This is a genomic window from Myxococcus sp. MISCRS1 (assembly GCF_026626605.1).
Taxonomy (GTDB): Bacteria; Myxococcota; Myxococcia; order Myxococcales; family Myxococcaceae; genus Myxococcus; species Myxococcus fulvus.
Map to the genome: position 1 here is coordinate 5570001 of NZ_JAPNKB010000001.1, position 226752 is coordinate 5796752.

General features: G+C 70.1%; 187 protein-coding genes, 2 rRNA genes and 1 pseudogene (2 of these 190 running past the window's edge). 111 read left to right on the plus strand and 79 right to left on the minus strand.

Annotation, left to right across the window (positions count from 1 at the left end):
• Both OWM54_RS22040 and rrf read left to right on the plus strand, forming a co-directional pair.
• Window positions 1-1095: ribosomal RNA gene (locus OWM54_RS22040) — 23S ribosomal RNA — on the plus strand (it extends 1869 nt beyond the left edge of the window).
• 161 nt (window positions 1096-1256) lie between these two features.
• Window positions 1257-1373, plus strand: a 5S ribosomal RNA gene (gene rrf / locus OWM54_RS22045).
• Window positions 1374-1492: 119 nt separating this feature from the next.
• Here rrf and OWM54_RS22050 read toward each other — a convergent pair.
• Window positions 1493-2464: a quinone oxidoreductase family protein gene (locus OWM54_RS22050; RefSeq protein ID WP_267698740.1), complete on the minus strand. Its 972-nt coding sequence runs from the start codon at window positions 2462-2464 to the stop codon at window positions 1493-1495.
• Between the two features lie 257 nt (window positions 2465-2721).
• On the opposite strand from OWM54_RS22050, the gene OWM54_RS22055 reads away from it, so the two are divergent.
• Window positions 2722-3168: a hypothetical protein gene (locus OWM54_RS22055; RefSeq protein WP_223750791.1), complete on the plus strand. Its 447-nt coding sequence runs from the start codon at window positions 2722-2724 to the stop codon at window positions 3166-3168.
• A 3-nt stretch (window positions 3169-3171) separates the two neighbouring features.
• Here the strand turns inward: OWM54_RS22055 and OWM54_RS22060 are convergent, their stop codons facing one another.
• Window positions 3172-3372, minus strand: coding sequence for a SlyX family protein (locus tag OWM54_RS22060; protein WP_046717116.1), 201 nt, complete (start codon window positions 3370-3372; stop codon window positions 3172-3174).
• A gap of 65 nt (window positions 3373-3437) precedes the next feature.
• Here OWM54_RS22060 and OWM54_RS22065 point away from each other — a divergent pair, with 65 nt between their 5' ends.
• A complete protein-coding gene (locus OWM54_RS22065) occupies window positions 3438-3737 on the plus strand; it encodes a hypothetical protein (protein ID WP_223750792.1) in 300 nt (99 codons plus the stop codon).
• A 13-nt stretch (window positions 3738-3750) separates the two neighbouring features.
• Here the strand turns inward: OWM54_RS22065 and OWM54_RS22070 are convergent, their stop codons facing one another.
• Together OWM54_RS22070 and OWM54_RS22075 are read right to left on the minus strand one after the other, a co-directional pair.
• Window positions 3751-4740, minus strand: a complete 990-nt coding sequence (locus OWM54_RS22070; RefSeq protein ID WP_267698741.1) for a hypothetical protein — start codon at window positions 4738-4740, stop codon at window positions 3751-3753.
• A 39-nt stretch (window positions 4741-4779) separates the two neighbouring features.
• Window positions 4780-5124 carry a putative signal transducing protein gene (locus OWM54_RS22075; protein ID WP_141331910.1) on the minus strand — a complete coding sequence of 115 codons (345 nt, stop codon included), beginning with the start codon at window positions 5122-5124 and terminating at the stop codon, window positions 4780-4782.
• A gap of 264 nt (window positions 5125-5388) precedes the next feature.
• Between OWM54_RS22075 and OWM54_RS22080 the strand changes: the two genes are divergently transcribed.
• A complete protein-coding gene (locus tag OWM54_RS22080; RefSeq protein WP_267698742.1) occupies window positions 5389-7326 on the plus strand; it encodes a sensor histidine kinase in 1938 nt (645 codons plus the stop codon).
• Here the strand turns inward: OWM54_RS22080 and OWM54_RS22085 are convergent, their stop codons facing one another.
• Entirely contained in the window at window positions 7327-7749 is a 423-nt protein-coding gene (locus OWM54_RS22085; protein WP_324289136.1) for a hypothetical protein, read from the minus strand. It lies immediately after the preceding gene.
• 213 nt (window positions 7750-7962) lie between these two features.
• Here OWM54_RS22085 and OWM54_RS22090 point away from each other — a divergent pair, with 213 nt between their 5' ends.
• Complete coding sequence (locus OWM54_RS22090; RefSeq protein WP_223750796.1) at window positions 7963-8172, plus strand: hypothetical protein; 210 nt, start codon at window positions 7963-7965, stop codon at window positions 8170-8172.
• 138 nt (window positions 8173-8310) lie between these two features.
• On the opposite strand, the gene OWM54_RS22095 is transcribed toward OWM54_RS22090, so the two are convergent.
• From OWM54_RS22095 to OWM54_RS22110, 4 genes are all read right to left on the minus strand, one after another.
• Window positions 8311-9150 carry a hypothetical protein gene (locus tag OWM54_RS22095; RefSeq protein WP_141331906.1) on the minus strand — a complete coding sequence of 280 codons (840 nt, stop codon included), beginning with the start codon at window positions 9148-9150 and terminating at the stop codon, window positions 8311-8313.
• Window positions 9147-9902: a hypothetical protein gene (locus OWM54_RS22100; RefSeq protein WP_267698743.1), complete on the minus strand. Its 756-nt coding sequence runs from the start codon at window positions 9900-9902 to the stop codon at window positions 9147-9149. The genes OWM54_RS22095 and OWM54_RS22100 overlap by 4 nt, the downstream gene beginning before the upstream one ends.
• Complete coding sequence (locus OWM54_RS22105; protein ID WP_267698744.1) at window positions 9899-11860, minus strand: TonB-dependent receptor; 1962 nt, start codon at window positions 11858-11860, stop codon at window positions 9899-9901. The genes OWM54_RS22100 and OWM54_RS22105 overlap by 4 nt, the downstream gene beginning before the upstream one ends.
• A 1631-nt stretch (window positions 11861-13491) precedes the next feature.
• Window positions 13492-13887 carry a hypothetical protein gene (locus OWM54_RS22110; protein ID WP_223750800.1) on the minus strand — a complete coding sequence of 132 codons (396 nt, stop codon included), beginning with the start codon at window positions 13885-13887 and terminating at the stop codon, window positions 13492-13494.
• Window positions 13888-14455: 568 nt separating this feature from the next.
• Here OWM54_RS22110 and glpD point away from each other — a divergent pair.
• Together glpD and OWM54_RS22120 are read left to right on the plus strand one after the other, a co-directional pair.
• Complete coding sequence (glpD, locus tag OWM54_RS22115; protein ID WP_324289137.1) at window positions 14456-16150, plus strand: glycerol-3-phosphate dehydrogenase; 1695 nt, start codon at window positions 14456-14458, stop codon at window positions 16148-16150.
• Window positions 16151-16380: 230 nt separating this feature from the next.
• Entirely contained in the window at window positions 16381-18174 is a 1794-nt protein-coding gene (locus OWM54_RS22120; RefSeq protein WP_223785792.1) for a S8 family serine peptidase, read from the plus strand.
• A gap of 7 nt (window positions 18175-18181) precedes the next feature.
• Here the strand turns inward: OWM54_RS22120 and OWM54_RS22125 are convergent, their stop codons facing one another.
• Entirely contained in the window at window positions 18182-18673 is a 492-nt protein-coding gene (locus OWM54_RS22125; RefSeq protein ID WP_223750803.1) for an anti-sigma factor family protein, read from the minus strand.
• On the minus strand, window positions 18670-19287 hold the full coding sequence (locus OWM54_RS22130; protein ID WP_267698746.1) for an RNA polymerase sigma factor: 618 nt from the start codon (window positions 19285-19287) through the stop codon (window positions 18670-18672). Before OWM54_RS22130 ends, OWM54_RS22125 begins: the two co-directional genes overlap by 4 nt.
• A gap of 138 nt (window positions 19288-19425) precedes the next feature.
• Between OWM54_RS22130 and OWM54_RS22135 the strand changes: the two genes are divergently transcribed.
• A complete protein-coding gene (locus OWM54_RS22135) occupies window positions 19426-20655 on the plus strand; it encodes an acyltransferase family protein (protein WP_267698747.1) in 1230 nt (409 codons plus the stop codon).
• Window positions 20656-20700: 45 nt separating this feature from the next.
• Here the strand turns inward: OWM54_RS22135 and OWM54_RS22140 are convergent, their stop codons facing one another.
• Entirely contained in the window at window positions 20701-20991 is a 291-nt protein-coding gene (locus tag OWM54_RS22140) for a FruA-associating protein, FapA (RefSeq protein ID WP_141332330.1), read from the minus strand.
• Between the two features lie 142 nt (window positions 20992-21133).
• Entirely contained in the window at window positions 21134-22183 is a 1050-nt protein-coding gene (locus tag OWM54_RS22145; protein WP_267698748.1) for an NAD(P)-dependent alcohol dehydrogenase, read from the minus strand.
• A 110-nt stretch (window positions 22184-22293) separates the two neighbouring features.
• Between OWM54_RS22145 and OWM54_RS22150 the strand changes: the two genes are divergently transcribed.
• Window positions 22294-23241: a LysR family transcriptional regulator gene (locus tag OWM54_RS22150; RefSeq protein ID WP_267698749.1), complete on the plus strand. Its 948-nt coding sequence runs from the start codon at window positions 22294-22296 to the stop codon at window positions 23239-23241.
• Window positions 23242-23250: 9 nt separating this feature from the next.
• Here OWM54_RS22150 and OWM54_RS22155 read toward each other — a convergent pair whose 3' ends face one another.
• The gene (locus tag OWM54_RS22155; protein WP_223750808.1) at window positions 23251-25323 is read right to left on the minus strand and encodes a BTAD domain-containing putative transcriptional regulator; all 2073 of its coding nucleotides are present in this window, start codon (window positions 25321-25323) and stop codon (window positions 23251-23253) included.
• A gap of 248 nt (window positions 25324-25571) precedes the next feature.
• Between OWM54_RS22155 and OWM54_RS22160 the strand changes: the two genes are divergently transcribed.
• The 5 genes from OWM54_RS22160 (at window position 25572) to OWM54_RS22180 (ending at window position 30877) form a co-directional block, all read left to right on the plus strand.
• Window positions 25572-27161, plus strand: a complete 1590-nt coding sequence (locus OWM54_RS22160) for a bifunctional 3-(3-hydroxy-phenyl)propionate/3-hydroxycinnamic acid hydroxylase (RefSeq protein ID WP_267698750.1) — start codon at window positions 25572-25574, stop codon at window positions 27159-27161.
• Between the two features lie 180 nt (window positions 27162-27341).
• On the plus strand, window positions 27342-28481 hold the full coding sequence (locus OWM54_RS22165) for a M4 family metallopeptidase (protein ID WP_267698751.1): 1140 nt from the start codon (window positions 27342-27344) through the stop codon (window positions 28479-28481).
• A 3-nt stretch (window positions 28482-28484) separates the two neighbouring features.
• A complete protein-coding gene (locus tag OWM54_RS22170) occupies window positions 28485-28817 on the plus strand; it encodes a protealysin inhibitor emfourin (RefSeq protein WP_267698752.1) in 333 nt (110 codons plus the stop codon).
• Between the two features lie 57 nt (window positions 28818-28874).
• Complete coding sequence (locus OWM54_RS22175) at window positions 28875-29273, plus strand: BlaI/MecI/CopY family transcriptional regulator (RefSeq protein WP_163865909.1); 399 nt, start codon at window positions 28875-28877, stop codon at window positions 29271-29273.
• The gene (locus OWM54_RS22180) at window positions 29270-30877 is read left to right on the plus strand and encodes a M56 and MltD domain-containing protein (RefSeq protein WP_267698753.1); all 1608 of its coding nucleotides are present in this window, start codon (window positions 29270-29272) and stop codon (window positions 30875-30877) included. The genes OWM54_RS22175 and OWM54_RS22180 overlap by 4 nt, the downstream gene beginning before the upstream one ends.
• A 625-nt stretch (window positions 30878-31502) precedes the next feature.
• On the opposite strand, the gene OWM54_RS22185 is transcribed toward OWM54_RS22180, so the two are convergent.
• Entirely contained in the window at window positions 31503-32147 is a 645-nt protein-coding gene (locus OWM54_RS22185) for a TetR/AcrR family transcriptional regulator (RefSeq protein WP_223750813.1), read from the minus strand.
• Between the two features lie 75 nt (window positions 32148-32222).
• Between OWM54_RS22185 and OWM54_RS22190 the strand changes: the two genes are divergently transcribed.
• Together OWM54_RS22190 and OWM54_RS22195 are read left to right on the plus strand one after the other, a co-directional pair.
• Complete coding sequence (locus OWM54_RS22190) at window positions 32223-33050, plus strand: alpha/beta fold hydrolase (RefSeq protein WP_267698754.1); 828 nt, start codon at window positions 32223-32225, stop codon at window positions 33048-33050.
• Between the two features lie 28 nt (window positions 33051-33078).
• Window positions 33079-34089 (plus strand): alpha/beta hydrolase family esterase, encoded by a 1011-nt coding sequence (locus tag OWM54_RS22195; protein ID WP_223785801.1) that lies wholly within the window; start codon window positions 33079-33081, stop codon window positions 34087-34089.
• Window positions 34090-34092: 3 nt separating this feature from the next.
• Here OWM54_RS22195 and OWM54_RS22200 read toward each other — a convergent pair whose 3' ends face one another.
• Window positions 34093-35052: an MBL fold metallo-hydrolase gene (locus tag OWM54_RS22200; protein ID WP_267701158.1), complete on the minus strand. Its 960-nt coding sequence runs from the start codon at window positions 35050-35052 to the stop codon at window positions 34093-34095.
• A 65-nt stretch (window positions 35053-35117) separates the two neighbouring features.
• Between OWM54_RS22200 and OWM54_RS22205 the strand changes: the two genes are divergently transcribed.
• Window positions 35118-36008 (plus strand): LysR family transcriptional regulator, encoded by an 891-nt coding sequence (locus OWM54_RS22205; RefSeq protein ID WP_267698755.1) that lies wholly within the window; start codon window positions 35118-35120, stop codon window positions 36006-36008.
• A gap of 24 nt (window positions 36009-36032) precedes the next feature.
• Here the strand turns inward: OWM54_RS22205 and OWM54_RS22210 are convergent, their stop codons facing one another.
• Entirely contained in the window at window positions 36033-37016 is a 984-nt protein-coding gene (locus OWM54_RS22210; protein WP_267698756.1) for a protocatechuate 3,4-dioxygenase, read from the minus strand.
• A 121-nt stretch (window positions 37017-37137) separates the two neighbouring features.
• Between OWM54_RS22210 and OWM54_RS22215 the strand changes: the two genes are divergently transcribed.
• The 4 genes from OWM54_RS22215 to OWM54_RS22230 all read left to right on the plus strand — a co-directional run bounded on the left by OWM54_RS22215 (window position 37138) and on the right by OWM54_RS22230 (window position 44274).
• Window positions 37138-37959, plus strand: a complete 822-nt coding sequence (locus tag OWM54_RS22215; protein ID WP_267698757.1) for an SDR family oxidoreductase — start codon at window positions 37138-37140, stop codon at window positions 37957-37959.
• A 99-nt stretch (window positions 37960-38058) separates the two neighbouring features.
• Entirely contained in the window at window positions 38059-39132 is a 1074-nt protein-coding gene (locus OWM54_RS22220; RefSeq protein ID WP_141327383.1) for a virulence RhuM family protein, read from the plus strand.
• A 218-nt stretch (window positions 39133-39350) separates the two neighbouring features.
• On the plus strand, window positions 39351-43085 hold the full coding sequence (locus OWM54_RS22225) for an ATP-binding protein (protein WP_267698758.1): 3735 nt from the start codon (window positions 39351-39353) through the stop codon (window positions 43083-43085).
• Window positions 43086-43182: 97 nt separating this feature from the next.
• Window positions 43183-44274 carry a 2-oxoglutarate and iron-dependent oxygenase domain-containing protein gene (locus OWM54_RS22230; protein ID WP_223750820.1) on the plus strand — a complete coding sequence of 364 codons (1092 nt, stop codon included), beginning with the start codon at window positions 43183-43185 and terminating at the stop codon, window positions 44272-44274.
• 27 nt (window positions 44275-44301) lie between these two features.
• On the opposite strand, the gene OWM54_RS22235 is transcribed toward OWM54_RS22230, so the two are convergent.
• From OWM54_RS22235 to OWM54_RS22245, 3 genes are all read right to left on the minus strand, one after another.
• Window positions 44302-45489, minus strand: coding sequence for a hypothetical protein (locus OWM54_RS22235; protein WP_267698759.1), 1188 nt, complete (start codon window positions 45487-45489; stop codon window positions 44302-44304).
• 1 nt (window position 45490) lies between these two features.
• On the minus strand, window positions 45491-48049 hold the full coding sequence (locus tag OWM54_RS22240) for a TonB-dependent receptor domain-containing protein (RefSeq protein WP_267698760.1): 2559 nt from the start codon (window positions 48047-48049) through the stop codon (window positions 45491-45493).
• A 508-nt stretch (window positions 48050-48557) separates the two neighbouring features.
• Window positions 48558-48914 carry a hypothetical protein gene (locus tag OWM54_RS22245; protein WP_267698761.1) on the minus strand — a complete coding sequence of 119 codons (357 nt, stop codon included), beginning with the start codon at window positions 48912-48914 and terminating at the stop codon, window positions 48558-48560.
• Window positions 48915-49180: 266 nt separating this feature from the next.
• Between OWM54_RS22245 and OWM54_RS22250 the strand changes: the two genes are divergently transcribed.
• A complete protein-coding gene (locus OWM54_RS22250) occupies window positions 49181-50395 on the plus strand; it encodes a murein transglycosylase A (RefSeq protein WP_267698762.1) in 1215 nt (404 codons plus the stop codon).
• Between the two features lie 19 nt (window positions 50396-50414).
• Here OWM54_RS22250 and OWM54_RS22255 read toward each other — a convergent pair whose 3' ends face one another.
• Together OWM54_RS22255 and OWM54_RS22260 are read right to left on the minus strand one after the other, a co-directional pair.
• A complete protein-coding gene (locus OWM54_RS22255; protein WP_267698763.1) occupies window positions 50415-51737 on the minus strand; it encodes a DsbA family protein in 1323 nt (440 codons plus the stop codon).
• A 155-nt stretch (window positions 51738-51892) separates the two neighbouring features.
• Window positions 51893-53083 (minus strand): hypothetical protein, encoded by a 1191-nt coding sequence (locus OWM54_RS22260; RefSeq protein WP_267698764.1) that lies wholly within the window; start codon window positions 53081-53083, stop codon window positions 51893-51895.
• Between the two features lie 301 nt (window positions 53084-53384).
• Here OWM54_RS22260 and OWM54_RS22265 point away from each other — a divergent pair, with 301 nt between their 5' ends.
• Complete coding sequence (locus tag OWM54_RS22265; RefSeq protein ID WP_267698765.1) at window positions 53385-54104, plus strand: hypothetical protein; 720 nt, start codon at window positions 53385-53387, stop codon at window positions 54102-54104.
• A gap of 162 nt (window positions 54105-54266) precedes the next feature.
• Complete coding sequence (locus tag OWM54_RS22270) at window positions 54267-54395, plus strand: hypothetical protein (RefSeq protein ID WP_255653685.1); 129 nt, start codon at window positions 54267-54269, stop codon at window positions 54393-54395.
• Here the strand turns inward: OWM54_RS22270 and OWM54_RS22275 are convergent, their stop codons facing one another.
• Window positions 54396-54995 (minus strand): CDP-alcohol phosphatidyltransferase family protein, encoded by a 600-nt coding sequence (locus tag OWM54_RS22275; RefSeq protein WP_267701159.1) that lies wholly within the window; start codon window positions 54993-54995, stop codon window positions 54396-54398.
• A 294-nt stretch (window positions 54996-55289) separates the two neighbouring features.
• Between OWM54_RS22275 and OWM54_RS22280 the strand changes: the two genes are divergently transcribed.
• Window positions 55290-56141: a DUF4846 domain-containing protein gene (locus tag OWM54_RS22280; protein WP_267701160.1), complete on the plus strand. Its 852-nt coding sequence runs from the start codon at window positions 55290-55292 to the stop codon at window positions 56139-56141.
• A gap of 28 nt (window positions 56142-56169) precedes the next feature.
• Here the strand turns inward: OWM54_RS22280 and OWM54_RS22285 are convergent, their stop codons facing one another.
• The 4 genes from OWM54_RS22285 to OWM54_RS22300 form a co-directional block, all read right to left on the minus strand.
• On the minus strand, window positions 56170-57234 hold the full coding sequence (locus OWM54_RS22285; protein ID WP_267698766.1) for a fatty acid desaturase family protein: 1065 nt from the start codon (window positions 57232-57234) through the stop codon (window positions 56170-56172).
• Between the two features lie 317 nt (window positions 57235-57551).
• A complete protein-coding gene (locus tag OWM54_RS22290) occupies window positions 57552-58844 on the minus strand; it encodes a cytochrome P450 (RefSeq protein ID WP_267698767.1) in 1293 nt (430 codons plus the stop codon).
• 420 nt (window positions 58845-59264) lie between these two features.
• Window positions 59265-59675 (minus strand): STAS/SEC14 domain-containing protein, encoded by a 411-nt coding sequence (locus OWM54_RS22295; RefSeq protein WP_223750830.1) that lies wholly within the window; start codon window positions 59673-59675, stop codon window positions 59265-59267.
• 154 nt (window positions 59676-59829) lie between these two features.
• A complete protein-coding gene (locus tag OWM54_RS22300; protein ID WP_141332792.1) occupies window positions 59830-60249 on the minus strand; it encodes an STAS/SEC14 domain-containing protein in 420 nt (139 codons plus the stop codon).
• 216 nt (window positions 60250-60465) lie between these two features.
• Between OWM54_RS22300 and OWM54_RS22305 the strand changes: the two genes are divergently transcribed.
• The 9 genes from OWM54_RS22305 to OWM54_RS22345 all read left to right on the plus strand — a co-directional run bounded on the left by OWM54_RS22305 (window position 60466) and on the right by OWM54_RS22345 (window position 72989).
• On the plus strand, window positions 60466-61734 hold the full coding sequence (locus tag OWM54_RS22305) for an ABC transporter substrate-binding protein (protein WP_267698768.1): 1269 nt from the start codon (window positions 60466-60468) through the stop codon (window positions 61732-61734).
• A gap of 85 nt (window positions 61735-61819) precedes the next feature.
• Window positions 61820-62704, plus strand: coding sequence for a carbohydrate ABC transporter permease (locus OWM54_RS22310; RefSeq protein ID WP_267698769.1), 885 nt, complete (start codon window positions 61820-61822; stop codon window positions 62702-62704).
• On the plus strand, window positions 62701-63513 hold the full coding sequence (locus tag OWM54_RS22315) for a carbohydrate ABC transporter permease (RefSeq protein ID WP_267698770.1): 813 nt from the start codon (window positions 62701-62703) through the stop codon (window positions 63511-63513). The genes OWM54_RS22310 and OWM54_RS22315 overlap by 4 nt, the downstream gene beginning before the upstream one ends.
• Window positions 63514-63594: 81 nt before the next feature.
• On the plus strand, window positions 63595-66981 hold the full coding sequence (locus tag OWM54_RS22320; protein WP_267698771.1) for a serine/threonine-protein kinase: 3387 nt from the start codon (window positions 63595-63597) through the stop codon (window positions 66979-66981).
• Between the two features lie 14 nt (window positions 66982-66995).
• Window positions 66996-67811, plus strand: coding sequence for a sigma-70 family RNA polymerase sigma factor (locus tag OWM54_RS22325; RefSeq protein ID WP_267698773.1), 816 nt, complete (start codon window positions 66996-66998; stop codon window positions 67809-67811).
• Complete coding sequence (locus OWM54_RS22330; RefSeq protein ID WP_267698774.1) at window positions 67811-68671, plus strand: serine/threonine-protein kinase; 861 nt, start codon at window positions 67811-67813, stop codon at window positions 68669-68671. Before OWM54_RS22325 ends, OWM54_RS22330 begins: the two co-directional genes overlap by 1 nt.
• A 56-nt stretch (window positions 68672-68727) precedes the next feature.
• Window positions 68728-69594 carry a CBASS oligonucleotide cyclase gene (locus tag OWM54_RS22335; protein ID WP_267698775.1) on the plus strand — a complete coding sequence of 289 codons (867 nt, stop codon included), beginning with the start codon at window positions 68728-68730 and terminating at the stop codon, window positions 69592-69594.
• Window positions 69595-69682: 88 nt separating this feature from the next.
• Window positions 69683-71497, plus strand: coding sequence for an SAVED domain-containing protein (locus OWM54_RS22340; RefSeq protein WP_267698776.1), 1815 nt, complete (start codon window positions 69683-69685; stop codon window positions 71495-71497).
• A 16-nt stretch (window positions 71498-71513) separates the two neighbouring features.
• Window positions 71514-72989 (plus strand): SAVED domain-containing protein, encoded by a 1476-nt coding sequence (locus tag OWM54_RS22345; RefSeq protein WP_267698777.1) that lies wholly within the window; start codon window positions 71514-71516, stop codon window positions 72987-72989.
• 588 nt (window positions 72990-73577) lie between these two features.
• Here the strand turns inward: OWM54_RS22345 and OWM54_RS22350 are convergent.
• Window positions 73578-73952: a hypothetical protein gene (locus OWM54_RS22350; protein ID WP_267698778.1), complete on the minus strand. Its 375-nt coding sequence runs from the start codon at window positions 73950-73952 to the stop codon at window positions 73578-73580.
• An 821-nt stretch (window positions 73953-74773) separates the two neighbouring features.
• The gene (locus OWM54_RS22355) at window positions 74774-75694 is read right to left on the minus strand and encodes a hypothetical protein (RefSeq protein ID WP_267698779.1); all 921 of its coding nucleotides are present in this window, start codon (window positions 75692-75694) and stop codon (window positions 74774-74776) included.
• A 291-nt stretch (window positions 75695-75985) separates the two neighbouring features.
• Here OWM54_RS22355 and OWM54_RS22360 point away from each other — a divergent pair, with 291 nt between their 5' ends.
• The 4 genes from OWM54_RS22360 (at window position 75986) to OWM54_RS22375 (ending at window position 81308) form a co-directional block, all read left to right on the plus strand.
• A complete protein-coding gene (locus OWM54_RS22360) occupies window positions 75986-78970 on the plus strand; it encodes a DEAD/DEAH box helicase (protein WP_267698780.1) in 2985 nt (994 codons plus the stop codon).
• Window positions 78967-79941 (plus strand): SWIM zinc finger family protein, encoded by a 975-nt coding sequence (locus OWM54_RS22365; protein WP_267698781.1) that lies wholly within the window; start codon window positions 78967-78969, stop codon window positions 79939-79941. The genes OWM54_RS22360 and OWM54_RS22365 overlap by 4 nt, the downstream gene beginning before the upstream one ends.
• A 259-nt stretch (window positions 79942-80200) precedes the next feature.
• A complete protein-coding gene (cas6, locus tag OWM54_RS22370; protein ID WP_267698782.1) occupies window positions 80201-80833 on the plus strand; it encodes a type I-MYXAN CRISPR-associated protein Cas6/Cmx6 in 633 nt (210 codons plus the stop codon).
• Window positions 80834-80873: 40 nt separating this feature from the next.
• Complete coding sequence (locus OWM54_RS22375; protein ID WP_267698783.1) at window positions 80874-81308, plus strand: hypothetical protein; 435 nt, start codon at window positions 80874-80876, stop codon at window positions 81306-81308.
• 27 nt (window positions 81309-81335) lie between these two features.
• Here the strand turns inward: OWM54_RS22375 and OWM54_RS22380 are convergent, their stop codons facing one another.
• Window positions 81336-82181 carry a hypothetical protein gene (locus OWM54_RS22380; protein ID WP_141330481.1) on the minus strand — a complete coding sequence of 282 codons (846 nt, stop codon included), beginning with the start codon at window positions 82179-82181 and terminating at the stop codon, window positions 81336-81338.
• A 289-nt stretch (window positions 82182-82470) separates the two neighbouring features.
• Between OWM54_RS22380 and OWM54_RS22385 the strand changes: the two genes are divergently transcribed.
• From OWM54_RS22385 to cmr6, 6 genes are read left to right on the plus strand one after another with little or no spacing between them, the layout of a single operon-like run.
• Complete coding sequence (locus OWM54_RS22385) at window positions 82471-83862, plus strand: RAMP superfamily CRISPR-associated protein (RefSeq protein WP_267698784.1); 1392 nt, start codon at window positions 82471-82473, stop codon at window positions 83860-83862.
• Window positions 83863-83866: 4 nt separating this feature from the next.
• Complete coding sequence (gene cas10 / locus OWM54_RS22390; RefSeq protein ID WP_267698786.1) at window positions 83867-85747, plus strand: type III-B CRISPR-associated protein Cas10/Cmr2; 1881 nt, start codon at window positions 83867-83869, stop codon at window positions 85745-85747.
• Window positions 85744-86985, plus strand: a complete 1242-nt coding sequence (locus tag OWM54_RS22395) for a type III-B CRISPR module-associated Cmr3 family protein (protein WP_267698788.1) — start codon at window positions 85744-85746, stop codon at window positions 86983-86985. The genes cas10 and OWM54_RS22395 overlap by 4 nt, the downstream gene beginning before the upstream one ends.
• A gap of 2 nt (window positions 86986-86987) precedes the next feature.
• On the plus strand, window positions 86988-87917 hold the full coding sequence (cmr4, locus tag OWM54_RS22400; protein WP_267698789.1) for a type III-B CRISPR module RAMP protein Cmr4: 930 nt from the start codon (window positions 86988-86990) through the stop codon (window positions 87915-87917).
• Window positions 87914-88312 (plus strand): type III-B CRISPR module-associated protein Cmr5, encoded by a 399-nt coding sequence (locus tag OWM54_RS22405; RefSeq protein ID WP_223785826.1) that lies wholly within the window; start codon window positions 87914-87916, stop codon window positions 88310-88312. Before cmr4 ends, OWM54_RS22405 begins: the two co-directional genes overlap by 4 nt.
• Window positions 88305-89369: a type III-B CRISPR module RAMP protein Cmr6 gene (gene cmr6 / locus OWM54_RS22410; protein WP_267698790.1), complete on the plus strand. Its 1065-nt coding sequence runs from the start codon at window positions 88305-88307 to the stop codon at window positions 89367-89369. The genes OWM54_RS22405 and cmr6 overlap by 8 nt, the downstream gene beginning before the upstream one ends.
• 111 nt (window positions 89370-89480) lie before the next feature.
• Here the strand turns inward: cmr6 and OWM54_RS22415 are convergent, their stop codons facing one another.
• From OWM54_RS22415 to OWM54_RS22430, 4 genes are all read right to left on the minus strand, one after another.
• Window positions 89481-89666: a hypothetical protein gene (locus OWM54_RS22415; protein ID WP_267698791.1), complete on the minus strand. Its 186-nt coding sequence runs from the start codon at window positions 89664-89666 to the stop codon at window positions 89481-89483.
• Window positions 89667-90348: 682 nt separating this feature from the next.
• A complete protein-coding gene (locus OWM54_RS22420) occupies window positions 90349-90492 on the minus strand; it encodes a hypothetical protein (RefSeq protein ID WP_267698792.1) in 144 nt (47 codons plus the stop codon).
• A gap of 9 nt (window positions 90493-90501) precedes the next feature.
• Window positions 90502-90666: a hypothetical protein gene (locus OWM54_RS22425; RefSeq protein WP_267698793.1), complete on the minus strand. Its 165-nt coding sequence runs from the start codon at window positions 90664-90666 to the stop codon at window positions 90502-90504.
• A gap of 1392 nt (window positions 90667-92058) precedes the next feature.
• Complete coding sequence (locus tag OWM54_RS22430) at window positions 92059-92529, minus strand: hypothetical protein (RefSeq protein ID WP_267698794.1); 471 nt, start codon at window positions 92527-92529, stop codon at window positions 92059-92061.
• 391 nt (window positions 92530-92920) lie between these two features.
• Here OWM54_RS22430 and OWM54_RS22435 point away from each other — a divergent pair, with 391 nt between their 5' ends.
• From OWM54_RS22435 to OWM54_RS22450, 4 genes are all read left to right on the plus strand, one after another.
• A complete protein-coding gene (locus tag OWM54_RS22435) occupies window positions 92921-93685 on the plus strand; it encodes an SGNH/GDSL hydrolase family protein (RefSeq protein ID WP_267698795.1) in 765 nt (254 codons plus the stop codon).
• A gap of 287 nt (window positions 93686-93972) precedes the next feature.
• Window positions 93973-94437, plus strand: coding sequence for a hypothetical protein (locus tag OWM54_RS22440; RefSeq protein WP_267698796.1), 465 nt, complete (start codon window positions 93973-93975; stop codon window positions 94435-94437).
• A 167-nt stretch (window positions 94438-94604) separates the two neighbouring features.
• Entirely contained in the window at window positions 94605-95630 is a 1026-nt protein-coding gene (locus OWM54_RS22445; RefSeq protein ID WP_267698797.1) for an arginase family protein, read from the plus strand.
• 419 nt (window positions 95631-96049) lie between these two features.
• Window positions 96050-96487, plus strand: a complete 438-nt coding sequence (locus OWM54_RS22450) for a hypothetical protein (RefSeq protein ID WP_267698798.1) — start codon at window positions 96050-96052, stop codon at window positions 96485-96487.
• On the opposite strand, the gene OWM54_RS22455 is transcribed toward OWM54_RS22450, so the two are convergent.
• The 3 genes from OWM54_RS22455 to OWM54_RS22465 are packed head-to-tail and all read right to left on the minus strand — an operon-like array spanning window position 96484 to window position 98383.
• Window positions 96484-97314: a sulfite exporter TauE/SafE family protein gene (locus OWM54_RS22455; RefSeq protein WP_267698799.1), complete on the minus strand. Its 831-nt coding sequence runs from the start codon at window positions 97312-97314 to the stop codon at window positions 96484-96486. The two genes, OWM54_RS22450 and OWM54_RS22455, sit on opposite strands and share 4 nt — an antisense overlap.
• A gap of 24 nt (window positions 97315-97338) precedes the next feature.
• The gene (locus OWM54_RS22460) at window positions 97339-97656 is read right to left on the minus strand and encodes a rhodanese-like domain-containing protein (protein ID WP_141329155.1); all 318 of its coding nucleotides are present in this window, start codon (window positions 97654-97656) and stop codon (window positions 97339-97341) included.
• A 25-nt stretch (window positions 97657-97681) separates the two neighbouring features.
• Window positions 97682-98383, minus strand: coding sequence for an MBL fold metallo-hydrolase (locus tag OWM54_RS22465; protein WP_267698800.1), 702 nt, complete (start codon window positions 98381-98383; stop codon window positions 97682-97684).
• A 95-nt stretch (window positions 98384-98478) separates the two neighbouring features.
• On the opposite strand from OWM54_RS22465, the gene OWM54_RS22470 reads away from it, so the two are divergent.
• Together OWM54_RS22470 and OWM54_RS22475 are read left to right on the plus strand one after the other, a co-directional pair.
• Window positions 98479-98904, plus strand: coding sequence for a YeeE/YedE family protein (locus tag OWM54_RS22470; protein ID WP_267698801.1), 426 nt, complete (start codon window positions 98479-98481; stop codon window positions 98902-98904).
• A gap of 12 nt (window positions 98905-98916) precedes the next feature.
• Complete coding sequence (locus tag OWM54_RS22475) at window positions 98917-99387, plus strand: DUF6691 family protein (protein ID WP_267698802.1); 471 nt, start codon at window positions 98917-98919, stop codon at window positions 99385-99387.
• A 69-nt stretch (window positions 99388-99456) separates the two neighbouring features.
• On the opposite strand, the gene OWM54_RS22480 is transcribed toward OWM54_RS22475, so the two are convergent.
• Window positions 99457-100971, minus strand: coding sequence for an ABC transporter substrate-binding protein (locus OWM54_RS22480; protein WP_267698803.1), 1515 nt, complete (start codon window positions 100969-100971; stop codon window positions 99457-99459).
• A gap of 735 nt (window positions 100972-101706) precedes the next feature.
• Between OWM54_RS22480 and OWM54_RS22485 the strand changes: the two genes are divergently transcribed.
• The 7 genes from OWM54_RS22485 to OWM54_RS22515 all read left to right on the plus strand — a co-directional run bounded on the left by OWM54_RS22485 (window position 101707) and on the right by OWM54_RS22515 (window position 107907).
• Window positions 101707-102228, plus strand: a complete 522-nt coding sequence (locus OWM54_RS22485; RefSeq protein ID WP_223750855.1) for an RNA polymerase sigma factor — start codon at window positions 101707-101709, stop codon at window positions 102226-102228.
• Window positions 102215-102976: an anti-sigma factor family protein gene (locus OWM54_RS22490; RefSeq protein WP_267698804.1), complete on the plus strand. Its 762-nt coding sequence runs from the start codon at window positions 102215-102217 to the stop codon at window positions 102974-102976. Before OWM54_RS22485 ends, OWM54_RS22490 begins: the two co-directional genes overlap by 14 nt.
• A gap of 134 nt (window positions 102977-103110) precedes the next feature.
• The gene (locus OWM54_RS22495; RefSeq protein WP_267698805.1) at window positions 103111-103467 is read left to right on the plus strand and encodes a rhodanese-like domain-containing protein; all 357 of its coding nucleotides are present in this window, start codon (window positions 103111-103113) and stop codon (window positions 103465-103467) included.
• A 328-nt stretch (window positions 103468-103795) separates the two neighbouring features.
• Entirely contained in the window at window positions 103796-105379 is a 1584-nt protein-coding gene (locus tag OWM54_RS22500; RefSeq protein ID WP_267698806.1) for a bifunctional metallophosphatase/5'-nucleotidase, read from the plus strand.
• A gap of 41 nt (window positions 105380-105420) precedes the next feature.
• Window positions 105421-106461 carry a YeiH family protein gene (locus tag OWM54_RS22505; RefSeq protein ID WP_223750859.1) on the plus strand — a complete coding sequence of 347 codons (1041 nt, stop codon included), beginning with the start codon at window positions 105421-105423 and terminating at the stop codon, window positions 106459-106461.
• Between the two features lie 23 nt (window positions 106462-106484).
• Window positions 106485-106940: a DsrE family protein gene (locus tag OWM54_RS22510; protein ID WP_267698807.1), complete on the plus strand. Its 456-nt coding sequence runs from the start codon at window positions 106485-106487 to the stop codon at window positions 106938-106940.
• A 169-nt stretch (window positions 106941-107109) separates the two neighbouring features.
• A complete protein-coding gene (locus OWM54_RS22515) occupies window positions 107110-107907 on the plus strand; it encodes a sigma-70 family RNA polymerase sigma factor (protein ID WP_267698808.1) in 798 nt (265 codons plus the stop codon).
• 22 nt (window positions 107908-107929) lie between these two features.
• On the opposite strand, the gene OWM54_RS22520 is transcribed toward OWM54_RS22515, so the two are convergent.
• On the minus strand, window positions 107930-109579 hold the full coding sequence (locus tag OWM54_RS22520) for a phospholipase D-like domain-containing protein (RefSeq protein WP_267698809.1): 1650 nt from the start codon (window positions 109577-109579) through the stop codon (window positions 107930-107932).
• Window positions 109580-109704: 125 nt separating this feature from the next.
• Window positions 109705-110667, minus strand: coding sequence for a hypothetical protein (locus OWM54_RS22525; RefSeq protein ID WP_153882704.1), 963 nt, complete (start codon window positions 110665-110667; stop codon window positions 109705-109707).
• Between the two features lie 809 nt (window positions 110668-111476).
• Between OWM54_RS22525 and OWM54_RS22530 the strand changes: the two genes are divergently transcribed.
• Entirely contained in the window at window positions 111477-116231 is a 4755-nt protein-coding gene (locus tag OWM54_RS22530) for a YdeI/OmpD-associated family protein (protein ID WP_267698810.1), read from the plus strand.
• 3 nt (window positions 116232-116234) lie between these two features.
• Entirely contained in the window at window positions 116235-116573 is a 339-nt protein-coding gene (locus tag OWM54_RS22535; protein ID WP_223785880.1) for a hypothetical protein, read from the plus strand.
• A 181-nt stretch (window positions 116574-116754) separates the two neighbouring features.
• Here the strand turns inward: OWM54_RS22535 and OWM54_RS22540 are convergent, their stop codons facing one another.
• Entirely contained in the window at window positions 116755-117408 is a 654-nt protein-coding gene (locus OWM54_RS22540; RefSeq protein WP_223785881.1) for an SDR family oxidoreductase, read from the minus strand.
• Between the two features lie 92 nt (window positions 117409-117500).
• Window positions 117501-118715 (minus strand): phospholipase D-like domain-containing protein, encoded by a 1215-nt coding sequence (locus OWM54_RS22545; protein ID WP_223785882.1) that lies wholly within the window; start codon window positions 118713-118715, stop codon window positions 117501-117503.
• A 133-nt stretch (window positions 118716-118848) separates the two neighbouring features.
• Here OWM54_RS22545 and OWM54_RS22550 point away from each other — a divergent pair, with 133 nt between their 5' ends.
• From OWM54_RS22550 to OWM54_RS22565, 4 genes are all read left to right on the plus strand, one after another.
• Window positions 118849-119403: a DUF2378 family protein gene (locus OWM54_RS22550; protein WP_267698812.1), complete on the plus strand. Its 555-nt coding sequence runs from the start codon at window positions 118849-118851 to the stop codon at window positions 119401-119403.
• A gap of 37 nt (window positions 119404-119440) precedes the next feature.
• Entirely contained in the window at window positions 119441-120097 is a 657-nt protein-coding gene (locus OWM54_RS22555; protein WP_223750868.1) for an exopolysaccharide biosynthesis protein, read from the plus strand.
• A gap of 150 nt (window positions 120098-120247) precedes the next feature.
• Window positions 120248-123790, plus strand: a complete 3543-nt coding sequence (locus OWM54_RS22560) for a serine/threonine-protein kinase (RefSeq protein ID WP_267698813.1) — start codon at window positions 120248-120250, stop codon at window positions 123788-123790.
• Window positions 123783-124667 (plus strand): methyltransferase domain-containing protein, encoded by an 885-nt coding sequence (locus OWM54_RS22565; protein WP_223750870.1) that lies wholly within the window; start codon window positions 123783-123785, stop codon window positions 124665-124667. The genes OWM54_RS22560 and OWM54_RS22565 overlap by 8 nt, the downstream gene beginning before the upstream one ends.
• Here OWM54_RS22565 and OWM54_RS22570 read toward each other — a convergent pair.
• The 8 genes from OWM54_RS22570 to OWM54_RS22605 all read right to left on the minus strand — a co-directional run bounded on the left by OWM54_RS22570 (window position 124657) and on the right by OWM54_RS22605 (window position 137356).
• Window positions 124657-125496 (minus strand): SDR family NAD(P)-dependent oxidoreductase, encoded by an 840-nt coding sequence (locus OWM54_RS22570; protein ID WP_223750871.1) that lies wholly within the window; start codon window positions 125494-125496, stop codon window positions 124657-124659. The two genes, OWM54_RS22565 and OWM54_RS22570, sit on opposite strands and share 11 nt — an antisense overlap.
• Window positions 125493-126269, minus strand: a complete 777-nt coding sequence (locus tag OWM54_RS22575) for a lysophospholipid acyltransferase family protein (RefSeq protein ID WP_267698814.1) — start codon at window positions 126267-126269, stop codon at window positions 125493-125495. The genes OWM54_RS22570 and OWM54_RS22575 overlap by 4 nt, the downstream gene beginning before the upstream one ends.
• Window positions 126266-127234 carry a 3-oxoacyl-ACP synthase III family protein gene (locus OWM54_RS22580; RefSeq protein ID WP_267698815.1) on the minus strand — a complete coding sequence of 323 codons (969 nt, stop codon included), beginning with the start codon at window positions 127232-127234 and terminating at the stop codon, window positions 126266-126268. The genes OWM54_RS22575 and OWM54_RS22580 overlap by 4 nt, the downstream gene beginning before the upstream one ends.
• A complete protein-coding gene (locus OWM54_RS22585) occupies window positions 127231-129153 on the minus strand; it encodes a patatin-like phospholipase family protein (RefSeq protein WP_267698816.1) in 1923 nt (640 codons plus the stop codon). Before OWM54_RS22585 ends, OWM54_RS22580 begins: the two co-directional genes overlap by 4 nt.
• A 78-nt stretch (window positions 129154-129231) precedes the next feature.
• Entirely contained in the window at window positions 129232-132405 is a 3174-nt protein-coding gene (locus tag OWM54_RS22590) for an efflux RND transporter permease subunit (RefSeq protein WP_223785888.1), read from the minus strand.
• 9 nt (window positions 132406-132414) lie between these two features.
• The gene (locus OWM54_RS22595) at window positions 132415-133560 is read right to left on the minus strand and encodes an efflux RND transporter periplasmic adaptor subunit (RefSeq protein WP_267698817.1); all 1146 of its coding nucleotides are present in this window, start codon (window positions 133558-133560) and stop codon (window positions 132415-132417) included.
• The gene (locus tag OWM54_RS22600) at window positions 133548-135146 is read right to left on the minus strand and encodes a TolC family protein (RefSeq protein ID WP_223785890.1); all 1599 of its coding nucleotides are present in this window, start codon (window positions 135144-135146) and stop codon (window positions 133548-133550) included. The genes OWM54_RS22595 and OWM54_RS22600 overlap by 13 nt, the downstream gene beginning before the upstream one ends.
• Before the next feature lie 143 nt (window positions 135147-135289).
• A complete protein-coding gene (locus tag OWM54_RS22605) occupies window positions 135290-137356 on the minus strand; it encodes a HEAT repeat domain-containing protein (protein WP_267698818.1) in 2067 nt (688 codons plus the stop codon).
• Window positions 137357-137618: 262 nt separating this feature from the next.
• Here OWM54_RS22605 and OWM54_RS22610 point away from each other — a divergent pair, with 262 nt between their 5' ends.
• Entirely contained in the window at window positions 137619-138869 is a 1251-nt protein-coding gene (locus OWM54_RS22610; protein ID WP_223750879.1) for a hypothetical protein, read from the plus strand.
• 123 nt (window positions 138870-138992) lie between these two features.
• Window positions 138993-139829, plus strand: a complete 837-nt coding sequence (locus tag OWM54_RS22615; protein WP_223750880.1) for an alpha/beta fold hydrolase — start codon at window positions 138993-138995, stop codon at window positions 139827-139829.
• Between the two features lie 47 nt (window positions 139830-139876).
• Here OWM54_RS22615 and OWM54_RS22620 read toward each other — a convergent pair whose 3' ends face one another.
• From OWM54_RS22620 to OWM54_RS22635, 4 genes are read right to left on the minus strand one after another with little or no spacing between them, the layout of a single operon-like run.
• Entirely contained in the window at window positions 139877-142765 is a 2889-nt protein-coding gene (locus tag OWM54_RS22620) for a HEAT repeat domain-containing protein (protein WP_267698819.1), read from the minus strand.
• Window positions 142758-143969 carry a VWA domain-containing protein gene (locus OWM54_RS22625; RefSeq protein WP_267698820.1) on the minus strand — a complete coding sequence of 404 codons (1212 nt, stop codon included), beginning with the start codon at window positions 143967-143969 and terminating at the stop codon, window positions 142758-142760. The genes OWM54_RS22620 and OWM54_RS22625 overlap by 8 nt, the downstream gene beginning before the upstream one ends.
• Window positions 143966-146275, minus strand: coding sequence for a DUF5682 family protein (locus OWM54_RS22630; protein ID WP_267698821.1), 2310 nt, complete (start codon window positions 146273-146275; stop codon window positions 143966-143968). The genes OWM54_RS22625 and OWM54_RS22630 overlap by 4 nt, the downstream gene beginning before the upstream one ends.
• Entirely contained in the window at window positions 146275-147360 is a 1086-nt protein-coding gene (locus OWM54_RS22635) for an ATP-binding protein (protein WP_046717048.1), read from the minus strand. The genes OWM54_RS22630 and OWM54_RS22635 overlap by 1 nt, the downstream gene beginning before the upstream one ends.
• A gap of 145 nt (window positions 147361-147505) precedes the next feature.
• On the opposite strand from OWM54_RS22635, the gene OWM54_RS22640 reads away from it, so the two are divergent.
• Together OWM54_RS22640 and OWM54_RS22645 are read left to right on the plus strand one after the other, a co-directional pair.
• The gene (locus OWM54_RS22640; RefSeq protein ID WP_267698822.1) at window positions 147506-148819 is read left to right on the plus strand and encodes an AAA family ATPase; all 1314 of its coding nucleotides are present in this window, start codon (window positions 147506-147508) and stop codon (window positions 148817-148819) included.
• Window positions 148816-149625 carry a hypothetical protein gene (locus OWM54_RS22645; protein ID WP_248545370.1) on the plus strand — a complete coding sequence of 270 codons (810 nt, stop codon included), beginning with the start codon at window positions 148816-148818 and terminating at the stop codon, window positions 149623-149625. Before OWM54_RS22640 ends, OWM54_RS22645 begins: the two co-directional genes overlap by 4 nt.
• Window positions 149626-149638: 13 nt before the next feature.
• Here the strand turns inward: OWM54_RS22645 and OWM54_RS22650 are convergent, their stop codons facing one another.
• Window positions 149639-150109 carry a hypothetical protein gene (locus tag OWM54_RS22650; RefSeq protein WP_267698823.1) on the minus strand — a complete coding sequence of 157 codons (471 nt, stop codon included), beginning with the start codon at window positions 150107-150109 and terminating at the stop codon, window positions 149639-149641.
• A 172-nt stretch (window positions 150110-150281) separates the two neighbouring features.
• Between OWM54_RS22650 and OWM54_RS22655 the strand changes: the two genes are divergently transcribed.
• Window positions 150282-151256 (plus strand): NADP-dependent oxidoreductase, encoded by a 975-nt coding sequence (locus tag OWM54_RS22655; RefSeq protein ID WP_223750886.1) that lies wholly within the window; start codon window positions 150282-150284, stop codon window positions 151254-151256.
• Between the two features lie 70 nt (window positions 151257-151326).
• On the opposite strand, the gene OWM54_RS22660 is transcribed toward OWM54_RS22655, so the two are convergent.
• A complete protein-coding gene (locus tag OWM54_RS22660) occupies window positions 151327-152352 on the minus strand; it encodes a linear amide C-N hydrolase (protein ID WP_267698824.1) in 1026 nt (341 codons plus the stop codon).
• A 260-nt stretch (window positions 152353-152612) separates the two neighbouring features.
• Here OWM54_RS22660 and OWM54_RS22665 point away from each other — a divergent pair, with 260 nt between their 5' ends.
• Window positions 152613-153479: a GNAT family N-acetyltransferase gene (locus tag OWM54_RS22665; protein WP_267698825.1), complete on the plus strand. Its 867-nt coding sequence runs from the start codon at window positions 152613-152615 to the stop codon at window positions 153477-153479.
• A 3-nt stretch (window positions 153480-153482) separates the two neighbouring features.
• Here OWM54_RS22665 and OWM54_RS22670 read toward each other — a convergent pair whose 3' ends face one another.
• Window positions 153483-154493: an AraC family transcriptional regulator gene (locus OWM54_RS22670; protein WP_223750890.1), complete on the minus strand. Its 1011-nt coding sequence runs from the start codon at window positions 154491-154493 to the stop codon at window positions 153483-153485.
• 353 nt (window positions 154494-154846) lie between these two features.
• Here OWM54_RS22670 and OWM54_RS22675 point away from each other — a divergent pair, with 353 nt between their 5' ends.
• The 4 genes from OWM54_RS22675 (at window position 154847) to OWM54_RS22690 (ending at window position 162694) form a co-directional block, all read left to right on the plus strand.
• Window positions 154847-157648 (plus strand): YncE family protein, encoded by a 2802-nt coding sequence (locus tag OWM54_RS22675; protein ID WP_223750891.1) that lies wholly within the window; start codon window positions 154847-154849, stop codon window positions 157646-157648.
• Window positions 157649-157856: 208 nt separating this feature from the next.
• The gene (locus OWM54_RS22680; RefSeq protein ID WP_267698826.1) at window positions 157857-159419 is read left to right on the plus strand and encodes a putative metal-binding motif-containing protein; all 1563 of its coding nucleotides are present in this window, start codon (window positions 157857-157859) and stop codon (window positions 159417-159419) included.
• A 132-nt stretch (window positions 159420-159551) separates the two neighbouring features.
• Window positions 159552-161048 (plus strand): putative metal-binding motif-containing protein, encoded by a 1497-nt coding sequence (locus OWM54_RS22685; RefSeq protein WP_267698827.1) that lies wholly within the window; start codon window positions 159552-159554, stop codon window positions 161046-161048.
• Window positions 161049-161179: 131 nt separating this feature from the next.
• Entirely contained in the window at window positions 161180-162694 is a 1515-nt protein-coding gene (locus OWM54_RS22690; RefSeq protein WP_267698828.1) for a putative metal-binding motif-containing protein, read from the plus strand.
• A gap of 24 nt (window positions 162695-162718) precedes the next feature.
• Here OWM54_RS22690 and OWM54_RS22695 read toward each other — a convergent pair whose 3' ends face one another.
• Window positions 162719-163510 carry an ABC transporter ATP-binding protein gene (locus OWM54_RS22695; RefSeq protein ID WP_223785901.1) on the minus strand — a complete coding sequence of 264 codons (792 nt, stop codon included), beginning with the start codon at window positions 163508-163510 and terminating at the stop codon, window positions 162719-162721.
• Between the two features lie 156 nt (window positions 163511-163666).
• Between OWM54_RS22695 and OWM54_RS22700 the strand changes: the two genes are divergently transcribed.
• The 3 genes from OWM54_RS22700 to OWM54_RS22710 all read left to right on the plus strand — a co-directional run bounded on the left by OWM54_RS22700 (window position 163667) and on the right by OWM54_RS22710 (window position 165269).
• Window positions 163667-164434, plus strand: a complete 768-nt coding sequence (locus tag OWM54_RS22700; RefSeq protein ID WP_267698829.1) for a polysaccharide lyase — start codon at window positions 163667-163669, stop codon at window positions 164432-164434.
• Window positions 164435-164568: 134 nt separating this feature from the next.
• Window positions 164569-164760, plus strand: coding sequence for a hypothetical protein (locus tag OWM54_RS22705; protein WP_223750896.1), 192 nt, complete (start codon window positions 164569-164571; stop codon window positions 164758-164760).
• Window positions 164760-165269, plus strand: a complete 510-nt coding sequence (locus OWM54_RS22710) for a metal-dependent hydrolase (RefSeq protein ID WP_267698830.1) — start codon at window positions 164760-164762, stop codon at window positions 165267-165269. The genes OWM54_RS22705 and OWM54_RS22710 overlap by 1 nt, the downstream gene beginning before the upstream one ends.
• A gap of 7 nt (window positions 165270-165276) precedes the next feature.
• Here OWM54_RS22710 and OWM54_RS22715 read toward each other — a convergent pair whose 3' ends face one another.
• The gene (locus tag OWM54_RS22715) at window positions 165277-165864 is read right to left on the minus strand and encodes a GAF domain-containing protein (RefSeq protein WP_267698831.1); all 588 of its coding nucleotides are present in this window, start codon (window positions 165862-165864) and stop codon (window positions 165277-165279) included.
• Between the two features lie 260 nt (window positions 165865-166124).
• Here OWM54_RS22715 and OWM54_RS22720 point away from each other — a divergent pair, with 260 nt between their 5' ends.
• The gene (locus OWM54_RS22720) at window positions 166125-166817 is read left to right on the plus strand and encodes a DUF2490 domain-containing protein (protein ID WP_267698832.1); all 693 of its coding nucleotides are present in this window, start codon (window positions 166125-166127) and stop codon (window positions 166815-166817) included.
• A 158-nt stretch (window positions 166818-166975) separates the two neighbouring features.
• Entirely contained in the window at window positions 166976-169156 is a 2181-nt protein-coding gene (locus OWM54_RS22725; protein WP_267698833.1) for a M4 family metallopeptidase, read from the plus strand.
• 237 nt (window positions 169157-169393) lie between these two features.
• On the opposite strand, the gene OWM54_RS22730 is transcribed toward OWM54_RS22725, so the two are convergent.
• The gene (locus OWM54_RS22730) at window positions 169394-169663 is read right to left on the minus strand and encodes a hypothetical protein (RefSeq protein WP_141325982.1); all 270 of its coding nucleotides are present in this window, start codon (window positions 169661-169663) and stop codon (window positions 169394-169396) included.
• A 154-nt stretch (window positions 169664-169817) separates the two neighbouring features.
• On the minus strand, window positions 169818-171404 hold the full coding sequence (locus OWM54_RS22735) for a hypothetical protein (protein ID WP_223750901.1): 1587 nt from the start codon (window positions 171402-171404) through the stop codon (window positions 169818-169820).
• A 533-nt stretch (window positions 171405-171937) separates the two neighbouring features.
• On the opposite strand from OWM54_RS22735, the gene OWM54_RS22740 reads away from it, so the two are divergent.
• From OWM54_RS22740 to OWM54_RS22755, 4 genes are all read left to right on the plus strand, one after another.
• Entirely contained in the window at window positions 171938-173110 is a 1173-nt protein-coding gene (locus tag OWM54_RS22740) for an NAD(P)/FAD-dependent oxidoreductase (protein ID WP_223750902.1), read from the plus strand.
• Complete coding sequence (locus OWM54_RS22745) at window positions 173100-173726, plus strand: hypothetical protein (protein ID WP_267698834.1); 627 nt, start codon at window positions 173100-173102, stop codon at window positions 173724-173726. The genes OWM54_RS22740 and OWM54_RS22745 overlap by 11 nt, the downstream gene beginning before the upstream one ends.
• Entirely contained in the window at window positions 173723-174484 is a 762-nt protein-coding gene (locus OWM54_RS22750; protein WP_267698835.1) for an aldo/keto reductase, read from the plus strand. The genes OWM54_RS22745 and OWM54_RS22750 overlap by 4 nt, the downstream gene beginning before the upstream one ends.
• A gap of 216 nt (window positions 174485-174700) precedes the next feature.
• Entirely contained in the window at window positions 174701-175585 is an 885-nt protein-coding gene (locus OWM54_RS22755; RefSeq protein WP_074959133.1) for a DMT family transporter, read from the plus strand.
• Here OWM54_RS22755 and OWM54_RS22760 read toward each other — a convergent pair.
• Window positions 175569-176924 (minus strand): KamA family radical SAM protein, encoded by a 1356-nt coding sequence (locus OWM54_RS22760; RefSeq protein WP_267698836.1) that lies wholly within the window; start codon window positions 176922-176924, stop codon window positions 175569-175571. The two genes, OWM54_RS22755 and OWM54_RS22760, sit on opposite strands and share 17 nt — an antisense overlap.
• A gap of 393 nt (window positions 176925-177317) precedes the next feature.
• On the opposite strand from OWM54_RS22760, the gene OWM54_RS22765 reads away from it, so the two are divergent.
• From OWM54_RS22765 to OWM54_RS22785, 5 genes are all read left to right on the plus strand, one after another.
• Window positions 177318-177935 carry a hypothetical protein gene (locus OWM54_RS22765; RefSeq protein WP_223750906.1) on the plus strand — a complete coding sequence of 206 codons (618 nt, stop codon included), beginning with the start codon at window positions 177318-177320 and terminating at the stop codon, window positions 177933-177935.
• Window positions 177936-178028: 93 nt separating this feature from the next.
• Window positions 178029-179459, plus strand: a complete 1431-nt coding sequence (locus OWM54_RS22770) for a M16 family metallopeptidase (protein WP_267698837.1) — start codon at window positions 178029-178031, stop codon at window positions 179457-179459.
• 11 nt (window positions 179460-179470) lie between these two features.
• Window positions 179471-180880: a M16 family metallopeptidase gene (locus OWM54_RS22775; RefSeq protein ID WP_267698838.1), complete on the plus strand. Its 1410-nt coding sequence runs from the start codon at window positions 179471-179473 to the stop codon at window positions 180878-180880.
• A gap of 147 nt (window positions 180881-181027) precedes the next feature.
• Window positions 181028-182392, plus strand: a complete 1365-nt coding sequence (locus tag OWM54_RS22780) for an AHH domain-containing protein (RefSeq protein ID WP_267698839.1) — start codon at window positions 181028-181030, stop codon at window positions 182390-182392.
• 15 nt (window positions 182393-182407) lie between these two features.
• On the plus strand, window positions 182408-183001 hold the full coding sequence (locus tag OWM54_RS22785) for an imm11 family protein (RefSeq protein ID WP_267698840.1): 594 nt from the start codon (window positions 182408-182410) through the stop codon (window positions 182999-183001).
• A gap of 14 nt (window positions 183002-183015) precedes the next feature.
• On the opposite strand, the gene OWM54_RS22790 is transcribed toward OWM54_RS22785, so the two are convergent.
• Window positions 183016-185205 carry a DPP IV N-terminal domain-containing protein gene (locus tag OWM54_RS22790; RefSeq protein WP_267698841.1) on the minus strand — a complete coding sequence of 730 codons (2190 nt, stop codon included), beginning with the start codon at window positions 185203-185205 and terminating at the stop codon, window positions 183016-183018.
• 180 nt (window positions 185206-185385) lie between these two features.
• Here OWM54_RS22790 and OWM54_RS22795 point away from each other — a divergent pair, with 180 nt between their 5' ends.
• Both OWM54_RS22795 and OWM54_RS22800 read left to right on the plus strand, forming a co-directional pair.
• Window positions 185386-185919: an ureidoglycolate lyase gene (locus OWM54_RS22795; RefSeq protein ID WP_267698842.1), complete on the plus strand. Its 534-nt coding sequence runs from the start codon at window positions 185386-185388 to the stop codon at window positions 185917-185919.
• A gap of 76 nt (window positions 185920-185995) precedes the next feature.
• Window positions 185996-187651: an FAD-binding dehydrogenase gene (locus tag OWM54_RS22800; RefSeq protein ID WP_267698843.1), complete on the plus strand. Its 1656-nt coding sequence runs from the start codon at window positions 185996-185998 to the stop codon at window positions 187649-187651.
• Window positions 187652-187663: 12 nt separating this feature from the next.
• Here OWM54_RS22800 and OWM54_RS22805 read toward each other — a convergent pair whose 3' ends face one another.
• The 4 genes from OWM54_RS22805 to OWM54_RS22820 all read right to left on the minus strand — a co-directional run bounded on the left by OWM54_RS22805 (window position 187664) and on the right by OWM54_RS22820 (window position 189879).
• Window positions 187664-188005, minus strand: a complete 342-nt coding sequence (locus OWM54_RS22805) for a DUF2845 domain-containing protein (RefSeq protein WP_267698844.1) — start codon at window positions 188003-188005, stop codon at window positions 187664-187666.
• 75 nt (window positions 188006-188080) lie between these two features.
• Window positions 188081-188473: a hypothetical protein gene (locus OWM54_RS22810; protein WP_141331870.1), complete on the minus strand. Its 393-nt coding sequence runs from the start codon at window positions 188471-188473 to the stop codon at window positions 188081-188083.
• A complete protein-coding gene (locus OWM54_RS22815; protein WP_223750502.1) occupies window positions 188470-189456 on the minus strand; it encodes a C2 family cysteine protease in 987 nt (328 codons plus the stop codon). The genes OWM54_RS22810 and OWM54_RS22815 overlap by 4 nt, the downstream gene beginning before the upstream one ends.
• Window positions 189457-189588: 132 nt before the next feature.
• Window positions 189589-189879: a hypothetical protein gene (locus OWM54_RS22820; RefSeq protein ID WP_267698845.1), complete on the minus strand. Its 291-nt coding sequence runs from the start codon at window positions 189877-189879 to the stop codon at window positions 189589-189591.
• A 273-nt stretch (window positions 189880-190152) separates the two neighbouring features.
• Between OWM54_RS22820 and OWM54_RS22825 the strand changes: the two genes are divergently transcribed.
• The 3 genes from OWM54_RS22825 to OWM54_RS22835 all read left to right on the plus strand — a co-directional run bounded on the left by OWM54_RS22825 (window position 190153) and on the right by OWM54_RS22835 (window position 193707).
• On the plus strand, window positions 190153-191436 hold the full coding sequence (locus OWM54_RS22825) for a Fic family protein (protein WP_267698846.1): 1284 nt from the start codon (window positions 190153-190155) through the stop codon (window positions 191434-191436).
• Window positions 191437-191748: 312 nt separating this feature from the next.
• The gene (locus OWM54_RS22830) at window positions 191749-192267 is read left to right on the plus strand and encodes a hypothetical protein (protein ID WP_223750500.1); all 519 of its coding nucleotides are present in this window, start codon (window positions 191749-191751) and stop codon (window positions 192265-192267) included.
• 417 nt (window positions 192268-192684) lie between these two features.
• Complete coding sequence (locus tag OWM54_RS22835) at window positions 192685-193707, plus strand: ABC transporter ATP-binding protein (protein ID WP_267698847.1); 1023 nt, start codon at window positions 192685-192687, stop codon at window positions 193705-193707.
• Here the strand turns inward: OWM54_RS22835 and OWM54_RS22840 are convergent.
• A complete protein-coding gene (locus tag OWM54_RS22840) occupies window positions 193701-194222 on the minus strand; it encodes an aminoacyl-tRNA deacylase (protein WP_223750498.1) in 522 nt (173 codons plus the stop codon). The two genes, OWM54_RS22835 and OWM54_RS22840, sit on opposite strands and share 7 nt — an antisense overlap.
• Before the next feature lie 113 nt (window positions 194223-194335).
• Window positions 194336-194533 (minus strand): hypothetical protein, encoded by a 198-nt coding sequence (locus OWM54_RS22845; RefSeq protein WP_223750497.1) that lies wholly within the window; start codon window positions 194531-194533, stop codon window positions 194336-194338.
• A gap of 363 nt (window positions 194534-194896) precedes the next feature.
• Between OWM54_RS22845 and OWM54_RS22850 the strand changes: the two genes are divergently transcribed.
• The 4 genes from OWM54_RS22850 (at window position 194897) to OWM54_RS22865 (ending at window position 198608) form a co-directional block, all read left to right on the plus strand.
• Window positions 194897-195223 carry a DUF2171 domain-containing protein gene (locus OWM54_RS22850; protein WP_267698848.1) on the plus strand — a complete coding sequence of 109 codons (327 nt, stop codon included), beginning with the start codon at window positions 194897-194899 and terminating at the stop codon, window positions 195221-195223.
• A gap of 147 nt (window positions 195224-195370) precedes the next feature.
• On the plus strand, window positions 195371-196621 hold the full coding sequence (locus tag OWM54_RS22855; RefSeq protein WP_267698849.1) for a Kelch repeat-containing protein: 1251 nt from the start codon (window positions 195371-195373) through the stop codon (window positions 196619-196621).
• An 84-nt stretch (window positions 196622-196705) separates the two neighbouring features.
• The gene (locus tag OWM54_RS22860; RefSeq protein WP_223783770.1) at window positions 196706-197089 is read left to right on the plus strand and encodes a hypothetical protein; all 384 of its coding nucleotides are present in this window, start codon (window positions 196706-196708) and stop codon (window positions 197087-197089) included.
• A gap of 115 nt (window positions 197090-197204) precedes the next feature.
• On the plus strand, window positions 197205-198608 hold the full coding sequence (locus tag OWM54_RS22865; protein ID WP_324289138.1) for a M24 family metallopeptidase: 1404 nt from the start codon (window positions 197205-197207) through the stop codon (window positions 198606-198608).
• Between the two features lie 60 nt (window positions 198609-198668).
• Here OWM54_RS22865 and OWM54_RS22870 read toward each other — a convergent pair whose 3' ends face one another.
• Window positions 198669-199853, minus strand: coding sequence for a cytochrome-c peroxidase (locus tag OWM54_RS22870; protein ID WP_267698852.1), 1185 nt, complete (start codon window positions 199851-199853; stop codon window positions 198669-198671).
• A gap of 177 nt (window positions 199854-200030) precedes the next feature.
• Window positions 200031-200444 (minus strand): hypothetical protein, encoded by a 414-nt coding sequence (locus tag OWM54_RS22875; RefSeq protein ID WP_223750493.1) that lies wholly within the window; start codon window positions 200442-200444, stop codon window positions 200031-200033.
• Window positions 200445-200858: 414 nt separating this feature from the next.
• Between OWM54_RS22875 and OWM54_RS22880 the strand changes: the two genes are divergently transcribed.
• Window positions 200859-201314, plus strand: coding sequence for a DUF2267 domain-containing protein (locus tag OWM54_RS22880; RefSeq protein WP_267698854.1), 456 nt, complete (start codon window positions 200859-200861; stop codon window positions 201312-201314).
• Window positions 201315-201391: 77 nt separating this feature from the next.
• On the opposite strand, the gene OWM54_RS22885 is transcribed toward OWM54_RS22880, so the two are convergent.
• On the minus strand, window positions 201392-202084 hold the full coding sequence (locus OWM54_RS22885; protein WP_267698855.1) for a hypothetical protein: 693 nt from the start codon (window positions 202082-202084) through the stop codon (window positions 201392-201394).
• 147 nt (window positions 202085-202231) lie between these two features.
• Window positions 202232-203962, minus strand: coding sequence for a S8 family serine peptidase (locus OWM54_RS22890; RefSeq protein WP_267698856.1), 1731 nt, complete (start codon window positions 203960-203962; stop codon window positions 202232-202234).
• 462 nt (window positions 203963-204424) lie between these two features.
• Between OWM54_RS22890 and OWM54_RS22895 the strand changes: the two genes are divergently transcribed.
• Complete coding sequence (locus OWM54_RS22895; protein WP_267698857.1) at window positions 204425-206905, plus strand: serine/threonine protein kinase; 2481 nt, start codon at window positions 204425-204427, stop codon at window positions 206903-206905.
• Between the two features lie 13 nt (window positions 206906-206918).
• Here the strand turns inward: OWM54_RS22895 and OWM54_RS22900 are convergent, their stop codons facing one another.
• Window positions 206919-207593 carry a hypothetical protein gene (locus OWM54_RS22900; protein WP_267698858.1) on the minus strand — a complete coding sequence of 225 codons (675 nt, stop codon included), beginning with the start codon at window positions 207591-207593 and terminating at the stop codon, window positions 206919-206921.
• A 494-nt stretch (window positions 207594-208087) separates the two neighbouring features.
• Here OWM54_RS22900 and OWM54_RS22905 point away from each other — a divergent pair, with 494 nt between their 5' ends.
• Window positions 208088-212707: a two-component regulator propeller domain-containing protein gene (locus OWM54_RS22905; protein ID WP_420715341.1), complete on the plus strand. Its 4620-nt coding sequence runs from the start codon at window positions 208088-208090 to the stop codon at window positions 212705-212707.
• Window positions 212708-212716: 9 nt separating this feature from the next.
• On the opposite strand, the gene OWM54_RS22910 is transcribed toward OWM54_RS22905, so the two are convergent.
• Window positions 212717-213700, minus strand: a complete 984-nt coding sequence (locus OWM54_RS22910; RefSeq protein WP_223783773.1) for a PDR/VanB family oxidoreductase — start codon at window positions 213698-213700, stop codon at window positions 212717-212719.
• A gap of 427 nt (window positions 213701-214127) precedes the next feature.
• On the opposite strand from OWM54_RS22910, the gene OWM54_RS22915 reads away from it, so the two are divergent.
• Both OWM54_RS22915 and OWM54_RS22920 read left to right on the plus strand, forming a co-directional pair.
• Window positions 214128-214772: a hemerythrin domain-containing protein gene (locus tag OWM54_RS22915; RefSeq protein ID WP_223750486.1), complete on the plus strand. Its 645-nt coding sequence runs from the start codon at window positions 214128-214130 to the stop codon at window positions 214770-214772.
• A 154-nt stretch (window positions 214773-214926) separates the two neighbouring features.
• Window positions 214927-215685 (plus strand): SIMPL domain-containing protein, encoded by a 759-nt coding sequence (locus OWM54_RS22920; protein WP_223783774.1) that lies wholly within the window; start codon window positions 214927-214929, stop codon window positions 215683-215685.
• Here the strand turns inward: OWM54_RS22920 and OWM54_RS43405 are convergent.
• Window positions 215666-216302 (minus strand): annotated as a pseudogene (locus tag OWM54_RS43405) (tyrosine-type recombinase/integrase). The gene OWM54_RS22920 and the pseudogene OWM54_RS43405 overlap by 20 nt on opposite strands.
• Here OWM54_RS43405 and OWM54_RS43410 point away from each other — a divergent pair.
• Window positions 216189-216503, plus strand: coding sequence for a hypothetical protein (locus tag OWM54_RS43410; protein ID WP_408891838.1), 315 nt, complete (start codon window positions 216189-216191; stop codon window positions 216501-216503). The pseudogene OWM54_RS43405 and the gene OWM54_RS43410 overlap by 114 nt on opposite strands.
• Before the next feature lie 115 nt (window positions 216504-216618).
• On the opposite strand, the gene OWM54_RS22930 is transcribed toward OWM54_RS43410, so the two are convergent.
• A protein-coding gene (locus tag OWM54_RS22930; RefSeq protein ID WP_267698860.1) for an IS3 family transposase occupies window positions 216619-218029 on the minus strand; the annotation gives its coding sequence in 2 pieces (ribosomal slippage) (window positions 216619-217672 and window positions 217671-218029; 1413 coding nt in all).
• Window positions 218030-218211: 182 nt separating this feature from the next.
• Between OWM54_RS22930 and OWM54_RS22935 the strand changes: the two genes are divergently transcribed.
• The 7 genes from OWM54_RS22935 to OWM54_RS22960 all read left to right on the plus strand — a co-directional run bounded on the left by OWM54_RS22935 (window position 218212) and on the right by OWM54_RS22960 (window position 223912).
• The gene (locus tag OWM54_RS22935) at window positions 218212-219561 is read left to right on the plus strand and encodes a hypothetical protein (RefSeq protein ID WP_267698861.1); all 1350 of its coding nucleotides are present in this window, start codon (window positions 218212-218214) and stop codon (window positions 219559-219561) included.
• Window positions 219551-220720, plus strand: a complete 1170-nt coding sequence (locus OWM54_RS22940) for a DUF2380 domain-containing protein (RefSeq protein WP_324289139.1) — start codon at window positions 219551-219553, stop codon at window positions 220718-220720. The genes OWM54_RS22935 and OWM54_RS22940 overlap by 11 nt, the downstream gene beginning before the upstream one ends.
• Window positions 220721-220773: 53 nt before the next feature.
• Window positions 220774-221070, plus strand: a complete 297-nt coding sequence (locus OWM54_RS43250; RefSeq protein WP_324289140.1) for a DUF2380 domain-containing protein — start codon at window positions 220774-220776, stop codon at window positions 221068-221070.
• Window positions 221067-221537 carry an NUDIX hydrolase gene (locus OWM54_RS22945; RefSeq protein WP_223750481.1) on the plus strand — a complete coding sequence of 157 codons (471 nt, stop codon included), beginning with the start codon at window positions 221067-221069 and terminating at the stop codon, window positions 221535-221537. Before OWM54_RS43250 ends, OWM54_RS22945 begins: the two co-directional genes overlap by 4 nt.
• A gap of 419 nt (window positions 221538-221956) precedes the next feature.
• A complete protein-coding gene (locus OWM54_RS22950) occupies window positions 221957-222319 on the plus strand; it encodes an ArsR/SmtB family transcription factor (RefSeq protein ID WP_141327471.1) in 363 nt (120 codons plus the stop codon).
• Between the two features lie 31 nt (window positions 222320-222350).
• Window positions 222351-223472: an ACR3 family arsenite efflux transporter gene (gene arsB / locus OWM54_RS22955; protein ID WP_223783776.1), complete on the plus strand. Its 1122-nt coding sequence runs from the start codon at window positions 222351-222353 to the stop codon at window positions 223470-223472.
• Entirely contained in the window at window positions 223469-223912 is a 444-nt protein-coding gene (locus tag OWM54_RS22960) for an arsenate reductase ArsC (protein ID WP_267698862.1), read from the plus strand. Before arsB ends, OWM54_RS22960 begins: the two co-directional genes overlap by 4 nt.
• Before the next feature lies 1 nt (window position 223913).
• Here OWM54_RS22960 and OWM54_RS22965 read toward each other — a convergent pair whose 3' ends face one another.
• On the minus strand, window positions 223914-224531 hold the full coding sequence (locus OWM54_RS22965; RefSeq protein ID WP_267698863.1) for a TetR/AcrR family transcriptional regulator: 618 nt from the start codon (window positions 224529-224531) through the stop codon (window positions 223914-223916).
• Between the two features lie 127 nt (window positions 224532-224658).
• On the opposite strand from OWM54_RS22965, the gene OWM54_RS22970 reads away from it, so the two are divergent.
• A complete protein-coding gene (locus OWM54_RS22970) occupies window positions 224659-225663 on the plus strand; it encodes an NADP-dependent oxidoreductase (RefSeq protein ID WP_267698864.1) in 1005 nt (334 codons plus the stop codon).
• 153 nt (window positions 225664-225816) lie between these two features.
• Here the strand turns inward: OWM54_RS22970 and OWM54_RS22975 are convergent, their stop codons facing one another.
• Window positions 225817-226752 carry the end of a PAS domain S-box protein gene (locus OWM54_RS22975; protein ID WP_267698865.1) on the minus strand. The gene runs 972 nt beyond the window's last position, so only the last 936 of its 1908 coding nucleotides appear in the window; the start codon falls outside the window, past its right edge; the stop codon is at window positions 225817-225819.

Below are 226752 nucleotides of genomic sequence, written 5' to 3' on the forward strand. Positions count from 1 at the left end.
CAAGCCGACGTATAGGGTCTGACTCCTGCCCGGTGCTGGAAGGTTAAGGGGATTCGTCAGCCGCAAGGCGAAGCGATGATCCGAAGCCCCAGTAAACGGCGGCCGTAACTATAACGGTCCTAAGGTAGCGAAATTCCTTGTCGGGTAAGTTCCGACCTGCACGAATGGAGTAACGACTTCCGCGCTGTCTCGGAGAGGGACTCAGCGAAATTGAAATAGCTGTGCCGATGCAGTTTACCCGCAGCAAGACGGAAAGACCCCGTGAACCTTTACTATAACTTGACAGTGACACTAGGGATTGACTGTGTAGGATAGGTGGGAGCCTTTGAAGCCGGGCCGCTAGGTTCGGTGGAGGCAACGGTGAAATACCACCCTGTTGATTTCTGGTGTCTAACCATGTCCCGTTAGCCGGGATTGGGACACTGTCTGGTGGGTAGTTTGACTGGGGCGGTCGCCTCCCAAAGAGTAACGGAGGCGCGCGATGGTTCCCTCAGCCCGATTGGAAACCGGGCGGCGAGTGCAATGGCATAAGGGAGCTTGACTGCGAGACGGACACGTCGAGCAGGTGCGAAAGCAGGTCATAGTGATCCGGTGGTCCTGAATGGAAGGGCCATCGCTCAACGGATAAAAGGTACTCCGGGGATAACAGGCTTATCTCCCCCAAGAGTTCACATCGACGGGGAGGTTTGGCACCTCGATGTCGGCTCATCGCATCCTGGGGCTGGAGCAGGTCCCAAGGGTTTGGCTGTTCGCCAATTAAAGCGGTACGCGAGCTGGGTTCAAAACGTCGTGAGACAGTTTGGTCCCTATCTGCTGTGGGCGTAGGATACTTGAGAGGCTCTGACCTTAGTACGAGAGGACCGGGTTGGAGGCACCGCTGGTGTACCAGTTGTCTCGCCAGAGGCATCGCTGGGTAGCCATGTGCCGATTGGATAACCGCTGAAAGCATCTAAGCGGGAAACCGACCTCAAGACCAGGTATCCCGGGCGCAAGCCCCTGAAGACCCGTCGAAGACTACGACGTTGATAGGCTGGGTGTGTAAGCGCGGTAACGCGTTGAGCTAACCAGTACTAATTGGTCGAGCGGCTTACTTCCCCCTATCTCTTGCGCGCCCCCTCGAGGGGAGTAAGGGACTCGGGGCCAAGGCCGAGGCTTGAATGCATGCGCATTCACCCGGAAGAAACTTCTAAAAGCACAGCGAGGCTTGTACTCGCAGAATGCTGCAACTTACCCTTCGTATGCACTGTCTCCTGTTTTCCGGTGGCAATGTCGGAGGGGTCACACCCGTTCCCATCCCGAACACGGAAGTTAAGCCCTCCAGAGCCGATGGTACTCCGCGGGAAACCGCGTGGGAGAGTAGGTCGCTGCCGGATTCTTTTTGAGAAGCCCTCGTCGCCTCGTGCGACGGGGGCTTTTCTTTTTGTCCACCCCCCCATCGCTGAACACATATCAGCCCCCCAGCGAAGTTCGCGCTGAGGGTCCGATGTATGGCTCAGGCAACTCGGAGCACGACCTTGCCCACGGTAGCGCGGGACTCCAGTTGCCGGTGGGCTTGGGTGGCGTCTTCCAGCCCGACCACCAACCCCAGCTTCACCCGAAGCCGTCGGGCCGCGAGGGCCTGACCCAATGCCTCTCGCGCCTGGCGCTGCAGGGCGGCCGGGTGCGGGGTGCGCAACCAGTACGCGCTGACCTTCAGCGACTTCGCGTAGAGCGCCTCCACCTCGAATGCCGGCGGAGGACCACTGGCGTTCCCGTACGCCACCAGGTGGCCGAAGGGCGCGAGCGACTCGAGGCTGCTCGCCCAGGTGCTGGCGCCCACCGAGTCCAGCACCAGCTCCACTCCGCTGCCTCCCGTCACCTGCTTCACCCAATCCGAGACTGACGCCGAGCCTCCGTACACGAAGACCTCGTCGGCGCCTGCCTCTCGCGCCAGTGCGGCTTTGTCCGTGTTCGACACGGTCCCCAGCACCACGGCTCCCAAGGTCTTGGCGAGCTGGATGGCGAGAAGACCCACGCCTCCCGCCGCGGCGTGGATGAGGACCCGGTGACCTTGCTGCACCTGCGCTGACGTGAAGAGGAGATGCCAGGCCGTGAGGCCCTGCACGAGGAGCCCCGCTGCCTCCTCGAAGGAGACGTGCTCGGGAAGCTCCAGGAGCTCATCAACCGAAGTCGTCGCCAACTCCGCATAGCTCTGCTGCGCGAGGGCCACCACTCGCTTGCCGACCCATCGTGAGTCGACACCCTCGCCGACCTGGTCCACGACCCCCGCGGCCTCGCTTCCGAGGATTCGTGGGAGCGGGGCCGTGGCGTCGTAGAGGCCTCGACGGCGTTCCGTGTCCGCGAAGTTCACGCCCGCAGCCCTCACCCGGATTCGCGCCTGGCCAGGACCCGCGGTCGGGTCTGATACCTCTTCCAGCCGCAACACGTCCGGACCGCCTATCTCGTGGTAGCGAATCGCTCTCATCCCCGCGTCGTAACGACGAGGTGACTTCGTCGCCGCTGCTCGCTCGCGAGGATTCGCGCGACGCCGAGGTGCTCCTGCTCTCGCACTGGTCCCTGACAGAGGGCCGACTGGGTCCGCTCCGGCTGTCGCTGTTCCGCTGTTGTTGACCCATGGACGTGAAAAAGTGGGGGAACGAGGCGGGAACGCCTCGTGTGACTGGCCTCGGTCCACCGGGCTTGCTTGAGTGGCGCTCCCCCCACGCAAGAGGAGCCTCCTGAATGAAGCTGCTTCGTCCCTCGCTTGGTGTCCTGCTCGCGGCCGGTTTCTTCGTCGCGCCCATGCGCTCCGATGCCGCCACGGTCCGCGTCGGGCTCGGGGCAGACTATTGGATTGATCAAAGCGCGGCCTTCAGCTTCCTGCTGGGCGTGGAAGGCCGGCTCGCGGGGCCTCTCTCGGTGGGCGCTCGCTTCGGCGCCTCGCTCATCACCGATGGCAACGACGTGGGAATCCCCCTGGATGTCGTCCTCCGCGCGAACATCGCCAGCGCGGGGGTCTACGTCGAAGGACTCGTGGGGCCCTGGATTGTCATGGGCCGTGGCGATGCGCTTCGCGCGCATGCCGCCTTCGGCTTCGGCCTGCAGGGCAAGGCCGCGAGCATCGGCGTGGAGGTGGGCTACCTGGACCCCGACCCCGTCATCGGTCTGCGCCTGGGCTACAAGTTCTGAGGCTCAGTAGTGCGGTGGACGCTCTTGCTGACGGGCGTCCACCAGCCCGGGCTCGGCCTCCAGCTTCTTCTTCAGGAGGTCCAGCTCCACGCGCAGCGCCTCGATGACCCGCTGCTGCTGATAGAGCACGTCGCTCAGCTCCTGCAGCGTCTCCTGCTGCTGCATGTAGCGAAGCTCCAGCTCGGTGATGCGCGACTCGTCCATGGGGCCCACCCTTACCTCGGAGTGGCCCCCGTCGTCCCTCCCTCGCAGCTCCCCGGCGTCCTGCCATGAACGTCCAGGAACACCTCCAACGTGCGCGCGAGCTCCTCGCCCGGGGCCAACCCGAGCTGGCCGAGTCCGCGCTCAGTGACGCCATCGACGCCTCCGTCGCCCAGGAGGACCTGGTGCTCCTCACCCGGGCCCGCTTCGCCCTCGGAGAGCTGCTCTTCCAGCAGGAGCGCGATGACGAGGCCCTGCCCTACCTCCTCGCCGTCGTGCGGACCGAGCGTGTCGATGGCTCGGTGGACCACGAGGTCAAGGCCTCCGCGCGCATGCTCCGGCAGATTCGAGGCATCGAGCCTCGCTGAGCCCCGCGCCCTGTCAGGGGACGCTGCAGGACTGGCGGATGAGCTCCATCCGTCCGGAGAAGCGACGCTCGAGGTCCATCCGCGTCAGTCTCGCGTCGTCGATGCGCCGCGCCTCGAGTTGCATCGCGCACAGGGCCGCCAAGGCCTTGGGGCTTCCCAAGTCGAGTCGGTCCGCCTGTCTCAAAGCCTCCTGGGCACCGTCCACATCTCCCAGGCGGAACAAGGCCAGCCCCAGCTCGAAGTGAGCGAGCGAAAGCCTGGGGTCCTCCAGCGTCGCCTTGCGCAACACCGCCACGGCCTCCGCTCCCTGGCCGGCCGCGCGCAGTACCAGCGCCTGCTCCACCAGCAGCCGCGCGAGGGGGACCTTTCCCCGCAGCGCCATGAGCACCGCGAACGCCTCCGACGGCCGCTGGGCCGCGCTCAGCAGTCGCGCGTAACGAAGCCCGATGAGCGGCTCTCCCGGGGCCTTCTCGAACGCGGCCTTCATCGCCTCGGACGCGCCCACCGTGTCGCCACCCCGCTCCCGGAGCTCCGCTCGGAACACGTCGGGCCGGGCGTCCGTGGGCGCCAGCTGGTTCGCCCGCTCCAACGCCGTGCGGACACAGCGCTCCATCCGCTCCACTTCACAGACGCGCGCGAGCAGCAGCTGCGTCTCCATCGCCTCGGGCTCCCGGCGCTCCGCCGCCAGGGCCAGCTCGTGTGCCTCGGCCGGGGCGCCGTCGAGCAGCAGCTCCGCGGCTTCACGCAGCTCCGCGGCCGTCGCCTTCGGATGCTCTCGCAAGGGGAGCAGCAGCCTGACGCGCTGCTCGGGCAGCGGGGTGGCTCGAGCGATGCTCAGCTCCTGCTCCGGCATGTTCCTGGGCAGGAACAGCGGGATGAGGTGAATCAGGAACGCCACGCCACACACCACCAGCATGCCGCGCAGGCCCTGATCGACCCGCCAGCGCCGTCGCTTCCCGGCTGGCACCTCCTCGGTGAGGGGTTGCTGTCGCTCTGCTTCCATCCGCCGCACGTCCCGTTCTCGCCCAGCCGCTGGCGCGGCTCACACTGCCCGAAGTCGCGGCCGGAGGCCTCGAGGCAATTCGACCCCGCAGCTCCAGCACAGCTCGAAGTTGCCCGGGTTCTCCTCCCGACAGCCCGGACACTCCACCGTGCGCGAGGCCTCCTCCTGGTTCTCCTTCAGCTCCGCGACCACGGCTCGCGCCTGCTCCACGTCCTCGGGATGGAGCCAGAGCTCCACCCACGTCTCGCCGCTCGGAATCTCTCCGGTCAGCGGGGCCAGCGACTCGCCGCGCACCTGGACGGACATTCCCTCGGCTTCCAGCGTCCCCGCCAGCAGCCGCGCCTCTCCCACCGTGCGGTGCACGGAGAACTGCACACGCTTCATGTCTCTCTCTTCACAGATGACGGGGCGGTCGGCAACCACACCCACCGCTGCCGTGCCGCCTTCTCTCACCGAAGCCTGCTCGTCTGCTTATTGTTCATGCTTTGTCACAACCCACATGGGTCGACTGTCGCCTGTCCCCCGGTGTTTGCCTTTCACCGCGCGTCCAGGTGAAGATCAACATCGGCGGGGCGCCGCCCGAGCGTCTCCCGGTGCGCCCTCCACCCACTGTGTGAAGCCTTTGTCCAGGATGCGAGACGCCGTCCCATGCGTGCGCAGGCTCTCCAATTCCGTTCGGCTCTTCCCACACACCTCGCGTGGGTTCGCTACGGCTTCGCCGTCCTCTGCGTGAGCCTCGCGGGGCTCGCCGCGTGGTGGTTCGTCTTGCCTGGGGCCACGGCGCTCCTGCTGTCGCTCGCGGCCGTGCTGCTCGCGGCGCTCACCGGAGGCGTGGGACCCGCCGGGTTGGCGACCCTGGTGGGGACGCTCCTCCTCATGCTCGGTCCCGCATCGCCAGCGAGCCCCTCGGCGCCGAGCACCGTCGCCCTCTTCCTCATCGTGGGGGCGCTTGCCTCCCTCCTGGCGGGACGACGTGTACAGGTACCAGAGCGCGTCACGGCGCCCTCGCTCGTGACACCCGCGCCGTCCTCCGGCCTGGAAGCCCACTTGCTGCGAAGCCTCAACGACGCGGTCCTGGCCACCGACAACCGAGGCGTCGTGCGCTACCTCAACCCCGCGGCCGCGCACCTGCTGCAGTGCTCGGAGGCGGAGGCCCTGGGTGTTCCCCTCTCACACGTGCTGCGCTCCCGCCCCGAGTCGGGCTCCTTCCCGCTGCGCCAGGCGGCGCCTCCCAAGACGTGGTCCCAGTGGCCCCGCGCGCTGAAGCGACGCGACGGCGGAGAGCTGCCCATCGAGGAGTGCACCGTGCCCCTGCGCGGGGCCGATGACGAAGAGCTCGGCGCCGTGTGGGTGTTCCGCGACGCGACGGCGCGTCGACAGCTGGAGCTCGAGCGGACGCGGTTGCTCGAACGCGAGCACGCGGCGCTCGCCGAGGCCCAGGTCCAGCGCGAGCGGATGGAGTCACTCTTCCTCCAGGCCCCCGTCGCCATCGCCGTCTTCCGTGGGCCGGACCATGTCTGTGAGCTGCTCAATCCCCAGGCGTGCGCGCTGCTGGAGGTGGATGCCCACGCCATCGGCAAGCCGCTGCGCGACCTGCAGCCCGCCATGGACCCCGGCATGTTGCGGCTCCTCGATGACGTCTACCGCGAAGGCAAGCCCTTCTCCGGGCGCGAGGTGCCCCTGGCCTCCGCGTCTCCCTACGTCACCCCGGCGCTCTCCCGACAGCAGCGCTTCCACGACTTCAGCTGGCAGCCCTGGCGTGATGCCCGAGGCGTCGTCCAGGGCGTGATGGCCGTCGCCGTGGAGGTGACGGGACTGGTGGTGGCCCGACGCGCCGCGGAGGACCTGGCGAGGGACTTGCGCGAGGTGGTCCAGTCCCGCGACGAGTTCCTCTCCATCGCGAGCCATGAGCTGCGCACCCCCATCACCTCCGTCCAGCTCCAGCTCCAGTTCCTGCTGCGTGGCGCGCCGGCGATGGGCTCCGAGGCCACGGCCTCGCTCGTGCGTCGCCGCGTCGAGTCCACGCTGCGCTCCGTCGCCCAGCTGCACCAGCTCGTCGCCACGTTGTTGGACGTGTCCCGCATCCGCGCGGGTCGACTCGACCTGCATCGTGAGCGGGTGGACCTGGCGTCACTCACTCAAGAGCTGGTGTCCCGCGTCCAGGAGGACGCGGCGGGCGCGCGATGCCCCGTGCGGCTCGTGGTGTCCGAGCCCCTCGTCGGCCACTGGGACCGCGTGCGGCTGGAGCAGGTCATCACCAACCTGCTGTCCAATGCCTTCAAGTACGGCGCGCAGCAGCCCGTGGACGTCCACGTCACGCGCGAGGACGGCTACGCGCGCTTGAGCGTGAAGGACCATGGCATCGGCATCGCTCCCGAGGACCACGCCCGCATCTTCCAACGCTTCGAGCGCGCCGTGTCCCAACGCCACTACGGCGGCTTCGGGCTGGGTCTCTGGATCGTCCGGCAGATTGTCGAGGCGCTCCAGGGCGACATCCGCGTGGAGAGCGCGCCCCACGCGGGTTCCACCTTCATCGTCCGGTTGCCCTTGCAGGACTCGACCACCGCGGCCGACGCGGCCCTCTGACTACTCCTCCTGGCGGAGCTCGTGGGGCAACACCACGTGCGCATGGCGCGGCGCGCGGGTGTGCAGCTCCCGCGTCAGCAGGGCGTCCAGCTCCCAGAGCAGGAGGTCGTAGAGCGGGCCCGCGCCTTTCGCGGGAAGGCGCTCCGTGGCCAGTCGGACCCGAGGAGACTCCTCGTCCTCGAACGCGAGCGTCACGGCGAGCCCGTCGGGACCGCCCGCCTGGGGTACGAGCACCACGGGTGCCGGCTGGTGTTCCACCTGCTCGAGCAGGGGCATGAACGTGCGGACCTCATGGGCCGTCAGTTCCCGCTCGGATACCACCTCGCCCTGCTCCAGGACCGACAGGTGCTCGAGTCCCGTCAACCGCAAGGCCTGGGCCGCCGTGTTCGTCCGGCCGCTGCGCTCATAGGTCATCGTCCTCACGCCCATCACCTCCGTGCCAAGGAGGTAGGCACTCAGGCGCGTCCCGACATCCCCGCACGGACGAGGGACGGCCCGCAGCGCCGCCACACCGACACCCGGACGTACGCTTCAGGACAGCGTGGCGAGCCCTCCGCCCGAGTGTCCACCGCCGGGTCACTCTCTACGGTGCGGCCCTCTCGAGCACTCCCGCTCGGGAACGCCGGAGGTTCGCCCATGGGCAACAAGGGTAGCGGAAAGATGCCGAGCGCCAATGACCAGCGCTCCGACTCCAAGAATCCCAACAACCCCGCGCACAAGTCGTCGCAAGACAACCGCGCCAATCAGATGAACAAGGAGCACGCGCCGAGCAAGGGCCCGGGCAACACCATCCCGGGCGGCGCTCCGGGGAGCGGGCAGCCAGGCTCGAACACGCCGAAGCACTGAGGTCCCTTCTGGCGCGAGGCCCCCGCTCCCGGTGGACCAGCACCGGTGGAGAGGGAGCCGTAAGCCATCACGGCCGGCGCGGTGTGTCGCTCACGCGACGGGTGCTCACCGCGCCGCCGTGTCGTGGGACGAAGTGCTTCAGCGCGCGCGGGGCTCGCACTCACCCTCGCCCCGGAAGTGGCCCGCGGTGCGGACCAGCGCCGTGACGAAGTCGCGCAGGTTGCGCACGTTGGCCGCGCCGCCCGTGCCGTACTGGTCGATGGGCAGCTCCGTGAGGTCCACCGCGGCCAGCTCCTCCAGCGTCACCTCGCCATCCGGTCCGGCGATGCCCAGCCTGTCCGCCTGGGCGATGGCGTCGAAGCGCATCTTCGCGTCCGGCGACTGGAGGTCGTCGAAGAAGAGGTGGTCCCCGTGGATGGTGAGCTGCACCGTCTCCTCGCCGTCCTTGGGCACCGTCACGCCCGCGCCCAGCTCGGGGCTCTCGCAGTGCTCGTAGACGGTGTTCGTGGTGAAGCCCCAGTTGAAGCGCTTCGTCTCGCGGTCCTTCGTCGCCTGGCCGGCGACGTACACGCTGTAGCCCTCCGTCTTCATCAGCGTCACGTCCGCCGCGTCCGCGTTGCCCGCCACCGCGTCCGCCACCGGCGCCATCGCGAAGCTGATGTGGTCCCACTTCTGCGCCGGGAGGTCCTTGAAGCTCTCCACCACGACGGGGCCGGGCTTGTGCACGTCGAACACGCGCGCCTGCGTCTGCTTCGCGGCCACCTCGTCGTGCGTCTCCACCGTCACTTCACTGAGCACCACGAGGAACTTGTCGAAGCGCACCGTCCACCCGTCGGTGAAGCCCGCCTCATCGCCCACCGCGGGAGGAATCTGCTTCTCGATGAAGTCCTCTCCGTACGTGGTGAACGTCACGTTGCCCGTCCCATCACTGCAGGCGACGAGTCCCAGGCACGACAACCCCAGCATCCAGTTCTTCATTGCGCGGCTCCCTCTTCCCACGTCACCACGTAGGCGGTTGTGTCCTCCACGCCGCGCATCAGCGCATTGCGCGCCTGGCTGTCGGCGGGGAAGGTGTAGATGCCATCCGCGTCCGTGTCGGTCGCGGTGGCGAAGTCGATGCGGTCAACCCACTTCCTCAGGTCCACGGTGATGCGTACCCGGCCCGCTTCGAGCCCGAGGGACTTCTCGAAGCGCACTCCGGCCACGGGCTTGGGCAGGTCCGCCTCCACGTCGAAGCGCACCTGACCTCCGTCCGCGTTCGTCGCCGTGCCCACCAGCCGCACGGCGTGGCCTTTCAGGACGCCTTGCGCGTCGGTGGTCGCCGTCGGGGTGGCGAGTGTCAGCTCCAGCGAGCCGTACTCTCCCGTCACCGCGCTCGCGGTGCCCAGGGGGGTGATTCCGCTCAGGAGGTCCACCGTGTGCGTCTCAAGCAACTCGCCCAGGGCGTCTCCCGGCGCGTAGTGGCCCGGGTGCGCGTGCGCCGTGCCTCCGAGGAGCGCGTACCAGTCGAAGGCGCGGGAGAGGAGCACTCGGCCTTCGAAGAAGCGCACCGGACCCAGGGAGACGTGCGCGGCGTCGAGTGTGATTCGCCAGCCTCGCTCGTTGGGTGTGTCGGACAGCGGGGCCGCGGTGGACTCCACGGTGAAGACGCGGCGCTCGGCCTCGCTGCCACAGCCGAGCAGCAGGGCCGCGACGGCCACCGTGCTCCTCAGGATGTGTCTGCGATTCATAGATGGACCTCCAGGGTGAGCGAGGCCATTCGAGGCGACCCCGCGGTGAAATGTCGGGCTGGGACGAGGCTCGCCGGGGCGCTCGGGTCGAAGCGGGAGCTGTAGACGAACTCGCCGTCACGCCAGCGCGCGTCCAGGAGGTTGCGCACCTCCAGCTTCAGTCCCAGTTCTCCTCGGCGCAGGCCCAGGTCCAGGTCCGTGAGGAAGACGGAGCGGCTCTTCTCGTCGAAGGGCAGCGGGCGCGGGCCGAGGAACGTCAGCCCCGTGCCCACCGTGAAGAGGGTGGGCTCGGCGCCCAGCCAGGACCATTCGAGGGGATGTTCCCAGCCCACGTCCGCTCTGGCGACGAAGGGGGCGAAGTAGGGGAGCAGCGTGTCGGTCCTCGTCACGTAGGCGTGCGCCACGGTGCCGCTCAGCGCCGCGACGAGGCCTCGCACGGGGCGCGCCTGGAGCGACGCCGTCACTCCCGAGCGGAGGGTCTCGCCCGTGTACACGGTGGTGCCCACGGTGTGGTCGAAGAAGAAGTCGTTCTCCACCTGCGAGCCGAAGACGCTGAGCTGCACGGCCCACGTCTCCCTGTCCTTGCGCGCGCCGACCTCCGCGCCGTGCACGGACACGAAGGGGGCTCGCTCTCCCTCGGAGAGGCTGCGTGCCTGGGGCGAGCGGAAGCCGTCGCCGTAGCTGGCGAACAGTCGCCACGGGGTCGCGTCGTCCGACAGCGCGTACTCGAGGCCCGCCTTCGCGCCCAGGTGCACGCCGAAGGCGCTGCGGGAGTAGCCCTGGCCGTCGTAGAAGCGCGGGTCGCGGAAGGCGAGCGCGTCGAAGACCTCGACACCGAGCGCGTCCGCGCGGCCACCGATTCGGAGCGCCCAGCGGCCGAGGACCATGCGCCCCTCGGCCCAACCCCAGACATCCGTCTGGGTGAAGTGGGCGTCGATTTCGTCGGAGAAGAAGGTGCCGTCCGATTCGCGGTAGCGCCGCTGTGTCTGTTCCACGCCGTCACGCCTGGCGCCCAGGCCGAGCTCCAGGGTTACGGGACGGCCGAACATCGTCACCGTGCGGCGGTGCTCGGCGCGGGCTCCGAGGATGATGGAGTCGTTCGTCTGCTCGAGTCCGTCACCTCGCTCGTCCACCCGGAAGCCGGTGAAGTTGTTGCGCAGCCGCAGGTCCGAGAGGATTCCGAAGAACTCCAGCTTCGTGCGGCCCTGACCCGAGCGGGGGAGGTCCACTCCGAGCAGGAGCTGGTGCCGGGAGACGGTGCCTCCCTGCCGTGGCGTGGAGGCGGAGAAGAAGTCTTGCTGACCTGTGAGGAGCGCGTCCTCGCGTACGACGCCGGGCGAGTCGAAGCGGGTGATGTAGCTGCCCGCGAGGGCTCGTAACGTGAGTCCGTCGGTGAGTCTCGTCGTTGCCTGCGCGAGCAGGGAGGCTCGGCCATAGCCGCGCTGCTCGCCGTAGTTCCTGGCCTCGCCGAGCTCCACCGCGGCGAACGTCTCCGGGTCCTCGCCCGGACGCACGGTGGCCACCAGTCGCCGCTGGCGGTACTGGCCCAGCGTGCCCGCGAGGTGCACGCCCTGCTCCTTGACGCCCAGGTCCATGCGCACCGTGCCGGCGACGGCGAAGTCACCTTGTGCCGCGCGATACGAGCCCTCCGTCACTTCGAGCGCCTGGACGACCTCGGGGATGACGAAGTTGAGGTCCGCGTAGCCAAGCGCGTGGATGTGGCTGACCTCGTTCACCGGGAGGCCCGCGACGGTCAGCTCCACGTCCTGTCCGTGCAGGGCGTCGAAGCCGCGCAGGAAGAGCTGGTGCGCCTTGCCCTCTCCGCTGTGCTGCGAGGCCACGAGACCCGGCACGGCGCGGAGCAGGTCCACGGCTCCGCTGCGCGGCGCCGCGTCCAGGATGTCCCGGCCGAGGGTGAGCTCCGAGGCGCTTTGTGGAGGCCGTGTGCCTCGGACCACCGTGTGGGTCTTCGGCTCCGTGGGTGGGGGCGCGCCAGTGTCCTGCTCGGACTGCGGGACCTGATGGGCTTGAGGCTCCGTGGGCGGTGTTGTTGCTTCGGCGCTCGGCGCTGCTTGCGCGGGCGTGCTGGAGACATGGCGCTGCGCGGATGGAGTGGTCGCTTCGGCGCTCGGCGCTGCTTGCGCGGGAGTGCTGGAGACATGGGGCTGCGTGGATGGAGTGGTCGCTTCGGCGCTCGGCGCTGCTTGCGCGGGAGTGCTGGAGACATGGGGCTGCGTGGATGGAGTGGTCGCTTCGGCGCTCGGCGCTGCTTGCGCGGGAGTGCTGGAGACATGGGGCTGCGTGGATGGAGTGGTCGCTTCGGCGCTCGGCGCTGCTTGCGCGGGAGTGCTGGAGATATGGGGCTGCGCAGACGGTGCGGTCGCTTCGGCGCTCGGTTCTGCTTGTGGAGGAGGGCTGGCGATTGGGGGCTGCGAAGACGGTGTCGTGGCTGCAATGCCCGGTGCTGCTTGCGAGGCCTGGGTGGCGGTGCGGAGCTGCTCGGATGATGGCGTCGCTTGAGTTGCGCCCGGTGCTGTCCGCGGGGCTCGGGTGGCGATGCGGAGCTGCTCGGACGATGTCGTCGCTTGAGTTGCGCCCGGTGCTGCCCGCGGGGCTCGGGTGGCGATGCGGAGCTTCTCGGACGATGTCGTCGCTTGAGTCGTGCCCGGTGCTGCTTGCGAGGGCTGGGGGGCGGTGCGGAGCTGCTCGGACGATGTCGTCGCTTGAGTCGTGCCCGGTGCTGCTTGCGAGGGCTGGGGGGCGGTGCGGAGCTGCTCGGACGATGTCGTCGCTTGCGTCGTGCCCGGTGCTGCTTGCGGGGCTTGGGTGGCGGTGCGGAGTTGCTCGGACGATGTCGTCGCTTGAGTCGTGCCCGGTGTTGCTTGCGGGGCTCGGGTGGCGATGCGGAGCCGCGCGGCCGGGGTTGCCGCTTCGGTGTTCAGCCCCGCGTGAAGAACTGGGGGCGTGGAGATGGGCACTGTGGTGGGGGGAGCGGTCTTCGCTGTGTTCAGTGCGTGCGGCGTCGCCGTCGGAACAGGTGCTCCGGTGACGGCACGGCTCGCGTGTTGCTCCGTCGACGACTTGGTTGCTCCCGGTGCAAGCGCTTCGCGAGCAAAGCGACTCGCGGCCGACTCCGCAGACGGCGTCGTTGCCGCGACGGTCCGCCTGGCGAGTGCTGCGTGGCTCGTGGCCCTGGATGGTGCGCCGGAGGTTGGCGCGCCGCTTGTGACCACGGACAGGTTCGTGCTCGCTCGTGCGCTCGTCGCCGAGGGCATGGTTGCCTCGCCGAGCGGCAAACGTGGCTTCGCCACCGCGAGCAGCGGTGCACAGAGGACCCACAAACCTGTCGATAGCGCGACGGTCACGACACTCGTGGACATGAAGGACACTCACGGCAGGTCGCCTCGGTCCTCGTGCCCTCGTGCACGCGGCTCTCGCGTGACACTCCTGGCTCGAAGACGGAGACCCTCCACCGTCATGAATGGGGGGCGATGACACGCAAGACTCCGCCACCTCATCGCGCACACCCGGCGCGCGGAGGTCCGAAGCTCACGTTCGATGGATTCGCTTCAGCGCGAGCGCCGTGGACCTATGGCCCTTGCGGCATCGCCGTCGGCCGGAGTGCCACACCCGGCAACCGCGTCGGCGCATGCACGGACTCGTGCTTCCACGACACCCACCGCACCACCGGCACCAGGGCCACGACCCACGTCGCCGCCACCACGCTCAGGTGCTCCACCGAGCCGGTCAGGTGCTTGTGGCCATCCGGACCATGTCCCGTCTCAGGCGACTGACGCGTGGGCTTCGGCGCAAGGCCACTCTCGTCCGGAGCGTCATGGCTGTGCGCCTGACCCCCGTGACTGTGCACATGCGCCGCGCCACCATGGCCCACCACCGCGTGCAGCACCGGCGCCACCGCGAGCCCGTACACCAGGACCATCAGGCCCAGGCTCGCGAGGTCTCGTCGGTCGTGGGGATTCAGCAAGGCGCTGGTCGACAGGGCAGGGGGGTGGTCGCCTCCTACCCGGCTTCCCGGGCCCACGCAAGGCAGCACACCCGCGCCGCTCGCCCCAGTCCTCGTGCCCGCTCATGCGCCGACTCCATGCTCACGCAGCCCGACCTCGCGAACCGCGGGCCTCGTGCCGCGCGGTCACCTCGCGGGTGTCGGCGCGCCGAGCGAACACAAAGCCAATCGCAAACATCGGGCCCTCCACGCGCCTCCTTCGCCGCATGAGCAGGTGTTCCCAGCCCGTCGGGACGTGCCTCGTGCGCGGCCGCCCCGGCGCTTCGTGTCCCAGCGCATGTGGGTGACCCGGCTGCGCGCGAGACCCCCGCCGCACACCCGCGCCGGGTCCCCGATGCAGGCGTCGGACACCGCGATCAACCGGTCCGCCGCCGAGGTCCCCCGGGAACGGGCCCTCTGCCTCCCACCTGTCACTCCCCCAGGGAGACTGTCCACCGCACCCGCCCCCGGGATGTGGGTGCTGTGTCCCTCTTGACGCGGCGCATTGATTCCCGTGTCACCCAGGGCGGACCGTCATTACAATATGCGTGTGCGTTCTGAATCCGTAGCGCTCCGCCAGTTGTCCGCAGAGGGGGACATTCCGCCGACGAAGCCTCGCTCCGAGCGGCTGAAGGCCCTCGCCACCGAGGAGTTCGACCTGCTCATCATCGGGGGCGGTGTCACCGGCGCGGGCTCCGCGCGCGACGCCGTCCTGCGCGGACTCAAGGTCGCCCTGGTGGAGCGAGAGGACTTCGCCAGCGGCACGTCCAGCCGCTCGTCCCGCCTCATCCACGGCGGCCTGCGCTACCTCGAACACGGCCACCTGGGCCTCGTCTTCGAGTCCAGCATCGAGCGCCGCCGCCTCCTCAAGCTCGCACCCCACCTGGTGCGCCCGCTCGCCTTCGTGTGGCCCGTCTACGCCGGCGCCCGCGTGCCCCGCTGGAAGCTCAACGCGGGCCTCATGCTCTACGACGCCCTCTCCCTCTTCCGGAACGTGAAGGGCTACCAGCGCCTCAACCGCGACCAGCTCCACCAGTCCGAGCCCGGCCTGCGCACCGATGGCCTCAAGGGCGGCGCCCGCTACTACGACGCCGCCACCGATGACGCCCGCCTCACCCTGGCCAACGCGCTCGGCGCCTCCGAGGCCGGCGCCGTCGTCCTCAACCACGCCTCCGTCCAACGCCTCGACGTCGTCGACGGCAAGGCCCGCGGCGCCATCGTCGTCGACCACCTCACCGGGCAGCAGCTCACCGTGCGCGCGCGCGCCATCGTCAACGCCACCGGGCCGTGGAGCGATGAGATCCGCAAGCTCGATGCCCCCGACGGCAACGCCCACGCCGTGCGCGGCAGCAAGGGCGTGCACGTCGCCGTGCCTCGCAAGCGCCTGGGCAACCACGACGCCCTCACGCTCCTGTCCCCCAAGGACGGCCGCGTGATGTTCGTCCTCCCCGCCGACGACTTCACCATCATCGGCACCACGGAGACCTCCACGCGCGCGCACCCCGCCGAGGTCCGCGCGAGCGAGACGGACGTCGCCTACCTCCTCGAGTCCGCCAACGCCTTCTTCCCCGAGGCGCGCCTCACCCGCGAGGACGTGGTGAGCGCCTGGGCCGGCATCCGCCCCCTGTCCGCCAGCGGCTACCACGGCACCACCGACGCGGGCAGCGCCAGCCGCGAGCATCACATCGACCTCAGCCCCACCGGCGTGCTCGCCATCAGCGGCGGCAAGCTCACCACCTATCGCGTCATGGCGCGCGACGTGGTGGACGCGGTGGAGAAGCACCTGGGCCAGCCCCGCCGCAAGGCCCCCACCGAGTCCCTGCCCCTGCCCGGCGGCGACATCCCCGACCTGAACGCCGAGCTCGCCGCCGCGCGCGACGTCGTCGGGGACGCGGCCACCGCCACGCACCTGGTGCGCGCCTACGGCAGCCGCTGGCGCCGCGTCTGGGCGCTCACCCGCGAGGACGCCTCCCTCGCTCGCCCGCTCGCTCCCGGCCTGCCCTACCGCGCCGCCGAGGCCGTGTGGGGCGTCACCCACGAGCTGGTGCACACGCTCTCCGACCTGCTCATCCGTCGACTCAAGGTCGCCTTCGAGACCCGGGACCTCGGCCGCGGCGCCGCCCAGGTGGCCGCCGAGGTCATGGCCCCCCGACTCGGTTGGGACGAGGCCGAGACCCGCCGTCAACTCGACACCTACGCCTCCGACGCGCTGCGTATCTTCGGCATCGACAGCGCCGAATCCTGAGAAGGCGGGCGAAACCACGCGCGTCCGTCCAGCGCCGTACGCCCGCGTGTCTCACGTCCCGAGACTGTCGTTTTCCGCCTGACAGGCCCGCGAGCAGCCGGACGGCTGGCGTGCTTAACTTGCGCGTGGGGAACGGGAAGCGGTGTCCTCTCGTTCACCCCGGCCGTCGAATCCGGACCGGGGTGCCCTCCGTACCTACCCGTTCGCCGGGGCGTTCAAGGAGAATGACGATGAAGCGTTGGGTCTGGCTCGGGTTGCTCGGTGGGGCGGTGGCGTGCACCAAGGTCCCCGACAGGGATCCCCCGGTCTCCGAGGAGGTCTGCCCCGGGACGGAGGCGCTGTCGCTGCCGGGCACCGCGCGTCAGTCGCTCAACCCGCTCGCCGGCGAGGATGGCGCGGAGCCGGTGCTCATCACCTTCCGCCCCCGCGTGTCCGCCAGCGCCGTGTCCAACCTGGACACGCTCACCGAGTCGGCCCGGCGCGTGGGCGCCCAGGTCCACCGCCGCTTCCCCCACCTGAACACCATCGCCGCGAAGGTGTCTCCCGAGGCCCGCCGGGCGCTCGAGCAGGACCCCGACGTGCTGCGCGTGGAGCCCGACCGCGTGGTGCGCGCGTTCGGGATGCCGAGCCCGCTGTCCCCGTCTCTCTTGCAGGGCGTGCTGCCCAACACGAGCGGCTCCACGGGCGAGTACACCGCGGGGCTGCACCGCGTGCAGGCGCCCCAGGTCTGGGACGCGAACAACGACGGCGTGCTGGATGACGGCGCGCCCTCGGGCACGGGCATCAAGGTGTGCATCATCGACAGCGGCTGGGACAACCGGCACCCGGAGCTGGCGGCGGCGTACCTGGAGGGCAAGGACTTCCTCGACGGGGACGACGAGCCGCTGGACCAGGGGCGCGTGAGCGGCGTGCTGAAGTGGGGCGGCGGTCACGGCACGCACACGGCGGCGACCATCGCGGCGCAGCTGGGCGCGGGCGCGCACGTGCGGCCCGGCGAGGAGCCCAACGGCGTGGCGGGCGTGGCGCCCACCGTGTCGCTGCTGGTGGCGCGCGTGCTCGACGTCAACGGCGACGGCAACACGTCCAACGTCATCGCGGCCATGGACTGGTGCATCGAGCGCGGCGCGCACATCGCGTCGCTGTCGCTGGGCTCCATCGCGCCCTCGCAGACGGAGGAGGCGGCCTTCCAGCGCGCGTTCGACGCGGGCATGGTGGCCATCGCCGCGACGGGCAACCGGGGCACGGAGGAGAAGTCCTACCCCGCGGGCTACGAGAACGTCATCGCCGTGGGCGCCATCGACGCGAACAACGCGTGGGCGCCCTTCTCCCAGTACGGAAGGGACTTCGTGTCGCTGGTGGCGCCGGGCGTGGGCATCCTGAGCGCGACCATCGTCGGCGGCGCGCCGTACGGCGACGTGGACGTGGGCGGCACGCGCTTCGCCTCCGAGCCGCTGGAGTACACCGGCGTGGGCAAGTACGCGGGGCGGATGGTGTACTGCGGCCTGGGTGAGCGCGTCTCGTCGTGCGGCGAGGGCGCCACCTGTGACGGCTTCGTCGCGCTGGTGGACCGCGGCGGCGGCATCCTGTTCAAGGAGAAGGCGCTCAACGCCATCCGCGCCGGCGCGAAGGCCATCGTCGTCGGCAACAACACCAGCGAGGACGGGGCGGGCAACTTCACGCTCACCGACCCGGAGGACTTCTGGGTGCCGACGACGTCCGTCACCCTGGTCAACGCCAACACGCTCAAGGGCCTGGTGGGCCAGGACGTGACGGTGGACGTGTCGGGCCTGGACTACCTGCGCCAGTCGGGCACGTCCATGGCCACGCCGCATGTGGCGGGCGTCGCCGCGCTGGTGCTGGGCGCGTGTCCCAGGCTCACCCATGTCCAGGTGCGCGAGGTGCTGGAGAAGACGGCGCTGGACCTGGGCGAAGCGGGCAAGGACATCAAGTTCGGTCACGGCCTGGTGCAGGCCAAGGCCGCGGTGGACGAGGCCCGGCGCATCTGCCCGCCTCCCGCGCCGTGAAGCGGACCTAGTCCCGACGCAGGGCCAGCACGGGTGAGGCGATGAGGCACGCGCCCACCCGGGCCTCCAGCGCGGCGGCGGCGTCCTCGCATGCCTCCACGCCTCCGGTGACGAGCACCTCGCGGCTCCAGGGCTCGTCCACGCCAGCGCCGCTCACGCCGCCCCGGGGCAGCACCAGCCCCACGAAGGCCACGGCGGCCGTGGCGGCCATCAGCATCATCCCCCAGTGTCGCCACGCGCCCTCGCGCGGAGGCTCACGCACGACGGGCGCCGTCGCGCGGGCGTGGAGGCGCGCCTCGAGCGCCTCGAAGCTCAGGGCGGGGCGGCGTGGCTCGCGGCGCGCGCGCTGGGCCATCCACCCGCGCTCGGCGCGCTGCCACGCCAGCGCGTGCTTGCAGGCGGCGCAGGCGTCCGCGTGCGCGCGCACCCTCGCGGCGTCCTCGGGTGAAAGCTCTCCGGCCAGCAGCGCGTCCAGCTCGCTCTCGCGGCACGTGCTCATGGGTGTCCTCCTCCGAGGTGGGCGGCCAGCTGCTCGCGCAGGCGCAGGCGCGCGCGGTGGATTTCGTTCTTCACCTTCTGCAGCGACCAGCCCATCACCGAAGCAATCTCCTCGTAGGGAAGCCCATGGTCGATGCGCAAGAGCAGCGCCGCGCGCCGCTCCTCGTTGAGCGTCCCGAGCGCCTGGGCCAGGAGCCCCTCCAGCTCCCGGTCCAACAACAAGTCCTCCGGTGACGGCGTGGGCAGCACCGCCTCCAGGTGCGCGGCGTGCTCCTCGTCCTCCACGTCCACGTGGACCCCCCGGGTGCGGCGGGACTCCAGATAGACATGCCGGGCGATGCCGAGCAGCCACGCGCCCACCCTGTCCTCGTCGCGCAGCGCCCCGAGCCTCGCGTGCGCGCGGACGAAGGTCTCCTGGGTGGCCTCGTCGGCGGCGGCCTCGTCGCGGAGCAAGTCGCGCAGGAAGCGCCAGACGGCGGGGGCGTGCCGCTCGAAGAGCGTGCGGAAGGCGGCGGGGTCCCCCGTGCGGGCCCGGCGCAACAGGCGGCGCTCACCCTCCGTGTCGGATGGGGGCGCACCCACCAGGACCATCTTCACCGCGGAAAGAAGAGCCACGCCACCACCGTGTCACGAGACGCGCGGGAGTTTCAGCCGACCCGTCGAATCCGGCGCGCGCGGGTGCCCGCCTGCCCCGCTCACGAGGGCCGGGAGCCAACCTTGTTGGGGAACTGACGTTGTTGGTATGAGAATCCCATGTCTTCCCATCTCGCCCGTCCTGACGCCGCGGCGTCGGCGGCGCCTGCTCCGCGCCTGCATGGGCACCTGCCCGTGCTCGACGGCGTGCGGGGACTCGCGGTCCTCCTGGTCGTCTTCTTCCACACCACGCACCTGAGCGACCAGAGCGTCGCGGGCAAGGCGACGTGGTGGTTGGCCGGTGCGGGGTGGACGGGCGTGGACCTGTTCTTCGTCCTGTCCGGCTTCCTCATCACCGGCATCCTGTGGGAGGCGAAGGGGCAGACGTACTACTTCCGCAACTTCTACGCGCGGCGCGTGCTGCGCATCTTCCCGCTGTACTACGCGGCGCTGGCGGTGTCGTTCCTGGTGCTGCCGTCGCTGGCGGGGCGGCTGAACCTGGACGAGCGCATCACCACGGACGGCGCCGTCTGGTACCTGCTCTACCTGTCCAACTTCTACCAGCTGTGGGTGGACACGACGCACCCCATCCTCGGCGTGGTGTGGTCGCTGGCGATTGAGGAGCAGTTCTACATCGTCTGGCCGTTCCTCATCGCCGCCGTCTCGTACAAAGGTGCCATCCGCCTGTGCCTGGGCACCATCGCCCTGGCGGTGGCGGTGCGGGTGGGGCTCACGCTGGCGGGCGCCAGCGAGGAGAGCACGTACGTGGTGACGTTCTGCCGCGTGGACTCGCTCGCGCTGGGCGCGCTGTTGTCCCTGGCGCTGCGTCACCCGGAGGGCAAGGGCCTTTCGGCCTTCCCGTGGATGCGCTGGGCGCCGTGGCTGGCCCTGCCCGTGGTGGCGGCGATGATTGCCCTGCCCATGGGCCCGGCGTTCAAGACGGTGGTGCGCACGGGCGGCTACACCGCGGTGGGCATCCTCTACACCGTGCTGGTGTATCGGGTGGTGGCGGCGAAGCCGGGCAGCGTGCTCCACCGCGTCTTCTCCAACCGGGTGCTCCTGACGTACGGCAAGTACAGCTACGCCATCTACCTGGTGCACTCGCCGCTGGACGCCATCCTGCGGCGCACCGTGCTCAAGACGCCGCTGCAGCAGGTGGCGGGCTCCGACTTCCCGATGCAGCTGGTGTTCTACGTCGTGGCCGCGGTGCTGTCGTGGGGCATCGCGCTGGTGAGCTGGAACCTGTTCGAGAAGCACTTCCTGAAGCTCAAGGACTACTTCCCGTACAGCGAGCGTCCGGCCCCCGCGCCCGTCCCGGTGTCCACCGGCTCATCGGGCGCCGTGAGCTGAAGCGGCGCGCGCGTGGCGGTGCTTCCACGCGCGCGCCCGGGTGCTTCACCCGGCCTGCAGCAGGGCCTTGGCCACCATCAGCGCGTAGGCCTCCGCGGAGTCGAGCTCCGCGCGGGCGCTGTAGTAGCGCTCCAGGCTCTCGTCGGAGCCGTCGCGCAGGAAGATGGCGTCATGCAGCTCGCGCTGCGCACGGCTCAGCCACAGGCTGGCCTGCAGCCGCAGCTTGGCGGCCGAGTGAGGGTCCTTCAGCGACTGCGTGGGCGTCTGGAGCTCGTGTTCCTCGGGGTACAGCATCGTCATCTTGTTGTAACCGGCGTGCTCAAGTGTCGTAGTCATGAATTGAGAATGTGAACCCGAGACCAGGCAGGCACCTGTCCGCTCGGGCAACCCACTGTCTGCTTCCAGGCAGCGGAGCCCGCGCGAACGCCCGCAGCGGAGAATTCCGAACCCATCGCGCACCGCTGCGGCGCGTCAGGCTTTACTTCAGGCTCTTCATGTCGATGACGAACCGGTATTTCACGTCACCCCGGAGAATCCGGGTGTAGGCGTCATTCACCTGCTGGATGGGAATCACCTCCACGTCGGACACGACTTCGTGCTGGGCGCAGAAGTCGAGCATTTCCTGTGTTTCGCGGATGCCGCCAATCATGGAGCCGGCGAGGTTGCGGCGGGTGCCGATGAGGGTGAAGGCGCCCAGCTCCAGGGGCTTCTCCGGGACACCGACGAGCACCATCTGCCCGTCGCGGCGCAACAGGCGCAGGTACGCGTTGAGGTCGTGCTCGGCGGAGACGGTGTCGAGGATGAAGTCGAAGGAGTTCTCGCGCGCCTTCATCTGGGCGGCGTCAGAGGAGACGACGAACTCGTGGGCGCCCAGGCGCAGGGCGTCCTGACGCTTGTTCTCCGAGTGGCTGAGGACGACGACGTGCGCGCCGAGGGCGCGGGCGAACTTCACGCCCATGTGGCCCAGGCCGCCCAGGCCGACGATGCCCACGCGCTGGCCGGCGCGGACGTTCCAGTGGTGCAGCGGGGACCAGGTGGTGATGCCCGCGCAGAGCAGGGGCGCGGCGCGCGCGGGGTCCAGGCTGTCGGGCACGCGCAGCACGAAGGACTGGTCCACGACGAGGGCGCTGGAGTAGCCGCCGAAGGTGGGCTGCTGGCCCTGGCGCTCGCGCGAGTTGTACGTGAACGTGGGGCCGCCCTTCTCGCAGTACTGCTCCAGGCCGTCCTTGCAGGACGTGCAGACGCGGCACGAGTCCACCATGCAGCCGACGCCCACGGAGTCGCCAGCCTTGAAGCGGGTGACGTTGGCGCCGACGCGCGTGACGCGGCCGATGATTTCGTGGCCGGGGACCATGGGGAAGATGGAGCCGCCCCACTCGTCGCGGGCCTGGTGGATGTCGGAGTGGCAGACGCCGCAGTAGAGGATGTCGAGCTCGACGTCGTCGGTGCCGGGCTCCCGGCGCTCGAACTGGAAGGGGGTGAGAGGGGAGCGGGCGTCCTGGGCCGCGTAGGCGCGTACGGTGGTCATGGCTGTCGTTCCTTGGGAGAAGGGGAGACTTCTTTCTCCAGGAGTATGCGTAGGCGCGTGCGTGGGGGAAATCTGTGGAATCCACAGGGGCTGTGTAGGAAAACTTCCGAATGGCCTTCACCCCGCTCAATGCCTTGAATGCCTTCCTGGCGGTGGCCCGCAAGCGCAGCTTCGCCGTGGCGGCGCGGGAGCTGGGCGTGTCCGCCTCCTCGCTCAGCCAGAGCGTGCGGCAGTTGGAGGCGCGACTGGGCGTGGCGTTGCTCACCCGGACCACGCGCAGCGTGGCGCTCACCGATGCGGGCCGGAGGCTGCTGGAAGGTGCGGGCCCGTCGGTGGACCAGGCGCTCGCGGCGTTGAAGGTCGCGGCGGCGGAGCCCGGGGAGGTCACGGGCTCGGTGAAGCTCACCGTGCCGAGCATCGCGGTGCACCATGTGCTGCCGCCCATGCTCGAGCGCTTCCTGAAGCGCCATCCCCGCACTGACGTGGAGCTGCGGGTGGAGGACGCGATGGTGGACATCGTCGTGGAGGGATTGGATGCGGGCATCCGCATGTCCGAGTCGCTGGAGCGCGACATGGTGCAGGTGCGGCTGTCGGAGGGCTATCGCTTCGTGGTGGTCGCCGCGCCCGAGTACCTGGAGCGTCAAGGCGTCCCGGAGAAGCCTCGGGATTTGCTGTCCCATGACTGTCTTTGCATCCGCTCCAACACCACGGGGGCGCTCTACCAGTGGGAGCTGGAGCGCGGCGCGAAGAGCTGGCGGGTGCCGGTGCGCGGGCCGCTCAGCTCCACGAGCTTCCAGGGCCTGTTCCCGTTGGTCGAGCAGGGCGTGGGCTTGATGTATGCCTTCGAGCCGGACGTGGCGGAGCGGGTGCGGCGGGGCGCGCTGCGAATCGTCCTGGAGCCCTACGCGGCCCACGTGGATGGCTTCTATCTCTACTTCCCCAGCCGGGCGCGGGTGTCACCGGCGCTGCGCGCCTTCGTGGACGTGGCGCGCGAGGTGGCGGCGGAGCGGCGCGCGGGGTCTCGGGAGGTGCCCCGCTCCCCGAGGCGCCGCGCGTGAGCGCGGGCCTCAGGCGCTGGGGATGCCCCGGGCGCGGGCCCTGACGCGGGCGGCCTCGTCGAGCGCGCCCGCCTCCTCCAGCGCGGTGGCGGCGCGGTAGTAGAGCAGCGCGGCCTCCATGTGACGGAAGGCGGAGGCCTCCGCGTTGGCGGCGGCGACGAGGAAGGGCGCGGCGCGCTGGGGCTCCTTGCCCTCCAGCCAGTGCTGCGCGACGACGACGGGCGCGGCCTTGCGCTGCTCCAGGGCGCTGGCCAGCCGGCGGTGCAGCAGGGGCACCAGCGAGGGGGGAATCGCCTCGCGCACCACGTCGAAGAGCAGGTCATGCGTGAAGCGCTCGCCGCGCAGCACGTGCGCGGCCTCCAGCTCGGAGATGTGCGTGGCGAGCGACATGGGCGTCATCTCCAGCACCTCGCTGGCCAGCTCCAGCGCGAAGGACGTCTTGGCGAGCGCGGCCAGCCGGGCCACCTGGAGCGCGGGCGCGGACAGCCGCTCCAGCCGGCGCTGAATCAAGTCGCGTCCACGCCCGGACGGGTGCACGTGCTCGGGCCAGCCGCGCTCCAGGCCCCCGGACTCCAGCAGGTGTCGCAGCGCCTCCATGATGAACAGGGGGTTGCCGCCCGTGTAGCGCATCACGTTGTCCGCGAGCCCCTCCGCGCCCGCCAGCTCCAGGCTGCCCAGGAGCGTGCCCACGGCCTCCGAGTGCAGGGGCTCCAGCTCGATGACCACCGCGAGCCCCGCCTCCACGAGCTGCTGGATGCAGGCGGCGGCGATGGGTGTCAGTTCGCCGCGGCGGTACGTGTCGACGAAGCGGGGGAAGACGCCGTCCGAGGGGATGTCGTGCCGGCGCGAGAGCATGAGCAGCGCGAACTCCGCGGTGGCCGCGTCCATGTACTGCAGGTCGTCCGCGACGATGGCGTCCATCCCCGCGCACAGCTGGTAGATGGCCAGGCAGTTGGCCTCCAGGAAGCGGCTGCGCTCGGCCTCGTCCACCATGGGCGGCGGTGGCCCCTCCGTGCCGGCCATGTCCGGCATCAGCCGCGACAGCTCCCGGCGCACCCAGGGTGCCAGCGTCGTGTCCGGACACCGGGCCATGATCTGCCGCAACAGGCGCACGTGCGTGGAGTAGGCCACGTGTGTCTCGCCGGGCCGGGACTCCAGCACCATGTGCACGCCGCGCGAGGCGGCGAAGTCGTGCGCCAGCCGCGTCTTGCCCACCCCGGGCTCGCCGCTCAGGAAGATGGTCTTCCCCTCGGCCCAGGCCTCCTCCATCCGCGCCCACTCCCGCTCGCGCCCCACCAGGACGGGCGGGCGCAGCACGGACAGGGGCAGCTTCGCCGGGGCGCCGCGCGGGGGCTGGGGCGTGGCGGGGCCGCGCTCTATCTCCCGCGCCAGGGCCACCGTCTGGGGCAAGGGCTGCGTGTCCAGTTCCTCGCGCAGGAGGCGACGGCAGCGCTCGAAGGCGTTGAGCGCGGCCATCCTGTCCCCGGCGATGTAGTGCAGCCGCATCAGCCGGCGCCACGCCTCCTCCGAGTACGGGTCCATGGCGAGCAGCTTCTCCGCCAGCACCAGCGCGCCGGACAGGTCCCCCGCGCGCTCCTTGGCCTCCGACTCCGCGGACGCGGCGCGGCGGCGCAGCTTGTCCAGCCGCTCCCGCGCGCTCTCCAGCCACGCCTGGAACTCCGGGCAGTCGTCGAACTCCAGCGCGCCCAGCAGCACGCCCTCCAGCGCGAGCGCCTGGGCGTGACGTCCGGCCAGCACGTGGGCCTGCAGCTCCGCGGCGTCGATGGTGACGCCCTCCACGAGCGACAGCACGTCCGAGCCCTGCACCAGCTCCGCGCCCACCGACAGCCGCAGCCGGCGCAACAGCTGACGCATGTTGTTGCGGGCCGTGGCCTCGCTCGACTCGGCCCACAACAGGCCCGCGAGGCGGTACTTCGGATGCGGCCCTTCCAATGCCAGCCATGTCAGCACGGCCGCGGTGCGGCGCTCCAACGGCAGATGGGCGCCGCCATGCCGCAGGCGGGCCTCGCCGAGCAGCGCGAGATGAAAGACTGGCGTCCCTGCCGCGTCGTCGCCTGCCATGGCCTCCGAGGTTCCAAGAAGGGAAGAGCGTGTCTTGCCTAACGTAACACGTCGCACCGGACGCTCCCTCGCGGGTAGGGATTAACCCAGGCAGGGTGGCTTTCATCACGCGGTGCGGCTCGAATTCCCAGTACACGGCAGCTCGCCGCCACGAGCGGACAGCATTGCGAATCGACCTGTGCGGTCACACCCTGGTCACACCTCGTTCGTTATGAATCAAGCCAGACTGGTGAACCACGGGGGTCGCAATGGTTTGTGACAAGCAGCAGGCCGACATGGAGGTCGATGTCATCATCAGCGGCTGCGGTCCCGTGGGAGCACTGACAAGCAATCTGCTGGGCTCGCTGGGTGTGCGCACGCTGGTGCTGGAGCAGGACCTGGCGCCGCATGGACAACCGCGGGCGTTCTCCTGTGACGACGAGGGGCTGCGCATCTACCAGTCCACGGGGCTGGGCGCCGAGCTGCAGAAGGACATGCGGCAGAACCATTTCGCTGAATATGTGGGCGAGACGGGCAGGCGCTTCGCGGAGGTGCACACCAGCTCGGCGGACTTCGGCTTCGGCTACTCGCCGCTGTGGTTCTTCCACCAGCCGCTGGTGGAGGGGGTGCTGCGCGGCGGGCTGGAGCGCTTCCCTCACGTGACGCTGCAGCTGGGCGCGAGCGTGGAGTCCCTGGAGCAGGACGGCGCCGGGGTGACGGTGCGCTACCGCCTGGTGGAGAAGGGTGAGACGCGCACGGTGCGGGGCCGCTTCCTGTTGGCGTGCGACGGGGCGCGCAGCCCGGTGCGCAAGGCGCTGAACATCAAGATGGCGGGCCGGGCGTACGGCGAGCCGTGGCTGGCGGTGTCGGGGCAGGTGGAGGGCGACGCGCCGGAGCTGTGCCGCTTCGTGTGCGACCCGAAGCGTCCGGCCTTCGTCGCCACGGGCGCGGTGGGGCAGTTCCGGTGGGAGTTCATGCTGATGCCGGGCGAGACGCGCGAGGAGATGGAGCGCCCGGAGACCATCAAGAAGCTGCTGGAGCCCTACATCGACCCGGCGCGGGTGCACGTGGAGCGCGCGCAGGTGTACACGTTCCACTGCCTCAACGCGGCGCGCTGGCGCGACGGCAACGTGTTCCTGCTGGGGGACGCGGCGCACACCATGCCGCCCTTCATGGGCCAGGGCCTGGTGTCGGGCATGCGCGACGCGTCCAACCTGGCGTGGAAGATTCAACGCGTGGTGCAGGGGCTGGTGCCGGCGTCGCTGCTGGACACCTACGAGGAGGAGCGTCGTCCGCACGTGGAGGCGGTGCAGAAGCTGTGCGTGCGCGTGGGGCACCTGTTCCTCGCGCGCAACCGCTGGGTGGCCAGCGCCCGGGACATGGTGATGCGCGCGCTGCAGCGCATCCCCCGGGTGCGGCGCTTCATCCAGGGCTTCGAGTTCAAGCAGCCGCCGATGCACGAGCAGGGCTACTACCTGGGCGGCAAGCGCGAGGGCGCGCAGTCCGCGGAGGGCACGTACTTCATCCAGCCCAAGGTGCGGCTGCCGTCCGGCCAGGAGGTGTTGCTGGATGACGCCATCGGCAACGACTTCGCGGTGCTGTGCCGCGCCAACGCTCCGTCGGCGCAGCTGGCCGCGGCGCGCGGGCTGGCGGAGGCCCTGGGTGGGCGGCTGCTCGCCGTCCAGTCGGCGGGCGAGCACGGCGGCGAGGTGCCCGCGGTGGAGGACATCACCGGCAAGCTGGGCGACTGGTTCTCGCGCCATGGCTCGGACGTGGTGGTGCTGCGGCCGGACCGCTTCGTGTTCGGCGCGGTGAAGGCGGAGCGGCTGCCGGAGCTGCGCGACGCGCTGGGCGTGTGACGCTGGAGTCGGGTGCACCCCGTGGGAGGCCGAGGGGTGCGCCAGACTCCCTCCTGACGGGCACGCGGCGTGGCGCCCCGTGTGTCCCCGGCCCCTCGTGCGAGCCCGTGTAACCCGGGCTCCGGAGCCCGGGCGGTGTCCCTACCTTGACGGCTGGAAAGCCCACGAGGGGGGACACCGATGAGGACGCGCGGAGCACGACGACACGTTCATTCCATCCACTGCATCCTGCCGCCGTATCTGCTGCGCTCCATCGCGGAGAACGGCACGCCCCAGCAGCGCGTGAAGGCGCTGCGCACGGTGGCCACGGACAGCACGTTCCGGGCGCTGCGCTTCGCCGGGGGACGGCTGGCCGCCGCGACGCCGTCGCTCCGACGGGTGCCGGCGATGATGGTGGAGTCCCAGCGGCAGCGGAGCATCTACGACCTGAAGGGCGAGGAGGCCTTCCCCGGGACGCTGGTGCGCTCGGAGGGGCAGGCGCCATGCGGGGACCTCGCGGCGGACGAGGCCTATGACGGCCTGGGCGCCACGTATGACTTCTTCTGGGAGGTGCTGGCGCGCAACTCCATCGACGGGGATGGGATGCCGTTGCAGGCATATGTCCATTACGGGCGCGACTACGACAACGCCTTCTGGGACGGCCGGCGCATGGTGTTCGGCGACGGTGACGGCGAGCTGTTCAACCGGTTCACCGTCTGCCTGGACATCATCGCGCACGAGCTGTCGCACGGCGTGACGGAGGACGAGGGGCCGCTGTGGTACTTCCGGCAGGCGGGCGCGCTCAACGAGTCCATGTCGGATGTCTTCGGCTCGCTGGTGAAGCAGTGGAAGCTCGGCCAGACGGCGGACCAGGCCGACTGGCTCATCGGCGACGGGCTGCTCGGCGAGGCCGTGGAGGGCAGGGCGCTGCGCTCGATGAAGGAGCCGGGCACCGCCTTCGACGATGACGTGCTGGGCAAGGACCCGCAGCCCGGACACATGCGCGACTACGTCAACACGTGGGAGGACAACGGCGGGGTGCACATCAACTCCGGCATCCCCAACCGCGCCTTCGTGCTGGCGGCGCTGCGGCTGGGAGGCCAGGCGTGGGAGCGGGCGGGGCGCGTCTGGTACGAGGCGATGCGAGACCCGCGCATCCTGCCGGACACGAACTTCTCCGACTTCGCGCGCATCACCGTCATCGCCGCCACGCGGCTGTACGGCCCGGGCGAGGTGGAGGCGGCGGTGAAGGAGGCCTGGGAGGAGGTGGGACTGCGCGTCACCCGCGACAGGGTGTCGGTGTCGCAGTGGAGCCAGGGCTCGCAGCCCGCTGGAGCCTGAGCCATGTCGACGCGCATCACGCTCTCGCAGGAGGGCGGACTTGGGGCCTTCCCCGGGCTCGCCCGTCCGAGGAGCGTGGAGCTGGACGCGCTCCCCGCCGAGGAGGCCCGGGCGCTGGAGGAGGGGCTGCGCGACACGCGCTTCCAGGCGCTGCCCCGCGTGGTGGGCGGCGCGGGCGCACAAGGCGCGGACCGGCGTCGCTACACCCTCACCGTCGAGGAGGGGATACGGCGACACACCGTGGACCTGGTGGAGCCCGTGGAGGACCCGCGCCTGCGGGAGCTCCTGTCCCTGGTGAAGCGAGCCACCCGGAAGCGGCGCGGCGGTTCGAACTAAGGGCTTAGTTGACTAAGAACTAAGGTCTTAGTAGTTTACTGGCCACGGAGGACCTCCATGGCCAGACAACCCGAGCCCGAGGCGCCCCGGCCGTTGACGCCGGTGGAGCTCGAGCTGATGCACATCGTGTGGAAGCAGGGCGAGGTGAGCGTGGCGGACGTGCTGGCCGCGCTGCCGCCGGAGCGCGCGTTGGCGTACACGTCCGTGTCCACGGTGCTGCGCATCCTGGAGCAGAAGGGTGTCGTCGTGAGCCGCAAGCAGGGGCGGGGGCACCTGTACTCGGCCACGCTGCCGCGCGAGACGTACGAGGCGCAGAGCCTGCGCCACCTGGTGGACACCGTGTTCGACGGGACGCCCTCCGCGCTGGTGGCGCGGCTGGTGGAGGCGGTGCCGCTGGCGCCCGACGAGGTGGAGCAGATCCGCAAGCTGCTCAAGGCGAAGGGTGGCAAGCCATGAGCGCGCTGGTGTCGCTGTATCTCGCGGTGGCGCTGGTGCTGCCGGTGGCGCTGCTCCTGGCCTGGGGCGCGATGGCGGTGCTCGCGCGGCTGGGGTGGGCGCTGTCGGCGCGGCAGGCGCTGAAGGTGGGGCGAGGGGCGCTGCTGCTCGCGCTCGTGCTGCCGCTCCTGGTGATGGGCGCGCGGGCGCTGTCTCCCGCGGGGCCGCTGTTCGACTTCGAGCGCTCCGTGGCGCGGCAGGCGCAGCGGCTCCCGTCGGCGGTGTGGACGGCGAGCGCGGTGGGCAACGCGGCTCCCGCGGCGTCGAAGGCGACCGCCGTGCCCGTCGGGGTGTGGATGGGATTGTCCGGCGCATGGCTCGTGGGCGTGGCGCTCTTCCTGGGGCGGGCGCTCTGGCGACACCAGGGATTGCTCCGACGGCTGGAGCGGCTTCCCCGGGTGCGCTCGGTGCGGCGGGTGGCGGTGGTGCTGGGCGAGGATGGGACGCCCGCGTTCTCGGCGTGGTTCCCCCGCTGGGGCTCGCGTCCGTCCGCGTGGGTGGTGGTGCCCGCGGCGCTGCTGGAGGACCCGGAGGCGCTCCGGCTCACCGTGCTGCACGAACTGCAGCACCACCGTCAGCGCGACACGCACCTGGCGCTGGGGCGGCTGTGGTTGACGGGGTTGTTCTTCTGGCATCCGGCGGTGCACGTGTTGTCGCGCTGGCTCGCGTCGCTCCAGGAATTGGCGTGTGACGAGGCGCTGGTCGCCAGTGGACGCGCACAGGCCCAAGCGTATGCGCGCTGCCTGCTCCAGGCGGCGCTCCGACTCCCGGGCGCCCAGCCCGTTCCCGCCGGTGCCACCGGCATGTCCCATCCCACGCAGAGGAGAATCCACATGCTGTTCCAGCCGCGTCCCCGTCGCACCCACGCCGTCCCCGCGCTGCTCGCCGCGCTGTCCCTGTTGCTGCTCCCCGTGGCCGTGCTCGCGCAAGGCGCGGCGAAGGGGCGCACGGTGACTCGCGCCGAGGTGGAGGCGCTCGCCCGGACGAGTCAGCCCCAGGGGGATGTGTCCATCGTCGTGGACGACAAGGTGGTGGAGAACCTCAACAAGCTCATCGGCACCGAGAAGGGCCGCGCCTTCATGAAGCGCGCGCTGGAGAACCTGGGCACGCACCGCGCGGCGATGACGTCGACGCTGAAGGCGAAGGGGCTGCCCGAGGGACTGCTCGCGGTGGCGGTGGTGGAGTCCGCGGTGACGAACATGCCGCAGACGGATGGGCGGCCTTCACTCGCTCCGGGGATGCGTGGCGCGGGCGTGTGGATGTTCATCCCGGAGACGGCGCGTCGCTACGGGCTGGAGGTGAGCGCGACGAAGGACGAGCGGCTCGACGTGGCGCGGGAGACGCAGGCGGCGGCGACGCTGCTGTCGGACCTGCACGCGCGCTACCAGGACTGGCGGCTGGCGCTCGCCGCGTACAACCAGGGGGAGCGCAAGGTGGACCAGGCCCTGAGCGAGGGTGGCAGCCGCGACACGACGGTGCTCCACACCGCGGGGCACCTCAATGACTATCCCGCCACCGTGCAGGCGGGGCTGCTCGTCGTGCGCAACCCGCACCTGCTGGACTGAAGGGCCGCGGTCCGGCTTCGCTCGGTGCGTCGTGTCTGGGTGTGTCGACCGCCCCACCGTGCAGGCAGCGCTGCTGGGCCTGGCCGGCTTCGCTCGGTGCGTCGTGTCCGGGTGTGTCGACCGCCCCACCGTGCAGACAGGGCTGCCCGTTGTTGAAGGAAGCCGTCCGGTGTCCCTCGGTGTGAGTGATTCGCGGGTCGCGCCCGGGCTGTGTCGACTCCGTGGGTGGCTGTCCCGTGTGTCTGGGGCATCCGCGAGGGCTGTGCGGAGGCGACTGGACCGGCTCGACTCCGTGAGTGGCTCCGCGACGCGCGGAGGTGAAGCTCCTCATGACCGTCTGGCGGATGCGGACCCGGCGCTGTGCTCGCAAGGACAGCTCGTCCCGTGCCGTCCTCACCTGGGAGCCATGGGAGCGGCGAGTTCGACCGGGTCTGCTCGAGGCAAGCCAGGCCGCATCGGGTGGAGTGAAACCGTGTCCGCGCGAGAGGTGTGCTGTCACGCGCGTCGGAGTGAAGTCACGGCCCGCCTGACTCCGTTCAGGCGGGCTTCTCCGCGTGCGCGCCCCGTACCATCGAGGGCAGCGGCACGCTCACGGGTGGAGGCCGCGAACCACCCCGCGCTCAGCTCACGACGCCGCACTGCCTCCCAGCATGCGCAGCGCCAGCTCCGCGTGCAGGTCCGCGAGCGTGTCCACGTCGAGCGCGCTCCCGGGCTCGTACCAGTAGGGCAGCCGCACGCCCATCGCGGAGATGGCCGCCGCCGCGACGCGCGGATGCGGCGGAGAGAAGCTCCGCTGCGCCACGCCCCGCTCAATGACCTCCGCGAGCAGCGCGGCGGACTTGTCCCGCAGCAGCACCGCGGGCTCGGCCAGCTCCGGCGTCAACGCATACAGCTCCTCGTTGACCACCACCGCCAGCTGCGGGTGCAGGGCGTGGGTCCGGGTGTGGGCTCGCACCAGCGCCCGTACCTGCTCGGCCGGCTCCGGGCCGGAGCTCTTCAGCGCGGCCTGCAGCGCGTCGTGGTGGGCCTCGTGGCCGATGCGCACCAGCTCCGCGAGCACGTGCTCCTTGGAGGAGAAGTGCGCGTACAGCGCACTCGGCTGCAACTCCAGCACCTTGGCCAGGTCTCGGATGGAAGTGTCGTGATAGCCGCGGCTGGCGAAGAGCTGGAGCGCGGTTTCCAGGATGCGACGACGGGTGCCGTCCGACGGAGCGGAAGGCGGAAGGCTCGCCGGATGGGCGCGAAGCCGCGAGCGGGTCGGTGGGCTCATGTCAGTGGTTGATGAACGAACGTTCATTCAGCTAGGGTGTGGGGAACTGCTGTTATTTCGCGCCAGGAGTTCTGGATGTCCACGCTTCAGCTCGCGGATTCGTCTCTTCACTACGAAGAGTCTGGGCACGGCATTCCGGTCTTGCTGCTTCACGGCCTTGGCTCCTCGGGCGCGGACTGGGAGCTGGTGACACCGAGGTTGTCAGGGAATTACCGACTGCTGGTGCCAGATGCACGGGGGCATGGGACGAGCGGGAAGCCCCCTGGGACGTACGGAGTGCCACTGTTCGCCCGCGACGTCGCGGCGCTGTGCGACGCGTTGGGGCTGAAGAAGGTCCATGTGGTGGGGCTGTCGATGGGCGGGATGATGGGCTTCCAGCTCGCGGTGGACCGGCCGGACCTGGTGCGCAGCCTGGTCATCGTGAACAGCGGGCCGGAGCTGGTGGCCCGCACGCTGCGTCGCAAGTTCGAGTTCGCGCTGCGGCTGACCTTGCTGCGGCTGCTCGGGCCCGCGGGGCTGGCCAGGGTGCTGGCGCCCAAGCTGTTCCCCAAGCCGGAGCAGGAGTCGCTGCGTCAGCGAGCCATCGCCGCGTTCTCCGCCAACGCGCCGGATGCCTACCTGCGCGCCACGCGCGGGCTCGTGGGGTGGAGTGTGATGGCTCGGCTGAAGGACATCACCTGCCCGGTGCTGGTGGTGCACTCCGAGCGCGACTACACGCCCCTGGCCTCGAAGCAGGCGTATGTCGAGCTGCTGCCGGACGCGCGCCTGACGGTGCTGGCGGACTCCGGGCATGCCGCGCCGCTGGACCAGCCCGAGGCGCTGTGTGACGCGGTGGAGGTCTTCCTCCGCGAGGTCGATGGCGCCGTCGCCGGTGCCACGCCTGGCGTTCGCGCCGGGCCTTGAGCGAGCTCCCCAAACAGGAGGCTGGACGATGTCGATGCTTCGACGTGGTGGCGCACTCTCGCGGTCGCTGTGGCTGCTCTCGGTGGTGGTGACGCTCGGCGTGGGGGCCCCCGCCCACGCCGGCTCGTGGGTGCATGGCATCCACGTGGGCTCCTCGGGCGCGCGGGGCTATCAGCTCTGGGTGCCCACCGGGTATCAACCCGGGACGCCCAGGCCGCTCCTGGTGGCGCTGCATGGCTGTCTCCAGAACCCGGACCAGTTCGCGGGCCTCACGCGCCTCAACGAGAAGGCGGACGCGGAGGGCTTCCTCGTCCTGTATCCGAACCAGGCGATGTTCGTGAACGCCACGCAGTGTTGGAACTTCATGCTCGGCACCAACATGGAGCGCGGCAAGGGCGAGCCGGCGCTCATCGTCGGCATGGTGGAGGCGATGAAGCAGCAGTACTCGGTCGACGCGCGCCGCGTGTACGTGGGCGGCGTCTCCGCGGGCGGCGTGCTGACGGGCACGCTGATGGCCTGCTACTCGGACGTGTTCGCCGCGGGCATGGTGGGCGCGGGCGCCATGTACAAGGCGGCCACCACGGTGTCCGGCACCGCCTTCGCCATGCTCTTCGGCAGCATCTACTCGCCGGATGACCGGGGCAAGGACGCGTGGACGTGCTCGGGCCGGCCGCGACGCACGGTGCCGGTGCTGGTCATGCACGGTACCGAGGACAGCGTCGTCAACCCGCTCAACGGCGAGCAGGCGATGAAGCAGTTCCTGCAGACCAGCGACTACGGCGACGACGGCGTGGCCAACGACAGCGTCCGCGGCACGCCCACGAGCACCGCCACCTTCCGCGCCGCCGGGGGCCGCGACTACACGGTGAAGAACTACGTCTACGGCGGTGAGCTCGTGGGACAGAAGCTGGAGGTCCGCGGCATGGACCACGCCTGGCCCGGAGGGGATTCACGCTATCCCTTCGCGGACCCCGCCGGTCCCGACGCCACGACGTTGATGTGGGACTTCTTCAAGCAGCACGCGCTCGACGTGCCGTAGGCGTCAGTGCTGGTGACCCAGGCGCACCGCCACCTCGGGGTGTGCCTGGGCGAAGGCGCGCAGCTTCTCGAAGCTCTGGCGGCCGCGCGCCGCGTCGGCGGTGAAGGTGCCCGGCTCCACGTCGTGCTCCCAGCCCCAGCGGGTGTGGCTGGCGTCGCCCACCAGCAGCACGGGGCCCTTGGTGGAGCGCACCAGGTACGCGGTGCTGCCCGGCGTGTGGCCCGGCACCCAGAGCGCCCACACGGAGCCGTCGCCGAAGATGTCCACCGCGCCGTCGAAGGGGCCTTCCGTGTCGGGCGTGTACGTCCACTCGGACACGGCGGCCTTGCCCGACAGCGCGCGGTCCGCGATGGACTGGGTCAGGACGTTGAGGAACGCGCGCGTCGTCGTCTCGCCCGGCCCTGCGTAGACGGGCGTGCCCGCGGGCACGTCGGCCATGCCGGTGAGGTGGTCCAGGTGCAGGTGCGTGAGGAACACGCCCGAGAGCGGCCCGGGCTGCTTCGCGAGCCACGCGCCCAGCGGCTGCTTCACCTGCATCTTCTCCTTCACCTTCATGGCGTCGGCGAGCAGGCCGCGCAGGGCCGCCTGCTCCGGCGCGTCACGCAGCGCGTTCTCCACGCCGGTGTCGACGATGTAGAGCCCCTTCGTCGGGTGGCGCAGCGCGTGGAAGAAGACCTGGATGGGCTCGTCGCCGTCGACCAGGCCCGCGGACTTCGCGGTGGGGTGGCCCAGGTTGACGAGGCCGCCGCGGTCCACGGCCCAGTCCGCCGAGGCGATGGACTCCAGCTCCACCGGGCCGGGCTCGCTCAGGAGCGCGAGGAGGTCCGCCGAGGGCCGCGCCGCGCCGAGCGTGGAGCGCTGGTGGGGGTGGGAGGTGGTCGCCGCGCCCACGAGGACCAGGGTGGTTGCCGCGACGAACAGGACGGCGACTGCGACGAGGAGGATGCGCTTGGCGTTCTTCATGGGGGCCAAGGTAGCGATGCGCTCATGCATGGAAAATGGTGATTCTGGTATGAAGCCATGCACTCATGGATATCTCCTGGGAGGACGCGCGGCTGTTCCTGGCCATCGCGGAGACGGGCAGCTTCAGCGCGGCGGCGAAGCGGCTGCGCGTGGGTCAGCCCACGGTGAGCCGGAGGCTGGCGGCGCTGGAGTACGCGGTGGGCGCCAAGCTGTTCCGGCGCGGCGTGGAGGGCGCGGCGCTGACGGCGGCGGGTGAGCGGCTGGTGATGCCGGCGCGGAAGATGGCGGAGTGGGCCGGGGAGCTGCAGCGCGCGGCGGAGTCGAGCGACTCGTCACCCAGGGGCCTGGTGCGCGTGACGGCGAGCCCCTTCCTCAGCTTCGACTTCCTGGCGCCCTTCGCGAGCCACGTGGCGGGCAAGCACCCGGGGCTGCGGCTGGAGGTGCAGTCCACCATCCAGTACGCGGACCTGGGACGCGGCGAGGCGGACCTGGCGCTGCGCACCCAGTGCACGCGCAACGCGGACCTCACGTGCCTGTTCACGCTGGAGGTGCACAACGCGGTGCTCGTCTCGCGCGCGCTCAAGGAGAAGCTGCCCCGGCGCCCCACGCTCCAGCAACTGCCGTGGGTGGCGTGGGCGCCGCCGTACGAGGCCGTGCCGCCCAATCCGCAGCTGGAGTCCATCATCCCGAACTTCTCGCCCGCCTTCACCTCGGACAACTACCTGGTGCTGCTGTCGGCGGTGGAGGCGGGCGTGGGCGCCACGGTGTGCGGGCACGTCCCGCACCGGTTCAGCACGCGGCGCGAGCGCAACCTGGTGGAGCTGGACATCGACCTGGGCCCCTACGCGAAGAGCGAGCTGCATCTCATCTGCGCGAAGTCGGCGCTGGACATCCCCCGGGTGCGCCGCGTGTCGGAGCTGCTGGTGCAGGAGCTGGAGCGCGCGAGGAAGCGCTGACGCCTCGCGCGCTCGTCGAGGTGATTACGGGGCGCCGCCATCCATGCCCGGCGGAGGTCCCATGCCGCCATCCCAGCCCGGGGGCGGACCCATGCCACCGTCGCCGCCCGGAGGCGGGCCTCCGCCGCCACCGTTGCCTCCGGGAATCTGGCACTGCGCGGTGTCGAGCGAGGAGCGGATGATGAGCGTCTTCCACGCGAGCAGGGCGCCGTCGTCCTGGCGCGCGGTCTGGAAGAGGTAGTCGTTCACGGACTCGGCGGACACCACGTTGTCGTTGGCGTTGGTCGTGTCGCGGGGGCCGCGCGTGTCGTAGAGCGGCTGGTGGTTGATGATGTCGTCGTTGAGCGCGTCGTCGAAGAAGAGCTGTGACGTCACGTACTCCGCCTCGCCGAGGCGCACGGTGAAGTGGATGTGGACGGTGCGGCTGCTGTACCAACCGGGGAAGCAGGTGTCGAAGTCGCAGCGGCCGTCCGCGTCCGTGACCTGCACGCCGCGGAACCAGCGGGCGCTGGTGGCGGACGGGTCATCGGAGGTGCAGAAGGAGCTGGCGTCCTCGCCGGAGTAGAGCCCTTCCGGGGCGGCGTGCCAGATGTCGACGGAGGCGCCCTGGATGGGGCGGCACTGGTCGTCGAGGATGCGGAAGGCGAGCCGCACGGGCAGGCCGTCGTGGCCCTCGCTGATGTCCTTGCGGACCAGGGTCTGTGCGTAGCAGGGGCCCAGGGTGGCTGCGCAGGTGAGGGCGCAGGGGGTGCCTGACTCGTCGGTGAAGGGGTCGGCGTAGGTGCCCGACATGGCGGCGGTGCCGCCGGTGGCCCAGGCGGTGGCGCCGGTGCCTCCGTCCGGGGTGGAGCCCGAGTCGGCGTCGCCTCCGGAGGAGGGTGAGTCCTCGGGGCCGCAGGCGAGCACCTGCACCAGCGGTATCGCCGCCAGCGTCAGGCCCATGCCGCGCAGCACCTTGCGGCGGCTCATGATGGCCGAGGTGAGGGTCTTGGTGTCCTGGTTGCTCATCGCGAGTCCTCTTTGGGGGTCGATGGGTCCGGCCCGAACAGCCCGTGTCCTCGGGCTCGAGAATCGCTATACCCAGGGAGTTCTTAAGCAGACCTTACGTGCCACCCACGGAGACGCGCGCATGACGACACTCAAGGGGAAGACGCTGTTCATCACCGGGGCCAGCCGGGGCATCGGCAAGGCGATTGCGCTGCGTGCGGCTCGGGACGGGGCGAACATCATCATCGCCGCGAAGACGACGGAGCCGCACCCCAAGCTGCCGGGCACCATCTTCACGGCGGCGGAGGAGATTGAGAAGGCGGGCGGTCGGGCGCTCCCCCTCGCGGTGGACATCCGTGAGGAGGACCAGGTCGTGGCCGCGGTGGCGAAGGCGGTGGAGACGTTCGGCGGTATCGACGTGCTGGTGAACAACGCGAGCGCCATCCACCTGACGGGCACGGTGGACACGCCGATGAAGCGCTATGACCTGATGCACAGCATCAACACGCGTGGGACGTTCGTGTGCTCGAAGGCGTGCATCCCGCATCTGAAGCGCTCGAGCAATCCGCACATCCTGAACAACTCGCCGCCGTTGAACATGGAGGCGCGGTGGTTCGCGCCGCACGTGGCGTACACGATGGCGAAGTTCGGCATGAGCATGTGCGTGCTGGGCATGGCGGAGGAGCTGCGTGACGACGGCATCGCGGTCAACGCCCTCTGGCCGCGCACGGTCATCGCGACGGCGGCGGTGCAGAACCTGTTGGGCGGCGAGGACACCATCAAGGGCAGCCGCACGCCGGACATCATGGCGGACGCCGCGTACGCCATCCTCACCAAGCCCAGCCGCAGCTTCACGGGCAACTTCTGCATCGACGAGGACGTCCTGCGCGCCGACGGCGTGACGAACTTCGACAAGTATCAATCCGTGCCCGGCGAGGACCTGTTCCCCGATTACTTCATCTGAGGCCGGGCGTAGGGCGACGGTCCATGTGCATGTCGTGGCATGGACCGTGTATCCACCTCGGGCTTCGACATGGCGCCAACGGCGAGGAGGGTGTGGAGGATGGGTAAGGGTGACTCCGGGCAGTCCGGGGATGGAGCCGGTGAGTTCCTGGTCTATGTCGGTGACGACGGTGCTTCGAAGGTCCACGTCCGGCTCTTCGAGGGCACGGTCTGGCTGACCCAGAAGCAGCTTGCCGAGCTGTTCGGCAAGGATGTGCGGACCATCAACGAGCACCTCCAGAACATCCACGAGGAGGGAGAACTCGACCCGACGGCAACCCTCCGGAAATTCCGGATAGTTCAAATCGAGGGTTCCCGAGAAGTCACGCGATGGGTGGACCACTACTGCCTGCCAGCCATCATCGCGGTGGGCTACCGCGTCCGCTCCACGCAGGGGACACGCTTCCGTCAGTGGGCCACGGCCCTGTTGGACGAGTACCTGGTCAAGGGCTTCGTCCTCGATGACGCTCGGCTCCAGTCGACATCGCAGCCAGGCGAGGACTACTTCGACGAGCTGCTGGAGCGGATCCGCGAGATTCGCGCATCGGAGCGGCGCTTCTACCAGAAGCTCACCGACATCTATGCGCAGTGCAGCGTCGACTACGACGTCCAGGCCGAGGTCACGCAGACCTTCTATGCGACGGTGCAGAACAAGCTGCACTGGGCCATCCACGGACACACGGCGGCCGAGCTGATTCACGAGCGCGCCGATGCGAGTCAGCCCAACATGGGGCTCGCGACCTGGAAGAACGCTCCGAGCGGGCCCATCCGGAAGTCAGACGTCACGGTGGCGAAGAACTACCTCTCGGAGGAGGAGCTCCGGGAGCTGAGTCGTGTCGTCACCATGTACCTGGACTACGCGGAGGACCAGGCCAGGAGACGACGGCCGATGACGATGCGGGAGTGGGTGACGAAGCTGGATGGCTTCCTGCAGTTCAACGAGCGAGACGTCCTGTCTCATGCGGGAGGTATCAGCCACGAGCTGGCGACGGCCCATGCGGAGGCCGAGTTCGACCGCTACCGCGAAGCGGGACGCAAGCTGGAGGCGAGCCTCCCGAACTCGGACTTCGACCGCGCCGTCGAGACCACCCGGCAACTCGAGGGGCGGAGCCGGGGGCGCGGGAAGAAGCCTTGAGCCACGCCGGCGAGCCCGTTCGCCTGGGGGGGAAGACGACTTACCTGTGAAGTGTTGGGGAGCAGAGCATTCCAGCGTCACTGATTGCACGCTTGTGGACGTGACACTAGAAGCGCAGGCCACTTCCATTTTTCCTCCGAGCACTGATGTCCGAGCAGGACTCCCCCCCGAAGCGCGCCGCGGCATTCCTGGAAGGCCACCTTGGCGGAGGTGGCGAGATGGCGGACCTGGTTCGCTCCAAGGACTGGTCCCAGACCCCCCTGGGCCCTCTCGAGGGCTGGCCCACCAGCCTGCGCACCATGGTCGGCGTCGTGCTGGGCAACCGCTTCCCCATGCTCCTGTGGTGGGGCCCTCAGCTCCTTCAAATCTACAACGACGGCTACCGCCCCGTGCTGGGCATGAAACACCCCGCCTCGCTCGGCGCCCCGGCGTCCGTCATGTGGCAGGAGATCTGGGACGTCATCGGTCCCATGGCGGAGGGCGTGCGACAGGGCGGCCCCGCCACCTGGAGCGAACACCTCCAGCTCTTCATCAACAGCCGCGGCTTCGTCGAGGAGACGTTCCACACCTTCTCGTATAGCCCCGTCTACGACGAGGGCGGCGGCGTCGGCGGCGTGCTCGTCACCGTCCAGGAGACCACCGAGCAGGTCCAGGACAACCGCCAGCTCAAGCTGCTCGGCGAGCTGGCCACCAGCTCCGCCTCCGCGAAGACGGCCGAGGAGGCCTGCCAGACGGCCGCGCGCATCTTCTCCGCCTACGGCGAGGACCTGCCCTTCACCCTCCTGTACCTGCTCGACGACGACGCCACCCAGGTGCGCTGCGTGGGCTCCAGCGGGCTGGGGGGCTACGCGGGCCCCGCGATGCCGGAGTCGTGCCCGTTCCACCCCACGCCGGACGCGCCCGAGGCCTGGCCCTTCGCGCAGGCCGCGCACACCGGCCACGAGGTGCTCGTCGATGACCTGCGCTCGCGCTTCGGCGCGCTCCCCGGTGGACGCTGGGGGAGCCCGCCCTCGCGCGCCGTGGTGCTGCCGCTGTCGCGCTCGGGGCTGGCGCATCCGTATGGCTTCCTCGTCGCCGGCGTCAGCCCCCGACGCACGCTGGACGAGCGCTACCTGGCCCTCTTCCGGCTGGTCGCGGACCCGGTGGTGACGGCCATCGCCAACGCGCGCGCGTACGAAGAGGAGCGCCAGCGCGCCGAGGCCCTGGCCGCCATCGACCGCGCCAAGACGGCCTTCTTCAACAACGTCAGCCACGAGTTCCGCACCCCGCTGACGCTGATGCTCGGCCCCACCGAGGACGCGCTGGCGTCGTCGGCGCGCGCGCTGTCCGGCGAGGGACTGGAGACCGTCCACCGCAACGCGCAGCGCCTCTTGAAGCTGGTCAACTCGCTGCTCGACTTCTCCCGCCTGGAGGCCGGCCGCATCCAGGCCCGCTACGAGCCGGTGGACCTGGCCGCCCTCACCGCGGGCCTGGCCAGCGCGTTCCACTCCGCGCTGGAGCGCGCGGGGCTGGGCTTCGACATCGACTGCGCCCCGCTGCCCGAGGCCATCCACGTCGACCAGGACATGTGGGAGAAGATTGTCCTCAACCTGCTCTCCAACGCGCTGAAGTTCACCTTCGAGGGCCGCATCGCCATCTCCCAGCGCTGGGTGGACGGCCAGGTCCAGCTCCAGGTCTCCGACACGGGCATCGGCATCCCGGAGCAGGAGCTGCCGCGCATCTTCGACCGCTTCCACCGCGTGCAGGGCGCCCGCGCGCGCACGCACGAGGGCTCCGGCATCGGCCTGGCGCTGGTGCACGAGCTGGTCCGGCTGCACGGCGGCTCGCTGTCGGTGGCGAGCACCGAGGGCCAGGGCACCACCTTCACCCTGCGCATCCCCGCGGGCACCGCCCATCTGCCCCAGGAGCACCTGGGCGCTCGCGACACGCGGGCCTCCACCGCCCTGGGCGCCGCGCCCTTCGTGAACGAGGCGCTGCGCTGGCTGCCGGGGGGCCTGGAGGTGGAGTCGCTCGAGGTGGGCACCGAGGTGCCTCCGGAGGACAAGCGCCCCGGCTCCGCGCGCATCCTGCTGGCCGACGACAACGCGGACATGCGCGAGTACCTGAGGTCCCTCCTGTCCCGTTACTGGGAGGTGGAGACGGTGGCGGATGGTCTCGCGGCGCTCGAGTCCGCGCGCGCGCGTCCTCCCGACCTGGTGCTCACGGACGTGATGATGCCGGGGCTGGATGGCTTCGGGCTCCTGCGCGAGCTGCACGCCGATGAGCGCACGCGCCACGTGCCCGTCACCATCCTCTCCGCGCGCGCGGGCGAGGAGGCCCGCATCGAGGGACTGCGCGCCGGCGCCGACGACTACCTGGTGAAGCCCTTCTCCGCGCGCGAGCTGATGGCGCGCGTGGAGACGCAGCTGACCAAGGCGCGCCTGCAGGCCATCCAGGAGGCGCACGGGAGGATGCTCACGCGCGTCTTCCAGTTCGCCCCCGTGGGCATCGCCATCCTGCGCGGCCCCCAGCACGTCTACGAGTTCGTCAACGCGGGCTACCTGCGGCTCATCGCCAACCGGTCCGTGGTGGGCGTGCCCATCGCCCAGGCGCTCCCCGAGCTGGCCGGCCAGGGCATCTTCGAGCTGCTCGACAACGCCTACCGCACCGGCGAGCCGTACATCGGGCGCTCCCTGCGGGCGACCATCATCTCCGGCGAGGGCGGGCCTCCGCAGGAGCGGTTCTTCGACCTGGTCTACCAGCCCATGCTGGATGACGCCGGTCAGGTGGACTCCATCGTGGTGGTGGCCTTCGACGTGACGGACCTGTCCAACGCCCGGCGCGAGGCGGAGTCCGCCAGCCGCGCGAAGGACGAGTTCCTGGCGATGCTCGGCCACGAGTTGAGAAACCCGCTGGCCCCCATCCTCACCGCGCTCCAACTGCTCCGGCTGCGCGGCGGCGAGGCCGTGGAGCGCGAGCGCACCGTCATCGAGCGGCAGGTGCACCACCTGGTGCGGCTGGTGGATGACCTGCTCGACGTGTCCCGCGTCACGCGGGGCAAGGTCGTGCTGCGGCGCGAGCGCGTGGAGCTGGCGGAGGTGGTGGCGAAGTCCATCGAGCTGGCCAGTCCCTTGTTGGAGCAGCGCGGCCATCACCTGACGGTGGAGGTGGCGCGCCAGGGCCTGCCATTGGACGCGGACGCGACGCGGCTGGCGCAGGTGTTCTCCAACCTGCTCACGAACGCGGCGAAGTACACCGAGCCCGGGGGACGCATCACCGTCCAGGGCGCGCGCGAGGGGGACGCGCTGGTGGTGCGGGTGCGCGACAACGGCACGGGCATCAGCGCGGAGATGCTGCCGCGCATCTTCGACCTCTTCTTCCAGGAGCGTCAGGAGCTGGACCGCTCGCAGGGCGGCCTGGGCCTGGGGCTCGCCATCGCCCGGAGCCTGGCGGCCCAGCACGGCGGCACCCTCCACGCGGACAGCGAGGGGCGGGGCCAGGGCAGCACCTTCACGGTGCGGCTGCCCGCGCTCGAGGCGGGAGTGGAGGCCTCGGCGACGGTGGCCACGGATGAGGCGGCCTCGCCGCGGGAGGCGGTCCCGATGCCGCACCGGGTGCTGATTGTCGACGACAACCGCGACGCGGCGGACGTGCTGGCCGAGGCCCTGGACATGCTGGGCTGCGAGACGCGCGTCACCTACGACGGCCCCAGCGCGCTCCAGGTGGCGCCCACGTTCCGCCCGGAGCTGGCGCTGCTCGACATCGGCCTGCCCGTGATGGACGGCTACGAGCTGGCGAAGCACCTGCGCACCCAGCGGCCCGACGGCGGGCTCCAGCTGGTGGCGGTGACGGGCTACGGCCAGGAGTCGGACCGGTTGCGCTCAAAGGAAGCCGGCTTCGACGCGCACCTGGTGAAGCCCATCGACTTCAACACCCTGGGCTCGCTGCTCAAGCGCCTGGGGCCCGTCTCCTGACGGACGGGGAATCCACGGCATGGCGGCTGCGCTATGCTGTGGGCCTCCGGATGGCTTTGGGGGGTGGGGCCCGGGGAGAACAGACGAGGCGTTCGGGATGAGCAGCGACGTGGCGGCAGCGAAGGACGCGGTGGTGGTACTCGATTACGCGAAGCTGGTGGAGGGCGCGGACCTGTCCGCGGACATCGCCCGCGCGTATGGCCCGGATGGCATCGGCCTGCTCATCGTCCGGGGGATTCCGGGGCTGGTGGAGCTGCGCCAGGGCCTGTTGCCGCTGGGCTTCCGCTTCGCCGCGCTCCCCAACGAGGTGAAGGACCGCTACGTCCACGAGCGCAGCAGCTACTCGTTCGGCTGGAGCCACGGCAAGGAGGTCCTCAAGCCCGGCCAGTTCGACGAGTTCAAGGGCTCCTACTACAACAATCCCCAGTACGACGCGCCCGCGGTGGCGCCGGCGCTGGTGGAGAAGTACCCGGAGAACTACCTGCCCAACGTGTGGCCGGACGCGGACTTCCCCGCGCTGCGCCCCGCCTTCCAGTCGCTGGGACGGAAGATGGTGGACGTGGGGCTGCTGGTGGCCGCGCAGTGCGACCGCTACGTGAAGGCGAAGCTGGGCGAGCGGCTGTCCCCGGACGCGAGCCTTACGCGCACCATCCGCGAGTCGCGCGCGTGCAAGGCGCGGCTGCTCTACTACTTCGCCATCAACGAGGACGCGACGCCGCGCACGCGCGACTCGTGGTGCGGCTGGCACAGCGACCACGGCTCGCTGACGGCGCTGTGCCCCGCCATGTACTTCGACGCGGAGCCCGGCGCCCCGGAGCCCACGCGCCAGGACATCCCGGTGCCGGACCCGGACGCGGGCCTCTACGTGCGCACGCGCTCCGGCGAGGAGCGAAAGGTCGTCATCCCCAAGGACTGTCTGGCGTTCCAGATTGGCGAGAGCGCGCAAATCGTGACGGGGGGACTGCTGCGCTCCACGCCGCACGCGGTGCAGGCGCTGGCCCACCCGGCGAGCCGCAACATCTCCCGCTCCACGTTCGCCGTCTTCATGCAGCCCGACAACGAGGAGCACCTGCGGCCGCCCGAGGGCACGGACCCCGCCGAGGTCCGCGTGGGCGCCTTCCAGCCGGGGATGACCTTCGGCGACTTCGCGCGCGCCACCTTCGCGCGGTTCTACAACCCCTACGCGTGAGCCCCGCTCGCGCGGGGTGTCGCTTCTTCAGAAGACGGACACCTCGCGCAGCTGGGTGAAGTAGCCGCGGGACGGCGTGGGCAGCCCCGGGACGGTGCCGAGCGAGTACACCCGCACCTTGTCCACGAGCGGCGCGCCCCCGGCCAGGGGGATGTCCACGTCCCGCTCGAACGAGAACTGCGTGTTGACGTCATCCGTGTAGGGCGCGTCTCCCAGCTCCGGCGCCGGGGCGCTCTGGCCCAGCGCCACCCAGGCTCCGCCCTCCAGCGAGCCCTCCACGTGGAAGACCTCCTGGGGGCGCGTGCCGGTGTGGCCCCGAATCAGCACCCGTCGCGGGCGGGTGGGCTCGCGCAGCCGGAAGACGAGCTCATCCTCCAGTGAGCCGAAGCGCGAGATGGGCACCCGCTTCGATTCGAGCTTCCCGTCGGTGAAGGGGCACGGGTCCACCACGGCGTCCGTCTCACAGGGCTGTCCCCGGCTGACGGGGACGGCGCCGGTGAAGGGCAGCGGCACCGGGGGCGCCTCGTGCACGTCCGTGTATTCGAGCGAGCTCTGGATCCACGAGCGCTGTCCCCGCGCGCGGGCCTGCACGTACGCGAAGGGCGGCGCGAAGTCCTCCAGCATCTCCGGTCCCAGGAAGGCCTCGCCGGAGCGCGTGTCCTGGGTCCACACCACGCCCCACTCACCGCGGGCCTGCACCGCGTAGGTGTGCGAGGGGATGTCCGCCAGCGCGGGCACGTCCACCCAGGACAGCTTCACGCCGGCGGCGTCTGGATGGGATTGGACGCGGCTGTCCCAGCGGCGCAGGGGCGGCACGTCCACGTCCAGCACGAAGTGGAGGGCCAGGAAGTCCCGCGCGCCGTCCACGGGGGGCAGGTGGAGCTGGAAGTTCTTGAGGCTGGCCCAGGGGGTGGGGCGCTCCAGCAGGTCCGCGCCGGTGTCTCGCGCGGACAGCTCGTGCAGGAACAGGCCATCCGCGTCCGGCGTCACCTGGGCCCACGGCTCGTAGGCCAGCGTGGGTTGGCCGGTGGGAGGCTCGCCCGGGAGCGGCCTGGGGCCCGGGAGCTTGCGCGGGCGCATCAGCGTCAGCGGGCCGCCGCGCCAGGGCGTGCCGTCGGTCTCCAGCACGGTACCGGAGAGGAAGACGGGGGTCTCCGGCTCCAGCGCGCAGCCGGAGGTGAGGAGGACGAGGGGCAGGGCGTGACGCAGGTGCATGTCAGAAGGTCCCCTTGGCGCCGAGCGTGGGCAGAATCACCGGGATGCCGAAGTCCTTGCGCTTCAGGCGCACGGGCTGGCCGTCCTCACCCTCGTAGCCGTAGTCCCGCGTGAGCACCTCGCTGCGCGCGGTGACGTTGAAGACATCCAGGTACACGTCGAGCAGGAACGAATCGAAGACGAGGGTGCGCGAGGCGCGGAAGTCGAGCCGGAAGAACGAGGGCAGCCGGTCCACCGCGCCCCGGCCCACGGGCTTCCACTCGGGCTCGCCGTCCGCGTCCACGCCCTCGCGCATGGTGCGGTAGCCGAACTGGCCCGTCTCCGGACGGCCGGTGTTGAAGTGCGCCACCGCGCCCAGGGTGACGAAGTCGAAGCGGTAGCTGAGCGCGGCGTTGACGGAGTGCGCCTGCTCGAAGGTGTAGGGCAGATAGCCTTCGGCCATGCCGAGCTCCTCGCCATTCGGGCCCACCTTCGCGTAGCGCTCGAAGCGCTTGCTCTGGTTGAAGCCATACGTGAGCCAGCCGAACCAGCGGCGGCCCAGGGGACGACGCACCATCAGCTCCAGGCCGTAGCTGTGGCCGTGGCGCTCCACGTCCTCGGCCTCGAGGCCCCGGCGGCGCAGGTTGCTCAGCACGTCCTCGAAGTTGAACTCCAGCGTGCGCAGGAGCGGGTTGAAGTAGCCCTCCGCCGTCACCTCCCAGCCGTTGAGGGGGCGCCACTCCGCGCCGAGCGAGAACTGCGCCGCGCGCTGGAGGCCGCGTTCGAGCGCGAGCATCTCGCCCGCGGGCACCGGCAGCAGCACGGTGGCGGGCTGGTGATACAGGCCCGCGCCGGCCTTCAGCGTGAGGCCCTCCGTGAGCGCGTGCCGCACGGCGAGCCGGGGCTCCAGCGCCAGCCGCGTGCGGTCTCCGAAGCCGTGGTAGCTGTCGAGCCGCAGGCCCGGCACCAGCACCCAGCGCGCGGAGGGCGTGTACGTCAGCTGCGTGCCCACGCCCGCGAAGGTGCCCAGGATGCCGGGGCGCGAGTACGCGTCCTTCCCGTCGAAGGGCCCCACGGGCCGGAACCGGCCGATGGCCAGCATGCTCGCATCGCGGCGCTCCGCGTGGCTGAAGAGCTCCAGCTTCAGGTCCGCCGAGAGCTCCCGCGTGTAGCCCGCGCGCAGGGCCACGCTGCCCTGCGACAGTTCGTAGGAGCCCGGCTGACGGAGGCCCTTGCTGTAGGCGAGGCCGAGCCGGTCATACCCGAGCGTCAGGCCCACCTCGGCCTCGCCTCCCGCGAGGGGGTGACGGCCTCGCAGGTCCAGGCGATGGAACAGCAGACCCACGCCGCCCGAGTCGCCCGTCTCCGGCTCGCGCGCGGTGAGGCCCACCGCGTCCGACGTGCCCAGCGCGAGGAGGCGGAGCTGTCCTTGGCCCACGCGCTGCTCCACGCGGGCCTGATAGTCCCAGTAGTCCGCGTAGACCTTGGGCTCGCCGGCGTCGCGGTACACGGTGCCGTCGCTGGCGGTGTACGAGGAGGGCGCGTTGACGGCGTTGACGATGCGGGTGATGACCAGGCCCGTGTAGCTGACGCGCGCGGCGGCGGCGACGGTGGTGCCCGTCTCGGGGATGGGCACCTCCAGGAAGGCGCCGGCCTGGATGAGGTCCGCGTACGCGCTGCCGTGGAGGCCCTCTTCGCGAGGCCGGCTCACGTGCGCGTCCACCGCGCCGCCCAGCAGGCTGCCGTAGCGCGCGGAGGGGACACCGACCTGGAAGTCGAGGGACTCGACGAGGTCCGGGTACACCACCGCGTTGCCGAGCATGAGGTGGTAGAGGAAGGGCACGCGCACGCCGTCGACGAAGAAGGCGCTGGCGGCGGGCTGCACGCCGCGCACGACGGGATAGGAGAGCCCGGAGGCGAGCGTCGTCACGCCGGGCATCAGCATCACCACGCGGAACGGGTCGCCCATGGTGCCGGGGACCTCGCGCAGCTCCTGCTCGTGCAGCGTGACGCGGGAGACCTCGGTGCGCGGCCGGTCCGCGCGCACCACCGTCTCGTAGGGGTTCACCGCGAGGGGCTCCAGCGTGTAGAGCACCTCCAGCCGCTGTCGGGCTTCGACTGTCTCGGTGAGGTACAGCAGGCGGTGGCCCGGCGAGGTGACTTTCAGCGCGTGCTCGCCGGGAGGGAGCTCCAGTCGGAACAGGCCCTGGGCGTCGGCTTCGACCGTCGCCGTGTGGGTGCGGATGATGGCGCCGGCGAGCGGCTTGCGGCTGCCCTTCGCGCGCACGCGGCCGGTGAGCACCGCGCGGGTGTCCTCCACGGGAGGGGGCTCGAAGCGGTAGGCGAAGGGGACGCGAACGGCGACGGGCTGGCCCTGCGAGGTGGCGGGGTGGAAGCGCAGGCGGGGCGCGGCGTGCAGCGCGGCGCGGGCGAGCGCAACCGGCGGCTCACCGACGACGCGGGCCTCGACGACCTCGCCGGCCTCGTCGAGGGTCAGCTCCAGCTCCACGGAGACAGGCGCGTCCAGGACCTGGCCCTCGGGCAAGCGCGCGGGGGCGTCCTGGGCGAGGGTGGGAGCCACGAGGGCCGAGGGCTCGTCGGCAGACGAGGCCCGTGCCGGGAGGGCACCCAGGAGCAGCAGGAAGAGGAGGCCGAGGCGTGTCATCGCGGGGGAGGGGAGACAATCCTTCCATACGCGGGCACTTCGGGATTCAGGTCGTTGCCGGGTGTGAGGAGGTTCCGATTCACCCACCACGGCGCCGTGTCGGTGCGCCGCCCGAGCGCGATGCTGGGCCCGGGGACAGCAGCTCTGTCGCTTCCCCGGGCAAGGAGCCGCTGTCTCCGGGGAGGGAGGCCCTGCCGGAAAGACGACGGTCGTCGGAGTCTCATCGCCCACCTGGGACGGCGACTCACGGCTCCGGTCCGCAAGAAGAGAGGTCGAGCCCGCGCATGAGGTTCGCAGGGCGCGAGGCGCTGCACGACGGCGGACCTCCGTGCTGGACCTCGACGCGGAGCTGCGTCGCGATGGCGCGGGACGCGGAGACGACACCGCCCCGGAGCGCGGCTCACGGGGCGGTGAGGCGTTCGAGTCAGACGTTCGAGGCGCTGAGTCGTCGGGCGCACCAGGCATCCACGGCGGTGGCGCCGAGGACGAAGGCGACGGCGCCCGCGACGTTCTCCTTGCGAGGGCTGTGCTTCACCGCCGGGCCGAGGCTCGCGAGGTCCAGCAGGTCTCCTCCCACGCGTGCCCAGACCCACGGCGTGGGATTGGCGCGGGTCAGGATGCCGACGCCCGCCGCGATTTCGCGCAGGCCATAGGCGCGCAGCAGTCCGGTGCCTCGTCGTACGCCGAGGAAGCGGGCCAGCGCGCCGGGCGCCACCAGCTCACTCAAACCCAGTCCGATGCTCACCCATCCGAGCACCCTCGCCACTTTCCTTGCGTTCACGATGAATCCTCCCGAGGGCATGGCCGGCATGGCCGCGCCCGACGTGTGCGGAAAGGATGGGGGCGATGCTCGCGCGGTGACGCCAGGGGCTGCTCGCCTGCGTGCCGGGGTGGACGGCTTGCGGGCCCGGTGCGTGGCGCGGGTCCGGGCGTGAGGGCTCCCCCGTCGCTGAGGGCTGGGACGTGTCGTCGGCGGCCCGTGGCTTCCCGGCACGGCGCTCTCCGGAAGTGTCGCCCGTGCACGGGCTGGAGTAGGTACGAGGGGTGATGCCCACCCGGTCCTCTCGTCGCCTTGGGTTGCTGTGCCTGCTGCTCGTCTGCGCCGCGTGCGCGCGTGCGCCCCGTCCCCCTGTCACGCGTCCGCAAGATGCGCTGGTCGCCGAGCTCGCCTCCAACGTGGCGCTCATGGACGACGCGGACCCGGCGTCGCTGCGCGTGGCGTTGGACCAGAGCCTCAGCTGGCTGCGGACCCGGCCCGTGGACCACCGCTTCGTCTACGGGCCTCGCGAGGTGACGGCCGGCGAGCTGGTCTCCGCGCTGGAGCGGCTGCGCGCGCGGCTGACCGACGGCATGTCCTCGCTCGACGTGTCCAAGGCGGTGATGGAGGACTTCGAGCTGCTGGAGTCCGCGGGCGGCGAGGACGGCACGGTGCTCTTCACCGGCTATTACGAGCCGGTCATCGAGGCGAGCCTCGCGCCCACGGCCGAGTACCGCATCCCCGTGCTCTCCGCGCCGGACGACCTCATCGAAGTCCCGCTGGAGCCCTTCGCGGAGCGCTTCGCCTCCGAGCGCGTCTTCGGCCGGCTCGAGGGCAGGCGCGTCGTCCCCTACTGGAACCGCGCCGAGATTCGCGGAGGGAAGCTGGGCGAGCGCAAGCTGGAGCTCGCGTGGGTGAAGGACCCGGTGTCGCTGTTCTTCATGGAGGTTCAGGGCAGCGGCACGCTGCGCCTCATCGACGGCACCGAGCGACGCGTGGGCTACGCCGCGTCGAACGGCCGCCCGTACCGCAGCATCGGCGCGCTGCTCATCCAGGAAGGCGCCATCCCTCGCGAGCAGATGTCCATGCAGGCCCTGCGCGCGTGGCTCGCGGCGAACCCGAGCGAGCGCGAGCGCGTGCTCGACTACAACGAGTCCTATGTCTTCTTCCGCTTCCTGCCGGGCGCGGCGGTGGGCTCACTGGGGCGCGAGGTGACGCCGGGGCGCTCCATCGCCACCGACGCGCGCCTGTTCCCGAAGGGGGGCCTCGCCTTCATCCACACGGACCATCCGGTGCGGATGGCGGACGGCTCGGTGCAGTGGCGGCCGTTGTCGCGCTTCGTCTTCAACCAGGACACGGGCGGCGCCATCCGGGGCGCGGGCCGCGTGGATGTCTTCTGGGGCCGAGGCTCCCAGGCGGAGCTCGCCGCCGGCATGATGAAGCAGAAGGGCCGGCTGCTCTTCCTGGTGCCCAAGCCCCGCGCCCCCGCCGTGACGGCGCGGTGACGCGGGGCACGCAGGCGCGCTAGCGGGTGGCCACGCCGGCCTTCTTCAGCTCCTCGTCGATGACGCGGCGGAACTGGTCCACCGGCACCGCGCCGAGGATGGGCCGGCCGTTGATGAAGAACGTGGGCGTCCCCCCGGCGCCCACGCGCGTGCCCTCGCGCGAGTCCTCGGCGATGACCGCGTCGAACTTCCCGGAGTCGAGCGCCTGGTTGAAGCGCGCCACATCCAACCCCAGCTGCTTCGCGTAGCCCTCCAGCGCGGGTCGCCCGAGCTGGCGCTGGTTGGCGAAGAGCAGGTCGTGGAACTCCCAGAACTTCCCCTGCTCATGTGCCGCCAGGGACGCCGCGGCCGCGAGCTTCGCGTTCGGGTGGTTGGGCAGCGGCTGGTGCTTGAAGGCCACGCGCAGCTTGCCCTCGTACTCCTTCTCCAGCGTCTTGAGCGTGGGCACGGCGCGCGAGCAGAACGGGCACTCGAAGTCCGACCACGCCACCAGCGTGACGGGCGCGTTGGCGGGACCGCGCGACGGCGCCTTGCCCACCTCCACCTGCTGGCGAGCCCCCTCCGCGGGCGCGGGCGGCGCGGGCGGGCGGTCCACGCCGCGCTCGATGGTGCGCGCATAGACCTCCGCGCGCGGCACGCCGCCCTTCACCAGCGCCTCCGCCTTCGCCAGCTCCTCGTCGATGACGCCGGTGAAGACCTCCACCGGCTGCGCGCCGTTGATGAAGCGCCCGTTGACGAAGAAGGCCGGGGTGCCGGTGGCGCCGACCAGGCGGGCCAGGTTCTCGTCGCGGCGCACGCGCTCGGCGAGCTTCGGGTCCGCGCGGTCCTTCTTCCAGCGCTCCACATCCAACTTCAGCTCCTTCGCATAGCGCTCCAGGTCCTCCTCCTGCTGCGCGCGCGGATTGGAGAAGAGGACGTCGTGGAACTCCCAGAACCTGCCCTGCTCCCCGGCGGCCAGCGCGGCGAGGGCGGCGGGCCGGGCGCGCGGGTGGCGGTCCAGCGGGAGGTGCTTCATCACCAGGCGCAGCTTGTCGCCGTAGCGCTGCTGGAGCTGCTTCACGGTGCCGTGGCCGCGCGAGCAGAAGGGGCACTCGTAGTCGGAGAACTCCACCAGCGTGACGAGCGCGGACTCGGAGCCCTGGACGAGCGAGCCCTCCACGGGGACCTTGTAGACGACGGGCGAGATGGGAGGCCGCTGCCGGGCGGAGGGCGGGGCCGCGGCCGCGGACGGCGCGCGCGGAGCTTCCGCGACCTTGGCGGGCACGGGCGCGAAAGTGCGTCCTCCCACGAACCCCAACACGAGCCCCACGACGAGGCTCACCCACACGGATGCTTTGTGCACGACGCGACTCCCGGAATGAAGACACACCCCGGGCGCGGTCGGCCCGAGCCACCGAGGGGCCGGGCGCGTGTGGCCCGGCGTCCCTTCAGTGCGGCGAGGGCGCGGGAAGTTTCAGCGCGCATTTCCGACGCGCGCCGGAGCGGGCCGCCGCCGCGTCAGCCGAGCCGACGGCGGACCTCGTCGTCCCCGGAGGTGAAGGGCGCGGGAAGCGTCCAGAGCGCCGAGGGGTGGCGGTAGCCCAGCTCGAAGGCGGTGAGGATGGCGGGCCAGCGGTCCGCGAGCAGGGCCCAGTTGTACTCGGTGGGCTTCGAGGTGAGCGGGTTGGAGTCGCGGTCTCGCTGCGTGGCCGCGTAGTCGGCGAAGTTCCACGTCACCGTGCCCAGCTCCAGGCGCAGCAGCGGTGTCATCGCCAGGGTGAGGTCCGCGCGGGAGATTTCACCGGGGAGCCGCTCGGGAGGCGTGAATGCGGGTTGCACGGCGTCGGCCTGCTCGCGCCAGGCGAAGCAGTTGTTGGCGACCTGGATGAGCGCATCCCGCGCGGCGGGGCCGGGGCACTGTCGGGCGCGCTCCAGCAGCGCGAAGCCGGCCACCACGAGGCTCATGGCGGACATGCCCGGGAAGCGGCGCGCGAAGTCGGAGGGGGCGGGCTTCTCGTGGGTGAGGCCCTGCAGGACGGTGAAGGCGTGCTGGGACTCGTCGGGCTTCGCGCCCGCGAGGGTGAAGTCGCTCAGCACGCGCTCGGGGGTGACGCCGCCCGTGTCGGGTCTCCAGTCGAGGTAGCGCAGGGCCGCGCCGCCGATGTCGGTGAAGATGGCGACGTTGCCCTCGTTGAGCATGCGCTCCAGGGTGATGGCGAGCGACTCCGCCTTGTCGAGCGGCAGGATTCCCGGGGCCTGGAAGAACAGCCGCGCGAAGCGATGCGCGGTGGCCCAGAGCGTGCGCGGGTCCCCGAGCGGCTCCAGGTTCATGGCCCCCGCGAGCGCGCCGAGCGCGGTGGCCGCGTCCTGGGGCAGGCCATGTCCACCGAGCGCCTCGGAGAGCTGCTCCGCGCCCTTCCGCGCGGTGCCCGTGAGGCCCATGCGGTCATAGGTCCGGGCGGGGCTGGGGAGGGGCTCGCCCTGCGCGAGGTCGATGATGCGCCGGGCGATGGCCGCGCCGAGCATGCCCTTGCCGGCCTCGTGCGAGGCATGGATGGCGAAGGCGAACCAACCGGGTGTGGCCTGGCTGCCGTGCGTCGGATGGAACTCCGGGTCCACCAGCTCCTGGAGCGTGCGCGCCAGGCGCGTGTAGCCCTCGGTGATGAACCGGTTCTGCTGGAGCGGTGTGCCGGCGGGGACCCCCGTCACCGGCGCGAGCAGCTCCGGCGCGGGTGCGCTCAGGGCGTTGGCGGGCGGGGGCCAGTTCGGAACACGAAACCCGGGTTGGGTGGGCGTCTCCTCGGGGGATTTCGTCGTGATGGCCGTGCTCCGGAGCCGGGGTGGGGCCGCACTATCGCCCGATTCGCGGCGGCAGGCAGGTGTGTTGCCGGGCCTGGTGCCGAAGGGGCGCGCTCCCGGCGGCTTGCTCCCCGTGCGCCGGCCTGCCCTGTCGCTGGTTGTCCATGGGTGGGCAGGCCCCATCTTCCAAGGACGAAGGGAGGCCGTGACCATGCGTCATAGAGCGGCTGGGATGGCGGTGGCGGTCGCGGGCTTCTGCGTCCTGTTGTGCGGCGGGGGTTGCACGGCGAACGCGCAGTCGAACGAGGCCCCGAAGACGACCTCGGCGGTGGCGGCGCCCTCGCGTCAGGCAGCGCCCTCGGCGGGCGAGGTGTCCGAGCTGTGGAACAGCATCTCGGGGCTGCGCGCGGAGGTGCGCCAACTGCGCCAGGAGGTCTCCAGGCTGCGGGCCCAGGTGGACGCGGGAGCGCCGCGCGGCACGGACGCCCAGGCACAAGGCACGGATACCCAGGCACAGGGCACGGACGCTCAGGCGCAAGACACGGGCACCCAGGCACAGGGCACGGACGCTCAAGCACAAGGCACGGGCGGCTCGGGCACCCAGCCACGCCCGGAGGACGGCACGGGGACGGCGCGCGATGTCCCGCCGGCGGGGACGACCTTGCCGGCGCCGGTGGGGACCGCGGTGGTGAAGGCCACGTACTCGGGCGTGGTGCGCTCGGTGGCGCCGCCGGAGGTCGTCATCGGACAGGACTCCGGTGAGGCGCTGACGCTGGAGGTAGGCCCCAGGACGCGCGTGCTGCGGGAGGGTCGGAGCATCGGCGTGCGGGACCTGGACCCGGGAGACCGCGTCTACGCGGTGGTGGACATGGTGGGCCGACACGAGACGATAGAAATCTCGGTGGTGCGGAAGGAGGACCCCGAGGACTGAGGGCGCGAGGTCCGCTCGCGTCAGTCGTCCGCTCCCAGTCTCGTCGTCGCACGAAGGGAGGTTCCCGTCATGACGGCCTTTGACCGATACCGCGCACTCCTGCGCAAAGTCTCGAATGTGCGAGCGCGACATCCGGAAGGTGGCTCGCCCGAGGAAGATGCCTTGCTGGACGACCTGGACGACGTCTGGTCGGAGATGAGCGAGGGTGAGCGCGCCGCGGTGGCTTCCGAGCGCGCCCAAATCCTGGGGCTCGCGGAGTCGGAGGACTCCGCCCCGCCGCCCCCGGGCTGATTACTTGCGAGCCGTGGGCATGGGCGTCCCCCGCGTCCCATGCCCGTCGCCCACGGGAGGCCGCGAGGCCTCACGAGGCTTCATCCGGGCTCGCAGCACCGCGCGCGTGTAGTCCACCACCGACGCCAGCGACAGCAGGGCGATGAGCGCCACCAGCGGGCGCACCGCCGGGGGGAACAGCAGCACGCACAACAGCGCGAGCAGTTGCAGCGAGGTGACCACCTTGCCGAGCATCCGCGCCTTGAGCTCCACGCGCCGCAGGGCAGGCACCCCTCGCGCGACGACGAAGCCCACCGCGGTGCCGATGTCGCGCACGAGCAGGAGCAGCACCTCCGGCAGGGACACCAGCCCGTCCAGGTAGCACACGAGGATGGCCGTCACCATGAAGGCGCGGTCGGCCACCGGGTCGATGAGCGCGCCCAGCCGCGTGGCCAGCCCCTTGTTGCGCGCAATCCATCCGTCCAGGAAGTCCGACAGGGCCGCCAGCACGACGAGCGTCGCCCGCACCATCGCGTCGGGCACGAGGATGAAGGCCACCGCCATGGGCAGCCGGGACAGCGACAGGATGTTGAGCAGCACGAGGCTCGCCTGGCGGCGCATCTTCTCGCAAAGGTAGTGCTCGCCCGTGGTCACGCACCTGCCGTGGAGGACGGGCTGTCGTCGTTCCACCGGTCGTCACCCGGACAGAGGGCAGGCGACCTCACCGCCCCGCATTCGAGGGCTGCGAGGGAACTTCCGGCCGGCGACAATCCTCCCAGCAAGAGCCCCGAAGCCTCCTGGAGTCCCACGCTCGTGATTGCCCCCGAACACTCGTCCGTCCTCCCTCGCCGCTCCTGGCTCCTGGTCGCCGCGCTCCTGGGCCCGGGCCTCGCCGGCGCCGCCCCGTCCCTGGACGTGCGAGGCGAAGTGCTCACGAGGACCGTCGCCCAGGCCCCTGTGTCCGACGCCGAGCCCCGGGCCCCCACGCGCGAGGAGCTCGCCCGCTACACGTGGCTGTCGAAGGACGCGCGCATCCGTCCGCTGGACCTCGCCGTGCCCCCACCGGAGGGCTACACGCGGGTGGGCGTGGAGGCGGGCACGTTCGCCGCGTGGCTGCGCGGCCTGCCCCTGCGCGCGCCGGGGACACCCGTGCTGCACTTCAAGGGGGGACAGGTGTTGCCCGCGGACGACGCGCGGCTGGCCGCGGTGGCGGAGCTGGACATCGGCACGGCCAACCTCCAGCAGTGCGCGGACTCCGTCATCCGGCTGCACGCCGAGTGGCTGTGGTCCGCGAACCAGAAGGAGCGCATCGCCTACCGCTTCACCAGCGGCCACCTGGCCTCGTGGACGAAGTACGCCGCCGGCGAGCGGGCGAGGATCTCCGGCTCCAAGGTGACGTGGGTGAAGAGCGCGGCGGCGGACAGCTCGCGCGGCGCGTTCCGCGCCTACCTGGACCTGGTCTTCATGTACGCGGGCACGCTGTCGCTGGAGGGCGCCAAGGGCCGGCCCACGAAGGACGACGTGCGTCCCGGGGACTTCTTCGTGCTGGGTGGCAGCCCGGGACACGCGGTGCTGGTGCTGGACGTGGCGGCCGACGCGGGGGGCCGCCGCGTGGCGCTGCTGGGCCAGGGGTTCATGCCCGCCCAAGACTTCCACATCCTGTCAGGGGGAGGGGACACCGGGCCCTGGTTCCCGCTGGAGACCGACGCGGTGGCCACGCCCTTCTGGAAGCCCTTCCCCTGGACGTCGCTGCGCCGCTTCCCCTGAAGGGAGGCCGCGAGCGCGCGCCCGGGCGCTACGAGTGCAGCGGCAGCCGGACGCCCGAGGTCTGCGGCGGCGGCGCGGCGGGCAGCGACTCCTCCACCCCGGAGCCCGGCTTGCGCGTCAGGTACTGCACCAGGCTGTTGTGCTTGCCCAGGTACGTGTCGAAGCGGTTCACCCCGTCCTCGAGCAGCCCCGCCTGGTCCAGCGCGTCGTGCATCACCGGCAGGTTGTAGAAGGGCACGGACGGGAACGCGTGGTGCGTCAGGTGGTAGTTGCAGTTGAGCGGCGCCACGAAGAAGTTCTCCAGCAGCGTGCCCTTCACGTCGCGCGTCTCGCGCGTCTCGTCGCCCTTGGGCTCGATGTCCAGCGGGTGCTCGCCCAGGGCGCGCATCCGGAAGAACGCCATCATCACCGTCGTCGTGGGCAGCACCCACAAGAGCAGCCAGTGCAGCCACGCGCCCGTCGTCACCAGCGTGGTGACCAGCAGCGCCACGTACGTCCAGTAGCGAGCGTGCTCGGCGGCGCTGATGCGGGGCTTGGCGCCACCCAACAGCCGCCCCCAGTACGTCCAGGGCAGCACCACCTTCAGGTGGTTGGGCGCGTACAGGCCCAGCGCGTCGCCCACGAACACCGCCGCGGCGCGCAGCGGCGTGCGCGGGAAGTGCCAGGACGCGTCGTCCTGCATGGAGGCCCAGTACGGGTCCTGCGGCGTGTTGACGTACCGGTGGTGCTCCATGTGCTGGTGCCGGTAGCCCGCCGTCGTCATGTTCAGCGGGAAGGCGCACAGGAAGTCCGCCACCACGTCGCCCACCTTCCGGTTGGACAGGAAGTGGTAGTGCGCCGCCTCGTGCATCAGCGCCAGCATCGCGTGCTGCCGCGTGGCGATGATGAGCGCCGCGATGGGCCACGCCCACCACCGGTCCACCCACACCACCCCGGCGAACGCCGCCACGATGACGAGCCACTGGGAGGCGAGCGCCCACACCGCCCGAGCATTGCTCACCCGCGACATCTCCCGGGTCAGCTTGGACAGCGCCTGGCGGTCGACGCGCCGCGCGATTTGGACATCCGCCTCGTCAACGACTTCGGCGTACATGAGGGGGCTCCTTCGTTTCACGAGCAAGCGGGGTATTCCAGGACTCTTTCTCGCAAGAACGGCCAGTATGGCAAGAAATTTCTCTCTGTAACGTACGCACGCCCTTTTCAAACAGCCACAAGCAGTCCGCGAAAACCCCTTGGGGGTCAACAATGACTGCCTTTTGAAGCCCCAGGCGGGTGTGATTGGACTCCGGTGGGAGGGTTTCGGTCACTGAAGTCAGACGCCAGACATGCGCGGGGCCCTGGAGACCGATGAAGGTCCACAGGGCCCCGGGCAACGACATGGGAGCTGTCACGCGCGAGGCGTGAGCGGGCTCAAGGCGTGGCGTCCCACTCCACCTTGAGGTGCCGCATCTGGCGCAGGACGATGCTCTGCCACGTGCCGTAGTCCTGGTTGGGCACCAGGCGCGGGTGGGCGACGGCCTCCACGAGGATGCGGGTGGTGATTTGGGTCTGGAGGCGGGCCAGCGGCGCGCCCAGGCAGAAGTGGATGCCGCGGCCGTAGGTGAGGTGTTGGGGCGGCTTCTCGCGGTCCACGTCCAGCTTGTTCGCGTGCGGGCAGAGTGACTCGTCGCGGCTGCCGGCCGCGTACAGCAGCAGCAGCCGGGAGCCCTTGGGCAGTTGGATGCCGCCCACGTCCACGTCCTCCAGGGCGGTGCGAATCATGGCGTGCTGGACGGAGTCGAAGCGGCTGCCCTCCTCGATGAACTTGGGGATGAGCTCCGGGTCCTCCCGGAGACGTCCCCACAGGCCGTGCTCGAGCGCCAGCTTCCAGGTGTTGGCCATCAGCGCCGTGGTGGACTCGTGGCCGGCGGACAGGAAGGACGCGCCGATGGCCATCACCAGCTCGTGCACGCTCAGCGCCTCGCCGTCCGCCTCCACCTCCACCAGGTAGCTGGTCAGGTCCTCACGGGGCGCCTTGCGCCGCTCCTCGATGAGGTTGACGCAGTAGCGCTGGAACTCCAGCACCCCCCGCGCCATCTCCGCCTGCTTCTCCGCGGGCACGTGCTCGAAGGTGAGCGACTGCCAGTCCGCGCTCCACTTCTTTATCTTCCACACGTCCTGCTGGGGCACGCCCATGACGCCGAGGATGACGTGGGCCGGCAGCGGATAGGCCAGCTGCTCCACCAGGTCCGCGTGCCCGTCCTTGGCGAAGCGGCCAATCAGCTCGCGCGCCATCTTCTCGATGAAGGGCTCCATCCCGGCGATGCGCTGCGCGGTGAAGCCCCGGTTCATCAGGCGCCTGAGGCGCGTGTGGTCCGGCGGGTCCATGCCCAAGAGCACGTGGGCGATGGGGAAGCCCTGCGACAGGATGTTCTTGGCCTCCTCCGTGAGCTGGGTGCCGCTCACCAGCATGTCCCGGTTGGAGAAGCGCGTCGTCTCCTTGAGGACCTGGAGGATGTCGTCGTGGCGGCTGACCAACCACATGCCGAGCATGGGGTTGAAGCTGACGGGCTCCTCCTTGCGCAGCCGCTCGAAGAACGGGTGGGGGTTGTCCACGTGCGGCCCCGCGAAGGGGTTGTACTGGGCGCCCAGGTGGGGGCAGCGCCCTGTCGGGGCGTGGGCCGGGACTCCGGTCTCTTCCTGCTTCTGAACCGTCACGGGCATGGTGTCACTCGCAGTTCGAGCGCGGGCCCCCCAGCTCACCGCTCGGACATGGGTTGATTGAGGCGTGGGGCACAGCCGGTCCGGAGCCAGGGCGAGGGAATTACCGGGCGAGTTGGAGGCTCTGGAGTGACCGCCTATACAACGATTCCCGACTATTAAGCCAGTGGGGGAGGATTTTTATAGTCTGGCTGGCCTCTGTCCACGGCGGGAAGATGCGCTATTCCTGAAATGTGCCGGATTTCAGACGGTTGGCGGACCCCGTCGGCCGCAAGCCGGCTCGGATTCTGAGGAAGAGGGAGGCGGGGGAGGGACGGCCGGGGAGCGCGAGCGGGCTCGACCGCAGTGTCACCAGGGGTGGCCTCGGGGGCCCCGGGGAGGGGGCCGCCACGAAAGCCAGACGGACGGCGGGTGCGGCGAGCTTCAGCCGCTCTTGCGGACGTTGGCGCGGCGCTGCTGCTCCACCCAGGCGTGGGCCTCGGCCATCGTCTTGACGAACTCCGTCTTGAACTCGGTCTTGCCGGTCAGGAACATGCCCAGGGAGATGACCTTGCCGAAGGTCTGCTGGACCATGTCCGCGCCCACGTAGACGCAGCCCTTGAACCACTCCGGCTTGCTGTTGTCGGACAGGTAGCGGCGCGCCTCCGCCTGGAGCTGCGAGTTGCCGATGTCCGCAATCATGAAGTAGGGGCCGGCCTTGGCGACCTGGCTGTAGATTTCAACGGCCCGCTTCATGTCCTCCAGGTTCAGCATGCCGCTGAACACCGCCACCAGCACGTCCTGCTGCTCGTGGCGAATCTGGTGCGCACCGAACTTCCATTCCTGTTGCTGCATGGGCACTCCCTCTGAGCTGGCCACACAAGCATACAACCCGTGGCCCACGGGAGCGAGAATCCAGTCTTCGCCTTCAAACCGCGACTTGAGGACGACCCTGGGTCTGGAATGGGACAGCGGGGGTGTCGCCCGGCACACAGCCGGGCCTCGCGTCTCAGCCCGCCTTGCGCTGCTGTCGGGCGCGGTGCTGGTCGACCCAGGTGCGCGCGTCCGCGAGGGTGTCGACGAAGGTGGTGTCGAAGCTCGTCTTGCCCGTGTAGAGCATGGCGAGCGAGATGGCCTTGCCGAAGGTCTTCTGGACGATGTCGGCGCCCACGTAGACGCAGCCCTTGAACCACTCGCTCTTGTTGTTCTCGGAGAGGTAGCGCCGGCCGGCGGCCTCGATTTGGGAGCGGCCGATTTCCGCGACGATGTAGTAGGGGCCCAGAATCGTGAACAGCTCCGCGTAGACCTCGGAGGTGCGCTTCACGTCGTCCAGGGTGATGGGGCCTTCGAAGGTCGCCACCGCCATGTCGGCTGATTCGATGCGAACGCGGTGCGCGCCGAACTTCCACTCCCGAGGCTTCTCCGCCATGTGCTCCCCCACCCAGAGGTCCTGTCTGTCCGAAGAATAACGCCCGCTCCCGGGCAGAAGGCAAACAGACGTCCCGAGTTGTGTGCCCGAAGTTCCAGGGAGACGTTTTTCTCCACATGCACACGAATTACGTGGTGCCGGGGTGTTCGGGTGAGAACGGGGGCGGTGCGGGTGTGTTGACGGTGAGGGGGCGGGAGGGGCTCATGCCGGGTTCCCATGGCTCGCCCGTTCTTCTTCTCGCTCGTGCTGGGGCTCGTCCTCGTGACGCTGGGGTGTCGGCGCGGGGAGGGTGAGCGCGAGCGGGGGGCGCGGCTGGTGCTGAAGTACCAGCCGCTGTGGGGGCCTCCGGAGCCGTTCCGGGAGCTCTTGGCGGGCTTCGAGGAGGCGCACCCCGGGGTGACGTTGGTGACGGAGGCGTTGCCGAACTCGTCGGACCTGGCGCACCAGTTCTTCCTCACGTCGTTGGAGGGAGGGGCGGCGGACTTCGACGTGCTGGTGGCGGACGTGGTGTGGGTGCCGGAGTTCGCGCGGGCGGGGTGGATAGCGGACCTGTCCGAGGCGTTCCCGCCCGAGCGGCTGCGCGAGGAGTTCCTGCCGGGGCCGGTGGAGGCGGTGGTGGTGGAGGGCCGGACGTACGCGGTGCCGTGGTACCTGGACGTGGGGGTGCTGTACTACCGGACGGATTTGGTGCCTCGGGCGCCGCGCACGTACGCGGAGTTGGAGCGGTTCGCGTTGGATGCGAAGGCGAAGGCGCCGGGGGTGCAGGGCTTCGTGTGGCAGGGGCGGCAGTACGAGGGCCTGAGCTGCAACGTGTACGAGGCGCTGTGGGGGCACGGTGGGCAGGCGTTGGGGGAGGACGGGCGCGTGTTGTTGGACACGGAGGCGGGGCGCGAGGCGCTCGGGTATCTGCGCGGGCTGCTGACGCGCGGGGTGTCTCCGGAGACGGTGATGGGGTTCGGCGAGGAGGAGGCGCGGCGCGTGTTCCAGGAGGGGCGCGCGGTGTTCATGCGCAACTGGCCGTATGCGTGGAGCGAGGCGCAGAAGGAGGGCTCGCCGATTCGGGGGAAGGTGGGCATGGCGCCCCTGCCCACGGTGAGCGGGGAGCCTGGGTTTGGAACGCTGGGCGGGTATCAGCTCGCGGTGAACGCGAAGGTGTCACCGGAGCGGAAGAAGCTCGCGGAGAAGCTCATCGCGCACCTGACGTCGCCGGAGGCGAACCTGGTGCTGGCGGTGCACTACGCGCGCAACCCGCCGAGGGCGGCGGTGTATGACGATGCGAGGTTGAAACAGGGCTCACCGTTCATCGCGAGCCTGCGGGAGATGGTGGAGCGCGCGCGGCCCCGGCCGGTGACGCCGTACTACAACCTGATTTCGGATGTGTTGCAGAGCGAGTTCTCCGCGGCGGTGGCGGGGATTCGCACGCCCGAGGAGGCCTTGGGGCGGGCGCAGAAACAGGTGGACCACCTGATGGGGGAGGGGAGATGAGCGGGCTCGCGGTGGGGTGGGCTCGGTGCGGCCGTGCCTCGGGTGGATGGATGCGGCTGCTGCGTGAGCACGAGCGGGAGGCGCGATGAGCGAGCCGGTGCGTGGCTCGCTGGAGCGGGAGCGCCGGCAGGCGTACTGGTTGGTGGCGCCGGCGGTGGTGGTGCTGGCGGGCGTGGCGCTGTACCCGATTCTCGCGGCGGTGTGGCTGAGCCTGCACCGCTTCATCCTGGTCTTCGGCGAGCGGAGGTTCGTGGGGCTGGGGAACTACGCGTACCTGTTGGGGGACGCGCGGTTCTGGGCCGCGCTGGGGAACACGGCGTACTTCACGGCGGTGGCGGTGGCGGTGGAGCTGCTGCTCGCGGTGCCGCTGGCGCTGCTGCTCCAGAGGTCCTTCCCGGGGCGAGGTTTGTTACGAGCCTCGGTGCTGGTGCCCTGGGCGATTCCCACCGTGGTGAGCGCGAGGCTGTGGGCGTGGATGTTCAATCCGGACTACGGGCTCATCAATCGCTTGCTGCTCGGACAGGACATCAACTGGCTGGGGGCGCCGGGGTACGCGCTGCACGCGGCGATACTGGTGGACGTGTGGAAGACGACGCCCTTCGTGGCGCTGTTGGTGTTGGCCGGGCTGCAAGGGATTCCGGAGGACCTGTACAAGGCGGCGCGGGTGGACGGGGCGTCACCGTGGAGAATCTTCCGGTCGATAACGCTGCCGTTGCTCAAGCCGGCGCTGTTGCTGGCGGTGCTGTTCCGCTCGTTGGATGCGTTCCGGGTGTTCGACGCCATCTACGTGTTGACGGAGGGCGGGCCGGCGAACACGACGGAGACGTTGAGCATCTACGCGTACAAGACGCTGATGCGCTCGGGGGACTTCGGGTACGGGAGCACGTTGTCGGTGGCGACGTTCCTGTGCGTGGTGGTGCTGGCGGCGGTGTGGCTGCGGCTGTTGGGGCGTGAGGAGCGGGCGCGATGAGACAGCGCGTGGGCTTGGGGACGGCGCTGGCGGTGGTGGCGTTCCTGACGTTCTTCCTGGGGCCGTTCTTCTGGCAGGTGCTGACGAGCCTGTGGCCGGATGGAGAGCTGACCCGGCCGTGGCCGTCGCATCTGACGTGGGAGAGCTACGCGAGCGTGCTGTGGGGGCGACCGTTCCTGCGGGTGGTGGTGAACTCGCTGGTGGTGGCGGCGCTGACGACGGGGTTCTGCCTGGTGGTGGGCTCGGCGGCGGCGTTCGCGCTGGCGAAGCTGGAGTTCCGGGGGAAGGGGCTGTTGTTGAGCGCGGCCCTGGCGGTGAGCATGTTCCCGCCGATTGCGACGGTGAGCCCGCTGTATCTCATCCTGCGCGCGGTGGGGTTGCGGGACAGCCTGGTGGGACTGGCGTTGCCCTATGCGACGTTCGCGATGCCGTTGACCTTGTGGGTGCTGACGTCGTTCTTCAAGCAGCTGCCGGATGAGCTGTATCGGGCGGCGAGGGTGGACGGGTGCACGCCGTTCCAGGCGTTCCGGCGGGTGTTGTTACCCCTGGCGGCGCCGGGGCTCGCGACGACGGCGATATTGGTGTTCATCTTCGCGTGGAACGAGTTCCTGTTCGCGCTGACGTTCCTGACGACGCCGGAGAAGCGCACGGTGCCCGTGGCCATCAGCCTGTTCGCCAGCGAGTACCGTGAGCCGTGGGGAGAGATTGCCGCGGCCTCCGTGGTGGCGACGCTGCCCCTGGTGGTGCTGACCGTGTTGTTCCAGCGGAGGATTGTGTCCGGGCTCACGGCGGGGGCGGTGAAGGAGTAGGGCGCACGGGGTGGGAGAGACCCGCCCCCGCGCGGGGGATTCCTCGGGTGAGGCCTGGCGGAGTAAATCCTTTCGCATCCCATGCTCCGTGCTCCGTCGTCCCAGGTTGGTCCGTTCCGGTTGCTGCGGCAGTGTGGCTCCGGAGGCATGGGTGAGGTGTTCGAGGCCGTCAACGAGAACACCGGACAACTGGTGGCGCTGAAGCTGCTGTCCCGGGACGCGTCGAGGGAGCCGCAGGTCGTCGCGCGCTTCCTCCAGGAGGGGCGCGCGCTGGTGAAGCTCGACCTCCCGGATGTGGTGCGAGCCTTTCATTGTGAGAAGCAGGCGGACCAGGTGTTCCTGGTCATGGAGTTGCTCGACGGCCAGGACCTGCGGAAGTGGATGGGTAGGCACTCGGGACGCGTGCCGCGCGAGACGGCCTTGGCCCTGTGCGCGCAGGTCGCGCGAGTGATGGCGGAGATCCACGCGAAGGGCATCGTCCACCGGGACCTGAAGCCGGAGAACGTGTTCCTCTGCACTGACGCGAGCTCGGCCCTGGGATATCGGGTCAAGCTGCTGGACTTCGGCATCGCCAAGCTGCCGCCGTACCGTGATGACGCAGTCGCCGCGACCCAGGTCCATACGCATGAGAACGTGCTCATCGGGACCTATCACTACACGGCACCGGAGCAGCTCCGGAGTGCCTCTTCGGCGAAGGTCTCCGCGGACGTCTACTCCCTGGGGGTGATGCTGTTCGAGCTGCTCGCGGGGCAGCGGCCCTTCGAGTCGGAGGAGATGGTCGAGGTCATCTCCGCGCACGTGAACACGCCGCCGCCCTTCCTGGGGCAGTTGGCGCCGACGATTCCTGGGGCGCTCGCGACCTTCGTGGCGTCGATGCTCGCGAAGTCGCCCGAGGAGCGCCCGACGATGGCGCGGTGTCGCGACATGCTGCTCCGGCCCTGGGCGCAGGAGCAGGACGTCTGTCCCGTGCCGGGGCTGGCGTCCTTCAATGAGTCGCAGGCGGAGCTGTTCTTCGGGCGCGGGGCGGAGACGCGCAGGGTGCTCGAGTCTCTGGACGAAGCACGCTCGGGAGGGCGGCGCTGGGTCTCGCTGGAAGGGCCGAGTGGTGTGGGCAAGTCCTCGCTGCTGCACGCGGGCGTGCTGCCGAGGCTCCGTGAGCCACCGCCGCCAGGGCTGCCGCGCTGGGTGGTCGTCGTGGCGAGGCCGTCGTATGAGCCGGTGCGGAGCCTCGCGAAGGCGCTCGTGACGGCCTTCCCCACGCGGGATGTGGATGCGGTGGAGCGAGGGCTGCGAAGCGGGCCCGAGGGCCTGCGGACCTTCGTCCAGACGAACGTTCCTGAAGACAGCTTGATGCTGCTGGTCGTGGAGCCGCTGGAGGAGCTCTTCACCTCGGGGAGCGCCGAGCAGTCGGTGCTGGATGGACTGCTGGTCACGGCATTGGCCGAGGAGGGCCGGCTGCGGCTGCTGACGTGCTTGCGCAGCGACTTCCTGCATCGGCTGGAGCAGTTGCCGAGGCTTCCCCACCGGCTTCAAGAAGCGATGCGCTTCCCGCTCTTGCCGATGGGTGAAGCGGCGCTGAAGGAGGTCGTCGAGGGGATGGCGCGCCAGGCGGGGATGCAGCTCAGTGAAGGTCTGGCGGAGCGGATGGTGCGCGACGCGAAGGGAGAGGGCGGCGGGCTGCCGTTGCTCGGGCATGCGCTGCGCTCACTGTGGACCTTGAGCGGTGGCGCGCCCCTGACGCACGAGCACTATGACCGGATGGGAGGCGTGGGCGGCGCGCTGTCCCAGCAGGCGGAGCAACTGCTGGCGAGCCTGGGCGAGCAGGGCCGGGAGCGTGCGAAGTGGATCCTGCTGTCCCTGGTCCAGGTGGGACGTGGCGTGCAGGACACGCGGCGGCCTCGTCCCAGGAGCGAGGTGTTGGCGGAGGCGGGAGGTGATGCACTCGCCGAAGAAGCGTTGCTTCGCCTGAGCGGGCTGTCCGGGGTGGCGGGCGGTGAGCCCGGACCTCGACTGGTGCTCCTGTCCGGAGGGGCCGAGGTCGAGTCCCAACGTGTGGACCTGGTGCATGAGACGCTGTTGCAGCGGGTCCGCTCGCTCGTCGCGTGGCTGGAGGAGGAGCGGCGAGAGCTGGAGGTGCGCGCGGACGTCGAGGTCGCCGCACGGAACTGGGAAGAGGCCGCGCGGCCGAATGAGTGGCTCCCTCGGGGAACGATGCTGACGCATTACCGGGGCGGTGTCGGCACCCCTGGACGGGGTGTCCATCGGCTGAGTCTTCGCGCGAACGCATTTCTCCAGGCCGCGAGCCGGTTGGAGCGGCGTCGGGTGTGGACCGGCCGCGCATTGGTGGCCGCGGCTTCATTGGCCGTGGTCGTGATGCTTGGAGTGACGGTGCAGGCGTGGGAGCAGCGCGAGCGCGCCGACCAGAACCTCCACCGCATCATGAACTCCGCGGAAGGCATCGTCTCCGACGCGGACTGGGAGTTGAGCTGGATTGCGAACACGCTCGAGGTCCGACGGGCGTTGCTACGTGGCTTGTCGGACTCGCTGGAGGGGTTCTCCGAGGAGGAGCAGCAGCGGCGAGAGGTCCTCTGGCAACGCATCAAGCTTGCCCACCGGATGGCCGACCTGAGCTTCCTGAATGACACGCTGCAGGTCGCAGGTGCGCACCTCCTCCACGCAAGGAACCTCCTGACGCAAGGTGAGGCGCTCGGCTTCGGAGGCGAGGATTACCGCATGCAGTGGGCGTTCAATCACTCGAAGCAGGGCAAGGTCGACCTGGCGGCGGGGCGATTGTCCAAAGCGCGTGCCCTCTTCCTGCAATCCGTCGAGTATTTCGAAGCGCAGCGTGCCGCTGTGCCGCGCTCGGTCTCCGGAGACCGGGACTCCGCGGTGGGCCTCAGCGAGCTGGCGGACCTGGAGCTCGCCGAGGGGCGCGCGGGCGAGGCCCTGCGTTGGCTCGAACGCGCCGTTCCGCTGTTCTCCACGCAGGACCCGGACTACGGCGCATCCCTCTACGCGCAGGGCCTGGCGTATCAGGCGGAGGTGATGCGACGGGCGGGGCGCCTGGCGGACGCGCACCCTCGATTGGATGAGGCCATGAGGCTCATGGCACAGGAGGCGAGCACGCATGCCGGGGACCATCACCGCAAGTGGATGCTGGAGTGGGTCCGACTCTGGAGCGCGAGATTGGCCTCTGACGAGGGCCGCTGGACGGACGCAGCGGTGGGCTACACGGCCGCGGTGACTTCCGGGCGCGAGCTGGTCAGGGGGGAGCCCACGAGCAAGCGATTCGCCCTGGCGCTCCTGGAAGCCCTGCGTGGGGCCGAGGCGTTGGCGCTTCGGCGAGGGGATTCTGACCAGGCGGAGGCACTGCGCAGGGAGGGGTGTGCGCTGGTCCATGAGTTCGTCGCGCGCGACCCGGAGGACGTGCGCTTCAAGGCCCTGGCGTGCGAGAGTTTCAAACCGTGACGTGGGGGATGCGCATGGCCGAGCCTTCTTTGTCGGAGTGGTCTTTCGAGGCGCTGTTGCAGCGGGTTCGAGAAGGGGAGAAGGCCGCGCGGGACGAATTGTGGAGCCGTTGTCTGCGGCAGGTGTCCCAGTGGGCCGAGAAACAGCGTGCCCAGGTCGAGAAGGTCGGCGCGCGGCCTTCGGACGTCACCCAGGACTCCCTGCTGAAGGCGTTTCAACAGCTCGACCATTTCCAGGGGACCACGGAGCGGGAGTGGTGGGCGTGGCTCCGTCAGATCGTGAGGAACGAGGCCATCGGGACCTATCGACATGGCACCCGGAAGCGGCGCGACGCGACGGCGACGGTGTCGCTGGATGGAGAAGAACTCCTCGGCGTGAAGGCGCAGGAGCGCAGCCCGAGCCAGGTGACGGCACTCCAGGAAGAGTGGCGACGCCTCATCTCCGGCTTCCAGTGGTTGGAAGGTCATCAGCCGGACCAGCACCAGGCCCTGAAGATGTTCCATCTCGATGAGCACCCGGTGAAGGCCATCGCGGAGCACATGGGCAGGACGCCCAAGGCGGTCGAGAGCCTCATGGGGCGTGGGGTGCGCGCCTTGCGTGCCTGGATGGCGGATGAACCAGTCCTGGAGGACCCGCTCTCCACCGAGGCAGCCGCGGAGCGCAACGAGGTGGATGCGGCCTTCTCCAAGTACCTGCGGCTCCTGGAGGCAGGCGGGACGGTGGAGGTCGAAGCCTTCGTGAAGGGCTACCCGGACTGCGAAGAAGAGCTCCGGGGCATGCTCCACTGGATGGACCAACTGCGTGCCTTGGACCCATCCAGGAAGCGCTGATGTCGCTCCACGGGATGCAGTGGGGGCGCTACGTCATCGACAGCCTCGTCGCGGTGGGCGGGTCGAGTGATGTCTATCGGGCTCGTGCGCTCGATGGAGATGGCTGGGTGGCGGTGAAGACCCTGAGCCAGAGCGCGAGTCTTCAGGCGGAGCTGGTCGCGAGGTTCCAGAACGAAGCAGAGGCGCTCCTGTCACTGCGCCATCCGTATCTGGTCGAGGCGCTCGAGATGGGCACGCCCACGGAAGACGGGCCCCCCTTTCTCGTCCTGGAGTGGCTCCCGGTGAGCTTGCATGAGCTCCTCGCGCGGCGAGGTGGCCGACTGTCGTTGGAGGAAGGTGTCCAGGTGCTGCGCCAGCTCGCGCAGGTGCTCCACTTCCTGCACGAGAAGGGTGTCATCCATCGAGACCTGAAGCCCGAGAACGTCCTCATGGCTTGTTCCGGACCTGACGCACTGGAGGTCCGTCTCACCGACCTGGGCCTGGCGCGCCTCGTCCCGGGAGAGGGGGCACGGGCTCCTTCGCTGTACGTGTCCACGGCGAGGGAGGCGCTGCTGGGGACGGGGGAGTACATGGCCCCCGAGCAGTGGACCAGTCCCAAGGGCGTGGACGCGAAGGTGGATGTCTATGCGCTGGGGGTGCTGGGCTTCCGTCTGCTGGTGGGAGCGCCTCCTTTCAGTGCGAGTGAGCGTTCGGGGTTGTTCTTCCTTCATGCGCTCAAGCCCCCGCCGCTGGCTCTCCTGGAGGGATTGGCTCCCGAGCCCCTTCGTGTCCTGCTCGGAGCCATGCTCTCGAAGAAGCCGGGGCAGCGGCCCGAGATGGTCGACGTGGCGAGGACCTTGGACTCGCTCGCGAGGGGCTGAGCCCGGTCTGGCGTCCTCTCTTCCGGAACGGATTTCCCGCGTGGGGGAGGTGCGACATGTGGACCGTGGAGCAGGCGATGCAAAGGCTCGTCGAGGAGCAGGAGTTGTCTCGCGCCGAGCGTGACAACGTGACGCGGCAGCACGAGGTCGTGCGCGAAGTGCTGATTCGGCGGCTGCCACTGTCGGAGGTGTTCCTGTCGGGCTCGTACAGCCGGGGGACGGCGCTGCGTCCCTTGCACGACGTGGATGTGTTCGCCGTGTTCGACGCCGACCGCCAACCGAGGGGGCAACGGGAGCCTGACGCGTTGCTGGGTGAGGTGCGGCAGGTCTTCGAGGCGGAGTGGCCGGGACGCGACTCGCCGGCCCTGCAGAGACACTCCCTGCGCATCGACTTCTCCTCGGGAATCAGCGTCGACATCGTGCCGGCCTACACGCGAGGACCGGGGGGCTATCTCATTCCCCAGCGGGACTCGGGCGCCTGGATTCAGACGAACCCGAAGGAACACCAGGCCGCCTGTGCCCAGGCTGACCAGGCCGCGAGAGGTCGACTCAATCCCCTCATCAAGCTGGTGAAGCAGTGGAACCGAGCTCGGGACAACAGTCCGCTGCGCTCCTTCCATCTGGAGGCGATGTGCTACTCGGCATTTGCGTCGCCGCCCGAGGGGACGCTGCTGGAGCGACTCGAAGCCTTGTTCCGGCACCTGTCGGAGCGCGTCATGCAGACCTGCCGTGACCCGGCGAAGCTGGGCGTCGCGGTGGATGCTCGGATGACGCAGGGACAGAAGGAGGCCGCTCGCAACCTGTTCCAGAACGCCATCCGGGAGGTGCGCCTCGCCTCGCAGGAGCGCACGTCGAACCCGGAGCAGGCGCACCAGCGCCTCTCGACGCTGTTCGGGCCCGTCTACCGCAATCGCGGCCCTTGAGCTCCTCGCGGGAAAATGAGCGGGCTCGCGAGGGGTCCACTTCGCGTTGGCGTCTTCCTCGGTGGACGACGTCAACCGAGGTGCGCACATGTCGAACGTGGAGCTGTCCATCAATCGCAGGACCGAGGCGCTCATCCTTCGTTACGAGCACGACCGGCCCGTCATCGAGGACGCGGCACGCCAGACGCTGACGCGTGAGGGGCTGGAGGGTTATCGCGACGTGGCCAGCGCGGTGCTCCATCCGTACGACGAGAGGCTCAGTGTGCGCTCGCTGCGGGGGGAGGCGTGGGCGGGGGCCTTCCTCGAGAACGAGCGGTTCGCGAGCGCGCTCATCGGCAAGGAGAAGGAGCTGGGGCTGGACCACCTGCCGGTGTACCTCTTCGGCTGCGCGCCGCTGGAGCTGATGCTCCACCTGGCTTCGTGCCTGCCCCGACGTCGCCTCCGGGTGTACCAGCAGTCCGGGAGCGGCGAGTGGTCGCTCGGCTTCGACCGGACGATGGCCGCCGCGTCCGAGGACTTCCTCGAGGTGGAGGGGCTGCCGAAGGCGAAGCAGGGCGGCTCGGGCGTGGTGGCGCTCGTCGTGGAGGTGACTCGCGCCATCGGCGACCAGGCGCTGGAGGCGTTCCGCAGGAAGCATGGCGCGAACCTCCTGGCCGAGGTCCGCGTGCGCCCGGTGCGTGGGCCTGGGCCGGCGGCCATCCAGAGCCCCGCGGAGGTGTCGCGCGCGGCGGAGCAGCTCCGCGGTGTGCTCGGGGATTTGCACGAGCAGCTGGGCGGCGCGACGTCGGTGCTGCTGGCCATGGACTGCCCGGGGAGCTTCGCCGCCGCGCTGGGCACGGCGGTGAACGTGAACACGCAGCTCCCGTTGTGGCTCCACCACTACGACGCGGACCGGAGGCAGTACCTGCTCGTCCAGGAGATGAAGGCCGGACGCGCCGCGCCCCTGGCGGTGGAGTACACGACCGCGCAGTTCGCGGTGGCGGCGAAGGTCCTCAGCGAGGTGCGGAAGGTCCACCAGGAGCTGGTGTCCTGGTTGTCCGAGCCCGCGCAGCAGGACCTCCTGTCGGAGCTGAGCGAGCAGGACCGGACGCACTTCGTGCGCGGCTCCGTCGAGGATGCGCCGTCGACCGGGCCCATCGAGATCTACCGTCACTTCGAGGGCAAGTGGGGCTTCGACGTGGGGATGTTGCTGGCCCTCAAGGAGCTGAAGGACCGCGTGGGCAGCGAGGACTGGAAGGAGTGCGTCCGGCTGTACATGGTCCACGAGGTCTTCCACGTCCAGCAGGGCGGGCTGACCTCGTACACGTTCAGCGGGAGCGGGCGCACGGGCTTCGTGCTGGAGGCGGCGGACTTCGACGCGGACGCCATCGCAATCGAGGTGGCGCTGGCGTGGCGCAAGTCGAAGCAGGAGGGGACGGTAGCGGGCGACGGTGAGACCCGGACGATGGAGCGCATCATCTGGAACGCGATGGAGAGCCTGCGCATGTTCGAGCCGGAGACGCCCATCCGGACGCTCTCCGAGCGACGGCTGCGCCGCTACCTCATCTGGATGTTCCAGGTGTGCCGGCTCAGCGCGCTGAAGCTGACCTCCGCGCGAGGCCCCGCGCCGAAGCTGGAGCGCGCGACGGTGGAGATCGCCGGCCTGAAGACGTCTCCGGACCCGTTCGAGACGTACTCGCAGCAGCGGGTGGACCTGCTCGACGTGGACCTGAATGACGAGCTCATCACGGGGGTCTACTTCCAGCGCAAGCTGGTGCGAGACCCGGATCGTCGCTGGGTGAAGCGCGTGCTCGAGGCGCTCAGCCGCTGGGGCGAGAAGCCGCGCGAGGACGCGCAGGACGAGATGCGGCGGCTCTTCGAGGAGTTCTTCAACCGTCATCGCGAGCTGGTTCAGTCCCGCTGAAGGAGCGCGGTCCGCCATGGGAGAGCAGAGCGCATCCCGGCTCGAGGGAGACCGGTATCAGTACCTGTACGCCTGGCACGAGCTGCTCCGGCTGCTCGACGCGGAGTGTCCCTTCGAGCACGGCTATCTGGAGCATCCCGAGGCGGGCTCCGCGGACGACGTGACGCTGCACGCGCGCGAGGGCTCGGGCGTGGCGAGCCGCTTCGTGCAGGTGAAGTGGCACGTGGACCACCGCGAGGTGTACTCGCTGGACTCCCTCACGGAGGTGCAGCGCGGGAAGGGACGCCCGCTGTTGCACAAGCTCTTCACGAGCTGGCGTGCGCTGCGTGCCCGAGGGCCCGTGGAGGTGTGGCTCGTGAGCAACTGGGGGGCGGAGGAGCGACTCGGGCGCTACCTGGTGGGACGGGACCACTCGCTGGCGCCGGAGTTCTTCTCGGAGTCTCGGCTTGGCGCGTTTGGGGAGGGGGCCTCTCGGTGGGCTTCGCGGTGCGAGACGACGCCGGAGGGGCTGGCGTCGTTCCTCGGGGACCTGCGCTTGCGGTTGGGGTTCGCGAGCATCCGGGACCTGGAGGAGCAGGTCGACTGGCGCATGGACGGGCTCGGGTTGCGGCAGGGCGTGAACCCGAGGGCCATCGTGCTCGATGCGATGCGCGAATGGGTGGAGCGCTCGGGGGAGGTGAAGCGGGTGACGCGCGAGTCGCTGGTGGCGTTCCTGCGGGCTCGGGAGCTGTTCGCGCCGTTGGAGGAGGGGCCCACGGTGAGCCTGTGGGTGCATGGGTGGGCGCGGCGCAGGTGGGAGGGGCCGCCGCCGACCGAGGAGCTGGATTGGACGGGATGCTTCGAGCGGGACACGCGGCGTCATCCGGAGGAGGCGGTGTGGCGTGAGCGGCTGTGGCCGGAGCTTCGGGCGGCTCGGAGGCGGCTGATGGAGCGGGCGGAGGGGGCGCTGGTGGATGTCCGGGGGAAGGTGCCGCTGAGCGTGTCGCTGGCGGTGGGCTCGCAGTTCTCGGAGGCCGCGGGCTTCCGACTCCGGGCCGAGCAGTTCACGCGAGGCGAGACGTTCCTGTGGCGTTCGGACGTGGGGGCCTCGGAGCGGAGGCTGCGCGTGGTGGAGCGCGAGGGGGCGCCGGAGGGGCAGGCGTTGCTCGTGGTGTTCCAGCTCACGGGGGACGCGGGGGCGGAGCGGGAGCGCTTCGAGGCGGAGCACCCGGGGGTCCACCGCGCGGTGTTGGTGCTGGAGCCGGAGGAGGGGACGGGGGACGGCGCGGTGCGCTCGGCTGGGGACGCGGTGGCGTTCGCCGTGCAGGCTCGGGAGTTCATCCGCCGCGCGCGGAGCCGGTACCGGGTGAGGATGACACACCTATTGCTCTACGCGCCCTCGACGTGCGCGCTGTTCCTGGGACAGCGGCTCAACGCCGTCGGGCCCGTGGTGGTGCACGAGCTCGCGCTGGATGGACGGTATGTGCCCGTGCTTACGGTGCAGACGGGGTGAGGGGCCGTGCGCCTTGGGGGGGCGTGACTCTGCTTGGCGGTGTTCGATTTGCAGGACGTGTTCCCTTCATGGGTTCTCGAGTTGGGGGAATGAGGAGTTTCGCTGAGTGGATGCGGTGATGGTGCGGGGCGGGTTGAAAGGGTATTTGGACGATGTATTGGATTGGGCATGCAAGCACCTCGGCATGGCGAGAGCGGCGGGACGTGATACGGGTGAAAAGCCGTGTGGTGATGCGGGGTTGAGGCTCTTTGACAGGTGAATAAGTGCTTGAGTGGGGAAGTAGTGAGGGATGCCAATGGGTTGGATGCTGTGGGATGTCGCGTTGGCGTTGGAGTTCGCGGACAGGGTGGGGGTGCTTGAAAACAGGGGTGGCGAGAAGGCGGAATCGCTTGGGATTCCAGGGTGGCTCCGCCGCCCGCCGTGATGCCGGAAGGCGTTGTGCACCTGCGGTGGGGCTGTCAGCGAGACAGGGACGATTTCCCTCGCCGCTCGCCATGATGCCGGGAGGCGTTGAGCACTCGTAGAAGTCGTCCTCGCGCCACTCCACGAGGCGAATCCGCCGCTCGCTGTGATGCCGGAAGGCGTTGATCACAGCGCCGGCACCTCCGGCACGGGTGTGGGAACTCGGGGCCGCCGCTCGCCGTGATGCCGGAAGGCGCTGAGCACTTGTTGATGGCGTTCGCCAGATGCGTCTTCGGACCGCCCGCCGCTCGCCGTGATGCCGGAAGGCGTTGAGCACTCATCGCTGATGCCCTTGGGGCAGATGGTTCGCTTGCCGCCGCTCGCCGTGGTGCCGGAAGGCGTTGAGCACCGGATGCTGGCCAGCCACGCGTCGCGGTCGGCCTCCCGCCGCTCGCCGTGATGCCGGAAGGCGTTGAGCACTTGCGGTTCACGCCCAGGAGGAAGACCTCCTCGTCCGCCGCTCGCCGTGATGCCGGAAGGCGTTGAGCACGTGATGAACACGTTCTCCTCCTGGTCGGCATTTAGTTCCGCCGCTCGCCGTGATGCCGGAAGGCGTTGAGCACCTTCCGAAGATGGCATCACTGAACCCACAGATGTTCTGCCGCTCGCCGTGATGCCGGAAGGCGTTGAGCACGGGCTTCTGCGGTCCTGCGCAAACCCGGCCGTTGGGCTGCCGCTCGCCGTGATGTCGAAAGGCGTTGAGCACAAGAGGTCGTGGTGCGTGATGGCGCGGATGACCCTGCTGCTCGCCGTGATGCCGTAAGGCGTTGAGCAATCGTTGGGCACCTCGTTGAGGTTGAGCAGTCGGTGAACCGCCGCTCGCTGTGATGCCGGAAGGCGTTGAGCACCGTCCCTGGTCGAGTGCACGCCCGCGCCAGTCCGCCCGCTGCTCGCCGTGATGCCGGAAAGGCGTTGAGCACTAGCCAATCCCGTAGCCGTACTCGTAGTGGTCCCCGACCCGCCGCTCGCCGTGATGCCGGAAGGCGTTGAGCACATGGACTGCGCGAGTGGCTTCATCGGGTTCGACTGGTCGCCGTCGCTCGCCGTGATGCCGGAAGGCGTTGAGCGCGACGTTGGGCTGAGGATGAACGTGGGGGCACCGGTCCTCCGCACGCAGCGATGGCTGGCGCATTGGTGTGCCGCTCACTCGGAACGGTGCAGCGATGACGCACTCGTGTCTGTAGTGGCTGGGGATACAAGCGGGAGGCAACAGCAGCGATGCAGTAGCGTCGCGCGCGGAGCGCCATCCCCGAGCCCGCGACGGCGAACACGCCACGCCGCTGAACGGCGGTCCGCCGTTCAGCGACGAGGATGTCCGAGACTCAGGGCAGCGTCACCGGGACGGACTGGAGCGCTCCACCCGGGATGTCCGTGGGGAGCATCAGCTCTGGGCGGCCCCCGGGCGTGCCTCCGTTCTTGTACGTGTTGAGCTGCCCCGAAATCATCCACTGGCCCGGCTGGCCCCCGGGGCCCTGGGCGTAGTGGATGAAGGGCGTGGAGCCCGTCGGGAGGTTGTGCTTGCCGGTGGGGTGCGAGTAGTCGCTGGGCGTGTAGCTCCCCGCGGGCTTGAGGTTCGGGTGCTGCGACAGGAAGCCGTCCAGCTCCGCCTTGCCGTTCTTCGAGTAGTCCGCGTGGTGCAGGAAGGACAGGTTGTTGTTCTTCGTGTCGTGCAGCGCATGCACGGCGCAGCCGTTGAGCGCGCCCGTCACCACCATGTTCGGCTCGCCGGGACGCGGATGCAGCGGCACCCCCTGGATGCCCGCGAACTTGCCCTCGCCCGTCGAGAGGTAGTGCATGTAGTGCGCCGGGACGCCCGGGCTGCCCGCGGGCGAGACCGACAGGTTCGTGTTGTTCTGGTACTTGTGGGCGTTGAGCGACACCAACGAGTCATTGGCGTTGACGAAGGGCTTCTGCGCGGTCGGCAGCGCCACGCCCTGCGGCGCGCCGCCCGGGAACATGTTGTAGGAGTTCAGGACGCTCTGCCCCGCGTGGCCCAGCGGGTTGGCGCCGAACGACGAGGTGACGTCCTTGCCCGGCTGCTTCGTGGGTGGGGTGTTCACCTTGCTCGACGAGGGCTTGCTGCCCTGCGTGTCGAACCCATCCTGCACGGAGTTCAGCTTGGTGGGCGCGGGCTTCGTCTCGACGGGCGGCGGGGCGCTCGGCTTGTTCGCGCCGCTCCCAGTGCCCGAAGGGCCCTTGGTGCTGAAGGGGTTCTTGAAACCGCCGAGCTTGATGCCTTTCACGGAGAGACTCCTGTCGTCGAGGGGATGGATGGCGCGTCGAGGGTGACTTGCAAGGCTCCAAGGCAACTTCCACGCCAGCCGGGTCTCCTTCCTGAGCTCTCAGGAAGCACTGGCACTTGTGGAGAAAGGGACCCCGCCCCGGCGCACGCCGGCTGATGTCTCCTGTTCATCCCCTGATGTCTCCAGTCACCACCCGGCGGTCTGGACGCAGGGGGCGGGCTGATGACCCGGGTGCCTGCTTCCGCTTCATTGTCCTGGTGCCCCAAGGACTCGGGCTTACATTCCAGCCCGATGCCCCTCGTCTTCCTGCCCGACGTCGAGTCGCTGTTCCTCTGGGGAACCGAGCCGCTCCCTCGCGTGCTCTCCGACCTGCGCGGCTCGGGCGACGCATCCTCCACCCTCCTCGTCACGCCCGACGGACCGCGCGAGTGTGCGGGACACACGTTGCCGCTCGCCGCCACCGTCAAGCGACTCGCCGTGGTGCCCGCCTCCGAGGTCGACACGTTCCCCGGCTCCCTCGCGCTCTGGACGCTCGCCAGCAAGCTCGCGCTGGAGCTCATCGCGCGGGAGCGAGTGGCGCCCACCCTCCTGCGCAGGAATGAGCGCATCGAGGCGCGCTGGGCCGCGGCCCTCTCCGCCGCAGAGGACTCCGGCCGCGTCGTCGCCCTTGCCCGGAGCATGCCCGCCGCCGCCCACGCCGTCCCCGTGGACGCCGGTCCCACTCCCTCCGTCTGGGCCCCCGAGGCCCTGCTGCGCGCCTTCCTCGACGCCACCGTGGATGCCTTCGTTCGCGCCGCGCGCGGCGGTGGGCCCTCGCTGCCTCCTCGCGCCACCTCGCGTCGCCCGGCCTCATGGGACGAGCGCTGGCGCGCGGCGCTCTCCGGGCCTCGCCGCGACTTCGCCCCCGAGGGCTTCGCCGAGCGCTCCGTCGTCGACGAGCTGACGCGCTGGAGCGAGCCCGCGCTCGGCGCGAGGGACCGGCTGCGCGCCTGCTTCCGGCTCGAGCCTCCGACGGCGGACCGCGAGCCCTTCGTGCTGAGCTTCCACCTCCAGGCCCCGGATGACCCGAGCCTGCTCGTGTCCGCCGTCGACGTCTGGAAGACCCGCGGACGCCACCTGGAGAAGCTCGGCCGCGCCTTCCGTGACCCGCAGGAGTCGCTGCTCGAGGCGCTCGGCCGCGCCTCCCGGCTCTTCGCCCCCATCGGGCTCGTGCTCGAGAGCCCTCGCCCCCAGGCCCTCCTGCTCGAACCCGACACCGCGTGGACGTTCCTCTCCGAGGGCGCGCGGTTGCTCGCCGACGCGGGCTTCGGCGTCATCGTCCCCGGTGAGCTCACCTCCTCGGGTCGACGCCGCCTGCGGCTGCGCATGCGCGTGGGCGCGAGCGTCCAGGCCGCCGGCGTCGTCGAGGGCACCTCGGGCCTGGGGCTCGACTCGCTCCTACGCGTCGACTGGGATGCGGTCCTGGGCGACACGCCGCTCTCCGCACGCGAGCTCGCGCTGCTCGCCCAGCGCAAGGCCCCGCTCGTGCGCTTCCGCGGCGCGTGGGTCGCGGTGGATCCCCACGAGCTCGACGCCATCCATCGCCACCTCGCCGAGGGCCCCGGCCACCTGTCCGCGAGCGAGGCCGTGCGCGTGGCCCTGCTCGGAGAGACGCGACACGGACAGCTCCCCGTCACGGTCCTCGCCACCGGCGCGCTCGAGGAGCGCCTGGGCCGGCTGCGCTCGGGCGGCACCACCGCCCAGCCCGCCCCTGATGCCCTGCGCGCCACGCTGCGGCCGTATCAAGCGCGGGGACTGCACTGGCTGGACACCCTGGCGTCGCTCGGCCTCGGCGCGTGCCTGGCCGACGACATGGGCCTGGGCAAGACGGTGCAGGTGCTGGCCTTCCTGCTCCGGAGGCTCGAGCGTGCTCCGCGCGAGGTGCGCCCCACGCTGCTGGTGGCGCCCACCTCCGTGGTGGGCAACTGGGAGCGCGAGGTCGCCCGCTTCGCCCCCTCGCTGCGCCTGACGCCCCACTACGGCGCCGAGCGCGCTCGCGCGGTGAAGGACCTCCCGCGCGGCCCGGGCTCGCTCGTGCTCACCTCCTACGGCCTGCTGCGCCGCGACGCCGAGTTGCTCGCGCGCGTGGACTGGGCCACTGTGGTGCTCGACGAGGCGCAGAACATCAAGAACGCCGCCTCGGCCACGGCGCGCGCGGCCCGGGCGCTCTCCGCCAGCGAGCGCTTCGCCCTCACGGGGACTCCGGTGGAGAACCGCCTCGCGGAGCTGTGGTCCATCCTCGAGTTCGCCAACCCTGGCCTGCTCGGGCCGCTGGAGACCTTCCGGCGCGAGCTGGCGCTGCCCATCGAGCGCTATGGCAGCCAGGAGGCCGCGCAGCGCCTGCGCCGCATCACCGGCCCCTTCGTCCTGCGCCGTCTCAAGAGCGACCCGAACATCATCGCGGACCTGCCCGCGAAGAACGAGATGAAGGTCGTCTGCACGCTCACGCGCGAGCAGGCCTCGCTCTACAAGGCCGTGGTGGACGAGGAGCTGCGCCGCATCGAGGACGCCGACGGCATCGAGCGCCGGGGCCGCGTGCTCGCGCTGCTGCTGTTCACCAAGCAGATAGCCAACCACCCCGCGCAGTACCTCGGCGAGTCGGGGCCCTTGCGGGGGCGCTCGGGGAAGCTGGCGCGCGTGACGGAGATGCTCGAGGAGGCCCTGTCCGCGGGGGACAAGGCGCTCGTCTTCACCCAGTTCCGGGAGATGGGGGACCGGCTGGTGGCGCACCTGTCGGAGCAGCTGGGGCAGGAGGTGCTGTTCCTGCACGGCGGCACGTCGCGCAAGGCGCGCGATGCGCTGGTGCGCCGCTTCCAGGAAGAGCCCCACGGCCCGCGCGTCTTCGTGCTGTCCGTCAAGGCCGGGGGCACGGGCCTCAACCTGACGGCGGCGAGCCATGTCTTCCATTACGACCGCTGGTGGAACCCCGCCGTCGAGGACCAGGCCACGGACCGCGCGTACCGCATCGGCCAGAAGCGCGCGGTGCAGGTCCACAAGCTGGTGTGCGCGGGCACCGTCGAGGAGAAGATAGACACGCTGCTCGAGCAGAAGCGGAGGCTCGCCGAGCGCGTCGTGGGCACGGGTGAGCACTGGGTGACCGAGCTGGACACGGCGGCGCTGCGCGAGCTGTTCTCGCTGTCCTCGGGCGCCGTCGCGGATGAGGCGGAGGAGCACGAAGTACCCGGGCCGAGCGCACCTCGACGACGCGCGCCGCGCCGGAAGGGAGTGGCGTCATGAGCCGTTGGGACGACTGGGGTTGGACGTCCGCGCCGAAGCGGCCGCCTCCCGAGCACGGCATCAAGATGAAGAAGGCCGGCGTCACGTGGTGGGGCCAGCGCTGGTTGGAGGCGCTCGAGCGTGTGCTGGCGGGGGACTCGAAGCGACTGGCCCGAGGGCGCACGTACGCGCGGGCCGGGCGGACGCATGACCTGGTCATCCGCGGGGGCGAGGTCACCGCGAAGGTGACGGGCTCGCGGCCCCGGCCCTATGTCATCTCGCTGAGGCTGGGACAGCTCGACGAGGACGTGTGGACGAAGGCCATCGCCGGGATGGGCGGCAAGGCGCAGTACAGCGCGGAGCTGCTGGCGGGGTCGATGCCCCAGGACATCGACGTGGTGTTCCGCGCGGCGGGCGTGAGCCTGTTTCCGCAGCGGCGCGAGGACCTGGTGACGAACTGCTCCTGCCCGGACTGGGGAGACCCGTGCAAGCACGTGGCCGCCACGCACTACGTGCTCGGCGAGGCGCTGGACCGCGACCCGTTCCTCCTGTTCGAACTTCGCGGCAGGACGAAGGAGCAGGTGTTGGGCGCCCTGCGGGCCACGCGCGGGAGCGGGAAGGCGGGCGCGCGGCGTCCGGCTTCGCCTTCGACGAAGCAGCGGGGGAAGTCGGAGGCGCCGGGCGTCGTCCCCGAGGTGCCGGGGGTGAGGTTGGGGAAGCTGACCTCGGCGGACTATGACCAGCCGCGCGCGCCGCTGCCCGCGCTGAGTTTCTCGTTCGACGCGCCGGAACTGGAGGGGGCGGTGCTGCGGCAGTTGGGGACGCCGTCATCCTGGGGCGGGCAGGAGGGGCCCGGGGAGGTGCTGGCGCCGCAGGTCCGCGCGGCGGCGGAGGTCGCGCGGCGCATCGCGCTCCAGGAGGGAGGCGAGGACGCGGCGCCGAAGCCACGCGCGAAGGGGGCGGCGCGGGCCTCGAAGCGGCGAGGGCGCTGAGCGGGGCCGGCGAAAAAAGCGAGGGGGCGCGAGGGGACGACGTGGCGTTGGCGTCTTCCTGGGTGGAGCTGCGTGATGACCCCTGCTTTCCGAGCATCGGACGTGCCTGGGCTGCCTTTCGAGAGGTATGGCCCGTGGCGTCGCGCCGGCGTTCCATGCGTGGGTGGGTGCCATCACCTGAGTACCCCTTCGTCCAGGGTGGCGGACGAGGACTTCCCCGCAGGCCGGTCCCGTCGTGGCGGGGCCATCGAGGATGAACATGTCAGTGATTGACCTCGTCTACCCCGCGCGAGGCGGTGGGGTTCCGTTGGACCATGGGTATGCGTTGTTCTCGGCGCTGTCCCACCGGCTGCCGGGGCTGCACGAGCGCAAGGACGTCGGCATCTTCAACCTGCGGGGGACGCGGGCGAGCGGGAAGAGCCTGCTGGTGGGGCATGGGACGCTGCGGGTGCGCTGCCCGACGGAGGCGTTGCCGGTGTGGATGCCCTTGGGCGGCTCGGCGATTGAAGTGGGCGGGGGTGAGGTGACGCTGGGGGCACCCCGGGTGTTTGCGCTGGAGGCGCCGGTGTCCCTGTCCTCGCGGCTGGTGACGTTCAAGAACGCGGTGGATGACGCGAGCTTCCGGAGCGCGGTGCAGCGGACCCTGACGACGCTGGAGTGCGAGGCCACCGTGCACGTGGGGCGGCGGCGCGTGGTGCGCATCGCGGGGAAGAAGGTGATTGGGTATGGGCTGACGCTGAGCAACCTGTCCGCGTGCGCGTCCGTGACCTTGCAGGAGCAGGGGATGGGCGGGCGGCGGCACATGGGGTGCGGGCTGTTCCTGCCCACGCGTCTGCGTGTCGGCGTGGGGAGCTGGCAGCGCGGACCGCGGGAGCTGGCGAGCCCGGCGTAGGCTACGGCAGACTGGCCCCTGCGCTGAAAGGAGTGGGTCGGTGAAGAAGGGCTATCGACTGGATTCTGTCGCTCGCGGATTCGCGGAAGTCTTCTTGCAAGCCCCATCCTCGAACCGACGTGCGGCCTTGGTGGCGGCTTGTGAGATGGGGTTGCGTCACTCCAGGGTGATGGACCCTCTCGCCAGCCGTGCGCTGGAGACCATCCGGAGTGGTGGTTCAGCGACGCCCACCCTGCGACGGGAGCTGGCGGAACGTGCCGCGCGGCTTGATGAGGCGTATCTCTCCCGGTGCGACGAGGACGGGAGCGCGGAGGCCGAGGCCCTGGAGATGTTTTCGAAGGCTCGTGCCTTTGCCTCCTTGGCCTATGCGCTGGGCGAGGGAGAAGACTGGCTCGAGGCACTGTATGAGGCGGTTTCGACCGTGGACGAGCAGGGGCGAATGGTCGAGCGACTCAGCGCGCTGTTGAAGGCTTGATGTCTTCGCCACGGCTGCGCTCGGAAGTCATAGGGGCCGGGTCGCGTCGCGCAGGGTGCGCAGCGCCGCGTCCGGGTGGGAGAAGGCGAGGATGATGAGTTGGTCCAGCGCGGCTTCGCCCAGTGCCGCCAGTCGCTCCTGTGAATCCGGGGGCAACGTCAGCTCCCGGACGCGCGCAAAGTTGATGAGCGTCCGAGCTCGGTCCCGGGCGCGCTCCAGCGCGCGCTGTTCATCCCAGAAAGGCGAGTCCATCATGATGTTCCTCAACGATGAAGTGAGCTGCTCACTTCCGAAGCGGCGTGACGTCAGGGTACCCAGGACGACGAGCAAGTCCATCTGCTCCCGTGGAGAAAGGTCGGTGGCCTGTCGGATGCGTGTCTCCGCCCAGGTCGCTCGCTCGGGCCCTGCTCGGGCATCGAGGACGGAGAGTGGCAACAGCGGCGTGGCGGCTTGGAGGGCCGGCTGCGAGAAGTCCACCTCCCACAACCGGACCACCAGGAAATCCAAGGTGAGTCGCGGCTGTCCTTGGCAGCGGATGACGTAGGGTGGGCGGATACCTTCGGCCTCGGGGACCACGAGGATGACCACGGGCAACACCGGGAGGTTCTCGCGCAGGTGCACGCGCACGGTGTAGTCCAGGAGCCGCCGTGCGAAGTCCGGGTCTGCTTGTGCCTGGAGCTCGAGCTCCACTGCGAAGCGCTCCGAGTCCGACTCCACGACGAGCACCGCGTCCGCGCGTCGCTCGGATTGGGGGAGGCTGCTGTCCGCGGCGCGGACGAAGCGTGGTGCCTCATCGCCGAAGAGCAGGAACAGCAACTGCGCTGGATGGCGCTGGACGAGCCCCCGGAGCACCAGGTCGAAGATGGGTTTCATGTTGAACCTGAGAGGTAACATCCAGGTCTGACATCTTTCAGGTAGGGTTGGACGCACAGGAGAAAAGCGCACGAGGCCGCGAGGGGGGCGCGCGGCGTTGGCGTCTTCCTCGGTGGACATGTGCACCGACGCTCCAGCCCACGCTTCATCCACCACCTCCGGGAGCGCTCAGCCGTCCGCGGCCGCCCGAAGCCCCTCTGCGAGTCGTGAGCCCTTTCCCGTGGGCGAGGTCGCCCCATGTCTTCACCCCCATCACCGTCCTGCCCTGGCGGGTCGAGGAGGAGCCGAGGTGTGCCCTGATTCTTTGAACCTGCCCGTGCCATCCAAGGACCCGCACCCCAGGCGCGGACTGCCCACGGGCCCTCGGCGAGAGACCTTCACCGTGGACCTGAAGACCGTCACGCCCATCCTCGGGGGCGCGCCTGTCCCGCGTCAGCTCTCCGAGGTGGACCCCATTCGCGTGCCCACGCTGCGCGGACACCTGCGCTTCTGGTGGCGCGCGCTGTATGGCCATGCCTACGGCGAGCATCAGCGGCTCGAACTGGCCCGGCGTGAGCGCGCGCTGTGGGGCGGGATGACGCTGGGCGAAGAGAAGCCCTGTCGCTCGCAGGTGGACCTGTGCGTGCGCGCCGTCACCGTCTCCGCGCAGGACCCGGATGACATCTCGTTGGGCGAGGAGCAGTCCTATGCGCTCTGGCCCGCTCGTGCTCCGAAGAATGGTGAGGCCGCGCCTCGGTGGAAGCCGGGGCTGCGCTTCACGCTGGAGGTCAGCGCTCCGGAGGGCGCGCTGTCCGACGAGGTCCGTCACGCCTTGCGCGCGTGGGTGCTCTTCGGTGGGTATGGCTCACGGCCCCGTCGTGGCTGCGGCACGGTGACGTTCGCCACGGAGGAGCAGTGTCGGCAATGGCTGCCGAAGAACGCCACCCGCGCCGAGCTGCGCCGGCTCTTCGGCGATGTGCCCCTCTTCCAGCCCGAGCTCGCGGGGGCTCCGCGCGACCTGCCCCTGCTGCGCGGCGCGAGGCTCCTTCGGGGGCCTCGGGACGAGTCCACGGTCGATGGCAGCAAGGCCTGGCTGGAGGCGCTGGGCTGGCTGCGCGCGTTCCGCCAGGGCACCGCGGGTATCCAGGGCGCGCGTGCTCGCAACCCGAGCCCCACGGGAGACAACCGCGCGGGCCGCTCCAACTGGCCGGAGGCGGACAAGATTCGTCACCACGCGCGCACCTATCCCGAGGAGCACGCGCCGCGCCCGGCGTACTCGAGGACTCCGGCGTGGCCACGCGCGGGCTTCGGGCTGCCCATCGTCGTCCACTTCCAGCAGGGGAAGCGGGACTCCAAAGACAACCACGTCCCCGCCGAGCCCAAGCACATGCAGCTCCAGTGGGCTCGAGACCGGGAGCGAGAGCCGAAGGACCGCCTGGCCTCGCCGCTCATCGTCAAGGCGATGCCGCTGGCCAACGGCCGCTTCGAGCCCATCGCGCTGTGGCTCGAGCGCGGCTACCCCGAGGGCGGCAAGGTCCTCCTGGTGCAGTCCAACCGTCCCCTCGACGCGACACGCGCGGACTTCGACGTGCTGCGCGCGAAGGACGACCAACCGCTCTTCACGCCCCTGCGCGAGGCGACGTCGCTGCGCGAGGCGTTCTTCAACTGGCTGCGTGACACGAAGAAGGCTCGGGAGGCGTAAGCCGATGACGACTCAATCCCATGTGCTCGTGCTCAAGGTCGGTCCGGTGCAGGGCTTCATCGCCCAGGCCCGACGCACGCGCGACCTGTGGTTCGGCAGCTATCTGCTCTCCTCCTTGAGCCGCGCCATGGCGTGCACGCTCCGGGACGCGGGCGCCGAGCTCATCTTCCCGCATCCGGAGCAGCTCGACGCGGTGGCGCCGAAGCCCTCGGGGCGAGTCACGAAGACCGACCAGGCCCTGGCCGACGCCGAGGCCGTGAAGGGCTTCCCCAACAAGGTCCTCGCGGTGGTGAAGGGTGACGCGGCAGAGGTGGCCCGCGCGGCGCGTAAGGTGGCTCGGGCCACGCTGCGCGAACAGTGGGAGCGCGTGCGGGAGCGCGGCGGGCCACTGCTCGCGGACGGCGCGGACGCGTGGGCGGACGAGCAGCTCGACACCTTCCTGGAGTTCCACGCGGCCTGGGCGCCGATGGAGGACGGTGATTACCTGACGGCCCTCGAGGAGGCCGAGGCCGCGCTGGAGGCTCGCCGGGGGCTGCGCGAGTTCAGGGCCTGGACCCAGGCGCCCCCGGCGGGCACGCACAAGTCGAGCCTCGACGGTGGACGCGCGTCGGTGCTGAAGTGCGAGCGCCCGCGGAGTGGCGAGTGGAAGCGGCTGCGCATCGGTGAGCGCGAGGAGTTGGATGCGCTGGGGCTGCTCAAGCGCGCGGGTGGCGAGCCGGACCAGTTCGTGCCGGTGCCGAGCATCGGGTTGGCGGCGTGGCTGGAGACGGCGAGCAAGAAGCACGGCTCGAAGCTCTCCGCGCTGCGTGGTGCGTGCGCGGACCATCGCGGGTTCACGTCGGTGTACCGGACGGACCTGGCTTGGGTGAATGCGTTCCCGTTCGACGGCCAGCTCCTGCTGTCCGAGCGCTGGCGTCCGTACTTCGCGGAGTGGAGTGAGGACCCCAAGGCGGCGAAGCTGGAGGCCGAGCGGTTCGCGGATGAGCACATCCGCCCGCTGCTCGCGGCGATGCCCGTGGCGCCGTACCCCTACGTGGCCTGCCTCGTCGCCGACGGGGACCGGATGGGGGAGCTGCTCCGTCGACTGGCGGAGCACGGGGGCATTGAGGCGCACCGACGTGTCTCCCACGCGCTCGCGAGCTTCACGGCGGAGGCGCGAGACATCGTCCAGTCGCGCTACCGCGGGATGCTCGTCTACGCGGGGGGCGATGACGTCCTGGCCTTCGTGTGTCCGGCGGACGCGCTCCAGTGTGCCCGGGCGCTGGCGGCCGCCTTCTCGAAGCACCTGGCCCCTGTCAGCGGAGCGTCCGTGCCCACGCTGTCGGTGGGGTTGGGCATCGGCCACGTGATGGAGAGCCTGGGGCAGCTGTTGGCTCTGGGGCGCCGAGCGGAGAAGGCCGCGAAGGACGCGGGGCGCGACGCGCTCGCGGTCCTCGTGGCGAAGCATGCGGGGCGCGAGCGGCTGTGGACCGCGAGCTGGACACCGAAGGGCGCCGCCGTGGAGCCGCTGACCCGGCTGTCCCAGGACATGGCGCTGCTGGGGGGAGACCGGCTGCCCCTGGGCAAGGTGCACGAGGTGGAGACGATGGTTCGCCGCTTCCCCGCGGAGACGTCGTCGGAGGAACAGGCGGCAGTGCTGGTGGCCGAGGTGTCGCGAATCCTGGCGCGCGCCGAGGGGCGGGCTCGCGACTCCGAGGACCGTGAGCGGGAGGACAAGGCCCTGTCCCTGACGGACGTGGGGCTGGCTGCGCTCGCGGAGGAGCCGCCGGAGTGTGTCGAGACGGTCCACGCGGAGCTGCTCGCGTGGGTGGACCGGATGTTGGTGGCGGGGACGCTCGAGCGTTCGCGTCGCGGACTGGAGCTCAGAGAGGGAGGTGGCGCATGAGTGAGGAGTGCTTCGCGTTGCTGCCGCGCGACGGGCTGTCCGTGAAGGATGGCCGCGGCTGGTACACGAGTGAAGTGGGGCGCGGGTACTCGCATCCGTGGCCGCTGCCGACGACGGTGCGAGGCGCGCTGCGCGCCGCGTGGGGACAGGACCTCATGTCGAACCGGCCGGGCGTCCGGCTGACGCCGGAGGCGTGGGAGCAGCGCTCCGCGAGCCTCGCGCTGACGGGGTTCGTCGCCTTGCGACGCGACCTGGGGGAGACGTCCTTCACCCCGAGCCACCGGATGTGGCCCGCGCCCGCGGACGCGGTGGTGGTGGCGGGCAAGGACGGCGAGCCCGCGCGGATCGAGCGACTGCGTCCCTGGTGGCCCGACTCGGAGGGCGTCATCACCTCGCTCGGCCCCGACGAGGACCGGGCGCGCGAGGCGCTGTGGCATCCCCGACCGGACCACGAGGGGCGGATGGGCAAGCCCTCGGGCGATGCGCCGGCGTTCTGGTCCGAGGCGGACATGGTCGCGTGGCTTCTGCGCAAGGACCTCGCGGCTCCGGCGACTCCGGGCCCCGGTCATCGCACGGACCTGCACGTAGCCATCGCGCCCGACAAGCAGACCGCGGAGGACACGATGCTGCACTCACGCCAGGTCGTGGAGCTGCTGCGCCTGGAGAGGCGCGAGGGCGCGGCGCCGGTCGCGGTGGAGTGGGGGCTGGGCGTGCGCTGCAGGCAGCCCGAGGGCGAGGCGGTGACGGGCTTCCCCTCGGGCGTGCTGGGGCTGGGAGGCCGCAGGCGGTTGACGGAGGTGGAGCGCTCGACGGCGGACCTGTTCGCCTGCCCCGAGGACTTCCAGCCCGAGCCCTCGATGGGCTTGAAGCTGGTGCTGGCGACGCCCGCGAGCTTCGAGCGCGGGTGGCTGCCGGATGGCTTCGCGTGCGCGGAAGGTGGCGAGCCCGAGTACGTGGGCACGTTGCCTGGCGTGGAGGGGCGGGTGGTGTTGCGCGCGGCGCTGGTGCCTCGAGCGCAGGACGTGTCCGCGTGGGACATGGTGAAGCGCCAGCCCCGGGCGACGCGGCGGTGGGTGCCGGCGGGGTCTGTCTATTTCTTCGAGAAGGTCGGTGGTGGCCAGTTCACCACCGAGGAGCTGCGCGCGTTGTGGCTGGCCTCGTGGGGCGGCGGCCGCGACGAGGCGCTCGGGCAGGTGTTGCCCGGCGTCTGGGAACTGCCCCCGGAGTGTGGAGCGTGAGCATGGAAAGCCGAGCCTATCTGCTGCAAGCCCTGTCCCCCCTGCACGTCGGCACGGGGCAGAGCGTGGGAGTCATCGACCTGCCGCTGATGCGGATGCGCTCCACGGGCATCCCCATCATCCCCGGCTCGTCGCTCAAGGGCGTGCTGCGTGACGCGAGCGCGAGCGACACCGTCCGGACCGACGCGGTCTTCGGCCCCCGGCGCGCGAAGAACGGGCCCGAGGGGGACGAGCCCAGCGAGTACGCGGGGGCGCTGGTGGTGGGCGACGCGCGGCTGCTCGCGCTGCCGGTGCGCAGCTTCGTGGGGACGTTCGCGCTGGTGACGTCGCCGTTGCTGCTGACGCTGGCTCGTCGGGACTGGGGTGGACGACAGGGAGGCGGCGAGGCGCCTCCGCCGGTCCCCTCGCTGAAGAAGCACCGCGCGCGGGTGGCTTCGTTGAAGTCCTGTGTCTGTCTTCACGAGCAGGCGGGCGGGGCGCGTGTCTACCTCGAGGACCTGGACCTGGAGGTGGACGCCGAGGACGACGCGGTGCTCGGGGCGTGGGCGGAGGCGCTCCAGCGCGCGCTGCCCGGTGATGAGCGGGAGCTGCTCGCGCGGCGCCTGGTGCTCGTGGATGACGAGACCATGAGTTTCCTGTGGGAGACGGCGATGCAGGTGGACACCCGCGTGAGCATCGACCCGGACACGGGCACGGCCGCGAAGGGGCAGCTCTGGACGGAGGAGAGCCTGCCGGCGGAGACGCTGCTGATGGGGGTGATGGCGGCGTCCCCGTCCTGGAGTCCGAAGCAGGCGATGGCGGCGAGCGCGGTGCTCGACGCGGCGCTCGGCGGGCAGGGGACGATGCTCCAGTTGGGCGGCAAGGCGACGGTGGGGCGTGGGTGGTGTCGGCTGTTGTCGTGGACGGCGGGCGACGCGGAGGCCCGGCGATGAGCGGCGTGACGCGAGAGCAGCAGCGGGCGACGGATGCGTATGCCCGGGTGTCGGCGGTCCCCTCGGACCTCCGGCCCGACTACAAGCCGCGCGTGCATGGCCTGGGGGCGTCGGTGCTGCGGGATGGTCTGGCCGCGGCGCTCACGTTCCTGGAGCGGGAGCGGGACCCGAAGGAGCCGAACGCCGCGATGTTGCTGCTCGAGGACCTGGCGAAGGTGCTCGGCAAGGCGCGGCTGCCGGGGTTGTCCTCGGCGCTGACGGGGGAGACGCTGCCGGGCGCCGTGCGGAAGCTGGGGCTGGAGGAGTACATGCTGGCCACGCGCGAGACGCTGCGGCTGGTGGTGTGGTTCCGTCGCGCGGTCCAGGCCACGTTCAAGGAGGCTCCTCGTGCGTGAGGTCCTGGCCACACTCCCCCGTTTCGAGGCGACGGGCCCAAGTCACGCGGGGCTGGCCCACGAGCGCTACGCGCCCCAGAAGGACGACGAGAAGGAAGAGAGCGGCTCGCCATGGCGGAGGTGGTTGGGCTGGATGGACGGGGCGCGGGAGCCGGAGCACTACGGGGTGGCGTACCGCCGGTGGCGCGGCTCGCTGACGCAGTGGCACACGGCCTCGGTGGAGATGCGAGCGACGGGGCGGCTCCTGGCGGGGCACGGGAATGCCTCGCCGACGGGGGTGGGGCTGACGCTGCATCACACCTGGGGCGTGCCGGTGATTCCGGGCTCCTCGCTCAAGGGCGTGCTCGCGGCCTACCTGCGCGCGAGCTTCGAGCCCGACGAGGTGGCGGAGGCGAGTCGTCGGCTGTTCGGGGTGCCTGGGGATGAACGGCTCGGCCAGGAGGCGAGCGTGGGGCAGGTCCTCTTCCACGACGCGCCGTGGGTGGCGAGTCGCGGAAAGGAGGGGGTGGCGCCACGGATGCTGGCCCGCGATGTGCTCACGGTGCACCAGCGGGGCTGGTACGGAAATGCGGAGTCGTGGCCCAACGACTACGAGTCGCCGAACCCGGTGGCGTTCCTGTCGGTGCGTCCTGGGGGACGTTTCCTCGTGGCGCTGAGCGTGGCCCCGGGGGCGGATGAGGAGACGCTCCGCTTGTTGCGCTGGGCCGCGGACCGGTTGTGCGAGGCGCTGCGTGACTTTGGCGTGGGGGGCAAGACGGCCGCGGGATACGGGCGGCTGGTGCCCGAGGGGAGCGTGGTCGTCGCTGCGCCGCGGGCGGTGTCTCGGCCGTCACCGGAGCGCGACGCGTTCAAGGCGTGGGGGGAGGCACAGCGGGCGGCGAAGACGGAGCAGCGCAAGGTGCTCGAGGACTTCGATGCGCAGTGGCGACCGAAGTTGATGTCCCTGTCGCGCGAGGCGCGGATGGAGTGCGCCCAAACGCTTCGCGTGTTGGTGAGGAGCCCCAAGATCCAGGAGCGTCGGGAGGAATTGCTCCGGCTCCTGGTGGACGGCGCCTGAGGAAAGCCGTCAGAGGCACGAATGGGACGTGACGCCCCTCAATGGGCTGGATGCGGCGGATGCATGTGATGGAAGAACTCGTCCTCCCATGGTGTTGTGGAGCGGTCTTTGTCAGATGAATAGACGCTTGCCGTTCAGAGAGACTTCGCCGCTCGCTGTGATGCCGGAAGGCGTTGAATACTCGCGCGCGGACTCGATGCGAATTTGCCGCCAGATGCCACCGCTGCTCGCCGTGATGCCGGAAGGCGTTGAGCACTCCTTACCGGAGTGATTGGGCATGCCCTCGACCGAGGCCACCGCCGCTCGTCGTGATGCCGGAAGGCGTTGAGCACTCGAACACCGCCTGGGCGAGGTACGTCTGGGGGCCTGACCGCCGTTCGCCGTGATGCCGGAAGGCATTGAGCACAGGGTTACGCCCGCGATCTCGTCACCGAGAATGAGATTCCGCTGTTCGCCGTGATGCCCGAAGGCGTTGAGCACTCGTCCTGGCTGATGCCCGTCTTGGAGAGGCGCTGCGCCCCTCCTCTTGCCGTGATGTCGCAAGGTGTTGAACACACCTCCCACTTCGTGCTGCGGTTCGGCCAGTTCTCCGCTGCTCTCCGTGATACCGGAAGGCGTTGAGCATCACCTTGGCCGCCTTGTCGCGGAGGCGGGTGCGGGACCGCCGCTCTCCGTGATGCCGGAAGGCGTTGAGCACCTACTTCTTTCCGTAGAACTCCTTCAGCCTGTTGAACCGCCGCTCGCCGTGATGCCGGAAAGCGTTGAGTACTAGTAGTACCCGAACAGGGTGTCATCGTAGAAAACCGCCGCTCGCCGTGATGCTGGAAGACGTTGAGCACAAGCGGTCGCAGACGCCCGCGACCGACCTTGCCCCCGCCGCTCGCCGTGATGCCGGAAGGTGTTGAGCACAGGGGCCAGGCGCCGGCCGACACGGGCCCCCACACCCGCCGCTCGCCGTGATGCCGGAAGGCGTTGAGCACTAGCGCAGGCCATTGTTGAGGGCGCCCAGCGCGCCGCCGTTGCTCGCCGTGATGCCGGAAGGCGTTGATCGCTGGACCTCGGTGAGGATGCTCCAGTCGTTGTCGCTCCGTTGCTTGCCGTGATGTCGGAAGGCGTTGAGCATATTTGGGCCTCACGGATGATGCGCTTGCCGGTGGAGCCCGTTGCTCGCCGTGATGCCGGAAGGCGTTGAGCACCGCATGCCGATGTCGACAATCTGGTGCTCGACGCCGGCGCCTCTGCTCGCCGTGATGCCGGAAGGCGTTGAGCACGCCTCCTTCTGCTTGGCGATCTTCATCGTTCCATCCGAGACCGCCGTTCGCCGTGATGTCGGAAGGCGTTGAGCACGCCACCATGGTCGCGATGATCATGGGATTCATGTCGCCGCTCGTCGTGATGCCGGAATACATTGAGCACGTCTCGAAGATTAAGTCGGAGAAGCCGCCGATGTTCCATTGCTCGCCGCGATGCCGAAAGGCGTTGAGCACTACGGCTTGCGCAGCTCCGCCTCTTCATTCCTGCCGCCGCTTGCTGTGATGCAGGAAGGCGTTGAGTTCGTGGTGTAGATGAAGAATTTGTAGCTCTTCATCACCTCCTTCCGCTCGCCGTAATCCAGAAGGCGCTGATCACTGGCGCAAACCGTACCAGCGTACCAGTCTGACGCGCCGCCACTGCTCACCGTGATGCCGGAAGGCGTTGAGCACTACACCTCCAGCCTCATGTATTGCTCCGGCTTGCAGTCCACCGTTCGTCGTGATGCCGGAAGGCGTCGAGCACGTCATCCCCGTGTACGGCAGCGGCCGGTCATCCATCTCCGTTGCACGCCCTGATGCTGAAAGGCGTTGAGCACCCGATGCGCCGCGCCTCGGTCTTCTTGGTGCCCGGCGCCGCTGCTCGCCGTGATGCCGGAAGGCGTTGAGCACTCGAAGCCGTCCACGTCCTGCTTGAACCAGGGTAGGGCGCCTGCCACTCGCCGTGATGCCGGAAGGCGTTGCGCACCCCGGCCCCGTTCTCGTGCCCGTTCCCGGACCGCAGTGCTCGCCGTGATGGCGGAAGGCGTTGAGCATCAGAACATGTCCTGCTGCAACTCCGCGCGGAACTGCACCGAGCGAAGGACCCGCCGCTCGCCGTGATGCCGAAAGGCGTTGAGCACCTGAACTTGAAGCTCTTGCCGTCGGACTGGAAGCCGACTGCTGCTCGCCGTGATGCCGGGAGGTGTCGAGCCGGAAGTGTTGCCAATCTTCACATCTGTAAGGAACTCTGTTGCTTGCCGTGATGCCGGAAGGCGTTGAGTACCCGGGAAAGTCAGCGAAGCCCTCCTCTCGGTCCGTGACCCGCCGCTCGCCGTGATATCGGAAGGCGTTGAGCACTCGACCTTCTGCGCGAGAACCTCGGTCATTACGTCGACCGTCGCTCGCCGTGATGCCGAGAGGCGTTGAGCACTTCAGTTGCCCCGCCCCAAGGTCACGGTATGGGTCGCCGCCGCTCGCCGTAATGCCGGAAGGCGTTGAACACACGTTTCCGAACGCACAGTCTCCCTTGTTCAGGTTGACCGCCGCTCGCCGTGATGCAGGAAGGCGTCGAGCACTAGTGATCATTGGGGAAGAGCTTGATGTCCAGCGCCGCCCGCCGCTCGCCGTGATGCCGGAAGGCGTTGCGCCCTCCGCCCTCTCCGCGAGTTCCTCCTGAGTCAGCTTCCGCCGCTCGCCGTGATGCCGGAAGGCGTTGAGCACCCCTTCGGGCAGATGGTCCTCTTGACGAGGTCCATCCCGCTGCTCGCCGTGATGCCGGAAGGCGTTGAGCGCAAATCGTCGCCATACACCTCCTTGAACGTGGCGAAGCTGCTACTCGCCGTGACGCCGGAAGGCGTTGAGCACTTGCCGATGTCCGCCTGGATGGCCACCGACTTGTTCTGCTGCTCGCCGTGATGTCGGAAGGCGTTGAGCACGTCGCGGTGCGCGCGAACTCCATGGCGTGCTTTTTCGCCGCTCGCCATGATGCCGGAAGGCGTTGAGCACTCGACGGCGCGGACGACAATCGCGAGCGGGTATTTCGGCCGCTCACCGTGATGCCTGAGGGCGCTGAGCACTGCTCCACGTAGAAGGGGCCGCTGCCCGTCACCTTCCCGCTGCTCGTCGTGATGCCGGAAGGCGTTGAGCACTCCGATAACGGTTGCCTTATGTCGACTGTCGCGGTGCCGCACCTCGCCGTGCTATCGGAAGGCGGTGAGCACCGTCCCCAGCAGAGGATCGTCACCACCTGCTGCTGCTTGCCGTGATGCCGGAAGGCGGTTGAGCCTCGGACCCGCGGCTCTACTCGCTGCCCTGTCGCACAGCCGCATGTTTCACGCTGCGAACAGGTCCGACCCACTGGTTCTAGAAATTTTCCGCAGGGCCGTCCTTGCGGCTTATTGGCAATTTTCAGCTTTGACTTCCGAATCAATCCTGTGCGCGAATCGGACGTCATCCGGAAAGTCCGGAGGGCGGAACAATCACGGACGTATTCCCAAACGGCACGTCGGCGGGTGAGTCCTGCTGGCGGGAAGGAACCATATGAAGGCGTTCCAAGTCTCTGGTCGCGCGCGTCTGCCCCGGTGGGCACAAGCCCTCGTCATCACGACGCCCATGCTGCTCGTCGGCTGCGGCCTCGGTCAGCTCATGAGCGCTCCGTGGATCACCAACGCGAACAACAACAACGTCGTGTTCCTGGGCGACTCCATCTTCGCGCTCTCGGGGGAGATTCAGACCGCCCTCCACGCCAAGGCGGGTGGGACGTTCCGCAACTACACGACCTCCGGCGCGGAGATTGAAGGTGGCGTCATCACCCCCTCCGTCCGCGGCCAGTTCGACCTCGCCGAGTCCGATAACCCGAACAGCCACATCGTGGTGATGGATGGCGGCGGCAACGACATCCTCATCCCCACCATCGCGCTCGCCGACCCGTACAACTGCAAGACGCAGTGGTATGAGTTCGGCCGCCTGTCGCAGAGCTGCAAGGACTACATCGACGACATCTACGTCGAGGTCGCGGACCTGCTGAACGACATGTCGACCAGCGGCGTCACCGACGTCGTCTACCTCGGCTACTACCGCACCAAGTTCGGGCTCCTCAACGCCAGCGACCTCGACCAGGCCGTCGACTACGGAGACCAGATCCTCGGCAACGCGTGCGCGAACGCCGTCGTCGACTGCGACTTCGTCGACCCCCGCTCGGCCATCACCAACGCCGACATCAAGGCCGACGGCGTCCACCCGACGACCTCGGGCTCGAACAAGATCGCCAACCTCATCTGGGCCAAGCTGGAGCCGCGGCTCTGATGCTCGGTCGGCGCGGGAACATCATCGTCCTTCTCGCGGCCGGCACCCTCCTGTCGGCTGGCGCGTTCTCCCTCGTTCGAGGCGGGGACGCGCCGGTCGCACAGGCGGATGCGTCGCGGCCCGCGCCTGCTCCAGTGTCGCCCCCTGGGCAAGCGCCTCGGCGGACTGTCAGGCAGGACTCCGGACCGACACCGAAGGACCCGACCGCCGAGGTGTCCGCGCGCTGGATGCAGGAGGCTCGCGCTCTCGGCCAGGAGGAGGAGGCGAAGCGACGCGAACTCCTTGACGTGGACCCGACGCTCCCACTCGAGGCGCAGCAGGCAGTGTTCCTCGACCGGCTGTCCACCATCGCCGGCGTGGACCCTCGAAAGACAGAGGCCCAGCTGGTGCGGTCTCAGGCAACGGAGCTGTTCCTCCGGCTCGAGCCGGTGCAGGCCCACCTCGTCGGGATGTCGGTGGAGGAACGGCGCGCCGCCCTCGCGGACATCCGGCGGCGCATGGGCTACTCCGAGGAGCAGATCGCGCGCATGGCCGCGGAGGATGTGTACAAGGATGCCCGCTGGGAGAAAGGGCACGCGTACATGAAGGCGCGAGAGGCGCTGCTCTCACGGCTCGGGCAAGCGGACTCCCTGGACGCCGAGCTGGGCGCCTTGCGCGAGCAGTACTTCGGGCATGAGGCTTCGACGCTCGCGCGCGAGGAGGCCGCGGGGTTCTTCCGCTACCAGCGGCGCCGCATCTACGGGCGCAACTGAGGTGCTGTCTCCCCATGCACCAGGTCGGCGTGTCGAACCCCGCGCAGTCCTCGCGCCGGGTGGGGCCGCTCATGGGGGCCGACGTGACTTGACGCTCCGCGTGAGCCTCCGGATGATTCACGTTGAAGCATCGAGCCCTCCTTTCTCGAGCGAGTCCGATAACATCGATGATACACGCCTACTTCGGAATGGCCCCCAAGTTCACGCTCATCCCTCCGCGCATCGGAGACGTGATGACGATGGGCAAGATGGACAAGTACCTCAAGGCGATGGAGACCATCGGTGGCTTCGAGTTCGCCGCGAAATACACGAGGGGCGCCGTTGAGGGTCCCAACAAGTCGTTCAAATACGCGGACTTCGGCAACGTGTGTTTCACGAAGGAGGTGAAGGGCGCGTGCAACGGCGAGGTGAACTTCGCCAACTTCGCCGACGCGTTCCTCGGTGTGAATGGTCTGTTCGGCAAGGCGCCCTACCTGACGGACGACGCCAGCCAGCCCTTCCTCTTCGGCATCATCGACCACAACAGCGCCCACCACATGTCCTGGCCGCTGGTGGCACGGGCCATGAAACGCGCGACCAAGGAGGACGCGCTCGTCCTCAACTTCGACGCCCATTACGATTACGGCGTGGCTGGTAGCGAGTCCATCCACTGCAGCACCTGGGCCGTGAAGCTCTTCGAACCGTGCGGCCATCTCGTGTCGGGCCGCCTCGCCACCGCCTATTCCGCCATCGGCCTCCAGCGCAATCGCAACCAGGAGGCCATCTCGGGTGACTTCTCCACCATGGTGGTCACCGACAAGGGCCAGGACAAGAAACAGGCACACATCTCCACGGGGACCAACACCCACGGCGGCTCCGAGGTCGAGGGCCTGCTGGCGTCCATCGAGGCCAAGGCCGGGCTGACCGGCAAGGCGTACTCGGTCTACATCACCTTCGACCGCGACATCTCGGAGGTGAGCTGCACTCCCTACAAGGACGGACAGCACACGCCGGAGCACTCCCAGCTCGCCGTGCTGGAGGTCATGAAGCTGCTCGCCCAGCGCGGCTGTGAGCTGGTCGGATTCGATGTCTGCGGGCTGCCCAACTCGGATGGCGCCACGACCGTCAAGGGCAAGAACCAGAACGACTCCGTCGACTACGCGTTCGACGACATCAAGAGGTTCACCGAGGCTTGCAGGGGCTTCATCGCCTGAGACCGCGGTCGGCGCGACCTCCGCGCCGTGATGAAGCCGGCGAGGAGGGGAGCAGGTCCCCGTTTCGGGCGCGGCGGCCCAGGCTGTCCTGCTCCAGGGGACGCCTCAACGAGATGGGCAGTCGCAGCCCGCCCATCACTCCCGTCGTCCGTCTCTTCGAGGCCTCCCCCGCGGCCCAGGTGCGGCTGCCGCCCATGGCCGCCGGAGCCACATCTCGGGGCGCGAGCTACGCCCCCATGGTTACTTCCGGGTGCTGCTCACGCACGTCCAGGCGCGGGAGAACACGGAAGGCAGGCCCATCGTCGACTGGAGCTCCGCCCATACCTCCACATGGAACGACGCGGACCCGGCGGCGGACTCAGGTTGGGCAGGTCCTGCCCACATGACTACAGCGTCCGGGACCAAATGGGGTGGGGCCGATGACCTCCACGCTGTACGAGGAGACCGCCGCGAGCATCCTGCAAAAGGATGCGCCGCTGCGTGCCCTCTCCACCGAAGGTGGCGCCGCGCCCGACGGCTTCCGCGAGCCCCTCGACCTGTCCGGGACGAAGCGCGCCACGTCGAAGGACTGCGCGCAGCTCCACGAGGCCCCGCGCCTGACGGGCTGCCTCTGGCTCGACTTCGAGTCCGGCGAGCCGGACAGCCAGGACAAGTGGGGCCGGAGCCCGCTCGTATCCCAGGCCGGTCAGCTCGACGAGTGGGCCTGGGCCAGCATCCTCCCCGACTTCCGGACCGCCGCCGAGGAGGCGTCATCTGAGGAGGGCTGCGCCGAAATCCTGGCGGGCCTTCGGCTCGAAGCCTGTTGCCGGTGGCCCACGCGCTCGCCGTGGCGCGGCTCGCGCACAGGAGACCGCTAGGGTCCCCCCGAGCTCCGAGGCGTGCCCGTCACCGCCGCGCCGACGGACGTGGGCGTCACCTCGCCCACGCTCATCAGGGCCTCGCGGTTCTTGACGAGGATGAACACGCCCATCACCACGAGCAGGCCGGAGAAGGCCGTCTTCAGCGTGGCCTGGGACACGAAGTGGGAGGCCCAGGTGCCGGTCAGGATGCCGGCCACGGCGATGGCCGTGAAGACACCCAGCGCGCCCCACGGCACCTCGACATGGCCGAGGTAGCCCGCGAAGCCCACCAGCGAGTTGAGCGCGATGACGAGCAGGCTGGTCCCCACCGCCTGCTTCATCGGCAGCCCCACCAACAGCACCAGCGCCGGGACGATGAGGAACCCTCCCCCCACGCCCACCAGCCCCGTGAGCCCGCCCACCCCCAGGGCCGCCAGCACCATGACGGGCACGGGCGCCTTGTGGGGCGAGGGCGCGCTCGCGGCGTCGCGTCGGCCGTTGCGGAACATGAAGAACGCGGACACCAGCATCACCGCCGCGAACAGCAGCAGCTGCGTCGCCCCGGACAGGAGCGCCGACAGCCTCGCCCCGCCATAGGTCCCCGCCATGGCCACCAGCGCGAACAGGAGCGCCGCCCGGAACCGGACGTTCCCCTTGCGCCAGTGGCTCGCCGCGCCCACCAGGCTCGTGACGCCCACCACCGCCAGGCCCATGGCGATGGACTCCTTGGCGCCGAAGCCCAGGACGTACACGAGGATGGGGACGGTGAGGATGGAGCCGCCGCCGCCAAGCAGGCCGAGCGACAGCCCCATCAACGCCGCCAATGAGAAGCCGAGCAGTTCCATGGTGTCCTTCCCCGTGACGCGTGCTCAGCCCGGGAGCGGCTCACGCACGGCGAGCATCCCGCCCGCCAGGTTGTAGAGGTGCTGGAAGCCGGCCCGGGCCAGCAGCCCCGCCGCCCGGGCGGAGCGCCCGCCCGAGCGGCAGATGAGCAGCAACGGCGCCTCGCGGGGCCACGTCACCGCCACGCGCTCGAGCGTGTCCAACGGGACGAGCTCGGCGCCGGGCAGATGGCCCAGCGGCCCCGTGAACTCGTCCGGCTCGCGCACGTCGATGCGCCGCGTTCCCGGGGCGAGCGTGTCGAGCTGCGCGGGTGTGATGTCTCGATAGGGAATCGGTGTCGTCATGTCATGACTCCAGCCCGCGAGGGCGTCAGGCCCCCTGGGGCGCGGGCGCCGTGTGTCCACAGGCCCGGTTGGCGGGGACCGCGATGTCTATCTTTCGCGGCTTGGGCAGGTTCAGGTTCTCCATGATGTGGATGAACTCCGCCTCGCTCTTGCCCGCCACGCGGGGGTTGTGCCGCTTCTCCTCGGCGATGCTCGACACCGTGCGCCCCAGGTAGTCATGGCCGGGATACACGAGCGTCGAGTCGGGCAGGGTGAAGAGGACGCGCGTGAGGCTGTCGTACAGCTGCCGCGCGTTCCCGTTCTGGAAGTCCGTGCGGCCGTTGCCCCGGATGAGCAGGGCATCCCCCGTGAACACGCGGTCCCCGAGCAGGTAGCTGAGGCTGTCGTCCGTGTGCCCCGGCGTGGCGAGCACCCGGAAGACGAGCTCGCCCACGCGCACCTCGTCCCCGTGACGGACATGCATGTTGGCGCAGCTGGCGCCCCCCACGCCGCCCACCACCGTGGCCTGCGTGCGCTCGCGCAGCACGCCCGACGCGGTGACGTGGTCGGCGTGGACGTGTGTGTCGAAGACGTGGGTGAGCGTCAGGTCCAGCTCGGCCACCAGCTTCAGGTCGCGCTCGACCTGCTCGAGCACCGGGTCGATGAGGACGGCGTGGCGCGTGGCCTCGTCGCCGAGGAGATAGGTGTACGTCGAGGACTCCGCATCGAAGAGTTGTCGGAAAATCATGTCGTTGCCTCCTGAGGGTGAGAGCCCGACGCGTTCCAAAAGGATTCTTCACGCCCGCGCGAATCCTTTCCGGCGCGCACGGGCTCTCACGTGACATGGCTTCTTCCTTCCTGCTTCCTCTCCTCGGCGGCGCGCTCATCGGGTTGAGCGCATCCCTGCTCCTGTGGGCCAACGGCCGGGTCGCCGGTATCAGCGGCGTGGTGGGCTCGCTGCTGGCCCCCGTGCGCGGTGACGTCGCCTGGCGCGTGCTGTTCTTCCTGGGGCTGCTGTCGGGCGGGCTGCTGCTCGTCTGGCTGCGTCCCGAGACCTTCCCCGCGTCCGCCTCCCTGGGCGCCCACGGCACGCTGGTGCTGGTGGGCGCCGGGTTGCTCGTGGGCCTCGGCTCGCGGCTGGGCAACGGCTGCACCAGCGGTCACGGCGTCTGCGGTCTCAGCCGAGGCTCGCAGCGCTCCTTCTGGGCCACGCTCACCTTCATGACCACCGGCGCCCTCACCGTCTTCGTGGTCCGTCACGTCCTCTAACGGAAACTCCCGATGCGTCTTCTCATCACTGCCTTCCTCAGCGGTCTCATCTTCGCCCTCGGACTGGGGCTTGCCGGCATGACGGACCCGGCCAACGTCCAGGGCTTCCTCGATGTCGCGGGCGACTGGGATTACCGGCTCGCCTTCGTCATGGGCGGCGCCATCGCGGTGCACGCGGCGCTGCGTCCCCTCATCCTCCGGCGCGGGCGGCCGCTGTTCGCCCCGCGCTTCCCCGACCTCCTCCGGGGCAGGCCGGACGCGAAGCTCCTGGCGGGCTCGGCCCTCTTCGGCGTGGGCTGGGGGCTCGGCGGTTACTGCCCTGGTCCCGCGCTCACCTCGGTGGCGAGCGGCGCGCCCCAGGTGCTCGTCTTCGTGGCCGCGATGTTCGGCGGCTTCCTCCTCGCGCGCCTGCCATGGGCGCGCGGGAACGCGGGGGCGCGGAGCCCCGGCTCAACGACGGTGGAGCCGCTCTCCTCGCCTTGAGGCGGGAACTCGACACGAACCACGGGGAGGGAGGGAATCCAAATCCCTCCCTCCCCACGACTTCACAGCCTACGGGCTGAACGTCCCCGTGAGCACGCTGGCGCGGGCACGCGGCAGCGCGCGCTTGAACGGGCTCGTCGCCAGGTCGGAACCGGGCTGGTACCAGCTCTGGATTTCAGCGAAGTACGTCTGGCCCGACTGGAGCACGCCCGGCGGCAGGTACACGCTCTGCAGGTCGGTGTGCAGCGACGTCACGCGAGTCGCGGTGGTGGCGCCGTTGCTCGTGCCCAGCCGGTAGATGTTCACCACATAGTTCGTGGCCGTGCCAATCAGCGGCTTCGACCAGCGCAGCGAGGCGTCCGTGCCCACGCCCGTGAGGGTCTGGAACGCGCCACGGGTGTTGACGAGCGGCGCCTGCACCGGCCCGATGAGGGGCTGCACCGGCGCTGCGGAGAACGCGCTCGCCTCCTGGTCCACGCGGATGTCCACGCTCATGGTGAAGGGCGTCGCCGTCCCCAGCGCGTACGTCTTCGTGAAGCCCGCGGCCGCCAACGCCACCTTCTGCCACGTCGCCGGCAACGGGTTGTTGTAGGTCATGCTCCCCGTGACGATGTCGGTCTTCAGCGCGTCAGGATTGAGCTTCACCAGGAGCGGCGGCCCGCTGATGGACGCGAGCGCCTGGCCCACCGCGGCCGGCCGCGCGGACATCCAGATTTCGTTGTACGTGCTCACCGCGCTCGGGTTCACCTGGGTGCGCAGGGCGTCGAACGCCGAGCGCCTCCAGTCCACCGAGAACGTGCCCGTCGCGGCGGGCTGGGTGAAGGTCCCACTGACGGAGGTCGACTGGCCATCCGCATGGGTCAGGTTCGCTTCGAGCACCTTGTGCATCGAGCGGTAGGGCACGCCCATGGGGCTCGACTGCAGCCGCATCTGCGCCAGCGAGAACACATCCCCGAAGGCGAGGTGGTTGAGCAACACGGGGTTGGTCATGTTGGCGTAGTCGAAGCTCAGCGCGGAGAACGACGTCGCGCCCGCCTGGGGGAACCCCGTCTCGTTGCCGTAGAGGTAGCCGAACGCCCCCGGGTTCAACGAGTACATGTCCAGGTAGTCCCCCGACTGCCAGGGAGACAGGCCGGACGCGGACACCGTCACGGGGGTCGGCTGCCAGGGGAAGAGGCCATTGCGCCCCCACTCCGTGGAGCCCAGGTCGAACGTGCGGCCCGTGCTCACCAGGAAGCGCGAGCCCACCCTCAGGTAGATGCGGCCGGAAGGGACGTTGGGCACGGAGATGCTGCCGTCCGCGGCGCCCGAGCCCGGGTACGCCGTGAACGCTCCCGTCGTTGAATCCCGCGTGTAGGCCACCACCGTCGTGGCGGACTGGTTGTAGGAATTCGTCACATTGCCTGACGACGTGACGAACGTCACCGGGCTCGTCCCCGTGACCTGCGTGTTCAGTCCCTGGATGACCTGGGAGGCGGAGTCCTCCGCCACGGAGGTCTCCATCGCCTCGCCTTCCTCGAGGCCCGCGCAGCCGGCCCCCGTCAGTCCGACCAGGAGACCCAGGGAAAACAATGAGCTTTTCATGTGGATGAATGATGTCCCGTTGAGACGGCGTCCGGAATGGCGCCGCTGGAGATGATTCATATCGCGCGGGTCTGACATTGATTGATGTGTCTGGGTATTTGTATGGGAATGAAACTTCGGCATCGAACCGCGATGCACGCGGTGATACCGGAGTCGCTTCGCCCCCGCGCTTTGTCAGAGGGGGCTGGTAGGGTCCTTTTCGTCCGCCAGACCTCCGGGCGGACGCGACATGGGGCCCCATGCTCGTCGCGTCGGGGGGACACCGTTCCTGCTCGCGAGGGGCCGGTCTCGTCACGGCCGCGTGTGGTGTGCTGCCGCTCGCATCGAGGTGTGCCGTTGCCAGGTCCTGGATCCAGGCCTGGTCGTGCATGGCCGTCGCGGTGGCGCAGCCTCACCCCGCGGCGTCGGCGAGACCAGGCCCTTGCAATTGCAGGCTTTGAGTGGGACCGCGACGCGCCTGTCGGTGCCTCGCACCCTTGCGGCGCGGTCGCCTTGTCTCCACAGGTGCTGTTGGCGGGGAGCGCGATGTCTGTCTTTCGGAGCCTGGGCGGGTGGAGGTTCTCCAGGATGTGGAGGAACTCCTCCTCGCGCACGCCTGCTTCCTTCCTGGCAGGGGCGCTCGCCGGCATGAGGTACTCGCACTCCAGTGCGTGAGCCCCTGATACGCCGGGCGTGGGAGCGATGCCCCGTTCCATCGTGGGAACTTCCCACCCGGGTCGCCGTGTCTTCCCTGCCGTGAGCCCCCGCGCCTTCATCGAACGAGCTCTGGAGCACCTGCCCGCCCTGCGGCGCGTGGGCCGCCGGCTGACGGGCAGCGCGGTGGAGGCCGACGACCTGGTGCAGGAGACGCTGGCGCGCGCCCTGGAGCAGCGAGGCGCACTGAAGGAGCCCGCGAGCCTCAAGGCCTGGCTGCTCGCCGTACAACGCACCGTGTTCCTCAACTCCCGGCGTGGGCTGCGGCCCCGCCTGGAGGTGCTGGAGGGTGGGAGAGGTCAGCCGCTCCCGCCCGAGCCCTCCGCCGACCTCGAAGTGGAGCTGCATGCGCACGCCTTGAGCGAGGGGATGCGCGCGGCGCTCGACGCTCTGGCGCCCGAGTGGCGCGACGCGCTGTGGCTCCGCGAGGTCGAGGAACTGAGCTACGACGAGATTGCCCAGGTCCAGGGGTGCCCGGTGGGCACCGTGCGCTCACGGCTGGCACGGGCGCGACTGGCGGTGTTCGACTTCCTCGAGAAGGAGAAGTCCCATGGAAGCCTGTAGCCCCGGCTGGCAGGAGCGGCTCTCCGCGTGGTTCGACGGCGAGGTCTCGGCATCCGAGCGCCGCGAGGTGGAGCAGCACCTGCCCCGATGCGCCGGCTGTGCTCGGGAGGCGTCCCGTTACGCTTCGCTGCGGCGGACCCTGCAGACAGAGCGCGCCATGGAGGCCCCGGTTCCGTTGGCGCTGGCGGGACGAGTCACCGGACTGGCGCCGCGCCCGAGGTGGGCCTCTCCCCCGCGAAGGCTGGCGGCGGGCGTGGCCGTGGCGCTCGCGTCGGTGGGGCTCTTGTGGACGTCCTGGCCCGGCGGGATGAACGAGGCGCTGGCGATGGACCTGGAGCGGCATCACCTCAAGGCCTTCTCGCGCGTGACGCCCTGTGAGTTCGAGTCCTCGGACCCCGCGGCGGTGAAGGCGTGGGTGGAGCGGGAGGTGGGCTACCCCGTGGACGTGCCGGTGGTGCCCGGGGCGACGCTCCTGGGCGCGCGGCGCTGCAGACTGCACGGCAAGCTCTCCGCTTCGCTGCTGTACCGACATGAGGGGGGCAAGGCGATGACGCTCTTCCTGCCCCTGCCGGGCTCGCAGGCGGCGAAGGAGGCGGCGCGCTTCGCGGGCGATGGCCCCCGCTGCACCCGAGGGCCCGTGGGCGAGCGCATCTGCGTGGCGCCCGGTGGGGACGCGCGGGCCTCGCTCGCCGTCTCCGAGCTAGAGCCCGACGTGCTCCTGGCCGCGCTGGCCCGCCTGGCCCCCTGACCCGGGCCCTTCGCGCCCCCCGGGAATCAGGACGCATGCCAGGGCGCTGAATCCTTTTGCCGCCGTCCTGGCTCTGACCGGGCTGAACCCACACTCCCGGGGGCACTCCGCCTCCGGTGTCGGATGGAGCCGTCATGAAGGTCGCCCTCGCCGTCACCGCCGCCCTGCTCGTGGGGCTGGTCCTCACCGCCTGCTCACACCTGCGCGCGGGAGACCCCGCCGTGGCGGATGAGGCGCGCCGCCGGGTGGAGGCGGGGGCCACGCTGGTGGATGTCCGCTCGCCCGAGGAGTTCGCGGACGGTCACCTGCCGGGCGCGGTGAACATCCCGGTGGGGGAGCTGGCGCGGAGGCTCGGCGAGCTGGGGCCGCCGACCACCCCCGTGGTCGTCTACTGCCGCAGTGGCGCACGCAGCGGCCGCGCCGAGCGTCTGCTGAAGGAGCAGGGGTTCCAGGATGTCCTCGACCTGGGCCCCATGTCCGCGTGGCGGTGAGGCGCGTGGTGCAAAGGCGTCACGGCACTTCGGCGCGGGGCCTGTCGCGGCGCGAAGCAGCGAGGTGCTCCGCATGGCGTCCCGTCCGCGCACGAGCCTGGGCGCTCCTCCTAGGTGGAGGTTCGAGGTGGAGCGCTCCTGGTCGGGAGCGTCGCGACGCTTGCGGTGTGTCCGCCCGGTCGGCGCGCGCCGTTGAGGCGGTCCCGTTCCCCGGGCGCCTGGACGCCTCGTGGCGGAAGCCCGAGGGACACGCCTTGGGCCCGGGAACTCCGCGACGCATGAGACGTGTCCTCCCCGGCGTCACCCGCCATCCCTCCCCAGGTGCTCGATGAAGTTCCGTCCCCTGTTCGCACTGCTCGCGTTGGTCTCCGGTTGCGCGGCGTCGCCGAAGTCCGCCGCGCCGCCCTCGAAGCGTCAACAGCTCACCGTCCTCTACGTGGCCGACCTGCACGCGCAGCTGCGCGCGCACCCGGAGCTGTTCTGGCGCGACGGCGAGGAGCGCATCGAGCTGGCGGGTGGCTTCGCGCGCCTGTCCGCCGCCATCCAGCGCATCCGCGCCGAGCGGGGTGGCGACGTGCTGGTGCTCGACGGCGGTGACACGATTCAAGGCTCGGGCGCGGCGGCGCTCACCGAGGGCCGCGCGCTCATCGCGCCGCTCAACGCCCTGGGCCTGGACGGCGCGGTGCCGGGGAACTGGGAGGTGGTGTACGGCCCCCAGGTGCTTCGCCAGCGCGCCCGTGAGCTGAAGCATCCGCTCTTCGCCGCGAACGTGCGCGACGCGGCGAGCGGCGAGCGGCTCTTCCCTCCCTCCCTGGTGAAGGACGTGGGGGGCGTGAAGGTCGCCGTGGTGGGCTTCACGGACCCGGACGTCCCGCGTCGACAGCCGCCCGGATACAGCCAGGGGCTGCGCTACGACGGCCCGGAGGCGCTGCCCACGCTGGTGCGCGAGGCGCGCGAGCGCGACGGCGCGCAGGTGGTGCTGTTGTTGTCCCACGTGGGGCTCGCCAAGGCCGTGGGGCTCGCGGCCCGGGTGCCCGGCGTGGATGTCCACCTGTCCAGCGACACGCACGAGCGCACCTATGCCCCCATCGAGCAGGCGGGCACGTGGGTGGTGGAGCCCGGCGCGTTCGGCTCCTTCCTCGGCCGGCTGGACCTGTGGCTCGAGGAGGGGAAGGTGGTGGACCGCCGCTGGGAGCTCATCGAGCTGACCGCGTCGCGCTTCCCCGAGGACCCCGAGATGGCGCGGCAGGTGGAGGCCGCGCTCGCCACGCACGACGAGGCGCTCCTGGCGCAGGTGGGCCACACCGACGTGACGCTCGCGCGCTACGCGGTGGTGGAGAACCCGCTGGACAACATGCTGGCGGACGCCATCCGCGCCGCGGGCGGGACCGAGATTGGCCTGTCCAACGGCTTCCGCTTCGGCACGCCGCTGTTGCCCGGGCCCGTGCGCGAGGCGGACCTGTGGAACCTCTTCCCCGTCACCAACAAGTTGAAGACAGGCAAGGTGAGCGGCCGCCAGCTGCGCGCCTTCTGGGAGCAGGAGCTGGAGAACGTCTTCGCGAAAAACCCGGAGCACCGCTTCGGTGGATGGCTGCCGCGCCCCTCGGGGATGACGGTGCGCTTCCGCGCCGACGCACCCAAGGGCCAGCGTGTCCTCGCGCTCGAGGTCGCGGGGGAGCCGGTGGTGGACTCGCGCCTGTACACCGTGACGGCCTGCGAGCGCGACGGCGACGCGCCGGACATGTTGTGTCGAATCCCCGGCGCGCTGGAGCCCCACGTGCTCGACCTGGACGCGCACGAGGCGGTGCGCCGCTTCCTCGCCGGCGCGCCTCGACTGAGCGACGCGCTGGAGGGCCGCGCGGTGGGCGAGGACCTTCCGGCCGTGCTCCGCACCCAGCAGGTCTCGCGGTGAGCCCCGCGCCGGACCCACGACGTCACGAACCCGGGCATGAGATGACCGCACCTGTCGCCGCTCCCTCCTCGACCGTCGTCACCGAACCCCAGGCGATGTGGCGCCGACGCCTGCCGGGCCTGGGGCTCGCCGCCGCGCTGGCGGGCGTCAGCTACGCGCTGGCGCTCCTGCCCGGCCTGAAGGTGGTGGGGCCGCTCACAGTGGCCCTGCTGCTGGGCATCTCGCTGCGCACGTCGCTGGGGCTCTCGCCCGTGTGGAGGGAGGGCACGCGCTACGCGGCGCGCACGGTGCTGCGGCTGGGCATCGTGCTGATGGGGGCGCGGCTCGACTTCGGGCTGGTGGCGAAGGTGGGCCCGCGCGTGCTGATGCTGTCGGTGGCCGTCATCGTCGTCGGCATCCTCGGCATCCGGTGGGTGACGCGCCGCTTCGGCGTCCCGGAGAAGCTGGGGACGCTGCTGGCGGTGGGGACGTCCATCTGCGGCGCCAGCGCGGTGGTGGCCGCCAGCTCCGTCACGCGCGCGGAGGAGGAGGACACCACGCTGGCGGTGGGCCTGTGCGGCGTCCTGGGCACCGTGGGCGTCCTCTTCTACGTCTTCGTGGGGCCGCTCCTGGGGCTGAGTGACGCGCAGCTCGCCATCCTCTCCGGGGCCACGCTGCACGAGGTGGCGCAGGTGATGGCCGCGGCCTTCACGTTTGGCGCCGACGCCGGGGACCTGGGCACGCTGGTCAAGCTCACCCGCGTGGTGCTGCTAGCGCCGGCGCTCGTGGTGCTGGGGCTCGTCTCCGGGGTCGGCGGGAAGGTGCGCTACTCGCTGAAGGAGCCGCCCATCCCCTGGTTCGTCATCGGCTTCCTCGCGGTGGGCGTGCTGGGCACAGTGGGGGTGGTGCCCGCCTGGGCCCGGGCGTGGCTGTCCACCGCCAGCGTCTTCCTCATGGTCCTGGCCATGGCGGCCATGGGCCTGGGCACCCACCTGAGCATGGTCCGCCGCGCGGGCCTGCGCGTCGTCTACGCGGGGCTGGTCGGCTTCGCCGCGCTGGCCCTGTTCGCCTGGGGCCTCATCCACCTGCTGTCCATCCAGTAGTCCTCCTGTCGGAGTCCGTCCCGATGAATCGCCTCGTGTTGCTGCTCGTCACCTCGCTCGCCACCGTCCCCCTGGCCGCCTCCGGCTCGACGCCCTCCGAGGCGCGGCGGACGCCCGCGCCCCAGGGCAAGCTCGTCTTCGTGGCCACCACGGGCCTGGAGGATCTCGGCACGCTCTCCAGCGCCTTGCGCCACGCCAGGAGCGCGAAGGAGTCGGGGCACCTCTCGGACGTGGTGTGGCTCACCTACGGCCGCGCGGTGGTGGCGCTGGACCCGACGGTGAAGGCGGTGCCGGAGGAGGTCCGGCAGGCGGCCCAGGCCGCGAAGGCCGCGGGCGTGCGACTGGTGGCGTGCGGCACCGCGCTCCAGAAGTTCGGCATCGACCCGAAGAAGCTCCAGCCCCAGGCGGAGGTGGTGGACAATGGGGTGGCGGAGCTGGCGCGCCTGGTCGCCGAGGGGTATCAGCTCATCCGTTACTAGCGAGGCCGGGGCGAGCTGGCGCGCCCGGGGGGCCGCCCGAGCTCGCGGGCGGGCGCTCGGGCCCGTGGCCTCGGTTGCCGGGCGCTGCTCGCCGAGGCTGGCAGGGGAGGGCCCTCCAGGAAGGCGCGCAGGGGCTCCGACGTTCTTTCGAGGAGGAGGTGGGAGGCGGATGTCGACGCGAACCGACGAACAGTTGATGGAGGCCGCGCGCTCGGGAGATGGCGAGGCCCTGGACGAGGTCCTCACCCGTCACGAGAAGCAGGTGTATCGCTTCGGGCTGCGCATGTGCGGCTCGGAGGAGGACGCCAAGGAGGTCCTCCAGGAGACGCTGCTGTCGGCCTTCCGCGGCCTCCACGCGTTTCGCGGCGACGCGGCGCTGTCCACGTGGCTGTTCCAGGTGGCGCGCACGCACTGCCACCGCCTGCGCCGTCGTCGTGTGGGCGCGCCCGAGGACTTCCAGCCGCTCGACGCGCCCGAGGCCTCCAGGGTGGCCGCGGACGGGGCGACTCCGGACCAGGTGTCCCAGGTCCGGCAGCTGGGGGAGGTGTTGCAGGCGGCCATCCTCGCGCTGCCGGAGGCGCAGCGCGAGGTGCTCATCCTCCGGGACGTGGAGGGGCTGACGGCCGAGGAGGCCGCCGACGTGGTGGGCATCGAGGTGCGCGCCCTCAAGAGCCGGCTGCATCGCGCGCGGATGCTGCTGCGCGAGCACCTGGCCACCCTCCTGGGCCAGGAGGGCCCGGGGCAGCAAGCGGGGTGTCCGGAGCTGGCGCGGGAGCTGACGGAGGAGCTGGACCAGGCCGCCTGCATCCGCCTGGAGGACCACCTGTCACGCTGTCCTCGGTGCAACGAGGCCTGCGACGCGCTCAAGCGCACCGTCTCGTTGTGTCGGCGCATCCCCGGAGACGCCGTCCCCGCCCCGGTGCGCGCCGCGGTACGGCAGGCGCTGGCCCGCGCGGTGCCGGCGTGAGCCGCCGGGCCGCGCCCACCGCTCAGATCATGTTCCCCGCCGCCCACGAGCCCCACGCGGTGAGGCTGGTGTAGCTGACCTGCAGGTCCGCCAGCGTGAGCGGGACGATGTTCACCTTGCCGTCCGTCTTGCCCACGTTCTGCTCCGCCGCCGCGCGCCACTGGTCGACGTTCTTGGGCATCCCCCAGTGCTCGAAGATTTCCTCCCGCATCGCCTTCACGAACGCTCCGTCCTGGATGACGGCGCTCACCTCGGCGTCGAACTGCATGCTGCGGTAGGTCCAGTTGCTGCTCCCGATGAAGGCCAGCTTGTCGTCGACGATGGCCACCTTCGAGTGCACATACGGCGACTTCCCCTTCGCGCCGTTGAGCAGCGGTGAGTACATGCTGAAGGACTCGGACTCGATGGCCGTGATGTTCTCCAGGTACTCCCACGTCCCCAGCCAGGCCGTCTTCAGCTTCCAGTGGACGCCCCGGTTCATGAACTGCGACGCCGGACGGAACGGTAGGTTGGGATGCTTCCACGACTGCATCAGCGAGTCGTCCCCCGCATGCAGCCGCTTCTCCAGGTCCGTGATGTACGTGTCGTTGTCCAGGCAGCCCGTCTTCTGGACCTGCGGCGACGGCGGCAGCAGCAGCGAGCGGCCGCTGAGAATCCATCCCTCGTAGCGCAGGCTGCAGTCCTTGAGGTCGCTGGCCTTCACCTTGCCGGCGCTCTTCGAGGTGAAGCTGGTCATCCCCGCCATCGCGATGGCCCGGAAGGCGAAGTTCATCACGTACGCGTACCCGCTGTAGTCCCCGAGCACCGTCTCCTTCGGGTGTGGGACCATCAGGATGATGCGCACCCCGCGCGCCGCGGCGGCGACCAGCGCGTCGATGATGCACGGGTCCGTCAGCGCCTGGTTCTCCATGTAGACGAACTGCTTCGCCTTCTGGATGTGGCCCACCAGCTCCTTGCGGATGTCCCGCTCGGCCTTCTTGCCCTGGATGTCCGTGGTCACGAACGTCACGGCCTTGCCGCCGCCGCTCCTGTCCGGGGTGTGGGGCGCGGCGGGTGGCGTCTTGCCCGCCCACAGCTCCGACCAGTAGTGCCCCACGACGCGGTGGATGTCTCCCTTCAGGTGCACGGCCGCGTCGTGCCAGTGATTGGCCGCGTCATGCGTCGTGGCGGACTTGTAGTCCTCGCCCAGGTTCATCCCGCCCAGGAGCAGGTCCTCGCTGCCGGAGGTCTTGAACAGGGCAATCTTGATGTGGAGGCTGGTGAAGGGGTGCAGCGTGGTGCCTGCGTACGAGTGGTATTTGAACTCCAGGCTCCCGTCGGGGAACTTCCACTCCGTGAGCAGGTGCTTCCACTTGTCCAGCCACGCGGTCCAGTCCTCGCGCCAGAAGTGGTGATGCGGCACGAAGCACTCGGACTTCCAGCCGTTCCACAGGATGACCTGGACCTTCACCCCCGCCTTCGCGGCCGAGGAGAGCGCCTGCGCGAGCGTACGCTGCGGCGCTCCGTCCACCGCGGGCAGCGTGAGCGACGGGTCCGCCTTCCAGTACGCCAGGCGGATGGTGGCGCCCTTGCCGTCCAGCTCCGCGCGGCGGATGTGCCGGTGCAGCTCCAGGAAGAACTTGTCACCGTCGAGGATGAAGTTCGCGGTGTCGCAGCTGGTGTCGACGCGCATCGTGGGGGCGTGCCGGTGCAACCCGAGGGCCACGCGCGGGGGCCGGGGGCGCGTCGTGAGTCGACACGCCTCCGGGGGCTCTCGCGTTCAAGCCCGACGCAGGTGCGTTCCCGCGTGACGCCGGGCTACTTCCCCTCGAGCTCCGCCGCCCAGATGTCCTTCACGCCGCCGATGTGGTCGAAGGCGCAGTGGGTCGCACCGGCGACGACCTTCTCCTCCAGCGGGAAGGCGTAGCCGCGGAACGCGGTGAGGCTGGCCTGGATGTCGGTGAGGTACTCGTCCTTGTCACCGTAGGCGTAGACCAGTCGCGTGGAGCCGCGCAGCTCGGGGCGCGTGCTGTCCCAGTCCAGCTTGCCGCCCCAGGGCGCCTCGCCGCCGCAGCCCAGCGCGTACACGCCCCGGTAGCGGTCGCCGTACCTGGGCAGGAAGCTGGCGGTGAGGAATACCGAGCCACCCGAGGAGCCGCCGAAGAGGATGGGCTCGTTGATGATGTTCCAGCCCTTGCGCAGGGCATCGAGCACCTCCACCAGCGTGGCCGCGTTGTCACCCGCGAGGTCGCGGTCGGCCTCCGTCCCCTCGACGGCGCAGTTGGTCACCGAGGGCTTGGTCCACCACGCGCACTTGTTCGGCGCCAGCACGGAGACATAGAGCGTGTCGTTGTCGTAGGCCCACGGCGCCTGGAGGCGCGGCGCGGTGTCCCCCGTGTGCGCCCGGGCCCCATCGCCGTGCAGGTAGACGGCCAGACGCATCGGCGCGGGGACGATGCCCACCCGAGGCTCGATGATCTTCAGCTCCGCGCCCGCCACCTGCGTGACGCAGTACGGATACGTCTGGCTGTTGCTCGTCACCGAACCGGTGCGCTCACAGGGCAGCTTCCCCGAACCGCCAGAGGTCCCCGGGCCCGCGTCCGGCTGGGGCGTGGGGCCGCCGTCACCCGAGCCCGCGTCCGTCCCCGCGTCGGTTCCGGAGTCCGAGCCATCGGGTGTTCCCGCGTCCGAGCCGGCATCCGGCGTGGGTGTGGGGTCGGGGTCGTCCGAGCAGGCGGTGAGGGACAGCGCGAGGAGGGCGGAGACGAGGAGACGGAGCATGGTGTGTCTCGGCAGGGGAATGAGAACGGTCCCAGGCTACCGCGTCCCCACCCACACGACGCCGCCATCCGCCACCGGGTGACCCTGGCTGTGTTCACCGGTGGCCCTTGGGGCGTCCGTGCTCGTGTCGGGCCGGCTTGCGTGGACGCGGTGCTCGCATCGACGAGGCTCCTGGCGCGGCCCTCTACGCGACAATCCCTCTCATGCCGCGCGCTGGCAGATGCCTTGTGTCATCCGCCACGTGCAAGGGGGGCGCGACGGCGTCGAGGGCTCGGTGCCGTGGGCGTGACGACCCGCTTCGGGCTCGGCTCGACCGCCGCGCCTCCGCGTCGTGGGGCGACGGCGGACCTCCCCGCGAAGGGCCGGGTGACGGGTCATCGGCGTGGCCCCGTGGGCTGGGCTTCGATGGGACGCCGTGGCTGACCGCACCGTGAGAGGGCGTCGATGCGCTGAGCGGCCGTTCATTCGTTCAGGACTTCACGCTCGTCCGCTCGTTCTGGCCTTGTTGGCAATGGTCATGGAGGGGCCCCAACGGTTCCGATGAGGCTGTCTTTCGACGGTGTCTACATATGCGGGGCCTCAATCAATCCCTTGCGGGCTGGAGGCGCGCACTGCCGGTCGCCGTGGCATGTCGCTGTAAGTCCTTGATGGGAGGCTGTCAGACCGAGGGGCAGGCGTGTGGGACGTCTGGCGCTGAAGCCTGATAGTCATCACCCGGCAATGATCGGAACGCCTCGCATCCGGGGAGGGAACGTTTTTTCCCTCCTTCCGATAATGAGGTGTCGATTCAGAAGGAAAAGGGGAGCGCCATGAGTCTGGCACCTACGGGTGGAGCAGGGTCTTCGAGCGCGGCCGCGGCGGCCGAGGCACAACGCAGGGCGGCAGAGGCGGCGCGCAGAGCGGCGGAAGAAGCCCGTAGGGCAGCAGAAGCGGCACGCAAGGCGGCGGAGGCCGCGCGCAAGGCGGCGGAGGCGGCACGCAAGGCGGCGGAGGCCGCGCGCAAGCAGCAGGCGGAGGCGAAGAAGACGGCGGAGGCGGCGAAGAAGGCAGCGGAGAAGCCGGGCCAGAAGCCGGAGGACGCGAAGAAGACGCAGGCGGACGCGGCCGCGGCGGAGAAGGCGAAGAAGGCTGCGGATGAGAAGGCGGCCGCGGCGACGAAGAAGCTGCAGGCGGCGGAGGAGCAGGTGGCCTTGTCGGCGAAGAAGGCCGAGGAGGCGATGGGGAAGGCGAACACGGAGGCGGTGAAGGAGAAGAAGCCGCAGCCGTACAGCCAGAAGGACATCGAGAGCGTCAAGCCGAAGAAGAACGAGCTGGTGTCGGCGTTCGACGGGACGGCGCGCAAGGCGGAGCTGGAGAAGCTGCTGGGGACGACGGCGCCACCGCCGGAGAACTCGGTGAAGCCGGTGGAGGGAGAGAAGCCGCCGGAGGCGCTGGACGCGCTGGACGCGAAGGATTTGCAGGACGCGACGAAGCTGAAGGACGGGGAGAAGTACAAGGACCCGTCGTCAGGCGCGACGTACGACGTGAAGAAGAACGCGCTGACGGGCGACACGACGCTGTCGGACGCGAAGAGCGGGAACACCGTCACGGTGAAGAGGGACGGCAGCTACACGTCCACGGTGACGGCGAAGGAGAAGGGGAAGGAAGGGGCCACCGGCGAGACGACGTGGACGAAGACGTCGGACGCGCAGGGGAAGACGACGGGGCTGGAGTCGAAGAAGAGCCAGACGCAGCAACACCCGGAGACCGGTGCCACCACCACGTCGTCGACGACGAAGTACGACGTGTCGAAGTCGCCGCCGAAGATTCAGAGCCGCACGGAAGAAATTCGGATGGAGATGCCGCCGGCGTCGCTGGCGAACCGTCCCGGGACGCCGAAGGGCCCCGCGACGCAGACGACGCAGACGGACTACAACGAGTGGGGCATCCCGACCAGGCAGGTGAAGAAGACGGAGATCAAGACTCCGGGCTTCAACGCCGACGCGGTGAACGGCTTCGAGGCGGCGCAGAACAAGGCGCTGAACGACGCGTCGAAGGGTGAGGACCACCACAAGACGAACAACTCGCCGACGTCGCTGAAGCCGGGGGAGTCGAGCCTCACGGTGACGGAGGAGACGAAGTACAACGCCAAGGGCGAGCCGGCGGTCTCCACGCAGAAGACCGAGTCGGTGGCCACGCAGCCCTTGTCCTCCGACAAGAACGGCAACGGCGTGCAGGTGGTGCGCAATCAGCAGGAGGTGACGCGCGGCCCGAAGGACGCGGTGCTGACGGACTCGCTGCCGGCCGTGTCGCAGAAGACGCCGGGCAATGTCACCAGCAAGACCACCGTGACGGGGTATGACCCGGACGGCTCGCGCTTCGACGAGGGCCACGCCAATCGCACGCAGACCGTCTCGCAGTCGTCGGGCACGGTGGATGCGAACGGTCAGTTGCAGATGAAGCACCAGCCGACGGAGGTGAAGAGCCTCCAGGAGGCGGGTGACAACCGCTGGAAGTACGACCACGTCGGCTTCGATGTTGATGCGAATGGCCAGGTGAAGAAGGACCAGGAGCCGAAGGAGCTGGACAAGGAGCGTCAGCTCCCCTGGTACGAGGACGCGAAGGACTTCGTCACCGAGGGACTCGGGGACCTGGCCGGGATGGCCGGAGACTTCGCCAAGGATGCGCTGGGCTTCGCGAAGGACGTCGTCCTCAAGCCCATCGACATGGCCATCGACCAGATCACCGCCCCCATCGAGGGCGCGGTGGCGGACGAAATCAAGAAGCTCAACAGCCCGGGCGATACCATCACGCTGAGTGGCAACCTCGACGTGAAGGTCGGCCTCAAGGCCGGCATCGACGGCGAGGTCGAGGTCGAGAAGACCGCCGATGGGAAGTACCAGCTGTCCGCGGAGGTGACGGGTGATGTCGGCGTGGGCCTGGTGGGCTCGGCGTCGGTGTCCGCGGGTGGCCGCGTGGAGATGAAGTTCGACACGCCGGAGGAAGCGGCGAAGGCGGCGGTCATCCTGGGCAAGGGGCCCGCGGCGCTCGCGTCGGGTGGTGAAGACCACAAGTTCATGCTGGACCACCTGTCGGCGATGGAAGTGAACATCGGCGCCGAGGCGGAGGCGGGCCTGGGCGGCAAGTTCGGTCCCGCGAGCGCGGAGCTGTCGGCGAGCATCGGCGCGACGACGAGCTACCGGGTGGAGTTCGACAAGGGCAAGCCGACGAACCTGGTGCGCTCGATTGAAATCGAGGGCTCCGGCGCGGCGAGCATCGCGGGTGGCCTGAAGGGCAAGGCGGGCATCAACATCGGCGGCGAAGTGACGGGCTCCGTGAGCATGGAGACGTCGATTCCGCTGGATGCGAGCAAGGTGGACGCGAAGGACATGCTGGCGTTCATCGCGAGCCCGGCGACGGCGGCGTTCGCGGGGCCGGCGGAGACGAGCCTCTCCATCGAGGGCTCCGTGGACGCGGGCCCCGAGGGCCGCTTCTTCACCGCCGAGGTCAGCGGCCTGAGCGGCGAGGAGGTGCAGGCCATCACCAAGAACCTGGTCAACGGCAACTTCGACAACGCGTTCGAGGGTGTGAAGGTCGACGCGCAGTTCACCACGGGCTCGTTCAAGGACCGCGAGCTGGGCGTGGGCGCGAAGCTGGGTGTCGTGGACTTCGAGGTCAACGCGCGCCACCGCGACGTCACGGCCGAGGGTGGCAGCGGCGGTGGTGGCACCACGGTGAGCCTGGGCGGTCGTCGGCGCAATGGCACCAACGGCTCCGATGGGTCGAACGGCTCCAACGGGAGCAACGGCAGTGACGGCACCAACGGCTCGAACAAGCCGGGCTCGACGACGGGCACGGACCCGAAGCCGGGGACCACGACGACGGGCACGGACTCGAAGCCTGGGACCACGACGGGGACGGACACGCGTCCGGGCACGACCACGAACCCGGAGCAGGCGGGCCGTCCTCCGCAGAACCGCGTGGAGAACCGGCCCACCGAGTTCCGCGTGAATCCCGCGACGGGCCAGCTCATCCCGGTGCCGCGCACGAACGGTCCGGAGAACACGCGTCCCACGCAGCCCGAGGTGGGCACGGACAACACGGGCCGTCCGCCCGTGCCCGTGGTGCGCAACCCCGAGCTCAACGGGCGCACGACGCAGGTCCGCTACGACAACGGCAAGGTGCACATCGAGGCGGGCCCGGACGCGACGAAGGAGGACATCCAGGCGCACATGGAGACCGCGCGCGTCCTCCAGCGCTACGAGGGCACTCTCGGCAAGGTGCGCCAGCTCGTCGACAAGGTGAAGCAGGCCATCACCGGCATGCCGGGGTACGGCACGCAGGGCTTCGAGTCGCGGCTGGAGGTGCAGAAGCTCAACGGCATCCTCAAGAGCCTGGAGGCCACGCAGGCGCAGCTCAATCAGGCGGTCAACGGCGCGACGGGGAAGTCCACGCCCGCGACGGCCGCGCAGCTCAAGGACCTGGAGCAGCGCATCGCCAGCGCCGAGCGTCAGCTCACCGAGCACGCGGCGCAGGTGGATTCGTTGACCTCGGGCCGTGGCTACGTGGCCATGAAGGACGACACCTCCAAGCCCCCCGAGGAGCGGATTCGCGCGGCCCTGGAGAACACGCCCCCCCGGCTCTATCCGCCGGAGCTGCGTGAGCAGTTCACCCAGGACCCGAAGTTCCGCGAGTTCTTCACGTCGATGACTCCGGGTGAGCAGCAGGTCGCGCTCGAGCGCCTGTCCACGCGGCGCTACACGCCCGACCAGCTCACCACGGAGATGACGCGGATGCGTGAGCGGCTCTCCCAGGCCGCGGGCCCCATGAGCCAGGACGCGAACCCCGCGGACCGCACGCCCGAGCAGCGCGCCGAGGTCCTCCGGGACTTCCGCGAGGTGAACGGCAAGGCGGGCATCTACCAGACGTATGTCTCGGACTCGAACCTGGCCGCCAACCAGGCGCAGGTCACCGCCATCCGCGACAACCTGAACGCCTTCAACCCCGACTCGATGATTGTCGTGGAGCGCGGCGGCGCCTTCCTCGGCGACGTGCTGACGCACGGGGACCCGGGGCTGGCGGACAAGACGACGACCATCCAGAAGGCCAAGGGGACCCAGCCCTACGACAAGATCCGCGCGGAGCTGGAGCAGAAGATCGCCAACGGCGAGACGCGCTTCGCCTTCGTCGATGCCTACATGGGGGGTGGCTTCGCCAAGGGCCTGCAGAAGGTCCTGGAGGATGTCAGCAAGGCGCACCCCGACAAGGACCTGCAGTTCCGGGTCGCCTGGATGCGGGAGGAGCTTGGGTTCGAGGAGCAGGTCCCGTCCATCGGGAGTGATGACGGCCGTCCGACGCTGAGGCTGCCGAGCTCCGGGCTGCCGGACTCGGGGAACATCAGCCACCTGGAATTCAACGTGCCGCTCGTTATCGGGGATGACGCCCCCGCGCTTCAGGACACCCGCGTGCCCGGGCAATCGATTAAGATCTTCGACAGCGAAGGGCGGCTGAAGGTCGTGAATCCACGGGAAGGTGAGAGCACACGCGAGTTGATCATCCGCGTGCTCAACGGAGAGGACAGCTAAGTCATGGCGCTGGCATGTCGCGAGTATGTGACGCCCTATCGCGCGGGCACGAGGAAGGACGACTACGAGCGGCTCGTGGCGCTCAAGCAGGCGCTCGACCCCCTGCTGCAACAGCGCAAGAGCCTGCGCTTCAAGGCGAAGGCGTTCCACAAGGTGGAGGAGCTGGAGGATGAGCTGCTCGACCCGAAGGCCATCCTGAAGGTGTCCGGAGGCGAGCTGCCGGTCATCTGGTTGAACCTGACCTACACGCCCGGAGACGTGACGGCCGAGGCGCTGCAGCCGCTGGAGAAGCAGTTCAACCTGCGGCTGCTGGGCGAGTTCGTGGACGAGAAAGCGGTGTGAGCTTCACCGGAGTGCCCGGTTCCACCCGAGGCACTCCGCTGGACTCATCGTTCCTCATCGAGGCCCGGGCGGACTTCCTCCGCTCGGGCCTTCGTTCGTCGAGGGGCATATCTCGGCGAAGCGACCGCGCAGAATGGAGGCACGTCGCCTCGAGCAGGGCGTGAAGTGGCGCGGCCGGGCCTCACCGCCCGGTCGCCGCCACCTCGCTCCAAAGGCTGTCACCCTCGAGCACCGCGCCCAGCGGTGCTCGCCGCTCCGCTACACGCAGCAGCACGGCGGCGAGCTGGTCCAGGTGAATCGGGCGCAGCCCACGCAGCGGCTTCAGCTTCGCCAGCGTGCGCAGGATGGCGGGCGGGTGGTGGTACTCGCCCTCGAACGCGGGCGGACGCACCACCGTCCACGGGATTCCACTCTCGCGCACCAGCCGCTCCGCCTCGGCCTTCGCCTTCAGATACGCGCCCACCGGACGCCCCGCGCCCACCGAGCTCAGCAACACGATGTGGTCCACGCCCACGCGCCGGGCCGCCTCCACCAGGTGCCGCGTCGTGCCGATGTCGCTCGTCTCGTACGTGTCCCCGGACCCGAAGCGCTTGCGCATCGTCCCGATGAGCTGGAGCACCGTCGTGCTCCCCTTCATCGCCTCCGCCAGCTCGTCCCCGCGCGCCAGCTCCACCAGCGCCTTGCGCGGCCAGCTCTTCGCCGGCTCCGTCTGGGCGCTCTTCGGACGCACGTGAGCGATCAACGGCACGTCCCGCTCCAGCGCCTGCTTCACCACGTTGCGCCCCGTGGCCCCCGTGGCGCCAGCGACGAACAGAAGACGGGAGGGCTCGGTCATGGCGCGCGGACTCCGACAGACAAGAGGGGAAGAGGCCCGCTCTTTCAGCACACCGGCCCCCTCCTGCCCAGCCCCACGGCGCTCCACCGTGCTCAGCGAGACACCTGCCCCGTGTCCCCCACCTCCCGCGCGCGGGACAGGTCCTCCAGGAAGAACGCCTCCATCTGCCTCGCCGCGTCCAGGTCCTCCAACACCAGCGAGCCCTCCTCCAGGATGTTGAACGACAGCGGGTCGTAGTTGATGGACCCCACCAACACCAACCGGTCATCCACCAGCATCGTCTTCGCGTGCATCATCGACGGCTGGTACTCCCAGACGCGCACCCCCGCCTTCAACAGCGCGTCGTACGTCGCCCGCTGCGCCACCGTGACGAACTTCTGGTCGTTGATGTCCCCCGGCGCCAGCACCCGCACGTCCACGCCCGCGCGCGCCCGCTCCTGGAGCAGCTCCGACAGCGGCCCGTTCGGCGTGAAGTACGACTGCGCAATCCACAGCCGCTTCGTCGCCGCGCGCACCAGCAGCTGCGTCAGCCGCTCCGCCCGCGTCACCTCCGGGTTCGCCGTGCTCCCCACGAACGCCGCCCAGCCCTCACCCGCCCCATCCAGCCCCGGCACCGGCAGGGAGAGCGTGGGGAAGTCCTCCGGCGGCAACAGCTCCCCCGTCGTCTCCTGCCAGTTCTCCGCGAACGCCTGCTGCATCTGCTCCACCACCGGGCCCGTCACGCGCGCGTTCGTGTCGCGGTACTCGCGCTCACTCAGGCCGTTGCCCAGCCACTCGTCCTGGATGGCCAGTCCCCCGGTGACGCCCACCCGCCCGTCGACCACCAGCACCTTGCGGTGGTTGCGCGCCAGGTTCTCGTCCGCGGGCAGCGGGCGGAACAGGTGCGCCCGACACCCCGCCGCCTCCAGCCTCGGCTTCACCTCCGCCTCGAACCCCGCGCTGCCGAACGGGTCCACCATCACCCGACACGCCACGCCCGCGCGGGCGCGCTCGGCCATCGCCTCCACCATCCGGTCCGAGGCCCGCCCCGGCCGCCAGATGAACATCACCAGGTTCATGGAGACCTTCGCCCGGCGAACCTCCTCCACCATGACGTCGAACACGTCCCCGTTGTTCGTCCACGTCAGGTGGTTGCCCGGCGCCATGCGCACGCCCACCGTCTGGTAGAGCGCCACCGCGAAGTCCGGCCCGCGCGAGCCCACCTCGCCCTTGAGCTGGAACACCCGCGGCCGCTCCTTCGTGCACGCGACGGGACACCCCGTCACGGCCACCGCCGCCACCACCAGCCACGCCATCCACCACCGCATGCCCCTCCCAGCTAGGCACTGGCGGCCCCCGCTTCACCCCCGGGGACGAGACAAATGTTCACCGGAGGATGTCTCGACCCACCCAGGACCTCGGCAACCTGTCGGATGCGGCGCGCGCTGTCGACTGGCTAGCATGCCGACCGCCTTGGACACCCGCGAGCCGCTCGTCTTCCCCCAGAGCTTCGAAGGACTCATCCGCGCGCTGGGAGACCAGCTCGACGAGCGCTGTGTCGGACGGCTCAAGCAGGTGGGCGTCGACACCCAGGGCAAGCTCGCCCCCGCCTATCCCCTGGAGGTGTGGCTGGGCGCGCTCAAGGTCGCCGCCGACACGCTCGCCCCCCAGCTGCCCCTGGAGGAGGGCGCCGCCGTCGTCGGCCGCCGCTTCGTGGAGGGCTTCAGCGGGACGCTCATCGGCGGGGCGCTGCTCACCACCGTGCGCCTGTTGGGCCCTGAACGCATGCTGGCGCGCATGACGCGCAACCTGCGCACGGGCACCAACTACCTGGAGGCCACGCTGGAGCCCCGAGGGCCCGGGCACTACGCGCTCACCTGCCGCCCCGTCGTGGTGGCGGGCTTCTACGTGGGCCTGTTCCTGGCGGGCCTGGAGGCCAGCGGCGCTCGCCACCCCTCCGTGCAGGTGGTCCGTCGGCAGGGCGAGGAAGCGGTGTACGACATCGCCTGGAGCTGAGCGTCCCCCGCCGGGGCGTGATAGGGGAGCGGCGTCCATGTCCACGATGCCCCCTTCGTCCTCCGCCCGGTTCTCCGACACCCAGGTCCAGCTCTCCACCACGCTGCGCGCCCTGGCGGCGCGACTGCCCGAGTCGCTCACGGTGCGCGAGCTGATGCAGGCGTGCGGCGAGCAGGGCCTGCTGCTCTTCTGTTGCATCCTGACCTTCCCCTTCCTGCTGCCCGTGTCCATCCCGGGCGTCTCCACCGTGTTCGGCGCGCTCATCGTGCTCATCGGCGTGGGCGTGACGCTCAACCGGGTGCCGTGGCTGCCGCGCAAGCTGCAGGAGAAGATGCTGTCGCGCGCGTCGCTGCAGCCCGCGCTGGAGAAGGGCGCGGACGTGTTCACCAGGGTGGACCGGCTGAGCAAGCCGCGCCTGCTCGCGCTCACCCACGGCGCCAGCACCAACCGCTTCAACGGGTTCATGCTCTTCGTCGCCGGCGTGCTGCTGATGATGCCCTTCGGCTTCGTGCCCTTCAGCAACACCCTGCCCGCGCTGGCCGCGCTGTTCTTCGCCATCGGCATCCTGCAGCGCGACGGCTACGCCATCCTGGCGGGCCACGGCATGACGCTGGGCACCATCATCTACTTCGGCGCCCTCATCTTCGGCGCCGTCCAGGGCGGCCGCAGCCTGGCCAGCCTCATGGGCGGCTGATACTCCCGGTGGGTGGGCCTCCTGCCCCAGGGGGCAACGGGAAGTCCGGAGGGTGCCGGGTGTGTAACAACCCGTGTATCACTGTAAGGAAACCAACCCCCCGGATTCCCTGAAACTTCGTTATCATCGCCGGCGGGCGGCCCCCCGCACATGCGTTACATCCCACTCGATGCGCCACAGCCTCGTTCCGAGGAACCCGCGCGCCTGTCCGGCGACGGCGAGGTCGTGGGCGGCCGCTACCGCATCATGGAGTTCCTGGGGCGGGGCGGCGCGGGCACGGTGTGGCGCGCGCAGGACCTGCTGACGGGCCCGGTCGCCATCAAGCGGCTGCACAAGACGGTGGAGGACCTGGTGCGGCTGCCGCCGGGTGAGAACACCCCGTCCTCGGCGGCCCGGCACGAGCTGGCGCTGTCCCTGGCGCACGAGTTCCAGACGCTCGCCTCGGTGCGCCACCCGCATGTCATCAGCGTGCTGGACTACGGCTTCGACGCCGAGCACCGGCCGTACCTGGCCATGGACCTGCTGGAGGACGCGCGGCACCTGGTGAAGGCCGGCGCCCACCAGCCGCTCGACGTGCAGGTGGAGCTCTTGGTGCAGACGCTCCAGGCGCTCGCGTACCTGCACCGCCGGGGCATCATCCACCGGGACCTGAAGCCCGCCAACGTGCTGGTGGCGCGCGGCCAGGTGAAGGTGCTCGACTTCGGGCTCGCGGTGGGGCGCGAGCAGGTGCACCGCGCGCAGCCGGGCGGCACGCCGGGCTACCTGGCGCCGGAGCTGTTCGAGGACGAGCCGCCCTCGGAGGTGACGGACCTCTTCAGCGTGGGCGCCATGGCGTGCCAGATGATTTTCGGGCGGCTGCCCTTCGACGGGAGGGCGCCGCCCGCGCCCGCGGACTTCCCCGACGCGCTGCACGCGGTGCTCGAGCGCATGGTGTCGAAGGACGCGCGCCAGCGGCCCCGGAGCGCGGACGAGGTGATTGCCGCGCTGTGCGCCGCGACGCGCCGGCCGCTGCCCGCCGAGTCCGTCACCACGCGCGAGAGCTTCCTGCAGGCCGCGCGCTACGTGGGCCGCGCGCGCGAGCTGTCGCTCCTGTCGTCCGTGCTGGACCAGGCGCTGCTGGGGCGCGGGGGCGGGCTCCTGGTGGGCGGGGAGAGCGGCGTGGGCAAGTCGCGCCTGCTCGACGAGCTGCGGCCCCTGGCGCTGGTGCGCGGCGCGGTGGTGCTGCGCGGCCAGGCGGTGGCGGCGGGCGGCAGTCCGTACCAGGAGTGGCGGCCGGTGCTGCGGTGGCTGTCCATCCTCACGCCGCTGGATGACCGCGAGGCGAGCGTCCTCAAGCCGCTGGTGCCTGATTTGGATGGGGTGCTGGGGCGGCCGGTGCCGGACCCGGCGGACCTGGGCGCGGAGATGGCGCAGGCGCGCCTGCTGCAAGTCGTGGAGGACATCTTCGCCCGGCTGACGCAGCCCACGGTGGTGCTCCTGGAGGACCTGCACTGGGCCCACGGGGAGTCGCTGCTGCTGTTGTCCCGGCTGGCGGCGCGCGCCACCGGGTTGCCATTGCTGCTGCTGGGCAGCTTCCGCGACGACGAGGCCCCGGGCCTGCCCGCCCAGCTGCCCGCGCTGGACGTGCTGCGCCTGCCCCGGCTGGACGCGGGGGAGATAGCGGTCCTCAGCGAGTCGATGATTGGCCCGGCCGGCGCGCGGCCCCACCTGGTGGAGCTCTTGCGCCGCGAGACGGAGGGCAACCCGTTCTTCCTGGTCGAGGTGGCGCGGGCGCTGGCGGAGGAGGCGGGCGGGTTGGATCGGCTGGGCGACATGCCGCTGCCCGAGCGTGTCTTCGCCGGTGGCGTGCGGCGGCTGGTGCGTCGTCGGCTGGAGAAGGTGTCGGCCAGCTCGCGGGACCTGCTGCGCGTGGCGGCCATCGTCGGACGGCAGGTGGACGTGACGCTGCTGCGGCACGCGGCGCCCGGCGTGGACGTGGAGCGGTGGCTGTCCTACTGCGCGGGGGCGGCGGTGCTGGACGTGGCGGACGGGCACTGGAGGTTCGCGCACGACAAGCTGCGCGAGGGCGTGCTGGAGGAGCTGGCCGCCGCGGAGCGTCCCCTGCTGCACCGCCGCGTCGCGGAGGCGATGGAGGCGGCGTACGGCGAGGGCTCCGCGCGCACGGCGGCGCTCTGCTACCACTGGGGTGAGGCGGGCGACTTCGCGCGCGAGGTGGAGTACGCGCAGAAGGCCGGCGAGGAGGCCCTGCGGGTGGGCGCGTGCCGGGAGGCGCTGCCGTTCCTCGCTCGCGCGCTGGAGCGGGTGTCCCCGAAGGACGCGCTGCGGCTGGGCCACCTGGAGGCGCTGCTCGCCGAGGCGCGCTTCCAGCTGGGCGAGCTGGAGGCGTTCCGCGGCCACGCGGAGCGGGCGCTCAGGCACTTCGGCTGGCCGGTGCCGACGACGCGCGTGGGCTGGGCGGTGGGCACGCTGATGCAGATGGGGGTGCGGCTGGTGCAGAGCGCCCGGCCGGACGCGCAGGGCGTGGAGTCCGAGGAGCGGCGGCGCGTGCGGCGCGTGGCGGGGCGGCTGCTCATGCGGCTCACCGACGCGTTCATCTACGGGCAGGAGGCGCTGCCGGTGCTCTGGTCGGGCCTGCGCATGCTGAACCTGTGCGAGCCCGCGGGCGCGTCCCCGGAGCTGGCGCGCGGCTACACCAACATGGCGGTGGTGGCGGGCGCGGTGCCGGTGCGTCCGGTGGCCGAGGCGTGGGTGGGCCGCGCGCGTGAAGTGGCCGAGCGCGTGGGCAGCCCCGCGGACCTGGCCTACGTGCTGTGCCGCAACGCCGTGTACGCGACGTACATGGCGCGCTGGGCGGAGGTGGAGGCGTGGTTGGAGCGCGCCACGGGCATCGTCGACTCGGTGGGGGACCTGCGGCTGGCGGAGGAGTGCCGCGCGCTCTACACCGTGGTGGGGTGCTACCAGGGCAAGTTCCAGCGGGGGCTGCCGCTGATGGACTGGCTGGAGAACTCGGCGCGTCGGCGCGGGGCGCTCCAGACGCAGCACTGGGCGCTGCACTACCAGGCCCACATCCACCTGCGGCTGGGGGACCACCTGAAGGCCCGCGCGGCGCTGGAGCAGACGGTGGTGTGGACGGAGGCGCAGGGCGGCCTCACGGACCGCATCATCCTGGACGGCACGCTGGCGCTGGTGCGGCTGCGCGAGGGCGACGTGGCGGGCGCGCGCGCGGCGGCGGAGAAGGCGCTCGCCAAGCTCACCGCGGGCAAGTCGGTGGCGCACTTCGTCTACTTCGGCGTCACCGCGGTGGCGGAGGTGCTGCTCACGCTGTGGGAGCGCGACGGCGGCAAGGACACGTCCCTGGTGCGGGGCGCTCGCGAGGCGTGCCGCGCGGTGGAGGGCTTCGCCCGGGTGTTCTCCTTCGCCGAGCCCGCGGCGAAGCTGTGGCGCGGCTGTGAGGCGTGGCTGTCCGGCGATGCGCCGCGCGCGCACGCGGCGTGGCGCGACTGTGTGGCCTTGGCCATGGCGAAGGGCACGGCGTACGAGGAGGCCCGGGCGCGACTGGAGCTGGCGCGACACCTCCCCTCGGAGGACCCGTCGCGTGGGCCCCACCTGACACGGGCACTGGAGCGCTTCGAACAGATGGGCACGCGGGACGACGTGGCGCGCGCGAAGGTGCTACGAGGCTCGGGTGTCTAGTGGATTGAAGGCAGGGGATGTCCCGCTGGTGACGTGTCCGGACTGCGGCGGGACGCTGGTGTTCCACGGCCAGGAGGAGGAAGGGCGCCTGGCGTGGGGCTGGCTTCGCTGCGGTGGCTGCGGCGAGCCGTGGCCGGTGAAGCGGGGCCTGGCGCGGCTGTATCGCGAGGACGCGGTGCGCGGCACGGACCGGCTGATGCGCGTCATCTACGACGGGCTGCCCGCGCTGCATGACCCGCTGACGACGGTGCTCACGCCGCTCTTCCAGTCCGTCTCCGAGTCGAAGATGCGCGCGGGCTACCTGCGGCGGTTGGAGCTGGGCGCGCTCCGGCCGCACGCGGACGGCACGCCGCTGCGCATCCTGGAGGTGGGCGTGGGCGCGGGGGCGAACCTGCCGCTCATCCGCCGCGAGCTCGTCACCGGCCAGGAGGTGGAGGTGTGGGGCGTGGACCTGAGCGAGGGGATGCTGGGCCGCTGCCAGCAGCGCCTGCGCAAGGGGCGCTACCCGGGCGTGCGACTCTTGATGGCGGACGGACACACGCTGCCGTTCCGCGCGGGCCTGTTCGACCGCGTGCTGAGCGTGGGCGGCATCGGCAACTACCGCGACCCGGCCGCGGGCCTGCGGGAGCTTGGCCGCGTGGCGAAGCCGGGCACGCCCGTGGTGGTGGTGGACGAGCAGCTGGACGCGGGCCGCCGCCCCTCGCTCTTCCAGCGCGCCGCCTTCCGGGCCATCACGTTCTACACGCGCGACGCGCACTGCCCCCGGGAGCTGTTGCCCTCGCGCGCCGAGGACGTGCTCGAGGAGCAGGTGTCGCCGTTCTTCTACTGCCTGCGCTTCCGGATGCCCGAGCCCGTCGCCGCGCCCGTCACGGGTTGAGCACCAAATCGAGCAGCCGCAGCGTCATGCCGCCGCTGTAGTCGATGGTGGCGCCGTTGAACCAGCCCGCCTCGTCGCCCACGAGCACGCTGACGAAGTCCGCCACCTCCTCCACCGTGCACATGCGCCCCGCGGGGTTCATCCGCGCGTGGGCCTCCTCCAGCCGGGCCAGCGCCTCGGGTGAGTACACGTGCTTGAGCGCGGGCGTGAGCACCGTGCCGAACTTGAGCAGGTTCACCCGGTGGCCCTTCGCGCCCAGCTCCAGCGCCAGGTAGCGCACGTACATCTCCAGCGCCGCCTTCGACGCGCTGATGAGCCCCGTGTTCGACAGGTGTGTCTCATCCAGGGAGTTCTGCAGGCCGAGCAGCCGCGCGCCCGGCGCCAGCATGTCCGCGGCCACCAGCGCCTGCGTCCAGTACACGAACGAGTGCGCCATGGTGTCGAACGTCCTGCGGATGCGCCGCGTGTGCAGCCGGTCCTCGCCCTCGGACAGGAAGCGCCCCACCGAGGCGCCCGCAATCGAGTGGACGAAGAGCTTCACCGAGCGCGGCCCCGCCACCTCCCGCAGCGCCAGGACGCCCGCCTCCGCCGCCTCGGGCGTGGACGCGTCCGCCTGCCACAGCCGCGCGCGCCGGCCCGCCTCCCGCACCTGCCGCTCCACCTGCGCCGCGTTGTCCGCGTAGCGCCCCCGGTGCACCCCGAAGACATCCAGCCCGGGCTTCTTCGCCACCGCGTGGGCAATCGCCGCGCCCGTGCCCGAGGAGACCCCCAGGATGAGCGCCCAGCGTCGCCCCTGCGTATCGGGGGGCTCCCCTTCCGAGTCCTTCATCTCACCACTGCCTTCCCTGCCACTCGCGCGGGGCTCCGGCCGCGTGCCCGGTCCAACAGCGCCTGCACGGCGCCCGCCACTTCCCCGTGCGCCTGCAACATCGACGCGCGGTCACCCGCGTCGAAGTCCGGCGCCAGGTGACGCGTGAGCGGCTCGCCCACCCACTGCGTCATCTTCACGGGGAAGGGCAGCGACAAGGGCCACACGCCCGTCGCCCCCACCCCCAGCCACAACGGCAGCCGCGCGGGCATCCCCACGCGCCGCCCCAGCGCATAGCCGTCGTTGAGCCCCAGGAATGCGTCATCCATGCCGCTGCCACCCACGGGGACGATGGGCAGCCGGTAGCGCACCGCCAACCGCAGATAGCCCAGCCGCTCGCCCCAGCTCACCCGGTAGCGGTGGCGGAAGCTGCGGCACCCCTCGCGTGTGCCACCCGGTTGCAGCAGCACATGCTCGCCCCGGGCCACCGCCTGGGCGAGCCGCGCGTCATCGCCGGTGACGAAGCCCAGCCCGTCCGCCACCGCGCGCATGCCGGGGATGCGGTCGAACGCACCGTGCGCCACGCCGTGCGGCAGGTAGCCCAGGCGCTCGTGCAGCGTCACCGTCAGCATGCACAGGTCCACCGCCAGGGGCCGCCCGTGGTAGCCGACGATGAGCTTCGCGCCGGGCTGGAGCAGCGGCTCCAGGTTCACCACCTCGTAGCGGTGGTAGCGCTGGAGGAGCTTGAAGAAGCCCAGCCACGTGGCGAGGGGCAGACCCCCGGCGCGTCTCATCCCCCCACCTGGTACAGCACCGCGCCGTGCGCGACGCCCGCGCCCACGCCCACCAGCAGCACGCGGTCCTTTGGCTTCAGCCGCTTCGTGCGCCACAGCACGTCCAGACACGTGGGCAGGGACGCCGAGCCCACGCTGCCCAGCGTGTCCACCACGCGCACGCTGCGCCGGGCCTCCACGCCCATCGCGTCCAGCACCGCGTCCAGCATCCGCCCGTTGGGCTGGTGCGTCAGCACCCACTCCACGTCGCGCAAGGCCACCTTCGCCCCGTCGAGCACCTCGCGCGTCGCGCGCACCAGCGCGTCCAGCGCCACCCGCGTCATCGCCTTGCTGGGCGTCAGGAATCGCATCCGCTCCAGCCGGCCCGTCGCATGCGGGTTCTCCAGCACCACGTCCGTGGGCAGCGAGCCGTCGTTGCCCAGCGCCACGCCCAGCACGCCCTCGTCCGGGCGCCCCGTCCCCAGCACCGCCGCCGCCGCCGCGTCCCCCAGCACCAGGTAGGGCCGCGGGTCCTCCGGCGTCGTGGTGCGCGACAAGAGCTCCACCGACACGATGCCCACCGGCCCCAGCCCCGTCGCCACCGAGCGCGCCGCCAGGTCGAACGCGCTCAAAAAGCCCATGCACGCGTTGCTCAGGTCCATCGCGTCGCAGCTGCCCGACAGCCCCAGCGCCGCGGCCACCCGGTTCGCCGTGGCCGGCGTGGTGACGTCGCCGCCCATGGAGCTGACGCAGAAGATGCGCTTGAGCGCGCGCGCCGGAAGCCCCGCCGCGTCCAGGGCGCCTCGCAGCGCTTGCGCCGCCACGTCCGCGGCCTGGGTGCCCGGCGGCGCGAAGTGACGCGTGTGGATGCCCGTCTTGCGCATCACCTCGGCCACGTCCCGCCCCACGCGCGCGCACAGCTCCGCCGTCGTCACGGCGGGGCCCGGTCTCAGGCTCGCCGTGCCCAGGATTCTCACGGGAATCATGCGGCCTGCTGGCCTCCGCGGTGCCGGCCGTTCGGGCCACAGTGCGCGCGCATCTGCTCCCAGTGCGCCTTGAGCTCGGTGAGCCTCTCCGCCAGGGCTTCGTCCGTGGCGGCGCGCTCCAGGATGTCTCGCGCCTTGGTGAACTCCATCGCCGTCCTCAGCGGAGTGTCCGCTGACTGGATGTCGTAACTCACGTCCGCCATCAAGCTCTCCGCGTCGCCGCTGCGATGCAACAGCAACACACCGCTGGCGACCAGGTCCAGCGCCCTTGAGACAGGATTGAGATTCGCCAGGAAGCGGCCCGCGCGGGATTGCGGCATCCACGCCGGCTCGCGCACGCCGAAGGGGAAGATGTTGCTGGAGAACACGAGGTCCGCTCCCGCGCTCACCAGCACGTTCGCGGGCACCATGCTGGTGAAGGCCCCGTCCACGTAGCGTGCGGGAGGCACCACCGTGGGCGCCCACATCCCGGGCGCCGACCCGCTCGCGCGCACGGCCTGTGCCACGTGTCCGCGCTCCAGCGCCATGCACTCGCCGCGCGTCAGGTCCGTGGCCACGGGCAGGAAGTGGATGGGCAGCTCCTCCAGCCCCACGTCGCCCAGGTCCCCGGTCACCAGGTGCTCCAGCGAGTACGTGGTGACGACGGCCGCCATCGCCGCCAGCGACAGCCGACGGCGCATGGCCTGCTCCTCCAGGCGTCGCAGGCCCGACAGGCCATTGTGTCCATCCAGCGCCGTGCCACAGAAGTACGCTCCCACCAGCGAGCCCATGCTCGAGCTGCTGATGAAGTCCACCGGCACGCGGTGCTCCACCAGCCAGCGCAAGATATGCACGTGGTAGAAGCCCCACACGCCGCCGCCGCTGAGCGCCAGCCCCACGCGCCGGTGGGTGATGGCCCGGGCCCAGCGCGACAGCGCGTCCCGCTCCGCGCAGCCCAGTCGCAGCGCCGCGAGCGGACGGTCGTCCACCTCCAGCCCCTCCAGTCGTCCCACGTCCAGCCTCAGCCGGCACGGCTGCAACACGTGCGTGCCCGCGCCGGGCCTGTCCTGGGGCCGCCCCTCCAGCGCGGCGCTCCGGGGCGGGCGCACCGGGTCGATGAGCACGGTGGGCAGCACCCGGCCTTTCGCCAGGCGGAACTCGCGCGTGGGCTCGTGGCGCGGCACCAGGGCCACGTGCTTGTCCACCAGGAGCGCGCCCTCCGCCAGCTGGCACCCGTCGAGGAACACGTAGTGCAAGTCGCCCTCCCGGGCGAATTCGCGCAGGCGCTCCAGGCCCAGCCGTCCCGGGGCGCCGCGCTGGGGGGCGGGAACCCAGCCGCGCAGCACGCCGTCCGCGCCCTTCACCGGCGCCGGCTCGCACGTGCCCGGCTCCGCGGTGCGCACCAACAGCACCCGGTCCTTGAAGTCGTGGGTGATGACCTTGGCCACCAGCTCGATGAGCCGCGACAGCGGCGCGCCCGTCACCTCGCTGGAGAAGGTGACGACCTCCACGTGGGGCAGCGGGTCCGGCTGCCGGGGGGGCTCGGCGTGCGCCAACAAGCGCTTGAGGTCCTGTCTCAGGCCCGCGCGCGCGTGGACGAGCGCCCACACCGCGTCCCTGGGGAAGAACAGGCCCTTGCAGGCGGTGGCCGCGCGCGCGGTGACGGAGTAGTGGCCGCCCATCAACGCCTCGAACCCCAGCGGCGTGCCGGGGCCGAGCGTCAACAGGAGCTCACCGTCGCGGCGGGCCTCCAGCTCTCCTTCCAGCAGCAGGAAGAAGCCGTGGGCCTCCTGGCCCTCCTCGCACAGCACCGTGTCCTGCGCCCAGGCGACGTCCCAGGCCAGGTCGAGCAGTTGGAGGAGGACGGTGTTGCTGGTGTGGCGCAGCGCGGGAGCGCGCTTGAGCGCATACAGCCGACGACGCTGGACGTCGAGGGGCATGGAGCGGGCCATGAATCGACGGAGGATAGCGAACCCTCCGGCGTGGGATATTGGGTCGTATCAGCCCCGCCATGGACATCAGGCGGGCTGCGGTCGGGGCGGCTCCGAGGGCGGCGGTGTGCCTCCGCCTGGAGGCCGTGCGTGCTCGTGCCGCTTGAGCAGCCGCGAGCGCGCGGACTCCACCACCGCGTACAGCACGGGGATGAAGATGAGGTTGACGAACGTGGACAGCAACATGCCGCCGAACACGGTGGTGCCCAGCGACTTGCGCGCCGCCGCGCCCGCGCCCGACGCGAGCACCAGCGGCACCACGCCCATCAGGAACGCGAAGGACGTCATCAGGATGGGCCGCAGGCGCGTGCGCGCCGACTCAATCGCGGAGTCCACCACGCTGCGGCCCTCGTGGCGCAGCTGCTCGGCGAACTCGACGATGAGGATGGCGTTCTTGCTCGCCAGGCCCACGAGCATGACCAGCCCCACCTGGCAGAACACGTCGTTCTGCAGGCCGCGCGCGTTCTGGAACGCGAGCGCCCCCAGCATGGCCACCGGCACGCCCAGCAGGATGACGAAGGGCAGGGCGAAGCTCTCGTACTGCGCGGAGAGCACCAGGAACACGAAGACGATGCCCAGCCCGAAGATGAGCAGCACGCGCCCTCCTGCCTCCTTCTGCTCCAGGGACAGGCCCGTCCACTCGAAGGTGTAGCCCTCCGGCAGCACGTCGCGCGCCGCGGCCTCCATGGCCTCCAGCGCCTGACCGCTGCTGGCCCCCGGCGCCGCCTGCCCGTTGATTTCCGCGGCGCGGTACAGGTTGTAGTGCTGGATGTTCTGCGCGCTGGTGATGGGCTTGATGCGCACCAGCGCCTCCAGCGGAACCATGTTCCCGGTGGCCGAGCGGACGTACAGCGCGCCGATGTCCTTGGGCTCGTTGCGGAAGGGCATGGCCGCCTGCACGTACACCCGGTACACGCGGCTGGCGAAGGTGAAGTCGTTGACGTACTGGCTGCCCAGGTACACCTGCAGCGTGGCGAACAACGCGTCCAGCGGCACGCCCAGGGACAGCGCCTTCTCGCGGTCCACCTGGATGTCGAGCAGCGGCGTGTTGGCGGTGAACGACGAGAACACGCCGCGCAGGATGGAGGCTTGGTTGGCCTTGCCCACCAGCTTCTCCGTGGTGCTGGCCAGGTCCGGCAGCGAGCGGCCACCTTGCTGGTCCTCGAGCACGAACTCGAAGCCGCCCACGCTGCCCACGCCGCGGATGGCGGGCGGCTGGAAGGGCAGCACGCGCGCCCCGCCGATGCCGAGCAGCGGCCCGCGCAGCCGCTCCACGAGCCCCGCCACGCTCTCCTCCTGCTTCTTCCTCTCGTCCCACGGGCGCAGGTTGACGAAGAGGGTGCCGTAGTTGGCGCCGGTGCCCAGGAGCGAGAAGCCGCCCACGGTGAAGGTGCCCGTCACCTCCGGCTGCTTGCGGATGATGTCCTCCGTCTGCAGCAGCACCCGCCGCGTGTAGTCCAGCGAGGTGCCCTCCGGGCCCTGCACCGCGATGATGAGGTAGCCCTGGTCCTCGTCCGGGATGAAGCCCGAGGGCGTGGCGCGGTACACCCACGCGGTGCCCAAGAGGCACAGGGCGAAGACGATGATGACCGGCCACTTCCACGGGCCGATGAGCTTGTGGAGCAGCCGCCCGTAGCCGTCGCGGAAGCGGTCCAGGCCCTGGTCGAACTTGCGGAAGAACAGCCACTTCTGGCCCTCGTGCGGACGCAGCAGCCGGGCGCACAGCGCGGGCGACAGCGTGAGCGCCACCAGCGCGGAGAGGCTGATGGAGAAGGCGAGGGTGAGCGCGAACTGGCGGTAGATGGCGCCGGTGGTGCCGGGGAAGAACGACACCGGGACGAACACCGCGGAGAGCACCAGGGCGATGGCCACCACGGCGCCGGCCACCTGGCGCATGCCCCGCTCGGTGGCCTCGCGCGGGCTGAAGCCCTCCTCCATGGTGCGCTCCACGTTCTCGATGACGACGATGGCGTCGTCCACCACGAGTCCCGTCGCCAGCGTCAGGCCGAACAGGGTGAGCGTGTTGAGCGAGAAGCCGAAGGCGCTGACGAACATGAACGTGCCGATGAGCGACACCGGCAGCGTGGTGGCCACCACCAGCACGCTCCTCCAGCCGTGCAGGAAGATGAAGATGACCAGCACGACGAGCAGCACCGCCTCGCCCAGCGTGACGAGCACCTCTTCAATCGACGCCTCCACCGCCGCGGTGGTGTCGAACGCCGTCGCGTACTCCAGGCCCGGCGGGAAGTTGCGCTTGAGCCGCTCGAGCTCCTGGACCACGCCGTCGCGCACCTCCAGCGCGTTGGAGCCCGGCAGCTGGAAGATGCCCAGGCCCACGGCGTCGCGGCCGTTGAAGCGCAAGAGCTGCGCGTAGTTCTCCGCGCCCAGCTCCACCCGGCCCACGTCCCGCACGCGCACCAGCGAGCCGTCCTGGCCCCGCTGTACGACGATGGCGCCGAACTGCTCCGCGGTGGCGAGCTGCCCCTGCACGCGCAGGGTGAACTGGTAGTTCTGTCCCGGCGGCGCGGGCTCCTGGCCCACCTGCCCGGCGCCCACCTGCACGTTCTGCGCGCTCAGGGCCGCGACGACGTCGGAGGCGCCCAGCTTGCGCCTCGCCAGCTCCGAGGGGTCCAGCCACAGGCGCATGGCCAAGCGACGCTCGCCGAAGATGCGCACGTCGCCCACGCCCTTCACGCGCAGGATGGCGTCGCGGATGTACACGTCCGCGTAGTTGCTCAGGAAGCCCGTGTCATAGCGGTCCTGCGCGTCGAACAGGCCGAAGGCCATGAGCAGCTGCGTCTGCGCCTTGTTGACGGTGATTCCCAGCGCGTTGACGGCCGCGGGCAATTGCGGCGACGCGGTGGAGACGCGGTTCTGCACGTCCACCGCGGCGATGTCCAAATCCCGGTCCTGCTCGAAGGTGACGGTGATGCTGCTCTGCCCGGTGTTGCTGCTGGTGGAGGAGATGTAGCGCATCCCCTGCACGCCGTTGAGCTGGCGCTCGAGCACCGTGGTGACGGCGCTCTCCACCGTCTCCGCGGACGCGCCGATGTAGTTGGCCGTCACCTGGACCTCGGGCAGCGACAGGTCCGGGTACTGCTCAATCGGCAGGCCGGGGATGGTGATGGCCCCGACGAGCGTGATGAGGATGGACAGCACGCTGGCGAAGATGGGCCTTCGGATGAAGAAGTCGGTGAACATGCCGTGCCCTCACTGCCCCGCGTCGGAGGCGCCGCCGACGCCCTGGCCCTCGGGCTTCGCGGGCATGGGCTTGATGGGCTGGCCATCCCTCAACAGCTGCAGGCCGCTCACGACCACCTGAGTGCCCCCGTCCAATCCCCCCGTCACCTCGTAGTCGTTGCCCGTCACGTCGCCCACCTCCAGCGGCGTGCGCCTCGCCACGGTGCCGCCGTCGGCGGACGCCACCACGTACACGAAGGACTGGCTGCTGATTTGAGTCACCGCCACCGTGGGCACGGTGAGCGCCTCGCGCGCCTGGTACACCAGCCGCGCGCGCACCAGCTCCCCGGCGCGCAGCCCCACGGTGTTGTCGAACGCGGCCTTCACCTCCACCAGCTGCGTCGTCGCGCTGGGCGTGGGCGCCACGAAGAACACGGGCGCGGACACCCGCACCTTCCCCTTCTCGTCCAGCACCTCCACCGGCGTCCTGCCCACCTGGACGACGCGCGCCCGGTCCACCGGCACCTGCACGGAGACCTCCAGCGCCTTGCTCTGGTCCAGCGACGTGAGCTGCGATTGGGGCGTGACGTAGTCGCCCACCTTCACCGGGATGTCGCCGACCACGCCCGCGAAGGGCGCGCTCACCTCGTAGAAGCCCAGCTGCACCTGCTGCGACTGGATTTGCGCTTCAATCGCCCGCGCGCTCGCCTCTGCCTGCTGCGCCTGCGCCACCGCCTGCTCGTAGTCCTGACGGCTCTGCAGTCCTTCCTTGAGCAGCTGCGCGCTGCGCTCGCGGGTGCGCCGGGCGAACTCGCGCTGGGCCAGCGCGGAGGCCTTCTGCGCCTTCGTGGCGCGCAGCCCCGCCTCTTCGCGGCGCGGGTCGACGACGAGCAGCACCTCGCCCTTCTGCACGCGGGTGCCGGGCCGCACCGGTATCGCCTGCACGTAGCCGGCGACCTGGGGATACACGCTGATGCTGCTGCGCGAGATGAGCGCGCCCACGTACTCGGCGGCGTCCTGCACCTCGTTGGGGGAGAGCGCCTGCACCTGCACGGGCATCACCGTGCCCGCGGCGGCCTGTCCCGCCTGCGGTCCGTCTTCCTTGCCCGAGCCCTTGCACCCCGAGAGCGTCAGGAGCATCGCGCCCGCCGCGCCCCATGTCCTCACCAGTCGCATGCCGCCTCCGCCAGGAACGCCTCGACGCGCGCCTGCTCCAACTCGAACTCGCGCACCACCAGGGCCAGCTCGGCCTGCCGCAGCGCCGCGGCCGTCTGGATGAGCTCCAGGCTGGTGCCGGTGCCCACCTCGAAGCTGCGCCGGGTGAGCCGGTCGTTCTCCTCGGCCAGCCGCTGCTCCTGCGACGAGATGTCCCGCGACGCCTGGGTGACCTCCACGCCGCGCCGCGCCCTGGCCACCTCCACCGTGACGGAGCGCTCCAGCTCCACCACCTGCTGGCGCGCCACCTCCGCCTCCGCGCGGGACTGCCTCAGCCGCCCCTCGCGCGCGCCGCCGTCCCAGAAGGGCAGCAGCAGGCTGGCGCCGATGTTCCAGATGGGGACGTTCACCACGTCGTCCTCCACCGTGAGCGCAATCGTCGTGCTCGTCAGCGAGAGCGACGGCGCGTACTGCGCCTTCACCGCGCTGACCTGTCGCTCGGCCACGGTGTGCCGCGAGCGCGCCGCCGCCAGGTCCGAGCGCCCGTCCACCGCCTCCAGCTGGCGACAGTCCTTCCTCGCGCCTCGCAGCAGGTCCTCCACGCTCACGCCCTTGGCCAGCCCCACCGCCTGGGGCATGCCCAGCGCCAGGCCGAGCCCCTCTCTTGCCTGCCTCAGGTTCTCGTCCCCGGTGACGACCAGGGCCCGCGCCGCCTCGGCGTCCTGCTGCACGCGCACCACGTCCAGCCGCGTGCCGGCGCCCAGCTCCAACCGCCGCTCCGCCAGGGCCAGCCGCTCCAGCGCGGTGCGCAGGTTGACGCGGTTGACCTCGGCCAGCCGCTCCTGCGCGGCCACCTGCACCAGCGCGCGGGCCAGCGCTCCGCTGAGCTGACGCCGGGTCTCCGCCAGGGACAGCGTCGCGGCGCGCTGGGCCTCGCGGGCGACGCGGCGCGCGCCGATGGCCTGGAAGTCGAGCAACGGCATGGACGCGGAGAGGAAGCCCACGACGGGCGGCTGCGTGGGCCGGAGGCCGTCTCCGTCGCCGGTGCCTCCGCCGACACCGCCGCCGATGCCACCGCCCACGCCGCCCCCCGCGCCGCCGCCGATGAACGTCGTCGCGTCCGGGTCCAGCACGTTGTACTGCACGCCCACGGTGCCGGTGACGGTGGGGAGCAGCCCCGCCAGCGCGATGCGCGCCTGTCCCGCGGCGGACTCCACCTGGGCCAGCGCCGTCCTCAAGTCCGTGGAGCGCTGCCGCACCAGCTCCAGCGCCTCGTCCCAGGACTTCATCTGGATGGGCGCGGGCGGTACCGGCGTCAGGAGCGGGTCCGACACCTCGGGCTGCGGAGGCTGGGGTGAGTCGTCACCCGAGGGGCCGGGCCCGGGCGTGCTCGGCGCCTGTGAGGGCGCGCCGGGATTCCGGGGCGGTGTCTGTTGTCCCTGGGCGGACGGCGGCTTCGCGGGGGCCTGGACGGGCAGCACCCGGGGCACGCGCTGGCGCGGCTGCGTCCGCTGTCGCACGGCGGGGCGTGGCCGGGCCTGGGCGAGCAACACGCCCGGCTCGGAGCCAGGGTGCGAAAGCAGGAGGACGAGCAGCAGGGCGTTCATATCGGGTGCCCTGAGGTAGGGGAGGCACCCGATACCGGCCACGTACCGTGGGGCGAGGCCCCTCCTGCCGGACAGAACCGGCGAGTGCCTGCTCAACAGTGGATGGAGCGGCGAGCGGCTTCGTCCGCGAGCGGTCCCGCGCCTCAGCGTCCTTGTTGGAGCATGGACAGACGTTGCTTCGCCGCGCGGCTCTGCGGGTCGAAGCGCAGCGCCTCCTCCAGGCGCTCGCGGCCTTTCTCCACCTGTCCCTGCACGACATAGACATCGGCCAGACGGATGAGGGCGTCGGGGTTGTAGGGCTGCAGGTCCAACGCCTTCTCGAACTCGCGCACCGCGGTGGTCAGGTCCTTGCGGCGCACCGCGAGCTGCGCGAGCAGCAGGTGCGGCTGCACCAGCCCGGACGTCTCCGGCTTCGAGGCCAGCGCCTCCACGGCGGACAGGCCGCGAGCGTCACCGAAGCTCGCGAGCGTCACCGCCGCCGCCTGACGGACCCAGAGAGACTCCGTCTGGAGCAGGGCGGCCAGGTCCTCGCTGGCCTCGCGTGCGTTGACCAGGCTCAGCGCCTCGATGACGTCGGTGCGCAGCTGGCTGTCCTGCGTGCTCTTCAGCGCGGCGCGCAGGGCGGGGATGGCCTCGCGCTTGTAGCGACGCACCAGCACCTTCGCCGCCGCGCCGCGCAGGGACGGGGCTTCGTTCGCATCCGCGAGCGTGGCCTCCAGCGCGGGGCGCCCCGTCTGGGCGGTCTTGTCGTCGAAGGCGTCCGCGAGCCGGAGGCGGCGCTCCTGTCGCTTCGCGGCGGCCGGCCACAGCTTCGTCATCGCCTGGGCCATGGCCTCCGGCGTCTGTTTCGTGTGGCAGGTGTTGCACGCGTTGGGGATGGCGTGGCGCGTGGTGTTCTGGGGCGCGGGCACGTCCAGCGCGTGGTCCGCGAACTTGTCGAGCACGCCGGAGACGACGGGCGGCATGTGACAGGCCAGGCAGTCCTGCGCGTCGCGCGAGGTGTGGCGCGCGTGCTGGGCGGCCCGGGCGAAGAGGTCCGCGTGGCACTGCTGACAGGTGGCCGAGCCGACGGAGACCTTCGTCTGGGACTTGTCCGGGAGGTTCAGCTCGTTGGGGGCGTTGGGCTCGTGCGGCGCGGTGTGGCAGGTGAGGCAGGTGGCGCCGCCCTTGAGATGACACGCGGACTGGATGAGGGCCTGGTACTCGAAGCTGGAGGTGCTGGGGCGGCCGTCGGTGAAGTAGTCGCCGGAGCGCTCGTTGCCGAGGAAGACGACGATGGGCTGGTAGAAGTCCTCGTAGCGCTGGCCGGGCTGGTAGCGGTGCGTGGTGTCGAGGATGGGGAAGAGCGGACGGCGCGGGCCGTGGCACTGCGCGCACACGGCGAAGCCCAGGTCGTTGGACAGCTTGGACGGCTGGACGATGTCCTTGGGTTCCTGCGTGTCGGCGTGGCGCGCGCCCGGGCCGTGGCAGCTCTCGCACGCGACGCCCGCGTCGGTGAAGGCGGTGGTCCACGTGTGCTTCTCACGGTCATAGCGCGCGTCGAGGCCGGTGACGTGACAGTCCAGGCACGCGTGCTGCGCGCTGCGGCGGAAGTTGGTCCAGAAGAACGGGTGCTCGGGCGTGAGCGCGCCCTGCTTGGTCTCCGAGTAGTCCACCCATTCGCCCTTGCCGGTGACGTGGTAGTAGACGGGCAGCACCTGCCAGCGTCCGTCGGGCATCACCGCGACGGGGTCCTGCATGCGCTTGCCGCCGATGACCCACTCCACGGGGAACTCGGCGAGCTGTCCGTCCGAGCCCTTGGTGCGCATGAAGTGGCGCTCGCCGTCGCGGCGCATCCACGCCTCGCTGGAGTCGCCCTTGAAGTGCGTGCGCTTCGCGTAGTCGCCCACCACGAACTCGCGCGTCCCGGGGGACAACGCGCGCGCGTGCCAGTCCTTGCCCCACGCGGCGTGCTCGTCCTCGTGGCACTCGCCGCACGCCTCCGAGCCCGCGTAGACACCGCGCGCGGGATGGGCGTCCTTCACCGCGGTGGGCGTCGCGCTCGCCTGGACCGCGGGGGCCGGCGTGGGGGTGGCGGTGGGCGTCGCGGCCCGGGGCGCGGGAGCCGGGGGCGGTGTGCCCGGTGAGCGCAGCGCGAGGGTGATGCCCGCGGCGGTGCCGAGCAGCGCGAGGAAGACGAGGACGAGCAGGACGGGACGGGCGGGGCGCATGGCGGGGCGGAGCCGTGAGCCTGCCCTTCGCGCCCTGTCATGACAAGCCGGGCTCCCGGGGATGGCGGGGCTTGGCCGCCCTCCTGGGTCGGGAGCTCCGGCGGTGGATGGGCCGGCGCACGGGGGCTGTCAGTGGATTGCTCCTGCAGCCTGGCTGCTGGGTTTGTCTTCACCAGGGACGATGTTTGACTTCTCTCGTGGGTGCCCGTTTCGGCCCGGGCAGGGTTGACCCTGGCTCACCACGAGGGGAGGCTCGGGGGCGATGCTCAAGCTCCAGTGGCTCCAGGTCCACCGTTTCCGCGCCGTGAAGCCCGGCACGCGGCTGTCGTTCAGCCCGTCCTTCAACGTGCTGCTGGGACGCAACGGCACGGGGAAGACGCTGCTGCTGGACCTGGTCGCCGCCGTGGCCAGCTCGGACTTCACCACGCTCGCGGCGGAGCCGTTCGACCTGGAGTATGCGCTCGCCGCGGACACCGGCCACATCACCGTGCGGGTCCGCAACGAGCCGGTGCCTCCCCAGAGCGGGCCCGTGGCCGCCGGGCTCTTCATGGACATCGTCGTCTCGCCGCGCGACATGGCCTGGCCGCTGGTCATCCGCCGCGAGGGACTCCAGGTCACCGTCTCGCGCGAGGACGACGCGTCGCTCGTCGTGCAGGAGCGCCTGGCGCCGGAGGTCGCCGGCCGCCTGTGGCTGGTGCTCATGTCCGGAGGCATCGCCTGGGTGGAGAAGACCGGCGAGGGGTCCGCCACCGTGGAGCCGCTGCTCGCCATGGCGCGCGAGGTGTCCGCGCTCGCGGGGCTGAGCCGCTTCGACGAGGGGCTCGCGTACTTCGAGCAGCTCTACCAGGTCGAGCTGCGCCTCTCGCGGCGCGCGGAAGGTGTGCTGGCCACCGGCATGGGGCTCGCGTCCGAGGCGCTCCTGGACGGCCTGCGCCGGCTCGCGGCCGCCCAGTGGGGCTCCCCGCGCTATGTCGTCCCCTCGGACGCGGTGCCCTTCCTGCGCGACGCGGCCAGGCTGCTGGGCTTCACCTCCGCGGAGGCGGTGCTCGTGCCCGTGGAGGCCCCGCCCGAGGGCAAGTACGAGTCGCTGACGCTCGGTGGGCTGGAGCTGGACTTCCTGGGCCCCGCGGGGACGCGCGTGTCGGCGCGGCACCTGGGCCATGGCCAGAAGCGGCTCCTGGCGCTCCAGCACTACCTGGCCCGGGCGCGCGCGGTGGTGGTCGCCGACGAGGTGGCCCACTCGCTCCACCCGCAGCTGGTGCGGGCCAGCGTGGAGCCCCTGAAGGGCCGGCAGAGCTTCTTCACCAGCCAGAGCCCGGGCCTGATGGACCTCTTGTCCTTCGACTCGGCGGACCAGGTGCGCTCGAGCCTGGTGCTGTGCCGCCGCGACGAGGCCACCGGCCTCTTGTCCTGGGAGAACCCGTCCCCGGAGGCCGCCGAGCGCCTGTTCACCGCCACCACCGCCACGCCCGGCCAGCTGGGCACGCTGCTGCAGACGCAGGGGCTCTGGTAACCCCGGGACGCCCGCACGCACGCCGGGCGTCCGCGAGTCGACAGCCGGCGCAACGCGGCAAGACTGTTGCCATGTCGCGTCACGCCCTGGCCTATCCTGCTCGCAGGTGGGGAGGGAACCGCGATGCCGATGCTGTCCGTGAATGGAACCGAGTTGCATTACGAGGATACGGGTGGCTCGGGCGAGCCCATCCTCTTCAGCCATGGGCTCCTGTGGAGCACGCGGCTGTTCGACCCGCAGGTGGACGCGCTGCGAGGGCGCTACCGGTGCATCGCGTATGACCACCGGGGGCAGGGCCGCAGCGCCGTGCCGGACGTCAGCGCCATCGACATGGAGACGCTGTACCTGGACGCGGTGGGGCTGTTGGAGCAGCTCGACGTGGGGCCGTGTCACTTCGTGGGCCTGTCGATGGGCGGCTTCATCGGGATGCGCATCGCGGCGCGGCGGCCGGAGCTGTTGCGCTCGTTGACCTTGATGGAGACGTCCGCGGACCCGGAGCCGCTGGCCAACGTGCCGCGCTACACGCTGCTCAACCTCATCGCCCGGCTGGCCGGCCTGCGCCCGGTGGTGGACCCGGTGATGCGCATCATGTTCGGCCGCAACTTCCTGACGGACCCGAACCGCGCCGAGGAGCGGGCGCTGTGGCGGGCGCGCCTGTTGGAGAACCGCCGCGACATCTGGCGCGCGGTCAACGGGGTGATTCGTCGCAACGCGGTGTCGCACGAGGTGCCGAGCATCCGCGTGCCCACGCTCATCGTGGTGGGCGAGGAGGACGTGGCCACCGTCCCGGCGAAGGCCGAGCGGCTCCACCAGCTCATCCCCGGCTCGAAGCTGGCGCGGCTGCCGCGAGGCGGGCACTCGTCCACGGTGGAGGAGCCCGCGCTCGTCAACGCGGCGCTCGGCTCCTTCCTGGAGTCGCTGGAGCGCCCGCACGTGTCGCCTCGCGTGGGACTGGGCTGAGACGAGCCTCCGCTCGCCGCGACTGGCTCGCGGCGAGCGGGCCTTCCTCACCCCTTCAACCCGAGCAGCTTCTTCGCCGTGCGCGACAGGTCCTTGTCCATCGCGGCCTCGGGGATGTCGAGCAGGGCCGTCGCCACCACCTTCCCCGCGCCGTGCGTGTTCTCGCCGGCGAGCTTCAGGTACGTGCCGAAGCGGGCGAGCCGCTCGGGGTGCGAGCGCGCCACCTCCACCCGGGCGAGCAGCGCCTGGGACAGCGCCGCCTTCGGGAACTTCTCGAACAGGTTTCGCAGCGCCTGTCGCTCCATCGCCTCCGGCCGCGTCTCCGCCAGGCGCACGGCCGGCTCGAGCATCGCCAGCCCGAAGGTCTTCAGCGCGGTGGAGACCACGTTGGGCTTCCAGCCGTCCACGAACGCGGAGAGCAGCGCCTCCGCCCCGCGCACGTCCCCGAGCACCCCCAGGGCATACACGGCCGCCTTCGCCCCCTCGTCGTCCGTGTCGCGCTCCTCCACGGCGTGGACGAAGCGGTCCAGCACCTCGGTGTCCCCCAGCCACGCGAGCGCCATGGCCGCGCGACGTCGCACGTCCTGCGACGCGTCTCCGTAGAACACCTGCCGCAGCACCGGCCACGCCTGCGTCAGTCCCAGGCCCTCCAGTTGGTCCACCGCCGCTTGTCGGCCCTCGCGGTTCGACTCCGTCAGCGCGCGCTGCGCGAAGGGCCGCAGCCGCTCCTGCCGCTCGCGTGCGAGGCGCGCCACCGCCTCCGGCCCCTTCTCCCGCGCCTGCACGTCGTCGAGCACCTCGCGCACATAGAGCCCGAGCCCGCTGTCATGCCGCCTGCGCGACAGGCCTTCCAGCAACACCCGCGCCTCGGGTCCACCCAGCTGCCCCAGCACCTGGACGGCCGTGCGATGCACCCGGTGGCTGTGATGCTCGGCCAGGGCGCGCTTCACCACCTCCAGCGCCCGCTCCCGGGGACAGGCCGTCACCGCGCGCACCACGAAGGTGCTCGCCGCGCCGTCGCTCCACGCGGGATACAGCGACTCCAGCAGCGTGTCCGTGCCCAGGCCCGCGTAGTGGTGCGCGGCGTGCGCCGCGGCCTCGTAGCGCGTCAGCTCCCCGCGAGCGCGCCTCCTCAAGGCCTCGCCCGGAAGCAGCGGCGTCTCGGGCTTGCGGATGCGGATGCTCGGGTGCGTGGGCACCGGCTCCAGCGCGCCCGCCTCCACCTGCACCGCGCCCGCCAGCCGCACCAGGGCGATGCCCAGCACCTGGTACACCTTGATGAAGTCCTCCAGCCGCTCCGCGGGGTCCGCACGCCGCGCCAGCGCCTCCAGGAGCGCCCCGGGCTTCTCCAACCCCAGCTCCCGCAGCCGCGCCACCAGGGGCTCCACCGCGCGAGGCGACACCGAGGGCAGCCCGTTCGAGAACCGCTCCGCCAGCTCGTCGCGCACCTCCGCCAACGCGATGGCCGCCGGGGACGCGCGCGCCGCGCGCGCCGCCTCCGCCCAACCTCCGCGCGGCACCGCGACTGGCGCCTCGACCCGCGCGCTCCGCCGTCCGCGCCGAGGCTCCTCGGGTGACTCCTGCTGTCCCAGGCCGCGCAGCTCCAGGCCCTCGGAGGTCTCCACCAGGACCGCGAGCGGGAACAGCGTGGGCAGCGCGGCCTCCAGCCCCACGTTGCCCAGCACCACCTTCAGCGTGGCCCCCTCCAGGGCCGCGGACAGGGGCTCGTCGAGCCGCGTGTCCGCCGGGAGGAACAGCCCCCGGTCTGCGGAGTCCACGAGCTGCGAGCGCTGCCCGCTCGCCAGCAGCGTCTGCACCCGCAGCGCCACCGGGAGCAGCTCCGGCGCGAACACGTCCTTGCGGTGCTCCTGGAAGGCCGCCAGCGCCGCGCCCACGTCCGGCAGCGCCACCTCGATGAGCCGCCGCAGCGCCGCGCCGCCCAGGTCCCGCGTCTTCTCCGCGCCCTCCAGGTCCAGCCGCACGGGCGCGAAGCCGGGATACCGGCCGCCCTTCGCGCCCTCCAGCACCGTGCCCGCGTGACTGCGCTTGGGCTCCACGCTGCGCAGGAACGCGGGGAGGATCTGCTTCTCCGCGTAGTGCGCACCTGTGCCCAGGTCGATGAAGCGGCTCTCGCGGATGACGAAGTTGTCGGGCGTGGGGCGAGTCGTGAATGCGTACTCCAGCAACCGCAGCCCCTCGACGGGCGCGCGGTCCTTCTTCGTCCACGTCTTGCCGATGAGCTCCTCGACGTAGCGGTCCTCCAGCACCTCGCCGCCCAGGTGCTTCTCCACCTTGCGCGCGGTGAGCAGCATGTCCGCCATCAAGTCCGTGAAGACGGGAGGCTCGAACGTTCCGGTGCGCGCCGCCGCCTGCTCCAAGAGCCCCGCCACCTCCACCGCGCGCGCCGCGAGCCTGCGCAGCCCGTTCGCGCGCAGCGCCTCGCCCAGCGCGCGCACCTGCTCGGCCCGGTCCTCGGACAACGCGGCCACCCCGGACAGTCCCAGCTCGCGCACCAGCGTGGACACCTGCGCCACGCCGGACCTCATCAGCTCGGCCGTCTGCGTCTTGCCCTTCTTCACGCTCTTCTTCGCGGGGCCGCCCGCGCCCGTGGGCGCCGTGTCGGTGGTGACGAAGGCGTCGGGCGCGCGAGACCACGCCACCAGCAGCGCCGCCGCGTGCTTGCAGAACGGCCGCGAGCGCGCCGCCATGCACGAGCACTTCCCCTTCACCTCGTGCCCGTCGCCGAACACCAGGGACACCTTGTACGGCGAGGCCCCGGAGCCCGACGCGTCCGCGAACAGCCGGTTCTCGAAGCGCGACAGGTGCGTGAGCTGCTTGTCGTCGAAGATGCGCGCGCCCTTCGACAGCTCGTCGCGGTCGCGGATGATGTCCGTCAGGGCCCCCATGCCCGGGGCCAGCCTTCGCACCTCAACCATGGCGAGTCTCCTTGTCGGCGTCGAGCAGGGACGTCAGGTCCTGGTTCCGCATCACCCGCTCCACCACGTCCACCAGCCTGCGAGGCGTGCAGCCGAAGCACGGGATGCCCATCGCGGTGAGCTTCTCCGCCATCACCGGGTCGTACGAGGGCCTGCCCCCGTCCGACAGCGCCAGCAGGCACAGCACCTTCGCCCGCGAGTCCACCAGCTGCCGCAGCCGCGCCACCAGCTCCTGGGCGTCGCCGCCCTCGCACAAGTCGGTAATCAGGATGAAGAGCGTCTTCTCCGGGCGCTCCACGTAATGCGTCTGCGCATATGCCACCGCCCGGTTGATGTCCGTGCCTCCGCCGAGCTGCGCGCTGAAGAGCACCTCCACCGGGTCCGACAGCACGGGCGTCATGTCCACCACCTCGGTGTCGAACAGGATGAGCCGCGTGCGCAGCACCTCCAGTGACGCGAAGATGGCCGCCATCACCGAGCTGTACACCACGCTCTCCGCCATGGAGCCGGACTGGTCCACCACCAGCGTCACGTCCCACTCGTGGTGACGGCGCTGGTTGGGCCAGAAGTAGAAGCGCTCGGGGACGAGCCGCCGGTGCTCCGCGTCCCAGCCCTTCAGGTTCTGGCGAATCGTGCGCTTCCAGTCGATGTTGCGCGCAATCGGCAGCGGGCTCGTCCTGTCGCGCCTCAGCGCGCCGAACACCGCCGTGCGCACGGTGGACTCCAGCTTCTCGCGCAGCTGGTCCACCACCTCGCGGACGATCTGCCGCGCGAGCGCCTTGGCGTCCTCGGGGATGAGGCCGCGCGCGCTCACCAGCGTCGTCACCAGCTCCACGTTCTTCTCGAGGAAGGGCAGCGTCTCCGGCTCGAACAGGAGCTGGGTGAGGCCCTTCTTCTCGATGGCGTCCTTCTGGACGAGGGCAATCACGTCGTCGCGGAAGAAGCCGCGCAGCGCGCCCAGCCACTCGGGGATGTACGGCCGCGAGCCGGAGGACCCAGCGCTCTTCTCGCCGTAGACGAAGGACAGCGCGTCATCCAGCGCCTCCAGCTCCGTCTCGCCCACGCCCACCGCGCTCGCGCCGGCGCCCAGCGCGTGCAGCGACGGACAGCTGCCCGTCTTCTCCGCGGCGGGGCCCAGCGCGAGCCGCCAGCGCAAGAGCGCCTCGCGGTCCTCCGGTGCCAGCTCCTTGGGGTCCACGCTCATAGCAGGTCATCCAGGTCGGCGAGCGCCTTGCCCAGCTCGGCGCTCATGTCCTTGAGCTTCTCGGTGTCCTTCTCCGCGAGAATCGTCTTCGCGGCCCGGCCCTTGTCTCCGAGCTGCCGCACCGCGACGACGTTCTCCAGGAGGTAGCGGCGCTCGGTGGGACCGAGCACGCCCAGTGCCCTCCTCAATACCGGGAGGGTCTGACGGAATCGCTCGGGGTCCACGCTCGACAGGAACGCATCCAGCGCCCGCACCACCTCGCGGTTCTTCACCAGCACCAGCGCGTTGACGCGCAGGAAGCCCTCCAGCCACGACGCGCCCGCCTCGGGCTCCACCGCCAGCGACAAGCGCAGCCCCACCTCGCGAGCGACCTCCGACTCACTCAGCTCCTCGGCCAGGTACAACAGGCCGGTGGCCAGCCCCGACGTGGCCGGATGCACGACGGTGCTCGACATCAACCCGCGCGCTTCGGTGAGCCAGCCGGCCTTGTCCGCCAGGGGCTGCGCGAGCGCCACCTCGTGCAGCGTCCTCAGCGCCCCCATCACCGAGGGCACGGCGTCCTGGGCGCAGGCGCACGCATCGGACACGCGAAAGAGCGCGCGAGCGAAGGTCTTCTGGCACAGCGCCGCCACGGCCTCGTCGCCCAGCGCCGAATGGGTCCGCGAGGTGCCATAGGCCACGAGCCCCGACAGCGCCCGCGAGGCCGAGGCGAGCGAGGGCAGGTCCGCGTCCGTGGTCGCGTGGCCGTCACAGGCACGCAGGGCGGAGGCCATCGTCTGCGGGCAGCCGGTGATGACGGACTCCAGCAGCACCGCCGCCGCCGCGCCCGTGGACTTCGCGAGGGCCAGCTGGTCCTGGAGGACGCGCGTCGTCACCGCCTCGAGCGAGTCGCCGAGGACGATCTTCTCCACCAGCGCCACATCGGTGGACGGCGTCCACTGTGCCTGCCAGGACTCGCGCACGCGCGTCAGCGCGGCCTGTCCCCCCGCCTCCTGCGCCGTGGCCTTCTGCTGACCCGTGGCGGCGAGGCCCGCGTAGGGGATGCCCACCACGCGCAGGCGATGCAGGAAGATGGAGGAGCCGACCTCCACGGGGTTGTTCAGCCGCAGGGTGAAGGTCTCCGCGCTGTCGGTGCTCGGCAGTCGGCGCGACTCGACCTCGCGCCAGAACTCCGCCTGCAGCGAGTTGCGGCCGATGCGGCTGGCCACCCGACCCACCTGATGTCCGACGACGCTCTTCCACAGGAAGTCGTCGACGTGGGTCGCGTCTCCCCGGCACAGCGTGGCCACGGTGGCCTCGCGCAGCTCGTCCAGGCCGGGGGCGCTCTTCTCGCGCAGGTCCGCGAGCGTCACCGCGAGCCGGTAGGCCTCCAGCACATCGGACAGCGACGCGGTGAAGCCGCGCATGCGCAGGTGTCCCGCGAAGTCGATGAGCACCTCCAGCGTGGCTCTCCGGAAGTCGCATTGGGCCTCGTGGGCCTTCTGGTAGAAGTGCGGCGCGCGGTTGCCGGCGCCGTAGCCGAGCTGCTCGGACAGGCGCGGGAAGCTGTAGGGAATCACCGTCACCGCGCAGGGCACGGCGGTCGGGAGCTTCGCCTCCAGCGTCGGGTCCACGTCCCGGGCCAGGAAGGCCGCCACATGGGCCGCGCCCGCCACCACGGCGATGCGCTCCGGAGGCACGCCGCTCGCGATGACCTCCAACACCTGGCGCGCCATGAAGGCATCACGCCAGCGGTGGTAGTCCGGCCGGGACCCCGCGTTGAGCACATCCGCCCAAGCGAGCAACACGGGCCGGAAGCCCTCGGGCGTCCAGTCAGGGGCCTCGAACATCGCCTCCCACAGCTCCTCGAACGAGCGATAGCCGCGCTCGCGAGCGAAGCGCTCGGTGAGCGGTTCCTCCATGCGCGCGCACGTGGACTCCGCGTCCTCCGAGGGCTCACCGTCGAGAGACACGGCTTCCACGTGACGGTCCACGCCCAGGCTGACGCCGACGGGGATGTCGATGAAGCGGGCGCGAGCGCCGTGGGCCTTCGCCCAGCGCAGGGCGGCGTATTCGGGCGAGTAGTCCGCGAAGGGCCACAGCGCGGAGCCCGGGGTGTCGTCGGTGCGGTAGCCGAGCAGGGCGATGGGCGGCTTCGTCTCCGCGTCGCACAGCACGTCCACCAGCTCCGAGGCATCGCAAGGGCCCTCGATGAGGACGACCTGGGGCTTCACGTGGTCGAGCCAGCGCGTGAGCACGGCGGTGGTGCGCGGTGAGTGGTGGCGCACCGGGAACAGGTGGGCGCCGAGGAGCAGGTCCAGGTCCATCAGCCCCTCAGGAGCTTCTTGCTGGCGGAGTACAGCTCCTTCCACGCGCCGGGGCGGCCCTTGGCCACGGTCTCCATGTACTCGCGCAGGGCCTTCACGTCGTCGGCCTGCTCCTTCACCACCGCGCCGACGAGCGAGGCGGCCAGCTCCTGCGCGGTGACCTTCCCGCCGCCGAACTGCTGCGCGAGGATGGAGCTGTTGAAGAGGACGCTGATGGCCTCCGCGGTGGAGAGCACGGCGCCCGGGGTGCGGACCTTCGTCTTGCCGTCCTTCGTCACGCCCTCGCGCAGCTCCTGGAAGAGCGTGAGCAGCATGCGTGACAGCTCCTCGGTGGGCGGCACGCCGACCTGATAGTCATTGCGCAGCTCGGCCTCGCGCTTCGTGACGATTTGAATCTCCTGCTCCAGGTCGTCGACGATGGGGACGGTGACGAAGTTGAAGCGGCGCTTGAGGGCGGCGCTCATCTCGTTGACGCCGCGGTCGCGGGTGTTGGCGGTGGCGATGAGGTTGAAGCCGCGCTGGGCGCTGACGACCTCGCCGAGCTCCGGGATGGAGACCTGCTTCTCGGAGAGGAGGGAGATGAGGGCGTCCTGAATCTCCGGCGAGGTGCGCGTCACCTCCTCGAAGCGGGCGAACTTGCCGGTGCGCATGGCGCGCAGGACGGGGGAGGGGACCAGGGCCTCGGGGGTGGGACCCTGCGCGAGCAGCAGGGCGTAGTTCCACGAGTACTTGAGGTGGTCCTCGCTGGTGCCAGCGGTGCCCTGGACGATGAGGGCGGAGGTGCCGCTGATGGCGGCGGAGAGGTGTTCGGAGAGCCAGCTCTTCGCGGTGCCGGGCTCGCCGACGAGCATCAGCGCGCGGTCGGACGCGAGCGTGGCGATGCAGACCTGGATGAGGCCCCGGTCGCCCACGTACTTGGGCGTGATGGTGACGCCGCCCACGGGCTTGGGGCTCCCGAGGATGTAGGCCTCCACGGCGCGCGGCGACAGGGCCCACCCGGGAGGGCGGGGCTTGTCGTCGTGGGCGGCGAGGGCTTCCAGCTCACTCCTGAACTTCGCTTCGGCGGGCAGTCGGATGTCCGGCATGCGTGAAAGCTACCGGTCCGGTCTGACACGCCACGCTCCGTCAGGTTGTCTCGACAGATGCGGGAAAACCGACCCAGGAGGAAACGCCTCCAGGGTGGCGACGTAGCAGTTGACCCTCCTGGGGGTTTCGGGCGTGCTACGCCTCATGTACCTGAAGAAAGTGGCCCTCGAGAACATCCGCTCCATCGATGCCTTGGAGTGGGCGCCGTCATCGGCCCCGACGCTCGCGGGATGGCACGTCATCATCGGGGACAACGGTGCTGGCAAGAGCTCGGTCCTCCGCGCGATGGCCCTTGCGATGGTGGGCCCCAGCGAGGCCATTGCCTTGCGTCAGGATTGGAACGAGTGGCTGCGATGGAAAACCCAGTCCGGTTCGATTCACCTGACCCTGGATTGGGACAAGAACTGGGACCAGTTCACGAAGAGCGGCAGGTCACCGAAGAACGTCGACCTCCAGGCGCGGTTGCGTTTCCAGCGCCCCGACGTCGGGCAGGTTCAGCTCGCGGGTGAAGACGTCGCGGTGGACCCCAGACGCAGCATCTGGGGAGATGGCTACGGCTGGTTCTGCGCCTCATATGGTCCCTTCCGAAGATTCACGGGCGGAGACAAGGACCAGGAGAAGCTCTTCTTCTCCAATCCCAAGCTCGCGCGGCATCTCTCGGTGTTCGGTGAATCCGTCGCGCTGACGGAGTGTCTGGAGTGGCTCAAGCTGCTCCAGTTCAAGAACCTGGAGACGAAGGGACAGGGCAAGGAGGGGCAGTTGCTGGAGGCGCTCAAGCAGTTCATCAACCAGCCTGACTTCCTCCCTCACGAAGCCAGACTCCATTCCATCAGCTCGGATGGCGTGCGCTTCGTCGATGGCAATGGCTGTGAGATTCCCGTCGAGAACCTGAGTGACGGTTATCGCTCCGTGCTCAGCATGACGTTCGAGCTCATCCGGCAGCTCGTGAAGACCTATGACGCCGAACACCTCTTCGCGGCAGGTGATGCGAAGACGGTCCAGGTGCCGGGGGTCGTCCTCATCGACGAAATCGATGTCCACTTGCATCCCACGTGGCAGCGTCGTGTCGGACACTGGTTCCGGAAGCACTTCCCCCACATCCAGTTCATCGTCACCACGCACAGCCCGCTCATCTGTCAGGCCGCGACGGTGGGCAGCATCTTCCGGCTGCCGCGCCCAGGGAGTGACGAGTCGGGTGGAATGGTTACCGGTATCGCGAGGGACCGGTTGCTGTATGGCAACGTCCTGGATGCTTATGGGACCGGGGTCTTCGGAGATGTCCCCACCCGCTCGGTCGAGGCCATCGCGCAGCTCGAGCGCCTGGCGATGCTCAACCAGAAGGAGCTCTCCGAGGGCCTGAGTGCCGAGGAGCGGCAGGAGCAGGAGCGCCTGCGGGCAAGGACTCCGACGGCCGCGAGCGCGCTTCCCTCGCCTGCCGTGGAGGACCTGCTCAAGTGATTCGCCTGCCGCAGGGGCTGTTGCCAGAAGCTGCTCGCCAGGGGCTCGAGGGATATCAACAGTCCATCGACGCACTGCCTGACTACGCGGAGCGAGTGGCGCAGGCGAAGAAGCGGTTCTCGTCGCTCAACAAGATTGGCAATCAGACCTTCGACCACGTCAAGGCGACGCTGACGCAGATGTGCTCGGGGGCGAGGCGCTGCGCCTACTGCGAGGACTCCGCTGCCGACGAGGTAGAGCACATCCGCCCCAAGACGCTCTATCCGGAGGTCGTCTTCGCGTGGATGAACTATCTCTATGCGTGCGGCCCCTGCAATGGCCGCAAGAATGACCACTTCGCGGTGTTCGACGGAGGCTCGAAGGCGCTGACGAAAGTGGCGAGGGCCCGGTCGGCACCCGTGACGCCGCCTGCTCCCGGCAGGCCCGTGTTCATCGATCCACGTGTCGAGGAGCCCATGGACTTCCTCGAACTCGACCTGCGTGACACCTTCTTCTTTCGGCCCAAGGCGCCTCCAGGAACGGAGGAGTACGTTCGCGCCGAGTACACGATTGGCACCCTGCAACTGAACCAGCGGGAGCTGCTTCCTCAAGCGCGTCGCGCCGCCTACTGGGACTACATGGCGCACTTGAGTGGCTACCTCCGCGCGAAGTCACAGGGGCTGCCCCAGGAGCACCTCGACATGCTGGCGGGGCAGGTCCGAACGCGGCAGCACCCCTCGGTGTGGCTCGAGATGAAGCGGCAGCACGAGAAGCTTCCGGACTTGCTGCTCCTGTTCGCCCAGGTCCCCGAAGCGCTCGGGTGGTGAGGTCGACAGCCCCTCACTCCGCGCAGGGGAACGCGGTGTCCAGCGTGCGAGTCCCCTGCACCCCGGGGCCCGTCAGCGTGGCCACCACCTTCACGGTGGACGCGCACTGATACGTCAGCAGGAACGGCACCACCGTGACGCCGCCCTCCGCGAGCACGTGAAGCTCGCGCGTCTGCGCCGTCTTCCACGCGCGGCGCGAACCGGCCTCCGACTCCTCCTTCGGCGCGCTCGCCGAGAGCTTCAGCTTCAGCGGCTTGTCGCCCTCGTACGTGCCCTTCACCTTCACCAGCAGCACCGCGTCCACGTTCATCCCATACGGGTCGGACGCCTCATCCACCGCGACGAGGGCCCCCTTCGCCCGGTCGAACACGCGCAGCTCGATTCCCTCCAGCGTCACCGCCGGCGCGCTCGCGCTCCCGGCCGTGGACGACACCAACAGCACTCCCCCCAAGAACAACGCGCGCAGCTTCGTTCGTGAAGACATCCCCGCCTCCAAGACTCACGACATGGTGCCCGGCACTGTACGCCAGCCCGCCCCCTCCCGTGCCCGGTCGGCGACCGTGTGGACATGCCCTGGCCCGTCGCTTCGTCGCTCGCTCTGCATTCCCACAAGGCCGTGCCCAGCGTGCGGAAGAACCCCATCCCTGGAGACGCCCATGAACCCCTCCATCCCCTCCCAGATGAAGGCCGCCGCCATCGACCGCTTCGGCGGTCCCGAGGTGCTCGACACGCGCACCATCCCCGTTCCCCAGGTCGGTCCCGGTGAAGTGCTCATCCAGGTCGAGACCGCGGGCATCGGCCAGTGGGACCCCTCCGAGCGCGCGGGCGAGATGGAGGGCTACAAGCCGGGCAAGACGTCCTTCCCCCACGTCCTCGGCACGGATGGCTGCGGCACCGTCGCCGCCGTGGGGGACGGCGTGAAGAACCTGAAGGTCGGCGACAAGGTCTACGCCTTCGGCTTCCTCAACGACAAGGGCGGCTTCTACGCCGAATACACCGCGGTGAAGGCCAGCGACACCGCGCCCATCCCCAAGGGATTGAGCGCGGAGCAGGCGGGCGTCCTGGCGGCGGATGGCATCACCGCCCTGCAAGGCGTGGAGGACACGCTGAAGGTCGGCAAGGGCACCACGCTGCTCGTCTACGGCGCGAGCGGCGGCGTGGGACACCTCGCGGTGCAGCTGGCGAAGCGGCTCGGCGCGCGCGTGCTCGCGGTGGCCTCCGGCTCCGACGGCGTGGAGCTCTTGAAGAAGCTCGGCGCGGACAAGGTCGTGGACGGCCGCGCGGATGACGTCGTGAAGGCCGCGCGCGAGTTCGCGCCGGACGGCATCGACGCGGCGCTGGTGCTCGCGGGCGGCGACAAGACGAACCAGGCGCTCTCCTGCGTGAAGTCCGGAGGCCACATCGCCTACCCCAACGGCGTCGAGCCCGAGCCCAAGGGCAACGACGGCGTCAAGGTCTCCAGCTACAACGGCGAGGCCAACTCCCAGGTGCTCGCGCGGCTCAACAGCCTCATCGAGTCCGGCCCCTTCCACGTCGAGGTCTCCCAGGTCTTCCGCCTGGACGAGGCCCGCGACGCGCACGAGGCCGTGGGCAAGCACCACCTGGGCAAGCTCGCGCTGCGCATCCATTGACGCGCCACACCCCGGGCCCCGCTTCCACGCGCGGGAAGCGGGGCCCGATTCCGTCACACGGGACGCGACGTCAGCGCGTCAGCTTGTCCGTGATGTCGATGGACGTGGGGCTCGAGGGCACGGCGAAGGTCTTCCCGTTGGCGGCCTGGAAGTCGAGCGACTTCAAGTTCACCGAGTAGACGAGCGGGTCCTGGTAGAACCGCACGTTGAGCACGTTGTGGGTGAGGTCCTTCACCACGGTCCACTGGGTGTAGTCGTCCTCTTCCTTCTGGGTGTTCTCGTTGAGGGCGCGCACGGTGCCTCGCGGGATGTCCACCGTGTTGAGCAGGTGGAAGGCGAGCGTGGTGGCCTCGGCGGCGTTGGCGACGGGGCGCGCGAAGTTCTTGAGGTACGTGGTGCGCACGAAGCGGGACGGAGGCATCGGGTCTCCGGGCAGCCCGCGCAGGCCGCTGCCATGGCCGGGCTGCGCGAAGCTCTCGCTGCCCAGCTCCACCTTCTTCGCGTCCCACGGGGACAGGCCCACGTACTCGCGCAGGTTCTTCAACTGGAACGGGAAGGGCGGCGCGTTGGTGAGCACGGCGACGGGGTTGTCGTGCAGGTGCATCACGCCGTCGAGGAACTCCACCACCAGGCTGTTGCCCTGGGCGTCATGGATGGGGAAGTGCAGCGGCAGGTACTGCGCCAGCCAGTCCGACTCCCAGACCTGGGCCTCGCCCTTCTCGAGCGCCCCGCGCACCTCCGCGACGGTGGAGAAGTTCCCCAGCACCCAGCCGGCGAAGAACGCCAGCGACAGCGCCTTCGAGTTGTCGGTGACCTTCGGGTAGCGCGAGTCCGGCAGCCACAGGCACCCGGTGGAGAGCCCCTCCGTGTTCAGGCCATCGACGATGAAGGGCACGTCGCCCTTTCCGGTGAGGCCCACGTAGCCATACCTGGACGTCCAGGACAGGCCGTTGGTGAGTCCCGAGGGCGAGGGCGAGGCGAACCTCGAGCCCGCGGCCCTGACGAGCAGCTTGGAGTCGAGGTCGACGCCGAACTCCATGCTGCGTCCATTGACCACGCTCTTATCCGAGGCGACGACGAGGAAGTCGGTGCACATGCCAGGCTCCTTGCGTGAGGTGGGGGAAACAGGGGTGACGCGGGCGGCCCTTGTGCACCGCTCGCGCCACGCACGCTCCTGTCAGCGAATCCGCGCGGTTGAAATCGCGCCCCGGTCGCGCTCCGGGGCTGCGTGTCGCCTACTGCACGCCAGCCGCCCGCGAGCCGCGTTCATGCGGGAGTCACCCGCGTCCGGCGCGGACGCGATGCGCGTGAACGGGAGGTTTCGGACACATGCACATTCGTGCTGTGGTGCCCGCCATGTCGACCTCACGAGTCGTGGTCATCGACCACCAGGCTCCCGCGCTGCAAGCCGCCTTCTGCGACTACGTGCCCCGGGTCTTCCGCACCGCGGACTTCAGGCGCTGGTGCGAGTGGGGCGAGTGGACCGACGACTACCGCGCGTTCAGCGTCATGGAGGACGGGCGCGTGGTGGCGAACGCGTCGGTGATGCGCATGTGCCTGCGCGTGGAGGGCCGCGACGTCACCGGCTATCAACTGGGCGCGGTGGGCTGTGTCCCCGAGCGCCGGGGGCACGGCCTCGCGCGCGTGGCGATGGAGGCGGCGCTGGAGTCCTGCGGCGACGCGCCGGTGATTCTGTTCGCGAACAAGACGGTGCTCGATTTCTATCCACGCTTCGGCTTCGCGCCGCGAGCACAAAGCCTGTTCGGCGTGGACCTCCAGGTGACACCGTCGGCCGAGCCCGCGCCGACGCTGGAGCTGGCGGACCCCACGGTCCGTCAGGGATTGAGGACGCTCGCGAGGGAGGGCACGCCGCTGACGGAGCGCTTCGGCGCGCGGCGCCACGCGCGCATCGCCAGCTGGTACGCGGCGGCGAACTTCGCGAGGCCGCTGCGCCAACTGCGCGAGGACGCGTGGGTCTTCGCGAGCGTGGAGGACGGCGTGCTCCACCTCGACGACGTCTTCGCGACCGAGGTGTTCGACCTGCGTCCCTACCTGGGCCGGCTGGTGGCGGAGCCCGTGAAGCAGGTCCGGTTCGGCTTCACGCCGGAGCGCTGGTGGCCGGACGCGCGCGTGCTCGGCGAGGACGACGACGCGGACCTGTTCGTGCGAGGGCTGTCCTTGCCCGAGGGACCGGACCGCTTCCCGGTGATGGCCAGGACGTGAGGCTCACGTCCCCGAGCGCGCGCCGAAGCGGCTGGGCGGCTGTCCCGTCCACCGACGGAAGGCGCGGGTGAACGTGCTCACGTCGGAGAAGCCGAGCAGGTACGCGATTTCGCTCACCGAGCGCCCGGGCTCGGAGAGATAGGACAGGGCCAGCGTGCGGCGCGTCTCCGCGAGCAGCTCGCGAAAGCCCGAGCCCGATTCCACCAGCTTGCGCTGCAGGCTGCGCGAGCTCATGTGCAGCCGCTCCGCCACCTTCTCCTGGGACGGCTCGCCCTGGGGCATCAGCTCCAGCAGCATCGCGCGCACCCGCGTCACCAGGTCCTGCCCCGCGTGCCTCGCCAGGTGCCGGGTGATGAGCTCGTCGTTGATGCGCGCCAGCTCCGGGTTCGCCCCCGGCAGCGTCACCTCGAACGGCGCCCGCTCGTACACCAGCACGTCCGCGTTGGCCCCGAACGTCACCTTGCACCGGAACAGCTTCTCGTACGGCCGCAGGTCCGAGGGCGCCTGCCGGCGCAGCAGCACCTCGCGCGGCGACAGCTCCCGCGTGTAGACGACCCGGCAGAAGCGCACCAGCAGGTACGCCACCGCGTCCGTCTCCTCCTCGCACAGGTGCGGCCCGTCGCCGCCGTCGAAGAGGATCACCTGATAGCAGTCCCCATCCCGCGTGAAAGCCGGCCGCAGCGCGTCCGACACCAGCGCCACCGCGTGCACCAGCCGCTCGAACGCCTCGCGCAGCGTGCTGGACGCGTTGAGCCGGTAGCCCACCGCGTGGAACGTCGTCGGGCTCACCTGCCGCGCCATCTCCAGCCCGATGGCCGGGTCCCCCGAGCTCTCCACCGCCAGCCGCCACAGCCGCGTCAGCCCCTCCTGCGGATAGCGCGCGTTGGCGTCACCGAGCAGCCCCGGATTCAACCCGGCCTTCACGAACAACCCGTGGGAGTCCAGGCCACGCAGCTCCAGCGTGCGATGGAGCGCGAGGGCCCAGCTCGTCAACATGGTCGCCGGAGAGCTCATGTTGTCGCCTTCGGCCAAGGGAATTGGCGCAATGGGGCAAGCGGTCCAGGGCCGCTCAGCGATACCTTGGCTTCCTCGGAATCCTGCCATGTCGGAGGTGAGGATGCTCAATCCCGCATCAGTGTGTCCTCTTGGTAACGCATTGCATCATGTCTGTCTGTAGACCAGTCCGAGCGTAGCCGTTCAAGGGCTCCACGCTTTTCCACCCCGCTCACATTCCGTCAGCCCTTTTTCCGTCGGCGGAGGTCCCCGCCGCGTCGGGTCGGCGTGTGCGTGGGGCCCCGCGGTTCGCGGCGTGGGATGGGCTCTCGCCGTGGTCGTCCCCCTGTCATCCCCCGAGGTCTGGCATCCCCATGACTCCCACGAGACTCAGAGGCATCCAGAAGTCCTTGCTGGCGGCGGCGGCGCTGCTCGCCGTCATGTCGCCCGGCTTCACCCCCGCGCGGGCGGCGCCGCCGTCGTTCATCGCCTTCGAGAGTGGCCAGGTGCGCCCGCTGGCGTTGTCGCCGGACCGCACGCGGCTGTTCGCGGTGAACACGCCGGACAACAGCCTGTCCATCTTCACCGTGGGCGCCAATGGCTTGACGCTCCAGTCGCGCGTGCAGGTGGGCCTGGAGCCCATCGCCGTCGCCGCGCGCAATGACAATGAGGTCTGGGTGGTCAACCACCTGTCGGACAGCGTGAGCGTGGTGTCGCTCACGGGCACGCCGCGCGTGGTGCGCACGCTGCTGGTGGGGGACGAGCCGCGCGACATCGTCTTCGCGGGCACGGGGGGCCGGGCCTTCATCACCACGGCGCACCGCGGGCAGCACCGCACGCACGCGTCCATCGCGGCGGTGCCGGGCGCCGGAGACCCGAAGCTGACCACGCCGGGCGTGGGCCGCGCGGACGTCTGGGTGTTCGACCCGGCCAACCTGGGCACCTCGCTGGGCGGCACGCCCGTGCGCATCCTCAACTTCTTCGGTGACACCCCGCGCGCGCTGACGGTGAGCCCGGACAAGCAGACGGTGTACGCGGCCGTCTTCAAGTCGGGCAACCAGACGACGTCCATCCTGGAGGAGACCGTCTGTGAGGGCTTCAATCCCTACCTGCCCTGCCTGGTGAACGGCTCCATCTATCCGGGCGGCAGCCCCGGCCCCGCCACCAACCACGAGGGCATCCGCGCGCCCGAGGTGGCGCTCATCGTGAAGTACAACAACCAGGCCGGCAAGTGGCAGGACGAGCTGGGGCGCAACTGGAACAACGCGGTGCGCTTCCGGCTGCCGGACCAGGACGTCTTCGCGGTGGACGCGAACTCGCTGGGGCAGAAGGCGGCGTACTCGCAGGTGGGCACCACGCTGTTCAACATGGTGACCAACCCGGTGACGGGCACGGTGTACGTGTCCAACACGGAGGCCTTCAACCACGTGCGCTTCGAGGGCCCCGGCAACTACGGCGGCACCACGGTGCAGGGCCACCTGGCGGAGACGCGCATCACCGCCATCCTCGGCGGCAGCGTGCTGCCCCGGCACCTCAACAAGCACCTGGACTACTCGAAGCTGGCCACGGACCCGGCCTTCGACCGGACGGCGAAGAACCACAGCCTGGCCACGCCGGTGGACATGGCGGTGAGCTCGGACGGGCGCACGCTGTACGTGGCTGCGTACAGCTCCAGCAAGGTGGGCGTGTTCGACACGCAGGCGCTGGAGGCGGACAGCTTCAATCCGCGGCTCAACAGCGCGGCCTACATCCCCGTCAGCGGCGGTGGCCCCAGCGGCCTCATCCTGGACGAGGCGCGCAATCGTCTCTACGTGCTGACCCGCTTCGACAACGCGGTGAAGGTCATCGACCTGGCCACGCGCGCGGAGCTGGGCAAGCAGGTGCTGCCCAACCCGGAGCCCGCCTCCGTGGTGCAGGGCCGCCCCATCCTCTACGACGCGGCGACGTTCTCCGCGAACGGCGAGGCCTCGTGCGCCAGCTGCCACATCTTCGGCGACATGGACGACCTGGCGTGGGACCTGGGCAACCCGGATGACGACGTGACGCAGAACCCGATTCCGGGGCGCCTGTTGGGCGCGGCGGAGCTGCTCAAGCCGCACATCAACGGCTCCGGCAACGTGGAGGACTTCCACCCGATGAAGGGCCCCATGACGACGCAGACGTTGCGCGGCATGGTGGTGTCGGGCCCGATGCACTGGCGCGGTGACCGCTCCACGGGCTTCTTCGGCACGTCGGGCACGGACCCCAACCTGTCGTTCATGAACTTCATCGTCGCGTTCGAGGGGCTCCTGGGCCGCTCCACCGCGCCCACGCAGGCGGAGATGCAACGCTTCACTGACTTCCAGCTGCAGGTGCAGCTGCCGCCCAACCCGGTGCGCAACCTGGACAACTCGCTCACCGCGGCGCAGCAGCGGGGGCTGGACTTCTACGCGGGCTCACGCCGCTCGGATGGCCTCCCGTTCGGAGAGGGGCTGGGCTTCACGTGTGAGGGGTGTCACCGGCTGAGCCCGGCGCAGGGCTTCTACGGCACGGATGGCATGGCGAGCTTCGAGAACATCCCGCAGATCGTGAAGATTCCGCACCTGCGCAACATGTATCAGAAGGTCGGCATGTTCGGTAACCCGACGACGCCCTTCTTCCTGGCGCCGGACAGCGGCTGGCAGGGGGACCAGGTGCGTGGGTTTGGCTTCGTGCACGACGGCGCGGTGGACACCATGGCGCGCTTCCTGTCGGCCATCGTGTTCATCCCGAGCATCGGCGTGGGCTTCCCGCTGAACAACCCGGACGCCACGCGGCGGGACGTGGAGCAGCTGTTGCTCGCGTTCGACACGGACCTGGCGCCCATCGTCGGGCAGCAGGTGACCTTGACGAGCACCAACGCCTCGGCGGTGGGGCCGCGCATCGACCTGCTGTTGCAGCGCGCGCGCACGCCGTTCGCCTCGAAGATTCTGGGGACGGGCGTGACGGAGTGCGACCTCGTCGCGAAGGTGGCGTTGGGCGGGCGGGTGAAGGGCTTCCTCTTCAGTCCGTCGGGCAACGGCTTCATCCCGGATGACGGCACCACGGCGAGCGTGTCCGACGCGGCGCTGCGCAACTACGCGAAGACGGCGGGCCAGGAGGTCACCTACACCTGCGTGCCGCCGGGCTCGGGTCCGCGCATCGGCCTCAATCGCTGAGGAGTCAACACTTCGGACGCCCGCGAGAGCCCCGTGCCCTCGCGGGCGTTCGCGTTTGTATCAGCCGGAGTTCATGTCTGCAGTCGGGGTGCACGGTGTTTCCGTGACAGTGGTTGGATTGTCGTGGCGTTGCATTCCGAGAATGCAATGTTTCGCGAGACTCGGGTTGTCGTGGCTTTCGAGGTGGGTCGCGTGCAACCTGGGTCGCATGCAAGCCAAGTGTATTCAGGTGGGGATGGGGTTGTTGTTGATGTGTGTGATGACGGCCTGTGGTTCGTCGGAGTCGAAGGGTGGGCCGGGCGCGGTGCAGCAGGAGGACGGGGGCGGGGTGGTGCCGGATGCGGGAGCGCCGGATGCGGGGGCGCCGGACTCGGGCACGCCGGATGCGGGCACGCCGGACGCGGGAGCGGACGGGGGCGTGGTGGAGGCGGGGCCGCCGTGTGAGAAGACGCACGGAGTCTGTGCCGGGGCGAAGCGCGCGAAGGTGGATGGCGTGTATGAGTCGGTGTGCACGGCGCTCTCCTATGGCGGGGATTACGAGGGGTCGGAGACGCGCTGTGACGGGTTGGACAATGACTGTGATGGGGTGACGGACCCGCCGAGCACGTCTCGGGTGGCGGCGCTGGGTGGGTCCGTGCACGGTGGGTTGGTGTCGAGCCTCCGGACGGAGACGGGGGTATGGGTGGCGGTGCTGGATTCGGCGAGCGAGGCGCGCATCCTGCGATTGGATTCGAACCTGGTGCTCCAGGGGAGCTCGGGGGTGCCGTATCAGTGGACGCGCACGGGCGGGGCGGTGGGGATGCCGCGGAGCGCGAGGTTGGTGCGCACGGCGGAGGGGCCCGCGCTGTACTACGCGACGACGGACGGGGCTTCGCCGCCGCTGCGGGGGTATCTGGTTCCGCTGGACGGGGAGGGGGCGCCAAGGACGGAGGGAGGGGGCGCGCTGGTGGAGTATCCGATGTTGGACCGGGAGTTCGACAGCTCGGAGTCGTTCGTGGCGGCGTCGCCGACGGGGGAGCGGGTGGTGGTGTTGTGGCGAGCCGGTTCGGAGCAGGCGCCGCCGCTGCAGGTGATGGGGAAGGTGACGGACGCGCGGGGGCAGGTGCTGGTGGCGCCGAAGGTGCTGTTCGAGAGCACGTCGGGAGGGACGCCGTATCCGGCGAGTGTGCTGTGGCTGCGCAATGGGGAGGTATTGGTGGCGATGGGGGAGTCGCAGTCGGGGGTGACGCAGGAGGTGGTGAGGGTGCGCCGGCTCGATGAGGCGTTGGAGCAGGTGGGGGAGGAGCGGGTGTTCACGGCCTCCGAGTCACCGATGCCGTTGTTGGTGGATCGGGGCGAGGCGGCGGGAGAGCCGCTGGTGTCGCCGGTGTTGGTGATGCGGGCGCGGGAGGCGCCGGACTTCCGTGCCCGGATTCAGGTGACGAGCAGCCTGTTCGAGGGCGGGATGCCCGCGACGTGGACGGAGGAGCCCGAGGGGTTCGTGCCGTGGTACGGCGCGCACGGTGGTGACGGAGTGGTTCAGCTGTCCTGGTTGTCGAAGGTGTATGACCAGGGCGAGGGCGGCGCGGCGAGGTTCTGGGGGCGACTGTGGGCGCAGGAGCCGGGAGTCGCGGCGGTGGAGCGGACGCCGGCGCTGGAGCCGATGTGGCTGACGGCGGAGGCGCAGTGGGTGTTGATGGAGAAGGTGGCGCCCCGGCGCATGGCGGCGATGTACATGGTGTCCACGGACGAGGGGCTGTTCCTGGACGCGGTCCGCTATTGCACGCAGTGAAGTCGTGAGGCGCGGGCCCCGCGAGACGCCGTGTCAGGCTTTCGCGGGGTTGCGGGTCATGGCGCAACCATGACTGGGTCGAATGCGCCGCGACGTGCGAAGCTGAGAAGCATGAATGCAAGGTGTTTGGGGATGGGCCTGGCCCTCCTGTTGGTGACAGTGGGGTGCGGGTCCTCCGGGTCGAAGGGGGATGCGGGCACGGTGGATGAGGACAGCGGCTCTCGGAAGGACGGCGGAGTTCCCGGGGAGGGAGGTCCGGCAGACGCGGGGCCCGGTGATGCAGGCACGGACCCGCTGGCCTGCGAGAAGCAGCGCGGCGTCTGCGCGGGTGCGAAGCGCGCGATGGTGGGTGGCGCGTACGAGTCGGAGTGCACGGCGCTCTCCTATGGCGCGGACTACGAGAGCGCGGAGACGCGCTGTGACGGACTCGACAACGACTGTGACGGCGTGACGGACCCGTCGGTGGAGTCACGCGTCACGGCCCTTCCTGGAGGGTACGGGGTGGGGCAGATCTCCAGCCTCCGGACGGAGGCTGGGGTGCTGGTGGCGGTCTTCGACGGGGCGACCGACGCGCGCGTCCTCCGGCTGGACGAGAACCTGAAGGTTCAGGAGACGTCGAGCGTGCCGATGGCCTGGGTGCGCACGGGGACGGCTCGGCACCACGTGCGCTCCTCGAAGCTGGTGCGGACCTCGGAAGGGATCGCGCTGTTCTACTCCACCCTGAACTTCATGGTGGCTCCGCTCAACGCCTACCTCGTCCCGCTCGAGGCGAATGGGTCACCCAAGCGGGGGGCGGACGGTGAGGTGCTGGAATATCGGCTGCTCGACCGGCCGATGGATGAGGGGCGCACGGTGGTGGCTGCATCAACCGAGCATGACCGGCTGGTGGTGCTCTGGACGACGGGAAAGCCCCTGACTCCACCCATCCAGGTGATGGGCACCGTGGTGGATTCGAAGGGGCAGGTGCTCGTGGCGCCCAAAGCGCTCTTCGAGAGCGCGTCGAACTGGACGCCCTCTCCAAGGAGTGCGCTGTGGCTGCGCAATGGTGAGCTCCTGGTGGCGCTGGCGGAGGAGTCAGGGAAGGGGCAGGGCATCGTCCGAGTGCGCCGGCTCGACGCGGCGTTGGAGCAGGTGGGGGAGGAGCGAGCCTTCACGACGTCTGAGGAGCCAGTCCCTCAGTTGGTCGACCTGGGTGAGTCGGCGGGGGCCCCGCTCGCCTCTCCGGTGTTGGTGTGGCGCAGCCGCGAGGCGCCGGAGTACCGCCGCTGGATTCGCGTGGCGGGTCACCTGTTCGAGGGCGGCCAGCCGGTGACTTGGATGATGGACACTCCGGTCTATGTGCCCTGGTTCGGAGTCTTCGCCGACGAGGGTGTGCTGAGGCTGTCCTGGCTGTCGAGGTTCTTTGACGGGTGGGAGAACAACACGCCGATCTATTGGGGCCGCCTGTGGACGCAGGGCCCGGGCGCCGCACCGGTGGACCGGACACCAGGATTGGAGCTGATGTCCCTGAATGAGCATGCGATGTGGGTGCTGATGGAGAAGGTGGCGCCCCGCCGCATGGCGACGATGTACACGGCGACCACGGACGAAGGGCAGTTCCTGGACGCGGTCCGCTACTGCACGCCGTGAAGTCATGATGCGCGAGCCCCGCGGGCGCCAGGTCAGGCTTTCGCGGGGCTCCTGGTCATGACGCAACCATGACTGGTCATGATGCAATAATGACTGGTCCCGATGCACATCGAGATGCAAGGCTTCGAGGAATGACTGCAAGGCATTGGCGGGTCGTCGTGGTCCTGTTGTGGGTGGTGACGGGGTGTGATTCCTCGGAGGGGAAGGGCGACGCGGGCACGGTGGTGGAGGACGGTGGTGCTCGGGAGGATGGCGGGACGCCGGAGGACGCGGGGCCCGGTGATGCAGGTACGGACCCGCTGGCCTGCGAGAAGCAGCACGGCGTCTGCGCGGGTGCGAAGCGCGCGATGGTGGATGGCGCGTACGAGCGGGAGTGCACGGCGCTCTCCTATGGCGCGGACTACGAGAGCGCGGAGACGCGCTGTGACGGGCTCGACAACGACTGCGATGGCGTGACGGACCCGTCGTTCGCGTCGCGCGTCATGAACGTGGACGGCCCCTATGCGAGCGCCCCCTCCATTCTCAAGACGGACCACGGCGTCTTCGTCTCCTGGGAGCACCCTGGGATTCGGGTCCTGCGCTTGAACACCGACCTGGCGCTTCAGGAAGCCGTGACCGTGCCGCTGCCCTGGGAGCGCGAAGAGGGGCAGACGCAAGTCATCCGTCGTTCGACCCTGGTGCGCACCCACGAGGGGATGGCCTTGGTCTACGCCACCATGGCTTCGGGTAACAGGCCACCGCTTCGCGCGTATCTCGTCCCACTCGATGACCAAGGTGTACCGAAGACAGGGCCTGAGGGAGAGTCGCGGGAGGCCTCTCTCCTTGAGTGGCAGGGCGATGGGCGTTCACCTCGGATGGCGACGTCTCCCCGGGGAGACAGGGTGGTGGTGGTCTGGCTTACCGGGACCGAGCAGACACCTCCGTTCCAGGTGATGGGAACGGTGACGGACCTCCAGGGGCGGGTGCTCGTCGCGCCAAAGGTGCTCTTCACGAGCTCCGAGGGCAAGCAGCCATGGCTCAATGGCGTCCTCGTGCTGCGCAACGAAGAGGTCCTGGTTTCCATGAACGAGGAAGCCCATGCGATGAGCGGCGACACCGTGCGGCTGCGCCGCTTCGACACCCACCTGGACCCGGTGGGCGACGAGCGCTCCTTCGAACTCGCCTATGGCTCGGGGCCCCGACTGGTGGATCTGGGGGCTGCGCGTGGAGGCCCGCTGGAGTCTCCGGTGTTGCTGATGCGCTCGCGAGTGGGACCGCCGTGGGTCACCCAGGTGCAAGTGGTCCAGAACCTCTTCGACGGAGGGGTGCCGCAGACCTGGACCGAAGTACCCACGCCCCAGGTCGTCTGGTACGGCGCGCTCGCGGACGAAGGCACGCTGCGGCTGGCGTGGCTCTCCGAGTACAAGGACCACGAGGCGCCGTCTCCCGGCGGCGACCCGATGCTCGGCTGGACCGCGCGCCTGTGGACCCAGGATGAGGGAGATTCGCCGGTGGACCGCACACCGGGCCTGGAGGACCTGCCACTGCATCGTTACGCCCAGTGGGTCCTGATGGAGAAGCTCGCCCCCCGCCGCGTGGGCGCGCTCTACATGACGTCCACGGTGGAGGGCAGCTTCCTGGACGCGGTCCGCTACTGCACGCCGTGACGCCCGTCCTGTCCTGACGGGGCCCTACGTCGTTCGCCCCCGCTGTGCGCGTCGCCGCAGGTAGTTCTTGAGGAACGCCTGCACGGCGGGGTGCTGGGACTCACGGAAGGAGTCCGGCGGGCCGTACTCGACGATCCTCCCCTCGTGCATCAGCGCCAGGTGGTCCGCCATGCCGAACGCCGACGCCACGTCCGGCGTAATCACCAACGACGTGGCGCCCAACTGCTGCTTGCCCGTGAAGATGATTTCATTCACCGACGCCGTCGTGAGCGGGTCCAGACCGGCGGTGGGGTCGTCGTAGAGCAGGATCTTCGGCTGCAGGATGGCCGCGCGCGCGAAGCCCACGCGCTTCTGCATGCCGCCCGACAGCTCCCCCGGGAACCGCGTGGTGGCATGCGACAGCCCCACCATCGCCAACGTCTTGTCCACCGTCTGCCGGATCTCCTCCTCCGACATCTTCGTGCGCTCCCGCAACGGGAACGCCACGTTGTCGTAGACGTTCAGCGAGTCGAACAGGGCATTCGCCTGGAAGAGGACCCCCTGCTGGCGACGCATCTGGTTCAGCGTCGCCTCGTCCATCTTCGCGACCTCGTCCCCGTACACCTTCACGAAGCCCCGGTCCGGCTTCATCAGCCCCATGATGTGCTTCATCAGCACCGACTTGCCGGAGCCCGACACCCCCATCAGCACGCACGTCGTGCCCTCGGGCACCTCCAGGTTCACGCCCCTCAGCGCGGCGTTGTCCCCGAAGGTCTTGTGCAGGTCCTTCACCTCGATGACCAGCTTCGCCGACGCCTGTCCGCCCGAGTCACTCATCGCACCCCACCTTAGTGCCCCACCGCCCCTCCGTCCCCCGGAACCACCCTTCGCTCGATAGTCGACGCCTCGGACAGTCAAGTCTGTTTAGTCAGTTTATTCTGGATATGAGGTCGGGAGGCCGCACAGGCCCAACCCCTCACCCTTCCGAGAGCCATGAAGACGAGAACGCTGGGAGTCATCGCAGGTGCAGCGCTGGTGTCGTTCGCGCTGGTCGCCCACGCCGCGCCGCTGTTCCGCAACACGGGGACGCTGGCCGGGTGGAGCTCGGTGAACCGGGAGCACCAGGGCTCGGTGAACGAGGTGACGAACGTCACCTACGAAGGAGGCACGGCGCTCAAGATGACGCAGATTCACGACGCGTCGTACGGCGGGCGCTACCACTCGGAGGTGATGCGCACCAACGTGTACCGCCGCGGCGACACCGGCTTCTACGGCTTCGCCTTCCGGCTGCAGCAGGACTGGCAGTTCCAGCCGCAGTCCTACAACATCGCGCAGTTCATCGCGGACTTCTCCGACACCGGCTGCGACGACTACATGCCGTCCAGCATGGTGTGGATTTCCGGCAACCAGCTCTTCACGCGGGTGAAGCAGGGCACCATCTGCAACCAGAAGACGGTGACCTTCGGCAACCTGGCCACGGTGTCGGCCGGGGTGTGGCACAAGATTGTCATCCAGGCGAAGTGGGCGAGCGACGGCACGGGCTTCTACAAGCTGTGGTTCGACGGCGTGAAGGTGCTCGAGCAGTACAACCTCAACACCACCATCGCCGACGACCGCTACTTCCAGTTCCGCGTCGGCCTGTATGCCAATGGCTGGTACGACGACGGCTACATGCAGGGCAGCCAGCCCAACCGCAGCATCTGGTTCGACGAGATTGGCGTCGGCACCACCTTCGCCGACGCCGACCCCGCCCAGTGGTAGTCCGTGACGAGGACCCGGCGGCGAACAGCCCCGCCGGGCCCGTCACCCGGGGCCAAGGCAGCGCTCGAGGGAAGCTCGACCGTGTACGTGTCCACGTCCGTGCGCTGCCCCAGTGGGAGTTCCAGACCCCGCGCGTGAAGTCACTGGCGAGCGGCTCCGTCCCGTCGCCGTTGGACGTGGTGCGGTGGCGCGCCAGCGTGGAGCTGTTCGGGTTCGCCTGGCGCGGTAGGCTTCTGGCCATGGCCTCGTGGCTCCTGCTGGTCGGCTTCGGCGTCCCCATCGGCGTGGTGGTGCTGCTCGACTTCCTCGCGCGACGAGGACGCTGATGTACCTGGGCCACGTGGGGCTCGCGCTCGCCGCGCGCCGTGTCCCCTCGGGGGTTCCGCTCGCCGCGTTATGCGGGGCCGCCGTGTTCCTCGATGTCGTGGATGTGCTCGTCGACGTCGCTGGCCTCGACAACACCCACACCGCCTGGAGTCACACGCTCCTGTCGGCGAGCGGGTGGTCCGTGCTCGTGGGCCTGCTGGGGTGGCGCTGGCGAGGTGTCACCGCGGGCCTCGTCCTGGCCTCGCTGGTGCTCTCCCATCTGCTCACGGACTGGCTCACCAGCCACCTGTGGCTGTGGCCCGGAGGCCCTCGCGTGGGCCTGCGTCTCTATGACGACCGCGTGTTGGACTTCACCGTCGAGGCCGCCGTCATCCTCGCGGGCATCTGGCTGTACCGGGGCTCACTGCCGGACGGGGCCCGGAAGGGCCCCTATCCGTGGCTCATCGCCGGCGTGCTGCTCGTGCTGCAGGCGGTCTTCGACGGGCTCGGCATCGCCCGGACGGACTGACGGCGTCTCAGGACGCGGTGGAGGCGCAGCGCTCGATGATGGAGCGCAACTGCGTCTGCACGCTGTGGAGCGTGTTGCGCAGGCGCGCGTGGCGCAGCGAGCCCGCCAGCGCGTTGGACAGGGCCTGGAGCACGTGGCTCTCCTCGCCCGGCCAGGTGCGCTCGGTGCGACAGTCATCGAAGCCCACGAAGCCCCACCACTCGCCGCCCAGCACGATGGGACAGACGAGCAGCGAGCGGATGTCCTGGCTCTCCAACAGCTCCCTCGCGGGCGAGGGGAAGTCGCGCGGCGCGCCCTTGAGCACCCGCCCCGAGGACAGGGGCTCCACCCACGACGGCATCACCTCGTCATAGGGCACGTTCTGCAGCTCGGGGTTGTCCTGCTGCGCGGAGGCGCTCGCCGCGGTCCACTCGTAGCGCTGGCTGCACAACAGCTTCCCGTCGGGCGCGGTGCTGTTCTCGAAGATGTAGACCCGGTCCACATCCAGCGCCGCGCCCACCTGGCCGAGCGCGGACGTGACGTTGCCGGGCTCGAAGCCCTTCTCCAACAGCAGCTGCGAGACATTCATGAGGGCTGAGAAAGCACTCGTGGCCATGAGGGGGACTCCAGGAGGGGGACGGGCCAGACGCGCGTGGGGGGACGACGCGAGCAACCCGAAGCGTCGCACGCCTCCGCGCCCTCGGGTCAAGCCATGCGCCCCGCGCGTCCGGGCCTCGCACGCGCGGAGTTGCTTTCGCCCGGGCCCGGGCCTCTTTGAGAGGCCTGACACCCCCCGCGTCCGCCCTTCGTTGTCCGGGCCACGTTCGCTGGCACGGACGGATTGAGCGGGTGCTGTTCATGCTCTAGGCACACACCATGCGTTCGCACCTCCCCCGCCTCCTCGTCCTCCTGCTCTGCGTCGTCGCTTCCCCGGCCGCCCTCGCCCGGCCCATCAGCTCCGAGGCGCAGTTCTGGTACACCGTCAGCGCGCAGGGCCCCATCGCCGAGCCGTTCCTCTATTACCTGGAGGCCCAGCCCCGCTTCGGCGAGGACGACGCCCGCGCCATCCTCCGCGCCGCCGGCGGCACCCGCGTCACCCAGGACCTCTCCCTGTGGCTGGGCTACGGCTGGATTCCCGTCTGGGTCTGGGACGGAGACCCCGCCCTCCGCCAGAACGAGAGCCGCCTGTACCAGCAACTCCTGTTCACTCCGAGGCTGGGCGAGGTGCGGATGGTGGTGCGGGCGCGCCTGGAGCAGCGCTTCCTGCCGGGCACCACGGAGGTGTCCCATCGCGCCCGCGTGATGCTGCGCGGCGCGCTGCCCGTGGCCGCCGAGGGGCGGCTGTCGCTCATCGTCTGGGACGAGGCCTTCGTCCACCTCAACTCCGTGGACAGCGGCCCCCGCCGGGGCTTCGACATGAACCGCGCCTTCGTGGGCGTCGGCTGGAAGCTGGGCGACCACTCCGCCGTGGAGGTCGGCTACCTCAACGTCTTCACCCGCCGCCCCACCGCCGAGACGGACCAGCTCATCCACACACTCTCCGTCTCCACGCCCTTCAACTTCATGTGAGCTGAAGCGCGCCCGAGGCGGCTTCTCGAAAAGCAAGAAGGCTCGTGCGCACCGGCGGCTCCCGGTGCGTGCGGGCCTTCGTTTCGCGATGAGCGCAACTTCTTGATACATTCTCGCGATAACTCTTCAGCCACCTCGTATGGAGTCCTGAGACCCCCATGAGCATTCGCCGCACTGAAGGTTCGAAGCCGACGGTCCTCCCCACCATCTCCTCCGAGGCTCGGCCCAAGAGCGCGGCGAAGACCCCGACGGCCGCGAACGTCATCAAGGACGGGTTCGGCCCGGCCGCGAAGACGTCCGACCTGGCCCGCGCGGAGAGCACGCTCAAGCCGCTGCCGCCCCCCGTCGGCCGCCTGGCGCTGGACAGCAAGGAGGCGCAGAGCGCCATCCAGACCGCGCTGCAGCACCTGGACGTGGGCACCAAGCTCCCCTCGCAGGGCCTGCGCGGCGGCATCCAGTACCCCTCCTTCGTCCCCAAGAACGTGGAGCGGGACGAGCTGGGCATGACGCACGTGCGCCTGGACCGGCAGCACGAGGGCGTGAAGGTCTACGGCGAGCAGGTCGTCGCGCACCTGGCCAAGGACGGCAAGGTCGACAGCGTCACGGGTGACCAGTCCAAGATTCCCTCGGGCCTGGGCACGCAGAAGCCCGCGCTGTCCAACGCGCAGGTGCTGGACATCGCGCTCAAGGAGTTCAACGGCACGCCGGACCGCCAGCCGCACTCCGAGCGCATCATCTACAAGGACCCCTCGGGCGAGTACCGCTCCGCGTACCGCGTGGAGGTCGCCGACACCACGGCCACCGAGAACCCGCGCAAGATGAACTACTTCATCGACGCGAACAGCGGGAAGGTCTACGAGAAGTTCAACACCATCGACGGCTTCAAGAACTGCCCCTGCGCCACGCACGGCACGGGTGACGCGGCCGCCACCAAGGGCGCCGCCGGGACGAAGGGCGCTGCCGCGGCCCCCGCGGACGTGAAGGTCTCCACGACGCCCAACGCGCAGATCAAGGACAAGGGCTCGGTCACCTCCAAGGTGACGGTCGCCGACGACGTCACGGTGGACAAGCTCAAGCTGTCCCTGGACATCACCCACTCGTACAAGGGGGACCTGAAGGTCACGCTGACCAGCCCCTCGGGCAAGACGTTCGACGTGCACAACCGCACGGGCGGCAGCGCGGACAACATCAAGCAGGACTTCGACCTGAGCGCCTTCGCGGGCGAGTCCGCCAAGGGCGAGTGGACGCTGAAGGTGAGCGACCACGCCGCGGGCGACAAGGGCAAGCTGGTCAAGTGGGGCCTGTCCATCACCCCCAAGGCGACGCAGCAGCCGCCCACGGACCCGACCACCCCCACGACCCCTGGCGCCGCGGACGACACGTCCATCTACAGCGGCAAGGTCGCGCTGGAGACCAAGAAGCAGGCGGACGGCACGTACACGCTCGAGGACGGCACGCGCGGCAAGGGCGTGGCCACGTACGACGCGCGCAACCAGGAAGAGGCCAGCGGCCAGACGCAGATCAAGGACGACAACAACGTCTGGGGCGAGGCCACGGACCCGGAGCGCAACCGCGCCGCCGTCGACGCGCACTACGGCGCGGCGATGACGTACGACTTCCTGAAGAACATCCTCGGCCGCGACTCCATCGACGGCAAGGGTGAGAAGCTCGTCTCCTACGTCCACGTCAGCGAGAACTTCGTCAACGCGTACTGGGACGGCGAGAAGATGAGCTACGGCGACGGCGACGGCGTGGACTCCGGTCCGCTCACCGCGCTGGACATCGCGGGCCACGAAATCGCCCACGGCCTGACGGAGCGCACCGCCGGCCTCATCTACCGCGGCGAGTCGGGCGGCCTGAACGAGGCCTTCAGCGACATCATGGGCGCGGGCGTGGAGTGGTACGCGTCCACGCAGAACCCGGCCGTGAAGTTCAACTGGACCATCGGCGAGACGGCGTGGACGCCGACCAACGGCGATGACACGGACGGCCTGCGGTACATGGACGACCCGAAGAAGGACAACTACTCCATCGACAACTACAAGGACTACCCGAAGCAGACGGAGGTCCACGGCTCCAGCGGCATCGCGAACAACGCGTTCTACCTGCTGGCCAACGGTGGCACCAACCGCACGTCCAAGATCGAGGTCAAGGACGGCATCGGGATGGAGAAGGGCCTGAAGATCTACTACCGCGCCCTGGCCCACTACATGACGCCCAGCACCACGTTCGCCCAGGCGCGCACGGCCACCATCAAGGCGGCCACGGACCTGTACGGCGCGGACTCGGCCGAGGTGGCGAAGGTGAAGGAGAGCTGGACCGCCGTCGGCGTGAACTAGCTCGCGACTGTCGTTGCAGGACCCGGGCACGTCGAAGGTGCCCGGGGGCTCGACGTGACGGGGTGGCCTTCGCCCGTCGGGCCCTGTGATTCGGGACGCTCCGGGAGCCTCAGCGGGTTCCTGAGCGGGAAGGGGGGCGTTCCGAGTCCTTCACCGCGCGGCGGCTGTCACTCCCGGGAGTCCTCCCAAGGTGACGGCTGACCGCGCGGTTGTTTTTTGGGGCGGTGCGCGCGTCGCTCAGGACTCGGGCGGCGGGCAGGTGATGGGGCAGGTCTGGCTGGTGGGCAGGCACAGGCCGCCGCAGCAGCCGGCGTTCCACGAGCACCCGGCCTCCATCCGGCACGCCGTCTGGGTGGTGCTGGTGCAGGAGGCCAGGGCGGACTCGGAGGACGTCGCCTCGGAGGCGGGGTCAGCGCCGACGGTGGCCTCGTCGGGCCCGGAACAGCCCGTGAGCAGCGAGGCGATGGCGGCACATGCGAGGAACAGCGCTCGACCAGGGAGAGTCATTGCAGGCTCCGATGGGACGGCGAGGTGTGCCCGCAATCATGTCATCGACAGACGGCGCCCGGAATCTGGATTGTCTTCCAGGCCCATATGTCAGGCTTTGTTCCAGCGCCACGGCAGGAGTGTGTTGGCGCTGATGTGATTGGCCCCTGCGCGCCTACAGCCGGCTCGGGTCGTCCACGCGGTAGTGGCCCAGCCAGTAGTCGTCGTCGAAGCCGGGCAGGTCGATGTTGATCTTCTGCATGTGAATCTGGCCGCGCGCGCCCATGCGCGGGTCCGCGTCCAAATCCCAGAGGTCCAGGCCCTCGAACTCGTCGGTGGAGCCGTAGGGGACGTAGTAGTAGCCCTGCACGTACCCGTTGACGACGTCCACCATGTAGATGCCGGACGTCTGGCCTCCGCCGCCCACGCTCACGTAGAGGTTGCCGCGCGCGGAGATCTTGCCGCCTTGAATCCAGGTGCCCTGCGGGATGTTGCTCGAGAAGGACAGCGTGCGCTTGTGCGTGATGGACACCGTCGTGCCGGACAGCGTGATTTGATAGCCGCGCAGCACCGTGTAGCCCGGGTGGTTCGTCACCGCGTAGAACAGGCCGTCACGCGGGTTGTGCGCGATGAAGGCCACGCCGCCCTCCCACTGCGGCAGGGACGCATAGCCGATGTACTGCATGCTCGTGTTGAACACGCCCACCGCGCCGCTGCGCCCTGGACCGTCCATGGCGATGTAGAGGTAGCCGTTGACGTGCACCAGGTCGCCGTAGTGCCGGAAGCCCGCGTTGTACCAGGGCGAGGGCATGCGGTAGGTGCCGCCGGGGTTGTTGTTCAGCCCCGCCATCGGCCACCAGGCGATGAGTCCCTCGGTGGACTCGTCCTTCCAGAAGTTCGTCGCGTTGCGCGTCTGGTACCAGTAGTGGGCGTCGTGGGTGAGGCCCTGGAGGTTGTCGGAGAAGCCCGTGTAGCTGCGGTCGCTCGGGAAGTCCGACAGGTTGGCGACGATGTTGGGGATGGCGTAGCGGTAGCGCTCCACGAAGAGCGCGTTCGCGGTGGCGTCGATGCCGGAGCGGTACTGCGCCGCGCCCACCGCCCACGTGCACGTCCACCACCACCTGGGCAGGCTGGCCGTCTGCAGGCGCTGCCACGCGCCGCTGCCCCAGCGCTCCAGCCACAGCGTGCCCGTGGCCTCACCCGTGGTGGCGCAGGCCTGGTAGTACTTCTGCACCGGGCCCCAGCCGGAGTGCGCCCAGCTGTACACGTTCGTCGGGCACCAGATGGCGTCGTACTCCTGGTTGAGCCCCTGGCAGAAGTTGGCTGACCACCACGCGGTGTCCGGCAGGGCCTGCTGGCTGACGCCGCCGGGCCCCACGTCGGCGGAGCTGCGGGCCGGCCCCTCGGGCGCCAGGGCCTCGCGGGTGGGCGTCAGGTGCAGCATGGACGGCGCGCGGCTGGCGGCCTCCACCAGCTTCGCGGGCGGCTCCTGCCCGCCGGACAGCTTGCGGTAGACCTCCGTGATGGGCATCCCGTCGAACGCCGCCGCGTCCGGCATGGGCGTGCCGCGCGGGCCCTTCACCACGGTGACGATGCCGTAGTCGGGCACCTCGTGGAACGAGATGGACTGGCCCTCGGGGAGCGTCACGCTCGCCAGCCGCGTGCCCGGGTCGTCGCCGGCCTCCAGCGCCTCGTCCGTCTCCGGACCGCCACACGCCACCAGCATCGCCGCACAGCCAGCCCACTTGAACAGACCTCGCACGCGCTCACGCCTCCTGAAGGATTTCAAGGTGAACGCAGCCGGTGTGTTTGCTTCGGTCCGCCTGGGGCTCGTCGCGCCGTGCGCGCTCCCGTCAGGCGTGTGGGGGACTTGTGGGCAAGCGCCGCGTGAGCGCGGCGGCGCTGGTCGTTCGGGCACAGCGTGGCCCTCTTCGCCCGCTCGGGCGTGGAACCTCGGATGTCCGAGCGCCGTTGCTTGGCGTTCCCACGGACGCGGGTGGACCCCTCCCATGACGGAGGGCGTGCGCCACGGGGCTTCGGGAGGGCTCCTGGCGGCGATGCCAGCGGCGCCGTCGAGCGGAGCATGACAGCCCGTTGTCTCCGGGCTGCCTCGCGCCACCGACTCCGGACGATGTCTGACATGGGGCCGGACGCCACACCCGGCGCGTCCTTCCGAAGTCAGACGCGAACCGTCAATAGTTGCAAATCAAGTTAATCGTGCAAGTCACGATTATGAAAACTCTCCGTCATGAACACTGTCTGACGGGGGGCCGCGAGCCTTTTGGGGAGACCTCCGTGACGCGAAACCTGCAGCGATATGACGTGGTGTTGGTGGGGGGCGGGGTGACGGGATTGATGGCGAGCCACAAGCTGGCGCGGCTCGGCCTGCGGTTGTTGTTGTTGGAGAAGCAGCCGACGTTGGCGAGCGGGCCGTCCACGCGCAACGAGGGCTGGCTGCACCGGGGCAGCTATCACGCGGGCTCGGTGAAGGACCGGCAGGCGGCGGTGCAGGTGGCGCGGCGCTGCATCTACGGCCACGAGCAGATTCGCGCGTTCGCGCCGGAGGCGGTGGAGGACGCGGACCGTCCGCCGATGGTGCTGGTGCGGGACGCGGACCGGCTCCAGGAGCTGGTGTCGCGTTGGGACGAAGCGGGCGTGTCCTATCGGCCGCTGACGAAGGCGCAGGCCTCCGCGCGCTTCCCGTCGGCGGACCTGACGCGGGCCTCGGAGGTGTTCGAGGTGGCGGACGTGAGCATCAACACGCGGATGCTGTACCGCAAGCTGCTCACCTCCGCGCAGCAGGGCGGCGCCGAGGTGCTCACCGGCGCCCGGCTGGAGCACGTGCGCGGCTCGGAGGCCACCGTCGTCATGGCGGACGGCTCGACGCTGCAGCTGGAGTCGCGGCTGTTCGTCTACTCGACGGGCTTCGGCGCGCGGGACTTGTTCCGCCAGTTCTTCGAGCTGGAACTGCCCATCCGCTACTGGAAGAGCCACCTGGTGGTGGTGCCTCGGCTGGGCGGCCACGGGCTGTTCTACGTGGACCCGCACGAGGCGGCGATGATGCACCACGGGGACTACAGCGTCGTGGGGCTCAACGAGGACGCGCTCCTGTGCGCGAACCCCGACTACCTCGTCGTGCCCGAGCGCGCCGACAACCTCCACCGCGCGCTGGAGCGCCTGGTGCCGGGCTGGAAGAACGCGGGCACGTACAGCGACGTCGCCTGCACCAAGGTGGACTTCGCGCCGGATGCCACGTCCGCGCGCTCGCTCAACATCGCCATCCACGAGCCGGTGCCGGGCCACATCTGCATCCTGCCGGGGAAGATGACCGAGGCGCCGTTCCTCACCGACGTGCTCACGGCGCGGCTCTACGAGCGGCTGGAGGACGGGCTCATCGCGAAGCGGCCGTGTGACGTGCTCCACGCCAGCCTCGCCTCCGTCGCGCGGGAGGCCCACCATGCGGCTTGAGCTGCTCGCGGCCCTGGACGCGCCCCGGCGCTCTGCGGGGTTGTTGACGGTGACGGAGGTGCTCGCGCTCGCGGACACCGGCAACGTCATCTACGACCCGTTCTCCGTCCTCATCTCGCGGCACCTGAAGCTGGGCGAGGGCAACGTCCTCTACCCGTGTGTCACGCTCACCTGCGCGCCCACGGCCGAGCTGCGGCTGGGCAACCGCAATGTGTTGCACACCGGCACGCTGCTGGCCGCGGAGACGGGCGCCATCCTCGTGGGCGATGGGAACCAGTTCGGCGAGGGCGGATTCACCGCGAAGGCCAACCGCCCCGGCGCGCGCATCCGCATCGGCGATGGTGGCCGCTATCTCGGCGGGGCGTCGGTGTTCGGCGAGTGCTCGCTCGGCTCGGGCTCGCAGCTGCTCGGGGCCATCTCGGTGGACAACTGCACGCTGGCGGGCGGCGCGCCCTTCAGTGACGCGGACCCGGACGCGCGCGCGGCAGTACTGAAGGGCTCGGGGACGGCGCGGGGGCTCGTGCTCGAGGTGGGGCAGGTCATCCTGGGCAACGGCGTGTTCCGCGCCGAGGACGTGAAGCCGCAGGCCTTCTATCACCCGAAGGTGAAGTCATGAGCGCGGTGGGACTGGGGCTCGGGCTGCTCTCGCTCGGGCGCGCGTGGGGCTATCGCTCCGAGCCGCCTCCGACCGAGGCGGATGGACAACACCTGCTCGACACCGCGTTCGAGCTGGGGGTGCGCTGCTACGACACCGCGCCCGCGTATGGGTCGAGCGAGCAGCGCTTCGGCGCCTTCCTGTCGCGGCTCGGCGCCGAGCGGAGCTCCGTCTTCGTCGCCACCAAGCTGGGGGAGCACTGGGACGCGGGGAAGCAGGCGTCATTCACGGACCACTCGTACGACGCGCTTCGCAGGAGCCTGGACCAGAGCACGCGGCTGCTCGGGCGCATCGACCTGCTCCAGGTGCACAAGGCGACGGCGGCCAACGTGAGCGCGCCCGAGGTGCTGCGCGTGCTCGAGTACGCGGGGACGCTCGGGGTGCGCCACGTGGGCGTGAGCGTGAGCGACGTGGCCGCGGCCGAGGCCGCGTGTGACGTGGGCGTGTATTCGTTCCTCCAGTTCCCGTTCAACGCGCTGAACACCACGCTCGCGCCCGCGTTCGAGCTGGCCGCGCGCCACGGGCTGCAGGTCCTGGTCAACCGTCCCTTCGCCATGGGGCAGCTCGTCCAGGAGGAGGGGCGCGAGCCCACGCGGTCCGCGAGGGAGTCGCTCCAGCACATCCTCCGGCAGCGCTTCTCCGGCTACGTGCTCACGGGCACCAAGTCCGCGAAGCACCTGCTCGAAACCCACGCCGTCTTCCGCTCACTCCAGGGCTGACGGCACGGCTCGAACCGCGCTGGCGGGGCGCCGGAAGGGCTCCCCGCTGGCGCAGCCGACAGCGCGCGTCGCTCGCGAGCCCCATGCGGGCCTCCGCTCGCTCCAGGGCTGACGGCGCATCCCCTGTTCGCTGGCGGCCGGAAGGCCACGGCCAGCACCCGACCCGGGCGACGCGAGCGCCCGGGCGGGGCCACTCTTGTCTCGGAAAGCCCCACCATGTGGATTGCGTATGGCCTGGGCGCGGGCGTGATGCTCGGCCTGTATGACGTCTGGACGAAGAAGGCGATGACGGGCAACAGCGTCATCCCCGTCGTCATGTGGTCCTCCCTCTTCGGCGCGCTGTGCTGGGTGCCCGCGCTGATTCCGGGCGCGCTGCCCGTGCCCATCGACCCCTTCGGCCTGACGTGGCGCGAGCAGGCGTGGCTGCTCCCCAAGGGCGTGGCGATGACGGCCTCTTGGATTCTCGCGTACTACGCGGTGCGCGAGCTGCCCATCTCCATCGCCGGCGCGGTGCGAGCGTCCGGCCCGCTGTGGACGCTCGCGGGCGGGTTCCTGATGTTCCGCGAGCTGCTCACGCCCCTCCAGTTCCTCGGGCTGATGCTCACCGTCTGCTCGTACTACGTGCTGTCCATCGTGGGCCGGAAGGAGGGCCTCGCGCTGTCGAAGAGCCGCTCCTTCTGGTGGATGCTCGCCGCCACCGCGCTGTCGGCGGCGACCACCGTCTACGACAAGTTCCTCGTCGCGCGGCTGGCGCTGCCGGTGCTGGAGCTGCAGGCCAGCTCCGCGTTCCAGCGCTGCCTGCTGTCCGCGCTCGTCTTCGTGCCGTACATGTGGCGACGGGGCGCGTGGGGCCTGGGGCTCACGTGGAGCTGGGGCATCCCCCTGGTGGGGTGCTCTTGGGTGGCGGCGGAGCTCATCTACTTCGTCGCCATCTCCGAGCCCCAGGCGCTCGTCACGCACCTGTCCGTGCTGCGCAGGACGAGCCTCATCGTCGGCTTCGTGCTGTCGGCGCTCTTCTTCCGCGAGGCCAACATCGCGCTGAAGTCCGGGATGATTGCCGTGCTCATCCTGGGCATGGCCATCCTCATCCTGGGAGGTTAGCGGCCTCCCCCAGGGACAGGTCCGCTTCCCACGGGAAGCGCGAGGCACCCAGCGCGGGCTTCAAGTCATGCAGCCACGTGGCGTGCTCGTCGTAGCGCGCGAAGAAGGGCTTGCCCACCAGCGCCGCGTCGCGCGCCTGGATGAAGTGCAGCATGAACACCTTCTCACCGCCCAGCTCCATCACGCCGTCCACGCACACCTTGCCCGGCGTGGCGGACATGGAGGGCCCGCGCACCGTGCGCGCCAGCCCCGACACGCGGCGGTACGCCTGCTGGAAGATGTCGTACGCGGACGCGAGCGGCACGGCGAAGTAGTCCTGCGGCCCCGTGTCCCGCTCGACGAACATGTAATACGGCACCATGCCGTGGCGCAGGTGCGTGCGCCACATGCGCTCCCACGTGGCCGCGTCGTCGTTGATGCCGCGGATGAGCGGCGCCTGGGTGCGGATGACCGCGCCGGTGGAGCGGATGCGGCGCACCGCCTCCTGGACGATGTCCGGCTCCATCTCCCGCGGATGGGAGAAGTGCGCCATGAAGGCCAGGCTCTTGCCGGAGGCCACCACCTTCTCGAACAGGCGCAGCGTGTCGTCCGCGTCCGGGTCCGTCACGAAGCGCTGCGGCCAGTACGCCAGCGACTTGGTGCCGATGCGGATGGCCTCCAGGTGCTCGATGCCCAGGAGCGGCTCGATGTAGCGCGACAGCACCGCCTCGCCCATCACCATGGGGTCGCCCCCGGTGAAGAGCACGTTGGTGACCTCCTCGTGCTCGCGCACGTAGTCCACCATGGGCGCGATGTCCTTCGACGCGAACTTCAGGTCCGCGTCCCCCACGAACTGCGCCCAGCGGAAGCAGTACGTGCAGTAGGCGTGACACGTCTGCCCTTGCTTCGGGAAGAACAGCACCGTCTCCTGGTACTTGTGCTGGAGCCCTGGTAGCGCCTCCTCGTTCGCCTGCCGGGGCACGTTCAACTCCATCTGCCCGGCGGGATGCGGATTGAGCCGCGCGCGCACCTCGCGCACGTACGCCGCGAGCTCCAGACTGCCCGTGCCCTCGCGCATCAGGTCGACCAGGCGTGACACGTCCTCGGCCGGCAGCATGTCCGCCTGCGGGAACACCAGCCGGTAGAGGGGGTCGTCCGGCGCGGCCGACCAGTCGATGAGCTCCTCGACGACGTAGCTGTTGACCCGGAAGGGCAGCACCTGGGCCACCGCCTGCACGGCCAGCCGCTCTTCTGTGGAGAGCCCCGCCCGGGTGGTCAGCTCGTCCAGGTTCCTGTGGGTGAAGGCACGGTACCGCTGTCCCACGGACAGAGACCGCACCGCGTTGGATGAAGCGCTCACGCGGTTCCTCGCTTTGCATGACAGGGTCCTCCGCGAGGCTCCGCGGAATCGGCCCTGGGATGAGAGGTGAGTCGATGGTCAGACGTGCCTTTTGACCACCAACGAGGTGGAGGTTCCGGTTACCATGGGCTCCTGGATGTGTCACCCCTCCGAGGCGGAAAACCGCAGGGAAATTGACGGGGTGAGCGTGGACCCTCGGGCGGATTGATACTTCCCGTCCGTGCGGGCCGAGCGCCTGGCGTGTGACGCCGCGCGCAACGCGGTTGCACGTCTGTCATTGAATGCGGGCAGGGTGGAGAGGGGCCTGGGCGGGCGCGGAATTTCCGTGCGCCAGGGGAGGCGGCGCGGACCCTAGGATGGCGGCCCTGGTCTTCCGCTGGACTCCGAGACGCCATGACTGCTCCGCGCCGTTCCGATGATGCCCCGCCGTCCCCCGCACCTGCGCTCCACCTGGTGGTGCACCCTCGTCCCGAGGGCCTCGCCGATGGGCTCAAGAAGCTCCTGGGAGGGGTGGGGGTGGTGGTGGGGGCGCCGCTCGTCGTGTTCGGGCTGTTGATGGGCGTGGTGGGGGTATCGGGGATTTTTTCTCCGGGTGAGGGGAAGAAGGCCTTGGACGGCGTGTTGCTGCTGCTGGTGTCGGGCGTGTTCGTCGGGGTGGGGCGCTTCGCGTGGAAGAAGGGCATGGTGCCGTTCCGCGACGCACGGCGCAGGGAGCTGCTGTTTGGATTCGTCCGAGCACAGATGCGCATCCGCGAAAGCGACGTGGCCGGGCTCCTCAAGGTGTCGGAGCCCGAGGCGCGGGAGCTGCTCTCGAGGAGCATCGCCCGGCAGGAGGTGGATCTGGTCTACCTGTCGGAGTCGCGCGAGTACGTGCACCGGAGCGTCTTCGCCCACTCGCAGAGCGTGGCGCGCAGGTGCCCCGCGTGCGACGCGCCCGTGGGCGCCACGGGCGTGCTGCCGGGGGACAAGGTGGTGTGCTCCTACTGTCAGTCCCCGTTCGTGGTGGCCTGAGCGGGTCGTTTCACCTGCCGGGGCAATCACGTCCCGCGCAGGCTCGTAGTGGCCTCGTCGTTTCGACAGATGGCCAGGTTCCAGGGAGGGTCGATGAAGAGAGTCCTCGGAGCGGTTACCGCCGCCGCGTTCCTCGGGTGCGCGGCGTCACGAGAAGCAGCACAGCCCACGCCCCCGCCGCCCACGCCCGAGGCGGCGAAGGTGGAGGCCGCCCCCCAGGCGCCGAAGCTCCAGGTGCCGGTGGAGTACTACAAGCTCGACAACGGCCTGCGGGTGGTGCTCTCGCGCGACACGACCGTGCCCAAGGCGGTGGTCGGCGTCTATTACAACATCGGCTTCCGCATCGAGCCGAGGAACCGCACGGGCTTCGCCCACCTGTTCGAGCACATGATGTTCCAGGGCTCGACGAACCTGGGGAAGATGGAGCTGGCGCGCCTCATCCAGAAGAACGGCGGCATGTTCAACGGCTCCACCCGGTTCGACTTCACGAACTACTTCGAAATCGTCCCGTCCAACACGCTGGAGACCATGCTGTGGGCCGAGGCCGACCGCATGCGCGGCCTGGAGGTGACGGAGGAGAATCTCAAGAACCAGCAGGGCGTGGTGGCCAACGAGGTGAAGGTCAACGTCCTCAACCGGCCGTATGGCGGCTTCCCGTGGCTGGACCTGCCGCAGGTGGCGAACACCAACTGGTACAACGCGCACAACTTCTACGGCGACCTGAAGGACCTGGAGGCCGCCACGCTCGAGGACGTGCGGGCGTTCTTCAAGACGTACTACGCGCCGAGCAACGCGGCGCTGGTGGTGGTGGGTGACTTCGAGCCCGAGCAGGTGAAGGGCTGGGTGCGGCAGTACTTCGGTCCCTTGCCCAAGGCGCCGGTGCCGCAGTTGCCGGACATCTCCGAGCCCCGCCAGGAGAAGGAGAAGCGGCACGACAAGAAGGACGCGCGCATCACCCGGCCGGCGTTCGCGGCGGGCTATCACATGCCGGCGGTGGGCACGCCGGAGTTCTACGCGATGGCGCTCATCGACGAAATCCTGCTGCAGGGCAGCGACAGCGCGCTCTACCAGCAGCTGGTGCAGAAGAAGGGCATCGCCGGCGAGCTGAGCGGCGGGGTGAACGAGCTGGGCAACCAGTGGAACTACAACGGGCCCATGCTGTGGACCGTGTACCTGTTCCACGACACGGTCATCTCGCCGGAGACGATTGCCGGGGAGATCGACGGGGTGGTGGCGAAGCTGGTGGAGAAGCCGGTGGACGCCGAGACGCTGGCGCGGGCGCGGGTGAAGGCGCGCTCCCGGTTGTACGCGCACGTGGAGGGCATGCTCGGCTTCGGCCGCGCGGACCTGCTGGCCTCGTCCGCGCTGTTCTTCGACGACCCGGCGCGCATCAACCGGCTCGAGGACGAGCTGATGAAGGTGACGCCCGAGGTGATTCAGCGCACGGCCCGCGAGTACCTGCGTCCGACGAACCGCACGGTGCTCACGGTGTCGGCTTCCCCCCAGACGCTCCTGGCTGACTGAGGAACGCGAACATGACCTTCCATTCCATTCGCAATCGTCTCGTCGCGTCCTCGCTGTTGGTGTTCGGGCTGGTGGCGGCGCCGGTGCTGGCCGCGCCCGCCGCGAAGGAGGCTCCGCCGGCGCCGGCGGCGCCCAAGCCCTTCGATGTGCCCCAGCGCACGTCCTTCAAGCTCGACAACGGGCTGGAGGTCTCGTTGTTGCCGTATGGCGACATGCCGAAGGTGGCCATCCAGCTGGTGGTGGACACGGGCAACATCCATGAGACGGCGGACGAGACCTGGCTGTTCGACCTGGCGGGCAAGCTGCTCAAGGAGGGCACGACGACGCGCTCCGCGGCGCAGGTGGCTCAGACGGCGGCCGAGCTGGGCGGGGAGCTGGACGTCGGCACGGAGCAGGACCAGTCCTACGTGGGCCTCGAGGTGCTCTCCGAGTTCGCGCCGAAGGCGGTGACGCTGGTGGCGGACGTGGTCCAGAACCCGGCCTTCCCCGAGTCGGAGGTGGAGCGGCTGAAGGGGGACCTGATTCGCGAGCTGGCGGTGTTCCGGACGATGCCGCAGGTGCTGGCCAACGAGGTGATGGCGAAGGCCCTCTACGGGGACCATCCGTACGGGCGCCGGCTGGCGACGGAGGCGCAGCTCAAGCGGTACACGCGGGAGCAGGTGGTCAAGCACTACGAGGCCAACGTGGGCGCGGCGCGCTCGCGGCTGTACGTGGTGGGGCGCTTCGAGCCCGCGGAGGTGGAGAAGGTGGTGCGCGAGGCGTTCGGTGGCTGGCGCGCGGGCCCGGCACGGGTGAAGAACGTGCCGAAGCAGCAGGTGGCGAAGTCGGTGCAGTTCCTGGACCGGCCGGGCTCGGTGCAGTCCACGGTGCGGGTGGCGACGAGGGCGTTGCCGCCGACGAGCGAGGACGCCATCACGCAGGATGTGCTGAACACGATGCTGGGTGGGTACTTCAGCTCGCGCGTCACGTCGAACATCCGTGAGAAGAAGGGCTATGCGTACTCGCCGTACAGCGCGGTCTCCGAGCACGTGGAGGACGCGTACTGGGTGCAGAACGCGGACGTGACGACGGCGAACACGGGGGATTCGCTGAAGGAGATCCTCAAGGAGGTGGACACGCTGAGGAAGACGCCGCCGCCCGCAGAGGAGCTGCGCGACGTGCAGAACTACCTGGCGGGGGCGTTCCTGCTGGAGAACTCGTCGCGCACGGGGCTCATCTACAAGCTGCGCTACGTGGACCTGCACGGCCTGCCGGAGACGTACCTGAAGGACTACGTGAGCCGGGTGATGGCGGTGACGCCGGAGCAGGTGCGCGCCGTGGCGGCGAAGGTGCTCGCGCAGGACGCGATGACCATCGTCATCGTCGGCGACATGAAGGTGGTCAAGCCGCAGCTGAAGGTGCTGCCGCCGAAGCTGCGCTGATTTGAAGCGCTCGGGAGCGGAAGGCCATCGTGGGTCTTCCGCTTCCGGGGCAGTTTGGAGTCCTTGTCAGCTCTGTCTGGTAATGCTCGGCCTCGTGCCGACGGATGGGCTCTCGTGAAAGAGGGCCTTCCGCCAGGAGGGCTCTCCATGCTGCCTCGTGCGTTGATGCTCCTGCTGCTCTTGATGTCGGTCGGATGCGGCAGCGCCACGAGAGTCGTGCGCCTGGATACGGGGCAGGGCAAACCCGTTGCCTTCACTCCGCACGTTGGTGACGTGCCGCGGGTGGAGCTGGACGACGACGACTTCGAGGAGGCCGTGGCGAAGCTGGGCGAGGACATATCTTTGTCTCCGCAGCCTCGGTCAGATGCGAGGTGGTTGTTCAGGTCCCCTGGTGATGAGGCTTATGCAGGTGTTCGGGGTCGTCTGGGGCTCGTGTCGATGGGCTCGGAACTGGACGCGGACGCTCGTGCCCTCTCCCTGACAGAGGGGCAGGATTCCGAGCTCGCTCGTGCCTATGGCCGCTGGTGTGAGCGGACACAATCCACTCAAGACTGTCTGCACCTTCTCGAGGAGGGCCCTCATCTGGATGCGGAGGCCAGGCGCACCCTGGCGCTGCATTTCGCCATGGCCTCGGTCATGGAGGAGACCCAGGAGGCACTGGGGAAGATGGCGGACCCCATCGCCATCCGGAACACGCTGCTCACTGCCATGAGCGTGTACCTGGGACTCTGGCTGTTGCCCGAGCCGGTGAGCAAGGGTGTGGCCGCCACCTTGACGGTGTGCCTCATCGCCTACCTGGGGGTGGACACCGTCTGGAGTCTGTTCGCGGGATGGCGGCAGCTCGCCGAGGACGTCGCGCATGCCACGACCTTCGAGGGCATCCGCACGGCTGGCGAGAAGTACGGCGAGGTCATGGGGGAGAACGCGGCGCGCGTCTTCGTCATGCTCGCGACGGCGGCCATCGGGAGCACGGCGGGGCTGGTGGTCAAGGCGCCAGGACTCCCTGGTTCGGTGCAAGCGGCGCGGCTCGCGGAGGTCCAGGCGGGCTTCAGGTTCGCGGCTGTTTCGGAAGTGGCCTCCGTGGCTGTCCCCATTGAAGGTGCGGTCACCATCGCGCTTGCTCCGGGGGCGTTGGCCATGGCGGCTGGGGGCGCGAGCCATGGCGGCACGACTCCCTCGGACGAAGCGGGACCGTGGCATCACATCGCCTCTGACAAGTTCAGCAAGTCCACCAACAATGGAGGGCCGTGGACGCCGAGGTACCAGGAGATCTTCGACCGTGCGGGCATGTCTCTCGACGATGCGGCGAATCAGGTTCGCATCCCGGGCCACAAGGGGCCGCATCCGCGCGAGTATCACGAGGAGGTCTACGAGCGGATGGACGAGGCAACATCGAGCTGCAAGAGCATCGAGCGTTGCAGGGAAGCGCTGACGAAGATCCTGGGGATGCTGGCGCGCGAGATTTCGAAAGAGGGGTCGAGGCTCAATCGGCTGGTGACCCGGGCTGAATGACGGAAGGATGGTCCCATGCCGAAGCGGTTCTACAAGCTGACCGATGATGTGTACCTCTCCGGCCGGTGGGAGCTGGGGCATCCGCTCGACCCGGAGGGCCGCAAGCTCGATGACCCGTGGCGGTTCCGGACGGGCCAGCGGGCTGTCCTGAACGAGCGCATCCGGATTCCCGTGAAGATGGATGGGACGCCGCTCGACTACTCCCACGCGGCATTCAGCATCCCTGTCGTCCACGCCAGGGTGGCCTCACTCTTCACTGAGCTTGCACCCGATGACGTTCAGCTCGTCCCCGTGGACGTCGACTCCCAGCCCGCGCGGCACTTCATCCTCAATGCCACCCGGTTGATGAAGTGCATCGACGATGCCGCATCCGAGGAGGTGCGGTACTGGACCCCCGAGGACGGTATGCCTGAAAAGGTGGGCACGTACTCCGCGGTGGCCGGGATGCGCGTCGACCCGGCGAAGACGGAGGGTGCCCACGTGTTCCGACCGTGGGGCTGGGCCGTGGCGTTGATCGTCTCCGAGGAAATCAAGATCGCCTTGGAGCGCGCGGGCATCACCGGCGTGAAGTTCACGGACGTCACCGGCCCCGATGTGACGGGGTGCTGAGGCAGTCCCGACGGCTACAGGTGCTGGTGGAAGTAGCGCGCCGTCTCCTCCCACAGGCGTTCGGCGAGCACGGGGTCGAACACCATGTGCCCCATGCCGCTCAGGGGCAGCAGCTCATGGGGCTGGCCCGCGCGGAACAGCGCGTCCGACAGCTTGAGCGCCTGGAAGAAGAGGACGTTGTCGTCCGCCGTGCCGTGGACCACCAGCAGCTTGCCCATGGGCTTGCCCGCCTTCACGTGCGTGAGCAGCGAGGCCTGCTCATACGCCTGGGGCTGCTCGTCGGGCAGGCCGAAGAAGCGCTCCGTCAAATGTGAGTCGTAGTCGCGCCAGTCCGTCACCGAGGACACGGCCACCGCGGCCTTGAAGACATCCGGGCGCGTGAGCACCGCCAGCGCGGACATGTAGCCGCCGTTGCTCGCGCCCGTGATTCCCACGCGACCCAGGTCCATCTCCGGCACCTCGGCCGCGAGCGCGCGCAGCGCGGCCACCTGTTCGTCGAGCACGAGGCGAGGCCAGTCGTACTTCGGCTTTCGCAGCTTCGCGTCCGCCGTGGGCGCCACGCCGCGCCCGTCGAGCTTCACCACGATGAAGCCCTGGTCCGCCAGCCACTGGTCCGTGAGGTGCTGCATCATGCTCTGGTACACCATCGCCATGCCGGGACCGCCGTAGATGTCCACGATGACCGGCAGCTTCACCCCGGGCTTCGCGTCGCGAGGCCGCACCAGCGACGTGGGATAGCGCTCCTTGCCCACGTGCCGCACCTCGATGCGCGGCTGCAGCGCCGGCACCTTCGCCAGCGAGGGCAGCTCTCCCACCCGCGTGCCATCCGCCTTCAGCACCGTGGTGCTCTTCATCCGCCGCGGCCCCTCGGCGCTCAATGCCAGGAACCCGCCCCGCTTGGAGAGCTTCGCCTGCTCCAGCGCGGGGCGCTCGCTCGTGACCCGCGTCGGCTTGCCTCCCGGGCTCAGCCGCCACACGTAGCGCTCCTCGGACGCGGTGCCGCCGGAGAAGTACACCGTGCCGTCCTGCTCCACGTAGCCCACCAGGTCGTAGAAGCCCGCGTCGGGCGGCACGAGCGAGCGCACGAGCTTGCCCGTGACATCGCGCAGCTCCAGCTCACCCGCCCCGTTGCGCTCGGTGTACCAGAGAAACCCGCTCCCATCCGCGAGCCAGTGGGGGAACGTCTGATGCAATGTGAGCCAGGCGTCGTCCTTCTCCACCAGCAGCGTGCGCGTGCTCCCCGTCCTCGGGTCCACCGCGAGCAGTAGCTCCTCCGTCTGCGCGCGGTTCTGCACCAGCACCGTCAGCGGCCCCTTCGCCGGCCAGCGCACCGTGGCGAGGTAGGGATACTTCTGTGCATCCCACTGCACCCACGTCGTCTTGCCACCCGTGACGGGGATGATGCCCAGGCGCACCCGCGCGTTGGGCTTGCCCGCGCGCGGATAGGCGAGCCGCTGTCCCTCCCGCTCGGGATTCAGCGCGTCCGGGACGACCAGCTTCTCCACGCCGCTCGAGTCGGACTCCGTATAGGCCAAGGACTTGCCGTCCGGGCTCCACCAGTAGCCGGAGAAGCGCATCATCTCCGCGGTGGCGATGAACTCCGGCGTCCCGTGGCTCTTGTCCTCCGTGCCTCCCTTCGTCACCGCCCGCTCGGTGTTGGTCGCGAGGTCCAGGCGATACACGTCGTGGCCCCGCACGTAGGCCACCTGCGTCGCGTCCGGCGAGAAGCGCACGTCCATCGCGCCCGCACCCAGCTTCAACTCCGTCACCTTCCCGGAGGCGCGCGCGACGACGTACTGCTTGCCCGACATCCCCACGAGCAGCTTCTCGCCGTCCTCGGACAGCGCATAGGAGCCCAGGCCTCGCGGCGAGGCGCGCACGGGCTCCAGCTTCTCCTTCGCCTGGGCGGTGAGGCTCTCCCGCGCGCGCTGGAGGAGGCTCTCCGCGGTGAGGTACTCCCGCGTCTGTCCCGTGGCGGTGTCGAAGGCGTGGAGCGCGGTGGCTCGCGAGCCCTCCGCGGTGCGCAGGAAGAGGAGCGTCTGCTCGTCCGGCGTGAAGCTCGTGGCCGTGGGCCGGCCGCTGTTGAAGTAGCGCGTCTCCACGAGCTGACGGATGAAGCTCTCCGTCTTCGGCGCCGACACGGGGGGAGGCTGGGCGAGAACGGGCGTGCTCAGCAGGACCAGGGCGGTGAGGAGGATTCGCATGGGGGGGTGGTCGGAGTCATCGGGATGATGGCTCACGAGGTGAAGAGACCATGTCATGGCGAGGTCGAGGCAGCCGGAAGTGCTCCTCGGTGCGACAGGCAACGTGACGCGTCGAGGGGATGCCCGTTGACCATGACCGTTCCATGGCAATGCGTGCGACGCGGCCTGTATGCTCATTCCATGCGTGAGCATCCAGACGTGCCCCGGGTCCTGGTCGCGCGGCCGCTGACCCCCGAGGGCTTCGCTCCCTACGGTGACGTGGTCAGCGCGGGGCTCGGACCCGGCGCGCTCGCGAACCAGGGCACCGCGGTGCGCTTCGACTGGTCCGCGAAGCTGGAGAACGCTCGCGAGTCCGCGAGGCCCAACCTCGCGGTGTTCCGCTCGGTGGCGCGCTCCCTGCCGTTCACCGTGAAGCTGCTGGAGCACCACCCGTACTCCAGCCAGGTGTTCCTGCCCATGCGCTGCGAGCGCTACCTGGTGTGCGTCGCGCCGACGGCGCCCTCGGGGGGGCCGGACCTGGAGCGCCTGGAGGCGTTCATCTGCGGTCCCGGTGAGGGTGTGAACTATCACCGGGGTGTGTGGCATCACCCCATCGTCGCGCTCGATGCGCCCGCGGAGCTGGCCATGCTGGCGTGGGAAGACGGGAGCGAGGGCGACTGTGTGGTGCTGCACTTCGAGCCGCCCGCGCACGTCCAGGTGCGATTCGACGGCTGAGTCCTGACGTCGACGCGGACGGACGCGCGTGCTTCCCCTATCATCCGGGGCCTTCCTCGTGGGTTGGAGGCTCCGGATGGGACAGCAAGCGGACGTCATCGTCGTGGGCGCGGGGCTGGCGGGGCTCGTCGCCGCGACGGAGCTCGCCGACGCGGGCAAGCGCGTCATCGTCGTGGACCAGGAGGGCGAGCAGAACCTGGGAGGACAGGCGTTCTGGTCCTTCGGCGGTCTGTTCCTGGTGGACTCGCCCGAGCAGCGGCGCATGGGCATCCATGACTCGCACGCGCTCGCGCTCGAGGACTGGCTGGGCACCGCGGGCTTCGACCGCGAGGAGGACCACTGGCCCCGCAGGTGGGCCGAGGCCTTCGTCGACTTCGCCGCCGGCGAGATGCGCCCGTGGCTCTACAACCAGGGTCTGCGCTGGTTCCCCGTCGTCGGCTGGGCCGAGCGCGGTGGCTACGGCGCCGTGGGCCACGGCAACTCCGTGCCGCGCTTCCATGTCACGTGGGGCACCGGGCCCGGCGTGCTCGCGCCCTTCGTGCGGCGCGCCGAGGAGGCGCGCAAGAAGGGGACGCTCACGTTCCTGTTCCGCCATCGCGTGGACGCGCTGCTCACCGAGGGCGGCGCCGTCGTCGGCGTGCGGGGCATGACGTTGGTGCCCTCGGACGTGGAGCGCGGCGTGAAGAGCTCGCGCGACACGGTGGGCGACTTCGAGGTGCGCGCGTCGGCCGTCGTCGTCACCTCGGGCGGCATTGGCGGCAACCACGAGCTGGTGCGCAAGAGCTGGCCGTCGCGCCTGGGCCCCGCGCCCGCGTTCATGGTGCAGGGCGTGCCCGACCATGTGGACGGACGGATGATTGCCATCACCGAGTCCGCGGGCGGACGGGTCATCAACCGCGACCGCATGTGGCACTACACGGAGGGCTTGCGAAACTGGAACCCCATCTGGCCGCGCCACGGCATCCGCATCCTGCCGGGGCCCAGCTCGCTGTGGCTGGACGCCACGGGCAAGCGCCTGCCGCCGCCGCTGTACCCGGGCTTCGACACGCTGGGGACGCTGGAGCACATCCTGAAGACGGGGCACGACTACTCGTGGTTCGTGCTGAACCAGTCCATCTTGAAGAAGGAGTTCGCGCTCTCCGGCTCCGAGCAGAACCCGGACCTCACGGGCAAGGACTGGAAGGGCGTGCTCAACCGCGCCGTGGGCAAGAAGGCCATGGGCCCGGTGGAGGCGTTCAAGGAGCACGGCGCGGACTTCGTCGTCGCCGAGGACCTGCGCACGCTGGTGGCGAAGATGAACGAGAAGACCGACACGAAGCTGCTCGACTTCGCCACGGTGGAGCGCGAGGTGCTCGCGAGGGACAGGCAGCTGGACAATCCGTTCGGCAAGGACCTGCAGATCGCCGCGATTCGCCAGGCGCGCAACTACCGGGGAGACCAGCTGGTGCGCACCGCGAAGCTGCACCGACTCCTGGACCCGAAGGCCGCGCCGCTCATCGGCGTGAAGCTGAACATCCTCACGCGCAAGACGCTGGGCGGCTTCGAGACGGACCTGTCCAGCCGCGTGTTCGGCGCCGAGGGCAAGCTGGTCCCCGGTCTCTACGCGGCGGGCGAGGTGGCCGGGTTCGGCGGCGGCGGCGTGCACGGCTACCGCGCGCTCGAGGGCACCTTCCTGGGCGGGTGCATCTTCTCGGGACGCGCGGCGGGCCGGGCGCTGGCGGCGACGGTGTAGCGCGAGGGGCTGCTACTTGCCGTAGCCCGCACTGCGCACGTCCGTCAGCTTGCCGTCGGTGAAGGTCACCACCTGCATGAGGCGGTTGGGGCCGAAGTTGTAGGTCCACTCCTCGACCTCGACCGTGACGGTCTTCGAGGTCGAGGACTCCTCCTTGCCCTCGCGCACCCGCTCCTTGGTGGAGGTGGACTCGGTGCGGCGCTGCTTGGACAGGGGCTCGCCGCACTTGATGACGGCGTCGGTGGTGGTGGCCCCATCGGAGATGAGGTTGTTGCCACAGCGCAGCGTGGCGGCGTCCGCGTGCAGGGGCAGCAGCAGACCAGCGAGAGCGAGCGGGGCGAGGACCAGACGCATGAGGGCTCCACGGGGGAATGAAGGTGGGCGTCCGACGCGCGGGCCCCCGGGTTATTCACGCTGTCTCCGGAAGACTCAGGGCGCGCGGAGCTTGAGCCGCAGGCGCTGGTCGTCTCCCCGGTCGATGACCTCGGAGATTTCCAGCACCGAGCCCGCGGCCTCCACCGTCTGCCCCGCGCGCACGCGCACGTGCTGCTGCGAGGGGGGCTGGAGGTTCGCGTCGAAGATGAACAGCGCGGCGGTGGGCTCGCGGGTGCCCGCGTCGGTGTCCTCGGGCCAGAAGTTGCCCGTGGCCAGGCTCAGGCGGGGCGTGACCTGGAGGGGCCCGTGGTTCTTCGTCAGGGTGATGACGCCGGGCGCCGCCTCGGAGGACGGCGCCACGGCGGGCGTCTCGCGGGCGCACCCGGTCAGCACCAGCCCGAGGGCCAGCGCCAGACCGGTGTAGCCGCGCGACGCCCGGGGACTCACTTGGTGGGGTTGCTGTTGGCGTACTGGAAGGACTCCTGGAACTCCTTCTCGGTCAGCACGATGTCCGGCGTGCCGGCGCCCCAGGGGTTGCGCAGCGTGACGGTGCCGGCCTTGGTGTCCACGCCGGTGATGAAGTACTCGTGGTCCGCCACCAGCGTGCCGTCCTTGTAGCGCGCGCCGTCGGTGCCGTCCGGCAGGTCGATGCCGAGGAACTTGATGTCGTCGTGCGTGCCCGCGGTGAGGGCCTCGCCGGCCTTGAGGCGCGCGTCCAGGTCGGCCAGCGTGGTGCTGTCGACGTCCAGGCTGCTGCTCTTCTTGCCGGTGATGGCCTCCATCGCCTTGGCGCTGTTGCCGTGGACGATTTCGGGGTAGCCGCCCTTCCACTGGGCATAGGCCTTCTCGACCAGGGCCGGCCACAGCTCCGCCTTGCCGTTCTCCTGCGGGGTGCCGGCGTAGGCCGGGTCACCGCTGGCGTTGAGGGGCAGGTCGGGGGTGACGGTGATGTTCACCGGCTTGCCCTTGTCCTGGAAGGTGACGGTGTAGTTGCCGGACGCGTCCGGGCCCTTGACCATGTTCTCGATGAGGGCCGGGTTGGCGCGGGCGATGGCGCCCATGGAGGTCATCAGGTAGCAGTCGCCAATCTGGCCCTGCTGCACGTCGTTCCAGTGGGCCTTGGTGCCGTCGGTGCCCGCCTCGAAGACGCTGCCGTTCTTGACCTGACCGTAGGTGACGTTCGTGTCGAGCGCCTTGGGGTCCTTGGTCTTCGGCGTCTCGGCGCCGCTGGCCTGGAAGGTCTGTCCGAGCGCGGCGGCGAACTGCTCGCGGCGGCTGGGAGGCAGCATCCCGTCCTGGCTGCGTCCGCTGGCCCACTCGGGCTTCGTCTCGCGGACCTCCTGCTTCTTCACCTCCGGACGCACCGCCTCGGTTTCCTTGCGGGTGGTCTGGGTGACGCGGGACCCTTCATTCCCAATCTTGAAGCTCATGAACGTACTCCCCCTCGATGCGACTGACTTTGAACTTGGGACCGCCGTCCCCCAAGGACGGTGGTGGATGTCTGGATTATCTCAACGGCACTGCCCCGAGTTGCGTGGGGCCCGCACTTGCGGTGCGGGGTGCTAGCGGACCTTGAGGTGGATGGCGGCTTCCTGGCCGTTCTCGCCACGGACCTCGAGGATCTCCAGCTTCGCTCCGTCGACCTCGACGACCTGGGAGGCGTGGACGCGCACGTGGTCCTGCTTGGAGGGGGAGGTGCGGGTGTCGATGATGAAGAGGCCCGCGGTGAGCTGCTTCTCGCGGCCGCCCACTTCCTCGGGCCAGAAGTTGCCGCTGGCCAGGCGCAGGTGCGGCTTCTGCGGGAGCACGAGGGGCCCCTGGCCCTTGATGAGTGTGATGGTGTCGGATGACATGCCTGTTTCCCCCAAGCGTCAGGACGTGCGGGCCCATGGAACGGGCCTCGCGTCAGATGTTCCCGGACGCTAGCACGGGGGCCTGTCCCTGGCGGGAGAGGCTTTGACTGGGAGTGTGGGATGGGGTGGGCGGGTGGAGGCCTGTCCCCCGACTTCGGCATGAACTACTAATTTCATGCGGTAATTAGTAGTTGCTGGTACTTTTCGTCCATGCGGATGCCGGAAATCCCTCCTGATTCCAAGGAGATCCTTCAGGGGAGGGCACCCTGGGAGGTGGCGCGTACGCTGGAGCTGCTGGCCCGACCGGGGCAGGCCGAGGTGGAGGGGCGCTACCTGCATTGGGACGAGCTGCGGCGTCACCCAGTACCCGTGGGGCTGACCCATCGGGAGTGGTGGTTTCAGATCGACATGACCCGGCGGGCGATGAGAGCCCCCCTTGCCCTGAGGGACAAGCAGGGGCGTCCGTTCTGCTATGCGACTCCGGGCAACGTGCTCGAAGGGCTCCATCGCATCGACCGTGAGCTGGGCAATCACCTGGAGTCGACCGCCCCCCAGTTGGGCGACAAGGAAATCCAGGAGCGCTACATCGTCCGCTCGCTCATGGAGGAGGCCATCACCTCCAGCCAACTCGAGGGCGCCTCGACCACGCGCAAGGTCGCCAAGGAGATGCTGGTCGAGAAGCGTCAGCCGCGCACGAAGAGCGAGCGGATGATCTTCAACAATTTCCAGGCGATGGAGTGGCTGCGAAGGCAGACGAAGGAGCGACTCTCCATCTCCTTCCTCCGGGAGCTCCACGAGATCCTCACTCAGGACACGTTGGAGGCCGATGAAGTCGGACGGCTTCGACGTGCGGACGAGCAGGTCACGGTGATGGACCAGGGGGATGGAGAGGTTCTCCACATCCCTCCCGAGGCGGAGGCGTTGCCGGAGCGGCTCAAGGCGCTCTGTGCCTTCGCCAACGAGGAAGGAGCGAACGGCTTCGTCCACCCCGTGGTGCGCGCCATCGCGCTGCACTTCGCGCTGGGGTACGAGCATCCCTTCGTCGACGGGAACGGACGGACCGCGAGAGCACTCTTCTACTGGAGCATGATCCGGCAGGGATATTGGATTGCCGAGTTCCTCCCCATCTCCCGCATCCTGCAGCGTGCCCCGGTGAAGTACGGTCGCGCGTTCCTGTTCACCGAGACGGACAGCAATGACTTGACCTATTTCCTGCTGCACCAGTTGGAGGTGCTCCGCTATGCGACCGAGGACCTCTATGTCTATCTGAGGCGCAAGCAGGAGGAGGCGCTTCACGCGGAGCAGATCCTCCGGAGAGAAGTCGACCTGAACCATCGGCAGCGCGAGCTGCTGCTTCATGCGCTGCGCCACCCCACGGCGCGCTATGACATCGACTCCTATCGGAGGCAGCATTCCGTGGTGTACCAGACCGCCCGGCAGGACCTGCTCGACCTGGAGGCGGCGGGATTGCTGCGGAAGGTCCGGGTCGGACGTGCGTACTCCTTCTCTCCGGTCTCCGGGCTCCAGCAGGTGATGGAGCGGAAGAAGGCCCGGTAGTTGTCGTCGGACTGGAGGAGCTGTCCTCCGGCAGGCTGCGCATCGACGGAGAGGTCGTGAACGGCATGTCCCCCAAGGAGTGGGACATCAGCGTCTCCGAGAGAACCCAACCATGGCCGCGATGCGGGGTCTGCCTTTCCCTCTCCGCCCGCCAGTCTGTATGGCCTAACGCGCCACGGACGGCGTCGGCCAGTCCACACACGGGCGTCCGAAATTCATACATCGTGATGGCGGCCCACTCAATGATGTACTGCCCGTGCGTATGGTAGCGGGCACGTCAACGCGCCCTTTCACCATCACAGGAGTGTTATGATGAACAGCCGTTCCGCCACGCTGTTGCTTGGTCTCGTGTGCCTCATCGCCCTGCCCCAGGCCGCGTCTGCCCAGTCGGACGATGGTCCCTTCTTCAGCAAGGCGCATCTGGTAGGCCACTGGCAGAACTCGCCGGAGTCATCCGCCCTCGAGATCTCCCTCAATGCATACACCGCCTATACGCGGATCGGCTTCGGGCCTGCCCTCCGCATGGACTACTTCAGTTGCCAGGACGGCCTCATCCGGACCGATTGCAACCAACTCCAGGGCCCGTTCGTCGTGGATTGGCAGCTCAGCGAATACCTGAACGCGTCACCGGGAGCCGGCCACCTGCACGTCTATCTGGATGGCAATGTGTTCATGATAGGCTTCGGTCCGCTCTTCGGCACCTACCGCTACCGGACCTGCTACGGCGACACGAGCCCATTCGGGTATGGCGTCAACAAGTACATCCTGATGCAGTCCGGCTCGAACATCTACGGGCCGGTCCCCGGCCTGTCGTGCCTGCCGCGCCTGTAGCCCCGAGGCAGTGAGCGCTCGGAGCCGGCTGGTCGGGCTCCGAGCGTCACGCATGAATGACGCCATCGAGCGCGATGAACTCGCCGCCGATGCTCTCCCGTCTGACCGCGGCCTCGACCACTCGCAAGGTCGCCAAGGAGAGGCTGCTCAAGGGGCGTCAGCCTCGCACCAGGCGCCTTCCAGGCGATGGAGTCACTGCGAAGGAGCGGCCTGGCTCCGAGAACTCCACGAGATGCTCACGCAGGACACGCTGGAGGGGTGGAAGACCCGGGAGTTGTCAGCAGGTGCACGGCGCCGTGACATCGCGCTTGCCGTGCGGGGTGTCGTGGCGATGCTCCGGGGTCATGCACCCTCGGACGACAGCTTCGACTTGGACGACATGGGCCCGGGCTTCGGGCCTCGGGGAGGCCTAGCAGCGTGGCGACGGTGTCCCTGGAGGATGTACGCAAGGTGTACCGGGGCGGCGTCGCCGCCGTGAAGGGTGTGACGCTCCACATCGCAGACGGCGAGTTCGTGTCACTCGTCGGCCCGTCCGGCTGCGGAAAGTCCACCACCCTCAACCTCATCGCCGGGCTGGAGGAGCTGTCCTCCGGAACGCTGCGCATCGATGGCACTGTCGTGAACGGCATGTCCCCCAAGGAGCGGGACATCGCCATGGTCTTCCAGAGCTACGCCCTCTATCCCCACCTGGATGTGGCCCGGAACCTCGCCTTCCCGCTGGAGGTCGCAGGCCTTCCTCGCTCGGACATCGATGCTCGCGTGCGCGAGGTCGCCTCGGTGCTCGGCCTGGAGGCCCTGCTCTCGCGTCGCCCGAAGGAACTCTCCGGCGGACAGCGCCAACGCGTGGCCCTGGGTCGCGCCCTCGTGCGCCGCCCCAAGGTGTTCCTGTTCGACGAGCCCCTCTCCAACCTCGACGCCGCCCTGCGCACCCAGATGCGCGGCGAAATCAAGAAGCTGCACGAGCGACTCCAGGCCACCTTCATCTACGTCACCCATGACCAGGCCGAGGCCATGACGCTCTCCGACCGCGTCGTCGTCATGAGCCAGGGCGAGGTGCAGCAGGTGGCTCCACCGCGCGAGCTGTATGACGCCCCCGCGAACCTCTTCGTCGCGGGCTTCTTCGGCTCGCCTCGCATCAACCAGCTCAAGCCCCGGACCCTGGGACTCGCCGCAGAGGAGGAGGTGGTGCTGGGCCTGCGCCCGGAACACCTGGAAGTGATGGCGTCCCCATCGACGGACAGCGCGCTGACGGGCCGCGTGTACCTGGTGGAACCCATGGGCGCCGAGAGCTGGGTGACCGTGGACGTGGGCGGTGAGCACCTGGTGGCCCGTGCACCCGGTGACTTCCGCGCGGCGTCAGGCGCGGAGGTCGCGCTGCGCTTCGATGCGTCCAGGCTGCGCCGCTTCGATGCGCACACGGGCCGCGCGCTCGCTCAATAGTCGGGCTGGAGCGCTTCTCTGTCGAACGGGAGCCTCCGAGCCTCTCCCGGGCGGTCATGGACGATGGCGCCGAGGTACGGCGCCTCCACGCCCACGAAGTCCGCGAAGCGCAGCTCCAGCGCTTCATCGTGCGAGCCCGCGCGGAACAGCAGCGTCTCCGCCTCGCCCAGGTGCCCGTCCACCACCACCGGCAACCCATACCGCCTGCCGAACGGTGGCTCCGCGCCCACCTCGCAGTCGGGGAAGAGGTGGGCGAACTCCGACTCGTCCGCGAGCCGCAAGCCCTTCGCGCCCGTCACCTCCGCGACGCGGTCCACGTCCACCGTGTCCGGCGCTCCCACGACACAAATCCAGAACGAGTCCTCCGAGCGGAGGATGACCGACTTGGCCACCTGGAAGCCGCTGACGTGCAGCGACTGTGCGAGCGCCTGCGCGGTGATGGCTCGCAGGTGCGGTCTTCGCTCGAAGGGAATCTGGTGACGCTCCAGGTACTGGAGGATGTTCTGCGGAATCATGGCGCGGCCTCCCTCGGTCCTTCCCAAGGAAGGTGCGCCCCTCCGCGCACGACGACCAATCGCTGTCACTCGCGCGCATGGCCCGCGAGCCGCCGCCCTGGCGCTCCACTCGCTCAGGCGTAGACGGGATTGCCCTCCAACGACATCTCCAACCGACGGTTCAACTGCTCCAGCCGGTCATGCCGCTCGCGCAACATGTCGCGGTAGGCCCGCTGGTCCGTCCGGGAAATCTCGTCGAGCAGCTCACGCAACGCCGTGTCCAATGCCTGCTTCAGCTCGCGTCCCTCTACCTCGGAGAGCTCCAGTAACATGCCGCACCTCCCGTGACGGAAAGTAGGCACCTGCGCTTCATGCGGGCAGGGCCCGCCCGCCCGCCGCGGACCCCGGCGACCTCTCGGCCGCTGTCCTTCCTCCCGACATGACCCCGGGCAGGGCAGACCGCGGGGAGGGGCTCCTGCGCTCCTGGCCGCCCCTTGAAATGTCCGAGGCGCGCGCTCGCCCTTCCGTGCTCGAAGCAGCCCGAGGCCCTGGGCTGACGTGGGGCGCCTCGCCGCTCCTCGGTCCGTGAGCCCTGGCGCGAGCGCCTCCTCGCCTGCTCCCTCGGACTGTCATCGGCCACCCGGTGCCCGCAGGTTCTCCCTGACGAGGGCACGGTGTGGCCGCGAGGAGGTCCGATGATTCAGTCCGGCGAAGTGCGTGAGGGAATGACGGTGAGGACCGCGGATGGGCGCAAGCTGGGGCGCGTCGCCGCGGTCGGTGACATCCACTTCGAGCTCGAGCAGGGCCTGGTGCCCGTGCCTCGCCGCGACTACCTCGTGGAGTTCCGCGACGTGGACTACGTCAGCGCCGACGACGTGTACCTCGCCAACGCGGACCATCCGCTGTTGAAGCTCGAGGTGGATGACGACGGCGGCGCGCTCCCACCCCGAAGCTCCCGCGGCATGGACGCCGAGCCGGTGAACACGCCAGCCCTCGGGGACGACGACTCCGTGCTCCACTGAGCGGCTCGCGGGACCTCCTCCGCGAGGGTCTGACGCCCGACCCTTCAGGCGGGTCAAGCGTCCGGAATCACTCAGGTTGGACATCCCTGGAATGTCAGACCGTCAGGCTACACGGGCTCTCTTCGACCTGCGAGGCGAGTGGGCTCCATGCGACGTGTTCCGACATCCTTCCTGGGCGTGGCGCTGTGCGCGCTGGTGTTCTCGTGCGGCGCCGCTCCGCGTCCGGACGAGGGCGCTCGGGACGCCGTCGCCGTGCCGCTGCGTCTGCTGACGCCGCGCAAGCTGTTGCCGTTCGTCACGCTGGCGGATGGCCGCGTGCTGGCCGCGGGTGGGCATGATGGTCAGCGCACGCTCGCGAGCTGCGAGGTGTTCGAGCCGGAGACGGGGCTGTGGCGCGCGACGGGCGCGCTGAACAGGTCGCGTCGCAACCACGCGGCGGTGCGCCTGTTGGATGGTCGGGTGCTGGTGGTGGGCGGTGCCCAGGTCGCCGCGCCGAGCGCGCTGGCGGACGCGGAGGTGTACGAGCCGACCACGGGACAGTGGACGGTGGTGGCGCCGATGTCCGAGCCGCGCAATGACCCTGCCGTGGTGCTGCTGCCGGATGGCCGCGTGCTGGTCGCGGGCGGCACGGACGCGGACCGTCGGCCGCTGCGCTCGGCGGAGTTGTTCCAGCCGGAGACGGGCACGTGGGTGCCCGCGACGCCCCCGGGCTTCGTGCGAGGAGGCGCGGGGACGGCGGTGGTGCTCGGGCAGGGCAAGGTGCTCTTCGCGAGCGGGCTCCAGGCGGAGCTCTACGACGTGGCCACGGGGCGCTGGGAGAAGGCGGGCCTGACGGGAGGCGCGGCGGGCACTCATCGCGTGGGGCACTCCGTGACGGCGCTGCCGGATGGACGGGTGCTCGTGGTCGGCGGCGCCACGGCGCGCGCCTCGAGCACGGCGGAGCTGTATGACCCGATGACGGGCCTGTGGACGCTGGTGGCCGCGCCGTCCGTGCCTCGCGAGCACCACGCGGCGGTGGTGACGAAGGAGGGGATGGTGCTGGTGCTCGGCGGCGAGCACTTCACCACGGGCGCGCTCACGTCCGTGGAGCGCTTCAACCCGATGACGGGCCAGTGGTCCTCGGCGCCGGCGCTCGATGAGCCTCGGCGGTTCTCGCACGCGCTGCTGCTGTCGGACGGCGCGGTGTTGCTGGTGGGCGGGGCGAACGAGATGGCGGGCATGCTCGGCTCGGGCGAGCGGTATCTGCCCGGGGGCTGCGTGCCGGTGACGTGTGAGGCGCGCGTGGGCGCGTGTGGCGCGGTGCCGGATGGCTGCGGTGGGGAGCTGCAGTGCGCGCCTTGCTTCGTGGACCGCTGTGACGCGCCTCCGTGTCACGCGGAGGGCCTCACGCGGCGGTGACGGACGGTGGCACGGACGTGTCCCGCGTGCTCACGGGGCGAGCGCAGGTGACAGCCGTGGACGATTCCGGCTGGAATGCGCCGCATGCGCGGGTGGCTCGTCGGAATCGTCGTGGGACTGGGACTGCTCGGCTGCGGTGGTGACGGCGTCCCCACGCTCACCTACGACGAGTGGGCCGAACGTTCGGCCACCGCGCAGTGCTCCCACGCGCGCACCTGCGCGGGCTCCACGCTGGAGCAGGAGCCCTGTGTCGCCCAGGTCCTCGACAGCTACCAGCAAGTGGAGCCCACGCTGGAGGGCGCCGAGGGCGCCAGGTCCGGCTGCGTCCAGTGCATGCGCATCCGCACCGAGGAGCTCACCGCCGCGCTCGACAGCGACTGTCAGCGCCCGCCCGACGCCGCGCGCATCGACGCGGCCTGTGGCGCCGAGCGTCAAGCCTGCCTCGGTGCGCCATCGCTCACACCCTGAGCCGTGCCCACGTGCGACTGCGTGAGCACTCCCGCACGGAAAGCCTCGCAACCCACGAAGCCCCGGACGCACCGACGCGAGACGGCCCCTGCCGTGCGTGCCACACTGCGCGCCCATGCGAACCCGCCTCCGCCTCCTCGCACCGCTCATGCTCTCCACCGCATGCGCCTCCGTCTCCTCTCAGTCCCCGGATGCCCCCGCCGCGACGGTGAAGCCCTCCACGCCCGAGCGCCCCTTCGGCACGCTGCGCGAGCAGGCCGAGCGGCAACAGGCCTGGCTGCGCGAGCGCATGGACACGGCCCTGCCCCAGCTCATGCGCAAGTACGGCGTCGAGATGTGGGTCGTCCCCATGCGCGAGTACAACGAGGACCCCGTCTTCAAGGCGCTCGTGTCCCCCACGACGTTCGCCGCCCGCCGCCGCACCATCTACGTGTTCCATGACCGCGGCCCCGAGAAGGGCGTGGAGCGCCTGGCGCTCGGCGGTGGACCCCAGGGCGGTGTCTACGTGCCGCGCCGCGCGCAGCAGCAGGTCAGCCACGGCGGCCAGGGCCTGCGCCAGGCGGAGCTGTGGGGCCCCGACCAGTGGCTCGTCCTCAAGCAGGTGCTCGAGGAGCGGCAACCCAAGAGCATCGCGCTCGACATCTCGCGCACCTTCGCCTTCGCGGACGGCCTCTCCCATGGCGAGTACGAGGGCATGGCCGAGGCGCTCGGCCCCGACTGGGTCCAGCGCTTCAAGCCCGCCGGCGGCCTGCCCGTGGACCTGCTCGCCTGGCGCATCCCCGACGAGGCGCGCTTCTACGAGGACCAGACGAAGCTCGCCTGGAACATCATCGAGACCGCCTTCTCCAACCAGGTCATCACCCCCGGCACCACCCGCGTGAAGGACGTGGAGTGGTGGATGCGCCAGCGCCTGGCCGACCTGGGCCTGGAGACCTGGTTCCAGCCCTCCGTGGACGTGCAGCGCCAGGGCGTCACCGACGAGCAGCTCGGCGACGACCCCGTCATCCAGCGCGGCGACGTGCTCCACTGCGACTACGGCGTCACCGCCCTGCGCCTCAACACCGACACCCAGCACATGGGCTACGTGCTGCGCGAGGGCGAGACGGACGTGCCCGAGGGCCTCAAGGCCGCGCTCAAGACGTCCAACCGCCTGCAGGACATCGTCTTCGAGGAGCTGGTCCCTGGCCGCACCGGCAACGAGGTCCTCCAGCGCGCCCGTCAGCGCATGACGAGCGAGGGCATCGACGGCACCATCTACTCGCACCCCATCGGCCTGCACGGCCACGGCGCCGGCGCGATGGTGGGCCTGTGGGACCGTCAGGAGGGCGTGCCCGGCAACGGTGACCACAAGGTCATGCCGAACATGTGGTACTCCATCGAGCTGCAGGCCACGAGCGCCGTCCCCGAGTGGAACGGCCAGCGCGTGCGCTCCGCCCAGGAAGAGGACATCACCATCGACGCCGAGGGCCGCGTGCACTGGGCCTGGAAGCGTCAGACGGACTTCCACCTGGTGCGCTGAAGGCCCGCGTCACCGCAGCGGGCTCTCGTGCGAACCGCGCGCGCGAGAGCCCTGGCTTCTTCAGCGCGGCGTGCCGGTCAGCGACTTGAGCAGCTCCACCAGCGCGCGCTTCTCCGCGTCCGTCAGGTCCAGCGCGACGATGGACACCGTGCGCTTGCCCGTGAAGGAGCCGTCCGGGTCGCCGCCCTCGTTGTAGAAGTCGACGACCTCCTCCAGCGTGGCCTGCGCGCCGGTGTGCATGTACGGCGCCGTCAGCGCCACGTTGCGCAGCGACGGCGTGCGGAACGCGCCCTCCAGCTCCTCCTGCTTCGCCTGCGTGCGCAGCGTGGCGAGCCGCCGCGCGTCCGCGCCGCTGCGGTCATCGCTGTAGCGCCCCGCCGCGTTGAACTCCCAGTCCAGCAGCGACTGCAGCACCGCCCACTGTCCCCCCGCGCCCGGCCCCTTGTCCTGAAGGCCCACGTTGTGGAACAGCTCGTCCGTCAGCGACGGGCCCTTGTGGCACACGATGCACTGGCCCTTGCGCACGAAGGTCTTCAGGCCCAGGTACGCCGGGTCGCTCTGCGCCGTGCCCGCGTCCACCGCCGCCAGGAAGCGCCGCACGTCCACGTCGAAGGGCGCCTCCACCCGCATCAGGTCCCGCTCGTACGCCGCCAGCACCTTGCCCACGTTGGCCATCAGCTCCGGGCCGGGCTCCGCGCCCGGGTCCGCGCCGAACAGCTCCACGTAGCGCGAGCGGTACGAGTCCTGGGCCTGCAGCCGGGCGCGCACCACCTCCGCGTCCGAGTCCATCTCCACCGGGTTCGTCAGCGGCAGAATCGCCTGCGACCAGAGCGAGTCCGCCCGGCCGTCCCACATGAACCAGCGGTTGTGCCGCACGTTCAGCACGGTGGGCGGGTTTCGCTCCGTGCGCTGGCCCCCGCAGCCCTCCGCCGTCGGCGTCTCCACCGTGCGGCCCTCGCCGGTGTGGCAGCTCTCACACGACACCGAGCCGCAGCGCGACAGCCCCGGGTCCCGGAACAGCTCGTTGCCCAGCGTGCGCGCCGCCTCCAGCCCGTCCACGCGGTTGGTGGCGTCCAGGCGCGGGTGGCTCGACAGCGAGTGCAGGCTGCGCAGCTGGTCCAGCTCGTCCAGCGTGGGGAAGGGTTCCTCGGACTCACACGCCAGCCCCATCCCACCCAGGCTCAGGGCGAGCAGGGCGGTGCGCCAGCTTCTCGAAATCATCACCGGGTCGTCCTTCTTCACCATCCGTCGCGGCCCGGCCTGGTCCGGTACCTCGCGCCGCTCCACGGGCGGTCTGCCGGAAGCTTCGCGCCCCTCGGTGCGCGAATCAATCCGGAATTCCTGGACGACCTGGAGCCTACCTGCCCGCTCCGCTCCCGACACCGGGGCGGAGAGGGCAGGGGACGGCGAACGACGGTGAGTTCAGGAGCCGCAGCTCACGGTGAAGTCGCGCGTGCCGGTGGCGTAGTTGCTCAGCTTCAGCCCGGACGGCTCCGGGGAGATGCTGGGCGCGGAGCCGTTGTCGCACTTCAGGCCCGACTCGGCCACCGCGCTGATCTGCAGCTCGGTGTTGCTGGGGATGCCGGACACCGTGAAGGAGCAGCGGTTGCCGCGGCTGGACTTCACCATGCCGTGACCCAGGCCGTCGGTGGGCGTGCTCGCGTGAGCGACCACCACGCGCAGCTGGTCACACGGGTTGCCCGCCTGGGCCAGCCCGGTCTCCGGCAGCTTGATGACCCCGGCGACGTTGGCGTTGCCCTCGCGGCTCCCGCCGCCTCCCGTGGTGGCACAACCAGTGGCGGCGAGCATCAAGGCGGCAACGGCGATGCGATACATTTTTTCCTCAATTCATGGGGGAAGGAGAAGGCGGCTCGGTCGCCGCACAGACGACCTACGTCGCGCGCCCATTACAATTGCGACGACATTTCATTCCATCCATTTCGCTCGCACGCGAGGTGCCGGGTTTTCTCCAAATCGCGCGGAAGTCCGTGCGGTTCTGGACGCGGCGTCGACGGGCGGTGCGACCGGGCGTGCGGTTCGATGAGTCTTCTTCATCGCTCGAATCAAAGACAGACATGGTGCCCGTCCCTGGGATGGTTGGACGTCCCAGGAGCGGACAGGATTCCCATGTTTGGGAATGCACGAACGCTCGTGCCCCGCGCGGAGCGTGCGGCCGGGACGCAGTCCCTTTGTCTGCTGCCGGACAGCGCTCGCGCCCCCACGGTTCAAGGCGCGAGAGAGGAGACGCGCATGTCGATGCAGAAGCAGGAGACGACGCAGTCGTGGTCGGGGCTGGGCGTGGGGACGGACCGGAAGTCCTTCCTGGCGGCGGTGTCCGCGCAGCTGCCGGACTTCGAGGCCGAGCGCGCGGCGGAGGCGGTGTTCTGTGGCCTGTCGGAGCTCTTGTCCGACGGGCTGATGCGGCAGCTGCGCGAGCAGCTCCCGGAGGACGTGCGGGGAATGCTGGATGCGTGCCCGCGTCATGCGCGGGAGGGCGGCAAGGTGGACCGGGATGACTTCTACCTGCAGGTGGCCAACCACCTGAACGCCGAGCCGGAGACCGTGAGGCTGGTGCTGCACGGCGTCTTCGCGGCGCTGCGGGCCCAGCTCACCGAGCAGGAGGCGGGCAAGGTCGAGGGCCAGCTCCCCCGGTGGCTCCAGGGCACGTGGGCCGCGGCGAAGCTGGGCATCGACCGGCCCTCGTGAGCGCGGCCGAGGGGCGGGGCTCGTGCTCCCCCCGAGGCGTCCGGACCCTCGCGGCCCGGACGCCTCGCGCGCGTCCCCTAATAGGTGCCGCCAATCTGCAGCGTCCCCATGTAGCGGCCGTCCAGGGCGTTGGGCGTCGCGGAGGTGGGGGCGAAGCCCTGGTCGAAGAGGAAGTTGTAGCTGACGCGCGCGTCGGCGGTGATGAGCTTGTTGACCTGGTAGCGCAGGCCCAGGCCCGCGGGCACGTAGCCGCTGGTGTCGTCCTCGAAGCCGAAGAGGCGGCCCTGCGCGTCGTGGCGGATGTTGTAGTCGTCGATGCCCAGGCCCGTCACCGCGTAGGGCTGCAGCCGGGTTTCGGTGAAGTTGCCGACGACGAGCGCCTGGCCTCCGCTGCGCACCACGTCCGGGCCGCTGCCCAGGCTGCCGCCGCGGCCGTTGCCGTCGATGTCCACGTCATTGACGCTGCCGTTGTAGCCGAGCTCCACCGCCATGAAGGGAATGGGCCGGTAGCCCACCGCGGCCCCGTAGGCGAACCCCGCCTCCATGCGGGGCGCCAGCTGCCCGGTGTAGCCCTCCGCGCCGCCGCCCAGCTGCGCGTACAGCCCGGTGTCGGCGCGCTGGGACTCCTTCTGCCGGCGCGGCTCGTCCTCCCGCGAAGGCTCCACATAGCCCTGGGCCCGCTCCGCGCTGGGGCGGAAGTCCTCCTGGGCCGCCACGGCGCATCCCCACAGCGCCCCCACACATCCCGCGATACGCACGAAGGTCTTCATGTCGGACTCCTTTCCAAGCGTCCGGAAGGCAACGTGACGTCCTCATTCCTCCCCGGCATGGTCCCGTGGGGAGGCGCGGGCGGAGGGCGGGCGCGTCGGCCGTCCCCGCGTCCCACCCGGGCGGGCGGGGCGGGCGGGCTTGGCGCCTCAGGGCATGGCGCCGATGAGCGCCTCCATCGCGCCGCGCGCCTGCACCAGGCCGTGACCGTGCTCCGTGTCGTAGCCCGCGGGGCCCAGGTCCTTCGCGCTGGACTGGAGCGCGGCGCGCACCTGGGCGGGCGTCGCGCCGGGGCGGGCGCTGAACAGCAGCGCGGCGATGCCGCTGACATACGGCGTGGCCATGGAGGTGCCGGACATGTACGCGTAGTCCACCGGGCGCAGCGTCAGCCGCGTGGTGGCGCCCAGCTGCCGGCCCATCACCGTGCTCGCCGCCTGGGTGATGGTGACGGCGGGCACCCACGCGCCGTGCTGCGGGACGGAGAGTATCTCCGCCCCGCCCTCCGCCAGCTCGCTGGCGAAGATGACCGCGCGCGCGCCCTGCTTCATCACGTTGACCATGGCCCGCTCCGGCCTCACGTAGGGGTGCGGGTGCAAATAGGCGATGAAGCCGTCACAGCTGCTGTCCTCGCCGCACGAGTCCAGCGTCCCGCCGTGCCCGCAGTCCACCAGCGCGCCCCAGGTGTTCCCGGTGGGTGCGTACAAGAGGGAGCGCGACGCGGGCCGGGCCCGTCCCAGCTCCAGCTGCGCGAACGAGCCCAGGCCCCGGGGGAAGGTGGACAGCACGTCCACGCCCGGCGCCATCAGCGCCAGCCGCTCGCCATGGGAGGAGAAGTACACGCGCCGGTCCAGGTCATCCACCGCGCCCACCGCGAGCACGGACGGGTCCGACGCCGGATAGGACACCAGGAACTGGCCCTCGTTGCCCGCCGCCGCCACCACCAGCATCCCGCCGTCGAGCGCGGCCTTGAAGATGTCCTCGGACGTGAAGGTGGCCAGGCCTCCGGCCAGCGACAGCGAGGCGACCCGGGCGCCCTGGCTCATGCACCACTCGACGGCCTCGAGCACCACGCTCATGTTCGTGCGGCCGTTCAGGTCCAGCACCCGCGCCACGAGCAGCTGGGCCCCCGGCGCCACGCCCATCAGCCCGCTCTCGGTGAGCACCGGTCCACCCTGGCCCCCCATGCCCGCCCGGGCCGCGATGATGCCCGCCACGTGTGTGCCGTGGCCGGTGCCCCAGCGGCCCTCCTCGCCGTCCGTCGCGTCGTCGTCACCGTCCAGGAAGTCCCGCGCCGCCACCACCGCGTCGCGCAGCTCCGGGTGGTTCATGTCCATGCCGCTGTCGATGACGCACACGCGCACGCCCGCGCCCGTCACCGCGCCCGGGTCCGGTACCCCGTCCCCGTCCCGGTCCCACACCTCGAGCGCCTGCACCCGCTGCAGCTTCCCGGTGTAGTCGCCGGTGCCGCTCGCGCCGAGCCCGACGCGCGTCAACGCCCCCAGCGGCAGCGCGCCGAGCCCCGTCGCGCGCAGCTCCGCGTCCGGCTCGATGCTCTCCACCGACGGGTCCAACGCCAGCGCCAGCCGCTCCTCGGGCGTCACGCGCGCGGCCAGCGCGGGCGCGTGGCGGAAGCTCGCCGTCACCCGGCCTCCCAACTGGTGCACCCGCGCCGCCGTCACGCTCCGGGCCTGGCGGTAGCGGATGATGACCGGCTCCCGCCCGTCGTCCTCCGAGGCGACCTTCTGGGTCGTCCGGGGCTCCTGGGGCAGCGCTCCGGCATTGATGCCGGGGCAGACATTGCGCAGGGCGTCCCGCTGCTCCGAGTCGTCCGGCATGCACCCCGCCAGCACCATCAGCCCGATGAATCCCCAGCGCTTCATGAGCCACTTCCTTCCGTCGCCATCCCGGGCGACCTCGCGGGGCCCGGCCGGAGGGCTTCCAGCCGGACGACCCCACCAGCCCCCAGGGAGTGCATCCCTCCCCCGGGCGGCAACGGCGCTCGAAGCCCGCCGCCGACGGGAGGTGCGTGGGTTCACATCCGGACCGCGCCGCGTGTCTCAAACTGGCGTCCGACCCCGACCGCCCCTGGGAGCGGCTGTCCCGAAACCCGCCCTCCTTGCCCACCTCCACGCGGAGGGGAGGACCCCGTGGCGCCGGGCGGACGCAAGCCCCGGGGCGGGGGCAGAGGGCGCCGTCACGCTCCTTTCTGCCCCACCGGTCTGACACCCGGAGGGGGAGCGGCCGGCTTTCTGTTTCGGGCCCGTGCGGTGTCCGACAGAGGCGAGGGAGCCCCCGGAGCTTGCTTCCGTGTGTGTCCGGGTGCTTCGCTGCCACGTGAAGCCATGAGCACCGAACCTACAGAGTCCTCCCGTTTCCTCGGGCGCTACGAGCTCGTCCACCCCCTGGGCCAGGGCGGCATGGGCGAGGTGTTCCTGGCGAAGATCAGCGGCGCGGCGGGCTTCGAGAAGCCGTGCATCGTGAAGACCATCCTCCCGGCGCTGCTGAAGGACCGGCAGTTCCTGGACCGCTTCCACCATGAGGCCAAGGTGCTGGTGCACCTGGTGCACTCGTCCATCGCCCAGGTCTACGACATGGGGGAGACGGACGGGACGTACTACATGGCGCTGGAGTACGTGGCCGGCGTGGACCTGGCGTACCTGCTGGAGCAGGCGCGGGTGCAGGGCGCGCAGGTGCCCGTGCCGGTGGCGCTGTTCCTGGGGCAGCGCATGGCGGAGGGCCTGGGCTACGCGCACCGCAAGGTGGGGCCGGACGGGGTGCCGCTGGGCATCGTCCACCGCGACGTGTCGCCCCACAACGTCATGGTGTCGTACGAGGGCGAGGTCAAGGTCATCGACTTCGGCCTGGCCAAGTCCGCCGCGCGCAGCAAGTACACGCTGCCCGCCACGGTGATGGGCAAGCTGGGCTACATGTCGCCGGAGCAGGTGCGCGCCGAGGCGCTGGACCACCGCAGCGACATCTACTCCTGCGGCGTGGTGCTCTGGGAGATGCTCGCCGGCCGCTCGCTCATCCCCCACGGGACGGTGGGGGAGATGATGGCGGCCATGTCCCATCCCACGGTGCCGCCGCTGACGGGGCTGCGCGGGGACGTGGACGAGGCGCTGGACGCGGTGGTGCGCCGCGCGCTGGCGACGAAGCCGGATGAGCGCTACTCGCGCTCGGACGAACTGGCGCGCGCGCTCAACGGCGAGCTGGTGCGCTCCGGCGCGGCGGTGGGCGCGGAGGAGGTGGGCCACTTCGTCCGCGCGCTGTGCCCGGAGGCCTTCGCGGCGCAGCGGCAGCTCATCTCCAAGGTGACCTCGTCCTCCAGCCACCGCCGAACCCCCGCGCCCATCCCCCTGGTCGCCGGCGGCACGGGCGCGTACGGCACGGGGCCTCAGGAGGTGGAGCCCGCGGGCTTCGAGCCGACCCTGATGCGCAAGCAGGACACGCCGTCGGGGGAGAAGCAGGTGGCCGGCATGGCCCGCCCGGACGTGCCCGGTCACGGCGAGTCGATGGCCACCGACGCCACCACCCTGCGCTCCGGCTCGGACCCCGGCGCCGCCACGGCGAGGACGGCCGTCTTCGACGGGGCGACGGGGAGCACGCCGCGCCCTGCCGGCGCCGAGGTGTCGGCCTCCGGTCCCCGGGCCGCGAAGGCGTCCGGCTCCGGCCCTCGCTTCTCGGGCAACACCTCGGTGCTCCCGCCCCAGGCCGAGAGTGCCTCGGGCTCGGGGCCCCGCGCCGCCGCCCCGGAGGAGCAGGCCCCGGTGCGCCCGGTGTCTTCGTCACGGGAGCAGGTGCCCGTGCCCGCGCGGAGCGACGAAGGGCGTGGTCGCAAGGGCCTGTTCGCGTTGGTCGCCGGCCTGGTCGTGCTGCTGATGGTGGGCACCGCGGTGACCACGGCGCACTTCATGCGGCCGCAGGGCCCGCCGCCCGTGGACGCCCCGCCGCCGCCGCCGCCGGGGGGCCTGGCCGGGAGGGACGCAAGGCCTCCGCCGCCGGGGCAGCCCCCTCCCCGGGAGCCGCCGCCCACCACGGCCCCGGTCATCGAGCAGACGCCTCCGCCCGCCACCGCCCAGGCGCCGACCCAGCCCGAGCCGACGACCGTCCCCAAGAAGCCGACGCCCAAGCCGGACAAGGTCGTCACGGCGCCGCCCAAGCGCCCCACCCCTGCGCCCAAGCCGGTGCCAGAGCCGGACAAGGCGCCGCCGGTGGAGCCCGTCGTGGCCGCCAACACCCCCGCCTTCGGCTACTTCGCGCAGGTGCTGCCGCTGACCGCCGATGACGGTACCTTCCTGGTGAGGGGGGCCCGCGCCAGGGCCTTCCAGACGGGCATGGACGTGAAGGTGGTGGGCGACGCGACGTCCGATGGACAGCGTCCGGTGCTCGGCACCGCCCGGGTCGTCGCCACCGACAGGCGGCAGGCCCGCCTGAAGCTGGCCAAGGACGTCAAGTCCGCCCCGAAGCTCTACGCCGCCGTCCCCGCGGAGGACCTGTACTTCGGAGAACCCACCGAGCGGGGCGTGGAGCCCGCGTCCGCCACCGCCCCGCCCCCGAAGTCCGGCGCGTTGACGGGACACATCTCGAAGCGCGACCCCCTGATTGGCGCCACCTCCTACACGGTGAACAACGCCGACGAGTTCGAGTGGACCGACTGCGTCCTCGTCATCGAGACGCGCCAGCGCGCGACCCTGGGAGAGGTGCCCGCCTACTCGAAGCGAGAGGTGAAGCGCTTCAGCAAGCCCCAGACGCAGCAGGTGCCCCCCGCGGGCAAGGCGGGCGTGTACTGCAAGGAGGGGACGCTCTTCTCGACGGTGAAGTGACGCCTTCCGGGCGCTACGGCCTGCCCGAGCGCTCCGCGGCCACCGGACAGTCCGCCACGACCTCGCGCACGTCCTCGCGCCCTCCGCGCGCCTCGCGCACGGCCCGGCTCAGCGACGTCTTGCACTCCCACGTCACGTCCCGCGTGCCGTGGCAGCAGTGCCAGCCCGTCAGCGTCCGCCCCAGGTACTTGAGCATCTCCGCCCGCGTGGGCGTGACGAGCAGCCACACCGCGCCCGCGATGAGCCCCAGCCAGGGCAGCTGCGCGCCCAGCCCCTTGAGCCGCGCCGAGGCGCCCGCCGTCACCGGCTCCGCGTGCACGCCGAGCCAGGTGTCCAGGGGACGGCGTTGCAGCACCGGGGTGATGAGCAGGTCCACCGGCGTGGTGAGCGCCCGGGCCAGGGCGCGCGGCACCCCGGGCGCGCGGCCCATGTGCACCAGCCGCACCCCGAGCAGCTGCCGCCACAGCGTCCTGCCCCAGATTCCGCCCACCGCCGACACCGCCAGCCAGGCCAGCAGGATGGCGACGAGCATCGCCACCGGGGTCCGCTCGTGCTCCAGCGCCCGCAGCGCGGCCCAGCCCACCAGGGCCGCCGTCGCCAGGTCCAGCACGTCCGCCACCCACAGGTGCCACTGGTACCGCGCCTCGGTGGTCACCTTGTCCGTCGAGAACAACGCCCCGTCGCTCATCCGCCCACGCTCCTCGGGGCGCCGAGCATAGACCTTCGCCCGGCCCCGCGGGGGACTGACGCGCCTGCCTTCCTCGCGCGGGTCCCCGTCCGGAAGCAGTCGTCCGTGTGCGTGACGCCGGGCGGGAGAGCGGGCGCCCACGGGCCACCCTGGGGCGACCGGGGGACGTGACTCCTGTCTGTTTCCCGCAGTGGCGCCCCGGGCCCCTGGCTCCCATCTTGGGTTCAGCGCGATGCGGCGAGGCCCCCGCCACCACCGGGGCCTCGAAGCGCGGCGCGGACGCCACGTCCCCGGTCCTCCGGGGTGCGTGGCTCCTCAGGTGCCGACAGGTGGTGGCGTACGAGGCGACAGCGGCGGGGGGAAGTTTGGGAGTCGTGGGGGGGCAGGTGGTCCCCCGCCGCTGTCGCCGAGGCCGTTGGCGGCCAACGTTCCACGCCGGGTGAACGCCCGAGGTTTGGCCTCGGGGGCGATTCTGCCGGACACTGTGGCCCGTCATGGGCATTCCAGGGCATCGGCTCCGCGCGGCGTCGCGCGGGCTCGGGGGGTTCGTCTTGCTGGCTGGGCTCGTCCTGGCATGGCCGGGCCTTGCCTTGGACCCGCAGCGCTGGGTCTCCCAGTACAGCCAGGACTCGTGGCGCAGCGATGACGGGCTGCCGCAGAACAGCCTGCTGTCGATGGCGCAGACGCGGGACGGCTACGTGTGGCTGGGCACGTGGGAAGGCCTGGTGCGCTTCGACGGCGCGCGCTTCGTCGTCTTCGACAAGCGCAACACGCCGGAGCTGCGCAACCACACCATCAAGGCGCTCGCGGAGGACGCGTCCGGCGTGCTGTGGGTGGGCACGGACCAGGGCCTGGTCTCATACGTGGACGGCCGCTTCGAGCGGGCCCCGGGCGCCTCGGCCCCGCTGGAGGGCTTCCGCGTGGAGCACCTCATCGTGGGCGAGGGCTCCCTGTGGGCGGGCACCTCGGGCGGGCTGTGGCAGGTGCCGCTGGGCGAGGGCGTGGCGCGGCAGTACACGGAGGCCGATGGCATGCCGGGCATGTCCATCACCGCGCTGGCGCGGGGCGGCGGGGACAACCGGCTGTGGGTGGGCACCAAGACGGGCCTGGCGCTGCTGGAGGGCGGCCAGGTGCGGGGCCTGCCCTTCCCGATACCCGGCGGGGACGTGCGCTCGGAGGTGACGTCGCTCTTCCAGGACGTCACCGGCACGCTGTGGATGGGCACCGAGGCGGGGCTGGTGTCGTGGAACGGCACGCTGGCCCGGCGCTTCAGCACGTCGGACGGGCTGCCGGCCGTCGTCACCGCGCTGCTCGCGGACAGCCAGGGCAACCTCTGGGTGGGCACGCGGCGGGGCGGACTGCTGCGGCGCGAGGCCGCGGGCTTCAGCGCGCCGCTGCATGGCGCGGGGCTGGTGGACGCGGAGGTGCTGTCGCTGCTCGAGGACCGGGACGGCTCGCTGTGGGTGGGCACCTATTCGGGCCTGTTCCGCCTGCGCGACGGCCCGTTCGCGACGTTCGGCGCGCCGGAGGGCCTGAGCAACGAGACGGTGAGCACGGTGCTGGAGGACAAGCACGGCACGGTGTGGCTGGGCACGGTGGGCGGCGGCCTGTTCTTCCTGCGCGACGGGCGCATCCACCGCATGGACGACTTCGAGGGCGGCACGGACCCGGTCATCACCGCGCTGCACGAGGCGCCGGACGGGACGCTGTGGGCGGGCTCGAAGGCGGGCGCGTTCCGGTACGACGGGCACCGCTTCGCGAAGTCCTCGCGGGTGCAGGGGCTGCCGGACGACGTGGTGACGTCCATCCTGGTGGACTCGCGGGGCACGCAGTGGTTCGGCACGCGCAAGGGCCTGGCGCGGGTGCGCGGCGGCGACGTGACAGTGTTCGGTCCGAAGCAGGGGCTCTCCTCGCCCATCATCGTCATGGCCGAGGACGCGTCCGGGGCGCTGTGGCTGGGCGCGGACAGCGGGCTGTGGCGCTACGAGGAGGGCAAGGGCCTGCGGCGCTTCACGGCGAAGGACGGCGCGCCGGGCGAGGTGGTGCTGGCGCTCCTGGCGGACCCCGACGGCACGGTGTGGGTGGGGACGGAGACGGGACTGGGCCGGTGGAGGGACGGCACGTGGTTCCGCTACACGGTGTCGCAGCACGGCCTCTACGACGACGCGGTGTTCAGCATCGTCTCGGATGGGGACGAGCACCTGTGGATGAGCAGCAACAAGGGCGTGTCCCGGGTGTCGCGGCGCGAGCTGGAGGATGTGGCGGAGGGCAAGCGCACGCGGCTGGCGGTGATGGGGTTCGACCAGACGGACGGCATGCGCACCGCGGAGTGCAACGGGAACACGCAGCCGTCGGGGTGGCGGGGCCGGGACGGGCGGCTGTGGTTCACCACCATCCAGGGCGCCATCGTGGTGGACCCGGTGCGCGTGCGCGCGACGCGGCAGCCTCCCGAGGTGCGCATCGAGGAGGTGCGGGTCAACGGGAAGCTGGTGTCGGCGCCAGGCCCGGTGGAGCTGCGGCCGGACGACTCGCGGCTGGACATCCGCTTCACGGCCTTCACGCCGGGGGACGCGGTGCGCGTGCCCTTCCGCTACCGGCTGGTGGGTCATGACGACGGCTGGGTGCGCGCGGAGATTCGCCGGGCCACGTACACGGGCCTGCGCCCCGGGCGCTACCTGTTCCAGGTGCAGGCGGAGCTGCGCGACGGCGGGTGGACGGAGCCCGTGTCGCTGGACGTGGTGCTGGAGCCGAGCCTGTGGCAGCGCACGGAGTTCTGGGCGCTGTTCGTGCTGGGCATGGGGATGCTGGGCGTCAGCGTGTATCTGCTGCGCGTGGGGCAGCTGAAGGCGCGCGAGCGGTGGCTGGAGGCGCGCGTGCAGGAGCGCACGCGGGAGCTGGCGCGCGCGAACGAGGAGCTGGAGGCCAACGTGCGCACGCTGCGGCAGACGCAGGCGCAGCTGGTCCAGGCGGGGAGGATGGCGGCGGTGGGCCAGCTCGCGGCGGGCGTGGGGCACGAAATCAACAACCCGCTGGCGTACATCGTGTCCAACCTGGAGCACGCGAGCGAGGAGTCGGACATGCTCGCCCGCGAGCTCGGCGAGACGCGCGCGGCGGGGACGCGGCTGCGCGAGGTGGGGCAGGCCCTGCGCGAGGCCCTGCACGGCGCGGACCGGGTGCGGCGCATCGTGCGTGACTTGAAGACCTTCTCCCGGCCGGACGACGAGAAGCAGGGGCCGGTGGAGCTGGGGGCGGTGCTCGACTCGGCGGTGAAGATCGCCATGGGCGAGCTGCGGCCGCGCGCGAAGCTGGTGCGCGACTACGGGGACGTCACGTGGGTGGAGGGGAACGAGGCGCGCCTGGCGCAGGTGTTCCTCAACCTGCTCATCAACGCGGCGCAGGCGCTGCCGGAGGGTCGCGCGGAGCAGAACGAGGTGCGCCTGGTGACGCGCGGGGGCGCGGACGGCTGGGTGGTGGCGGAGGTGCGCGACACGGGGAGCGGGATTTCGCCGGAGTCGCTCGGGCGCATCTTCGACCCGTTCTACACGACGAAGCCGGTGGGCGTGGGCACGGGGCTGGGGCTGTCGTTGTGCCACGCGTACGTGACGGCGATGGGCGGCACCATCTCCGTGGAGAGCGAGCTGGGCAAGGGCTCGGTGTTCCGCGTGTCCCTGCGGCGCGCGAGGGCCCCGGGCGCGGGCGTGGCCGTGGATGCGCGGCGGGGCGGCGGCTGGTCCGCGCGTGGGCCGGGTGAGCGCGCGTCGTCGCCCACGGGCTATCCGACGGTGACCGACTCGCGGCGGTCCACGACGGAGCCTCCGGCCTCGACGGTGGCGCACGAGGTGTCGAAGCCCGCGGGGGACCCGCCGGCCAGCATGGCCAATCACACCTTCGTGGACGCGAGGGCCGTCTCCGAGCGTGCGTCCGCGCCGAGGTTCTCCGAGTCGTCTCCGGGCGACAGGGCCAGCACGGGGCACACGCCCGCGCCGAGGTTCTCCGAGTCGTCCCCGGACGACAGGGCCAGCACGGGGCACACGCCCGCGCCGAGGTTCTCCGAGTCGTCCCCGGGCGACAGGGCCAGCACGGGGCACACGCCGGCGCCGGTTCGCGAATCCTCCACGGAGGACCGTGTCGCCGTGTCGGGCCTCGCTCCGTCCTCGGCGCCAGGCCCCCGGCCATCGACGGAGCGCTCCTTCGCGCCGTCGGACGTCAGCGCCATCGCGCACCGTGCCTCGGAGGTCGCGGGCGCGACGACGGGACGCACGTTCGTGACGGGACACCTCCCGGCCGTCGAGCCCTCCTCGGGCATGCGGTCCGCGTCGGAGCCCGCGTCACCCTCGAGGTCCGTCTCGGGCTCGAGTCCGCTCGCGGAGGCGAGCTCGTCCCCAACCCGCGCGTCGGTGGAGCCCACGTCGTCCGCGAAGCCCTCCTCGGGGGCGGGCCCGCTCGTGGAGGCGAGCCCGTCTCCGGTGCGCACGTCGGCCGAGCCCGCGTCACCTGTCGTGAGCCCGTCCTCCACGCTGGCCACCAGCGCGGCGGGCCCCGCGTCTGCCCTCCCCGCGACGGTGGCCTCCGCCAGCGCCATGGACTCCTCCTCTTCACGCCCCGCCCCAGGTGGCACCGAGGTGTCCATGTCGAGCCCGCCTCGAGGCCCCACCCAGGACGCCCCTCCGGGCGCGCGTCCCGCCGAGTCCGAGCCCGTCGTGCCGCAGGCCCGCGGCCGTGTGCTGGTCGTGGACGACGACGCGCTGGTGAGCGGCGCCATCCGGCGCACGCTCTCGCGCGAGAACGACGTGGACGTGGTGGTGAGCGCCCGGCAGGCGCTGGAGCGGCTCAGCGGACCGGAGCCCCGTCACTACGACGTGGTGCTGTGTGACCTGATGATGCCGGAGATGACGGGGATGGACCTCCACGAGGCGCTGGGGCGCGCGGCGCCGGCCGTCGCGGAGCGGATGGTGTTCATCACCGGCGGCGCCTTCACGCCCACCGCGCGCACCTTCCTGGAGCGGGTGGAGAACCCGCGCGTGGAGAAGCCGTTCGACCCGGAGTCCCTGCGCGCGCTGGTCCGCTCGGAGGTGGCCCGGGCGCGACGCGAGGCCGCGGGCCGGGCCGCCTGAGCCGTCCGTCTACAGGTCCAGCACCAGCCGCTTCGAGCGGGCCCGCGACACGCAGATGAGCATGCGCTGATTGCCCGCGGGCTCCTGCTGGAAGAAGGTGTCGCGGTGCTCGGGCTCTCCCTCGCAGACGCGGGTGACGCACGTCCCGCAGGAGCCCGCCTCGCAGTCGCTCGTCACGCGCAGCCCGTTGCGGCGCAGCACGTTGAGCACCGACTGGCCCTTGGGCACGCTGAGCACCTGCCCCGTGCTGCGGATGGTCACCTCGAAGTCGGTGTCCTCCCGGGTGGCGAGCGCGCCCACGCCGTCGGCGCCGAACGACTCGAAGTGGACCTTCTCCCACGGCCAGCGGTGCCTCGCGGACGCGTCGCGCACCGCCTTCATCAGCCCCGCGGGGCCACAGCAGTACAGCCGCGTGCCTGGCGCGCGCGTGGACAACAGCCCGGACACATCCAGGCCCTTGTCCGGGTCACCCCCATCGAAGTGGAAGCGAACGTGGTCCGCGAAGGGTGGCATGGACAGCAGCTCACGGAACGCCGCGCGCTCCGGGGCGCGCGCGCAGTAGTACATCGTGTAGGGCAGCCCGGTCCGCTGGAGCTGCCGCGCCATGGACAGCAGCGGCGTGACGCCGATGCCGCCGGCCACCAGCACATAGCCGCGCGCGAACAGCAGCGGGAAGTCGTTGCGCGGAGGGCTCACCACCAGCACGTCCCCCTCGTGCACGCGCTCGTGCATGGCGCGCGAGCCGCCGCGGCCCCTCGCGTCCCGCTGCACGGCGATGACGTAGCGGTGCGTCTCCTCCGGGTCGTTGCAGAGCGAGTACGAGCGCAGCGTGGACTCCTTGCCGGGGATGCGCACGTCCAGGTGGGCTCCGGCCTCGAAGGCCGCGAGCGTGCCGCCGTCTTCCGCGACCAGCTCGTACGACAGGATGTCCTCGGCTTCGCGGGCGATGCGGGCGACGCGCACGCGCAGCGCTTCATTCATCACGGTGTTCACCAACTTCCCCTCTCCCTTCCCGCGGACGACGCGGGCCCAACCCTCCGTTCCGACGGACACGACATTGAGCAGAGGTGGTCCAGCGTGGGATTGCCCCCGGGGGCGGTCGGCGCGTCGCCTCCTCCACGCTCTTCGTGACGACGGGTGGACACCCCGGCGCCCGCGTTGCCCGACATGGGAACGACGCTTCCCTCCCGGGGTGCCCGCTCCACGTGGATGAGCGCGGGGGTGCCGCGCTTGAGGCCTGGGAGCGCCCGACATGGCAAGCGCGTCGCCCGGTCGCCGAGCACACGGGAGAGCAGGCCATCCGCGCGTCGCTCCGGCATCGCGCGCAGGTCATCCCCACCATCCAGGACATGCCGCGTCATGGACCGTGCACGCCACGGAGGGGATGCGCGGCCCCCGGAGCCCCAGGGAGGCAAACGACATGGATGCCATCGCGTTGCTGAAGGCGGACCACAAGACGGTGGAGCAGCTGTTCCGCCGGTTCGAGAAGGCGGGCCCCAATGCCCACAAGCTCAAGCGCAAGCTGGTGGAGCAGATGGTGCTCGAGCTGTCCGTGCACTCCTCCATCGAGGAGCAGGTCTTCTACCCGGCGGTGCGCCAGCGCTCGGCGTCCTTGCGCGACGAGGTGCTCCGCTCGCTGGAGGAGCACCACGTGGTGAAGTGGGTGCTGTCGGAGCTGGACGGGCTGCCCTCGGAGGCCGAGCGCTTCGACGCGAAGGTCTCCGTGCTGATGGAGAACGTGCGCGCGCACGTGCTCGAGGAGGAGACCACGCTCTTCCCCGAGGTGAAGAAGGCGTTCCGTCCGAACGAGCTGCGGGAGCTGGGCCAGGTGCTGGAGGCGGCGAAGCAAGCGGCCCCCACGCGGCCGCATCCGATGGCGCCAGACACGCCGCCGGGCAACCTGGTCGCGGGCGCCGTGTCGGCGGTGATGGACATCGGCCGGGACGCGCTCCGGGCCGCGCGTCGCAAGGCCACGACCAAGGTGCGCGAGGTGACGGGGCGCGGCCCGAAGTCGCGCGCTCCCTCCGCCCCCGAGTACGAGGCCGGCGAGTCCGCCAGTCCGTGAGCGCGTGCTCCCCGAGTGAGCGGGCCCGGCTCTCCGTGTGGTGGGCCGGGCCCTTTCTCGTGGGCGTGAATGTCCTCGTGGAGGGGCCGTCCCAGGGAGTAAGGCAGCGGCAACACGACCCCGCCGTACCGCCCATCCGCCCCAAGGAGGCGCCATGCTTCACGCCCGTCCCGTTCGTTCCTGGCTGCTCACCGCTGTCCTGCTCGCCACGATGGGCGCTTCCGCCCAGCCCCAGCCCGTGTCCCAGGCCCGCCCCGCGGTGGACCCTTCCACGCGCACCCTGCGCGTCGAGGGCACCGGCGAGGTGAAGGCACAGCCCGACGAGGCCTTCATCGACCTGGCCGTGGAGACGCTGGAGAAGACGGCGAAGGCCGCGGGCGAGCAGAACGCGAAGAAGATGGAGAAGGTCATCGCCGCGCTGACGTCCGCGGGAATCCCCCGCAAGGAGATCCAGACGCGCAACTACTCGGTGTACCCGGACTACGGGCCGCCGGCGCCCAACGAGACGGAGCCCAAGCTGCGCGGCTACCGCGTCAGCAACGTGGTGAGCGTGCACCTGACGGAGCTGTCGCGCGTGGGCAGCGTGCTGGACCAGGCGCTGGCGGCGGGCGCCAACCGGGTGGACCAGGTGCGCTTCGGCCTGGCGCGCCAGGACGCGGTGCAGGGTGAGGCGCTGCGGCAGGCGGTGGCGCGGGCCCGCAAGTCGGCCGAGGTGCTGGCCGCCGCCCTCAACGTGAAGCTGGGCGCGGTGGTGGACGCGAGCACCGTGACGGAGCCGCCGCAGCTCTACCCGGCCCGCTTCGCCATGGCGGAGATGGCGTCCGACGCGCGCGTCGCCACGCCCATCCAGCCGGAGGAGCAGACGGTGCAGGCCAAGGTGACGCTCATCTACGTCATCGAGTCCGCGCGCTAGTCCGTCGTCCAGCGGCGGCAAGGGCTTGCTGGGGTGCGCCATGCCGGTGATTCGGGCAGGCGCCCCCCCAGTGTGCCCCTTCGGTGAGGTGACCCGAAGCGGCCTGCCCCAAGGGGCTGGGACGGTCGAGCTGTTGGACCGCGTTCTCGCGGGTCTCCGGGGGGAGGTGGGCGTAGCGCATCGTCATCTCGATGGTGGCATGGCCCATCAGCTCCTGGATGACCTTCAAGGGGACTCCGCGCATGGTGAGGTGACTGCCGTAGGTGTGGCGCAGGTCATGCCAGCCGATGCGTCCCTGCTCGCGCTGGATGTTCGCCAGCCGCAAGCAGCGCTCCAGCGGGCGCCGCATCAGTCCCGAGGTGAGGGGCTGGCCGTCCTCCTGGCAGAACACGTAGGGCCCGCGCAGGTGACGGTGGCCCTTGAGCGCATCGAGGGCCGACAGTGGGATGTCCACCGTCCGCTCGCGTCCGCCCTTGGGCCGTCCTTCGGACTTGAAGCTTGCCATGGTGCAAGTCCAGGTCGCTCCACTGGAGCCCCATCAACTCTCCCTGTCGAAGCCCTGTCTTGAGGGCCACGAGGAGAATCGTTCTCCACTCGGGCTCGGCCAGGAAGACCAGCCGCTCGGCCTCCTCGAAGGTGAGGAAGTCGTAAGCGGTCTTACCCAGCTTGAAGAGCTTCACGCGCGGGATGTGGGCGATGACGCCCTGCTCCTGCGCGAGCGCGAACACCTTGCGCAGTACGCTCAACGCGTTGTTGATGTACCGGAGGCTCATGGGCGGCGGGCCCGAGCCCTTGCGCATGCGGAGGGCCGCAGGTGAAGGGGCCTCCTTTCGTGCGCGTGCACCCGAGCGCTTCTTGCGCATGGCCGTCTTGAAGTTCTCGATCTGAGCCTGCGGAACCTGTCAACGCGAGTGAGACAGCGAGTTCGAGAGATTACTGCGCAGCCTCCTGTGAGTGAGCGAGCCGTGCGGGGTCGTTGATCCAGACGGCAGTCGGGAGGGCCTGCGGCTTGGGTGCGCCGCGCGGGAAGCGCTCGGGGTGGGTGGCGTAGGCGGCGGCGAGCACGGCGGCTCGGGCCGCGAGGCGCTGGGCAGCCAGGCCGTGGTGCACGTCGTGGGGCGTGAGCAGGCCAAGGCCGGAGTGATGATGCTCCTCGTTGTACCAGCCGAAGAAGTCGCCGCAGAAGCCCCGGGCGTCCTGGAGACAACCGAAGTGCTGGGGGAAGTCCGGCCGGTACTTCAGCGTCTTGAAGTGCGCCTCGCTGAAGGGGTTGTCGTTGGAGACGTGGGGTCTGGAATGCGTCTTCGTCACGCCCAGGTCCGCCATCAGCAATGCCACCGGCTTGGAGGTCATCGAGGTGCCGCGGTCGGCGTGAATGGTCAGCTGGCCAGGCTCAATGCCCTGACGTTCGCAGGTCTGAGCCAGCAGCCTCTGAGCCAGGACGGCCGACTCGCGGTGCGCCACCATCCAGCCGACGACGTACCGGCTGAAGACGTCTAAGACGACGTAGAGGTAGAAGTACGTCCACTTCGCCGGGCCGTGCAGCTTCGTTATATCCCAGCTCCAGAGCGCATTGGGCTTCGTCGCGTGCACCTGGGGCACTGGGTGGCTGGGGTGGCGCAGTTGATTGCGGCGCTCGCGCACCTCGTGGTTCTCGGCGAGCACCCGGTACATGGTGCGCTCCGAGCAGAGGTAGCGGCCCTCATCGAGCAGCTGCGCGTAGACTTCCGCGGGCGCGGCATCCTGGAATCTTGGCTCATGCAGCACCGTGAGCACCTCGGCCCGCTGCTCGGGTAGCAGGGCTCGCGGTGGGCTGCCTCGGCGCACCGGCTCCTGATTCGGCCGGGCTCGCCGGTAGAAGGTGGCTCTGGGCAGACCCAGCGCCTGGCACACCGGCGCCACGCCCATCTCACCAACGGCCTCCAGTGCCACGCGCATCAAGGCTCCTCGTCGGGCTTGGGCAGTCCCACTCCCAGGATTTCCGAAACTTTTTTTGGAGGTCCAGCAGGGCCTCCGCGCGCTTGAGCCGCGCCTGGGCCCGAGCCAGCTCCTTCTCCAGTTCGGCGACGCGCCGGGCGCTCGCGTCGGGCAGCTTCGCCGGCGGGCCGCGCTTCTTTGGACTGCTGGCGGACAGCTCTCCCGCATCGCGCTGGCGTCGCCACGCGCTCAGCAGCGACGAGTACAGCCCCTCCCTACGCAGCAGCGCTCCCACTTCACCGGGCTTCGTGCAGCGGTCCGCTTCCGCCAGCACTCGCAGCTTGTACTCCGTCGTGAAGCCTCGCCGCCTGGCTTTCTCCACCACCTCGGTCTCCCGGACCCGAGCCTCTTCCACCACCGGATTCATCGTCCCTGCCTGGGTCGCCCTGCACACTAAACTGCTGAGTACGGACTGTCTCACTCACCTTGGCAGAGAGGGCTTTCCCCTCACCACCGCGGATTCACCACCGGCGCGGCGCGAGTCGCTCCAGCCGACCGGGAGACGTGTGTTCTTCGTGCCTCATTCCGGGGCACGCACAGGAGGCGTGTATGCACAGGAAGCGAAGCTGTCTGGCCGCGCTGCTGCTGTTGCTGTTACCGACGACGGGAGGTGCCTCGGAGCCCCCTGCCCCGGAGGCAGAATCATCCACCACCCCGGATGCACTACCCGCGCGCAAGTGGCACTACCTGACGCGCGTGGAAGCCACGACGCTGGCGTTCCTTCCTCGTGCTGGCGCGGGGGAAGACGAGGGCTTCATGCAGGTGGAGCCCACGTTCATCCTCGACGGTGGCCCCGAGTTCGGCGTCAACCTGGGGGCGCCCGTGCGCTTCCGTCTTTGGGGCGGGGAGGATGGCGGGTCCCTCGTGCGTCGCGAGGACTGGGACACGCTCTCGGACTGGGGGCAGCTCGTTCGCGGCCTCTTGTTGGGGTCGGACGACGCGCCCATGGGAGTCTGGTTCGGCCCGCTGGAGGAACACAGGCTCCTCTCGGGTCATCTGGTCCGTCGCTACTCCAACCGGACCAATCCCGACTACCACCCGGCCGGGGGCATCTTCACCGGCACGCTGGGGCCGCTCTACACCGAAGCCTTCGCATCGGACGTGCTGGGAGCGCGGTTGGTGGGTGCGGAGTTCTCCCTGGACGCAGAGCACATCTTCTTCGGCCAGCCCGAAAAGGGGGGGCGGTACACGCTAGCTCTGTCCGCTGTCCACGATTGGGGGCGAGCTGGAGGTGACGCGCCTTCGATGACGCTTGCGCACCTGGATGCGATGGCGGTGGTGGTGGCGCGCTCCGACATCGAGGCCCACTTGATTGCCGGGTGGGGAGGTCGTCCTGGCGAGGGCGGCGCGTGGGGAGCTGTCGTAGGGGGCGGGGTGGACTACCTCACCGACAGGTTCAACCTGCGCATGCGACTGGAGGCGAGGCGCCAGCATGGCGGCTTCCGACAAGGCTTCTTCGGCGCGGACTACGAACTGGCGCGCTTCCAGGCGGCGGGCCCTGACGGCGTGCCGCTCGCGGATGCTCGCTTTCCGGACGGCTACTCCGCATTCGCAGAGGCCATCGCGGAGTGGGATGCCGTCAGCTACGGGGGCCCCAACAGGCACCTGAACCTCTCGGTGGGCGCGGAAGTCTTCTCATGGGGCCGCGCTGATGTTGATGGGCGTGTGGCGGTGCAGCTCTTCGAGCGCAGCTTGGAAGTAGCGTTGAAGGGACTCGCGGTTGGAGCTGGGAAGCCCGGAGCGCGCTACCTCGGAGCGGCGGAAGTCCGGTGGAGGTTCCTGGGGGGCGCGCTCTACGCGATGGGGACGGGCGGCACGCTGTTGTTTCCCACGGCGGAAGGGACATTGCGACCTGGCGCCTTCGCGTCGGTGGGCCTGGGGGTGGACCATGCGCGCTAACATCCTGTGGCTCGCGCTGGTGCTGTTCACCTCGGGATGCGTTTCGGTGCCTCATGCTCCCGGACGTGGCCGCACGCTGAACTACACGCCGCGCGCGGTGACACCTCCCGAGAGGGCGGATGTGCCGAGCGACGAGAGCCCCGATGCCTTCGTTCCTCTCCCGTCCTCCATCGCGGGCTCCGGGAGGCAGCAGCGATTTGTGCGCCATGTAGGGCCACGAAGCGTTGCAACGAGGGCTGCATCCGGAGCCGTCGGGGGTGGAGCGCGGTCCGGCACCTCGCAGCGACAGGCTATCCTCGATGCCATCGACGAAGTGAAGGTCTCACTGGACGGGGTTGAGGGGGCATTCTCGAAGCTGGCGGACCGGCCTGCTGCACTCGGTGACCGGCGTCTCGATGGGGCAGTGTTCAGGCGCTATGTCGAGCACGGCTCCGCTCAAGTGACGTGGCTCCGTGGCGCGCTCGGGAGTGCAACCGGGCTGACGGAGGTGGCCTCGGAAGTGGGCGACTCGGACATGGCGCTGGGGGTACTTCGCATGACGGGGCCCAAGCTCCAGGCCGCGATGTTCGGGTCCTTGCTGCTGGCCGCCTGGGTGGACTTCCTCCAGCTCTCTGACGCTGTCCTCCGACATTGCTTCGTATGCAGCGACGAGAAGCTGTTCGTGGACCTGCACCGGGTGCAGGGCTTGATGGCGCCCACGTTGATGGACCTCGAATCGCTCGACCCGGAGCGAGTCGAAGCGGCGGCAACCGCGATGCCCGAGTTGATGGGGAAGCTGACCCGGGAGTTTGCCGCAATTCACGCGCATACCCGTGAGAGCATGAGAATTGGTGAGAAGGTTCTGACAGCGGCGCAGGTGTTGGAGATGCTGTCCATGATTTCCACGCTGAAGATGTCTCTGCCTCGACTGCCTCCGGCCGCACCGGTGACACTTGGCATGAGCCTCGCGATGGGGTCGGGGGGCGTCATGGCGGGCTCGCGGCTCGTCGTCTCCGCTGAGTGGGTGGAGATGATGCGAAGGCTGGTGCAGGCAGGCGTCATCTCCCTCCCCGCCGTCAGCGCGGCCGTTCGCATCCACGGCGGACAGGTGATGATGGCGCAAGCGCACCAGGACTTGCCCGAGGGCGTGCGAGAAGCGCTGGGGGACAGCGGGGTATGAGAGTGACGGGCAGAGCCGGAGCGGGCATGTCCGAGGCCCCGAAACATCACGTCATGCCGAAAGAGCACCGCGAGTGGTTCGAGCAGCGCGGCTTCAAGGGTGACATGGACATCGACCAGTTCTGTGTCCGGCTGGAGCGGTCCCACCACGAGGCGATTCACGGCGGGGGGAACTGGAAGCTGGGGCGCCTGTGGCCCGGAGAGTGGAATCGGCTGGTCATGGAGGCCCTGCACGAAGCCGAGACCACGGCAGGTCGGATGTTGACGCGGAATCAGGTCCTGGACATCGTCGCGGGGCGCATGCGGAGCTACGACATCCCGATGAAGTTCTCCAAAGGGAGCAGCCGATGACCGATGGACGCTCGTGGCAGGGCAACTGGAAGGCCCGCTTGTATGAGCGCGTTCGCGAACGCGGCTACGACTCACTCACAGCCTTTGCCGAGTCCCGTCCCACCGCATCGTTGGAGGCACTGGCCGAGGAGCTTGGACCCGACGATGTTGCGGGAGTCCAGGTGTACGATGGGCTGGTAGTCGAGGCGGTGCGAAGCAAGCAGGTGACCCGCTTGGTTCGTGGACAACTCGTGCGCGAGCTATGGGAGAACCTCCCCAATGGGTGGCCGACAGTGCTCGACGACACGAGTCGATTCGCCGTCGCAAAGGCACTTGGCCCCTGGATTGCCTATGCCCCGGATACGCACAAGGGGCGCGCACGCGAATTGAGGACGTCGCTCCTCGCCAATCCGCCCCCCGCTGGCTGGCGTCCTCTCGGTCCTGACGACGAGCTTCTCCGGACCCTCCTTCCCGACAACGAAGCCTGAACGGAGCTGGTGGCCCCAGGAGCTCCAGCCGGATTCCCCCATGTGCCCCAGTGTGCCCCTCCAGGGTGGAGCGAGCGTGCACACGGGGGAACAGCCTGGGACGGGACGAGATGACGTCTCCGAGCGAAAACCGAGGCACCAGCGGGGAACAGCGCGTCCTGCTTGGGTTTTTCTGGTGCCGTGGCGACGGTGACGCTCATCTACGTCATCGAGTCCGCGAAGTAGTCAGCCGTTCAGCGGCGGCAAGGGCTTGCTGGGGTGCGCCATGTCGGTGTGATTCAGGCAGGTGACCCCAGTGTGCCCCTCGCGGGGGACTGCCCCCGGTCCCCGGGTTCTCGCCGAATCGACCCCTTGCCCCCGGAGCGAGCCTCGCGACGGGGGTTGTCGGGATGAGGACATGCGGATATGTTCATGTCGATATGTCTTCTGGCCCCTCCCTCGACGTGCGCCCGCTGACCCGGGTGCTCAAGGCCCTGGGCGACGAGACGCGCCTGCGCATCGTGTCCCTGCTTTCGCACTCGGAGTTGTGCGTCTGCCATCTGGAGAGCGCCCTCTCCATTCCTCAGTCCAACACCTCCCGGCACCTGTCCGTCCTCAAGGCGGCTGGGCTCGTGGAGGCACGTCGGGAGGGCAGCTGGGTCTACTACCGGCTGGCGCCGCAGACGGATGCGCTGTGCGCTTCCCAGGTGCAGGCCCTTGTCTCTGCCTTCGCGACGCGCGCGACGCTCCAACGCGAAGTGGCGCGCGTCCTGAAGTCCTGCGGCCCTGAGGCCTGCAAGTAGCGCCTTCCTCTTTCCTGGGTTGCTTCCGTCCATGTCCTCGCCGCGTGCCTCCGAAAACATCGTCAAGAAGCTCTCCCTCATCGACCGTTTCCTGCCGGTGTGGATCTTCGCCGCCATGGGCCTGGGCATCGGCCTGGGGCGCGCCTTCCCGGACCTCGGGAGCCGGTTGGACACGGTGAAGCTGGACACGGTCTCGCTGCCCATCGCGTTGGGCCTCTTGTGGATGATGTATCCGGTGCTCGCGAAGGTGCGTTACGGCGAGCTGGGGCGCCTGCGCACGCGAGGGAAGCTCTTCACCACGTCCCTGTTTCTCAACTGGGTGGTGGGGCCGCTGCTCATGTTCGCGCTGGCGTGGCTCTTCCTTCCGGACCTGCCGCACTACCGCAATGGCCTGGTGCTCATCGGCCTTGCCCGCTGCATCGCCATGGTCCTCATCTGGAACATGCTGGCGTGTGGCAGCACCGAGGTCGCCGCCGTGCTCGTGGCCCTCAACTCCCTCTTCCAGATCTTCTTCTATTCGGTGCTCGGCTGGCTCTTGCTCACCGTCGTTCCGGGGTGGCTCGGAGCGGAGGTCGCGGCGTTCGACGTGTCGATGTGGAGCATCGCCCGGAGCGTGCTCATCTTCCTGGGCGTGCCGCTGGTGGCGGGCGCGCTGACACGCGTGGGGCTGACCCGCCTCAAGGGAGAGGCCTGGTACGAGCAGCGCTTCTTGCCGCGGCTGGGGCCTACCGCGCTGCTGGGGCTGCTCTACACCATCGTGCTCATGTTCGCGATGCAGGGCGAGAAGATCACCCGCCTGCCGTTGGATGTGGTGCGCATCAGCATTCCGCTGCTGGTCTACTTCGTCGTCATGTTCGCCAGTGCCTTCTTCCTCTCGCGCAAGCTGGGCTTCGACTACGAGGAGACCGCGTCACTTTCCTTCACGGCGGCGGGCAACAACTTCGAATTGGCCATCGCCGTCGCCGTGGGAGTCTTCGGCGTGTCTTCTGGAGAAGCGCTGGCCGGAGTGGTGGGGCCGCTCATCGAGGTGCCCGCCCTCATCGCCCTGGTCTACCTCTCGTTGTGGCTGCGACGTCGGCTGTTCCCCACGGCGACGAGCGCGGTCCTTCCTCGCCGTTTCAGTGAGAGCCCGTTCGAGGAGTCCCCCCGATGAAGAAGGTCATCTTCGCCTGTGTGCACAACGCGGGCCGCTCCCAGATGGCGGCTGCGTTCTTCAATGCCCTGGCTGACCCAGCGCGGGCGCGGGCCGTGTCTGCTGGCACGCAGCCGGGCACCCATGTCCATCCCGAGGTCCAGGCCGTGATGGCCGAAGTCGGGGTCGACCTGTCGGGAGCCAGGCCCCAGCACCTCACGGACGAGCTCGCCCAGGGCGCCCAGTGGCTCATCACCATGGGCTGCGGGGAGGCGTGCCCCTTCGTGCCTGGCTTGAAGCGGATGGACTGGCCCTTGGAGGACCCCAAGGGCCAGCCCCTGGAGCGTGTGCGTGAGATTCGCGAGGAGGTGCGGACGCGCGTCGCGGAGTTGCTCTCTCAAGAGGGCTGGGCGCGCTCGCTGGACGGGCTCCAGGGGCCGGCAGGCGACGCGGTGTCCTGAATCACCGGGTGCGCGTGCTCGCGGGTTTCCCTCGACCGACAGCGGTGCGCCCACCGGAAAAAATCGCCTCAATCGAGGAGCGCACGCGAGCGGCCACCTCCTGCCTTGTCCCCGTGCCGAGCTTCCCGTCGAGGTGAAGGAAGGCAAGCCCGTGGACAAGGGACCAGCCCGCCGTCGACAGCGCGCTCGCGTCGGCTCCCGGGAAGACGCTCGCCAAGGCCGTGGACACGAGGCCTCGGACCTCAGCCGCTGCTCGAACCCGCTCATCGTTCGAGTCGTCACACGCGTTGCCGAACATGAGACAGAAGAGGGCGGGCCGCTTCAGCGCGAACTCCACGTACCTGACGCCCAGCTCGGCGATATCGGACACCGTCCGCGGGATGACGCCCGCCTGGGAAAGCTCGCGTCCCAACTCGCGGAAGCCCTCCGCGGCCAGCGCGGACTCCAGCGCACGCTTGTCGGCGAAGTGACGATAGGGCGCGGCGGACGACACTCCGGCACGCCGGGCGACCTCTCGCAGGGAAAGCTCGCTACCTGTCTCGAGCAGCTCCAGCGCGGCCTTCAGCAGCGCCGCGCGGAGATCTCCGTGATGGTAGCTGTCCTTCCCTGATGTTGACACCGTTAACACCCTCGCCTATGTATGCACCGTAAACTTCGGTCCGGCTCGCGACAAGGCCTTGAGGCAGAGCACCCCGTCGCCCGAGCCCCGGATCGTGCCCTGGTCCTCAGTGAAGGCAAGAGACCTCATGCGTGCATTCGTCCTCACCCGGTATGGCGGCCCCCAGGCCGCCGAGCTTCGCGACATGCCACCGCCCGAGCCGGGGCCTGGCGAGGTGCGCATCGACGTGAAGGCGGCAGGCCTGAATCCCGTCGACTTCAAGACACGCGAAGGCAAACTCCGGGTCATCGACTCCTACGCGCTTCCGGTCGTGTTCGGCTGCGAATTGTCCGGCGTTGTCACGTCGGTCGGTGAAGGCGTGACGCGGTTCCGCCCAGGTGACGAGGTCTTCGCTCGCGTGGCCAGGCATCGGCTCGGCGCCTTCGCTGAGACAGCGTGCGTGGGCGAAGAGCTCGTCGCGAAGAAGCCGGCGTCACTCGATTTCGTTCAGGCCGCCGCGGTGCCGCTCGCGGCGCTCACCGCGCTTCAAGCGCTGCGCGACGAGCTCGCCGTCGCGCCGGGCATGCGCGTCTTCATTCCAGGTGGCGCAGGGGGTGTTGGGACTTTTGCCATCCAGCTCGCCAAGCACCTTGGCGCGACCGTCGCGACGACGGCGTCCGCGCGGGGCAGGAGACTCGTCGAGCGCCTCGGTGCGGATGTCGTCGTCGATTACACCACCCAGGACATCACCACCGAGCTGCGCGAGTACGATGCCGCGCTGGACCTCGTCGGCGGCGACACCCTCACGCAGACCTTCTCGACCGTTCGCCGTGGCGCCAAGGTCGTCAGCATCGCGGGCATCCCCGAGCCCCTGACCGCGACCCAGGACATTGGCCGCGGCCCTGGACTCGCGATGCTCTTCTGGCTCGCGAGCGCTGGGGTTCGATTTCGCGCCTGGCGCTCGGGCGTCACCTACCGCTACCTGTTCATGCATCCGAGCGGAAAGGACCTTGAAGCGCTCGCTGCCCTCATCGACGCGAAGAAGCTCGAAGTCGTCATCGACCAGGTCTTTGCCTTCTCCAACATCGCCGATGCGTTCGACCATCTCGAGAAGGGCCACGCCAAGGGCAAGGTCGTCGTCTCGATGGGCTGAACATCGTCCGTTCTGGAGTGACACCTCTTCCTGACGGCGATGCCTGAACGGAGCGGGTAACCCCGCGAGTCGACCTGTGCCCCTCCAGAAAGGCGTCTCCTGGTGACTTGGCCAAGGTGACGCTCATCCACGTCATCGGGCCTTCCGCGCCCGCTAGCGCGGCAGGCTCACGGTGAAGGTGGTGCCATGCTCCGCCGTGGACTCCACCTCGACGTGCCCCTGGTGCGCGTCGACGATGGCCTTCACGATGAAGAGCCCCAGCCCCACGCTGCGGCTCGCCAGGTCCACCACGTCGGTGCCGCGCTGGAGGGGCTGGAAGAGGTCCGGGATTCGCGAGGCTGGGATGGGCGGGCCCTCGTTGTGGACCCGCAGCGTCACCTGCGAGTCCTCTCCCCGCGTCTCCACCTGGACGGGCGCTCCGGGGCGCCCGTGCTTCAGCGCGTTCATCAGCAGGTTCTGGACGACCTGCGCCAGCCGCTCCTCGTCCCACGCGCCGTGCCCGTCGCCGCTCGCCGCCACCCGCACGTCCGCGGTGGGGTGGGCCGCCTCCACCTCCTCCACGGCCGCCTGACAGACCTGGTGGAGGTCCGCGGGGGCGCGCTCCAGCCGGATGCCGCCGCCCAGCCGGGCCTGGGTGAAGTCGAGCAGCTCCTTCACCAGCTTCACCGCGCGGGTGGCCGACGCCTGGATGCGCTCCACCGGCCTGTGGGCCTCCGGCGGCAGGGTCTCCAGGCGCTTGAGCCGCTCGGCCCCCATGAGGATGGCGCCCAGGGGATTGCGCAAGTCATGGCTCACGATGCCGATGAGCAGCTGCTCGAACTCCGCCTGCTGCTGGAGCTGTCGCGCGTGCTGCTCCCGCTCCTGCTCCAGCTTGCGCTGCGCCGTGATGTCCTGCAGGAGCGCGACATAGCCGTCCACGGAGCCGCCCGGCGAGTGGTGCGCGATGAAGGACACCCGCACGTCCCGCTTGCCCCCCAACCGGTAGGGCACGTCATGCTGCTCGAAGGAGAAGCTCTCGCCCGCCAGGCCCCGCCGCACGTACGGGCCCAGCACCGCGTAGGCCGCCTCCCCGATGACCTCCCGGACCTT

Excerpts from the sequence above, each read along its gene's own strand:
- OWM54_RS22050 (WP_267698740.1), bottom strand. The coding sequence starts at position 2,464 with ATGAGAGCGATTCGCTACCACGAGATAGGCGGTCCGGACGTGTTGCGG.
- OWM54_RS22055 (WP_223750791.1), top strand. The coding sequence starts at position 2,722 with ATGAAGCTGCTTCGTCCCTCGCTTGGTGTCCTGCTCGCGGCCGGTTTC.
- OWM54_RS22060 (WP_046717116.1), bottom strand. The coding sequence starts at position 3,372 with ATGGACGAGTCGCGCATCACCGAGCTGGAGCTTCGCTACATGCAGCAG.
- OWM54_RS22065 (WP_223750792.1), top strand. The coding sequence starts at position 3,438 with ATGAACGTCCAGGAACACCTCCAACGTGCGCGCGAGCTCCTCGCCCGG.
- OWM54_RS22070 (WP_267698741.1), bottom strand. The coding sequence starts at position 4,740 with ATGGAAGCAGAGCGACAGCAACCCCTCACCGAGGAGGTGCCAGCCGGG.
- OWM54_RS22075 (WP_141331910.1), bottom strand. The coding sequence starts at position 5,124 with ATGAAGCGTGTGCAGTTCTCCGTGCACCGCACGGTGGGAGAGGCGCGG.
- OWM54_RS22080 (WP_267698742.1), top strand. The coding sequence starts at position 5,389 with ATGCGTGCGCAGGCTCTCCAATTCCGTTCGGCTCTTCCCACACACCTC.
- OWM54_RS22090 (WP_223750796.1), top strand. The coding sequence starts at position 7,963 with ATGGGCAACAAGGGTAGCGGAAAGATGCCGAGCGCCAATGACCAGCGC.
- OWM54_RS22095 (WP_141331906.1), bottom strand. The coding sequence starts at position 9,150 with ATGAAGAACTGGATGCTGGGGTTGTCGTGCCTGGGACTCGTCGCCTGC.
- OWM54_RS22100 (WP_267698743.1), bottom strand. The coding sequence starts at position 9,902 with ATGAATCGCAGACACATCCTGAGGAGCACGGTGGCCGTCGCGGCCCTG.
- OWM54_RS22120 (WP_223785792.1), top strand. The coding sequence starts at position 16,381 with ATGAAGCGTTGGGTCTGGCTCGGGTTGCTCGGTGGGGCGGTGGCGTGC.
- OWM54_RS22125 (WP_223750803.1), bottom strand. The coding sequence starts at position 18,673 with ATGAGCACGTGCCGCGAGAGCGAGCTGGACGCGCTGCTGGCCGGAGAG.
- OWM54_RS22135 (WP_267698747.1), top strand. The coding sequence starts at position 19,426 with ATGTCTTCCCATCTCGCCCGTCCTGACGCCGCGGCGTCGGCGGCGCCT.
- OWM54_RS22140 (WP_141332330.1), bottom strand. The coding sequence starts at position 20,991 with ATGACTACGACACTTGAGCACGCCGGTTACAACAAGATGACGATGCTG.
- OWM54_RS22145 (WP_267698748.1), bottom strand. The coding sequence starts at position 22,183 with ATGACCACCGTACGCGCCTACGCGGCCCAGGACGCCCGCTCCCCTCTC.
- OWM54_RS22150 (WP_267698749.1), top strand. The coding sequence starts at position 22,294 with ATGGCCTTCACCCCGCTCAATGCCTTGAATGCCTTCCTGGCGGTGGCC.
- OWM54_RS22155 (WP_223750808.1), bottom strand. The coding sequence starts at position 25,323 with ATGGCAGGCGACGACGCGGCAGGGACGCCAGTCTTTCATCTCGCGCTG.
- OWM54_RS22160 (WP_267698750.1), top strand. The coding sequence starts at position 25,572 with ATGGTTTGTGACAAGCAGCAGGCCGACATGGAGGTCGATGTCATCATC.
- OWM54_RS22165 (WP_267698751.1), top strand. The coding sequence starts at position 27,342 with ATGAGGACGCGCGGAGCACGACGACACGTTCATTCCATCCACTGCATC.
- OWM54_RS22170 (WP_267698752.1), top strand. The coding sequence starts at position 28,485 with ATGTCGACGCGCATCACGCTCTCGCAGGAGGGCGGACTTGGGGCCTTC.
- OWM54_RS22175 (WP_163865909.1), top strand. The coding sequence starts at position 28,875 with ATGGCCAGACAACCCGAGCCCGAGGCGCCCCGGCCGTTGACGCCGGTG.
- OWM54_RS22180 (WP_267698753.1), top strand. The coding sequence starts at position 29,270 with ATGAGCGCGCTGGTGTCGCTGTATCTCGCGGTGGCGCTGGTGCTGCCG.
- OWM54_RS22185 (WP_223750813.1), bottom strand. The coding sequence starts at position 32,147 with ATGAGCCCACCGACCCGCTCGCGGCTTCGCGCCCATCCGGCGAGCCTT.
- OWM54_RS22190 (WP_267698754.1), top strand. The coding sequence starts at position 32,223 with ATGTCCACGCTTCAGCTCGCGGATTCGTCTCTTCACTACGAAGAGTCT.
- OWM54_RS22195 (WP_223785801.1), top strand. The coding sequence starts at position 33,079 with ATGTCGATGCTTCGACGTGGTGGCGCACTCTCGCGGTCGCTGTGGCTG.
- OWM54_RS22200 (WP_267701158.1), bottom strand. The coding sequence starts at position 35,052 with ATGAAGAACGCCAAGCGCATCCTCCTCGTCGCAGTCGCCGTCCTGTTC.
- OWM54_RS22205 (WP_267698755.1), top strand. The coding sequence starts at position 35,118 with ATGGATATCTCCTGGGAGGACGCGCGGCTGTTCCTGGCCATCGCGGAG.
- OWM54_RS22210 (WP_267698756.1), bottom strand. The coding sequence starts at position 37,016 with ATGAGCAACCAGGACACCAAGACCCTCACCTCGGCCATCATGAGCCGC.
- OWM54_RS22215 (WP_267698757.1), top strand. The coding sequence starts at position 37,138 with ATGACGACACTCAAGGGGAAGACGCTGTTCATCACCGGGGCCAGCCGG.
- OWM54_RS22220 (WP_141327383.1), top strand. The coding sequence starts at position 38,059 with ATGGGTAAGGGTGACTCCGGGCAGTCCGGGGATGGAGCCGGTGAGTTC.
- OWM54_RS22225 (WP_267698758.1), top strand. The coding sequence starts at position 39,351 with ATGGCGGACCTGGTTCGCTCCAAGGACTGGTCCCAGACCCCCCTGGGC.
- OWM54_RS22230 (WP_223750820.1), top strand. The coding sequence starts at position 43,183 with ATGAGCAGCGACGTGGCGGCAGCGAAGGACGCGGTGGTGGTACTCGAT.
- OWM54_RS22235 (WP_267698759.1), bottom strand. The coding sequence starts at position 45,489 with ATGCACCTGCGTCACGCCCTGCCCCTCGTCCTCCTCACCTCCGGCTGC.
- OWM54_RS22250 (WP_267698762.1), top strand. The coding sequence starts at position 49,181 with ATGCCCACCCGGTCCTCTCGTCGCCTTGGGTTGCTGTGCCTGCTGCTC.
- OWM54_RS22265 (WP_267698765.1), top strand. The coding sequence starts at position 53,385 with ATGCGTCATAGAGCGGCTGGGATGGCGGTGGCGGTCGCGGGCTTCTGC.
- OWM54_RS22275 (WP_267701159.1), bottom strand. The coding sequence starts at position 54,995 with ATGCGCCGCCAGGCGAGCCTCGTGCTGCTCAACATCCTGTCGCTGTCC.
- OWM54_RS22285 (WP_267698766.1), bottom strand. The coding sequence starts at position 57,234 with ATGTACGCCGAAGTCGTTGACGAGGCGGATGTCCAAATCGCGCGGCGC.
- OWM54_RS22290 (WP_267698767.1), bottom strand. The coding sequence starts at position 58,844 with ATGCCCGTGACGGTTCAGAAGCAGGAAGAGACCGGAGTCCCGGCCCAC.
- OWM54_RS22295 (WP_223750830.1), bottom strand. The coding sequence starts at position 59,675 with ATGCAGCAACAGGAATGGAAGTTCGGTGCGCACCAGATTCGCCACGAG.
- OWM54_RS22300 (WP_141332792.1), bottom strand. The coding sequence starts at position 60,249 with ATGGCGGAGAAGCCTCGGGAGTGGAAGTTCGGCGCGCACCGCGTTCGC.
- OWM54_RS22305 (WP_267698768.1), top strand. The coding sequence starts at position 60,466 with ATGGCTCGCCCGTTCTTCTTCTCGCTCGTGCTGGGGCTCGTCCTCGTG.
- OWM54_RS22310 (WP_267698769.1), top strand. The coding sequence starts at position 61,820 with ATGAGCGAGCCGGTGCGTGGCTCGCTGGAGCGGGAGCGCCGGCAGGCG.
- OWM54_RS22315 (WP_267698770.1), top strand. The coding sequence starts at position 62,701 with ATGAGACAGCGCGTGGGCTTGGGGACGGCGCTGGCGGTGGTGGCGTTC.
- OWM54_RS22320 (WP_267698771.1), top strand. The coding sequence starts at position 63,595 with ATGCTCCGTGCTCCGTCGTCCCAGGTTGGTCCGTTCCGGTTGCTGCGG.
- OWM54_RS22325 (WP_267698773.1), top strand. The coding sequence starts at position 66,996 with ATGGCCGAGCCTTCTTTGTCGGAGTGGTCTTTCGAGGCGCTGTTGCAG.
- OWM54_RS22330 (WP_267698774.1), top strand. The coding sequence starts at position 67,811 with ATGTCGCTCCACGGGATGCAGTGGGGGCGCTACGTCATCGACAGCCTC.
- OWM54_RS22335 (WP_267698775.1), top strand. The coding sequence starts at position 68,728 with ATGTGGACCGTGGAGCAGGCGATGCAAAGGCTCGTCGAGGAGCAGGAG.
- OWM54_RS22340 (WP_267698776.1), top strand. The coding sequence starts at position 69,683 with ATGTCGAACGTGGAGCTGTCCATCAATCGCAGGACCGAGGCGCTCATC.
- OWM54_RS22345 (WP_267698777.1), top strand. The coding sequence starts at position 71,514 with ATGGGAGAGCAGAGCGCATCCCGGCTCGAGGGAGACCGGTATCAGTAC.
- OWM54_RS22360 (WP_267698780.1), top strand. The coding sequence starts at position 75,986 with ATGCCCCTCGTCTTCCTGCCCGACGTCGAGTCGCTGTTCCTCTGGGGA.
- OWM54_RS22365 (WP_267698781.1), top strand. The coding sequence starts at position 78,967 with ATGAGCCGTTGGGACGACTGGGGTTGGACGTCCGCGCCGAAGCGGCCG.
- cas6 (WP_267698782.1), top strand. The coding sequence starts at position 80,201 with ATGTCAGTGATTGACCTCGTCTACCCCGCGCGAGGCGGTGGGGTTCCG.
- OWM54_RS22380 (WP_141330481.1), bottom strand. The coding sequence starts at position 82,181 with ATGAAACCCATCTTCGACCTGGTGCTCCGGGGGCTCGTCCAGCGCCAT.
- cas10 (WP_267698786.1), top strand. The coding sequence starts at position 83,867 with ATGACGACTCAATCCCATGTGCTCGTGCTCAAGGTCGGTCCGGTGCAG.
- OWM54_RS22395 (WP_267698788.1), top strand. The coding sequence starts at position 85,744 with ATGAGTGAGGAGTGCTTCGCGTTGCTGCCGCGCGACGGGCTGTCCGTG.
- cmr4 (WP_267698789.1), top strand. The coding sequence starts at position 86,988 with ATGGAAAGCCGAGCCTATCTGCTGCAAGCCCTGTCCCCCCTGCACGTC.
- OWM54_RS22405 (WP_223785826.1), top strand. The coding sequence starts at position 87,914 with ATGAGCGGCGTGACGCGAGAGCAGCAGCGGGCGACGGATGCGTATGCC.
- OWM54_RS22420 (WP_267698792.1), bottom strand. The coding sequence starts at position 90,492 with ATGCTCAACGCCTTCCGACATCACGGCAAGCAACGGAGCGACAACGAC.
- OWM54_RS22425 (WP_267698793.1), bottom strand. The coding sequence starts at position 90,666 with ATGAAGATCGCCAAGCAGAAGGAGGCGTGCTCAACGCCTTCCGGCATC.
- OWM54_RS22435 (WP_267698795.1), top strand. The coding sequence starts at position 92,921 with ATGAAGGCGTTCCAAGTCTCTGGTCGCGCGCGTCTGCCCCGGTGGGCA.
- OWM54_RS22445 (WP_267698797.1), top strand. The coding sequence starts at position 94,605 with ATGATACACGCCTACTTCGGAATGGCCCCCAAGTTCACGCTCATCCCT.
- OWM54_RS22450 (WP_267698798.1), top strand. The coding sequence starts at position 96,050 with ATGACCTCCACGCTGTACGAGGAGACCGCCGCGAGCATCCTGCAAAAG.
- OWM54_RS22455 (WP_267698799.1), bottom strand. The coding sequence starts at position 97,314 with ATGGAACTGCTCGGCTTCTCATTGGCGGCGTTGATGGGGCTGTCGCTC.
- OWM54_RS22460 (WP_141329155.1), bottom strand. The coding sequence starts at position 97,656 with ATGACGACACCGATTCCCTATCGAGACATCACACCCGCGCAGCTCGAC.
- OWM54_RS22465 (WP_267698800.1), bottom strand. The coding sequence starts at position 98,383 with ATGATTTTCCGACAACTCTTCGATGCGGAGTCCTCGACGTACACCTAT.
- OWM54_RS22470 (WP_267698801.1), top strand. The coding sequence starts at position 98,479 with ATGGCTTCTTCCTTCCTGCTTCCTCTCCTCGGCGGCGCGCTCATCGGG.
- OWM54_RS22475 (WP_267698802.1), top strand. The coding sequence starts at position 98,917 with ATGCGTCTTCTCATCACTGCCTTCCTCAGCGGTCTCATCTTCGCCCTC.
- OWM54_RS22480 (WP_267698803.1), bottom strand. The coding sequence starts at position 100,971 with ATGAAAAGCTCATTGTTTTCCCTGGGTCTCCTGGTCGGACTGACGGGG.
- OWM54_RS22490 (WP_267698804.1), top strand. The coding sequence starts at position 102,215 with ATGGAAGCCTGTAGCCCCGGCTGGCAGGAGCGGCTCTCCGCGTGGTTC.
- OWM54_RS22495 (WP_267698805.1), top strand. The coding sequence starts at position 103,111 with ATGAAGGTCGCCCTCGCCGTCACCGCCGCCCTGCTCGTGGGGCTGGTC.
- OWM54_RS22500 (WP_267698806.1), top strand. The coding sequence starts at position 103,796 with ATGAAGTTCCGTCCCCTGTTCGCACTGCTCGCGTTGGTCTCCGGTTGC.
- OWM54_RS22505 (WP_223750859.1), top strand. The coding sequence starts at position 105,421 with ATGACCGCACCTGTCGCCGCTCCCTCCTCGACCGTCGTCACCGAACCC.
- OWM54_RS22510 (WP_267698807.1), top strand. The coding sequence starts at position 106,485 with ATGAATCGCCTCGTGTTGCTGCTCGTCACCTCGCTCGCCACCGTCCCC.
- OWM54_RS22515 (WP_267698808.1), top strand. The coding sequence starts at position 107,110 with ATGTCGACGCGAACCGACGAACAGTTGATGGAGGCCGCGCGCTCGGGA.
- OWM54_RS22520 (WP_267698809.1), bottom strand. The coding sequence starts at position 109,579 with ATGCGCGTCGACACCAGCTGCGACACCGCGAACTTCATCCTCGACGGT.
- OWM54_RS22525 (WP_153882704.1), bottom strand. The coding sequence starts at position 110,667 with ATGCTCCGTCTCCTCGTCTCCGCCCTCCTCGCGCTGTCCCTCACCGCC.
- OWM54_RS22530 (WP_267698810.1), top strand. The coding sequence starts at position 111,477 with ATGAGTCTGGCACCTACGGGTGGAGCAGGGTCTTCGAGCGCGGCCGCG.
- OWM54_RS22535 (WP_223785880.1), top strand. The coding sequence starts at position 116,235 with ATGGCGCTGGCATGTCGCGAGTATGTGACGCCCTATCGCGCGGGCACG.
- OWM54_RS22540 (WP_223785881.1), bottom strand. The coding sequence starts at position 117,408 with ATGACCGAGCCCTCCCGTCTTCTGTTCGTCGCTGGCGCCACGGGGGCC.
- OWM54_RS22545 (WP_223785882.1), bottom strand. The coding sequence starts at position 118,715 with ATGCGGTGGTGGATGGCGTGGCTGGTGGTGGCGGCGGTGGCCGTGACG.
- OWM54_RS22550 (WP_267698812.1), top strand. The coding sequence starts at position 118,849 with ATGCCGACCGCCTTGGACACCCGCGAGCCGCTCGTCTTCCCCCAGAGC.
- OWM54_RS22555 (WP_223750868.1), top strand. The coding sequence starts at position 119,441 with ATGTCCACGATGCCCCCTTCGTCCTCCGCCCGGTTCTCCGACACCCAG.
- OWM54_RS22560 (WP_267698813.1), top strand. The coding sequence starts at position 120,248 with ATGCGTTACATCCCACTCGATGCGCCACAGCCTCGTTCCGAGGAACCC.
- OWM54_RS22570 (WP_223750871.1), bottom strand. The coding sequence starts at position 125,496 with ATGAAGGACTCGGAAGGGGAGCCCCCCGATACGCAGGGGCGACGCTGG.
- OWM54_RS22575 (WP_267698814.1), bottom strand. The coding sequence starts at position 126,269 with ATGAGACGCGCCGGGGGTCTGCCCCTCGCCACGTGGCTGGGCTTCTTC.
- OWM54_RS22580 (WP_267698815.1), bottom strand. The coding sequence starts at position 127,234 with ATGATTCCCGTGAGAATCCTGGGCACGGCGAGCCTGAGACCGGGCCCC.
- OWM54_RS22585 (WP_267698816.1), bottom strand. The coding sequence starts at position 129,153 with ATGCCCCTCGACGTCCAGCGTCGTCGGCTGTATGCGCTCAAGCGCGCT.
- OWM54_RS22590 (WP_223785888.1), bottom strand. The coding sequence starts at position 132,405 with ATGTTCACCGACTTCTTCATCCGAAGGCCCATCTTCGCCAGCGTGCTG.
- OWM54_RS22595 (WP_267698817.1), bottom strand. The coding sequence starts at position 133,560 with ATGCGACTGGTGAGGACATGGGGCGCGGCGGGCGCGATGCTCCTGACG.
- OWM54_RS22600 (WP_223785890.1), bottom strand. The coding sequence starts at position 135,146 with ATGAACGCCCTGCTGCTCGTCCTCCTGCTTTCGCACCCTGGCTCCGAG.
- OWM54_RS22605 (WP_267698818.1), bottom strand. The coding sequence starts at position 137,356 with ATGCGCCCCGCCCGTCCCGTCCTGCTCGTCCTCGTCTTCCTCGCGCTG.
- OWM54_RS22610 (WP_223750879.1), top strand. The coding sequence starts at position 137,619 with ATGCTCAAGCTCCAGTGGCTCCAGGTCCACCGTTTCCGCGCCGTGAAG.
- OWM54_RS22615 (WP_223750880.1), top strand. The coding sequence starts at position 138,993 with ATGCCGATGCTGTCCGTGAATGGAACCGAGTTGCATTACGAGGATACG.
- OWM54_RS22620 (WP_267698819.1), bottom strand. The coding sequence starts at position 142,765 with ATGGTTGAGGTGCGAAGGCTGGCCCCGGGCATGGGGGCCCTGACGGAC.
- OWM54_RS22625 (WP_267698820.1), bottom strand. The coding sequence starts at position 143,969 with ATGAGCGTGGACCCCAAGGAGCTGGCACCGGAGGACCGCGAGGCGCTC.
- OWM54_RS22630 (WP_267698821.1), bottom strand. The coding sequence starts at position 146,275 with ATGGACCTGGACCTGCTCCTCGGCGCCCACCTGTTCCCGGTGCGCCAC.
- OWM54_RS22635 (WP_046717048.1), bottom strand. The coding sequence starts at position 147,360 with ATGCCGGACATCCGACTGCCCGCCGAAGCGAAGTTCAGGAGTGAGCTG.
- OWM54_RS22640 (WP_267698822.1), top strand. The coding sequence starts at position 147,506 with ATGTACCTGAAGAAAGTGGCCCTCGAGAACATCCGCTCCATCGATGCC.
- OWM54_RS22650 (WP_267698823.1), bottom strand. The coding sequence starts at position 150,109 with ATGTCTTCACGAACGAAGCTGCGCGCGTTGTTCTTGGGGGGAGTGCTG.
- OWM54_RS22655 (WP_223750886.1), top strand. The coding sequence starts at position 150,282 with ATGAACCCCTCCATCCCCTCCCAGATGAAGGCCGCCGCCATCGACCGC.
- OWM54_RS22660 (WP_267698824.1), bottom strand. The coding sequence starts at position 152,352 with ATGTGCACCGACTTCCTCGTCGTCGCCTCGGATAAGAGCGTGGTCAAT.
- OWM54_RS22665 (WP_267698825.1), top strand. The coding sequence starts at position 152,613 with ATGTCGACCTCACGAGTCGTGGTCATCGACCACCAGGCTCCCGCGCTG.
- OWM54_RS22670 (WP_223750890.1), bottom strand. The coding sequence starts at position 154,493 with ATGAGCTCTCCGGCGACCATGTTGACGAGCTGGGCCCTCGCGCTCCAT.
- OWM54_RS22675 (WP_223750891.1), top strand. The coding sequence starts at position 154,847 with ATGACTCCCACGAGACTCAGAGGCATCCAGAAGTCCTTGCTGGCGGCG.
- OWM54_RS22680 (WP_267698826.1), top strand. The coding sequence starts at position 157,857 with ATGCAAGCCAAGTGTATTCAGGTGGGGATGGGGTTGTTGTTGATGTGT.
- OWM54_RS22685 (WP_267698827.1), top strand. The coding sequence starts at position 159,552 with ATGGGCCTGGCCCTCCTGTTGGTGACAGTGGGGTGCGGGTCCTCCGGG.
- OWM54_RS22690 (WP_267698828.1), top strand. The coding sequence starts at position 161,180 with ATGACTGCAAGGCATTGGCGGGTCGTCGTGGTCCTGTTGTGGGTGGTG.
- OWM54_RS22695 (WP_223785901.1), bottom strand. The coding sequence starts at position 163,510 with ATGAGTGACTCGGGCGGACAGGCGTCGGCGAAGCTGGTCATCGAGGTG.
- OWM54_RS22700 (WP_267698829.1), top strand. The coding sequence starts at position 163,667 with ATGAAGACGAGAACGCTGGGAGTCATCGCAGGTGCAGCGCTGGTGTCG.
- OWM54_RS22710 (WP_267698830.1), top strand. The coding sequence starts at position 164,760 with ATGTACCTGGGCCACGTGGGGCTCGCGCTCGCCGCGCGCCGTGTCCCC.
- OWM54_RS22715 (WP_267698831.1), bottom strand. The coding sequence starts at position 165,864 with ATGGCCACGAGTGCTTTCTCAGCCCTCATGAATGTCTCGCAGCTGCTG.
- OWM54_RS22720 (WP_267698832.1), top strand. The coding sequence starts at position 166,125 with ATGCGTTCGCACCTCCCCCGCCTCCTCGTCCTCCTGCTCTGCGTCGTC.
- OWM54_RS22725 (WP_267698833.1), top strand. The coding sequence starts at position 166,976 with ATGAGCATTCGCCGCACTGAAGGTTCGAAGCCGACGGTCCTCCCCACC.
- OWM54_RS22730 (WP_141325982.1), bottom strand. The coding sequence starts at position 169,663 with ATGACTCTCCCTGGTCGAGCGCTGTTCCTCGCATGTGCCGCCATCGCC.
- OWM54_RS22745 (WP_267698834.1), top strand. The coding sequence starts at position 173,100 with ATGCGGCTTGAGCTGCTCGCGGCCCTGGACGCGCCCCGGCGCTCTGCG.
- OWM54_RS22750 (WP_267698835.1), top strand. The coding sequence starts at position 173,723 with ATGAGCGCGGTGGGACTGGGGCTCGGGCTGCTCTCGCTCGGGCGCGCG.
- OWM54_RS22755 (WP_074959133.1), top strand. The coding sequence starts at position 174,701 with ATGTGGATTGCGTATGGCCTGGGCGCGGGCGTGATGCTCGGCCTGTAT.
- OWM54_RS22765 (WP_223750906.1), top strand. The coding sequence starts at position 177,318 with ATGACTGCTCCGCGCCGTTCCGATGATGCCCCGCCGTCCCCCGCACCT.
- OWM54_RS22770 (WP_267698837.1), top strand. The coding sequence starts at position 178,029 with ATGAAGAGAGTCCTCGGAGCGGTTACCGCCGCCGCGTTCCTCGGGTGC.
- OWM54_RS22775 (WP_267698838.1), top strand. The coding sequence starts at position 179,471 with ATGACCTTCCATTCCATTCGCAATCGTCTCGTCGCGTCCTCGCTGTTG.
- OWM54_RS22780 (WP_267698839.1), top strand. The coding sequence starts at position 181,028 with ATGCTGCCTCGTGCGTTGATGCTCCTGCTGCTCTTGATGTCGGTCGGA.
- OWM54_RS22785 (WP_267698840.1), top strand. The coding sequence starts at position 182,408 with ATGCCGAAGCGGTTCTACAAGCTGACCGATGATGTGTACCTCTCCGGC.
- OWM54_RS22790 (WP_267698841.1), bottom strand. The coding sequence starts at position 185,205 with ATGCGAATCCTCCTCACCGCCCTGGTCCTGCTGAGCACGCCCGTTCTC.
- OWM54_RS22795 (WP_267698842.1), top strand. The coding sequence starts at position 185,386 with ATGCGTGAGCATCCAGACGTGCCCCGGGTCCTGGTCGCGCGGCCGCTG.
- OWM54_RS22800 (WP_267698843.1), top strand. The coding sequence starts at position 185,996 with ATGGGACAGCAAGCGGACGTCATCGTCGTGGGCGCGGGGCTGGCGGGG.
- OWM54_RS22805 (WP_267698844.1), bottom strand. The coding sequence starts at position 188,005 with ATGCGTCTGGTCCTCGCCCCGCTCGCTCTCGCTGGTCTGCTGCTGCCC.
- OWM54_RS22815 (WP_223750502.1), bottom strand. The coding sequence starts at position 189,456 with ATGAGCTTCAAGATTGGGAATGAAGGGTCCCGCGTCACCCAGACCACC.
- OWM54_RS22820 (WP_267698845.1), bottom strand. The coding sequence starts at position 189,879 with ATGTCATCCGACACCATCACACTCATCAAGGGCCAGGGGCCCCTCGTG.
- OWM54_RS22830 (WP_223750500.1), top strand. The coding sequence starts at position 191,749 with ATGAACAGCCGTTCCGCCACGCTGTTGCTTGGTCTCGTGTGCCTCATC.
- OWM54_RS22840 (WP_223750498.1), bottom strand. The coding sequence starts at position 194,222 with ATGATTCCGCAGAACATCCTCCAGTACCTGGAGCGTCACCAGATTCCC.
- OWM54_RS22845 (WP_223750497.1), bottom strand. The coding sequence starts at position 194,533 with ATGTTACTGGAGCTCTCCGAGGTAGAGGGACGCGAGCTGAAGCAGGCA.
- OWM54_RS22850 (WP_267698848.1), top strand. The coding sequence starts at position 194,897 with ATGATTCAGTCCGGCGAAGTGCGTGAGGGAATGACGGTGAGGACCGCG.
- OWM54_RS22855 (WP_267698849.1), top strand. The coding sequence starts at position 195,371 with ATGCGACGTGTTCCGACATCCTTCCTGGGCGTGGCGCTGTGCGCGCTG.
- OWM54_RS22860 (WP_223783770.1), top strand. The coding sequence starts at position 196,706 with ATGCGCGGGTGGCTCGTCGGAATCGTCGTGGGACTGGGACTGCTCGGC.
- OWM54_RS22865 (WP_324289138.1), top strand. The coding sequence starts at position 197,205 with ATGCGAACCCGCCTCCGCCTCCTCGCACCGCTCATGCTCTCCACCGCA.
- OWM54_RS22870 (WP_267698852.1), bottom strand. The coding sequence starts at position 199,853 with ATGGTGAAGAAGGACGACCCGGTGATGATTTCGAGAAGCTGGCGCACC.
- OWM54_RS22875 (WP_223750493.1), bottom strand. The coding sequence starts at position 200,444 with ATGTATCGCATCGCCGTTGCCGCCTTGATGCTCGCCGCCACTGGTTGT.
- OWM54_RS22880 (WP_267698854.1), top strand. The coding sequence starts at position 200,859 with ATGTCGATGCAGAAGCAGGAGACGACGCAGTCGTGGTCGGGGCTGGGC.
- OWM54_RS22885 (WP_267698855.1), bottom strand. The coding sequence starts at position 202,084 with ATGAAGACCTTCGTGCGTATCGCGGGATGTGTGGGGGCGCTGTGGGGA.
- OWM54_RS22890 (WP_267698856.1), bottom strand. The coding sequence starts at position 203,962 with ATGAAGCGCTGGGGATTCATCGGGCTGATGGTGCTGGCGGGGTGCATG.
- OWM54_RS22895 (WP_267698857.1), top strand. The coding sequence starts at position 204,425 with ATGAGCACCGAACCTACAGAGTCCTCCCGTTTCCTCGGGCGCTACGAG.
- OWM54_RS22900 (WP_267698858.1), bottom strand. The coding sequence starts at position 207,593 with ATGAGCGACGGGGCGTTGTTCTCGACGGACAAGGTGACCACCGAGGCG.
- OWM54_RS22905 (WP_420715341.1), top strand. The coding sequence starts at position 208,088 with ATGGGCATTCCAGGGCATCGGCTCCGCGCGGCGTCGCGCGGGCTCGGG.
- OWM54_RS22915 (WP_223750486.1), top strand. The coding sequence starts at position 214,128 with ATGGATGCCATCGCGTTGCTGAAGGCGGACCACAAGACGGTGGAGCAG.
- OWM54_RS22920 (WP_223783774.1), top strand. The coding sequence starts at position 214,927 with ATGCTTCACGCCCGTCCCGTTCGTTCCTGGCTGCTCACCGCTGTCCTG.
- OWM54_RS43410 (WP_408891838.1), top strand. The coding sequence starts at position 216,189 with ATGGTGCAAGTCCAGGTCGCTCCACTGGAGCCCCATCAACTCTCCCTG.
- OWM54_RS22935 (WP_267698861.1), top strand. The coding sequence starts at position 218,212 with ATGCACAGGAAGCGAAGCTGTCTGGCCGCGCTGCTGCTGTTGCTGTTA.
- OWM54_RS22940 (WP_324289139.1), top strand. The coding sequence starts at position 219,551 with ATGCGCGCTAACATCCTGTGGCTCGCGCTGGTGCTGTTCACCTCGGGA.
- OWM54_RS43250 (WP_324289140.1), top strand. The coding sequence starts at position 220,774 with ATGCCGAAAGAGCACCGCGAGTGGTTCGAGCAGCGCGGCTTCAAGGGT.
- OWM54_RS22945 (WP_223750481.1), top strand. The coding sequence starts at position 221,067 with ATGACCGATGGACGCTCGTGGCAGGGCAACTGGAAGGCCCGCTTGTAT.
- OWM54_RS22950 (WP_141327471.1), top strand. The coding sequence starts at position 221,957 with ATGTCTTCTGGCCCCTCCCTCGACGTGCGCCCGCTGACCCGGGTGCTC.
- arsB (WP_223783776.1), top strand. The coding sequence starts at position 222,351 with ATGTCCTCGCCGCGTGCCTCCGAAAACATCGTCAAGAAGCTCTCCCTC.
- OWM54_RS22960 (WP_267698862.1), top strand. The coding sequence starts at position 223,469 with ATGAAGAAGGTCATCTTCGCCTGTGTGCACAACGCGGGCCGCTCCCAG.
- OWM54_RS22970 (WP_267698864.1), top strand. The coding sequence starts at position 224,659 with ATGCGTGCATTCGTCCTCACCCGGTATGGCGGCCCCCAGGCCGCCGAG.